This window comes from Pseudoxanthomonas sp. 22568, assembly GCF_052044485.1.
GTDB classification, from domain to species: domain Bacteria; phylum Pseudomonadota; class Gammaproteobacteria; order Xanthomonadales; family Xanthomonadaceae; genus Pseudoxanthomonas_A; species Pseudoxanthomonas_A beigongshangi.
The window spans coordinates 1-224,196 of record NZ_JBQENC010000007.1; the positions used below are offsets into that span (position 1 = coordinate 1).

Here is a 224,196-nt window from a genome sequence, read left to right on the forward strand (position 1 = left end):
TTACTTGATGATCTTGGCCACGACGCCGGCGCCGACGGTACGACCGCCTTCGCGAATGGCGAAACGCAGACCTTCGTCCATCGCCACCGGGTTGATGAGCTGCACGGTCATCTTGATGTTGTCGCCCGGCATCACCATCTCGGTGCCTTCCGGCAGCGTCACCGCACCGGTGATGTCCGTGGTGCGGAAGTAGAACTGCGGACGGTAACCCTTGAAGAACGGCGTGTGACGGCCACCCTCGTCCTTCGACAGCACGTACACCTCGGCCTCGAACTCGGTGTGCGGGGTGATGGAACCCGGCTTGGCCAGCACCTGGCCACGCTCCACGTCGTCACGCTTGGTGCCGCGCAGCAGCAGGCCCGCGTTGTCGCCCGCCTGGCCCTGGTCCAGCAGCTTGCGGAACATTTCCACGCCCGTGACCGTGGTCTTCTGGGTCGGACGGATACCGACGATTTCGATTTCGTCGCCCACCTTGATGATGCCGCGCTCGATACGACCGGTCACCACCGTGCCACGGCCCGAAATCGAGAACACGTCTTCCACCGGCATCAGGAACGGCTTGTCCACGTCACGCTGCGGCTCCGGAATGAACGTGTCCAGCGCTTCCACCAGCTTCAGGATGGCCGGCACGCCAATCTCCGACTGGTCGCCTTCCAGCGCCAGGCGCGCCGAACCGTGGATGATGGGGGTGTCGTCGCCCGGGAACTCGTACTTGGTCAGCAGCTCGCGAACTTCCATTTCCACCAGTTCCAGCAGCTCGGCGTCGTCCACCATGTCCGCCTTGTTCAGGAACACCACGATGTACGGCACGCCCACCTGGCGCGACAGCAGGATGTGCTCGCGCGTCTGCGGCATCGGGCCGTCCGCGGCCGAGCACACCAGAATCGCGCCGTCCATCTGCGCCGCACCGGTAATCATGTTCTTCACGTAGTCCGCGTGACCCGGGCAGTCCACGTGCGCGTAGTGGCGCGTCGGGCTTTCGTATTCCACGTGCGCCGTCGAAATCGTGATGCCGCGAGCCTTCTCTTCCGGCGCCGCGTCAATCGCGTCGTACGCCTTGAACTCGCCGCCAAAGCGCTCGGCACCCACCTTCGTCAGCGCCGCCGTCAGCGTCGTCTTGCCGTGGTCAACGTGACCAATCGTGCCCACGTTCACGTGCGGCTTGGTGCGTTCGAATTTACCCTTTGCCATGGCTGCTTCTTCTCGAGGTGGATCGTTGAAATGGAGTTGGAAAGGTGGTGCTCACGAATGGAATCGAACCATCGACCTCCTCCTTACCAAGGAGGTGCTCTACCGACTGAGCTACGTGAGCGTGAAACTGTTTGTCGCTTCGGTTACCGCAGGTCCCGCGCTGGGCGTTCAAGTGGAGCGGGAGACGGGAATCGAACCCGCACCATCAGCTTGGAAGGCTGAGGTTCTACCGTTGAACTACTCCCGCGCCGGGAGACCACTACAACACAAAACAACTCAAATTTTGGTGGAGGGAGGTGGATTCGAACCACCGAAGGCGTAAGCCAGCAGATTTACAGTCTGCCCCCGTTGGCCGCTTGGGTATCCCTCCGTAGCCACCCGGAAGAGCCGGCCGGAGGGGCCAAATCAAACCGGGGTGAAACAGCCAGCGATTTTGGCCTGAAGCAGACTGGCTGTCAACGCGAAACGCCAACTTTTTTATCAGACGTTGAAGCGGAAGTGCAGCACGTCGCCTTCCTGCACCCGGTATTCCTTGCCTTCCAGGCGCAGCCGGCCGGCGTCGCGCGCGCCCGCCTCACCCTTGTACTTGATGAAATCGTCGAAGGCGATGGTCTCGGCGCGGATGAAGCCCTTCTCGAAATCGGTATGGATGACCGCCGCCGCCTGGGGCGCGGTGGCCCCGGCCTTGACCGTCCAGGCGCGGACTTCCTTGACCCCGGCGGTGAAGTAGGTCTGCAGGCCGAGCAGCTTGTAGGCCGCGCGGATCACCCGGTTGAGGCCCGGTTCGTCCAGGCCGAGGTCGGCCAGGAAGGTGTCGCGATCGGCGTCGTCCAGTTGGGCCAGCTCTTCCTCGATGGCGGCCGAGACCGGCACCACCTCGGCGCCCTCGGTGGCGGCGCGGGCGCGCACGGCCTCCAGGTGCGGGTTGTTCTCGAAGCCGTCCTCCAGCACGTTGGCCACGTACATCACCGGCTTGAGGGTCAGCAGGAACAGGTCGCGGACCAACGCCCGCTCCTCCTCGTCCAGGCCCAGCGCGCGGCCCGGCTGGCCTTCGCTCAGGCCGGCATGCAGCTTCTGCAGGACCGGTTTGCGGGCGATGGCATCCTTTTCGCCGGCCTTGGCCGAACGTTCGGCGCGGTTGAGCGCTTTTTCGACGCTATCCAGGTCGGCCAGCGCCAGTTCGGTGTCGATGGTCTCGATATCGGCGATGGGATCCACCTTGCCGGACACATGGACGATGTCGCCGTGCTCGAAGCAACGCACCACGTGGGTGATCGCGTCGACCTCGCGGATGTGGGCCAGGAACTTGTTGCCCAGGCCCTCGCCACTGGCCGCGCCGGCCACCAGCCCGGCGATGTCGACGAACTCGACCGCGGTCGGCAGCACTTTCTGCGGCTTGACGATTTCGGCCAGCTGGTTCAGTCGCGGATCCGGTACCGGCACCACGCCGACATTCGGCTCGATGGTGCAGAACGGAAAATTGGCCGCGGCGATGCCCGCCTTGGTCAGCGCGTTGAACAGGGTCGACTTGCCCACGTTGGGCAGGCCGACGATGCCGCATTTGATGCCCATAAATATCCGGGATTGGGAATTCGGGATTCGGGATTCGAAAAGCGCTTTTCCGAATCCTGAATCCCCAATGCCTAATCCCTGCTCGTGTGCAGCCGCTTCATGGCCTCGTTGAAATCGCCCTGCACGGCCAGCGGGAGTACGTCGATGGCGTCGTCGATGGCGCGGCCGATCAGGATTTCGTCGTCCTTGCCCGGCTTGCCCAGCACCCAGCCGGTCACCTTGTCCTTGTGGCCGGGATGGCCGATGCCGATGCGCAGGCGGTGGAACTTGCCATGCCCCAGCAACTGGAGGGTATCGCGCAGGCCGTTCTGGCCGCCGTGGCCGCCATCGAACTTCAGCCGCGCCACGCCGGGCGCCAGGTCCAGTTCGTCGTGGGCCAGCAGCGCCTCTTCCGGCGCAATCTTCCAATAGCGCAGGGCGGCGGTCACCGATTTGCCGCTCAGGTTCATGTAGGTGGCCGGCTTGAGCAGCCAGATTGGCTGGCCGGCGACCACGACCTTGGCGGTTTCACCGAACAGCTTGCTTTCCAGGCCAAACCGCACGCCCTGTGCCTCGGCCAGGGTATCGACAAAACGGAACCCGGCGTTGTGCCGGGTTCTGGCGTGCTCGGCACCGGGATTGCCCAGTCCGACGATGAGACGAAGACCTGCCATCGCAGTGCCTCACGCCGGTGCGCCCGCTGACGCGGACGCACCGTGGCGCAAGATTACTTCTCTTCCTTCTCGGCGCCTTCGGCCGGAGCCTCGGCTTCTTCCTTGCCGTGCTTGGCGATCACGACGGCGACGTCGTGTTCCTTGCCCAGCTTCAGTTCCGGGATTTCCACGCCGGCCGGCAGCTTGATCTCCGACAGGTGCACGACGGCGCCCACGGCCAGGTTCGACAGGTCGAGCTCGATGAACTCCGGCAGATCCTTCGGCAGGCACTCGACCACGACTTCGTTCAGTTCGTGGGTCACGACCACGTCGGCCGACTTGCCGGCGGGCGAGGTGTCCTGGTTGATGAAGTGCAGCGGCACCGCGGTGCGCAGGGTCTCGTTCTCGTTCACGCGCTGGAAGTCCAGGTGCATGATCTGCTGCTTGTACGGGTGACGCTGCATGTCACGCAGCAGCACCTTCTGGATGTCGCCATTGAGGCTCAGGTCCAGGATCGAGGAATAGAACCAGTCGTGCTGGCTGGCCAGCCAGACTTCGTTGTGGTTCAGCTGGATGCTGACCGGCTTGAGTTCGCCACCGTAGACGATGGCGGGAACGTTGCCGGCGTGACGCAGGCGGCGGCTCGCACCCTTACCCTCGTCTTCGCGGCGCTGGACCTTGATTTCGTGTGTCTTTGCCATGTTTGCTAACTACCTAGGTTGATGAACCGCCTCGCGGCGGCCTTGAAGACTCCCCCGCGACCAGGAGAGCCGTTTGAATGCCGGGATTTGGCATTCGGGATTCGGGATTCGCAAACGCCAATCCCGAATCCCCAATCACGAATCCCGGCCGTCAATCCACATACAGCGAGCTCACCGACTCGCCAAAGGCGATGCGGCGAACCGTTTCGGCCAGCAGTTCCGCCACGCTGAGCTGGCGGATGCGGCCGCACGCCTTCGCTTCCGGCGAAAGCGGGATGGTGTCGGTGACGACCAGTTCGTCCAGCACCGACTTGTTCAGGTTGTCCACCGCCGGGCCCGAGAGCACGGCGTGGGTGCAGTACGCGGCCACCTTCTTGGCGCCTCGCGACTTCAGCGCTGCTGCGGCGGCGCACAGGGTGCCGGCGGTGTCGACGATGTCGTCCACCAGCACGCAGTCCTTGCCGTCCACGTCACCGATGATGTTCATCACGGTGGCGACATTGGCGCGCGGACGTCGCTTGTCGATGATGGCCAGGTCGGCATCGTCCAGGCGCTTGGCGACGGCGCGCGCGCGCACCACGCCGCCCACGTCGGGCGAGACCACGATCAGGTTGTCGGTGCCGTAGGCGCGCCAGATGTCGGCCAGCAGCAGCGGCGAGGCGTACACGTTGTCGACCGGGATATCGAAGAAGCCCTGGATCTGGTCGGCGTGCAGATCCACCGTCAGCACCCGATCGGTACCGACCGCGCTGAACATCTTGGCCGCCACCTTGGCGGTGATCGGCACGCGCGAGGAACGCAGGCGGCGATCCTGGCGCGAGTAGCCGAAGTACGGCACCACCGCGGTGACGCTGGCGGCCGATGCGCGCTTGAGCGCGTCGATCAGCACCAGCAGTTCCATCAGGTTTTCCGCGGCCGGGGCGCAGGTGGGCTGGACCACGAACACTTCCTGCCGGCGGACGTTCTCCTCGATTTCCACCTGCACTTCGCCGTCGGAGAAGCGCGACACCAGCGCCTTGCCCGGACGCACGCCCAGTTCGCGGCAGATGCTGTCGGCCAGCGGCTTGTTGGCGTTGCCGGAGAAGACAAGCAGGTTGCGGTCGTCTTGCATTTTTCTCTCTCGGCGTGGCTTCTGGCGGCGGCGGGAAGTCGCGGCGCAGTCCCTCGCGGGCGCTGCAGGAAAACCGCGGATTGGCAGGGGCGGAAGGATTCGAACCTACGAATGCCGGGATCAAAACCCGGTGCCTTAACCACTTGGCGACGCCCCTAGGCGTTAGGTTTCCGGTTCGAGCGCATCCTGCAGCGGCGAGCGCGGCGCGCCCGGCGCCAGCCAGGCCCGCAGGCCGGACAGTTCCGCCAGCGCCGCTTCCGCCTGGGTCCGCTGTGCGAACTCGACGAAGCAACCGCTGCCGGATCCGGTCAGCCGCGGCGTGCCGATACGCGCCAAGGCCTGGAACACCGCCTCGATGGCGGGTTCCCGGCGGCGCAGTACCGGCTCGAACGCATTGCCGAGCAGGTGTCCCGAAACGAAGTCCGACATTTTCGCGGGTGGCGCGTTTCGCGTCAAATCAGGGGCCTGGAAAAGTGCCGCGGTGGGGACATGGACGCCGGGGTCGGCCAGCACGTACCAGGCCGGAGGCAGCGCGATGGGGGTGAGCTGTTCACCGACACCCTCGGCCCAGGCGTTGTGCCCGCGGACGAACACCGGTACGTCCGCGCCCAGCCGCAGGCCCAGCGCCGCCAGTCGCTCCACCGGCAGGCCGGTGCCCCAGAGCCGGTTGAGCACGACCAGCACCGTCGCCGCGTCGGACGAGCCGCCGCCAAAGCCACCGCCGGCTGGAATGCGCTTTTCAACGGAGATGTCCGCTCCTTGCGCGCAATTGGCCTCTTCTTTTAGCAAGTTAGCCGCGCGCACCAACAGGTCATCGGCCTCGGCCACGCCGGGAACGGAAGCTCCCACCCGGCGGATCGCGCCATCCGGCCGCACCCGCAGGTGCACGGTGTCGCCCCAATCCAGGATCCGGAACACCGACTGCAGCAGGTGATAGCCGTCCGGCCGGCGGCCGGTGATGTGGAGGAACAGGTTCAGCTTGGCCGGTGCGGGCCAGGCCGACCAGCCGTCCTCCGGAGAGGATGCCGTCACGGCGCGGCCCCGAGATCCCAGCGATCCACGATCAGGCGGACCCGGGCCTGGCCGCGCTCGGCCTCGATTCGCCGGGGCATCGCGGGCTGAGCGCCGGCGGCCGGCAGCCACTCGGTGTAGCGGATGGTCCAGCCAGCCTGGCGCAACGCCTGCAGCTGGCCCTCGGGACCGAACTCCGGGCTGCCCTGCCCGCTCAGGCCGCGCGCCCATTCCGAGAGGGTCTGCACCGGAATGTCCCAGCCGGTGGCTTCGCGCAGCAGCAGATCGGCGTCTTCGCCCTGGCGGGGGCCGCCTTCCAGCCCTTCCAGCCGCGCGCCGTCGGAGCCGGCGCTGAGGCGCCAGCTCTGGCGGGTGACCGGGGCGCTCAACGAAGCGGTGTACTGCGCGCCCTGCTGGCGCCAGTCGAGCCGGCCGCTGCCGCCCTTGCCGGCCTGGCTGACCGCCACCCGCGCCTCGAATCCCCATTCCGGTTGCCCGCGCAACCACGCTTCGCGGGTGGCTTGGCGCGCCTGCGCGGCGGCCACGTCCTCGGGATCATCCAGTGGCGGCGGCGCGGATTTGCGACCACCCCCGCTGGCGCAGGCGGCCAGCATCAACACACAGGCCGCCAGCAGCGGGCCACGCCAGTTCCACTTCATGCTCCGGTCTTCTCCAGCGCCCGCTGCAGCGAGCGGTTTTCAGGGTCGAGTTTGCGCGCCTCGTCGAAATACTTGCGCGCCTCGTCCTTCTGCCCCATCACCCACAGCACTTCGCCGACGTGCGCGGCGATCTCGGGATCCTTCTGCAGGGTGAAGGCACGGCGCAGTTGCACCAGCGCTTCCGGCAACCGTCCCAGCCGGTACAGCACCCAGCCGTAGCTGTCGATGATGGCGGCGTTCTCCGGCTCGGCCACGCGCGCGCGATCAATCAGCTCCAGCGCTTCCCGGTAGCGCTGGGTGCGATCGGCCAGGGTGTAGCCGAGTGCGTTGAGGGTGGCGGTGTTCTCCGGATCGATGACCAGGATCTTGCGGAAATCGGCCTCCGCGCGATCGATCCGATCCCGCCGTTCCCAGGCCAGGCCGCGCGCATAGAGGACCTCGATGTCGTCCGGATAGGCCGCCAGGCCGCGCGCGAACACATCCAGCTCGCCGTTGTCGTCCCCGTTCTTCTGGCGCAGCTCGGCTTCCAGCAGATAGGCATTGCGGCGGGCGTCGTCGTCGGCCGAGGCGTCGCCCTGCAGGGTGCGCAGTTCCTGGAACGCCTGGGCCTTGTCGTCCAGTTCGTAGAGGGTGTTGGCGGCGCGCAGGCGCGCCTCGGAACGGGCGCTGCCGGCCGGCACGCTGCGGTACCAGTCCAGCGCTTCCTGCGGACGCTTGAGGAACTCGGCCATCTGTCCCAGCAGCAACCGCCGGCCGCCGTCGGGCTGGCTGGCCTCGCGGCGCAGTTCGTCATACAGCGCGGTCAGCGCGGTGGTGTTGTCGGCCTTGGCCAGCAGGGAGGCCCGCAGCGCGTAGCTCTGATCGTCCTGCGGCCCCTTCGCCAGGGTGGCCGCCGCGGCCACCGAATCCCCCAGCGCCTCGTACTCGGCCGCCACTGCCAACCGCAGCTCGGGCTTTTCCAGTACGTCCGGTCCCAGCCCGCCCAGCACCTTGCGCGCCTCGGCTTCGTCACCGGACCGCCGCAGTTGGGCCGCGTGCAGCAGCACCACGCGCGGCTCCTGCGGGAAGCGGTCCACCACGCTGCCGACGATCCGGCGCGACAGTTCCGGCTGCTCCAGCTGCTGGGCCAATCCGGCGAACGCCAGCCAGGCCTGCAACTGGGCGGGAATGGTGTTGCCGTCGACCAGTTCGCCCAGCAGTTTCGCCGGCAGCTCCGGATCCTTGCCGCCGCTGCCCAGCGCGGTCAGCGCGTAGCGCCAGCCCATCTCGTCGGGCGAGGCCATCAGCGTGCCCAGTTCCCGGCGGGCTGCGCGGGCATCGCCCCGGCGCAGCGCCAGGGTGGCTTCGGCACCGCGCATGGCCAGCGACTTCGGCGCGCGGGCGCGCCACAGCTTGAGCGCCTCGGTGGCGCCGGCGTCGTCGTTGGAAAGCAGGGCGATGCGGGTGGCACGCTCGGCCAGCCCGGCATCCTCGGTGGCGCGGGCCGCTTCCAGGTACCAGCGGGAGGCTTCCGACAGCTGCCCGGTCTGGAGCGCGAACTCGCCCGCCATCACCGTGGTGAGGGCATCGTCCCGCGCCGGCGGCGCCTTGCGCGAGGCCATCGCGGGGCCGGACAGGGCCAACAGCAAGGAAAGCACCAGGCTGAGACGCAATATTGCGGGCATGAGACTCACGTGGGCCGTAAAATAGCGGCCACTTACCAGCCAGCAGCTTAGCGCAAGCACCTGAACGATGACGTTGTGGGTCCTCGGACTGAATCACCAGACCGCGCCGGTCGAACTGCGCGAACGCGTGGCGTTCGACGCTGGCGCGTTGCCGTCGGCGCTGTCCGCGTTGCGCGCCCTGCCGCAGGTCGAGGAAGCCGCGCTGCTGTCCACCTGCAACCGCACCGAGCTGTACGCGGTGGCCCATGACGGGCAGGTGCTGGCGAACTGGCTGGCGACCCATGCCGACGGGCTGGAAGCCTATCTCTACCGCCATCGCGACGCCGACGCCGTGCGCCACCTGTTCCGGGTCGCGACCGGGCTGGACTCGATGGTGCTCGGTGAACCGCAGATCCTCGGCCAGGTGAAGGACGCCTGGGCCAACGCGCGCGAGCACGGCGCGCTGGGCAGTCGCCTGGACCGGCTGTTCCAGCAAACCTTCGCGGTGGCCAAGCGCGCCCGCACCGACACCCGCGTGGGCGCCAATCCGGTGTCGGTAGCCTCCACCGCGGTGCGCCTGGCGCAGGATTCGTTCGCCCGCCTCAGCGACTCGACCGTGCTGCTGGTCGGCGCCGGCGAAACCATCGAGCTGGCGGCCAAGCACCTCAGTGAAGGCCGGGTGCGGCGGCTGCTGATCGCCAACCGGACGCTTGCCCACGCGCAGGAACTGGCCAGCCGGCACGGCGGCTACGCCCTGCCGCTGGGCGAACTGGAACGCCACCTGGCCGAGGCCGACGTGGTGTTTTCGGCGACCGCCGCGCGCGAGCCAATCCTGCTCCGCGCGCATGTTGAACAGGCGCTCGCGCGCCGCCGGCACAAGCCGATGCTGCTGTTCGATCTGGCGGTCCCGCGCGACATCGCCGCCGACGTGGCCGAGCTCAACGACGCCTACCTGTACACGGTCGACGATCTGGAGCGCGCGGTGGAAGACAACCGCCGCAGCCGCCGCGAGGCCGCCGACGCCGCCGAGGCGATCATCGAACTGCAGGTCGCCCGCTTCGTGGAAACCCTGCATGCCAGCAGCCGCCAGGAGCCGCTCAAGCGCCTGCGCGCGCATGGCGAGCAGGCACGCGACGACGTGCTGGCCAAGGCCCGCCAGCAACTCTCCAACGGTCGCGATCCGGACGCGGTGCTGGAATTCCTGGCCCACTCGCTGACCAACCGGCTGTTGCATCCGCCGACCGCCGCGCTACGCGAGGCCGCGCTGACCGGCGACGCCGAGTTGGCGCGCGCCGCCGATCGCCTGTTCCCGGAAAAGGCGCCCTACTCCCATCCCAAGAAACCCGATGACGCCGACGCTGCGCCGTAAACTCGAAGCGCTGGCCGAACGCCGCGAGGAACTGGAACGCCTGCTGGCCGACCCCGGCGTGGCCGGCGACAACGATCGCTTCCGCAACTATTCGCGCGAGTTCGCACAACTGGAACCGGTGGCGCTGGCGCTGGCGGAGGAAGCCAAGGCCAAGCGCGACCTGGCCTCGGCCGAGGCGATGCGCGGGGATCCGGACCTGGGCGATCTGGCGGAAGAGGAAATCGCCGTCGCGCGCGCGCGCCTGGCCGAGCTGGAAGACGAACTGTCGCTGCTGCTGGTGCCGCGCGACAACCGCGACGACGGCAACCTGTTCCTGGAAGTGCGCGCCGGTACCGGCGGCGACGAGGCGGCGATCTTCGCCGGCGATCTGTTCCGCATGTACGCGCGCTACGCCGAGCGCCAGGGCTGGCGGGTGGAGATCGAGTCCGACAATCCCGGCGAGCATGGCGGCTACAAGGAAATCGTGGCCAAGGTCAGCGGGCGCGGCGCGTTCTCGCGGCTCAAGTTCGAATCCGGCACCCATCGCGTGCAGCGCGTGCCCGAAACCGAATCGCAGGGCCGCATCCATACCTCGGCGGCCACCGTGGCGATCATCCCCGACGTGGACGAGGTCGAGGACATCGCGATCAATCCGGCGGATCTGCGGATCGACACCTTCCGCTCTTCCGGCGCCGGCGGCCAGCACGTCAACAAGACCGAATCGGCCATTCGCATCACCCACGTGCCTTCCGGCGTGGTGGTCGAGTGCCAGACCGAGCGCAGCCAGCACGCCAACCGCGACAAGGCGATGAAGCGGCTGAAGGCGCAACTGCTCGACGCCGAGCGCAGCAAGCAGCAGGCCGCCCAGGCCGCCTCGCGGCGGTTGCAGGTCGGCAGCGGCGACCGCAGCCAGCGCATCCGCACCTACAACTTCCCGCAGGGCCGGATCACCGATCACCGGGTCGAGGGCCTGACCCTGTACGATCTGCCCAACATCATGGAAGGCGATCTGGATCCGCTGGTGGATCGCCTGACCCACGAATACCAGGCCGACGAACTGGCCCGACTGACGGAGGCGGCATGAGCATCACGGTACGACGCGCGACCCTGGCCGACGCGGGCGCGATCGCGCCACTGTTCGATCTGTACCGGCAGTTCTACGAGCAGGCCCCGGACGCCACGTTGGCGTCGACGTTCATCCACGAGCGGCTGGCGCGAGAGGAGTCGGTGATCTTCGTCGCCGAGGACGGCGGACGCCTGCTGGGATTCACCCAGTTGTTTCCTTCGTTCTCCTCCGTGCGCGCGGTACGCGTCTGGGTGCTCAACGACCTTTACGTCGTCCGCGAGGCCCGCCGCCAGGGCGTGGCGCGGGCGTTGCTGGACGCCGCGGCGGCATTCGGCCGGGATTCGGGTGCCGCGCGCCTGGAGCTGGAAACCGATCACGACAACCGCACCGCCCAGGCGCTGTACCGGCACCTGGGTTGGGAGCCGTACGACGGCACCCTGCGGTTCCGCCTTCCGCTGGATGCCTGAGGCCTTTTGCGGCGCGGATACCGCCGCGATGGCGGGGGATGCGTGCCGGTCGTGAACGGGCACCATTGAAAGCCGCGCCGGCCAGCCCTTACGCTGCCGGCATGAGCCATGCCAACGACTTCCTGCCCCTGCGCCTTGCCCTGCTGACCGTCTCCGACAGCCGTACCCTGGCCGAGGACGGCAGCGGCGACTACCTCGCCAACGCCGCCACCGACGCCGGCCACCGGATCGCCGAGCGCAGCCTGCTTCCGGACGACCGCTACCAGCTGCGTGCACTGGTTTCGCGCTGGATCGCGGATCCGGAGGTGGACGGCATCCTCGTCACCGGCGGCACCGGCTTCACCGGCCGCGATTCCACGCCGGAAGCCCTGCTGCCGCTGCTCGACAAGGAGATGCCGGGCTTCGGCGAGTTGTTCCGCGCGATCAGCTTCGAGGAAATCGGGACCTCCTCGCTGCAGTCGCGCGCCTTCGCCGGATTGGCCAACGGCACCTTCCTGTTCTGCCTGCCCGGCTCCACCTCGGCCTGCCGCACGGCCTGGGAACGCATCATCTCCGCGCAACTCGACGCCCGCACCCGGCCCTGCAACCTCGCCACCCTGCGGCCCCGCCTCAAGGAATGACTACAGGAACGGCCATGTCCATCGACGCCACCCTGCGCATGCTCGCCAAGGCCAGCGGACTCAGCGCCGCCGACATCGCCACCGCCATTCCCCGGGTCGGCGCCGCGACCGTCCGATCGTGGATGAGCGGCGACAAACTGCCCGGCAAGGATCAGCTGGCCGCCCTCGCCCGCGCGTTCGGCGTACCGGCCGGCGCGTTGCTGGCGGAACTGGCCACCCAGCTGGATCCGGCGCGCACGCGCGGCGAACACGATCTCCTGGCCGCGTACCGCGAACTGAATTCCCGCCAGCAGGGCGCGCTGCTGGAAGTGGCGCGCGGCATGGCCGGCACCTCCCGCCAGAACCGCCGGAAGAAGGCCCCATGAAAGAACTCAAGCGCAAGGAATACGAACAGTTGCTCAAGCCGTTGCAACTGGAACTGGCAGCGATGGCACGCTGGGCCGCGCACGCGGGCGCGCGCATCGTGGTGCTGATGGAAGGCCGCGATACCGCCGGCAAGGGCGGTGCCATCAACGCCATCCGCGAACACCTCAATCCGCGCCAGTGCCATGTGGCCGCACTACCCAAACCCGGTGAACGCGAAAGTACCCAGTGGTACCTGCAACGTTACATCGCACACCTGCCGGCGGCGGGTGAAATCGTGCTGTTCGATCGCAGCTGGTACAACCGCGCCGGGGTGGAAAAGGTGATGGGCTTCTGCACCGCCACCGAGTACCGCCGGTTCCTGGCCCAGGTCCCGATCTTCGAGAAGCTGCTGGTGGACGACGGCATCCTGCTGTTCAAGTACTGGCTGGCGGTGGATCAGTCGCGCCAGGAGGAGCGCTTCGCCGAACGCGCCGAGGAACCGCTCAAGAGCTGGAAGCTCTCGCCCATCGATCTGAAGGCGCGCGAGAAATACGCCGACTACACCGCCGCCCGCGAGGCGATGCTCAAAGCCACGCACACCACCGACGCGCCGTGGACGCTGGTCGACTTCAACGATCAGCGACGCGGACGGCTGACCCTGATCCGCGACCTGCTGGATCGCCTGCCAGACACCCAGGTGCCGCTGGAGACCTTCGGCCTTCCGCCGTTGAAGGGCAAACCGCAGAAAGAGAAGTACGGCGTGCTCAAGCCGATCGCGCCGTTTCCGATCTGATCCGCGCGCTCGTTCCGCGCGGCTGAACGTTTCCCATGTGGAATGTGAGTTACGTGACCTGTTTCACTGCCGATTCAGTCCGTTCTCCCAAGACTCGCCGCACCTGAATCACATCCGCCAATGGAGTGCCCCATGAACACCATCCGCCATTCCAGACCGCTGCTGGCGCTGTGCGCCGGCCTGCTGCTCGCCACCGCTTCGGCCGCGAATGCGCAGGTGGTCGGCTACAACTTCCGCACGGGCGATGCGTGGGTCGACACCCGCCTGATCGAGATCAACGACTACGGTTCGCGCTACCGCGAGCCCTTCATCGACGAGATGACCGGCTACTACGGTGCACCGCGCTCGCTGGTGACGGACCTGTTCGGCCGGCGCTGGTCGGCGGGCGACATCTACTACGCTTGCGCCATCGCGCACATCCTGCGCCTGCCCTGCATCGATGTCGTCCATGAGTACGAGCGCAATCCCGGCCAGGGCTGGGGCGCCATCGCCAAGCGCATGGGCATCAAGCCCGGCTCGTCGCAGTTCCATGCGCTGAAGAACGGCTTCTCGCGCACCTATGACCGCTGGGGCTATCCGGTCGCGGTGGATCGCAACGTGCATGTCGACTGGTCCAAGCATGGTCCGGGCAAGGGCAAGCCGGCGAATGCCGGCAACGGCAACGGCGGCGGCAAGAGCTCGCGTCCGGCGCAGGGCAACGGCCACGCAGCCTCCGACAAGGGACGCGGCGGCGAACACGGTCCTCCGGCGCAGAGCGGCGGCGGCAAGGGCAAGGGACAAGGACAGGGTGGCAAGGACAAGGGCAACGGCCAGGGCAAGAAGTAAGCCGGACCGAACCGACGCAAACGAAAGAGGCGGCCACTTGGCCGCCTCTTTTTTGTTTGCGAACGCGTTTGTTTGCGGGACGCGCTTCAGCCGACTTCGAATCCCGGCGGCACCGGCGCGGTCCACGGCGAGCGTTCCACCCGTTCGACCCGTGCCTGCGGTGGGCCATGGTGCAGCCAACCCGCCAGCGTTTCGATGGCCTCCGGCTCGCCGGCCACGATCACTTCCACGCGCCCGTCCGGCAGGTTCCGCGCCATGCCCGCCAGGCCCAGCCGGCGTGCCTGTTCGCGGGTGGAGGCGCGGAAGAACACGCCCTGCACCTTGCCTTCGATCAGGAAGCGGACCGCGTCCATCAGCCCGGCTTGCCCGCCGACTGCGCCATCAGGGCTTCCAGATCACGCGCGGTGACCGGGCCGGCGAACGCCTTGGCCACCTTGCCTTCGGGCGAGATCAAATACGTGGTGGGCAAGCCGCGCGGTGTCGCGAAATCAGCCGGTGGCGCCATCACGTCGAGGATCGCGATCGGATAGACCACCGGGTGTTCCTTCAGGAACGCCTGCATGTCGGCGGCGGTGATGTCCTCGTAGGCCAGGCCGATGACCTGCACGTCCTCGCGCATCGCATCCAGCGCCGACAGTTCCGGCATCTCCTTCAGGCAGGGCGCGCACCAGGTGGCCCAGAAGTTGACCACCACCCATTTGCCGCGCTGCGCGGACAGTTCGAACCGTCCGCCATCGATGGTATCGACCGCCAGTGTCGGCAGATCGGCGGTGGTTTCCCGGACCTGCATGCCGTTGCCGGCATCGGCCGCGGGCGCTTCCGCGGCCGGTTTTGGTTCACCGGTCGCAGCGGGGGCGGCCGGCGTCGAAGGCTTGCAGCCGGCCAGCGCCAGCGTGCCCGCCAGCAGGATTGTCAGCACCACTCTCATCGATTGTCCTCGTTGGAATCCAGATAGATGTCGCTAACCCGGCGCTTGAGCAGTTCGCGCAGCGGCACCCGCAATTCGTCCAGCGTGCGGCGCGCGGCGATGCCGAGCGAATCGTCGCGACACGGCAGGTGCGCCTCGGCGATCGGAATGCGCAACTGGCACGCCTCGTAGAGCTCGGCCAGGGTCATGTCGTCCAGATCCCGCGCCAGCAACCATTCGCCCTCCTCCGCCCGCCGCAGCAGGTTGATGTCGGCCAACTGGCCGAGCATCTGCTGGATCAGCGAATCGGTCAGCATCGGCTCCAGCGCCAGGATCTGGTCGCTGTGCAGGCCCTGGCCCTGCGCGCGGGCTTCGTTGAAGCGGCCCAGCATGCGCAGCAGCCCATAGATTTCGTAGCCGAGCGGCAGCCGCATCGATACCGGCTGGTAGCGGAAGGCCGCCATCGCCGACGCCAGCGACGCCCCCATCAGGATCGCCACCCAGCACAGGTAGATCCACATCAGCAGGATCGGTACCGCGGCGAACGTGCTGTAGATCTTCTGATAGGTATTGAAGCTGCCCAGGTACAGGCCCAGGCCCCACTTCACCAGTTCCAGCAGGACGGTGGCGAGCAATGCGCCGGCCATCGCATAGCGCAGCTTGATGGTCCGGTGCGGCACCACGCGGTAGATCATGGTGATGGCGGCGAACTCGATCAGCAGCGGCGCCAGCGTCAGCACGAAGGTGCGCAGCACCTGGCCCTCGCTGGTCGCGAACAGCGGCAGGGCGAAGAAGCGGGCCGACATCGCCAGCGACGCCGCCGCCACCAGTGCGCCCAGGGTCAGCACCGTCCAGTACACCAGGAAACGGCCGAACTTCGGCCGCGACGAGGCCACCCGCCAGATCCGGTTGAAGGTCGCCTCGACGCTGTTGAGCGTGATCAGCAGTGAAATCACCAGCACGATCACGCCGACCGCGGTGAGCTGGCCCGCGCTGGCGGAGAATTGCTTGATGTAGATCTCCGCCGAACGCGCCGCATTGGGCACGAAGTTGGAGAAGATGTAGTCGCTGAGCTGGTCGCTCCAGCGATCGAACACCGGGAAGGCCGACAACACCCCGAACACCACCATCGCCAGCGGCACCAGCGCGAACAGGGTGGTGTAGGCCAGCGACGCCGCCGCCTGGAACAGCCGATCGTCGAGGAAACGCTTGGCCAGGAAACGGAAGAAGGTACCGGCGCGCGCGCGGTCGCGCAGGCGGTCGGTCCAGCGATTGACGGAATCCAGTGGCTCCATGACGCCGAAAGGGTAACCGATGCGTCCGCGACGCGACATCGCCGCGTTCCCCGGGGGATACTAGGCGGCCCTGACGCGAATGGACCGATGCATGGCCGAGATCCTGGTGCTCTACTACAGCCGCGGCGGATCGGTGGCCCGCCTGGCCCGGCAGATCGCGCGCGGCATCGGCGAGGTCGAGGGCATGGCGGCGCGCCTGCGCACGGTGCCGCCCGTGGCGCCGGTGACCCAGCAGGCCGCGCCTCCGGTCCCCGAGGAAGGCGCGCCCTACGTGGAAGCGCGCGACCTGGCCGAATGCGCCGGCCTCATCCTCGGCAGCCCCACCCGCTTCGGCAACATGGCCGCGCCGCTCAAGCATTTCATCGACGGCCTGGGCGCGGAATGGGCCAGCGGCACCCTGGTCGACAAACCCGCCGCGGTGTTCACTTCCACCGCCACCCAGCACGGCGGCCAGGAATCGACCCTGCTGTCGATGCAGTTGCCGCTGCTGCACCATGGCTGCGTGCTGGTCGGGATTCCGTTCACCGAGACATTGCTGAGCACCACCCGCACCGGCGGTTCGCCCTACGGCGCCAGCCACGTGGCCGGCGGCAGCGACGACCCCGTGCTCAGCGACGATGAAGCCGCGCTAGCGCGCGCGCTCGGCCGTCGCGTGGCCGATGTCGCACGCCGGCTGGAGGGCCAGCGATGACGCGTCCGCGCATCCCGTCCGCGCTGATGCTGCTGGCACTGTCGGCGCTGTACGCACTGTGGTTCCGCGGTGACCGCCACTATCTGGCGGTGCTGCTGGTGTTCTGCCTGCCGCCGTTCCTGCTGTCGCTGGGGCATTTCCTGCGCCGGCCGCGGGCGCCGTTCTGGGCGGGGGTGTTCGCCCTGTTCTGGTTTGCCCATGCGGTCATGGTCGCGTGGTCGCGGCCGGCCGAGGCGGGTTATGCGTGGGGCGGCATCGCGTTGTCGGTGGGCATCGTGCTGGCCACCAGCTGGCCGGCGCTGCGCGCCCGCTTCGGCCGCAGGGCCGCGCCGTGATCACGCGCGGCGGACAAGGCGGCCTGCTGCGCTGGGCGGTGTTGTTTCTGCTGACGCTGTGCGCGGCCTCGCCCGCGTTCGCCGATGAAGGCGGCAACGAATGCCGACCTCGCGAACAGGTTGTCACCCAGGCGGACGGCTCGCGTCTGCGCCTGGCGGTTCGATGCGATGCGGCCGGTGCCGATGGCACGGTGTCGCCGGCCCGCTACGAGGTGGCGATTGCCGCTCCGGGCGGCTCGCGGTTCCAGCCGGCGCTGACGCTGGGAACCGACGCCATGGAAGAACCGCTGCGCGACGTCGACCTGATCGACATCGATCAGGACGGCTTCTTCGAAGTGGAAGCACGCGGCATGTGTGGAGCCGGCCCGAACTGTCTGGGCGATCTCTATCGCCAGGATCCGGCGACCGGCAAACTCTTCCATTTCTTCAGCGGCGGCTACGCGGACCTGCGCGTGCTCGACGGCCACCTGGTCGAATCCGGGCGCGCCAGCTGCTGCGCCTGGGAATACCACGCCTGGCCGCTGGGCGGTCCGCCGCGCCTGCGCGACTACGACAACATGGCGTTGATGATCACCATTGGCGCCGATATCGCGAGCGAGGACGGGGATGCGCCCGCCCGCTGCACCTTCAGCCGCAGGAACGGCGATAATTGGCGGGTTGTCGCGCCCCCGGGCGCGGCGTGGCTGGCGCTGTGCGAGGTGTACGGCGACGACTACCACCTGGTCACCCCCGAAGAAGCGCGCGCCGCGGAAGCCGCGACCGCGCAGGAGCCCTGAGATGGAAGAACTTCTGATCGTCACCACCGGCGGCACGATCGACAAGATCTATTTCGACGACAAGTCCGATTACCAGATCGGCGATCCGCAGATCGGCCAGATCCTGAAGGAACTCGGGGTGGCGTTCCGTTTCACCGTCATCCCGATCATCCGCAAGGACTCGCTGCACATCACCGACGAGGACCGCGAACTGATCCGCGCCACCGTCGCCGCGCAGCCGGCCCGCCACGTGCTGATCACCCACGGCACCGACTCGATGGTGCAGACCGGCCATGTGCTCAAGTCCATTCCGGACAAGACCATCGTGATGACCGGCGCGCTCAATCCGGCCCGCTTCCGCGGCTCGGACGCGGAGTTCAACATCGGCTGCGCGGTCGGCGCGGTGCAGTCGCTGCCGCCGGGCGTCTACATCGCCATGAACGGCCGCATCTGGGATCCGGCCAAGGTCCGCAAGAACGTCGCTGCCAACCGTTTCGAAGCGGCCTGATCCGGGCCGCGTGGCGACGCACCGCTAGCGTGCCAGCGCGCGCTTCAGCGCGGCATGGATCCGCGGGTCCAGCGACTGCGCGGCGTTGAAGCGCATGAAGCGCCCCGCCTCCGGCGACTGACTGAAGGCATTGCCAGGCGCCAGCACCATGCCGTCCTTCAGGCAGTCGCGGGCCAGTTGCGCCGCATCGACGCCGGCCGGCAGTAGGCACCACAGGAACATACCGGCCTGCGGCGTCAGCCACGGCGTGATGCCGACCTCACCCAGCTTCGCGATGATCCGCTCGCGCGCATCGGCCAGGCGCAACCGTACGCCCTCCATGTGCCGGCGATAGCCGCTATCGGTCAGCGCCGCCAGCAGGACATCGGCGGCCAGCCGGCTGCCGCCGAAACCGGTGGCGAGCTTGAGATCGGCCAGCGCGTCGAGCCAGTCCGGGCGCGCGGCGATAAAGCCGCAGCGCAGCGACGCCGAAAGGGTCTTGGAGAAGCTGCCGATCTGAATCACCCGCGACAAGCCGTCGAACGCGGCCAGCCGCGGCGCCGGAGCGGTTTCGAAATCGGCGAAGATGTCGTCCTCGACGATCACCAGGTTCGACATCTCCGCCAGTTTCAGCAATCGGTGCGCGACCACCGGCGACAGCACCGCGCCGGTCGGGTTGTGCAGTCCCGAATTGGTGATGTAGAGCCTGGGCGCCTGCGCCTGCAGGGCGGTGCCGAATGCTTCGAGATCCGGCCCGGCGGGCGTGTATGGCACGCCGACCACCTTGACCCGGTGCGCCTTCAGCAACGCGTGGAAATTGAAGTAGCAGGGATCGTCGACCAGCACGGTATCGCCGGGTTCGAGCAGGAAGCGCGCAATCAGATCGATGGCATGGGTGCCCGAATCGGTCAGCATGATCTGATCCGGTGACGCCTCCACCCCGTTGCCCGCCAGTCGCCGCGCCAGCAGTTGCCGCAGTGCCGGCGCACCGAGCGGGGTGGCGTAGTCGGCCAGCGACACCGTGTCGGCCCGCGCCACCGCGCGCAGCGCGCGGCGCATGCCCGATTCGTACATCCACGCCGCCGGCAGCCAGCCGCAGCCAGGCTTGAGCATCGCCGCGTCGGTTTCCAGCGACTGACGCGAAATCCACATCGGATCCACTTCCCGGTCGAGCCGCGGCCCCATCCGTGCAAGCGCCAGCGGCGCGACGGGTCCGGCGACATAAAAGCCCGAACCCGGCCGCGAACCGATGACGCCCTCGGCGGCCAAGCGCTCGTAGGCTTCCACCACGGTGGACACCGAGACCTGCATCGCCTTCGCCTGCGCGCGCACCGAAGGCAACCGCGCGCCAGGCCCATAGGCGCGCGCGGCGATCCGCGCCCGAATGGCCGCCATCACCTGATCGATGCGGGTACTGCCCGACTGCCGGCCCATCGCGCTCCCTCCTCTCAACCGTACGGCCCAACAAGGCATAACAGTTACTTGCAACTGTACTGGATTGTATCTGGGGATGACGGCGCCGGCATGGTCCACTGGCCGCATTCCCCGAGAGTCAGGCAATGGACAAGGCGAGCAGCGGCTGGATCAACGGTTTCATCGGCGTGGTGATCTTCGCCGGCTCGCTGCCGGCCACCCGGGTGGCGGTGCTGGATCTGGATCCGGTGTTCCTGACCGCCGCCCGCGCCGCGATCGCCGGCCTGCTCGCGCTGCTTCTGCTGCGGGCGTTCCGCCAGCCGCGCCCGGATCGGACCGACCTGCCCTCGCTGGCGGTGGTGGTGCTGGGCGTGGTGGTCGGCTATCCGCTGCTGAGCGCGCTCGCCCTGCAACACGTGTCTTCGGCGCACACGATCGTGTTCGTCGGCCTGTTGCCGCTGAGCACCGCGATCTTCGGGGTGATCCGCGGCGGCGAGCGTCCGCGACCGGTATTCTGGCTGTTCTCGGTGCTAGGCAGTCTGTGTGTGGCCGGCTATGCGCTCATGCACGATGCGGAAGCCTCCTGGGCCGGCGATCTGCTGATGGTGGCCGCGATTCTGGTCTGCGGCCTGGGCTATGCCGAGGGCGCGCGGCTGTCCCGCCGGCTCGGCGGCTGGCAGGTGATCTGCTGGGCGCTGGCGTTGTCGCTGCCGGTGGTTCTGCCCATCACGTTTGCGTCGCGACCGGATTCCTTTGCCCCGGTGGGTACACTGGCCTGGATCGGGCTGGCCTACGTTTCGCTCTTCAGCATGCTGATCGGCTTCGTGTTCTGGTATCGCGGGCTGGTGCAGGGCGGCATCGCCGCGGTCGGGCAGCTGCAACTGCTGCAGCCGTTCTTCGGGCTCGCCCTGGCCGCGCTGCTGCTCGGCGAAGCTGTGAGCTGGACGATGCTCGCGGTAACCGTGGGCGTGGTCGCCTGCGTGGCCGGCGCGAAGAAGTTCGCGACCTGACCGCCATGGCGATTCCAGCAAACGAAAAAAGGCCGGGCATCGCCCGGCCTTTTCGTCATTTCGCCAGCGCCGCGCCTCAGTCGCGCAGCTTGACCAGCCAGCCGTGGCGATCCGGAATCTTGCCGTACTGGATGTCGGTCAGTTCCTTGCGGATGGCCATGGTCACTTCACCGGCCGGCGCGCTCGCGTCGCCGACCGAGAAATCGCGGCCCTTCAGCTCGCCGATCGGGGTGATCACCGCGGCGGTGCCGCAGGCGAACACTTCGGCGATCTCGCCCGAGGCCACGCCCTGCTTCCATTCGTCGATGGACACCTTGCGCTCCTCGACCTTGTGGCCGCGATCACGCGCCAGCTGCAGGATGCTGGAGCGGGTCACACCTTCCAGGATGCTGCCGGACAGCTCCGGGGTCACGATCGTGCCGTCCTTGTAGACCAGGAACACGTTCATGCCACCCAGTTCTTCCAGGTACTTGCCCTCGACCGGATCCAGGAACAGCACCTGCGAACAGCCCTGCGCCTGCGCTTCCTGCTGCGGCAGCAGCGAGGCGGCGTAGTTGCCGCCGCACTTGGCCGCGCCGGTGCCGCCCTTGGCGGCGCGCGCGTAGTCGGTGGACAGCCAGATCGACACCGGCGCCACGCCCTTGGCGAAGTACGCGCCGGCCGGGCTGGCGATGACGTAGTAGCCGGCCTTCTGCGCGGCGCGCACGCCGAGGAAGGCCTCGGTGCCGATCATGAAGGGACGGAAGTACAGGCTGGTCTCCGGCGCGCCCGGCACCCAGTCGGCGTCCACCGCGATCAGCTGGCGCAGCGATTCGGTGAACTCGGCCACCGGCAGTTCCGGCATCGCCAGGCGGCGGGCGGAACGTTGCAGGCGCGCGCCGTTGGCGTCGGGGCGGAAGGTCCAGATCGAGCCGTCGGCGTGGCGATAGGCCTTGATGCCCTCGAAGATTTCCTGGCCGTAGTGCAGCACGGACGCGGCCGGATCCAGCGCCAGCGGACCGTAGGGACGCACCTGCGCGTCGTGCCAGCCCTGCGCCTTGTCCCACTCGATGGCGACCATGTGGTCGGTGAAATGCAAGCCGAAGCCCGGCGCGGCGAGGATCTTCTCGCGCTCGGCGGTGCTGCGGGCCTGGGCGGAGCGTTCGACCCGGTAGACCAGGGGGGCGGCGTTGGCGACGTTCATCACTTGCTTCCTGTATTCCACTGCGAAAAAAGGGAAAAGCGCGCAGGCGCTCAGAGCATGCCGGTTTCCAGCTTGGCGGCTTCCGACATCATGTGGCGGCCCCACGGCGGGTCGAACACCAGTTCCACGTCCGCCTCGGCGATGGTGGGAATCATCTCCAGCTTGCTGCGTACGTCGTCGACCAGGATCTCGCCCATGCCGCAGCCGGGCGCGGTCAGGGTCATCTTCACCTCGACCTCGCGCTGGCCATCGTCGCGATGGTTGAGCCGGGCCTCGTAGACCAGTCCCAGATCGACGATGTTGAACGGGATTTCCGGATCGAAGCAGGTGCGCAGCTGTTGCCACACCATCTGCTCGACTTCGTCGTCGCTGGCGTTGTCCGGCAGGCTGAGCGGCTCGGTCGGCTCTTTGCCGATCGCATCGGCATCCTTGCCGGCGATGCGGAACAGGTTGCCTTCCACGAAGACCGTGTAGCTGCCACCCAGCGCCTGGGTGATGTAGCCGTAGGTGCCTGCCGGCAGGGTCACGCTCTCGCCCTGCGGTACCAGCACCGCGGGACAGTCACGCTCGAATTGGACGGGTTCGCTGCTGCGGGAATACATGCCGTTCACATGGGGGCGCGTGGGGGGCGCGCAAGGCCGACATTGTATCGCGGCAGCCCGGGCGGGGCCGGCAGGCCTTATCCTTGGCGGCCCCCTGTCGGAGCCTTCATGCCGCCCGCCGCCCCTTCCACGCCATCCTCCCGCTGGCTGACCCCGATCATCCTGCTGCTCGGTGGCCTGTGCTTCAGCCTGATCTGGGTGCTGCTGGCGCTCTATCTGGGACGACAATCCGGCTGGATGGCGCTGCTGGCGGCGCTGGACGCGGCCGTGCTCCTGCGCTTTGCCGGCGTGCGCCCGGGTGGCCGCCGCGCGCTTGTGGCCGCGCTGGCGACGGTGGCGATGGCGGTGCTGGCGAACTGGTTCATCATCGCCAGCCAGCTCGGCTTCGTGCTCGGCCTGCTGCCCTGGGAATCGGCGCTGCGGCTGGGGCTCTCCCATGCCTGGACCCTGGCCCAGCTCGCCAACGGCACGCTGGATTGGGCGTGCCTGCTGGTGTCTCCGCTGTTGGCGGCCTGGCTGGCGAAGTAGCGCAAGGCCCGCCCGGGATCATGCGGCGCGTCCCGCGCTGAAGTCCGCGTGTGGGAGCGGCGGCTCAGTGGCCGCCGCCGTCCAGCGCCTTCAGTTCGCTGACCAGCGCGCTGGCCATCTCCGCGCCGTCGCCGTACAGCATGCGAGTGTTGTCGGCGTAGAACAGCGCATTCTCGATGCCGGCGAAACCGGTGCCCTTGCCGCGCTTGATCACGATGGTGTTCTTGCTGTTGACCACGTCGAGGATCGGCATGCCGTAGATGGGGCTGGCGGGGTCGGTCTTCGCCACCGGGTTGACCACGTCATTGGCGCCAATCACCAGCGACACGTCGGTGTTGGCGAACTCCGGGTTGATGTCGTCCATGTCCGCGATCAGATCGTAGGGCACGCCGGCTTCGGCCAGCAGCACGTTCATGTGCCCGGGCATGCGGCCGGCGACCGGATGGATGGCGAACTTCACCTTCACCCCGCGATCGATCAGCTTCTGCGCCAGTTCCCAGATCTTGTGCTGCGCCTGCGCCACCGCCATGCCGTAGCCGGGCACGATCACCACGCGCTCGGCGAAGGCCATCATCGCGGCAACGTCACCGGCCTCGATCGGCTTCTGCGAACCGGAGATCTCCTGCGCCTGCCCGCCACCGCCGAAATTGGAGAACAGCACGTTGCGGATCGGCCGGTTCATCGCCTTGGCCATCAGCCGGGTCAGCAGGATGCCCGCCGCGCCGACCATCATGCCGGCGATGATCAGCGCCTCGTTGCCCAGCACGTAACCCTCGAACGCCACCGCCAGGCCGGTGAAGGCGTTGTACAGCGAGATCACCACCGGCATGTCGGCGCCGCCGATCGGCAGGGTCATCAGCACGCCCAGCGCCAGCGCCACCACGAAGAACGCGATGATGTACGGGACCGACAAGGTATAGGCCGCCCAGCCTCCGAGCGCCAGCATCGCGATGAACACCAGCAGGTTGAACGCCTGCTGGCCGGGGAACACCACCCGCTTGTCCAGCCGTCCGTCGAGCTTGGCCCAGGCGATGACCGAACCGGACAGCGACACCGCGCCGATCGCCGAACCGATCACCGCCAGCGCGAGGGTCGTCGCATCCGGCTGACGCGCGGCCAGCGCGGCGATCGCCGACTCGCTCCAGTGCGTGGTGTCGCGATGGACCAGGAAGGAGAAGCGCAGCAGTTCAACCGCGCCGATCGCCGCCGCCGAACCGCCGCCCATGCCGTTGTAGAGCGCGACCATCTGCGGCATGTCGGTAATCGGCACCTGCTTGCCGGATACCCAGGCCACCGCGCTGCCGATCGCCACCGCCGCGATGATCAGCGGGATGTTGTGCAGGTCCGGCAGGAAGAACGTCGCCACCGTGGCGATCAGCATGCCCAGCCCGGCCCAGCGGATGCCGCTGCGCGCGGTCAGCGGCGAGGCCATGCGTTGCAGGCCGAGCAGGAACAGGGTCGCGGCGACCAGATAGCTGGCCTTGACCAGGAAGGACAGCAGTTCGGGCAGGGTCCAGCTCATCACTTGCCCTCCTTGCCCGGCTGCGGCTTGCTGGACTTGAACATCTCCAGCATGCGCTCGGTCACCACGTAGCCGCCGGCGGCGTTGCCCGCGCCCAGCAGCACGGCGATGAAGCCGATGACCTTCTCCAGGGTGGTGTCCGCGTGCCCCAGCACCACCATCGCGCCGATCAGCACGATGCCGTGGATGAAGTTGGAGCCGGACATCAGCGGCGTATGCAGGATGACCGGCACCCGGGAAATGATCACATGCCCGGCGATGGCCGCCAGCATGAAGATGTACAAGGCCACGAAACCGTCGTTCATCCACGCACTCCCAGATTGTCGTTGCGCCGACGGGTCGCGCCGCGGCGTTTCCGCATCATAACCGCACCTGAACCCGGCGGAACCCCGCCGCGCGCCTGTCAACGCGCGCGCCGGCGGGGCGTTTCCCCTGTCGCAAGCATCTCCGTTCCCGCCACCCGCCATGAGGCAACCGCCATGAACCACCGCATCCCGCTGTGCCTGGCCGTACTGCTGTCCGCCATCGCCACCCCGGCCTTCGCCGCCGATCCCGGCGATCGGGCCAACCACCGCCTCGATGTGCGTGGCGAGCGCATCGAACATCGCCTCGATGTCCGCGGCGATCGCATCGAGCGGCACTTCGATCGCCGCGCAGATCGGGCCGCCGCGCACGGCCACCCGCGCGCCGCCGCCCGCCTGGACGCGCGCGGCGAGCGCATCGACCGCCAGTTGGACCGTCGGGGCGATCGCATCGAGGCGCGCCTGGACCGCCGCGGCGACCGGATCGAGCGCCGCTGGGACCGCCGGAGCTAAGCTGTGCTGGTGAGTACCGGCCCCGGACAAGAAACCGATGTCGCGACGCCGCCAGTGGCGGCTTCGCCGGCAATGTCGCTTGATCAGTTCCTGGCCGGACTGGGCACCCGCGCGTTCCGTTTCGCCGAGGCCGGACTGCGCAGCCGCGACGACGCGCTGGACGCGGTGCAGGACGCGATGATGAAGATGCTCGGCTACCGCGAGCGGCCCGCCGCCGAGTGGACACCGCTGTTCTGGAGCATCCTGCGGCGGAAGATCGTCGACGTGCAGCGCCGGCAGCGCTTCCGCCTGCGCTGGCTGCGGCCGGAGGCAGAGGGCGAAGGCGAGGCTTCGCTGGACTGGGCCGACGCCGCGCACGGACCGTCGCAGTCGCACGAACAGCGCGAGGCCTATGCACGGCTGGTGCAGGCCCTGCGCGGCCTGCCCGCCCGCCAGCGCGAAGCCTTCACCCTGCGCGTGCTGGAAGAACTCGATGTCGCCGACACCGCCCGCGCGATGGGCTGTTCGGAAGGCTCGGTGAAGACCCATCTGTCGCGCGCGCGGGATGCGCTGCAGAAGCAACTGGAGGAATTCCGATGAACCCCGCCCACGAACATGATTTCGACGCCCGCGCGCGCCAGGCGCATGCCGCGGCGCTCGCGCAGGTGTCCCCGCGGACCCTGGCACGCCTGCGCGCGGCCCGCCACTCGGCGCCGGCGTCGCAGCGGCGCGCCTGGCCGTGGCTGACCGCCACCGCGTTCAGCGCGGTGCTGGCGGTGATGATCGGCCTGCAATGGCTGCCGTCGTCCCCCGCGCCGGCGCCGGAATCCCCGGAACCGGCGATCACCGCGGCCACGCCGGACGCGGCGCTTCCCGCCAACACCCTGCTCGACGAAAATCCCGATCTGTACCTGTGGCTGGCCTCCTCCGAGGCGCCGCCGCTGGCGATGGAGTGAACCGATGAAGACCCGAACCCTGCGTTGTTCCCTGTTGTCGCTGCTGGGCCTGTCGTTGCTGTGGACCGGCCAGGCGCTGGCGCAGCAGGCGGTCCCGGCGCCCGCGCCGCTGCCGGAATGGGAGAAGCTGACGCCGCAGCAGCGTGAAACCCTGATCGCGCCGCTGCGGGATCGTTGGAACGCCGATCCCCAGGGCCGCTCGCGGATGATGGAGCACGGACGCCGCTGGCAGCAGATGACCCCCGAACAGCGCACGCAGGCACGCCGCGGCATGCGTCGTTTCGAACACATGAATCCCGAGCAGCGCGATCGCGCGCGGGCCCTGTTCCTGCGCATGCGCGAGATGCCGCCGGAGCAGCGCGAGAAGCTGCGCGAGGACTGGAAGAAGATGACCCCGGAGCAGCGCCGCGCCTGGCTGGAACAGCATCGTCCCAAGGACGAGACCGCGCGCCCCTGAACCGGCGGCGACGCCTCGCCGGCGGCCTCAGGCCGCCGGTTCGGGCCAGCGGGTCTTCGCCAGCAGTTCGTCCTGCCAATCGAAGCTGATCGCCCCGTCCTTGAGGAACAGCGAGACGAAGTTCAGCACGTTGCGCGCGTACATCTCGCTGGCGTGCACCGCGCCCATGCTGGCGAGATTGAGCGGTCCGGCGACGGTGACGCCCTGGTGCTCGATCGTTTCGCCGGGCCGGGTGGCCTCGCAGTTGCCGCCGGTCTCCGCGGCCAGATCCACGATCACGCTGCCCGGCTTCATCCCCTCGACCATCGCGGTGGTGATGATCTTCGGCGCCGGCCTCCCCGGCACCGCGGCGGTGCAGACGATGACATCCACGCCCTTGAGATGTTCCGCCAGCCGGCGCTGCTGTTCGCGGCGCTCGTCGTCGGTCAGCTGGCGCGCGTAACCACCCTCGCCGGCCGCGCTCACGCCCAGGTCCAGGAAGCGGCCGCCCAGCGATTCGATCTGCTCGCGGGTCTCCGGGCGCACATCGAAGCCCTCCACCTGCGCGCCAAGGCGCTTGGCGGTGGCGACGCCCTGCAGGCCCGCCACGCCGGCGCCGACGATCAGCACCTTCGACGGACGGATGGTGCCGGCCGCGGTGGTCAGCATCGGAAAGAAGCGCGGGGCGAGCTGGGCGGCGATGAGCACGGCCTTGTAGCCGGCCATGCCTGCCTGTGAACTGAGCACGTCCATGGCCTGCGCACGGGTGGTGCGCGGCAGGCGCTCCAGCGGGAAGGCCAGCAGGCCGCGCGCCTGGATGGCTTCGGCACGCGCGGCATCGGCCTGCGGATGCAGCATGCCGATCAGCGCCGCGCCGGTCTTCAACCGGGCCAGCGTGTCCGGTGCGGGCGGCTGCACGCACAGCACCACGTCGGCATTGGCCAGGGTATCGCCATCGACCGGGCGCGCACCCGCGCCGGCGTAGGCCTCGTCGAGAAAACCGGCCGAGCGTCCGGCACCGGGGTCGAACCGCACCTGGGCGCCCGCGGCGACCATTTTCTTGACCGTTTCCGGGGTGGCGGCCACGCGCCGTTCGCCCGCTGCGGTTTCCTTCAGGACCAGAACCTCGACCGCCATGCGTACTCCGGTGCCGTTTGTGTCGGAGCCGATGCTAGCAAATGCGGCGCGGGATCAGGGCGTGCCGCCGGGGCGGGCGGCCGGCTCCAGCCGATCGATCACGCCCTGCATGGCGCTGTCGAACGCATCTTCCTCGATGTGCCGGCGCAGCCGGCCCAGGCGCACCATTGCCGCCAGTTCTTCCGGCGAGGCCACGCAGAAGCGCACGCCACGGCGATTGACGAACAGCAGGCGCGAGGAAATCGGACTCACCCACGAAAGCTTGCCCGGCTGCACCTTGTTGTCCTTGTCGATGAAATCCAGCCACGTGCCGATGGCCAGCAGGCGGAAGTGATCGGCGTCGGTATGATCGAATTCGAGCGTGTCGATCCCGCCGACGATCTGGATCGGCGTGTTCTCGTCCTCCGCCGGCTTGGGCAGGATGACCTGCGGCAGCTCCGGTAGCGATTTCTGCAGGTCCGGGCGCGATGCGGCGATCGCCTGCAGGGTGTCGTGCAGCGCGTCCACGGCGCCGTGGGCGGCATCGGCATTCATGCCGACACTGGCGAACACCTGCACCAGTCCGGGACGCCAGGCCTGCAGCCAGGGCTTGCCGATGATCTGGCGCTGGGCCTCGGTCAGTTCCTCGAGGATGCCGTCGGCCAGCGTCAGCGCGTCGCGCAATGCGTTGCTGTCCTCGCCTTCGCGCAGCAGCGTCATGGTGACGTGGTGGGCCCACGGCTGGCGCAGGAACTCCTCGATCGCGCCCGGCAACTCGCGGCCATCGACGCGGGCCGACAGCTCGGCATTCATGCGCGTGCGCGCGGTTTCCAGGCGCTCCTGGCCACGCTGGATCTCGGCGGCCCGGCGCTCGGCGATCTCGATGCGGCGGCGGTGCTGGTCCAGGAACGCGCGGAATTCTTCTTCCAGGGTCAGGAAGATGGCCAGGTTCTCGTTGAACTCGGCCACCAGCCGATCCACCACTTCCTCGACCTTGGTCAGCAGGGTGCGCTCGGCCGCGCTCTCGCCGTTGTTGCCTTCGCAGGCCTCGGCCAGCGCATTGAGCAGGCGGCGGGCGGGATGGGTCTTCTGCACGAACATGCGCCGGTCCAGCAGCGCCACCTTCACGAACGGCACCACCAGCCGGCCGATCAGTTCGCGCGGCCGCCCTTCCAGATCACGCTCGTCCAGCATGACGTCGAACAGCATGCCCACCAGATCGATGGCGTCCTCGTCGACCGGCGCCAGCCGGGCGGTGGACGGATCCACGCCCAGTTGGGTGGCGCTGCTGAGTACTTCGTTCTTCAGCCGCTGCGCCAGCGATTCGCCGGTGTCGCCAATCGCGGCCCGCAGGGTCGCGCTCGGGGTGGACTGCAGCAGCGACAGGACCGACAGCATTTCCCGCTGCGACAGATCGCGGGTGCCGAGCGCGCCACGCGCCGACTCCGGACCGCGCTGGCTGCGGGACTCCTGCAGCAGGTGGTGCAACGCTTCCAGCAGCACGGTCTGGGTGCCGGGCGCCTGCCCGTAGCTGCCCTCTTCGGTTTCGGCACGGCCGCCCGAGCCGCCGTGCATTTCGCGGAAGCCGGCCATCCGGTTGACGAAACGCGCGGCCCAGGCGGGCGCGTGCATCTCCTCGTCCTGGATCAGCGGCTCGCTGTCGAAGGTTTCCGGACGCGGGACCGGCGTCGGGGCCGGTTTCGGGCCCGCCGGCAGGTCCGGCGCCACCCCAACCCGGACCAGGCGCTGGTCGAGCGCCTCGTAGATGCGGGCCACCAGCGGCACCAGTTCGCGTTCGCACAGCTTGACCACCACCAGCCGGACCTCCAGCGCCAGATCGCTGGTGCCGAAGGCGGTGTGGATGGCCGCGCCGATGTGCTCGGCGCCGATGGGATTGTGTTCGCCGTCCAGCTTGACGCTGGCGAGCACCGACAGCCGACGCTCCAGCCGGCTCAGCACCGGCTTGCAGTCACGCGCCAGCACCGCCGCCAGATTGCGCGCGGCCAGGCGCGATTCCAGTTCCTGCTCGGTGACCAGGCTCAGTCCGGAACTGTCGCCGCGTATCAGGATCTCCTCCGCGGACAGCGGCTGGCCGGCTTCCAGCGAACGCCAGGCTTCGAGCAGGGCATTGCGGAAACGCCCGATGATTTCCTCGCGCCGGCGGCGCAGTTCGCGCATCGCGTCGAGGAACGCCATCTGCGAGGGACCGGCGCGCTCGGCGCGATCGAACAGCGCGTCGTCGAAACGGCCCAGCGCCTGGATGAACGCATCCGCCAACGGCGGCAGCACGGCATCACGCGCCTGGCCGAGCAGGCGCGGGTCGTGTCCACTGCTGGCAGTGGCGTGAGGGCTGTTCGTCATGCGCAAGGTTCCCCGCCTTGGCAGGCGAAAGTTGCAAACGACCCGTTAAGGTCAGGCGACTCACACATCGTAGGAAATCCAGTGCGAACCTGGCGTGACCAGATCGGCACTTTGGCGCGGTGCAACGGGAATGACAAGTTAAACTTGCCGGCATGTCTGCCGCCTCCCCCCTCCAGTTCCTCGACGATCGCCGCTCGGTACCGTCCCGCCAGCTCGGTGAACCCGGACCCGACCCGGCCACCCTGCGCCGCATGCTGCAATCCGCGGTGCGCGTGCCGGATCACGGCAAGCTGGTGCCGTACCGGTTCCTGCACATCTCGGGTCCGGCCCGGCTCGCCCTGGGCGATGCGCTGGCCGAGCGCACCCTGGCGCGCGATCCGGAGGCACCGGCCGCGGCGGTGGAGAAGGATCGCGCGCGCTTCTCCCATGCGCCCGACATCGTCACCGTGATCGCCCGGATCACGCCCGGCCACAAGGTGCCCGAGCAGGAGCAGTTGCTGACCGCGGGCAGCGTCTGCTTCGCCCTGCTGCAGGCCGCGCAGGCGCTGGGATTCGGCGCGCAGTGGCTGACCGGCTGGATGGCCTACGACGAAGCCGTCGCCACACTGCTGGGCCTGGGCGCGAACGAACGCATCGTCGGCTTCATCCATATCGGCACGCCGCGGATGGAGGCGCCCGAGCGGGAACGGCCGGATCCGGCCGACCTGCTCAGCCGTTGGCAGCCCGATGGCCGCTGACGCCGACCTCGCGCCGGCGCGTCCGCTCTACCTGGTCGATGCCAGCCTGTACGTGTTCCGCGCCTGGCATTCGATGCCGGACGAGTTCCACGACGCCGACGGCTGGCCCACCAACGCGGTCCACGGCTTCGCCCGCTTCCTGCTGGAACTGTTGGAGAAGGAACGTCCTCGGCACATCGCCATCGCCTTCGACGAAGCGCTCGACAGTTGTTTCCGCAACCGCATCTATCCGGCCTACAAGGCCAATCGCGATCCGGCGCCCGAGGAACTGCGCCGGCAGTTCGGCCATTGCAAGGCGTTGTGCGCCGCGCTCGGTTTGAGCGTGCTGGCGCATGCCGAATACGAGGCCGACGATCTGATCGGCAGCGCGCTGCACGGCGCGCGCCCCACCGGTTTCCGCGGGGTGATCGTCTCGGCCGACAAGGATCTGTCGCAGTTGCTGTGGGAACACGATGAGCAGTGGGATTTCGCCCGCGGCCAGCGCTGGGGCATGGCCGGGGTCAAGGCGCGCCACGGCGTGGAGGCGCGGCAGATCGCCGATTACCTGGCGCTGACCGGCGACGCGGTCGACAACATTCCCGGCGTCAGCGGCATCGGCGCCAAGAGCGCCGCGGTGCTGCTGGCCCATTTCGGCAGCCTGGACACATTGCTCGCGCGCATCGACGAGGTGCCGTTCCTGCGCCTGCGTGGCGCCGCCGGCATCGCCGCGCGCCTGCGCGAACAGCGCGAGCACGCGCTGCTGTGGCGCGAGCTGACCACCATCGCGCTGGACGCGCCGCTGGGCACGCAGGAAGCCGGGTTCGGCCGCGCCGCCGCCGACGGCGATGTGTTGCACGCCCTGGCCGAAGCGCTGCGATTCGGGCCGATGACCCGGCGGCGCCTGCTGGAAGCGGCGGGCCTTTCGGTCGCCTGATCGCGGCGCGGCGCCCTCCGGCGCCTACAAAACGTCATCGCCAGCCGTTAGCATCGCCGCATGGATGACGCTTCCCGACACCGCAAGACCGCCGCACCCCGCACCGTCTACGAAGGCCGCTACCTGCGGATGGTCGAGCGCGGTACCTGGGAGTATTCCGAGCGCACCCACAGCGGCGGGTTGGCCGCGATCATCATCGCGGTGACTCCCGACGACCGGGTGTTGTTCGTCGAGCAGTTCCGGGTACCGCTGCAGGCCAGCACCATCGAGATGCCGGCCGGGCTGGTCGGCGACATCGATGCCGGCGAATCCATCGAGGTCTCGGCCATCCGCGAACTGGAAGAGGAGACCGGCTGGACCGCCGCGCACGCGGAAGTCCTGTTGATCGGTCCCACGTCTTCCGGCAGCAGCAGCGAGAAGGTCGCCTTCGTGCGTGCCACCGGCCTGCGCAAGGTCGGCCCGGGCGGCGGCGATGGCGACGAGGACATCACCGTCCACGAAATCCCGCGCGCGCAGGCGGCGGCCTGGCTGACCGCGAAGTTGCGCGAGGGCTACGAACTGGACGCCAAGCTCTGGGCCGGCCTGTGGATGATCGAACACAACCTGGACGGCACCCCGCGCGGCTAGCCGCGGTCGTTCAGGCCGGTTCGGCCAGCAGGCGCTCCAGCATCCAGCTGGCCGCGGGCCCCAGCGGCCGCCGCCGCGACCAGATGATGTCCACCGCCTGGCTGCGCGGCCAGCCCGCCACCTTCAGTTCCCGCAGGCGGCCACCGGCGTAGCCGTTGACCAGCCAGCGCGGCAGTTCGGCCCAGCCGAAGCCGTGCACCGCCATTTCCAGCAGCAGCAGGTAGTTCGGCGCGGTCCAGCGGCCGTCGCCCGCGGGCAGCGCATCGTCCCGCGCCTCCGGCTGGCCCACCGTGCTCAATGCGAGCAGGCGCCAGCCCGCCAGATCCTCGACCCGCACCCGCGGCAACTTCGCCAGCGGATGATCGTGGGCGACGAACAGGTCGAATTCGGCGCGTTCGGCCACCGTCGCCGAGCCCAGTTCCGGCGCGTAGTGCTCGCGGGCGGCCAGCACGGCAAGGGTGGCGCGGCCTTCATCCACCAATTCGATCAGGTCCTCGCGCTCGGCCAGCAGGCATTCGAACTCCAGGTCCGGGTAACGCTCGGCCATTTCCGCCAGCAGTGCTTCGTAACCGGCCGACTGGTAGGCATCGGACAGCCCCAGGGTCACCCGCGCCTCGCGCCCGCCCGCCAGTTCCGCCGCCACCCGTTGCAGGCGATCGGACGCGGCCAGCACCTGCTCGACCCGGCCCGCCAGCACCTGCCCGGCCTCGGTCAGCCGGGGTTGCCGGCCGGAACGGTCGAACAGGGTGACGCCCAGGTCGATTTCCAGCCGGGCGATGGCTTCGCTGACCGTGGACTGGCTCTTGCCCAGCCGGCGCGCGGCCGCGCTGAACGAGCCCAGGGCGACGGCCTGGGCAAACGCCTGCAGGGATTCCGGTGAGGGATTCATATATCGGCTTTCCCGATGGATTCCAACTTCAACCCATCCTATCAGCCGATGAGAATGCTCGCCTGTTGTTTTGCAGGAGCTTGCCATGAACCCGAATCACGCCGCCCCCGAAAAGAGCCTCAGGGAACGCGTCCTCCACGCGCTGGCCTTCGAAGGCCTGGCCATTGCCCTGTCCGCGCCGGCCCTGGCCTGGCTGCTGGGCAAGTCGCTGCTGCACACCGGCGCGCTGACCCTGGCGGTTTCGACCCTGGCGATGCTGTGGAACATGGCCTACACCGCGGCTTTCGACCGCGCCCAGCAGCGTTGGGGCTTCGAGCGGACCCCCAAGGTCCGCGTCATCCACGCGCTGCTGTTCGAACTGGGTCTGATTGTCGCGACCGTGCCGCTGGCCGCCTGGTGGCTGTCGATCGGGCTGGTGCAGGCGTTCGTGCTCGATATCGGCCTGCTGCTGTTCTTCCTGCCCTACACGCTGGGCTTCAACTGGGCCTACGACGTGCTGCGTGAGCGCTGGCTGGCGCGGGACGCGGCCCCGAACCTGGAAGCCGCTGCGCGCGGCCGGACCTGAGCCCGCCTGAAACGAAAAGCCCGCGCCATCCGGCGCGGGCTTTCTTCGATCCATCCGCCACGGCGGACCGGATCAGGCTTTCTTGAGGAACTCGGTGCGCAGCACCAGGCCCTTGACCTTGTCGACGTTGCACTCGATGAGTTCCTCGTCGTCGGTCAGGCGGATGTTCTTGACCAGGGTGCCGCGCTTGAGCGTCACCGAGGTGCCCTTCACCTTCAGGTCCTTGATCAGCGTGACCGAGTCGCCATTGGCGAGCACCGTGCCATTGCTGTCCTTGACCACGATTTCTTCTTCCGACATTTCATCTCCATGAGGCGNCCCGCCGGCAAAACGCCCCGTGGGGCAGAATTCAGGCGAACGCGTCGGTGGCCCTCACCAGCGCGTCGATGTTCTCTTCCTCGAAGGCGGAATGGCCCGAGGTCGGCGTGATCTCCAGCCGGCCCTTCGGCCACGCCTTGTGCAGTTCCCACGCATTGGCCACCGGGCACACCACGTCGTAGCGGCCATGCACGATGACGCCGGGAATGTCGGCGATGCGCGATGCGTCGCGCAGCAGTTGACCCTCGACCTCGAAGAAACCACCGTTGACGAAGTAATGGTTCTCGATGCGGGCGAAGGCCAGCGCGAATTCGGCATCCTCGTGGCCGCTGACGAAATCCGCGTCGACCCGCAGGAAGCTGGTCGCGCCTTCCCATACGCTCCACGCGCGCGCGGCCGCCAGCCGCACCGCGTGATCGTCGGAGGTCAGGCGACGGTGGTAGGCCGAAATCAGGTCGTGGCGCTCGACCGGCGGAATCGCCGCCAGGTAGTGCTCCCAGGCATCCGGGAACAGGCGCGAGGCGCCTTCCTGGTAGAACCACTCCAGTTCCCAGCGACGCAGCATGAAGATGCCGCGCAGGACCAGTTCGGTGACGTGCTGAGGGTGCGCTTCGGCGTAGGCCAGCGCCAGGGTCGAACCCCAGCTGCCACCGAATACCTGCCAGCGCGCGACGCCCAGGCGCTCACGCAGTTTCTCGATGTCGGCGACCAGATCCCAGGTGGTGTTGTCGACCAGATCCGCGTGCGGCGTCGAGCGCCCGGAACCGCGTTGATCGAACAGGATGATCCGGTACTTCGCCGGGTCGTGGAAACGACGCATCTTCGGGCTGCAGCCGCCGCCGGGACCGCCATGCAGCAGGACCACCGGCTTGCCGTCCGGATTGCCGCACTGCTCGTAATACAGCGTGTGGCGATCGTCGACCTTCAGCGTGCCGGTGTCGTAGGGTTCGATGTCCGGATAGAGCGTGCGCATGGCGATTCCCGCGGAAAACAGGCGCCCATTCTAGCCGGCGCGGCCTTTTCCCGCTGCCGCGCCGGGTCGGCTCAGCCCGGCCAGCGCCCGAGCGTGACGCGATCGCGCGCTTCCAGATCCCGCTCGGTGGCGACTTCGGCCAGACCCGCTTGCAGCAACAGCTCGCGGATCGCGGCGCCCTGGTCCCAGCCGTGTTCCAGCAGCAACCAGCCACCCGCGCGCAGATGACGCGGGGCGCCAGCGACAATGATGCGAATCGCGTCCAGGCCATCGATGCCCGATGCCAGCGCGGTCATCGGTTCGTGGCGCAGGTCGCCCTGCTCCAGATGGGGATCGGCCTCGGCGATGTAGGGCGGATTGCTCGCCACCAGATCGAAGCGCTCGCCTGCCAGCGGCAGCCACCAGTCCCCCTGGAGGAAGCGGACATTGCCGATGCCGTGTTCGCGCGCGTTGCGTCCGGCCATCGCCAGCGCGCCCGCGCTGGCGTCGGTGGCGACGATCCGTGCCTGCGGGCGCTCGCTGGCAACGGCCAGCGCGATCGCACCGCTGCCGGTGCCGAGATCGGCCACGTCCGGCGCGCCTTCCAACGGCAGGCGGGCCAGCGCCAGTTCCACCAGCAGTTCGGTTTCCGGGCGCGGAATCAGGGTGTCCGGGCCGACCGCCAGGTCCAATGTCCAGAAACCGCGCCTTCCGGTCAGGTAAGCGACCGGTTCGCCGGCGATGCGACGTTCCAGCAACGCCTCGAAGCGCGCCATCTCATCCGCGCCCAGCGGATCCCGCGCGTGCGCGAACAGCCAGGCGCGATCCCGTCCGAGCACGTGCGAGAGCAGATGCTCGGCGATATGGCGGCCGTCCCCGGCGGGAAGACGGCCGACCGCCCGTGACAGGCATTGGTTTACATCGGGTTGTCCGGAACTGCCCATCGCGCGACCTGCGGCCCGCCCAGCGCGGGCGCGCAGCTTACTGCAAAGCGCCGCCGAAGCCCTTGGCCCGCTGCGCGTCGCGCAGGTCGGCGCACAGGCCGATGTTCTCCGCTTCCTGCTTCAGCGCGCGCGGGCCGCCTTCGACCGTCTTCATGCGTTCACCGAACCGGGACAGCAGATCCGCCGCTTCCTGCTTGCTGCACATGCCCGCGCCATAGACCGAAACCAGCCGCGCGCCCGCCGGCGCCAGCGACGGCTCCAGGGTCTTGAAGTGGGTATCGACCCATTGGCGCAGGGCCGGACGCGCTGCTTCCGCTTCCATCTGCGGCATCAGCAGCGGCGCCAGCTCGTTCCGGCGCAGCAGCCCCTTTTCCAGGATGAAGCCGCGGGCGCGCTCGGCCTGCGGCGCGTCGCTCATGTTGCCCAGCGCCTCCAGCAGTTCCGTGCGGATCGCCGCATCCTGGGTCGCCCGCAGGTGCTTCTCCAGCAAATCGAAGGTCGCCGCATCCCCGGCCCGTGCGACCGCGGCCAGCGAGACCGCCCGCAGGTCGCGCGGAACCGCTTCCGGATCCAGCTTGCCCGTGCCGGCGCTGCCGTCCGCTTTTTGGCCGATGATCGCGCGGCCGCGGCGCACCAGTTCCTCGCCCAGTTCCGGGCTTTCGCCGGTGCGGTACAGGAAGCCGATCAGCGTGCGGCGCAGGATGCGGGTGTCGTCGCTTTCACCCGGCTTGGGCTCCAGGCCGAGCGCCTGCAGGCGCGGCCCGTAGATCTTGCGCGCATAGGCGGCCACGGCGGCCTTCTGCGCATCGTCCGCGGCCAGGTACTCCTTCATCCAGGCCAGTTGTCCCATCGGCGCGGTCGCGGTCTGGCGCACCTCGGCCGCGGCCAGTTGCGGCACGCCGGCCAGGTAGCCGGCGGCGTCGATGCTGCCGGCCTTGAACGCCGCTTCCAGCGAATCCGCGTAGACGCGCTGCTCGCGTTCGTCCAGTTGCGCGAATGCGCCCGCCAATTGTTTGGCCGCCTTGTCGTCGAGCGCGAACCGGTAGTAGCCATGGCCGTGCGCGTTCGGCATCACCCAGGCCGGGCAGCTCTTGGCCTGGGTCAGCGGCATGGTCGTGGTGGCCTGTTCGACCAGGCTGCATTCGGAACGCACCTGATCGCCGTCCTGGTAGCGCACGCAGAACGGCATGCCCCAGGTCTGGCTGGCGCTGGCGGCGGATCCCAGCGGCAGGTAACGCTGCTGCTGCAGCTTGAGCGAAGGCGTCTTGCCGTCGCAATCGACTTCCACCTTCACGTAAGGCACGCCCGGCTGGTCGATGAAGCTCTTGAACGCGCGATCGACACCGGCCGGGTCCTTGCTCTGTGCCGCCACCGCGGCAATCAGGTCGCCGCTGGTGGCGTTGCCGCGCGCATGCGCCTTCAGGTAGCTGCGGATGCCATCGCGGAACGCCGTCTCGCCGATATAGGTCTCGAACATCGACAGTACCGCGCCGCCCTTCTGGTAGGTGATGCCGTCGAAGGCGGACTGGATCTCGGTGAAATCGTTGATCGGCTCGTGCACCCGGCGGGTGCTGACCAGGCTGTCCTCGCCCATCGCCTCCAGCGCGCCCTCCAGCAGGCCGCGATCGGCATGGAAGCCCGGCTGCAACTGGCCGGTGATCTTGGTGCCCATCCAGGTGGCGAAGGCCTCGTTGAGCCAGAGATCGTCCCACCACTTCATCGTCACCAGGTCACCGAACCACTGGTGCGCCAGTTCGTGCGCGCTGACCCCCCAGTACGCCTGGCGTTCGCGCGGAGTGGACTTCTCGTCCGGGAACATCAGGGTGTCGCGATAGACGATCAAGCCCGCGTTCTCCATCGCACCAGCCCAGAAATCGGGTGCGGCGACGTTGTCGAGCTTGTCGAACGGATACGGCGTGCCGAAATATTCCTCCAGCTTGGTGACGATCACCGGCGTGTTGTCCAGCGTGTAACGCATGCGCTCGCCCTGCCCGTGCGCGGCGACGCCGCGCAGCGCGATCGGGGTGCTGCGGATGGCGGTGGCCGGAATGTCCGGCCCCTTCGGCACGTCCCAGGGTCCGACCGCGAACGCGATCAGGTAGCTGGGCAACGCCTCGGTGCGGGCGAAGGTGACCTTCTTCCAGCCATTTCCCAGCGACTCGGTTTTCAGTTCGCGGCTGTTGGCGACCGCCACGTCCTGCTCGGGCACGATCAGGGTGATGTCCCAGGGCTGTTTGAAACTGGGTTCGTCGAAACCCGGGAAAGTGTTGCGCGCGCCGAGCGGCTCCATCTGGGTGACCACGTAGTCGCGGCCGTCCGGCTTGACCCGATAGGCGCCCTGCAATTGCCCGTACGGCGCTTCGAAGACGATTTCCAGGACCGCCTTGCCGGCAGGAATCGATTCGGCAGCGGTCAGCTTGAGCACGCCGGACACGTCGGCCGATTCGGCGGCCAGCTTGACCCGGCGCCCGTCGGCCAGGAGGGCGGTGGCCTGGCGGATGTCGAGATCGCGTCCATGCATCCACAGGACGGAAGTGGCTTCCTTGACCTCGGCATCGATGCGGGTGGTGCCGCTGAAGCGTTCCTGGCGCGGATCCAGCCTCAGTTCGAGATTGACCAGCGACGGCACCACGGTGCGGGGCAGCGGTCCCTTCGGAACCGCGGCGGACTCGGCCGCCTGCCCGGGCAGCGAGGCCGCCAGCAACAAGGCACACGCCAACGCGCTGCGACGCAATACGGTCATCTCGGAACCCCACAGTGGAAAGCCTTCGAAGTTACGACCGGCCGATACCGGCGCCCCCCTGCCGAAAGTACCGATCGCCCGTGACCTTGGCCGGGAATCATCGAGTCCCCATATCGATCGGGAGGCTGACCACGGCAATCGATAGATAAAATCTATTGATACAATCTTATCAATCCATTGGATTGATTAGGCTACGCCTATTAACCTAGCTTCCGTTGCTTCACCCCTGTCCCCTCCGAACCAAGAGGAAACCTGATGTCCCTGATCAACACCCAAGTCCAGCCGTTCAAGGCCACCGCGTTCCACGCCGGCGAGTTCGTCGAAGTCACCGACGCCACCCTGAAGGGCAAGTGGTCCGTGCTCATCTTCATGCCGGCCGCCTTCACCTTCAATTGCCCGACCGAAGTGGAAGACGCCGCCGACAACTACGCCGAATTCCAGAAGGCTGGCGCCGAGGTGTACATCGTCACCACGGATACCCATTTCTCGCACAAGGTGTGGCACGAGACCTCCCCGGCGGTGGGCAAGGCCCAGTTCCCGCTGGTCGGCGATCCGACCCACCAGCTGACCCGCGCGTTCGGCGTGCACATCGAGGAAGAAGGCCTGGCCCTGCGCGGCACCTTCATCATCAACCCGGAAGGCGTGATCAAGACCCTGGAAATCCACGACAACGCGATCGCCCGCGACGTCACCGAGACCCTGCGCAAGCTGAAGGCCGCGCAGTTCGTCGCCAACAACCCCGGCCAGGTCTGCCCGGCCAAGTGGAAGGAAGGCGCCAAGACCATCGCCCCGTCGCTGGACCTGGTCGGCAAGATCTGATTTCCACGCAATACCCGTTGTAACGGCGCCCGGGCGATACGCCCGGGCGCTTTCCTCCGCAGACGGACGTTTGCACCAGCGGCCTGCGCCGCGCCAGTCCTCTCTCCCCTGGCTCCCTCCCTCCGGCCCAGGCCGCTACTGCAAACGCCCTTGCGGTCTCCCCGACCGCACCCGTGTTCTTCCTTCCGCCTTCATCAAGGAGCCCCCGCATGTTGGACGCGAACCTCAAGACCCAGCTCAAGGCCTACCTGGAAAAAGTCACCCGGCCGATCGTGATCACCGCGTCGCTGGACGACAGCGATTCGTCGAAGGAACTGCAGGCGCTGCTGGCCGATCTGGTTTCGCTCTCGGATCGGATCAGCGTGACCGAATCCCGCGATGACAACGAGCGCAAGCCCTCGTTCGCGCTGGGCACGCCGGGCCAGGACATCCACCTGCGCTTCGCCGGCCTGCCGCTGGGCCACGAATTCACCTCGCTGGTGCTGGCGCTGCTGCAGGTCGGCGGGCATCCCTCCAAGCTGGGCCAGGATCTGATCGAACAGATCCGCGATCTGGATGGCGAGTACGTTTTCGAGACCTATTTCTCGCTGTCGTGCCAGAACTGCCCGGACGTGGTGCAGGCGCTGAACCTGATGAGCGTGCTGAATCCGAACATCCGCCACGTCGCCATCGACGGCGCGCTGTTCCAGCAGGAGGTCGAGGCGCGCGAAGTGATGTCGGTCCCGACCATCTTCCTCAACGGGCAGGTGTTCGGCGCCGGCCGGATGGGCGTGGAAGAGATCGTCGCCAAGCTCGACACCGGCGCCGCCTCGCGCGAGGCCGAGAAGCTCAAGGCCAAGGCACCGTATGAGGTCCTGGTGATCGGTGGCGGCCCGGCCGGCGCGGCGGCGGCCATCTACGCCGCGCGCAAGGGCATCCGCACCGGCGTGGCGGCCGAACGCTTCGGCGGCCAGGTGCTGGACACCATGGCGATCGAGAACTTCATTTCGGTGCCCTACACCGAGGGCCCCAAGCTGGCGGCCGCGCTGGAACAGCACGTCAAGGACTACAGCGTCGACGTGATGAACCTGCAGCGCGCCGAGAAGCTGGTGCCCGGCAAGGACCTGATCGAGATCCAACTGGCCAATGGTGCATCGCTGAAGGCGAAGACCGTGATTCTCTCCACCGGTGCCCGCTGGCGGCAGATGAATGTCCCGGGCGAGGACCAGTACCGCAACAAGGGCGTGGCGTACTGCCCGCATTGCGACGGTCCGCTGTTCAAGGGCAAGCGGGTGGCGGTGATCGGTGGCGGCAACTCGGGCGTCGAGGCGGCGATCGATCTCGCCGGCATCGTCAACCACGTGACCCTGATCGAGTTCGACGACAAGCTGCGCGCCGACGAGGTCCTGCAGCGCAAGCTGCGCAGCCTGCCGAACGTACGCATCATCACCAGCGCGCAAACCACCGAGGTGCAGGGCGACGGCAGCAAGGTCACCGGCCTGGTGTACAAGGACCGCGCCGGTGGCGACAGCCACCGCATCGAACTGGAAGGCGTGTTCGTCCAGATCGGCCTGTTGCCCAACACCGAATGGCTGAAGGGCACGCTCGCGCTGTCTCCGCGTGGCGAGATCGAGGTCGACGCGCATGGCCGCACCTCGGTGCCGGGCGTGTTCGCCGCGGGCGACGCGACCACCGTCCCGTACAAGCAGATCGTCATCGCCATGGGCGAAGGTTCGAAGGCCGCGCTGAGCGCGTTCGACCACCTGATCCGGACCTCGGCCCCGGTCGAGGCGCCGGAAGAAACCGCCACCGCCTGAACCGGGCCGCCGGCCCGGCCGCGCCGGGGACGCGTCGCGTTCCCGGAATCGGCGTACTCTCTGGGGTGGTCGAGCCCGCCGCGCCGCGAGCGCCGGTTCGGATGGGCCCCGCCACCGGCTTCCCAACGGACTCACCCGGATGAATCTTCGTGATCTGAAATACCTGGTGGCCCTGGCCGATCACAAGCACTTCGGCCATGCCGCCGCGGCCTGTTTCGTCAGCCAGCCCACCCTGTCCACCCAGATCAAGAAGCTGGAGGACGAATTGGGCGTACCGCTGGTCGAACGCGCCCCGCGCAAGGTCATGCTGACGCCGGCCGGACGCGATGCCGCGGATCGCGCGCGCCGCATCGTGGCCGAGGTCGAGCAGATGAAGGAAGCCGCCCGCCGCAGCCAGGATCCGGAAGCGGGCACGGTGCGGCTGGGGATCTTCCCCACCCTCGGTCCCTATCTGCTGCCGCACGTGGTGCCGCGCATCCGCACGCGCTTCCCGCAACTGGAACTGCTGCTGATCGAGGAAAAGAGCGACGTCCTGCTTTCGCGCCTGCGCGAGGGCAAGCTGGACGCGGGCATCCTGGCGCTGCCGCTGCAGGATGATCAGCTGCATACCGAATTCCTGTTCGAGGAACCGTTCCTGCTGGCCGTACCGGAAGCGCATCCGCTGGCGGCACGCGATTCGCTGTCGCTGCGCGAATTGTCCGATCAGCAGTTGCTGCTGCTGGAGGATGGCCACTGCCTGCGCGAACAGGCACTGGATGTGTGCCGGATTTCGGGGGCCAACGAGAAATCCGAGTTCCGCGCCACCAGCCTGGAAACCCTGCGCCAGATGGTCGCCGCCAATGTCGGCATCACCCTGCTGCCCACCCTGGCGGTGAAGCCACCGGTGGCACGTTCGGACAGCATCCACCTGCTGGGCTTCACCGACTCGCACCCCAGCCGGCGGATCGCGATGGTATGGCGCCGCAGTTCGGCCATGGCCGCGTTCCTGCAGGAACTGGCCCGGGTGTTCCGGGAATTGCCCGAATCGCTGTTCGATCCGGCACAGGACATGAATCCCGCCGCAACGCGCGGCGGCGGTCCGCGCGCACTCCGCGCGGGCTGAACGCCGCCGGCTTGAACCGTGGCCGGCAAACGGCTACGGTAAGCCGCACAAACCAACCACGAATGGGCGACGCGGAAACGCGGCGCCCATTTTCCTTGTTCAACGCCCGAAAAAAGAGGACACGATGAGTACCGCGCATACCAGCGGCCTGCCGCCTTCGCTGATCATTTCCAGCCGCGACTTCAACCGGCTGGAAGCCCTGCTCGATTCCCCCGCCCTGCGCCGCCTGCCGGCCGCGGTGGCCCTGATGAATGAACTCAATCGCGCCGAAGTGCTGCCGCCGGAACAGATTCCGGAAGGCGTCGTGACCATGCACTCCACCATCGACTGCATCGATGAGCTGACCGGCGAGCACCACAACCTGACCCTGGTCTATCCGAACGAAGCCAACGTCGACAAGGGCTACGTCTCGGTGCTGGCCCCGGTCGGCAGCGCCCTGCTGGGCCTGTCGCTCGGCCAGACCATCGACTGGCAGGCGCCCGGCGGCCGCCACCTGCGCCTGCAGGTCACCGGCATCCGCTACCAGCCCGAGGCAAACGGCGAATTCCATCGTTGATCGCTGAACTGGCGGGCGGCGCGAGGCATACTGTGCCTCCCCTCTCGCCATCATGAGTGTTGCGATGAATTCCCCCGCTTCCCCGTCCAAGCTGACCCAGTTGCGTGAACTTTCGGTCGTGGTCGCCGACACCGGCGACTACGAGGCGATCAAGCGCCTGAAGCCGGTGGATTGCACGACCAACCCGACGCTGGTGAAGAAGGCGCTCGACCTGCCGGTCTATGCCGACCTCATCGAGCGCGAACTCGGCTGGGCGCGTGGCCAGGACGGCGATCGCGCGGCGATCGTCAACGAAGTGGCCGACCGCCTGACGGTCGGCGTCGGCGCGATGCTGAGCGCGCTGATTCCCGGTCGCGTCTCCACCGAGGTGGACGCGGATCTGGCCTACGACACCGCCGCCACCGTGACCAAGGCACGCAAGTTCGTCACCATGTACGCCGAGCGCGGCATCGGCCGCGACCGCATCCTGATCAAGGTGGCATCCACCTGGGAAGGCGTCGAGGCCGCGCGCCAACTGCAGGCCGAAGGCATCGACTGCAACCTGACCCTGATTTTCAACCAGGTCCAGGCGATTGCCTGTGCCGAAGCCGGCGCGTTCCTGATCTCGCCCTTCGTCGGCCGCATCCTCGACTGGTATGTCGCCCAGGGCCAGGCGCCCGCCAGCATTGACGAGGATCCGGGCGTGGTGTTCGTACGCGGCGTCTACGCCGAGTTCAAGCGGCGCGGTTCGCCGACCGTGGTGATGGGCGCTTCGTTCCGCTCTACTGCGCAGATCGAGGCGCTGGCCGGTTGCGATCGCCTGACCATCTCGCCGGATCTGCTGGAGAAGCTGGATCAGGATCACGGCGCGCTGCCGCGCAAGCTCGAACCCGTCGCGGCCGGGCCGGTGACCACCGCGCCGATCAACGCGCAGAGTTTCGCCGCCGCGATCGAAGCCGATCCGATGGCCAAGGAAAAGCTCGCCACCGGCATCGAGATCTTCGCCAAGGATCTGGTCGCCCTGCGCGACACCATCGCCCAGCGCCTGGCCGAAGCCACCGCCTGAGCCTGCGCACTTGCTGATTCCGGGACTGCTGGCCGGCCTCGCCGGCCGGTCGGTGGTTCCAGGTCGTCCGGCATCCGCGTGGTGACGTGGCTGCAATCCGCGCACCTCCCCTTGTGGGATCGACGTGAGTCGCGAATGCCCGCAGCAGCACTGAACCCGGACGACTGGAGGGAGACGAGCCGCGTCTCTCTCTCAGGAAGAAAGTCGCGGCCCATCGCGACTCACGTCGCTCCCACATGACAAAAATGCGCGCCCGGTGAACAGGCGCGGCCATCTTTTGAGGCCCACAGCCGTCGCGAACGCCTCGCGTGTAGGAGCGACGTGAGTCGCGACCTATCAACGCCACGGAAACACGGGTACGTTCGCGGACGATCCTTGTCGCCTGGTGCGGGTCGACGGACGACCTCGTGGCACGGTCGCGACTGACGTCGCTCCTACAGGTGACGCGTACTAGGCATCCAGGCCGATCGCGCAGCTCACGCCGGTACCGCCCAGCCCGCAGTAGCCATTCGGGTTCTTGGCCAGGTACTGCTGGTGGTAGTCCTCGGCGTAGTAGAACTCCGGTGGCGGATACAGGATCTCGGTGGTGATGTCGCCATGGCCGGCCGCGCGCAGGCGCTGCTGGTAGGCATCGCGGCTGGCGAGCGCGGCGTCGTACTGCGCCTGCGAATGGCACAGGATCGCCGAGCGGTACTGGGTACCAAGATCATTGCCCTGGCGCATGCCCTGGGTCGGGTCGTGGTTTTCCCAGAACACCCGCAGCAATTCCTCGAATCCAATCCGCTTGGGGTCGTAGATCACCCGCACGACTTCGTTGTGCCCGGTCAGCCCGGAACACACTTCCTCGTAGGTCGGGTTGGGCGTTCCGCCGCCGGCGTAGCCGACCGACGTGCTGTACACCCCCGGCAGGCTCCAGAACTTGCGCTCCGCCCCCCAGAAACAGCCCATGCCGAATTCCGCCTGCAGCAGGCCGGTGGCCTCCGCGCGCAGCGGCCGGCCGTGGACGAAGTGGGTGTTGTTGAGCGGCAGCGGGTGGGCGCGGCCGGGCAGGATTTCCTCCGGGCGCGGCATGCGCTGTTTGTGGGCACCGATTCCGAGCATGGGACACCCCGCAGATGATGGATGTCTCCGGATCTGGGCGCGCCCGGTCCGCTTTCAAGCGCAACGGACTGTCGCGCCGGGGAGCGCCGGTGTAGGCTGCGCCATCCCCCACTGCCCGCGCCCTACCCGGCATTTTCCGCGCCACGAATTGGATCGATACAAACCGATGATTTCCCGCTACGCCCTGCTCCTGTGCGCCGCCACGGCGGCTACCCCGGCGTTCGCCGCCGACACCCGTCCGCCCGCCGAATTCGGCGCCGACTGGGACGACCCGCGCACCGCCGAGCCGAAGGTGGTCCGCCCGGACATCCGCCACTGCACGGTGGAAATCGTCCGCCACGGCTTCGCCGACTTCGAGCCCTACCGTCAGGCATTCACCCCGCCGGCCGACTGTCCCGGCCCGTGGCACAAGGTGGTGCTGGACATGGAGGGCAGCGTGAAGGGCCGCCAGTACGACCGCATGGGCCAGATCAGCGTCGGCGGCGTGACCCTCCTGCGCACCAGCACGCCCGAACCGTCCCGCGAAGGCATCCGCTGGCAGGTCGAGAAGGACGTGAGCGCCTATGCGCCGTTGTTCACCCGCGAGCAGCCGGTGGTGATGGAGCTGGGCAATCTGGTCAACGAAACCTACACCGGCGTGTTCGACATCCGCGCCACGCTCACTTTCTACCCCGCCGACGCGGCGCACGCGCCGGCCGCCACCGCCGAACGGATCGTCCCGCTGGATGAGGCCCACCGCGCCGGCGCGGATCTGGTCGGCGGCTTCACCCTGCCCGCCGACACCCGCCGGCTGGTGGCCGAGGTCTATGCCAATGGTTCCGGCGGCGGTTGCGAGGAGTTCTGGTACCTGAGCGTGGCGCGCAAGGAGTATTCCTGCGCGAGCGAGCATGGTCCCTATCGCGAACTGCAGGTGCTGATCGACGGCAAGGTCGCTGGCCTGGCGGCGCCGTACCCGCACATCTACACCGGCGGCTGGTCCAATCCATTCCTGTGGTACGCGATCCCGGCGCCGCATACCTTCGACCTGCATCCGCAGCGCTTCGAACTCACGCCCTTCATCGGCCTGCTCAACGACGGCAAGCCGCACGAACTGCGGGTGCGCGTGGTCGGGCTGGCCCACGACGCGACCGGCTGGACGCTGCTGCCCCACCTGCAGATCTGGCGGGATCCGAAGGGCGTGCGGACGCGCGGCGAACTGACCTCGCACGTGCTGGGCAAGCCCGCGCGGAACGATGCCTTCAGCGAAGAGAACGGCCGCACGGTGCTGCGCGCTTCCGGCGCCGGCGAGCTGAAACTGACCGGCTGGATCGAGACCTCAGAGGGCCGGCGCGACATCGAGGTGGCCTATCGTGTCGGCATGCAGAGCCGGCACGACTGGGACAAGGACGAGAATGACGACCGCCTCAAGGCGGAATGGACCGATTCGCAGCGCATCTCGACGCAGGCTGCGGGCCAATCCGCCGTCATCGAGGAAAAAGCGCTGGCCTTCAGCCTGGACGGCGGTATCCGCACCGTGGCAGAAGCCGGCAATCCGCGTTTGACCACCGATCTGGTTATTCAGGCGGACGAAACGAACCAGCGCCGGCAGGGTGATGCGGCCGCCAGTTGGACCAAGGTGGAAAACCGCTTCGAGGGCGAGGCCGCCTATACCCAGAAAGTGCCGCGCGAACAACGCCGCGCGACCGGCCATTCCCGCCAGGATTTCCGCATGACCGACAGCGCGGGCGCCTGCCAGGCGCGCCATATCGCGACGGTCAACGGTTACTTCACCGAAGACGACACCACCTGCGTGCGCTGACGCTCCAGCAGCATGCCTCCGGATGCCTGCCTTTGCCTCCCCGTTGACCAGCCATTCGGCTGGTCAACGGGGCTGATCCTCGGTTTGTCGGGGCGTTGACCTCGCAGTACCAGCACAGGTCAAAGAAAGCAGGAGCAACCACACGGCACGCCCCCGCCACGGCCTCGCGGCCCGTCAGGCCGGCAGCGGGCTTCCTTCCGGCGAATCCGTCGCGGGCTCGTCCCCTTCCGGTGGCTTCGCCAACGGCAGCCTCGCCACCACGTCCTGCGCCTCTGGCCAGGCCGGGTCCGGCACGCAGACCCGCAACACGCCGAACAGCGGCAGTTCGCCCATGCCGCCCATCAGCGATTCGCCGAACACGAACGCCGGCAAGCCGGCGTCCTCCAGCGCGTGCTTGACCATGTGGGCATCGAAGAGGTTGTCGGCCAGGTAGACCACTCGCATCGGCACATCTCCAGCAATCGCCCGCAGGCTACACCGTCCGGGCTTTACGGCGCCTTGCGGAACGCCTCGGTGCCGGGCACGGATTCGGTCTCCTGCGCCCCCGCCTCGCGCCACTCCCGCATCGCCGGCAACGCGAACAGCGCCTGCATGTAGTCCTTCGCCACGCCGTCCACCGGCACGCCGTAGCCGTCGAAGCGAATCGCCACCGGCGCGAACATCGCGTCGACGATGCCGAAGCCGCCGCACAGGAAGTCGCCGCCCTGGCCGAAACGGGCGCGCAGCTCCGACCACAGCGCCAGCACCCTGTCGATGTCGCGCTGGGCCGCCCCGTCCCAGCGGTAGGCGTCAGGCTGGCGGCGGCTGTTCATCGGCAACTGGGTGCGCAGGCCGGCGAACCCCGAATGCATCTCGGCGGCGGCCACCCGCGCCAGCGCCCGCGCGGTTCGCTCGCGCGGCCAGCCGGCGCCGTCCAGCCAGCGTTCGTTGACGTACTCGCAGATGCCCAGCGAATCCCACAGGTGCAAATCCCCATCCCACAGGGCGGGCACCTTGCCGGTCGGTGAGTAACGCTTGACCTCGGCGAAGAACTCCGGCGTGTCCAGCGGCAGCCGGATCTCGTCGAACTCGACCCCGAACTGCCGCAGCAGCAGCCACGGCCGGAGCGACCAGGACGAGTAGTTCTTGTTGCCGATGATCAGGATGGGGCGGCTCATGCACGGGTTCCGGTGCGGAAAAGGGCGTACAGGATAGGCCCGGCGCGACGCGGGCGGGGACCGGACCGGCTAAACTCCCCGTTTGCCCCGAACCACCCTGCCCCGCATGTCCGAGACCCCCGCCCCCGCCGCCGCCACGCCGGAGAACACCGCCCCCGAGAAGCGGGACTTCATCCGCCAGATCGTGCGCGAGGACCTGTCCAGCGGCCGCCACCACGCCATCAAGACCCGGTTCCCGCCGGAACCCAACGGCTACCTGCACATCGGCCACGCCAAGGCGATCTGCCTGGACTTCGGCATCGCCGCCGAGTTCGGCGGCGTCTGCAACCTGCGCCTGGACGACACCAATCCGGCCAAGGAAGACCCCGAGTACGTCGCCGCGATCCAGGACGACGTGCGCTGGCTGGGCTTCGACTGGCACGACCTGCGCCACGCCTCGGACTACTTCGAGGTGTATTACCTGGCCGCCGAGAAACTGATTCGGCAGGGCGACGCCTTCGTCTGCGACCTGACCGCCGAACAGGTCCGCGAATACCGCGGCAGCCTGACCGAGCCCGGCCGCAATTCGCCCTGGCGCGACCGTTCCGTGGAAGAGAACCTGGACCTGTTCCGGCGCATGCGCGCGGGCGAATTCGCCGACGGTGCGCGCACCCTGCGCGCCAGGATCGACATGGCCAGCGGCAACATCAACCTGCGCGACCCGGCGCTGTACCGGATCAAGCACGTCGAGCACCAGAACACCGGCAACGCCTGGCCGATCTATCCGATGTACGACTACGCGCACTCGCTCGGCGACGCAGTGGAAGGCATCACCCACTCGCTGTGCACGCTGGAGTTCGAGGATCACCGCCCGCTGTACGACTGGTGCGTGGACAAGGTCGATCTGGCCAACCATCCGGAACTGCTGGCGCCGTTGCTGGACAAGGGCCTGCCGCGCGAAGCCGGCAAGCCGCGCCAGATCGAATTCTCGCGGCTGAACTTCAACTACCTGGTGATGAGCAAGCGCAAGCTGCTCGCGCTGGTCAACGACGGCCTGGTGGATGGCTGGGACGATCCGCGCATGCCGACCCTGCAGGGCATCCGCCGCCGTGGCTATACCCCGGCCGCGCTGCGCCTGATGGTGGATCGCGTGGGCATCAGCAAGCAGAACTCGCTGATCGACTACAGCGTGCTGGAAGGCGCGCTGCGCGACGACCTGGACGCGGCGGCGCCGCGCCGGATGGCGGTCATCGATCCGCTGAAGTTGGTCATCACCAACCTGCCGGACAGCCACGGCGAATCGCTGGTGTTCCCGAACCATCCCAAGGACGAGGGCTTCGGTTCGCGCGAAGTGCCGTTCTCCAATCAACTGTGGATCGAGCGCGAGGACTTCGCCGAAGTGCCCCCGAAAGGCTTCAAGCGGCTGATCCCCGGCGGTGAAGTGCGCCTGCGCGGCGCCGGTATCTTCCGCTGCGACGAAGTGATCAAGGACGCCGACGGCCAGGTCATCGAAATCCGCGGTGAGCTGGATCCGGAATCGCGTCCCGGCATGGTCGGCGCGGACCGCAAGATCAAGGGCACCATCCACTGGGTCAGCGCGCGCCACGCGGTGCCGGCGGAAATCCGCCTGTACGACCGCCTGTTCACCGTGGCCGACCCGGATGACGAATCCGAAGGCAAGACCTACCGCGACCACCTGAATCCGGACTCGCGCCGGACCGTGCAGGGCTACGTGGAGCCGGCCGCCGCATCTGCCGCGCCGGAACAGGCGTTCCAGTTCGAACGCATCGGCTACTTCGTTGCCGACCGCTATGACCACACCGCCGGCAATCCGGTGTTCAACCGCAGCGTGACCCTGCGCGACACCTGGGCCAAGGCATGAGCATGCTGTACGCCCAGGTCCACCTGACCCTGCCGGCATGGGTGCACGACGCTATCGACAGCGCCGCGGTGTACCCGGGCGACGAGGACAAGGTCGGCCTGGCGATCGCGCTGTCGCGCCGGAACGTGGAAGCCAACAGCGGCGGCCCGTTCGGCGCGGTGGTGTTCGGCCCGGATCACCGCGTCATCGCGGTCGGCGTGAATCGGGTGATGCCGCATACCTGCTCGCTGGCGCATGCCGAGAACATGGCCTACATGCTGGCGCAGCAGCGCCTGCAGACGCCGCGCCTGAACGAGCGGGTCGGCCCGATCACCCTGGCCACCTCCTCGCAGCCCTGCTGCCAGTGCTATGGCGCCACCGTCTGGGCCGGCATCGATCGCCTGCTGATCGGCGCGCGCGCCGAGGACGTGATGGAACTGACCGAGTTCGACGAAGGCCCGCTGCCGGCCGACTGGGTCGGTGAGTTGAACAAGCGCGGCATCGAAGTGGCGCGCGACCTGTGCCGCGACGATGCGCGTGCGGTGTTGAAGCATTACGGCGAATCCGGTGGCGACAAGTACTGACGCCGGCGTTGCTCGCGGAGCGCGGCGATGAGCGGCCTGCTCGGTTTCTGCCGCCAGGGCTTCGAGCCGGAGCTGGCCGCCGAACTGACCGAACGCGCGGCGATGGCCGGCATCGCCGGTTACGCGCGCGCGCAGCGCAATGACGGCTACGTGCTGTTCGCCAGCGACGAGGCCGACGCGCTGGACCGCGCCCTGCCGTCGCGGGATCTGGTATTCGCGCGGCAGAAACTGCGCGTGCTCGCCGAACTGCGCGGGCTGGATCCACGCGACCGCATCAGCCCGATGCTGGCCGCGCTGGAGGGCCAGCGCTTCGGCGATCTGTGGGTCGAACATCCCGATTCCGATAGTGCCAAGCCGCTGGCCGGACTGGCGCGCAGCTTCGGCAACGCGCTGCGGCCGGCGTTGCGCAAGGCCGGCGTGCTGAGCGCCCAGGACGACACGCGCCTGCCACGGCTGCACGTGGTGTTCGTGCAGGGCGATCACGCCTTTCTCGCCCGCAGCCAGCCGCGTGATGCCTCGCCCTGGCCGCTAGGCATCCCGCGCCTGAAATTGCTGCCGGACGCGCCCTCGCGCTCGGCGCTGAAGCTGGAGGAAGCGCTGCTGGTCCTGCTGGACGCGGACGAGCGCGCTCGCCTGCTGAAACCGGGCATGACCGCCGCCGATCTGGGTGCGGCGCCGGGTGGCTGGACCTGGGTGCTGACCCGCCAGCACCTGCGGGTCACCAGCGTCGACAACGGTCCGTTGCGCCAGCATGTGCTGGACACCGGCCTGGTCGAGCACCTGCGCGCGGACGGCTTCCACTGGAAGCCCGCGCAATCGCTGGACTGGATGGTCTGCGACATGGTCGAGCAGCCGCGCCGGGTCGCCGAACGGATGGCGACATGGTTCCGCGAAGGCTGGTGCCGGCATGCCATCTTCAACCTCAAGCTGCCGATGAAGAAGCGCTGGGACGAAACCCGGCTGTGCCTGGATCTGTTCGCCGAGCAGGCATCGCGGCCACTGACGGTACGTGCACGCCAGCTTTATCACGACCGCGAAGAGATCACGGTGTTCGCTACGCGGCATTCCTGATCGACCGCACGTCCGCCACGCGCGGGTTAGTATCGGTGCCAGTTCATCAGGCACGTCCTCTTGGCGTGCGCAGGAGTCACATGGCCGCCACCTGGATCACCATCGCCGCGTCCTCGCTGCCGGAAATCATCCGGCTTGCCAGGCCCTTGTTCACCCGCACGCCCCCTATCGATACCACCCAGGTGCAGCGACTGGCGATCATCGACGAGCAGATTGCCGAGCTTCAGGCCGCCGCGACCCGCAATGCCGATTCGATCAGCCGGCTCGCCACCGACATGCAGAAGACCATCGAGGTGTTGCAGGTCGGTGCCGATCGCATGGAACGCCAATTGCATCGCGCCAACCGCCTGGCCGCGATCGCCACCACGGTGGCGGTGCTGGCCTTCGCTACCGCGCTGTACGCCCTGGGCCGCTGAGGAACCCATCGATGAATCTGCGCCACTGCCTGTTCGCCGCCATCCTCGCCTCGACCGCTTCCGCCAGCGAAGCCGCCGAACCCGAATACGTCGCCCGCGATTACGTCGGCGACGGCGTCTTCTCGCGGGGCATCGAAGGCCCGGCCGTCGGTCCCGATGGTCATCTCTACCTGGTCAGTTTCGGACGCGACGGCACCATCGGCCGCGTGCGCGCGCAGGCCGATGGCAGCGGCAAGGCCGAACTGTTCGTCGAACTGCCGGCCGGCAGCACCGGCAACGGCATCCGCTTCGCGCCGGACGGCGCGATGTACGTGGCCGACTACAGCGGCCACAACGTTTTGCGCATCGACGCCGAAGGCAGCGTGGAAGTGTTCGCGCACGATCCGCGCATGCACCAGCCCAACGACATCGCGCTGGCCCCGGACGGACGCCTGTACGCCAGCGACCCGGACTGGAAGAACGGCGGCGGCCAGTTGTGGCGCATCGATCGCGACGGCAGCGTCCACCTGCTGGAAACCGGCATGGGTACCACCAACGGCGTGGAGGTAAGCCCGGATGGCAAACACCTGTACGTCAACGAAAGCGTGCAGCGGAACCTGTGGGCGTACGACCTGGACGGCAGCGGCAACGTCTCCAACAAGCGCCTGCTGATGAGCTTCCCGGATCATGGCCTGGACGGCATGCGCACCGACGTGGACGGCAATCTCCATATCGCCCGCTACGGTGCTGGCACGGTGGCCGTGGTCTCGCCGGAGGGCCGTCTGCTGCGCGAAGTGCGACTGAAGGGCGAGAAGCCCACCAACGTCGCTTTCGGCGGCGAGGACGGCCGCACCGTCTACGTGACCCTGCAGGACCGCGGCGCGGTCGAGGTGTTCCGGAGCGCGCGGCCGGGGCGTGAACACGGGCGCTGACCTGCCGAAGCGGGAGCCGGATTCGGGTTCTGTGAGCGCCGCCGCATGGGGTCTCAGGCGGTGACATGCCCGCATGGCAAGATGCTTCCCTGACCCGGAGCCCCTCCCATGCTGCCCATCGAACTGAAGGATCCCGCCGCGTTCGGCAACGAATTCCTGCGCCTGACCCTGCTGCAGGGATTCCAGTCGCTGACCAAGCGGGACCTGGAACTGCTGATCTTCGTGCTGCTGGAACGCGACGGCGCCATCGATCGCGCGGAGTCCAATTTCATCGTCGCCGGCAAGCTGCGGGTCACCCCGGCCAAGGTGAAGGCGCTGCGCCGCGATGGCTATGCGCGCTGGCGGGCGCTGGTGCCGGAGGAGCGCGAGGCGGCGCTGCAACGCATCGTCGCCACCGTGCTGACCGAGGCCAACCTGCGCGCCGGCGCGAAGCACGTCAGCGAGCGCAGTCGCAAGGACGGTTTCCTGGCCGTGCGCATCGAGCATCCGGATGACCAGCAGCAGTTCGAGCAGGCGATCCTGGATGTCGGCGCGTTGCCGGTCTACGAACGCAACCGCGAAGTGGTGGCGGTGCGTTTCGACACCCTGCTGGCGATCGCCGAGCGCTGGGGTTTCCTGCAGACCGATCCGGCGCATATCCGCGGCGAGTTGAAGAAGCTGGCGCCGACGTCGGAGGAAGTCGCGGAGTTGCTGAAGAAGGATGTCGGCAAGCTGCGTTGGCAGGATGCCCGCAATGCCCTCAACAGCCTGGGCGCGGACGCCATCGCCAGCACCGCCGAAGGCGGCCTGAAGGCGCTGCTCAAGCTGGTTTTCCCGTTCCTGCCGGGGTGATTGGCAGAGCCGGGCGCCGGGCAAGTCCACTTGTAGCGCCGAGCTTGCTCGGCGGCCGCGGTGCTCAACCGCGAAAGCAGCGGAGTGAGCACGGCTCTGCCCGCAGCACCGAGCTTGCGTTGGAGCGCCCCCACCCCAGCCCTCCCCCGCACGCGGGGGAGGGAGCCGTTTGCGTGTTGCGCTCGTTTCCTCGTGGGTGTCGCCCCTTCCCCCGCCTGCGGGGGAAGGTTGGGATGGGGGCAATCCTGTCATCGCGCGGAAACGACACGCCGCACTTGCGTTGGGGCGCCTCCAAGAAGAGCAGCGGAGCGAGCTCCGCTCTACGATTACAGGCCGGAGGCGCGGCGCCAGAACAGATTGGCCAGCGGTGGCAGGCGGCCGGCCAGGCCCAGCAGCGGTCCGCGCAGCAGGGTCAGGTGCATCTCGTCGTTGGAGAACAGGCGGTTGATGCCGTCGAAGGCATAGGCGGCGGTCGTGCTTTCGCTGCGGCGTTGGCGTGCCCAGCGCGCAAGACGGTGCGGTGCGCTCCAGTCGACCCTGCGTGACTGGGCATCGCGGACCAGCGCATGCAGCCCGGCCACGTCGCGCAGGCCGAGGTTGACGCCCTGCCCCGCCAACGGATGCACCACGTGCGCGGCATCGCCCACCAGCAGGATCCGTCCCGACACGTAGTGCTGCGCCAGTTGCCGGCGCAGCGGGAATGCAGCCCGCGCGGAGACCGGCCGTGCCTCGCCGAGGCGGGCCGCCGATGCCTGGGTGAGTTCGCGCGCGAACGCCTGGTCGTCCAGCGCGAGCACGCGCAAGGCTTCGGCTTCCGGAAGTGTCCAGACGATCGAACTGCGGCCTTCGGTGAACGGCAGCAACGCCAGCGGACCGGTGGTCAGGAAACGCTGCCATGCCGTGTCTTCGTGCGGTCGTTCTGTCTGGATGTAGGCGACCACGCCGCGCTGGGCATAGTCGTGCTGCGACACCGCCACGCCGGCCGCCTCGCGCAGGCTGGAATCGGCGCCGTCGGCGGCGATCGCCAAGCGCGCATCCAGGCGGGTGCCGTCCTCCAGCTTCAAGCGCACGCTCGCATCGTCCTGTTCGACCTCCTGCACGCGCGCCGGGCAATGCAGGCGCACGCCGGCCGCCGGCAGCGCCGCCCACAGGCGATCGACCAGCAGGGCGTTCTCCAGGATCCAGCCCAGTTGCGCATGGCCGAGCGTGTCGGCGTCGAACACCATGTCGCCACCGCCGGCCGCGTCCCAGACGCACATGCGCCGATAGGGTTGCACGCGCGCCTCGCGGATCGCGCGCCACACGCCCAGCGTCTCCAGTAGCGCGGCGTTGTCCGGCGCGAAGGCATAGACGCGCAGGTCCGGTGCGTCCGGCGACCAGCGCGTCGGTTCGCGCCCTTCGATCAGCGCCACTTCCAGACCCGCTTCGGCCAGTGCCAGCGCACAGGCCGCGCCGACCACGCCGCCGCCGACGATGACCGCGTCCATCTGTCCGCGCCTGCTCACGCCGCCACCTCGCGGCACAGCGCCGGTACATCACCACGGAAGCCCATTGCACCGCCGACCAGATAGGCCTGCAGCGTTGGCGACACGTCCACGGCCGCCAGGCCCAGGCTGCGCAGCGGCCGCAGCAGCGGGGCCGGATTGGCGGTCAGCCGGGCCAGCCCGTCGGAGAATGCCAGGGTGCGCTGGCGATCCTCGGCGCGTCGGTCGGCGTAGGTCCGCAGCAAACTGTCGGCACCCGGATCTCCGCCCTGCCCGATCAGCTCGGCCAGGGTCAGCGCATCGCGCAGGCCCAGATTGAATCCCTGCGCGCCAATCGGATGGAGGGTCTGCGTGGCATTGCCCACCAGCACCGCGCGCGGCGCGGTGAGGCGTTCGGCCACCACGCGGGTAATCGGATACGCGCTGCGTTCGCCGCTGGCCAGAAAGCGTCCGATCCGCCAGCCGAACGCCTGCTGCAGGCGCCCCAGCCAGGCGGCTTCGTCCAATCCCGCGACGTTGGCCGCCTGTTCCGAAGGCACGCCGTGGATCGCGCCGAAGTGGCGATCACCGCGCGGCAACAACGCGGTCGGGCCGGTCGCGGTGAAGCGTTCGTAGGCGGTGCCGTCCGGTGCGTGTTCGGCGCGCACGCGGGCGACGAACAGGGTCTGCGCGTAATCGTGTTCCTGCGCGCCGATGCCCAGCGCATCGCGCAATTGGCTACGGGTGCCATCGGCGGCCACCAGCAGGCGCGCGTCCAGTATCTGCTCGCCGGCTTCACCCGCCAGCCGCAGCCGACGGCCCCCTTCGCCGCCTTCCTCCAGGGCCACGAAGCGCGCGGGGCGGTAGCGGGTGACATGGTCCAGCTCGCGCAGCCGCGCTTCCAGCGCCTCGCCGAAATCGCGCGCCACCACCACCTGGCCGAAGCTGTCGCGGCCGTAATCCGCGGCCTCCAGGCGTACCCGCCCGAAATCGCCCTGGCGGCTGATGTGGATGCGGCGGATCGGTCCGGGCGCGGCCCGCAGTTTCCGCATCACGCCCAGCGCGGTGAGCGCGTTGACCGTGGCGGCGGCGAAACTCAGGTTGCGCTGGTCGAACACCGCCGGCATCGTCGTGCCCGGCGTCGCCTCCACCAGGCCCACGTCGATGCCCAGGCGGTCCAGGGCGATGGCCAGGCTGGCGCCGACCAGGCCACCTCCCACGATTACCACGTCATGCCGTTGCGTCATGCCGACATGATACCGGCTTGGCCGGCACGGACCGGTGACCACGCGCCCGCCGGCCCGGTGCGCGCCGCGGTCCGCTAGAATGGTGCGCTGAGCCTCCGGAATCCGTCTGCATGAACACGAACTCCCAACGCGCCGCCGTCCTCGTCCTGCTGGCCCTGCTGATGACGGCCACCCGCCTGCACCTGCCGGCCACGCTGACCCACTTCGGCCCGGTGCCGGATGCTTCCTGGGCGGTGTTCTTCCTTGGCGGCTTCTACCTGCGCGGCTGGACCCGCTGGGCGTTCCCGCTGCTGATGGTGCTGGCCGTCGCCGTGGACTACGTGGTGATCAGCGGCCAGGGCATGAACTTCTGGGCGCACTACTGCACCTCGGCGGCGTACTGGTTCCTGGTCCCGGCCTATTTCGCCCTGTGGGCGGGCGGCCTGCTGGTCCGTCGTTTCCATGCCAGCCATGGCGGCCAGCATGGCCGCGTGCTGGCGGTGACCGTGGCCAGCCTGTTCGCCTCGGTGGTGGTCTGCCACCTGCTGAGCCAGGGCAGCTTCTACTGGCTGTCCAGCGACGTCGTGCCCAATCCCACCGTCGCCGGCTGGTGGAAGAACTACAGCGACTGGTTCCTCCCCTACCTGCGCGTGGCGGCCATCTACGTCGGCCTGGCCGTGATCGCCCACGTCGGCGTGGAGCAGTTGGCGCGCCTGGGTCACCAGAAGGCATCGCGCTGAGCGGAGGGATACCGCGATGGGCAACCGTCTTTCCAAGATCTACACGCGCACCGGCGACGATGGCACCACCGGACTCGGTGACGGCAGCCGGGTCGGCAAGGATTCGGCGCGGGTCAACGCCTACGGCACGGTCGACGAGGCCAACTCGGCCATCGGCGTGATTCTCGCCGCGCCCAATGTCCCCGAGGACGTCGCCGCCCTGTTGACGGTAGTGCAGCACCAGATGTTCGACCTGGGCGGCGAACTGTGCATTCCCGGCCACGCCGCCATCACCGGCGAGGACGTGGACGCGCTGGAAGCGCGCCTGGATCACTACAACGAAGCGCTGCCACCGTTGAAGGATTTCATCCTGCCGGCGGGTGGCGAGGCCGCCGCGCGCTGCCACCTGGCCCGCACCATCGTGCGCCGGGCCGAACGCGAGACCGTCACCCTGGCCCGCCACGATGCGGTGCGACCGGAAGCCATCCGCTACCTCAACCGGCTGTCGGATCTGCTGTTCGTGCTGGCGCGGGTGCTGGCCCGCGCGGACGGCCACGGCGAAGTGCTCTGGAACCACGAGCGGCGGCGTCCCACCTGACGCCGTGATCATCTATACCCATCCCGCCTGCCTGTCGCACGACCCCGGTCCCGAACATCCGGAGCGGCCGGCACGGTTGGAGGTGGTGCTGGAGGTGCTGCGCCGCGCGCATGGCGACCTCGAGTGGCGCGAAGCGCCGCTGGCCAAACTGGGCGATCTGCGCCGCGTGCACGACGAGACGCTGCTGAAGGACGTGCTCGACACCGATTTCGAAGGCCACCGCATGCTGGACCCGGACACGGTGATGGTCCCGGCCTCGCGCGCGGCCGCGCTGCGTGCCGCCGGCGCCGGCATCGCCGCGGTCGACGCGGTCATGCACGGGGAAGCCGGCACCGCCTTCTGCGCGGTGCGCCCCCCTGGCCATCACGCCACTTCCGGCACGGCGATGGGTTTCTGCCTGTTCAACAACATCGCCGTGGCCGCCGCCCACGCGCTGGAGAAACACGGCCTGGAGCGGGTCGCGATCGTCGATTTCGACGTGCACCATGGCAATGGCACCCAGGCGATCTTCTACGACGATCCCCGGGTGGCCTACTTCAGTACCCACGAATCGGGCCTGTTCCCCTACAGCGGCGCGCCCTACGAGCGCGGCGCGGGCAATGTGTTCAACGCCCTGCTCCCGCCGGGCAGCGGCGGCTTCCGCTTCCAGAACACCTGGGCTGACCAGTTGCTGCCGGCGCTGGAGGAATTCCGCCCGCAATTGCTGTTGATCTCCGCCGGCTTCGATGCCCACATGCGCGACCCGCTGGCCGACCTGATGCTGGAAACCGAGGATTTTGGCTGGCTGACCCGGGAACTGCGCCGGATCGCCCGCCGCCACGCCGACGGGCGGATGGTTTCGATGCTGGAGGGTGGCTACGACCTGGAGGCACTGAAAGAGTGCGCCGCCGCCCATGTCGACGAACTGCGCTGAGCGTACCCGCTGGCGACGTCTTCGGGCTGCATGAACCAGACCCGAAACCGGCCGGGGGTATTCATTGCCGCCATGCCGGCGATCCGGCAAGCTAACCGCCGTTTCTGAACCGAACCATCCCGGAGCCCGGTACCGCGTGCGTCCAGTCCTTCGCCTGCTGCCCCTGCCGTTCAGTATCGCCCTGTGCCTGCCGGCGCTGGCGGACGAGAAGCCCGAGAGCTGGGCGCTGTGTCCGATCCAGGATCCCGTCCCGGCCTTCGCAGGCGTGCCCCAGCCCGCCGCGGGCGCCAACACCGAGCAGGCCCGGGCCGCGCGCGCGAACCAGGACACCCACATCGAGGGCAACCAGCTCGGTGGCACCGAACAGAACCTGGAGTACAAGGGCGACGTCGCCTTGGTCCGCGGCGACCAGTTCCTGGGCGCGGACAACCTGACCTACGATCAGGAAAGCGACACCTATTCCGCCGAAGGCCACGTGCGCTACCAGGACGCCGGCATCCGCCTGGTCGCCGAAAGCGCGCGCGGCGATCAGAACGCCGACCGCCACCAGATTGACAACCTGCAGTACCAGCTGGTGTCGCGACGCGGCAACGGCGGCGCCGATCGCATCGACATGAAGGGTCCGGAAGGCAGCCTGCTGCACTCCACCTACTCGACCTGCGATCCCTCCGATCGACGCTGGGAACTGCGTTCGCGGCGCATCGACGTGAACACCGAAACCGGTTGGGGCGTGGCCCACGGCGCGACCGTGCGGCTTGGCCATGTGCCGGTGCTGTACATGCCGTGGTTCAAGTTCCCGATCGACGACCAGCGCCATACCGGCCTGCTGTACCCGGCGCTGAGCCATTCCGGGCGCAATGGTTTCGACTACCGCCAGCCGATCTACCTGAACTTGGCACCGAACTACGATGCCACCTTGAACCCGCGCTACATGAGCGAGCGCGGTTTCGCCCTCGGGGCCGAGTTCCGCTACCTGTACAGGGGCGGTGCCGGCAAGCTGGAGGGCAATTACATGCATCGCGATGATCTGCTGGAGACGCGCTCCCACGAGCCGGAATTCGTGCCCGAGCGCAACCCGGATCCGGACGACAGCCGCGGCTTGTTCCGCTTCAACGGCTACCACAACCTCAGCAAGCACTGGCAGGCGCGTGCCAACTTGGTCTGGATCAGCGATTCCCGCTATGTAGAGGACTTCGCCAACAATCTCGGCGGCCTGACCGCCAGCACACTCACCAGTACCGCCGGCCTGTACGGCGTGGGCCAGTTCTGGAACGGTGGCATCATGGCCGATGCTTGGCAATTGTCGGATTTCAACCTGACCAAGGCTTCGCTGCCGTACAACCGTTTGCCGCGCGCCTATTTCAAATACGAGCGGCCGCTGGGCCAGTGGCTGAATGTCGGCCTGCACAGCGAGGCCGTACGCTTCCAGCATGATCTGCGCGATGGCGGGACCCGGCTGGATCTGAAGCCGACCGTCGGCTTGAACTTCGAGGGACCGTCCTGGTACATCCGTCCCACCCTGGCCTGGCGCTACACCGACTATCGCCTGGATCCCGGCCTGGCCCGCAGCATTGCGGTCACCCGCGCGGCGCGCGCGCTGGGCGTGCCTGCCGGCAGCGTCACCGACGCGATGATGCGGCCGTACTACGATGAATCACCCAACCGCAGCCTGCCCATCGGCTCGGTGGACATGGGCCTGTTCTTCGATCGCGAAACCGAGATCAAGGGAAGCCGCTTCCTGCAGACGCTGGAACCACGGCTGTTCTACCTCAACGTGCCGTATCGCGAGCAGGATGGCATCCCGCTGTTCGACACCCGCCCCTTCACCTTCAGCTGGGGCCAGATGTTCCGTGACAACCGCTATTCGGGTCCGGATCGCCAGTCGGACGCCAACCAGTTGACGATGGCATTGACCACCCGTTTCCTTCGTCAGTCCGACGGCTTCGAACGAGCATCGATGAGCCTCGGGCAAATCCGCTACTTCGAAGATGGCCTGGTCACCCGTTCCCCTTCCGAAGCCCCGATCCAGAAGGGAAAATCAGCCTGGGTGGCCGATGCCAACTACGCCCCCACCGATCGCTGGACCATCGGCGCCTCCTACCAGTGGGATCCGAAGTTCCGTCGGGAAGATCTGGCCAGCCTGCGCGCGCGCTACCTGATCGGCGACGACGGCGTGGTCAACCTGACCTACCGCCATCGCCGGGACCTGCTGGAACAGGGCGACTTCTCGTTCCTGTACCCGATCAGCCCGTCCTGGAGCATCGTCGGCCGCTATTACCACTCGTTCATGGAAAACAAGCTGCTGGAAGGCATCGCCGGCGTCCAGTGGGATAGCTGCTGCCTGGCGGTCCGCGCGGTGGTGCGCCGTTACGTGCGCAACCGCGAGGGGGAAATGAACAATTCCATCCAGGTCGAATTCGTCCTCAAGGGCCTCGGCTCGGCCGGCCAGGACACGGAGCGCACCCTGCGCCGTGGTATCCTCGGCTATTACCGAGACGACCTCTATCTCGTCCCGCCGAGCAATACCGCGCCGGATCCGGACGACGACAACCGCTACGCTCCGGATATGCTGCCATGACCATCAAGTTGTACCGCCCCCTCGCCGCCGTCCTGCTGGCCGCCGCCTGCGTGCTCCCGCTGTCGGCCCAGACGCTCCAGCCGCTGGACCGGATCGCCGCGATCGTCGACGAGGACGTCATCCTGCAGAGCGAGCTGGACCGCGCGGTCGCCAACGTGGTCAATCAGTACGCCAACCAGCCCGGCCAGTTGCCGCCGCGGGAAGTGCTGGAGCGCCAGGTCATGGAACGCCTGATCCTGATGAAGCTGCAGGTGGCACGCGCCAATGGCAGCGGCATCCAGGTCGGCGATCAGGAAATCAATGGCGCGGTCGCCGCGGTCGCCCAGCAGAACGGCATGACCGTCGACGCCCTGCGCGCGCGCCTGGCCCAGGACGGCATGTCCTTCAACGACTTCCGCAACTCGCTGCGTGACGAAATCACCGTCCAGCGTCTGCGCCAGAGCTTCGCCCAGAGCAAGATCCAGGTCAGCGAGGGTGAAGTGGACGCCGCCCTGGCGATGCAGGCCAGCTCCGGCCAGCAATACCACCTGGCGCACATCCTGGTCGCGCTGCCGGATGGCGCCACCGCCGAGCAGATCACCACGGGCCAGCAGAAGATCGATGGCATCAAGGCATTGCTGGACAAGGGCGAGATGGACTTCAACGCCGCGGCCGTGCGCTATTCCGACAGCCCCAACGCGCTGGATGGCGGCGATCTGGGCTGGCGCAGCATGGACGAAATCCCGACCGCATTCGTGGAAATGCTCAAGACGATGACGGCCGGCCAGGTCGTCGGCCCGCTGCGCGGCGCCAGCGGCTTCCAGTTGCTCAAGCTGGTGGAGACCCGCGACGCCTCGCAGGCGGAAAAGCGCACCGTCACCGAATACCACGCCCGCCACATCCTCGTGCGCATCACGGAGGCCCAGGACGCTGCCGCGGCCAAGGCCAAGATCGACACCCTGCGTGCCCGCATCGCCGGTGGCGCGGATTTCGCCACCGTCGCAAAGGAATCCTCCGAGGATCCCAACAGCCGTGGTGAAGGTGGCGATCTGGGCTGGTTCCCCGGCGATGCCTTCGGTCCCGCGTTTGGCGAGCAGGTGGCCGGTGTCGGCGACGGACAGGTCACCGAGCCGTTCCGCACCGATGCGGGCTGGCACATCGTGCAGCGCGTGGAAGCGCGCCAGAGCGACGTCACCGATGCCAACCAGCGTGCCCAGGTCCGCGAGACCATCGGCCGCCGCAAGCTGGAAGACGAATACAACCGATTCCTGCAGGAAATGCGCGGCGAAGCCTACGTGAACATCCGTACCGGCGCTCAGGCCCAGACCGACGGCACGCCGGCCAATGCGCCGGCGGCGGCACCGGCTGAAACGCCCGCGTCCGCTCCCGGCGGCTGAGCATGCTGCCCCGCCTGGCGCTGGTCCCGGGTGAGCCGGCCGGCATCGGGCCCGAACTCTGCGTCAGGCTTGCCCAGCAGCCACGCCGGGATTGCCGGCTGGTGGCGTTCGCCGACCCGGGCGTGATGCAGGCGGCCGCGGCCGCGCTGGGTCTGCCACTGCGGCTGCTCGACGAACAGCAGGAAGCCCGCGCGCCGGGTGAGCTGTGCCTGCGGCCGCTGGCCAATCCCGCCCCGACCCGGTTCGGCCAACCCGATCCCCGCAACGCCGCCACCGTCATCGCCGCCCTGGCCCAGGCTTCCGACGCCTGCCTGAGCGGTGAATTCGATGGCGTGGTCACCGGCCCGGTACACAAGGCCGCGATCAACGCCGGCGGCATCGCCTACACCGGTACTACCGAACTGCTGGCCGCGCGCGCTGGCCGCGAGGTGGTGATGATGCTGGCCAACGACATCGTCCGGGTCGCCCTGGCGACCACCCACCTGCCCCTGCGGCGGGTCCCCGACGCCATCACCACCGACGCGCTGACCTCCGTGCTGCGTATCACCCACGCTGCGATGCGCGACGATTTCGGCATCGGCGATCCGGTGATCGCGGTGCTTGGCCTCAATCCGCATGCGGGCGAAGCCGGCCATCTCGGCCACGAGGAAATCGAAGTCATCGAGCCGGTGATGGCCGCGCTGCGCGGGGAAGGCATGCGCCTGATCGGCCCGCTGCCGGCGGATACCGCGTTCCTGCCGCAGAAGCTCGCCGGCTTCGATGCGGTGCTGGCGATGTATCACGACCAGGGCCTGCCGGTGCTCAAATACAGCGGCTTCGAGCAGGCGGTGAACCTCACCCTGGGCCTGCCCTATCCGCGCGTCGCGGTCGATCACGGCACCGCGCTGGACCTGGCCGGCAAGGGCATTGCCGATCCGTCCAGCCTGTTCGCCGCGGTACAGACCTGCGCCCGCATCGCCACCCTGAAATCCGCAAGCTAGCAAACGCATACCCTGCTTCCTGCCCGCTCGAATCCCCAATCCCCAATCCCGAATCCCTACCTCGCCATGCCCCCCTTCAAGGCGCCACCCAAGAAATCGCTGGGCCAGCACTTCCTCACCGACCGCAGCTACATCGAGCGGATCGTGCTGGCTGTCGATCCCAAGCCGGGCGACAGGCTGGTCGAAATCGGCCCCGGCCAGGGCGCCATCACCCTGCCGCTGCTGCGCCGGCACGGCGAACTGACCGCGATCGAGTTCGATCGCGATCTGATCACCCCGCTGATGGAAGCATCCGAAGGCGTCGGCCGCCTCACCATCATCCACAAGGACGTGCTGGCGGTGGACTTCGGCAAGTTGGCCGGTGACGATCGCCTGCGCCTGGTCGGCAACCTGCCCTACAACCTGTCCTCGCCGATCCTGTTCCATGCGCTCGAACACGCCGCGTCGATCCGCGACATGGTCTTCATGCTGCAGAAGGAAGTGGTGGATCGCATGGCCGCCGGTCCCGGCAGCAAGGTCTATGGCCGCCTGAGCGTGATGCTGCAGGCGTACTGCACGGTGACGCCGTTGTTCGTGGTTCCCCCCGGGGCATTCCGGCCGCCGCCGAAGGTGGATTCGGCGGTCGTGCGGATGGTGCCCCGCCCGCCCGCCGAGATTGGCGTCGCGGATCCGCAGCGCTTCACCGAAATCGTGCGCGCCGCATTCGGCCAGCGCCGCAAGACCCTGCGCAACGCCCTGGGCGGGGTCTGCGACGGGGCCGCGATCGAAGCCGCAGGAATCAGTCCCGACGCGCGCGCCGAACAGGTGGAAGTGGCCGCCTTCATCCGCCTGGCCAACCAGGCACCGGTGGCGCCGACGGCCTGACCGTTCCGGCGCCCGCGCGGCGTTTCCCGTTTCACGCCGCAATGCATACACTGTCCGGCATGAAACACGACTACGCCATCGACATCGACGTAGCCACCCGCTTCCTCGACGATCAATCCGCGCCCGAGGACGGGCGCTATGTGTTCGCCTACACCATCCGCATCCGCAACCGGAGCGACGTGCCCGCGCGCCTGCTGGGCCGCCACTGGGTCATCACCGACGCCAACGGCAAGGTCCGGGAAGTGGAAGGTGCCGGCGTGGTCGGCGAGCAGCCATGGCTGCAGCCGGGCGAGGACTTCGAATACACCTCCGGGGCGGTGCTGGAAACCGACATCGGGACCATGAAAGGAAGCTACGACATGATTGCCGACGACGGCACCCGCTTCGACGCCCCCATTCCCCAGTTCACCCTCTCGGTTCCGCGGACGCTGCACTGATGGCGGTCTGGGCGATAGGCGATCTGCAGGGATGCTACGACGCGACCCAGCGGCTGCTGGAGCGGCTGCGTTTCGATCCCGCACGGGATCGGCTCTGGTTCTGCGGCGATCTGGTCAACCGCGGCGGGCAATCACTGGAAACCCTGCGGCTGGTGCATTCGCTGCGCGAGCAGAGCGTGGTGGTGCTGGGCAATCACGACCTATCCCTGCTGGCGATCGGCGAACGTTCGCCGGACGAGCAGCGCAAGGTCAATCCGGACCTGCAGCGGGTGGTGCTGGCCGACGATGCACGCGTGCTGCTGGACTGGCTGCGCGGACAGAAACTGGTCCACGCCGACCGCGAACTGGGCTGGATGATGATTCACGCGGGGCTCGCGCCCAAATGGACCACCAGCCTCGCCGAGCGCTATGCGCGCGAGGTCGAGCAGCAGTTGCACGGCAACGGCTATCGCAAGCTGTTCCGCAACATGTACGGCGACAAGCCCAACTGGTCCTCCGGCCTGTCCGGCTACGACCGCGCGCGCGCCATCATCAACGTGCTCACCCGCATGCGCTATTGCACGCCGCGCGGGCGCATGGCGATCGAGGAGAAAGGCGCACCCGGCACCCAGGCGCAGGGCCTGTATCCCTGGTACGAGGTGCCCGGCCGCGCCCCGCGCGATCTGAAGATCGTCTGTGGCCATTGGTCGACCTTGGGCCTGATGATCGGCCACGGCGTGCACGCGATCGATACCGGCGCGGTGTGGGGCGGCAAGCTCACCGCGCTGCAGTTGGATACCGACGAACTGCGGATCGTGCAGGTACCCGGACGCGACGTGGATCCCGCTTCCTTCGCGGGCCGGGACTGACGCCTCCCGAACATCGGGCTTGCGGCTGTTTTCAGTTCACCGATCTCGGCGTACCGGTGGGAGGTTGCTCCTCTACAATCGGGCCATGCGTATTCCGACGGTCCCTCCGCGCACCTTGGCCATGGCCCTGCTGTCCGCCCAGCTGCTGGCGGCATGTGGACGTGCTCCGGCCACCGCAACGTCCCCGCGAGTTCCCGCGCCCACCGCGGTCTCCGCCGCGATGGGCGCGCCTGCAAGCGCTGTTTCCGCCGCCTCCCCTCCCCTGGTCGCGGCCGCCCGGTCGCAGGTCGGCGTCACCCGCAATTACGACCCCGCGTATGTCCGGCTGGCGTATCCAGGCGGCGATGTCCCGCAGGATCGTGGTGTCTGCACGGACGTGGTGATCCGCGCCCTGCGCACGCAGGGACTGGATCTCCAGCAGGCCATCCACGAGGACATGCGGGCCCGCTTCCACGCCTATCCGCAGGACTGGGGCATGTCCGGCCCGGATCGGAACATCGACCACCGCCGGGTGCCCAACCAGATGCACTGGTTCAAGCAACAGGGCTGGCAACGCGCCATCGGCGCACGGGCGACGGACTACGCGCCGGGCGACATCGTCGCCTGGAAGCTGCAAGGCAGCGGCCTGCTGCACATCGGCATCGTCTCCGACCGCCGGGGTGCCGACGGCGTGCCGCTGATCCTGCACAACATCGGCGCGGGAACCCGCGAAGAGGATCTGCTGTTCCGGCACCCCATCATCGGCCACTACCGGCCGCTGCTTCCGTAAGCGCGCGGCGACTCCGGCTCAGGCCGTCCGCACCCGCAGGTAGTCGATGAATTCGAACGCATGCGCATGGCGCGCGTCGGCCGGATGCGGTTCGCGCCGCACCACGTCCCACTCGGTGGGGTCGAAGCGGGGAAAGTGCGCGTGCGCGTCCTCGACCAACGTATCGACATGGGTCAGGTACAGCGCGTCGGCAAGCGAAAGGGTCTGCGCGTAGATCTCGCCGCCACCGATCACGCAGATTTCCGGATTGTCCTCGCTGGCCGCCCAGGCCAGCGCCTGCTCGAGCGACGCCACCGCCTCCATGCCGGCGAACGGCACCTGTCCACGGCGGGTCAGCACCAGGTTGCGCCGGCCCGGCAGCGCGCGACCGAGCGACTCGGCGGTGCGCCTGCCCATGAGCACCGGCTTGCCCAAGGTCAGCGCCTTGAAGCGCTTGAGATCGTCGGGCAACCGCCAGGGCAGATCATTGTCGCGGCCGATGGCGTACCGGCGATCGAGCGCGGCGATCAGCGACAGGGAAACGGATGGATTCATGCGGGCTGACTTCCGGCGTATTGCAGGCGGGGGGAACGCGGCGTACTTTCGCCACACACCATCTTCGGGGAAGGCCGGATGCCCTCGCAAGCCAGAACGATGCTGTTGGCCGGCGGATTGCTGCTGGCCGCGGCCGCCGACGCCGGCCAGTCCCTGCCGGCGCGCTTCGAATCCGACCGCGTCTACCTGGAAGCGCAGGGAGCCACCGGTGAACGCCTGCGCCTGTACACCGACACCGGCGGCGGCCTCTTCCTCAAGCAGGAAGCGGTCGAGCGGTTGAAGCTGCCGCTGTCGCCACTGGAGGATCCGGAAGCGCGCCGCGAACTCGGCGATCGCGCCAAGGTCACCCGCCTGCCCGCCTTCGCGGTGGAAGCCGGCATCCCGCCGCCGCTGGCCGACGATGGCCGCATGATGGTGTTGCCGAGCGCGCTCGCCGGCCCGCAGTTGCCGGGCACCAGCCAGGACGATGGCATCCTGGGGCAGGCGTGGTTCTCCGGCCGCATCTGGACCTGGGACTATCCCGCGCGCCGCTTCCGCCGCGAAGCCGGCGACTGGAAGCCTTCGCCGGAACTGCGCCGGCTGGCGCTGGGCTTCAAGACCGACGGGCACGGCAACCGGGTAACCGACTTCCCGCGCCTGCAGGTCGTCATCGACGGAAAGACGCATTCTCTGCTGCTGGATACCGGCGCGATGACGGTGCTGACGCCGAACGCGCAGGCCGAACTCGCCGACGGCGGTCCCTCCGAGCGCGCCACCAGCATGATCGCCGACAGCGTGTTCCAGGCCTGGCGCAAGGCGCATCCGGACTGGCGGGTGATCGATAACGCGCAGGCCGGCATGGGCTCGGCGATGATCGAGGTGCCGGAAGTGATCATCGCCGGTTACAAGGTGGGGCCGGTGTGGTTCACCCACCGCGAGAACCGCAACTTCCACGACTTCATGTCCAGCTTCATGGACGCGCGGGTGGACGGTGCGCTGGGCGGCAATGCGTTCCGCCACTTCATCATGACTGTGGATTATCCTGGCGCCGCCGCGTACTTCCGCTGCATTGCCGGTTGCCGCGACACCACGCCTCGTTAGCGCGGCGCGGCGTCGGCTTGCCAGGTCGCCAGCAGCGCCTGCGTGCGCGGCTCGTTCCAGCAGCGGTCCGGCACGTAGGCGTGCCGGCCGGATTGCCCTTGCTCGTAGATGAAGCGCCCGCCCGCCACGCGCACCACGTCGCCGCGAGCCTCGTAGCGCACGTTCGGTCCGGCACCGAACCGCAGCACGCCCGCCTCCACCGACAGGCGCAGGTCCGGCATGGTGTCCAGGCCGCCGAGCGCGGTCCGCTTCCAGCGGCGGAATTCCAGCCACGGCATCACGCCCTGGGCCAGGCCGGCGGCGGCGATCACCACGGCGGGCAGGCGCAGGCCGGGAGAATCCGCGAGGAAAATGATCGCCAGCGCGATGAGTCCCAGCAGCAGCGACGCCCCCCAGATCCAGCGGCGCCAGCCACTGCGGAACCACCACCACTTGAGGTACTGCTCGCGCAGGTAGGCATCGTCGCGGCGGAAACCGATCTCCGCCGCCTCGTCAACACCGCTCATACCGCGACCGGCGCCTTGATGGCCGGATGCGGGTCGTAGCCGAGGATTTCGATGTCCTCATAGCTGAAGGCAAACAGATCGGTCACGTCCGGATTCAGCCGCAGCGTCGGCAACTTGCGCGGCTCGCGTGCCAGCTGCTCGCGCGCCTGCTCGTAGTGATTGGAATACAGGTGCGCGTCGCCCAGCGTGTGCACGAAGTCGCCCACGCCCAGCCCGGTGGCTTGCGCGACCATGTGGGTCAGCAGCGCGTAGCTGGCGATGTTGAAGGGCACGCCCAGGAAGATGTCGCCGCTGCGCTGGTACAGCTGGCAGCTCAGCTTGCCGTCGACCACGTAGAACTGGAACATCGTGTGGCACGGCATCAGCGCCATCTTCGGCAGATCGGCGACGTTCCAGGCGCTGACGATCAGCCGGCGCGAATCCGGGTTGCGCTTGATCTCCTCGACCACCCATTTGATCTGGTCGATCTCGCCGCCATCGGCGGTCGCCCAGCGGCGCCATTGCTTGCCGTAGACCGGGCCGAGCTCACCGTCGGCGTTGGCCCATTCGTCCCAGATGCTGACCTTGTTGTCCTTCAGGTAGGCGATGTTGGTCTCGCCTTTCAGGAACCACAGCAGCTCATGGATGATCGAACGCAGGTGCAGCTTCTTGGTGGTGACCAGCGGGAAGCCCTCGGCGAGATCGAAGCGCATCTGCCAGCCGAACACGCTGCGCGTGCCGGTGCCGGTGCGATCGGATTTCTCGGCGCCCTGCTCCAGCACGTGGCGCAACAGATCGAGATAGGGCTTCATGCGGATTCCTTGGCCGGAACGACGGGTTGCAGGACGGGCGAGCGGCGCGACAGCCACAGCAGGTACAAACCCAGCAGGATCAGCGGCACGCTCAGCAGCTGGCCCATGGTCAGCCAGCCGAAGGCCAGGTACTGGAGCTGCTCGTCCGGCACCCGCACGAATTCGACCAGGAAGCGGAACACGCCATACAGCAGCGCGAACAGGCCGGAGACCGCGTAGCGCGGCCGCGGCTGGCGGGAGAACCACCACAGCGCGGCGAACATCACCAGTCCTTCGAGGAACGCCTGGTACAGCTGCGAAGGGTGGCGCGCGAACTGATCCAGCGCGCCGGCCGCGTACTGCGCCTGCAACTGCGCGGCGCTGAAGTCCTTCAATGCCGGATCGGTCGGGAAGATCACGCCCCAATCCGCCTTCGTGTACTTGCCCCACAGCTCGGCGCCGATGAAGTTGCCGATCCGGCCGAACCCCAGCCCCAGCGGCACCAGCGGAGCAACGAAGTCCATGGTGTCGAAGAAGTGCATGCGCTGGCGGCGCGACCACCACAGCGCGGCGGTCATCACGCCGAGCAGGCCACCGTGGAAACTCATGCCACCTTCCCAGACCTTGAAGATGGACAGCGGATTGGCGAGGAACCCTTCCAGGCCATAGAACAGGATGTAACCCAGGCGCCCGCCCAGCACCACGCCGATCATCGCGTAGAACAGCAGATCCGAGAATCCGTTGGCGTCCACGCCCGGCAACCGGCCTGCCCGCACCCGCCGCTGGCCCAGCCACCACGCCGCGATGAAACCCAGCAGGTACATCAGGCCGTACCAATGCAGCTTCAGCGGCCCCAGCGACAGGGCAATCGGGTCAATCTGGTGAAGGTAGATCATGCGCCTCGGGGACCGGCAGGGAATGCCCTATTTTGCCCCAGCAGGGTTGGCTTGCGCCGTCCGTCCCGCCCCGGGGACAGCCGGCGGCAAGGCTTGCGGCCGGACTCGCGTTCCGGTGCCGGCTCAGAAGACGTGCGGCTGGTTGGGCAGTTCGTCCTCATCCCGCTGGCTGCCGTCCTGCGGAAAGAACGCCGCCAGCAGGTCCGACACCGCGGTGATGCCGCGGATCACCGCGGCTTCGGCTTCACCGGCGCGCAGACGCTCTTCCATCAGCTGGCAGACACCGCGCCATTGCTCGTCGCTGACCCGGCCGCGCAGCCCGCGGTCGGCGACGATCTCGATGCGGTGATCGGCCAGCAGCAGGTAGATCAGCACGCCGTTGTTGGCTTCCGTGTCCCAGGTGCGCAGGCGCGCGAACGCTTCCAGCGCGCGCGCGCGGGCCGGCATGCCACGCACCACCGCAAGCAGGGGCAGATCCGCCTCCACCGCGAACATCACTTCGCCGCGATGGCGCTGTTCGCCCTGGTGGATGGCGTCGGCGATGCGCTGCAGGCTGTCGGCCGGGAACAAGCGGCGCGCGGAAGGCGGGAATAGATGGCGCAGCAGTCGCATCACCAGCTCCCCGAGGCGCCACCGCCTCCGGACATGCCGCCGCCACCGCCCCAGCCGCCTCCTCCGAAGCCACCGCCGCCGCCGAAACCTCCTCCGCCCCCCCAGCCGCCGCCACCGCCCCACCCACCCCAATCGCGATGGCGGGCATAACGGCCACCGGTGGAAACCGACAGCAGGCCGTAGATCAGGCCGAACACGCCGGCGATGCCGGCCACGGGAATCAGCGAGGACAGCAGGAATGCGGTGCCGCCGGCGGCACCGGCGGTGAACAACCCGCGGATGCCGGCGGGTGCACGCCCGAACACGCCACGCACGATGCTGGCGATGATGAAGGCGGCGAACAGCGCGAACAGCCAGTCGCCGCCACGCGAACGCTCCGGCCGGTGGTCGCTGACCGGCGCCGGCAGTGCCTCGCCGTCGATGAGCTTGACCAGCACCGCGGTCGCGTCGGTGATGCCGCCGCCGTAGTCGCCGCCACGGAATTTCGGCACCAGGTATTCCTGGATGACCCGGTTGGCGATGGCGTCGGGAATCGCGCCTTCCAGGCCATAGCCGGGTTCGATGCGCACGCGCCGGTCGTTCTTGGCGACCAGCAGCAGCACGCCGTCGTCCACGCCCTTGCGTCCCAGCTTCCATTGCTCGAACACGCGCAGGGTGTACTGCTCGATGCTCTCCGGCTCGGTGCTCGGCACGATCAGTACCTGCAGCTGGCTGCCCTTGCGCTGCTGCAGGGCCAGTGCCTGCTGCTCCAGCTGCTGCTTCTGCGCGGCATCCAGGGTGCCGGTGGTATCCACCACCGGCGAGTCCAGGGCGGGAATGGCCGCCAGCTGCTGGGCCGCCGCCGGCAGCAGCAGGCAGCACCACAACAGCAGCCCGGACAGCGCGCGGCGCAGCATCGGCGCGTTCGCGGTCGGTCAGTTGGCCGGCGCGGGCGCGGGCTCCGGACCCGGCGGCTGGGCCGGCTGCGGCGCCTGCGGCGCCGGCGCCGGCGTGCCGAAGTCGACCTGCGGTGCCTGCTGGATCTGCGCCTCGTTCTCCACCGTGAAGTTCGGCTTTTCCTTGTAGCCGAAGATCTTGGCGGTGATCACCTGCGGGAACGAGCGGATGAAGGTGTTGTAGTCCTGCACGGTCTGGATATACCGGCCGCGCGCGACGGTGATGCGGTTCTCGGTGCCTTCCAGTTGCGCCTGCAGATCGCGGAAGGACTGATCCGACTTCAGGTTCGGGTAGTTCTCGGTGACCACCAGCAGGCGCGACAGCGCGCTGGACAGTTCGCCCTGCGCCTGCTGGAACTGCTGCAGCGAGGCGGCATCGTCGGCGTTGACCTGGATCTGGCCGACCCGCGCGCGCGCGTTGGTGACGTCGGTCAGCACCTGCCGTTCCTGCTGGGCGTAGCCCTGCACGGTCTTGACCAGGTTGGGAATCAGATCGGCGCGGCGCTTGTACTGGTTGAGCACTTCCGACCAGCCGGCCTTGACCGCTTCATCCTTCTGCTGGATCGAGTTGTAGCCACAACCGGACAGCAGGGCCGCCAGGGCGACCAGTGCGAGCGAACGGACGAACAGGCGCATGACACCACTCCTTCGGCAGGGACGGCGGCATTGCAGCATCCGCCGGTGAAGGATGCAACCGCGCCGGCGCGGCGGCGGCACCACCGTTGCCGCCCCGTCAGCTATCCCCAAACGCCGACGCCCGGCGGAAGCCGGGCGTCGGGGAGACGGAAACGCCAGCGGCGGCTTACCAGTTGCCGGCGCCCGGGATGTGCTTCTGCGCGGCGCGGCGGCGCATCATCAGGTTCAGCCACTCGACCATCACCGAGAAGCCCATCGCGAAGTACACGTACGGCTTGGGCACGTGGATTTCCAGGCCATCCAGGATCAGCACCACGCCGATCAGCACGATGAACGCCAGCGCCAGCATCTTGATGGTCGGGTTGGCGTCGATGAAGCGGCCCAGCGGATTGGCCGCCAGCAGCATCACCGCCACCGCCAGCAGGATCGCCGCGACCATGATCGGAATGTGCTGGGCCATGCCGACCGCGGTGATGACCGAGTCCAGCGAGAACACGATGTCGATGATCGCGATCTGGGCGATGACCAGGCCAAACACCGCCGAAGCCTTGGTGGTGGACGGGTCCTCGTCCTCGCCGCCGGTGATCAGTTCCTTGATCTCCATGCCGCCCTTCACCAGCAGGAAGATGCCGCCCAGGATCAGCACCAGATCGCGGATGGAGATGCCCATGCCGGCGACGGTGAACAGGTCGTTCTGCATGCGCGCCAGGAACGCCAGCGACACCAGCAGCGCGATCCGGGTGATGCAGGCCACCGCGATGCCGAAGCGGCGGGCGGTCGGGCGCTGGTGGGCCGGAAGCTTGCTCACCGCGATCGAGATGAACACCAGATTGTCGATGCCCAGCACGATTTCCAGCGCGCTCAGCGTCACCAGGGTCAGCCAGACGTTGGGGTCGGCCAGGAACTCGAGACTCATTCGATTTGCAACCTTGCTATATCAGGAGAAAAGTTCGGACAGGCGGGGCCAGAGAATCAGGCCCCAGCACAGCAATACGTTCATCATCAGCACGAACACCGCCGCCGAACCCATGTCCTTGGCGCGTCCGGCCAGTTCGTGGTGCTCGGGCCCGTAGCGCTCGATGACCGCCTCGATCGCCGAGTTCAGCAGTTCGGCCGCCAGCACCAGCAGGCAACTGCCGATCAACAGCACCCGCTCCACCGCGGTGTCGCCCAGCCACAAGGCCAGCGGCGCCAGCACGATCAGCAGGTAGACCTCCAGCCGGAACGAGGATTCGTGCAGCCAGGCCGCGCGCAATCCCTGCATCGACCAGATCGCCGCCTTGAGGATGCGCCCGGGACCCCGGGGCATGTGTCCGATTTCGTCCGCCATTCCTGGATCTCCGGTCAGCCCGCGATACGGGCGGGCGGGCAATGCGGAAGGCGGGGCGTCGCGGCAGCGGGCATGGAGTGCGGAGGGTCCGTGAGAACCCCGATCTTGCCATATCGGGAGACCTTCCCGGCGCGTATCGGTTTGCCTTTGGTGGTCCCGGCTGGTTCACTGGCCCCTCTTCCCGTCCCGGAGACCCGCGCCGATGTCCCGTTTCCCGCTGCCCGCGCACCGCCTGGCCTGCCTGCTGTTGCCGGCCCTGCTGGCGCTCTCCGCTTGCGCCACCTGGTCCGACGGTTCCGGCCCGAAGCGGGCGCCGGCCATCCCTGCCGAGGTCTCCAACGCGGAGTGGGAGAAGGACATGCAGCGGTTCGCCGCCGAGGACGCCAGCCATCCCCCGCCGCAGAACGCGGTGCTGTTCGTCGGCAGTTCCTCGATCCGGATGTGGGAATCGCTGGCCCGGGATTTCCCCGACGCCACGGTCATCAATCGCGGTTTTGGCGGCTCGGAAATCCGCGACAGCACCTGGTACGCACCGCACATCGTGCTGCCCTACAAGCCGGGAACGGTGGTGCTGTACGCGGGCGACAACGACCTCGCCAGCGGGCGCACGCCACGGCAATTGCACGACGACTTCGTCGCTTTCGCCGAACTCATCCATCGCAAGCTGCCGAAGACGCGCCTGGTCTACATCTCCACCAAGCCGAGCCCGTCCCGCGCGCACCTGCTCGACGCGCAACGCGAGGCCAACGCGCTGATCAAGGCCGAATCCACGCGTCACGACTTCGTTTACATCGACGTGTTCACGCCGATGCTGGACGCGGACGGCAAGCCGCGCGAGGACCTGTTCCTGGCCGACCGGCTGCACATGAATCCGGCCGGTTACGCGATCTGGCGCGAGCTGCTGGCTCCCTACGTGAACTGAGCCTCGGGCGCACGGCCCCTTCCCGTTTTCCGGACAGCGGCTTTTTCTAGACGGGGACATAACTCCGGCAGGCGTAGCGTCGGCCTCCCGCAGAGGAGACCCCTCCATGGCTACCACCTCGTACCGGCCGCAGGGCTACCACAGCGTCACTTCCTACCTGATCGTCGACGACGCCGCCAAGGCGCTGGATTTCTACCGCGACGCCTTCGGCGCCGAGGAAATGTACCGGCTGCCGATGGGCGACCGCATCGGCCATGCCGAAACCCGCATCGGCGACACCGTGCTGATGCTGTCCGACGAATGGCCGGACATGAACGCCTTGTCGCCGAACACCCGCGGCGGCGCGACCTCGAGTTTCATGATCTACGTCGAGGACGCCGACGCCGCCTATGCGCGCGCGGTCAAGGCCGGCGCCCGCGCCGACCGTCCGGTCAAGCAGGAATTCTGGGGCGACCGCATCGGTTCGGTCGTGGACCCGTTCGGACACAAGTGGTCGCTGTCGACCCATGTCGAGGACGTCGCGCCGGAAGAAATGCAGCGGCGGATGGAAGCCTGGTCGCAACAGCAGGCATCCACCTGATGCATGCACGACGCGCCCGCGGATGCAGGATCCGCGGGCGGCGTCGCATCGACAGGCTCGTGCCCCGGATTATTTCCGGCGCGCCAGGCCTGCATCCTGGTGCAGGCTCAGCACATTACGATCCGGATCGACGAAGTCCAGCGACAGTCCGCCGTCCGGCGACTCGCTGACCGGCACGACGATCTCCACGCCGCGCCCGGCCAGCGCCTCGGCGTAGTCGTCGATGCCGCCGTCCAGGCTGAACACCACCACCGGCGATTCGCCGGGGCGGACCGCCTGGACGATGAACACCAGGGTCAGCTCACCGACCTCGGCCAGCGCGAACGGGCCGTCATGGCCGTCGATCGCGTTGACCGGCAGGCCGAGGGTGTCGCGGTAGAAAGCGACCGAGCGGGCCAGATCACTGACGAAAAAGACGATGGCGCCGACCTTGCATTGGGAAAGCATGGGAGTCCTCCTTGTGGTTGTTTGTGGTCCCGTCTATCCGTTGCCGCCGGGACGCCAGGTGTGACCGGGACGGCGGATCACCAGCAGGTGGCCGTCGACATCATGGGTGGCCAGTCCGGCGCCGCCGCCGAGCGCGGCCCGGAGCCCGCGGCGGATCAGACCGAACTGGAGATCCACACTGCGCGCCGGATCGCGCACGTAGGCCATGGCCAGGCTCTCCGCGCGCGCGGCGGGCGGCAGTTCGCCGAGCGCCTTGCGGATGCGGCTGAGCCGCTGGCGGAACGCCTCGGGCGACAGCGCCAGGATCCAGCGGATTTCATCGGCCGACAGGCCATGCAACGCCAGCACGGCCACCCGCCGCAGGCTGGCGGGCCAGGCGTGCAGCCATCCGGGAACCGCCGGGGATTCCATCCCGGCCGTCGCTTCCCCGGACGGGTCGTCGTCCGCGACCAGCGCCTCGCGGCGACGGCGGCGCACCGCAGTGCGCGCCTGCATCGCGGCCAGGTTGCGCATCGTCCCGGCCAGCCAGGGTGCATCGGCGCGGCCGGCGGCCAGGGCCGCGGCCAGAGTGTCCTGCACCAGATCCTCGGCGTCGGCGGCGGAGCGCGCCAGCCGGCGCGCCTGCGAACGCAATTCGCGATAGGTCTCCAGATCCATCCGCCGATGATGCCGCAGAAGCGTGGCCGGCGGAGCCGGCCTACTGCGAGCGCAGCGCCTCGATCGGATCCAGCTGGGACGCCTTGCGTGCCGGGTAGTAGCCGAAGAACAGGCCGGTGGCCACCGAGAAGCCCGCGGCCAGGCCGATGACCTGCCCGTTCAACGCCACCGGCAGCTCGCTGAACTTGCCCACCAGCAGCGCGCCGACGATGCCGATGGCGATGCCGAGCACGCCACCGATCAGCGAGATCAGCATGGCCTCGGCCAGGAACTGCCTGCGCACGTCGCTCGGTCCGGCGCCGACCGCCATGCGCAGGCCGATCTCGCGGATGCGCTCGGTCACCGACACCAGCATGATGTTCATGATGCCGATGCCGCCGACGATCAGCGAGATGGTCGCGACCGCACCCAGCAGCAGCGACATCAGGCGGGTGGTGGCGGTGCGCGTGGCGACGATTTCGGAAATGTTGCGGACGTTGAAGTCGTCATCCTCGCCCGGCGCGATCTTGTGCCGCTGGCGCAGCAAAGCCTCGACCTCGCCCTGCACGTAGCCCAGGTCCTTGGCGTCGGCCACGGTCAGCGCGATCTGCATCACCGCGCTGGGCGGCAGGCCCATCGAGCCCATCAGCCGGCGGCGCGCGGTTTCCAGCGGCACCATCATCACGTCGTCCTGGTCCTGGCCGAAACCACCCTGCCCCTTCGGCGCCAGCGTGCCGACCACGGTGAATGGCACCCGGCCGATGCGCACGGTCTGGCCGATGCCGGTTTCCTCGCCGAACAGTTCGCGACGCACGGTCTCGCCCAGGATCACCACCTTGCCGGCGCCGCTGTAGTCCTGCGCATCGAAACCGTCACCGTTGGCGATTGTCCAGCTGTTGATGTCGAAGTAGTCCGGCTGCACACCCTGCCAACTGCTCGACCAGTTGTTCTCGGCATACACGACCTGGCTGCTGCCGCGCAGCGCGCCGGCGACGTACTGCACCTCCGGGATTTCGTTGCGGATGGCGTCGACGTCGCCCTCGCGCAGGGTGAAGAAGCTGCTCCCGCTCATGCGCACGCCGCCACCACTGCGTCCGGCACCCGGGTTGATGTCCAGTCGCTGCGAGCCCAGGCCGGACACCAGCTTGTCGATTTCCGCCTGGGTGCCCTGGCCGACCGAAACCATCACAATGACCGCGGCGATGCCGATGATCACGCCCAGCGAGGTCAGCGCGCTGCGCATCCAGTTGCCACGCAAGGCGAAGATCGCGGTGCGCAGAATATCGGTGAAGTTCATGGGCTGCTTTCCCCCAATCCCGAATCCCGTTTCCCGAATCCCGGCTCCTCATGCAACTCGCCGTCGCGCATGACCAGGATGCGATCGGCGTGGGCGGCCACATCGGCGTCGTGGGTGATCAGGATGACCGTGTGGCCTTCGTCGCGCAGGCGCTTGAACAGCGCCAGGATTTCCTCGCCGGTGCGGCTGTCGAGCGCACCGGTGGGCTCGTCGGCCAGGATGATCGGTGGTTCGTTGATCAGCGCGCGTGCAATCGCCACGCGCTGCTGCTGGCCGCCCGACAGTTCGCTGGGCCGATGGCCGCCGCGCTCGGCCAGGCCCACGGCCGCCAGCGCCTTGCGCGCGCGTTCGGTGCGCTCGTGCGGAGGCACCTGCGCATAACCCAGCGGCATCGCGACGTTCTCCAGCGCGTTCATCCGCGGCAGCAGGTTGAAGCCCTGGAACACGAAACCGATCTTGTCCCGGCGCAGCACCGCCAGTTCCTCCGCGTCCAGCGTCGCCACGTCGACGCCGTCGCAGTGGTAGGTGCCGGAAGAAGGCGTGTCCAGGCAACCGATCAGGTTCATCAGGGTCGACTTGCCGGAGCCAGACGGTCCCATGATGGCGACGAAATCGCCCCGGCCGATGCGCACGTCCACGCCCTTGAGCGCGACCACCTCGGCCTCGGTGCCGGGCGAGTACACCTTGCTCAACGCCCGCGTCTGGATCACCGGCACCTCGCCGGCGGACGTATTCATGGCACTCATTCCTTGGCGCGCTCGCCGACGATGACCTGATCACCGGCCTTCAGGTTGCCCGCGACCTCGGTCGCGCTGCCGTCGCTGGCGCCCAGCCGCACCATGATCCGTTCCGGCTTGCCAGCCACCAGCTTGTACAGCGGCGCGCGCTTGGCCGACAGCAGCGCCTTGAGTTCGTTGTCCCAGCGCTGCTGCTGTGCGGGCTCCAGGCTGGCGCGGAACGCGGCGAAGTCCTGCTGGAAGCGTTCGGCCATGCGCTGGCGCTGCTGCGCCTGCATCGCGCCGCCGTTGCCGCCGCTGGTCACCATGCGCGGGCCCCCACCGGGCCCGCCGGCGAACAGGCGGTTGCCGCCATCCTGCTGGGCCTGGGCCATCCGCGCGGCCTGCCGATCGCGTACCGCCTTCACCGCCGCGTCGAACGCGGCGCGCTGTTCGGGCTTCAGTTGCAGGCTGCCGGCGATACGCTCCATTTCCTCGGTGACGCCACCGCCACGAACCTGCGCCATCTGCGGGGCGCCCTGCGCCTGCTCATCCTCGGTGGTGGGTTTGTAGCGCAGCGCCGCGTTGGACACCTTGAGCACGTTGTCGCGCTTGCTGACCTCGATCTCGGCGTTGACGGTCAGGCCCGGCAGCAGGATCTCGTCGGCGTTGTCCACGGTCACGACCACCGGATAGGTCACCACGTTGTTGGTGGTGGTGGCGGCCAGGCGCACCTGTTCGACCAGGCCCTTGAACTGGCGATCCGGAAAGGCGTCGACGCTGAAGGACACGGTCTGCCCGACCTTGACCTGGCCGATGTCAGCCTCGTCCACCGCCAGTTCGATCTTCATCTTGCGCAGATCCTCGGCGATGGTGAACAGCTCCGGCGCCTGCAGGCTGGCGGCCACGGTCTGGCCCGGCTCGATGCTGCGGGTCAGCACCACGCCATCGACGGGCGAGCGGATTACCGTGCGTTCCAGGTTGACCCGGGTGGTCTGGGTGGAGGCGGTCTGCTGGCGGATCTGCGCCTGGGCGGAGTTGAGTTGCGCGCGGGCCTGGTCGAGCGCGGCGCGCGCCAGATCCACGTCGCTCTGCGCCACCAGCTTCTGCTGGCCGAGATCGGCCTTGCGGCGGTAGTCCAGCTCGGCGTTGCGCAGGGTCGCCTGGGCCTGCGCCAGCGAAGCGCGCGCGGCGGCGATCTGCGCGGTGCCCTGTTCGATCTGGGCCTCGTAGGTCTTGGGGTCGATGCGGGCGAGCACGTCACCCTTCTTCACCGGGCTGTTGTAGTCCACCAGCACGTCGGTCACCTGGCCCGAAATCTGGCTGCCGACGGTGACGGTGGAGATGGCGCTCAGGGTACCGGTGGCCGAGATCGCCACCCGGATGTTGCCCCGCTCGACCTGGGCGGTGCGGTAGGCGCCCTCCTCGGCCTTGGCCTGGCGTCCCTTCCAGTACCAGACGCCCGCGCCGAGGATGGCGAGGACGGCGATGCCGAGGACGATACGGGAAATCAGCGCGGAACGACGGCGGGACGGCTGGCTCATGCGGGCAAGTCGGCAATGTCGGTGGAGAGGTATGGGCCCATTAACGCACGCCGGGCACGGCGGTTGACAGCGCATGGACGGCGGCCGCGCCCGTTGGGCTGCCGCTCATTTTTCCCTTCCCGTGGATGCTCAGGTGGAGATGCTCAGGTGAAGCGGATGGTCGCGGCCGTGCCCTTGCCCAGTTCACTCTCGAACTCGATCTTCCAGCCAAACCGGTCGCACAGCCGGCTGACGATCGACAGGCCCAGCCCGCTCCCGCGCGGACGGGATGGATCGGCGCGATAGAACGGCTCGAACACCCGCTCCATCGATTCGGCGGACATGCCGATGCCGGTGTCCTTGACGATCACCCGGTCGGCCTCGACCAGCACGTCGATACGGCCGGTGTCCGTGTAGCTGCACGCGTTGCGCAGCAGGTTGCTGACCACCACCTGGAATACCCGCGGCGGTGCGTGCAGGCGGGGCTTGGCCACGCAGGTGACCTCCAGGTCGACCGGCTTGCCGATCAACAGCGCGCGCGCATTCTCGGCTTCGTCCAGCACGATGTCGGCGACATCGAAATCCTCGCGTTGCGGCTCGACCTCGGCCTCGCGGGCGAGGATCAGGAAGGCATCGATCACCGCTTCCATGTCGCGGCCGGCGCGCTGGATGCGTTGCAGTGAACGCACCACCCGCGGCGAGGCCTCCTCGGCCATGGCCATATCGCTGGCGACCCGGATCACGGTCAGCGGGGTGCGCAGCTCATGGCTGGCGTCGCGGGTGAAGTCGCGCTCGCGCGCCACGTGCGAGGCCACGCGCTGGGCCAGGCCGTGCAGCGCCGACGCGAGTTGTCGGGCCTCGCCCTGCACCTCGGCCGGCAGGCGATCCGGCGCCAGCCCGCTGACGTCGGGCCGTCGCGGATCCCATTCGGCCACCTGCCGCGCCAGCCAGCTGACCGGTGACACCAGCCGCTTGGACGCCCGGTAGGTCAGCCACGACACCACGTAGATGGCGATCAGGGTCAGGATGATCGGCAGGGTGCCGAAGTAGAACGCCAGCCGTTCGGCCTGCGAACGCAGGAACACCAGGTACAGCCGACCGGCGGGCTGCTCGTCCACCAGCACCAGCATGTCGTCGTCCTTGAGCTCGTGGAAACCGGGCTTGAGGCCGCGCAGGTTGTCCGGCAGCACCAGATTGGAGTGGCCCTTGACCACCAGGTAGCCGCGCAGGTTGTGCGTGTTCGGCGGTGGCTGCGCGGTGGAGGCGTCGTACAGCTCCCAGAAATGGGTCGCCTCCTCCTGCAGGGCGGTGTTCATCAGGCTGTGCTTGATGACCGCCGAGATCAGGTAGACGCCCAGCACGATCGCCAGGCTCACCATCACCGCCTGCAGGATGAAGGCAATGCGTAGCTTTCGCGGCAACCCCTGCGGCATGACGGCTCCCCTCCCCGGCCGGATTATGCCGTGGCCCTCAGCCGATGTCCGCGATCCGATAGCCGGCGCTCTGGACGGTATGCAGCAGCGGCTTGTCGAACGGCTTGTCGATCACCTTGCGCAGGTTGTAGAGGTGGCTGCGCAGGGTGTCCGAGTCCGGCAACCCGTTGCCCCAGATTTCGCGCTCGATTTCCTGCCGGGTGACCACCCGCGGCGATTCGCGCATCAGGATGGTCAGCAAGCGCAGGCCGATCGGCGACAGCATCAGCTCGTTGCCACCGCGGGTCGCGCGCATGCTCACCGGGTCGAGCACCAGATCGGCGACCTTCAGTACTTCGGCGCCGACCTGCCTGCGCTCGCGCCGGATCAGCGCGCGCAGGCGCGCTTCCAGTTCCTGGATGGCGAAAGGCTTGGTCAGGTAGTCGTCGGCGCCGGAACTGAGCCCGGTCAGCTTGTCGTCCAGGGTGTCTCGGGCGGTCAGCATCAACACCGGCGTGGACTTGCGCGCTTCATTGCGCAGCTTCTTGCAGACCTCCATGCCGTCCATGCGCGGCAGCATCAGATCCAGCACGACCACGTCGTAGCTGTTCTCGGTGGCCAGCCGGTAGCCGTCCAGTCCGTCCGAGGCGTAATCGACCTCGAATCCCCGACCTTCCAGATACTCGCCGACCATTTCCGAAATGTTGCGGTTGTCTTCGACAACCAGGACCAGTCCCGCGGTTTCCTGTGAATGGCGCATATGAGGCTCCTGTGCTTCAGGTTTGTGAAGCTACCCGGCCCCAGGTTGAGGTCACGTGAAGGGAAACCCTGCCATTCAGCCGCCAGTGAAGCTAGGCTTGCGCGTCCTCCCGCCGACTCCCTCCCATGCTCGCCCGCATCCTGCCCCTGCTGCTGCTGCTCGGCTCCAACGTCTTCATGACCTTCGCCTGGTACGGGCATCTCAAGTACCGCAGCGCACCGCTGCTGCTGGCCATCTTCGCCAGCTGGGGCATCGCCTTTTTCGAGTACACCCTGATGGTGCCGGCCAACCGCCTGGGCAGCACCGTCTACTCGGTGGTGCAGCTGAAGACCATCCAGGAAATCCTGACCCTGGTGGTGTTCGCCGGCTTCTCCACCTGGTACCTGGGCCAACCGCTGAAGTGGAACCACTACGCCGCGTTCGCGCTGATCGTCGGCGCCGCGTTCCTGATGTTCTACGAGTAAGCCGGGACGCTAGGCCGGCACGCCTTCGCCGCGCTGCACGATCGCGATGACCAGGTCGGCCAGCGCATGCCGCGCCTGCGCCGCGTCGATGGCGCCCGCCGCCGCCGCGTAGGACAGCGATTCCGCCGCGCCCAGCAAGGCCCAAAGACTGGCCGCCGGCAGCGCGCGACGTGGCGCGAACGGCGCCAGCAGACCATGGCATTTGGCCATGAAGGCGCCCTGGTACTCGCGCTTGATCCGCTCCATTTCCGGCGAACCCGTCAACGCGGCGACCACGCCCGGAATCTCGCGCCCCTGCGACAGCACGCAGTCCACGAAACAGGACGCGATGATGTGCGCGCGCGCGGGCAGGTCTTCGGCCCCGTGGCGGAGCGCCTCGTCCATCAGCGCTGATTGGCGCGAATCAAAATCCTGGTAGAGCGCGGCCAGCAGGCCGGCACGGGTGCCGAAGTGGTCGTACACGACCGGCTTGGTCACGCCGGCCGCTTCCGCCAGGCGTCCCAGCGACAGGGCCTCGGTGCCCTCTTCGCCGATCAGGCGCCAGGAGGCATCGAGCAGTTGCCGGTAGCGATCTTCGCGCGCGAGCCGCCGGCGCGGGGCGGGCGTGTCGGCGGCGGGAATCTCCCGGGTGGCTTTCCGGCGGCTTGACATCGTTATATACCAAAAGTAAGTTACGTTTCGTAAGTTACTCGAAGTATATACCCCGTCCACTCCCGGAGTTCGCCGTGCATGCCCTGATCGTCACCGCCCATCCGTTGTCCCAATCGTTCACCCATGCCGTGGCCGGCCGGCTGGCCGATGGCGTGGAGGATGCCGGGCACACCGCCGAGATCGCCGACCTGGCCAGGGAAGGCTTCGATCCCCGCTTCACCGCGACGGATATCGCCCGTTTCCTCCAGCAGGGACCGGCCGACGCCGACGTGCTGGCAGAGCAGGCGCGCATCGATCGCGCCGATGCGCTGGCCCTGGTGTACCCGGTCTACTGGTGGTCGATGCCCGGCCTGCTCAAGGGCTGGATCGACCGGGTGTTCTCGCAGGGCTGGGCCTACCAGGAAAGGGAGGGGCGCGACGAGCGCAGGCTGGGCCGGCTGAGCGTGCACCTGTTGGCGATCGGCGGCGCCGACATGCGGACCTATGCGCGCCACGGCTACTTTGGCGCCATGCGCACCCAGATCGATCACGGCATCTTCGAGTACTGCGGCGCGCGGGTGTCCACGTCCGAATTGCTGGCGCCGCTGGGAGACGAAGCGCCCGCGCGGCATCTGGCGACCGCCTTCGATATCGGCCGCCGCCTGTTCGCCCCCCACCGGGAGCGCGGCCTGGCCGAGGTGGCCTGAGCGCGCAGGCTCAGAAGCGAATCCTGCCGGTCAGGATGTCCTTGAACATTACCCAGTCGCCGGCGAAGGAATAGAACGGATGGCGGAAGGTGGCCGGGCGGTTCTTCTCGAAAAAGAAATGCCCCACCCAAGCGAAACCGTAGCCGCAGAACAGCGCGGCCAGCAACCACCAGAAGTTGCCCGAGGCGAACGCCCAGGCGACCAGCAGCAGCACGCCGCAGCTGCCGACGAAGTGCAGCCGCCGCGAAGTGCGGTTGCTGTGCTCGCTCAGATAGAACGGATAGAACTCGCGGAAACTGGCGAAACGGCCCATGGTTCGCTCTCCCGACCCTGGTGCGCCCCGGTGCGCGGCGATCGCCGGAGATGATGGCGCCGCGCGGTGGCCGGCGCAACGCCGCGCTGGAATTCAGCCCGTCCGCGGCGCGAACATGATCACCGCCATGCCGAGCAGGCACAGCCCCGCGCCCAGCAGATCCCAGCGCGTCGGCTTGACCGCGTCGACCGCCCACAGCCAGCCAATCGCGATGGTGACGTAGACGCCGCCGTAGGCCGCGTAGACGCGACCGGAGGCAGTGGGGTGCAGGGTCAGCAACCAGGCGAACAGGGCCAGGCTGGCGGCCGCGGGCACCAGCAGCCAGGCGCTGCCGCCCTTGCGCAGCCACAGGTACGGCAGATAGCAGCCGAGGATTTCCGCCAGCGCGGTGATGACGAACAGCAGCAGGGTCTTCATGTGTCCCCTCCTTCGCCGGCACCGATACGAAAACTCACTCCGGCGTGCCCCGCTCGCGCTGCTTGGCCTGCTGCCAGAGCGCTTCCTGCCGCTCCAGCGGGAGATCCTTCATTGCCTCGCCGCGCTCGCCCGCGATGGCTTCCATCGCCCGGAAGCGGCGTTCGAACTTGAGGTTGGCGCGACGCAGCGCGGCGCCCGGGTCGACCTTGGCATGGCGCGCGAGGTTGGCGGCGACGAACAGCAGGTCGCCGATCTCGTCCTCAAGCCGATCATGGTTGGACACGACATCGCCCTGCGCCAGCTCGGCCTGCACTTCGCCGATTTCCTCGTGAAGCTTGACAATCACCGGCGCCGGGCCGGGCCAGTCGAAACCGACCCGCGCCGCGCGCGACTGCAATTTCACCGCGCGCTGCCACTCCGGCAATCCGCGCGAAATGCCGGCCAGCGCGGACGTGTCGGCGTTGCCGGCGGCGGCGCGCTCGGCCTGCTTGATCGCTTCCCAGTTGCGGGTCTGCGCTTCGGCATCCTCGAAACTGGCTTCGCCGAACACGTGAGGATGGCGCCGGATCATCTTGTCGCAGATCGCCGCGACCACGTCCGGGAACGCGAACGCGCCCTGCTCCTTCGCCATTTGCGCATGGAACACGACCTGCAGCAGCAAGTCGCCCAGTTCGTCCTTCAGATCCTCCAGATCGCCACGGTCGATCGCGTCGGCGACTTCGTACGCTTCCTCGATCGTGTACGGCGCGATGGTGGAGAAGTCCTGCTCCAGATCCCACGGGCAACCGCCGTCGGGATTGCGCAAGCGCGCCATGATGTCGAGCAGTTCGCGGATGTCGCGCGGATCAGGCGGTCTGTTCAACGGCGCCGTCCTCCAGCCATTCGCGCCACGGCAGCGCGGGATCGCCCAGGGCGATGAAATCGCCATTGAGCAGGGTCTCGCGGCGGTTGTAGCGGAAAGCGCGTCCATCCGGCGCCAGCAGCGCGCCGCCAGCGGCTTCCAACACGCACTGCGCGGCGGCGGTATCCCATTCCGAGGTCGGCCCGAAGCGCGGATACACGTCCAGCGTGCCTTCGGCGATGCGGCAGAACTTCAGCGACGAACCCAGCCCCACCAGTTCGATGTCGCCCATCCGCGCCAGCACCGATTCGGTGCGCGCGTCGCGGTGCGAGCGGCTGGCGGCCACCCGCAGCGGCGCCTTGGCCGGCGCGCGGCTGCGCAACTGTTCGTCCACCTGGCCGCGCCGCCGATATGCGTGGCGGCCGCGTTCGGCATGCCAGATCTCGCCGGTGACCGGCGCCTGCACCACACCGAAGATCGGGATGTGCTGTTCGATCAGCGCGATGTTGACGGTGAACTCGCCATTGCGCTTGATGAACTCGCGGGTGCCGTCCAGCGGATCCACCAGCCAGTAGGTCGGCCAGGCGCAGCGGGTCTGCCAGGGGATGTCGGCCGCTTCCTCCGACAGCACCGGCCATTCCGGCGTCAGCCGGCGCAGGCCCTCCGAGATCACCCGGTGTGCAGCCAGGTCGGCCGCGGTCAGCGGGCTGTCGTCGGCCTTGCGGGTGACGTCGAAGCCCTGTTCGTACACCGCCATGATCGCCTCGCCAGCTTCGCGGGCGATGACGAGTACGGCTTCGTGCAGGTCCGAGGTCATCCGGCTCATGCCGAGGTACGCAGCCATTCGCGGGCGATGAACAACGCGGCCAGCGAACGACCTTCCGAAAAATCCTCGCGCAGCATCAGCTGGTCGAGGGCATCAAGCTTCCACGGCACTACTTCCAACTCCTCGGGTTCGTCTCCGGGCAAGCGCTCCGGATACAGATCTCGTGCGACCACCAGCCAGGACTGGTGGCTCATGTACAGGGGCGCCTGGGTCAGGCTGCGCAGCACGTCGACGCGACGCGCGCCGTAGCCGGCTTCTTCCTTGAGTTCGCGATCGGCGGCCTGTTCCGGCGTTTCGCCGGCGTCGATGCGACCCTTGACCAGGCCCAGCTCGTAACGATGCACGCCGGCGGCGTACTCGCGCACCAGCAGCACGGTGTCGTCGTCGATCAGCGGCACCACCACCACCGCGCCATGTCCTTCCGCGCGAACGCGATGGAAGCGCCGGCGCTCGCCGTTGCTGAACTCCAGATCGAGTTCCTCGATGTTGCGCTCCAGCGGGCCGCCGGATCGCTCGGTCACGCCGTGGATGATCGGCAGGCGCCGGCTCATGGCTGCGCTCCGCGGACAGGAACCGGGCGACGGAAGGGCAGGCACGCCGATATCATGGCGGGATGGCGGAAACGAATCATGAAACCCGAATGCTAGCAGAGGCCGACGCCTGGCGTTCGCGCGATCTCGCGGTCCTGTGGCATCCGTGCACCCAGATGCGCGAGCATCCCCATACCTTGCCGTTGGTTCCCATCGCCCGGGGCGAAGGCGCCTGGTTGATCGGCCAGGACGGACGGCGCTATCTGGACGCGGTCAGCAGTTGGTGGACCAACCTGTTCGGCCATGCCGAACCGCGCATCGCGGCCGCCATCGCACGCCAGGCCGGGCAACTGGAACAGGTGATCCTGGCCGGCTTCAGCCACCCGCCCGCGGTGGAACTGGCCGAGCGCCTGCTGGCGCTGGCGCCACGGCAACCCGGACGCGCGCCATTGGCGAAAGTGTTCTATGCCGACAACGGTTCGGCCGGGGTGGAAGTCGCCCTGAAGATGGCCTTCCACTACTTCCACAATCGCGGCGAGGCGCGGCGGACGAAGTTCATCGCGCTGGAGAACGGCTACCACGGCGAAACCCTGGGGGCGCTGGCGGTCGGCGACATTCCGCTGTACCGGCGCATCTATGCGCCGCTGCTCGCCGAAGCGCTGTTCACGCCCTCGCCCGACGCCTGGCAGGCCGAACCGGGCGAGAGCGACGCCGATGTCGCCGCGCGCGCGGCCGATGCCTTGGCGGACCTGCTGGACCGCCACCCCGGTGAAATCTGCGCGTTGATCCTGGAGCCGCGGGTGCAGTGCGCCGGCGGCATGCGCATGCATCATCCGGATTATCTGCGACGCGCACGTGAACTCTGCGATGCGCACGGCGTGTTCCTGATCGCCGACGAGATCGCGGTCGGCTTCGGTCGCACCGGCACCCTGTTCGCCAGCGAACAGAGTGGCGTCATGCCGGATCTGCTGTGCCTGTCCAAGGGCCTGACCGGCGGCTTCCTGCCGCTGGCCGCGGTGCTGGCCACGCAGGCGATCTACGACGCGTTCCTCGATGATTCCCGTGAACGCGCCTTCCTGCACTCGCACAGCTACACCGGCAACCCGCTGGCCTGCGCCGCCGCGCTGGCGAGCCTGGACATCTTCGCCCAGGATGACGTGCTGGCCCGCAATCGGGCCACCGCCGGCCGCATGGCGGCGCTGGCCGCGCCGCTGAAGGAATTGCCCTGGGTCGCCGACGTGCGCCAGGCCGGCATGATCCTGGCGATCGAGCTGACCCGCGACGGCGATCGCCGCCATCCGTTCGAATCCGGTCGACGCATCGGCCTGCACGCCTACCGCGCGGCGCTGGCCCGCGGCGTGGTGCTGCGGCCGCTCGGCGACGTGCTGTACTGGATGCCGCCCTATTGCGTGGACGAGGCGCAGCTCGAACTGCTGGCCGCCACCACCCGCGCCGCCATCGAGGAAGCCATCGCATGCGCCTGACCCGTTGCCACGTCGACCTGCCGCTGGCGCCGGCGCGGACCTTCACGCTGCCGGAGTCCGCAGCCAACCATCTCGGCCGGGTCCTGCGCCTGCGCGAAGGCGACGAGTGCGTGCTGTTCAACGGCGACGGCCAGGACTACGCCGCCCGCCTGGTCGAGGTGAACAAGCGCGAGGTGCGCGCCGAAATCCTGTCCGCGCTGCCGGTCGATCGCGAATCGCCACTGCGGTTGACCCTGATCCAGGGCATCGCCCGCGGCGAGAAGATGGATCTGATCCTGCAGAAGGCGACCGAACTCGGCGTCGCCCGGTTCCAGCCGGTGAACGCCGAGCGCACCGAGGTGAAGCTGGATGCCGAACGCCTGGACAAGCGGGTGGCGCACTGGCGCAGCGTGATCGTGTCGGCCTGCGAGCAGAGCGGCCGCGGCCGGGTACCGGAACTGGCGCCGCCGGCCGGGCTGATGCAGGCGGCGCAGGCGTGCGCGGCGTCCGACCTGCGGCTGCTGCTGGATCCGGTCGGCGAGCTGTCCCTCGCCGCGATGACCTTGCCGCCCGACGCCGGCGTTGTCGTCGCCATCGGGCCGGAGGGCGGCTGGTCGCCGCGTGATCGCGAGATCCTGCTGGCGTCCGGATTCCAGGGCATGCGGCTGGGGCCGCGCATCCTGCGCACGGAAACCGCCGGACTGGCCGCGATCGCGGCCTTGCAAGCGCGTTTCGGCGATCTCGCCTAGGCGCGAGTCACGCGTCTCATCGCCAGGCGGCCAGTTCCTCGGCGCTGATGCGGCCGTCGTGGTTGCGATCGACCAGCTTGAATTCGCTCGCCAGCGCGTGGCCCTCCGGCACTTCGTCGCGGCTTACCACGCCATCGCCGTTGCGATCGAGATCGGTCACGGTGACCCGGTAATCGGCGGCGTTGGGCAGCGCTTCCGGCTGTCCCCAGCGCACGGTGACCGGGCCGCTCTGCTCCTGCAGCTGACGGCTCTGGCCGCCGCCGTGATAGGCGGTCAGGGATTCGGTGCGCACCGGCTGCGGGGATGCCTGCTGGGCAACGGCCTGCGCGGCCAGCAGCCAAAGGGGAAGAAGGATCCAGGCTTTCATGACGGCCTCCCGTTTCGCGGTGGACAAGCTGCGCTCGGCAGCACGATCACGCTGTCACCGCCGCCGCAAACCGGGCGTGAATGCGTGTCGCCGCGCCAGCGCAAGTTCAGCGCGGTGGAAACGGCGTGAACGGGTGTGCGCTCAGGCCGCCTGCAGCGCCTCGTGGATGCGATCCTCGACCAGTTGCAGGTCCGGCAGGATCGCGACCTCGTCGCCGAGCAGCACGCGCACTTGCACGCCCGCCGGCAGCTCTTCCTCGGTCGCGTCGGCCAGCAGCCCGTCGCGCGGCACCGAGACCAGACGCGGGAACGACGGCGTCAGCAGCGCGTAGTAAGGCAGCTCGGCACGACCGCCCAACGCTTTCAGCACCACGATCTTGTTGTTGGCCTGCGCCGTTTCGCCGCCCAGTCCGGTCAGCCGGGCGAAGGCGACCAGCGGCACCCGCCAGCCGTGCCAGTCGATGGCGCCTGCCAGCCAGGCGGGCGCACCCTCGATCGGCATGATCGGTGCGCGCGAAAGCACTTCGGCGATCGTCGCGTTGGGCAACAGCAGGCGGTCATCGCCGCTCTGTACCAATACGCCACGGATCTCGTCGTTCGAATGTGCCATGCGGGAATTCTCCTCAGATCCAGCGTTCGGCCAGTTGCCTGGCCATCTCGACCGGCGTCGCCAGCGTTCCGCCGCGTGCCGCCAATGCGTGCGACGCGGTCGGGTCGTAGCAGCCTTCCGGCGCCTGCGCGGCGACCCAGGCGCCCTGCGCGTTCAACGCCCAGGCCGCGTTGACCCATTGGCTGTCGCTGCCGCTCAGCAGCAGCACCGCGCTATCGCGTGGCGGCAACTGCGCGATCGCGGTTTCGAGTTCGCCATGGGCACGGAAATCGATCGCGTCCTGCTCCACGCCGATGCCGACATCGCCGGGCAGCACATAGACGTGCGCGGCCTCGGCGGCGTGTCCGGCCTCGGCCAGCATCACCGGCATCGTCGAGACGCGCGCCATCTGCCGCACCAGGTTGTCATAGCGTCCGCCATCCAGCTTCAGGTGGATGACCAACGGACGGCCGAAATCGGGCGGGAGCTCGGCCAGCAGCTTGCGTATCGCATCCGGGCCGCCGATGCCGGCGAACACCAGCACCGCGCCGGGCGTGCGCGGACCGCCGCCCGCCGCGGTAGGCTCCAGCGGTTCCAGTGACAGTTCCCACTTCGACGGGGCCGGGTTCCCGTCCAGCGACGACGGCGGGACGGACGGCGATGCCGGGGAGGAAGGCGCGGGTTCGGTGGTGACCGGCTCCAGCGCCAGATCCCAGACCGGCTCGATGGCCGGCGGACGCGGCGGAGGCAATGGAGTCTCCGCGGGAAGTTCTTCCTTCGGCGCCGCGCCGCGCAGCCACTCGTCCGCGTCGACCACCGCGGACTGGGCCGCCGCCGATGGCGGCCGGTAGGCGAAGTCGTCGTCGGGAAGTTCCCAGGCGCGATCCACCGCCTCGTGCACGTGCGGTTCGATCGCGGCATCGGCGTGCATCTGCGCGGGGGTGGGCGGCAGGCCCGGTTCCAGCGCAAGCGATGCATCCTCTTCGCGGCCGGGTGGCAGCACATCGTCGTGGCCGTTGATCTTGGCCGCCAGGTGGCGTGCCCAGCGCCGTGCTTCCCAGCCATCGCGGCGGGCCGCCAGTTCGGCCTCCTCGAACAGTACGGCGATCGCCGGATCGTCGAGCACGGCATCGAAGCGGGCGAGGCTGTCCTCGATGGCCGGCTCCAGCGCCACCAGCACCACTTCGGGGGCCGCGTCGGTCACCGTCTGCGCATCGATCGCCGCCGGATCGTCTTCCAGCACGATGTCCGCGCCCACCTCGTTGAGCGCGCTGCGCAGGCGTTCCCGCGCCGGCCCGGAGCGGGCCAGAAGGGCGACGCGCTTGACCTCATTCGCGGACACGGGCGATTCCCAGCAGATCGTAGACGTTGCGCATCAAATCCAGTTCCTGGTACGGCTTGCCCATGTAGCGCTGCACGCCGATGTCGAACGCGCGCTGGCGATGCTTGTCGCCGGTACGCGAGGTGATCATGACGATGGGCACGTCCTTGAAGCGCGGGTCGGCCTTCATCGCGGTCGCCAGTTCATAGCCGTCCATGCGCGGCATCTCGATGTCCAGCAGCATCAGGTCCGGCACCCGGTCTTCCAGTTTCTCCAGCGCTTCGACGCCGTCGCGCGCGGCGGTGACCTCGAAGTTGTGGCGTTCCAGCACGCGGCCGGTCACCTTGCGCATGGTCAACGAGTCGTCGACCACCATCACCAGCGGCACGCGGCGCTGCTCCTGCACCGGTGCCGCCGACGCCGGCTGCTGCGGCTGGGCCAGGTGGCGACGCACCAGCGGTGCGATGTCCAGGATGACCACCACGCTGCCGTCGCCGGTGATCGTGGCGCCGTAGATGCCGGGGATGGAGGCCAGCTGCGGACCGACCGCCTTGACCACGATTTCACGGTTGCCCAGCACCTGATCCACGGCCACCGCCGCGCGCATGTCGCCGGCGCGGATCAGCAGCAGCGGCACCTGCGCCTCGCCTTCGGCGCGCGCCGGCGCATGGCCGACCAGGTGGCCCAGGTTGTACAGGGTGTACTCCTCGCCGCCGTAGACGTAACCGCCTTCGCCGGCTTCGAAGCGCGCATGGCTGATGCGACCGATGCCGCTGACCGAGGCGACCGGCACGGCGAACTGGGTTTCGCCGATCTGCACGAACGCGGCCTGGGTCACCGCCAGCGTCTGCGGCAGGCGCAGGGTGAACTCCGCCCCCTCGCCCTGGCGCGAAGCGATGTCCAGCGATCCGCCCAGCTGTCGCACTTCGTTGTAGACCACGTCCATGCCGACGCCGCGTCCGGCCAACTGGCTGACGCTGTCGTAGGTGGAGAAACCCGACTCCAGGATCAACCGATCCAGATCGATGTCGTCGATGGCCGCGCCCGGCTGCAGCAGGCCGCGCTGTTCGGCGCGCTCGCGGATCGCCGTCCGGTTCAGGCCCGCGCCGTCGTCGCGGACGCTCAACACCATTTCCGAACCTTCCCGGCGCAGGTGGACCTGCACCGTGCCTTCCTCCGGCTTGCCCGCCTTGGTGCGCCTGTCGGGCGATTCCAGGCCATGCGCCACCGAGTTGCGCAGCAGGTGTTCCAGCGGCGCGGTCATGCGCTCCAGCACGTTGCGGTCCATTTCGCCGTGGGTGCCTTCCAGCAACAGGCGGACCTGCTTGCCGGTATCGGCCGCGGCCTGGCGCAGCACGCGCCGCAGGCGCGGCACGATGCCTTCGAACGGCACCATGCGCGCGCGCATCAGGCCGTCCTGCAGTTCCGAACTCACGCGCGACTGCTGGTGCAGCAGGCTGTCGTAGTTGCGCGCCAGATCGTCCAGCACGCCCTGCAGGCCGCTGATGTCGGCGGCCGATTCGGCCAGCGCGCGACTGAGCTGCTGGAGGGTGGAGAAGCGGTCCAGCTCCAGCGGGTCGAAGGTGGCGTCCTGGTGATCCTGCTCGCGCTGGTAGCGCGCGACGATCTGCGCCTCCGTCTCCAGGTCCAGGCGACGCAACTGGTCGTGCAGGCGGATGTTGGTGCGCTCCAGTTCGGCCATCGCGCCGCGGAACGCGCCGAGCTGCTGCTCCAGACGGGCGCGGTAGATCGCCACTTCGCCGGCGTGGTTGACCAAACGGTCCAGCAGATCCGCGCGTACGCGTACCTGCTCCTGCTGGCTATGGGGGAAGAACTCCTCGTCCTGCGCGAATTCGGTCTCGACCGGTGCCGACAGCGGCGCCAGCGTGACCGGCGCGGGCGCCGGCTCGACCACGCGTTCGGGTCCGGCGGGCGGCTCCAGCCCGCGCGCATGCGCGACGAATTCGCCAATCAGCCCCTCCGGCAGGCGGACCGCGCGACGCGCGGACACCCGCTTGAGTTGTTCGTGCAACGCATCGAAACCACGTTCGAGCAGTTGCACGCCGCGCCGATCCAGTTCGGTGCGCTGGGCCACGATCGATTCCAGCATCGATTCGATCGCGTGGCCCAGATCGCCGACCGCGTGGATGCCGGCCATGCGCGCGCCACCCTTGAGGGTGTGCAGATCGCGCTGCAGGCCGGTCACCAGACTGCGGTCTTCCGGCGTTTCGCGCAGCCTGGCCAGCAGGTCGTCGGAATGGTCGAGCAGGTCGTTGCCTTCCTCGACGAAAATCTCGACCAGATCCAGATCCAGACCGGTCAGATCGAGCGCGTCTTCGGGCTGTTCTTCCATGGCTGCAGCCTCGGCGGATGCCTGTACCGCGTCTTCCGCCGCAGCGGCGGTCTCGAACGCCGCCGGCGCCGGCGACGTATCCGCGTCCGCACCTGCGGTCTCCGCTTCCACGCGTTCCGGGGCCGGCTCGGCCGCGGGCAGGGCTTCGGATTCCGCCTCGATCACGGCCGCATCGAAGGTGGTTTCGGTCGCGGTGGTGGCTTCGGTTTCCGCAAATCCGGCTTCCGCCAGATCCGGTTCGGGTTCGGGTTCGGGTTCGGGTTCGGCCAATCCGGCGGCGATCAAACCGGCGTCGCCGGCTTCGAGGTCGGACGGCGGTTCGTCGCCCGCGCCGATCTCCGGCGTGGCGAAAGATGCCTCCGATTCAATGTCGGCGACTTCAACGTCGACGGCAGCGGAAACCGGTTCTCCATCCGCTTCCGGCCCTGGCTGACCGGCGCTTTCCGTGACGAACGCGTCGGCGGCGGAAGCTTCCACTTCCACGGGCGTGATTTCCGAATCCAGGGAAGCAACGGTGTCTTCTTCCCGATCATCCGGTTCGTCGGCGTCGTCGCGCATGGCGGACACAGGGGACGCGGGGTCGACGCTGGCTTCCTCGACCAGCGTGACGCTTTCCCATACCAGCGCGTCGTCCAGGCTCGCGGTATCGCCAACGGTCGTGGCATCGTCGAGCGCGATTTCCTCGCCGACCTCTCCATCCGTCACCTCGAGGCCAATCTCCTCGACCACCAGCGCATCGCCGGAAAGCCCGGCCGTTGTCTCGACCGTCGTTTCCGGAGCAGGCTCGGCAGCCGGCGTCGCATCATCGGCGGAACCGGACGCCGCATCGATCGCGGGGACGGATCCGGCATCGGACCAGGGCGTATAGACATACGAGGTGCGCACGTCGTGCACATCGTAGAAGTTGATCGTGCTGGCGGCCTGCGCCGCCGCGGTGGCATCCGCGACCGACGCCTCCGGCGCGCCTTCGGACGGGGCGACTTCGGAGGAGGTCGAATCGACCATTGCGGGATCGAGCGCTGCAGGCGCAAGCGGCTCGCCCGCTTCCACCGGTGGCAATGCCCCGGTCTCCTGCACGTCGCCTGCGTCCGTCGTTGCCGCTGTTCCGGTCGCGTCACGCCAGCCGGTGACACCGAGCGCGTCGGCCTGCGAAGGCTCGATGAAGCGCGACAGATCGTGCGGCGCCAACTGCACGTCTTCCAGCGGTGCCGGGCCCGCGGTGCCGGCCACGGTCTCGACATAGGTGCCCTGGGCACTGTCGTTGACCAGTTGGGCGCCTGCGCGCACGTCGGGCAGGCTGTCGCGCAGGGCGGCCAGGCGCGCGGACAGCGCCGCGAACACCGGGATGCGCGGCGAAGGCCTGTTGAGTGCGTCGATACTGCGGGCAATCGCCGCGGCGGCATCGGAAAGCGCGTCCACGCCTTCCGGCGCGGGTGTGCCGGCGACGGCGAGCAACCGCTTGATGTACTGCTCGGCCGGCGCGGTGACCTCGATGATTTCGGGCACGTCCGCCATCGCGAACGCGCCATTCATCGTGTGCATCGCGCGCAGCAGCGGTTCGGTCGCCGGTTGTGGCGCGATACGCGCCGCCGACAGCCAGCCGTGGACGGTCTCCAGATGAGTGGCGACTTCCGCTTCCAGGATTTCCCGCAGGACCGAGTCCACCGAAGCCGGCGTACCCGAGAGGAAGTCCGGTTCCGGTTCGGCGCTGCGGCTGTCCGCGGACACGGCCCCCATCGGCTCGAGGGCCGCGGGTTCGCCATCCTCGATCGCCTCGATGGCTTCGGCGTCCGCCGCGCCCTGCTTCGAGTAGAACGCTTCCTCGCCCGCCGCGATCCGGTCGGCCACGGCCTTGATGCCTTCCAGATCCGCGCTGACCGGCGCCTGTCCGCGCAGCGCCGCGTTCAATTGCGGCAGCACGTCGCAGGCCTGTTCCAGCAGCACCGCCACCGCGGTGCTCGGTGCGCGCGTGCGATCCAGCACGCGGTTGAGCATGTTCTCGACCTTCCAGCTGAACTCGCCCAGCGCCTTGGCGCCAACCAGGCGGCCACTGCCCTTCAGGGTATGGAACACGCGGCGGATCGGACGCAACCGTTCCAGATCCTCGGGCACCATCCGCCAAGCCGGCAACAGCTGGCGCAGATTGACGATTTCCTCGTCGAACTCCTCCAGGAACACTTCCCGGATCTCGTCATCGATGTCGCCACCCTCGACTTCGAACCCGCCGGCCAGCGCGGTCACCGCCGCGACCGGTGGCGGCGCGTGCGGTACCTGCGGAGCGCCCTGCGGCATGGCGTGACCGTCACCGGACGGGGCCAGCGCGCTGGCCGCCGCGTCGATGTCGGCCATCACCGCGGCGAGTTCGACGTCGTCGTCGGCGGCATCGGATTCGATTTCCAGTTCGACCGGTTCCCAACTGACCGGGACCGTGCTCGGCGCCGGTGAAGCTTCCTCGGTGAACTCGAAACCCACCGGGTCGAAGGGATGTGCCTGCGCATCGGTGCCGTCGATGGACGCGGTGGCGGCTGCCGTCGGGGCCACGGTTTCCGGCCGCGCTGGCGCCGGCAGCTCCTCCACGGGCACGCCGGCCGGAGCTTCCTCCGGCAACGGCCAGTACCGCAGGTTTTCCAGGCTGCTGCGGGTGATTTCCAGGATGTCGTCGCGATTGGGGCGCCGCTCGCGCAGCGCCTCCAGGTAATACTCCAGGCTGGCCAGCGCATCGGCGAGCGTGTCGAGCTGCTGTCCGCCGGGCACGCGGCGCTTGCCGATCAGCTCGTTGCTGACATAACGGCGCACGCCCAGCAGGTAGTCGCCGGCCTGATCCAGTTCCAGCATGCGCATCGCGCCGGCGACCTCGTCCAGCAGGCGCGGCACTTCGGCCAGTTCGGCGTGATCCCAGTTGGTCTCGATGAAAGCGACGAACTTCTCGCGCGCCGAAGCGAAATTGATGATCGCTTCCTGCGCCAGCACCTCGACAGTGCGCTGCGATTCGACCGCGCTCGGATCCTGCTGGCCTTCGTCGGCCGGGCCGCCCAGGCGTGCGACCTGATCATCCAGCGACGCGTCCACGTAGAGCAGCGCGCCGGCGATGTCGAGCAGCGTGCCCTCGTCGGCCTGGCGACGGCCTTCGGCCACGTCGCGCAATGCGTCGCGCTGCTGCTGCACGACATCGCGCGCCACGCCCAGGCCCATCATGCCCAGGGTGTCGGCGACGTTGCCCAGTTCGGCGACCTGCTGTTGCAGCGATGCGGCATCGCCACGCGTGCGCAGGTGCAGATCCAGCGCGTCCTTGACCCGCAGCAGTTCTTCCTTGACCGCGCCGCCCACCGTGTCGAGCAGTTCGCGGTTGCGTCCGCTGATGCTGCTGCGCGCATGATCGATTTCCTCGGCGCTCGGCTGCGGCGCCTCGGCCGCCTGGGTTCCCGGCGGGAACAACATGCTTTCGTTCAATCCGGACGCGCCGCGGGCGTTGCGGATTTCGTTGAGCAGCGGCAGCAGCACGATCGGGATGTCGCGATGGCCGTCCTGCAGGCGCTCCAGGTAGTCCGGCAGCAATACCGCGCCGCGCATCAGGGTGGCGCAGGCCTCCTCGCGGTCGGTGACGTTCCCTTCCTGCAATGCCTGCGCCAGCTGTTCCAGTTCCTCGGCGACCATCGCCGGGGCATACAGTTCCACCATCCGCAGCGTGCCCTGGACCTGGTGAAGGTAACCGGCGCAGAACCGCATCCGGCTGCCGTCGGTCGGGGTCTCGACGAACGCCTCGATCTCGCCGCGCGCCAGGCGCAGCGTCTCGTCCAGCTCGGGTTTGACCCAACCCAGGACGGCATGGCTCATGGCCTCGCGCAACGCGCTCATCGGCACGCTCCGTCAGCAAGCGAGCGGCAGCCCGTCCGGGACGGGTGCCATGCGGTGGAAATTCGGGCTTTCATCCGTGCGTTCCGTCCTCAGCCCGGCAGTTTGAAGTCGGCGACCGAACGACGCAGGTCCGCCGCCAGTTGCGCCAGGTGGCCGATCGAATCGGCGGTCTGCTTGGCGCCGAGCGAAGTCTGCGAGGTGATCTGGCGGATCACGCCCATCGTCTCGGTGATGTCCGAGGCCGCGGCCGACTGCTGCTGGGCCGCGCCGGAGATGTTCTTGATGAGGTCGTTGAGGTCGCTGGACACGCGCTCGATCTCGCCCAGCGCGGTGCCCGCGTCCTCGGCCAGGCGCGCGCCGGACACCACTTCGGCGGTGGTCTGTTCCATCGAACTGACCGCCTCGTTGGTGTCGGCCTGAATCGCCTGCACCAGCGACTCGATGCGGCGGGTCGCGCCGGAGGTGCGTTCGGCCAGCCGTTGCACTTCGTCGGCCACGACCGCGAAACCGCGGCCCGCCTCGCCCGCCGAAGCGGCCTGCACCGCGGCGTTCAAGGCCAGGATGTTGGTCTGTTCGGAAATGTCGTTGATCAGTTCCACCACCGATCCGATTTCCTGCGAGGACTCGCCCAGGCGCTTGATGCGCTTGGAGGTTTCCTGGATCTGGTCGCGAATCTGGTCCATGCCGCGGATGGTCTCGCGGACCACGCCGGCGCCCTCGGTCGCGATCTGCACCGAGCGCTGCGCCACGTCCGCCGATTCGGTGGAGTTGCGCGACACCTGGTCGATGCTGACCGCGATTTCGTTGATGCGCTCGGAGGCGTTGGTGATCTGGTCGGCCTGGTGGCCGGCCGCTTCGGCCAGTTGCAGCGCGGTGGCCTGGGTTTCCTGGGTCGAGGCGGCCACCTGCACCGAAGTGTCGTTGATGGTGGTCACCAGGTTGCGCAGTTCGTCCACCGCGTAGTTGATGGCGTCCGCGATGGCGCCGGTCATGTCCTCGGTCACCGAGGCCTTGACCGTCAGATCGCCTTCACCCAGCGAGCTGATTTCGTCCAGCAACCGCATGATCGCCTGCTGGTTGCGGCTGTTGAATTCGACCTGGGTCTGGTAGCGCGTTTCCTGTTCGCGCTGGCGGTTGCGGTACAGGCTGAAAAGGAAGCCGCCAATCGAGACCAGCAGCAGGAAGCCGGCACCCACCGAGATCCAGAAGTTCGGGAACAGGCGGGTATCGCGCACGGAACCGAACGCGGTGAACGCCTCGAACAAGCGGGTGCTGTCCTCCAGCATCTTGCCGGCGCCGTTGGTCAGCGCCGCGGCCGAGGACTGCGCGCCGAACAGGTTGCGCGAGCTGCCGAGGATCGCGTCCAGATCCTTCTTCATGTTGTTCCACAGCGCCTGCGACTGGTCCAGCGCGGACAACGCGCCTGCGTTGCGGACCGCGGCGATGCCCAGGTCGGCGTTGCCGTTGCGCAGGCCTTCCAGCACCTGGCCGAACAGCACCGCGTCGCGGCCGAGCGCGTCGCCGGCCATCGAGGCGCCGGCGCCGCCGGCGCGGATTTCGGTCACGCGACGGGCCATCGTGCCGGCCAGCACGACCTGTTGCAGCGCGCTGTAGATCTGCGAGGACGGCGCCCCGCCGGCCGACATCGCGCGCACCACCTCGTTCAACTGCGCCTGCAACTGCGGCACCTGGCCGGCGAAGCGATCGGCGTTGCCGGACAGGGCCAGCACCGCGGCCTCGCTGGCGATGATCTGGTCGGCGCTCTTGTCCAGCGGCGCCCAGGTCGTCTTCAGCTGGGTCAGCGGTCCGACGATGGCGCCTTCCTTGCCGAACCGGCCTTCCAGTTCGGTGACCGTGGTGTCGATGCGTTCCTTGGTGGTCCGGAACGCCTTGAACGCATCGGCGTTGCCGGCCACCGCCTCGCGGCCGTAGTTGGCCAGCTGTTGCGACAGTACGCGCATGTCCGATGCGCCGGTGCTGGCGCCGGACAACCGGCTGCCCTGCCAGGTGGCGACGCCCGTGTTGGCGCCGAACAGCAATACCGCAATCACCAGCAGGACCAGCCAGGACGTGCTGCCCAGGCCGCCCAGCTTGCTGGTGTTGGGGGAATCCGCCGCAGTGCTCATTTCCAAACCCCTGGCTGTTTCTAGTTGTCGTCCGCGTCAGAGCGCGGCTTGTCGGAACTCCGGTGTGCGCGCCAGCAACGACAGCGCGAACACCCCCCAATCGTGCTCGTCGCCGTGATACGCACGGTCGACGAAATATCCGTAACGCCCCTCGGCCAGGCTCCCCGGCTCGGTCCGCTGGGTTTCATTGAAACTGCGTTGTCCGTACAGCTCGTCGATGGTCAGGGCGACGTCCCCGCCCGGCTGACGCATCACCAGCACCCGCTGCCCCTCGTGCAGCACGGTGCGCTCGCCTTCCAGGAACTGCTTGAGATCGACAACGGGAAACAGGTTGCCGCGCAGGTTGCCGATGCCCAGCAGCCAGGGTTGCGCGCCCGGCACCTGCGTCATCGGCGGCAGCGGCACGATTTCCACCACTTCGGCGAAGTTGGACACCAGCCGGCGCTGGCCGACCCGGTAGCCGACCCCGCGCCATTGGTCGGGCGCCTGCTCGACGGCAGGCAGCACGACCGCATGCGCCAGGCTGCGGCGCTCGTATTCTGCGAGGATATCGAACGGCGTACGACTCATGTCCCGCTCCCAGTGCGCGGTGTGGCAGTCGGCGTCACGGCACTCAAGTGCTGACGTGCGCGCGGATCGCGCCGAGGAGTTCCTCGCGCGTGAACGGCTTGGTCAGGTACTGCTCGGATCCGACGATCCGGCCGCGGGCCTTGTCGAACAGGCCGTCCTTGGAGGACAGCATGATCACCGGGGTGCTCTTGAACACCTGGTTGTTCTTGATGAGCGCACAGGTCTGATAACCGTCCAGCCGCGGCATCATGATGTCGACGAAGATGATCTGCGGCTGCTGGTCGGCGATCTTGGCCAGGGCCTCGAAGCCGTCCGTCGCGGTCACCACCTCGCAACCTTCTCGTTTTAATAGGGTCTCCGCGGTGCGGCGGATGGTTTTCGAGTCATCGATAACCATGACCCGGAGGCCATTGAGTTCCCCGGCCCGGTCAGCGTTCTGCGTCATTACTGGAATCCCCGTGCGCGCGACGCTTCATTGACCAACCGGCGTCGCTGCGATGCCCCTATATTCCAGCCCCGGGGCGGACTGTCAAGTTGAGCCTCGGGAAAGGCCCCAGCTGAACACGGCGATGCGAACTCCGTCTCACTTGGCTCGCAGGCTTCCCGGCGGGTTCGACGGGCGCGGCCTGCTACCATCGCGGCACTTTCCGCACCGGTCCGCCACCTCCCCGCCATGCCGTTCGATGTCATCGTCGTCATGGACCCCATCGGGTCCATCAAGATTGCCAAGGACACCACCTTCGCCATGCTGCTGGAAGCCCAGCGCCGCGGCCATCGGCTCCACTACGTGGTCCCGGGCGGGCTGTCGCTGCGCGGCGGCGAGGCCTGGGCGCGCACCGCCCCGCTGGCGGTGAAGGACGACAAGGCCGGCTGGTTCACCCTCGGCGAACCGGTCGACCAGCGCTTCGGCCCCGGCCAGGTGGTGCTGATGCGCAAGGACCCCCCGGTGGACGGCGAGTACCTGTACGACACCCACATCCTGTCGGTGGCCCAGGCCGCCGGTGCCCTGCTCGTCAATGATCCTCAGGGCCTGCGCGATTTCAACGAGAAGCTGGCCGCGCTGCTGTTCCCGCAGTGCTGCCCGCCCACCCTGGTCAGTCGCGACCCGGCCGCACTCAAGGCCTTCGTCCACGAGCATGGCGAAGCCGTGCTCAAGCCGCTGGACGGGATGGGCGGGCGCTCGATCTTCCGGGTCCGCGCCGGCGATCCCAACACCAACGTGATCCTGGAAACCCTGGTCGGCCCCGGCCACCTGGCCCTGGCCCAGCGCTTCATTCCCGGCATCAAGGACGGCGACAAGCGGGTCCTGCTGGTCGATGGCGAGCCGGTGGACTACGCACTGGCGCGAATCCCGCAAGGCGACGAATTCCGCGGCAACCTCGCTGCCGGCGGCCGCGGCGAAGGCCGCCCGCTGAGCGAGCGCGACCGCTGGATCGCCGGTCAGGTCGGCCCTGAAATGAAGCGCCGCGGCATGCTGTTCGTCGGCCTGGACGTGATCGGCGACTACCTGACCGAGGTCAACGTCACCAGCCCGACGTGCGTGCGCGAGCTCGATGCCCAGTTCGGGCTGAACATCGCCGGGCAGTTGTTCGACGTCATCGAGCGCAAGCTGGCCGGCTGACGTGAACGCGGTTGCCGTTGCCCCGCCCCGCGTCGGCGAGAACGAACGCCTGGGCGCGACCCTGGCGCTGTCGCTGATCCTGCACGGCATGCTGGTGCTCGGCGTGGGCTTCAGCCTGGACGAGGCGGCGCCGGTGGTGCCCACCCTGGACGTGGTGCTCAGCCAGACCCAGACCCCGCTGACCCCGAAGGAAGCCGACTTCCTGGCCGCCGCCAACCAGCAGGGCGGCGGCGACCACGACAAGGCCAGGCGTCCGCGCGACAGCCAGGCCGGCTGGGTGCCGCAGCAGGAGACCGGGCTGGCGCCGCAGCCGTTGCGCGCGCAATCGCCGGCGCCCGCACCGCCGCCGGAGGCGCGCGTCATCACCACCCGCGACAGCGCGCAGCGGGTGCCGCTGGCCGAATCGACGCCACCGATCGAACGCCCCGACCTGCCGCATGGCGAGCGCAAGATCCAGCACGACGCCGAGATGGCGCGGCTGGCCGCCGAAATCCACCTGCGCTCGGAGCTGTACGCCAAGCGGCCCAAGCGCAAGTTCGTCTCCGCCAGCACCCGCGAGTACGCCTATGCCAACTACCTGCGCGCCTGGGTCGATCGCGCCGAACGCGTGGGCAATCTCAACTATCCGGACGAGGCGCGCCGCAAGCGGCTGGCCGGGCAGCTGGTGATCAGCGTGGCGGTACGTCGCGACGGCTCGATCGAGCAAACCCGCATCATCCAGTCCAGCGGCATCCCGCTGCTCGACTCCACCGCGCTGCGCATCGTCCGCCTCGCCGAACCCTTCCCGCCACTGCCGGAAACCGACGAGCACATCGACATCCTGCACGTCACCCGCACCTGGAATTTCCTGCCCGGCGGTGAAGTGCGGGATGAGTAGTCGCCAGCCGCCGATGCCCGCCGCCGCCTCAGCGTGCGTCCGGAAGCGCTGATCTGCGGCAACCCGCTGCATCCAGCCAACAATGGATCAACCCGGGGAGGCGCGCGACACGCGTGTGGCCCAGATGAATTGCACCGCGAGCGCAAGCACCACCAGCGACACGGGCACGACGATTCTGGAAATGGGAACGAGTCCGAACCATTCCAGCCCCAGGTACCAGCGATAGGCATACAGGGGCAGCATCAGGAATCCGACCCCGCAGATCAGGACCTCGGGATCCGTGCGCATCCCCAGCAAGGACGCCAGTCCGTTGTCCGGGGCGCCAAACATCCTGTTCGCCAGAAGCACCTTGCCGGCCAGCCCGGATCTCTCCGATGTCCCGATCTTTTCTTCATACCATTTGAACCGGATTACCAGGTTCATCCAGATCATGAGCGAAGTGAAAACAAGGCAGGTTTGGCCAATTCCTCCCAGCATCAACACCGTTGCCGGCGCCAATCCTTCATCCAGGAGCGTCCTGGCCAGCGGATTGGCTTCGTGTTCCAGATCCGGTGAGTGGTGCAACGTCGCGTAGATGTCGAATGCCGCTCCACCGAGGATGAAGGCCGCACCAGCCAGCAGGGGAATGGTCACGCGGCCTCCTTTCCAATCCCGGCGGAATCCCAGCGCAAGAACCGCACACATGCCCGCGCCGACGAGGCAGCCTGCAACCACCTCGATCCGCAACCCTGGCAGGGCGTCGAACAGATTCATGGCCAACAACAGCAAAGTGACGCCGAGCGTCCGATAAAACACCCGATATACGTTCATCCCCCACCCGCGCGAGAAAAGCCTCTGCCATGCGAATCGCATGGCAGAGGCAGCGATCGACCATGCTTCGGAATCACCTACTCGGGATCCACGACTTCACCGGATGGTTTCTCCCCCTTCCGCAAGCCGCCCGTGGTGGCACACCCTGGGCCAGTGGCAAGCAAGATCCTGATCGCCACTACCACCACCGGCGCGATACCGCCTCCAACCGCTGCCGTCTCGCTCATTGAAAGTTCACGCATTTCCTTACTCCTGAAGACGACGCATGTCCCCTGCATCCGGGGCAGGAAAATTCGGCGACATCTCGGCCGGATTTTTCCGTCCCCTTTCTCGTACACGGTTTGTACCCCGGTCAATTAACATTGGGCGTTTCCATGCGCTAGTTCACCAAGCGAGTCTTGACTCCATCAATACGCGGAATTTATCCGGAGCATTTGCTCCTTGCATTCGAACAAACTTCTTTCTTGATCTCGTTCACCCGCTCATCCAATCCGGAACAGCGGACAGCCGTTGGCGAATGATTTTCGCAAACGCAACTTGCAATGTGAGAGTCAATGTTAGTTGCAGCGATGCGAATGCGCGCACTACGCTCGTTGCTCCTTCATTGCTGGAATGACGACATGAAACTCACATCACGCATCCGTATCGCCCGCCAGAATGCCGGACTGTCGCAACAGGAATTGTCCGAGCGCATCGGCGTTACCCGCGGCGCGGTCGCCAACTGGGAGTCCGACTCCGAGGTCACGCCCACGGTCGAACACATGATCCGGTTGGCGATACTCACCGGCGTGAGCTTCGAATGGCTGGCGACGGGGCGCGGCGCGGGGAACGACGATCAGGAATCTCCGCATCTGGTCGCCGCCCCGGAAGAATTCGCCCGTGACAGTGACGAACGCTCCCTGCTGCAGTTGTTCCGCGAGGCACCGAAGCAGCAGCGTCCGCTGATCCTGGACGTCGTCGAGGTCCATGCGCGCAAGCGCCGCGCATGAAGCGGGACATCCCGTCCGCGCCATCGCGCGGGCGGGATGTGGGACGGCCGCGCCTGCCTACTTGGATGCCCGCAAGGCTTCCTGCTCGGCCAGCGTCAGCGCGACGTTGTCGCGCAGGTAGGCGGGCTCCACCCGCTCCGGCGCGACGGTTTCGCCACGCGCGTAAGCCAGCGATGCCAACTGCGCCAGATCGGACGCATGCGGCAGCACCTGCGGATCCACGCTGGCCAGCCAGGGCTGGAGGCGTGCCTGCAACGCGCCGTCGAGCGCGGCGAAGCCGGTACCGGCGCCATGCCAGCGACCGTCCTCGTCAGGCAGCACGACCGCGTCCGGCGCGGACACGGTCTCTTCCGACAGCGCCACCAGATCCGCGCCATCGCGCATGAAGGCACCGGCATACACCTCGCCCATGCGCGCGTCGATGGCGGCAAGAATGCGTTGCTTCGCCCCGACCGGCTCGGTGGCATACGGCAGCACCAGCGACGCCGCCACCACCTTGAGGGTGGAGATCGGAACGATCGGCTGGTCCAGCGCCATCGCGATGCCCTGCGCCAAAGCGATCGCCAGGCGCACGCCGGTGAACGCGCCGGGTCCCCGGCTGATCGCGATGGCATCCAGTTCGGTCCGCGCCACCCCGGCGTCCGCCAGCAGTGCATCTGCCCAGGGCAACGCCAGTTCGGCATGCCTGCGGGGCGCGATCTCGAAGCGCTCGCGCACTTCGCCGTCCAGATACAGGGCCACCGAGCAGGCTTCGGTGGCGGTCTCGAATGCAAGCAGCTTCATGACAGATCCATTTCCCTCTGGCCCGCCGATTCTGGCGCAAAGAACGCCTGCACGTCTTCCACCCGTCGGGTGCGCGCGAACGGCGGCAGCGAATCCAGGAACACCCGGCCATAGGACTTGCCCAGCAGGCGCGGATCGCACAGCACCAGCACCCCGCGATCGGTCTCGCTGCGGATCAGCCGGCCCACGCCCTGCTTGAGCGCGATCACCGCCTGCGGCAGCTGTTCGTCGCGGAACGGATTGCCGCCATGCCGGCGGATCGCGTCCAGGCGCGCTTCGAATACCGGATCATCCGGCGCCGCGAACGGAAGCTTGTCGACCACCACCACCGACAGCGCATCGCCGGCCACGTCGACACCTTCGCGGAAGCTGGCCGCGCCCAGCAGCACGCCGTTGCCCGATTCGCGGAACCGTTGCAGCAGCAGCGCACGCGGCGCTTCGCCCTGCACGAACAGCGGCCACGGACCGCCGCGCAGCAGTTCCGCTGCCTCGCGCAGCGCGCGATGCGAGGCGAACAGCAGGAACGCGCGCCCTTGCGAGGCATGCAGCACCGGCTTGACCGCTTCGATCACCGCCCGGCCGAAATCGCGCGAGCCAGGATCCGGCAGGCTGCCGGGCAGGTAGCACAGCGCCTGCCGCGGCCAGTCGAACGGACTGGGTTGCAGCAGGGTGGGCGGATCTTCCAGGCCCAGGCGTTCGGCGTAGTGGTCGAAGCGACCGCCCACCGCCAGCGTCGCCGAGGTGAACACCCACGCCGCACGCGACTGTTCGCGGTGCTGGCGCAACGGCGCGGACACGTCCAGCGGTGTGCGCTGGCAGCGGAAACCGCGCTGGGTGAGTTCGTACCAGAACACGTCGCCGGCGGCGTCGTGCGCGTGTTCATCGTCTTCGAATCCGGGAATCGCCTCGCTCTCGCCTTCGCCCAGCCAGCGCGAAAGCCGCGTGGACAATTCGCGCGCGCGGGCGGCGCAGGCATCCAGGCCGATGGACGCCTCGGCCATGCCGACCACGCACTGGAAAAGCTCGGCCAGCGCTTCGACCACGTGATCGAAACCCTCGCTCACCTCGATCTTGCCCAGCGCGCGTTCGCGGGTACCGCGTACCGGCAATCCCTCCATCGCCAGGCGCAAGTCGCGCAGCGCCAGTTCCAGCCGCTGCACCGGGGCCTGCAACGCGGCCAGCGCGCCGGGCACGTCCTTGCACTCGCTGAGGCAATCGCGCGCCAGTTCCTGCAGCGGACGCATGCCGAAACCTTCGCCGAAGAAATTGGCCGCCAGTTCGGGCAACTGGTGCGCCTCGTCGATCACGAAGGCCTGCGCGCCCGGCAGGATTTCGCCGAAGCCTTCCTGCTTGAGTGCCAGGTCCGCCAGCAGCAGGTGATGGTTGACCACCACCAGATCGGCCGCCTGCGCGCGCTGGCGCGCCTGCACCACGAAGCAGTCCTCCCAGAACGGGCAATCCGATCCCAGGCAGTTGTCCACCGTGGAGGTGACCATCGGCAGCAGCGGCGAGTCGTCGGGCAGCGTCGCCAGTTCGGCCATGTCGCCGAAGTGGGTGCGTCCGCCCCAGGCGACGATGCGTTGGAACTGGTCGACCTGTTCGCGCGAGGTGAAGCGCGGCTCGCCCTTGGCCTGTTCCAGCCGGTAGCGGCACAGGTAGTTGGCGCGACCCTTCAGCAGCGCGCTCTTCAACCCGATGCCTAGCGCGTCGCGCACGCGCGGCAAATCGCGGTGATAGAGCTGGTCCTGCAGTGCGCGGGTGCCGGTGGACACGATCGTCTTCAGCCCGGACAGCAGCGCCGGCACCAGATAGGCGAAGGTCTTGCCGGTGCCGGTGCCGGCCTCGGCGATCAGCACATCGCGCTGATCGAAGGCATCGGCAATGGCCCGGGTGAGGCGCAATTGCGCCTCGCGGGGAACGAAAGCATCGAGACGGCTGGCCATGGCGCCGCCCTCGCTGAGGGCTTCGCAACTGGCTTGGGCAAGCTGGGACATCCTTACATTCTATTGATGCCGGGCACCGTGCAGGCATCGAATTGCTGGCCGGCCTCGCCGATGGCGCGATCCAGCGTCGCGAGCTTCGCCGCCTGTTCGTCCAGTTGCGCCTGGTTGGGACGCTTCAGCGGCGCGGCCACCTGCTCGCGACGGCGTTCGCGGACCTGGCGGACGGTTTCCCAGTGCCGGCGGCACAGCGGGCCGACCGCCGAACCGAGCGCGGTGGCGCGCGCGGCGAACTGCTCGGCGCGATCGAATTCGCCCTGCGCCAGCGCAACCTCGGCGCGCTCCTGCAACACCGCCGGGTCGTCGGCGACGATGCCCAGCGCCTTGTCCAGCGCGGCGGCGGCGGCGGCGGCATCGCCCGCGGCCAGTGCCTTGCCGGCGGTATCGCGCAGATCCTCGACCTCCGGATCGCGCAGCGGTTGCACGTTCAGTTCGCGCTCGTCGCCGCCCTGCGCGGCCTTGTGGACCGCACCCAGCATCTGCGCGGGCGTGCGCAGCGCGACGGCGGGCGCCTCGGGCTCGGGCGGCGTGGTGACGCAGGCGGCCAGCGATACCGTGGCAATGGCAAGGATGGCGGTGCGCGGAAACGACTTCATCTTCATGGCGGTGATGCGGGCGGGGGAGTGTCTTCGGCGGGCGGGGCTTCTTCGGGCTTGCGATCCAGGCCGAACCAGCTGCGCCAGCCGCCGCTCTCTTCTTCCGGCGCCACCGGCGCCTCGATGACACAGGCGCTGTAGGCGGGTGCGAAGCCGGCCACGAACGGCAACTGGCGGGCACCGGGACAGCCGGGATCGGTGGTGTTGGCACCCATCACCCACTGCCAGTCCAGGCCCTTGCCGGACACGTTCAGCGGTGCGCTGGGCAGTCGCGCGAACAGGTTGGACCACACCCGCATGCCGCCGGTGGCGCCCTGCAGGCCGGTCTGTTCGTTCTTGTCGTTGCCCATCCAGACCACCGCGAGGTGATCGCCGGTGTAACCGGCATACCAGCTGTCGCGGCCATCGTTGCTGGTGCCGGTCTTGCCGGCCGACTGCAAGCGACCCAGACCGTCGCCGAGCAGCCGCCGGCCAGTACCGTTGCTGACCACTTCCTGCAGCGCCACGCTGATCAGGTTGGCGGCGATGGAATCGCCCTCCTGCGCGGGCGCGGGCGTCTTGTCGTAGCGCTTGAGCAGCTTGCCGTTGGGATCCAGCACGCCGCGCACCGCATGCAACGGCTGGATTTCGCCACCGGACGCGAGGAACTGGTATAGCTGCGCAATCGCATACGGACTCTGGTCGGTCGAACCCAGGATCAACGCGGGATTGGCGTCGGCCTTGATCCCGGCCAGCACGCGCAGCAGCTCGGCCAGCCGTTCCGGATCGACCTTCATGCCGATGCGCACGGTGGCCTGGTTGTACGAGCGCGCGAGCGCGTCGATCAGGCGCACGGTGCCATGGCTGCGATTGTCCGCGTTGCCCGGCGTCCAGCGCCGATTCTTCCCCAGTTGCACCGTCACCGGCGAATCGTCGACCCAGCTGGCCAGCGAATAGTTGTCCGGCTGCGCCAGCGCCAGCAGGTATACGAACGGCTTGAGCAGCGAGCCGACCGGACGCTGCGCCTCCACCGCGCGGTTGAAGCCCGGCTGCGACACGTCGCGGCTGCCGACCACCGCCACCACATCGCCGTCGTGCACGTCGGTCACCACCACGCCCGCCTGCAACGGCGGCCGGCGCTTGTTCTCCAGCGCCTTGATGGTGCGGGTGACCGCCCCTTCGGCATAGGCCTGCGCGGACGGCGACATGCCGGTCAGCACGGTCAGGCCAGCGCCCTGCAGCGCGCTTTCCGGATAATCACGCGCCAGTTGCCGGCGGACCAGATCCACGTAGGCCGGGAAACGGTTGGCGGCGGCCATGCCCGGGGTCTGGGTGACGCCCAGTGGCGCGGCCAGCGCGCGCTTGTATTCCTTTTCGTCGATGAGCTTCGTTTCCAGCAGCTTGCCCAGCACGAAGTCGCGACGTCCCTTCGCCCGCTCCGGATTGCGGCGCGGATCGTAATGGGAAGGCCCCTTCACCATGCCGATCAGCAGCGCGACCTGCTCGGTGGTCAGCGAATTGAGGTCGCGGCCGAACCAGAATTCCGAGCCTGCGGCAACGCCGTGGATCGCCTGGCTGCCGCGCTGGCCGAGATAGACCTGGTTGAAGTACGCCTCCAGGATCGTGCTCTTGTCGTAGCGCGCTTCCAGGATCAGCGCGAACAGGATTTCGTTGAACTTGCGCGAGGGCGTGACTTCCTTGCCGATGCCGAGCAGGCCGCTGCGCGCGAGCTGCTGGGTCAAGGTGCTGGCGCCCTGGCGGGTCTCGCCTCCGGAACGCAGGGTCACCCAGATGGCGCGCACGATGCCGCTGAGATCGATGCCGTGGTGATCCTTGAAGTCGCGGTCCTCGACCGCCTGCAGGCCGGTCACCAGCAGCAGCGGAACCTCCTTCAGCCGGACCAGCCGGCGCTCTTCCTGCTTCTGGCCGTACAGGGTCGCGATGCGGGCGGGATCCAGTCGCGCCACCTTCAGGTTCTGCCGGCGATCGGGATCGCGCACCCCGGCGACCCGGCCGCCGGACAGGCTCACCTGGACCCGGCGTGGCGCCACCTGCCCGTCCACGTCGATGAAGCCGCGGCTGGAAATGGTGAAGCGCCCACCTTCACGGGCGTAGGTGCCGGGCAGCTTGCCGGTGCCGTCATCGCGGTAGGAGGCGGCGGCCAGTTCGGTGTTCAGCGTCTGGGCATCCATCGCCACCCCGGGCGCCAGCGCGAGCGGGCGCGCGTAGACGCGCGTGGGGACCTGCCAGCGCAGCTCCCCGAACCGCTGGGTGACCTGATGGTTCAGGTACAACGTATACGGAATCAGGAATCCCAGCCCCAGGCCCAGGGCTGCCAGGCCCCAGGTGATCAGTCGCTGGCGCCAGGCCGGGCGGCCCTCGGTGTCGTCCTCGTCGTACTCGTAATCGTCTTCGTCGTCGTAGTCGGTATGGGCCACGGGGATGCGACAATGGGAATTCCGGGCAGTCTAACGCAGGGCCTGTGGGTTCGGCGCCTCGGGATCGCCCCTGCTCAGCTGGAGTTGCAAACGGAATGTCGATGTCAATGGCCGATGTGCGCTTCCTGTTCGAACGCATGCGCGGCCTGTTCCACCGCGGCATGACCAGCCTGCGGACCCGGGGCTGGCAGGCGACCTGGCTGCGCGTCAGGCGGCATTGGGCACGCGCGCCGCAGCTCCCCTCGCGGCCTCTCTACCAGCCCGCCGGCGCGCCGTTCGCCCCTTTTTCCGTTCCCCGTGCGGAGGCGCCCGCCGCCAGCATCATCATCCCGGTCTACAACCAGGCCCACCACACCCTCACCTGCCTGCGATCGCTGGCGGAGCATCCGCCCGCCTGCAGGGTGGAGATCTTGGTCGTCGACGACGGCTCAAGCGACGAGACCCGGGGCTGGATGGAGCACATCGCGGGCCTGCATTACCACCGCCGGGCGAGCAACGGCGGGTTCATCGCCGCATGCAATGACGGCGCCGCGCGGGCACGGGGAGACCTGCTGGTCTTCCTCAACAACGACACCGTGCCCCAGCCCGGCTGGCTGGATGAACTGGTGCGCACGTTCGGCGAACATCCGGATGCAGGTCTGGTGGGGGCACAGCTGATCTACCCAGACGGACGACTGCAAGAGGCTGGCGGCGTGGTGTTCTCGGATGGCTCGGCATGGAACTATGGGCGTTTCGATGCGCCGGAAGATCCCCGCTATGCCAGCCTGCGCGACGCGGACTACTGCTCCGGCGCGGCGCTGGCGGTACCAGCCTCTCTATTCCGGCAGCTTGGCGGTTTCGATACCCGCTACGCGCCGGCGTATTACGAGGACACCGACCTGGCCTTTGCCGTGCGCGCCATGGGCCGGCGGGTGCTCTATCAGCCCCGTTCGCGGGTGGTGCATCTGGAAGGCATCAGTTCGGGTACCGACACCAGCAGCGGCACCAAGGCCTACCAGGTGCGCAATCGCCATGTCTTCGCGGAAAAATGGCGGGACGTCCTGTCCACCCGGCATCTGTCCCCCGATCAGCTTCCCACGCCCGCGCTGCTGGCGCGCGGCAAGCCACAGATCCTGCTGCTGGATGCGGCGATTCCCCAACCTGATCGCGACTCCGGTTCGCTGCGGCTGGTCAATCTGATGCGGATGCTGATCGCCGAAGGCGCGCACGTGGTGTTCGTGCCGGCCGAGCCAACCGACACCGGCCGTGGACTGGAGCGGTTGCGCGCACTGGGCGTGGAAACCTGGATCGAGCCTTTCATCGGCGGCTTACCCGCTTGGCTCAAACAACACGGACACCGGTTCGACAGCGTGATGGCATCACGTCACCACGTCGCCGCGGCGGCGCTGCCGCTGGTGCGCAGGCATGCCGCGCACGCGCGCTTCCTGTTCGACACGGTGGACTTGCATTTCCTGCGAGAATCCCGCGCCGCGGAACTGGCTGGCGACAGCGCGCTGGTGCGGGCTGCCGCCGGCACCCGCCAGCGTGAACTGGATCTGATGGCGCGCAGCGATCTGACCCTGGTCGTCAGCGCGATGGAGCTGCAACTGCTGAAGGATCTGGCGCCCGACGTGCCGGTCGGGCTGCTGTCAAACCTGCACGAACCACTGGCTTCGGCACCGGGCGGCGAACAACGCGAGGATCTGGTCTTCGTCGGTGGATTCCGCCATCCGCCGAACATTGACGCGGTGCGCTGGTTCGTCAAGGACGTCTTCCCGCTGATCCGCACGCGCATTCCGGGAATCCGCTTCCATTGCATCGGCAGCGATCCACCACGCGAAATCCAGGCCCTGCACGACCACGACGGCGTGTACATCCATGGTTATGTCGAGGATCTGGACCCCTACATGAATGGCGCACGGGTGGCGGTTGCACCGCTGCGCTTCGGCGCCGGGGTCAAAGGCAAGATCAACCTGAGCATGGCGCATGGGCAACCAGTCGTCGCCACCACATGCGCCGCCGAAGGGATGCATCTTCGCAACGGGCATGACGTGATGGTGGCCGACGACGCCGCCGGATTCGCCGGCGCGGTAGTGCGCGCATACCTGGAACCCGCGCTGTGGCAGCGCCTGTCGGCCAACGGTCTGGAGAACGTGCGCCGGCACTTCTCGCTGGATGCCGCGCGCGACGCGGTCCGCGAAATATTCCGGCTGCCACAGCACTAGCGCTGCGCCTGCCGCGCCAGCCTGACCCGCTCGGCGAAATCGGACAAGCCGGGTGCGCGCGGCTCGATCCCGCGCGCCTCCTCCAGCGCCTGCGCCGCGAAGGCGACATCGCCCGCGCCCAGGCGCTCGTCGCCGACCGCGATCCATTTCTGCGCCATCCGCCGGCGCGCCTCCGCCAGGGCGGGATCGCCGGGACGGATCGTCTGCCACGCGGACAGGCAGGACTGCGCACGTCGCACCCGGTTGCCGCGCCACTCCTGTTCGAAGCACTGCTGCGCCGCCGCCAGCACGCGGGAGGCGGCACGGCGGACGCGCACGTCGTCGGGAGCCAGTGCCTGCGCCGCGCGCAACCTGTCGTAGGCGCTTTCGCCCGGTGGCGTCATCCAGTCCCCGCGAGCCTCGGCCTGGGCCATGCCCGCCAGCAGGCTTTCCACCCGGCGCTGCCGTTCGCGCGGCGGCAGCGATGGCGGCAGGCTGGCCCGGGAGGCGCGGGCGCGCGCCAGGTACTGCACGGCCTCGCCTACCGCCGGCGATTGCGGCGACAGCTCGCGCGCCTGCGCCAGCGCCGACTCGGCCTCGCTGAAGCGGTAATCGCCCGCCTGGCGCCGTGCCGATTCGGCATAGGCGGCGGCGAGCCGTTCGATGCCCTGTCGCGCGCGCGCGTCATCGCCCGCGGCGGACTGCACCGCCCGGTAGCCCTCTGTCGCCTTCGCCAGTCGCCCACGGCGCAGATCCGTATCGGCACGGCGCAGACGCTCGTCGATCGCGCGCGCCAGCGAAGCCTGCGCCGCCGGCAGATCCACATGGCCGCCGTCGTAGCCGCGCACCTGGGTGATCAGCCGGCCGGCCGCTTCCAGATCGCCGCGCGCCATCACCGTGCCGGCCTGTTGCAGCAGGTCGCTGAGGATGTCTTCGCGGGCCTCGAGTGCTTCGATGCGGTTGGGTTGCAGCGCCAGTACGCGCTGCAACAACGGCGCCGCCGCCGCGGGGTCGCCGTCGAGATGGCCGGCCGCCTGCGCCTCCAGCGCCTGTTTGAGCAGCGACTCGATGCCAGCGTCGGCGGCTTCGCGCTTGCGCAGTTGTTCGGCCACCCTGGCGGCTTCCGCGCGGGGCACCTGCAATTCGTTGGCCAGCGCGAGCGAGGTGTGCGCGGCGGCGAAGTCCCCGCGCGCGGTCGCCTGGCGGGCCTGTTCCAGCGCCGTCCGCGCCACCCGAGCCAGGCCGTCGCGGGCCTCGCTGCGGTCGCTGTCCAATGCCTGCGCGGCCTCGTAGTACTGGCGGGCGCCAGTGCCGTCGGGCGCGGTCAGCCGGCCCGAAGCGAGCGCGGCCTGGCCGTTGTCCAGCAATTGCTGGATTCGGGTGTCGGGCCAGAACAGGTTCGCCAGCGGTTGCCGGAACACCGCCAGCAGGGTCAGCAGCAGCACCACCGCCAGCGCACCCCATCGCCAGGTCCGTCGTGCCCGCCACAAGGGCGGCGCGCTGCGCGGAGGCGCGTCGTCGCCGCGGAAACGCAGATGTTCCCAGTCGGCGATCGGTTCGATCCGGCCGTCCTGGCGGGGTTGCTCGGGGCTGTGCTCGGGCATCACCGGCCCAGCATAACCATTCAGGCTGAACGTCGCGCTTCCTCCACCCCCGGCAGCGCATCGAGTTTCCCGAGCAGGGTGGACAGCTGACCGAAATCGGCGACCTTCAAGCGCAGGCGCAACTGCACCCGGCCACTGGCGCCGGCCTGGTCGCTGTTGATGCCCAGCACGTGGGCGTCCTCCTGCGCGATCAGCGTGGTGATGTCCTTGAGCAGCCATTTGCGGTCGATGGCCCGCACCTGCACGTCCACTTCGTAACCGCCACCGGTCTGGCCCCACTCCACCGGCAGCACCCGCTGCGGGTTGGAGGCGGCCAGGCGCTGGAACGCGGCACAGTCGGTCCGGTGCACGCTGACGCCGCGGCCGCGGGTCAGGTAACCGCTGATCGCCTCTCCCGGCACCGGCTGGCAGCAGCGCGCCAGTTGCACCAGCAGGTTGCCGACGCCTTCCACCGTGAACTGCGATCTGGACGGCGGCGACGGCTTGCGTCCGCCCGGCTTCCGCAGCGGCAGGCCAGGCGGCAGGCCCTGTGGAGCGGCCGGTTGCGCGGCCGCGCGCTGTTCCTCGTGCAGCGCGCGCACCACCTGGTTGGGGCCGACGTCGCCCAGGGCGATCTGGATGTGCAGTTCCTCGACGTTCTCGGCATGGAACTTCTTCGCCACGCCGGACAGGTCGGCGTGGTGCAGGCCCAGCCGCTTGAGTTCCTTCTCCAGCAATTCGCGCCCGGCCTGCAGGTTGCGCGCGCGATCGAGCTTGTGGAACCAGGCGCGCACTTTGTCGCGGGATCGACCCGAGGCGAGGAAGCCGTTGGCCGGCAGCAACCAATCGCGGCGCGGCTCACCGGTCTTGGAGGTCATGATCTCGACCCGGTCACCACTGCGCAGGGCATGGTTCAGCGGCACGATGCGGCCGTTGACCTTGGCGCCGCGGGTGCGGTGGCCGACCATCGTGTGCACGTGGTAGGCGAAGTCCAGCACGGTGCCGCCGTGCGGCAGGTCGATGACCTCGCCCTTGGGAGTCAGCACGTAGACCCGATCCTCGACCAGTTCCGAGTCCAGGTCGCCGGCCAGTCCGCCGCCTTCACCGCCTTCCTGCGACTGATCCAGCAGCCGGCGCATCCAGGCGATCTTGCGATCGAAGGCGCGGTCGCCGCCGCCTTCCTTGTAGCGCCAGTGCGCGGCCACGCCGAGTTCGGCCTGCGCGTGCATCTCGTGCGTGCGGATCTGCACTTCCAGTGTGCGGCCTTCCGGGCCGACCACGGCGGTATGCAGGGAGCGGTAGTCGTTGGCCTTGGGCCGGGCGATGTAGTCGTCGAACTCGCTTGGCACCGGCGTCCACAGCGCGTGCACGATGCCCAGCGCGGCGTAGCAGGCGCCGACGTCCTCCACGGTCACCCGCACCGCGCGCAGGTCATACAGCTCGTCGAAGGAGACCTGCTTGCGCTGCATCTTTCGCCAGATGCTGTAGATGTGCTTGGGCCGTCCGCTGATCTCCGCGACGATGCCGTGCTCGGCCAGCGCCTGGCGCAAGGTCGACTTGACCGATTCGATGTAGCGCTCGCGGCCGGCGCGCTTGTCATCCAACTGCGCGGCGATCTGCCGGTAGGTATCCGGCTCCAGGTAGCGGAAGGCCAGATCCTCAAGTTCCCACTTCAGCTGCCAGATGCCCAGCCGGTTGGCCAACGGTGCATGGATGTCGCGGGTCAGCCGCGCCAGCGCACGCCGCTGCGGGTCGTCCAGCAGGCCCGCGTTGCGCATCCGCGCCAGTTGCCGCGCCAGCAGTATCGGCACCACCCGCAGGTCGCGCACGATTGCCAACAGCAACCGGCGCAGGCCTTCGTTGTTGGCGCCACGATGCTGTTCCGCGTGCAGCGCCCAGACCTGCGCGGCCGCCTGCTGTCCTTCCAGCAGGTCGACGATGCCCGTGGGCGCGGCCTTGCGTGGTCCGGATGCCTCCGGGATCGGCGGGAGCGCGAACAGCCAGGCCGCGGCGATCACTTCACCGTCGGCGGACAATGCGGCCAGCGTCTCCAGCGTGTCGACCAGCACCGGCAGCGGATCCTGCAATGGCAGCTCCGGCCCGGGCGAGGTTTCGATGCGTGTCCGGATGGCCTGGCGCGAATCCGCCGGAAGCATCGCGGCCGAGGGCCGTTGCAGCACTTCCAGCAGAGCTTCGCGCGGGACGGAGAACACGATCGGATCCTGAGGGGGCGTCCGGTTACGTTACCCGTACACGGCGCGAACGAACAGCCTTGCGGCGGTTTCCCTTCATGCCGGCCGGTTGTCTGCTGCTAACCACGCAACGCCTGCAGCCGCTGGGCCAACTTCTTCGGGGAAACGCCGCCGCGCGCGCCCAGTTCCTGGGCGAACATCGAAACCCGCAATTCCTCCAGTTCCCAGCGCAACGCCTGCCATCCCGGCTGGCGCGCCACGCCCAGTCGCGTCGCATCGGCCAGCGCGTCGGCGAACGGTTTGATCTCCAGCATGCGGGCCTGATCCCGCGCCGGATCGCGCAGGGCGCGTTCGGCGCGCAGGCGCATGCCCTTGAGGTAACGCGGCAGTTCCGCCAGCGCTTGCGCGGGCGTGTCGCGCAGGAAGCCCGGATGCACCAGGCCGTCCAGCTGCGCGCGCAGATCGTCCAGGTTGCCGCGCGCCCAGCCCATCAACGGCGATTCCAGTTGCGGCTTGAGTTCCGCGACCGCCGACAGGATCGCCTCGGCCAGCTTCAGCCGCTCCATCGCCTCGCCGAACAGCCGGCGGCCGGCGTCGTCTCGGCGCTGCTCGAACGCGACGCGATCCCGGATCCCTTCCAGTCCGTCGGCCAGCACGGCATTGAGCGCGGCGTCGGCGATGTCCGCGCGCAGACGCTCCTTTTCGCCCGCCTTGTCGCCCTCGGCGAAGCGCTCGATGGCGGCGTAGAGCAGCCCCACCTTCGGCGCCACCGGCAACTGCTTGCGCGCCTGGCGCACGCGATCGGCCAAGGCGATTTCGAGCAGGCGGCGCACACCAGCGGGATGGGCGGCCTCGGCTTCCGCGCGGTCGGCGAATACCTGCAACGCCACGCTGTCACCGTCGTCGCGCAATGCGGGGAACGCCGGCACGCCGGCTTCGCCCGGTACCTGCAACGGGATCGGCTGGGCCGGGAACTCGCGCAACCCGCTCGCCGCCATCGCGCGGCCGGCGCGCGCGGCGAACGCCTGCCCGGCGCGTTCGCCGAAACGCGCGCGCAGTTCATCGAGATCCCGCGACTCGGCCAGGATCCGCGCCTCCCCGCCCTTGCGCGGGTCCTCGCGCAGGCGCAGGTTCATGCGCAGATGCGGTTCCAGCGCGGACTCGTCGAAGTCGGTGGCGGCCACCGTGACGCCGGTCGTGCGCGACAGGAACCGCGCCAGTTCGCCGCGGATGTCGTCGGCGGTGGCCTGCGGATACGCCTCGAAGAATGCACGCCCGAAATCCGGCGCCGGCACGTAGTTGCGCCGCATCGCCTTGGGCAGGCTGCGGATCAGGCCGGATGCCTTGTCGCCGATGAAACCCGGCGCCAGCCAGGACAGACGGGCCGGATCCAGCGCGTTGAGCAGGTGCAGCGGTACTTCCAGGGTGACGCCGTCGTCCGCCGCGCCGGGCTCGAAGCGATAGTGCAGTGGCAGGCGCGCGTCGCCGAGCGCGAAATACTTCGGGAAGCGATCCTCCTCGCTGCCCTCGCCCGGCAGCAGATCGGCCAGCGCCCACAGCAGGCGCCGACGCGCTTCCGGCAGCTGGCCCTTCCACCACGCATCCAGGCCGGCGGCGGAATGGATGTCCGGCGGAATCCGGTCCAGGTACCAGCGCGCCTGCCAGTCCTCGTCGGCCACCAGGCCGGCGCGGCGCAGCTTGGCTTCCTCCTCGCGCGCCTGTTCCAGCGTCTTCAGGTTATCGGCGACAAAGCTGGCGCGAGTGTTGATTTCGCCCGTCACCAGCGCCTGGCGGACAAAGATGTCGTGCGCTTCCACCGGCGCGATGCGGCCGTAGTGGACCGGCTTCTTCGGCGCCAGCACCAGCCCGAACAGGCTGATCTGCTCCGACGCCAGCACATGCCCCTGCGCGCGCGACCAGTGCGGGTCGAAATGCTTGCGCATCAGCAGGTGCGGGACCTCGGCGATGACCCACTCCGGTTCGATGGCGGCGTTGGTCAGGCCCCACACGCGCTGGGTATCCAGCAGGGTGGCGCTGAGCATCCACGGCGGCGGCTTCTTCGCCAGCGCCGAGCCCGGGAAAACCTGGAAGCGGCGCTGGCGCGGCGCCTGGAAATCGCCCTTCTCGCCGCGATGGCCCACCTGGGTGGGCAGGCCGGCGATCAACGCGCGGTGCAGCGCGACATACGCGGCCTGGCGCTGCTTTTCGGTGGGGCCGTCGGCCGTGCCGGGCGCGGCGGCCGCATCCGAATCGCCACGCCTGCGCACCCGCTCCGGCGCCTTGCGCGGGACGTCGCCGCTGGCCGCAGGTGTCGCTTCCAGGGTCCACCCCAGCTCCTCGCACAGCAATAACAACTGCCGATGCAGCTCGCGCCATTCGCGCATGCGCAGGAAGCCGAGGAAGTGGCGTTCGCACCAGTCGCGCAGCTTGGACTGGGTCAGATCCTCGTGGGCCTGCCGGTAGGCGTCCCAGAGTTTGACGATGCCGAGGAACTCCGAGCGGGCGTCGGCGAAGGTCGCGTGCGCGTTGTCCGCGGCCTCGCGCGCTTCCGGCGGCCGTTCGCGCGGATCCTGGATGCCCAGGAACGCCGCGATGATGATCATCTCGCGCAGGCAGCGATGCTGCTGCGCGGCCACCAGCATGCGCGCCAGCTTCACGTCCACCGGAAGGCGCGCCATCTGCCGGCCGATGGTGGTGAGCTTGCGATCCTTGTCCACCGCGCCCAGTTCGGCCAGTTGCTGCCAGCCATCGGCGATGGCGCGCTCGTCCGGCGGTTCCAGGAACGGGAAATCCTCGATCCGTCCCAGCCCCAGTTGCAGCATCCGCAGGATCACCCCGGCCAGGCTCGAACGCCGGATTTCCGGATCGGTGAACTCGGCGCGGGCCTGGAAATCGGCCTCGGCATACAGGCGATAGCAAATGCCCTCGGCGATGCGGCCGCAGCGGCCCTTGCGCTGGTTGGCGCTGGCCTGCGAGACCGGCTCGATGTGCAGGCGATCCAGCTTCTGCCGCGGGCTGTAGCGCTTGACCCGCGCGTAGCCCGGATCGACCACGTAGCGGATCCTCGGCACGGTCAGCGAGGTCTCGGCCACGTTGGTCGCCAGCACCAGCCGGCGCTTCGGGCCGGGGTTGAACACCCGGTCCTGATCCTTCGCCGACAGTCGCGCGTACAGCGGCAGCACTTCGGTCTCGCGGTACTTGCGCCGTTCCAGCGCCTGGTGGGCGTCGCGGATCTCGCGCTCGCCGGGCAGGAACATCAGCACGTCGCCGCGCGGCTCCTGGCGGGTGATCTCGTCCACCGCCGCAACGATGGCGTCGTTGACCGTGCGCTCGCCCTGCTGCTCGCCCTCGCCTTCCAGCGGCCGGTAGCGGACTTCGACCGGATAGGTCCGCCCTTCCACGCTGATCACCGGCGCGTCGTCGAAATGGCGGGAGAAGCGTTCGGTGTCGATGGTGGCCGAGGTGACGATCACCTTCAGGTCGCGGCGCTTGCGCAGCAACTGCTTGAGGTAGCCAAGCAGGAAATCGATGTTGAGGCTGCGCTCGTGCGCCTCGTCGACGATGATGGTGTCGTAGGCCGACAGCCAGCGATCGCTGGCGATTTCGGCCAGCAGGATGCCGTCGGTCATGAACTTGACCCGGGTGTTGTCGCCGACCTGGTCGGTGAAACGCACCTGGTAGCCGACCGCGTCGCCGACGCCGGTCTTCAGTTCCTCCGCGACCCGGCGCGCGACCGCGCGCGCGGCGATCCGGCGCGGCTGGGTGCAGCCGATCATGCCGGCCACCCCGCGTCCGGCCGCCAGGCAAAGCTTGGGCAACTGGGTGGTCTTGCCGGAGCCGGTCTCGCCGGCGATCACCACCACCGGATGGCGGCGGATCAGTTCGACGATGCGTTCGCCTTCACGCGCAATCGGCAGGGCTTCGTCAAGACTCACCTCCGGCACCGACGCCGCGCGCGCTTCGCGCAGCGACACCGAGCCGGCCAGCGCCTGGGCGAAGGCCTCGCGCGCGGCGGCATCGCGCGGCCGCGACTGCCAGCGCGACCAGAGTCCGTGCAGGCGTCCGCGGTCCCGGCTGAGCGCGCCGTCGATGGCGCGACGGGCGGCCTGGAGGTCGTGGTCGGGGGAAGGTTCGATAGCGTTCATCAATCCAACGGCGTGAAACGTTTTATTACCCAAACTCGTTTAGGGTAGCTATTGTGGGCCATTGATCCCCCCTCAAGGAGAATGCAGATGTCCAAGACCAAGGCGAAGACCAAGACGGCCGCCGCGCCCGCGGCCACCTCCCCGAACATCGACATCGGGATCACCACCGGTGACCGCAAGAAGATCGCCGAGGGCCTGTCGCGGTTCCTCGCCGACAGCTACACGCTGTACCTGAAGACCCACAACTTCCACTGGAACGTCACCGGCCCGATGTTCAACTCGCTGCACACCATGTTCGAGACCCAGTACACCGAACAGTGGACCGCGCTGGACGAGATCGCCGAGCGCATCCGCGCGCTGGGCTACAACGCACCGGGCTCCTATGGCGAATTCGTCCGCCTGTCCTCCATCCAGGAGGAATCCGGCGCCGATGGCGTGCCGGGTTGGCAGGGCATGGTGAAGCAGCTGGTGGCCGGCAACGAAGCGGTGTGCCGGACCGCCCGCAAGGTGCTGAAGACCGCCGACGACGCCGGCGACGACCCGTCCGTGGACCTGCTGACCCAGCGCCTGCAGACGCACGAGAAGTATGCCTGGATGCTGCGTTCGCTGCTCGAATGAGACTGCAATCGGCCGTTTGAATACGGCCTGTTGAGGACGACCCGCGNCGCGCTTATGGGGCACCCTGGCCCGAATCCGCCCTTGGTTCGTCGGCCGGGAAAATCCCGACAGGCCACTCGCGCGTCCACGGACGGCGCTCCGGGCGGTTTTCCGAGCGCCGCGCGGCCGCCCGCCTGCTACCCTATCGCCCATGTCAGAACGTCCTACGGACCTGCTGCAGCGGGTCTTCGGCTACTCCCGTTTCCGCGGCCACCAGCAGGCCATCGTCGAACAGCTCGTCTCCGGCCAGGATGCCCTGGTCCTGATGCCGACCGGCGGCGGCAAGTCGCTGTGCTACCAGATTCCCTCGCTCCTGCGCGAAGGCGTGGGCATCGTGGTGTCCCCGCTGATCGCGCTGATGCAGGACCAGGTGGAAGCACTGCGCCAGCTCGGCGTGCGCGCCGCCTTCCTCAACTCGACGCTGGACGCCGCCACCGCGGCGGACGTCGAACGCGCCCTGCTGAAGGGCGAACTGGACCTGCTGTACGTGGCCCCGGAACGGCTGCTGACGCCGCGCTTCCTGTCCCTGCTGGATCGCAGCCGGATCGCGCTGTTCGCCATCGACGAGGCGCACTGCGTCTCGGCCTGGGGCCACGATTTCCGCCGCGAGTACCTGGAACTGACGATCCTCCATGAGCGCTGGCCCGACGTGCCGCGGATCGCCCTGACCGCCACCGCCGACCCGCCCACCCAGCGCGAGATCGCCGAGCGCCTGGGCCTGACCGAGGCGCAGCGCTTCGTCAGTTCCTTCGACCGCCCCAATATCCGCTACACGGTCACCCAGAAGGACAACGCCAAGCGCCAGCTGCGCGATTTCCTCCAGGCCCACAAGGGCGAGGCCGGCATCGTCTATTGCCTGTCGCGCAAGCGGGTGGAGCAGTTCGCCGATTACCTGCTGGAGCAGGGATTCAATGCCCTGCCCTACCACGCCGGCCTGGATGCCGAAGTGCGCGCGCACCACCAGCGCCGTTTCCTGCGCGAGGAAGGCATCGTCATGGTCGCGACGATTGCCTTCGGCATGGGCATCGACAAACCGGACGTGCGCTTCGTGGCGCATGTGGACCTGCCCAAGTCGCTGGAGGGCTACTACCAGGAAACCGGACGCGCCGGCCGTGATGGCGAGGCCGCCGACGCCTGGCTGTGCTACGGGCTGGGCGACGTGGTGCTGCTGAAGCAGATGATCGAGCAGTCCGAGGCCGGCGAGGAACGCAAGCGGCTGGAGCGGCGCAAGCTGGATCAGCTGCTGGGCTACTGCGAATCCATGCAATGCCGCCGGCAGGTGCTGCTGGCCAGCTTCGGCGAAACCTATCCCCAGGAATGCGGCAACTGCGACAACTGCCTGCATCCGGCCGCCACCTGGGATGCCACCGAGGCCGCGCGGAAGGCGTTGAGTTGCGTCTATCGCAGCGGCCAGCGCTTCGGCGTGAACCACATCATCGACGTGCTGCGCGGCAGCGAGAGCGAGAAGATCCGCCAGTGCGGGCATGACCAGCTCACCACCTATGGCATCGGCCGGGATCTGGACGCCGGCACCTGGCGCAGCGTGTTCCGGCAACTGGTGTCCTCCGGCCTGCTGGAGGTCGATGCCGAAGGCTATGGCAGCCTGCGCCTGACCGAGGCGAGCCGGACCGTGCTGCGCGGCGAACGCCGCCTGCTGCTGCGCAAGGAGGCTCCGGCCCGCGAACGCGAGCGATCCCCGCGTACCGGCGTCGTGGTCTCCCCATCCGACCAGCCGCTGTTCGGCGCCCTGCGCGACCTGCGCGCGCAGTTGGCAAAGCAACAGAACGTCCCGGCCTACGTCATCTTCCACGACAGCACCCTGCGCAACATCGCCGAGCACCGGCCCGGCACCCTGGACGAACTGGCCCAGGTCGGCGGCATCGGCGGGACCAAGCTGGCCCGCTACGGCGAACAGGTGCTGGAAGCGATCCGCGCGGCCGGTTGAGGGCGGACCTCCACGGATAAAAATGCGGCCGCAGGACCCCTGCGACCGCGATGAGAGAGCACAGCTATATTGTGGTTGTTATGCGGGGAACCGCCCGGCGGACACGACGGGAATCCGCCGGAGCGGTCCGGCATGGCCATGATTCCCGCTGCGGGGAGGCAGGGCGACGCCATCAAGTCACCGTGACCTTCGTCCTAGCCGGAAAGTTCATGCCGGAAGCCAGCCTGGGTTCAAGCAGCGGCTGCTAGCGTCTGGCGACTGGCGCATGGATCGCGTACTGATCCGCATTCGACCGAGGCCCCCCATGAAGGCAATCGCCCTGCTGCTGCTAAGTCTGTTGGCTTCCGGAGGCGCCCTGGCCCAATCGGCGGAGTCCCTCGATCTCACCCTGCCCCGGCCCGCGCTCTATTCGGCCGACCCGCCCGGCACCTACTACGGCGACACCAGCGGACGCCCGGCCCGCGCGCTGCGTCCGGCGCCGGTGGCCCGCAATGCCTGCGGCAAGCCGGTCGACGAGGATGACGGCAAGGTCGATGTCTCCGGCAGCGTCGCCACCGGCATCGGCTATACCAAGGGCTATGGCAGCAGCCACTGGAACGCCGCCAACATCAACCTTTGCAAGTCCTACAACAACGACGAGGGCGAGTCCCGCGCGTTCAACCTCAACATCGGCGTGAGCCGGTACGACGGTCCTGGCTTCCATGGCTATCGACGGCTGCCCGGCGACGTGGGACCGCCGCCGCCGCGTGGCTTCGGCGGTACGCCGATGCGGCCCTGATCCGCACCGCATCACCCCCTCAAGAAAAAAGAGGCGCCTTCCGGCGCCTCTTTCGTTCGGCCTCCCACAACTCGCTCACGGCATCTCGATCGGCGCCACCATCAAATCGATCGTTTCATGGACGCGCGCGAAGTACAGCTCGTTGGAGTCCCACAGCATGGTCGGATGGAATTCGGTTCCCGCGCTGTTGACGCAGCTTCCCACGTTGACCGGATTGCCGAGCCGGCCGTTGCGCTCGATACGGCTGAGATAGATATCGACATCACCCAGCCCGTCCTGCCGGCCCACCGTGGAATACAACAGGCTGCGGCCGTCCGGCGAGATCTGCGGATTGAATTCCCACAGGTGGGAATGATCCACGCCCGGGCCGATCGACATCGCCGGGCCATAACCGCCATCCGGCTGGCGCAGGCTCCGGTAGATGTCCCACTGCCCGCGGTCGCGATCGCTGGCGAAATACAGGTTGCCGGCGCGATCCAGGCTGGCATACAGCTCGTTGTAGGGGCTGTTGACATTCGGTCCCAGATTGACCGGTTCGCTCCAGCCCGAGCCGGTGCGCTCGACCACCCAAAGGTCGTTGAGTGGATAGGGGCCCTGGTTCCCGGGCCGGTTGGACGAGAACACCAGTCGCTGGCCATCCAGCGAGACGACCGGGTCCGAATCGGCGAACTGGCCAAGGCCGGAGAACGAGGCCACGTCCGGGGTCGACCAGCCGGTCGCGGTGCGCTGGGCGGTCATGATGGTGAATAGTGCGTCGGATCCGGGCGGGCCCGGGATCTCGTTGACGTGCCAGTAGATCGTCTGCCGATCCGGAGTGAATGCCAGTCGGCCTTCATTGAGCCCAGGCGTATTGATGACTCCCGGGGCGAATACCTGGGCCGGTCCCAGGCAAACCGGCGGCGGCGGCTTGGCCGCCCAGGCCGGTAGCGCCAGGACCAATGCAACGGCGGCGGACAACGGAGCGACGTGCTTCATGGAAGTCCCTCGTGCGGATGGTGTTTTGCACTGTCCGCGCCGCCGGCCCCGGCCGCCATGCGGCTGTGACGAACGCATCGCGGCGAGTGACCAACCGCTTTCCCGCGCGCGCATCCGGGTCAGGAGGCCTGCCGGTCAGGGAATGCCATTGCCGCCATGTCGGCGGAAACCCGGCCGCGCTTCCAGCCGATGCAGGTAGGCGGTCACCGCCGGCATTTCCGGACGCTCCATCGGGGTCATCTTCCAGCGGTTGACCGACAGCCCCACCACGATGTCCGCCACGGTGAAGGCATCGCCGGCAACATGCGCGCCGGTCCTGGCCAGCTGCGCATCGAGGATACCCATCCGCCGGTTCCACTCCCGCACGCTGGCTTCGATTTGCGCGGGATCGGCGTGCTCGGGACTCTGTCGCACCCGTGCCATGAAGGCGTAGCGCCAGGCGTTGTTGAGTTCCGTGGCCTGCCAGTCCATCCATTGCTCGACCCTGGCCCTCTCGGCCGGCGCCCGTGGCAGCAGATCGTCGCGTTGCTCGCGGCCGGCCAGGTAGCGGCAGATCGTGTTCGACTCCCATAGCACCTGCCCGCCATCGCGGATCACCGGCACCAGCGCGTTGGGATTCAACGCCAGGAATTCGGGTTCCGAAGTGGAGCGGTGGCCGCTGCCCCACTCCTCCAGCTCGAAGGGCAAGCCGAGTTCCTCGCACAGCCAGAGCACTTTGCGGACGTTGATGGAGGTCGACTTTCCCAGGATTTTCAACATGATTCGTGTCCGTACGCCCGCCGGGCGCGGGCACGCTACCTTAGCGCCCCGGAGCCTGCTGCCGCACCCGGCGGCGCAGGCCATCGCGTGCCAAGGCGGATCCGCTTAAAATCCGCCCAGCCCGTGGCAAACGGGCAGGGGGAACTCACATTGTGTTGAAGGAAGCAATGCCGGAACAGACGCAGAACCCATACAGCGAGAACTGGTTCGATCACAACATCCCGCACTGGCAGCAATGGCTGGGCGGTTTCCGTGATCGGCCAGGCATCCGTGCGCTGGAAATTGGCAGTTTCGAAGGTCGCTCCACGCTGTGGCTGTGCCAGCACATCCTCACCGGCGTGGGCGCACGCGTCGATTGCGTCGATTTGTTCGCCCCCGATCCCGTTTATGGCGACTACCACGCGCGGTTCCGTCAAAACACGGCCGCCTTCGCCGATCGGATCACCGAGCATCCGGGTTACAGCTTCGATTCATTGCGCCGGATCGAAGGCGAGTTCGATTTCATCTACATCGACGGCTGGCATTCTGCTTTCGGCGCACTTGCCGATGGCGTGATGACCTGGCCACTGCTGAAGGTCGGCGGCGTGATGATCTTCGACGACTATCTGTGGGTTCCGCCGAAGCAGGCGCCCCGCAAGCCGAACGCACTGGTGCGCAACTGGGCCAAGCTGCGGGGGCGCGACTGGCGCCGCGACGCACTGGAACGCCAGATCGCCAGCGTTCCCACGGAAACGCCCAAGCTGGGTGTCGACGGCATGCTCGCCACGTTGGCGGGACACTACGAACTGCTCGGCGTGACCAACCAGTTGGCGATACGCAAGACCCGCGGCTTCACCTTGGGGCAAGTCGGATACGACACCTGAGCGTTCGATGCCTGGATGAAACAAGGCCCGGCCACGTGCCGGGCTTTTTTCATCCAATGACGACTCCTCGAAACGTGGATGGCATCGGCGCCATTCCTGAATCTGCTTGACATCCGTTTCACGGACACACTCGCACGCTCGGCTCCCGTCAAGACGACGATACTGCTGAGCCCGCCATGGACATGCGCATCATCATGCGGCAGTTCCCTACGTTGTTTCTGGTTCGCACGGCACTCGCACTGCTTGCCGTCGCAATCCCGCTCTCCAGCCAGGCCGCCCGCCTCGAGTACGTGACCGCAGTCGACGGCACCATCACCGACGTCACCCCGCAACGCATCCTGTTCTTCGTCATCGAGGATGGCCGGCCACTGCTGAAGGTCTACAACCGCGCGACGGGGAGCCTGCGCACGGTCCCGGATCCGACAGGCCATACGCCGGGTTACGAAAAGCTGACCGCGCGTGGCGTGGTGTACGGGATCACCGAGGACGACGAAACGTCGGTGTACGAATGGAACGGCGCCGCCGCGCCGTTGGGAAATGATGGAACGCCACGTGGCATGCGCGTCAGTCCGAACAACAAGCGCTATGTCATCTGGCCGACCTGGCGCCCGGGACGCTACCTGAACCTGCGCGACGTGATGCTCTACAAGGACACCCTGGTCGGCAACGGCCGCGTCGCCGATCTGGCCGATGTCGGCGACGGAGGCGAAGTCGTCTACACCGAAGGGCCGGCGCCCTACAACGTGTTCCGCTACCGGGCCGGGCAGACCGTGCAACTGACCCACGATCCGACCTATTCGCACTTCAATCCGTTGACCGACGGCATCAACGTGATCTACCGCAAGCAGGTGTCGACCACGGCCTCGCAGATCGTCTTGTACAACGACAATCTCGGCGAAGTGATCCTGCGCGATGCCAGCAGCGACTACTTCACGCCCCGCGCGGACTATTTCCCCAGCAGTGGATGGGTCGGTTTCACTCGTTTGAACACCGTGAACGGCAACACCGTCAGGCAGGTCTGGCTGCGCTCTCCGCAGGGCCAGCTGACGGCGGTCTCGCGGGCGGATGCGGACGCATCGATCCATGCGATCGCGGGGGGCCAGGTGATGTTCGTCAGCAATGGCTATCTCTACCTGGGACGGCCCGGCGCGGCGCCCGTGCTGGTTTCACCCTTTGCCGAAGGCACCGGCGGTGCTTGGCTGCAGGGCAGCTGGTACGTGTACTTCGGCGGCACCCTGTACCGGGTGGTGTTGTAGCCGCAACGGTCCAGCCCGCCCGCATGCAGCAGGTGGAGCCGCTGCACGGGAGGGGAGCCCTTCATGGGGTTCCCCAAGGTCCTTCCTGCCCGCCTGCCAGTGTTCCGCGACCACGAAAAAAGGCGCTCGCGCGCCTTCAACCGTCTGCATCGAAATGGTGGGCCGTGAAGGATTCGAACCTTCGACCAAAAGATTAAAAGTCTTCTGCTCTACCGACTGAGCTAACGGCCCATGCACCCGGCGTTGCGCCGGGGTGCGAATTCTAACCCAGCTTGGGGGCGGCTGAAAAATCCGGGGTTCAGGCGTATCGGGTCGGGTCGGCCACGCCGGCATCGGCAAAACCCGCTGCGCGCAGGCGGCAGGCGTCGCAGTGGCCGCAGGCGCGGCCCTGTTCGTCGGCCTGGTAGCACGAGACCGTCTCCGAGAAGTCCACGCCCAGGCGCAGGCCCTCGCGCACGATGTCGTCCTTGCCCATCCTCATCAGCGGCGCGTGCACGCGCAGGCCCGCGCCTTCCACGCCGGCCTTGGTGGCCAGGTTGGCGAGTTTCTCGAAGGCCTCGATGAATTCCGGCCGGCAATCGGGATAGCCGGAGTAATCGACCGCGTTGACGCCACAGAAGATGTCCGCCGCGCCCAGCACCTCGGCCCAGCCCAGCGCCACCGACAGCATGATGGTGTTGCGGGCCGGCACGTAGGTCACCGGAATCCCGCCGCCGCCGGCTTCAGGCACGTCGATGTCGTCGGTGAGCGCGGATCCGCCGATGCTGCGCAGGTCGACATGCACGGTCTTGTGCGCGACCGCGCCCAGCGAACGCGCGACCCGGTCCGCGGCTTCCAGCTCCGAGGTGTGGCGCTGGCCATAGCGCACGCTCAGCGCATGCACGGCATAGCCCTGCTCGCGGGCGATGGCGACGACGACGGCGGAATCCATGCCACCTGAGAGAAGAACGACGGCTTTTTTCATGGGGAATCGGGAATCGGGAATCGGGAATCGGGAATCGGGAATCGGGAATCGGGAATCGGGAATCGGGAAAAGCATCCGGCTTTCGCCCATTTTTACAACGCTTCTCGACAGCCGAGTGGCTGGTCAAAGGGCTACGGGGGATTTTCGCGCGACGCACCAGGCCGCGCACGTACGCCCATCGCTACCGGCCCGGCTCGTCGTTCCAGAGCAGCTTGTGCAATTGCATCTGGAAACGTACCGGCAGCCGATCCTCGACGATCCAGTCGGCCAGCTGGCGCGGCTCCAGTTCGGACTTGGAAGGCGAAAACAGCACGTCACAGCGCTCGGCGAGCCGGTGCTCGGCCACCATCCCGCGCGCCCAGTCGTAGTCGGTGCGTCCGCACAGGACGAACTTCACCTGATCGCGCGGGGTCAGCAGTGGCAGGTTCTCCAGCCGGTTGCGGGCCATTTCACGCGAGCCGGGGGTCTTCAGGTCGACCACCCGCGAAACCCGCGAATCGACCTCCGCAATGTCGAGCGCGCCGGAAGTCTCAAGCGAGACGTCGTAGCCCGCGTCGCAGAGCCGGCGCAGCAGGATCAGGCAGCGCTTCTGGGACAGTGGTTCGCCGCCGGTCACACAGACATGGCGGACACCGTGGCGGGCGACTTCGGCCAGGATCGCATCGATGTCCCACCACTGGCCGCCATAGAACGCGTACTCGGTATCGCAGTACTGGCAACGCAGCGGGCAGCCGGTCAGGCGCACGAACACCGTGGGCCAGCCGGCGGTGTTGGCCTCGCCCTGCAGGGACAGGAAGATTTCCGTCAGCTTCAGGCGTTCCTGGGCAACGGGCTCGGACGTGGGGACGGCGTTCATGACGGCACATTATCGCCTGTCGGCGCGGCGGCCGTCGGGCGGTGGGGGTGGATTGCGTTCAGCGACGGCCGCGGCCGGGGGCGCGTGCCGTTCCGACCGCGGACCGCGGCCGGCCTTTCCCTTGCACGGACTCAGCGCAGTCGGCCGAGCTGGATGGCCTTCAGTCGATCGTCGGCGGTACGGGCGACATCGCTGCCGGGATAGCGGCTGACCACGTCGGCCAGGGTGCGCTCGGCGGCGTCGACCTTGCCCAGGCCGTATTCGCACAGGCCCAGCTTGAGCAGCGAACCCGGAGCCTTGTCGTGGGTGGGATAGCGCTCCATCAGCGCGCGGAACTGCTCCGCGGCCAACGCGTAATTCTGGGTGACGTAGTAGCTCTCGCCCAGCCAGTACAGCGCGTTGGGCGCGTAGACTCCGCTGGGATACGCCTGCAGGAAGGCCGTGAACAGCTGGGCGGAGCCGACATAGTCGCCGGACTTCAGCTTGTCGAACGCCTGGTTGTAGGCGGTACGTTCATCCCCGGCCTGGGCCAGGGATCCGGGATCGCCATGCACGGAGGGCGCCGGTTCGACATTGGCGGCCACCGGCGGGGTCGTGGGCGGGGTGCCGCCGCTACTGCTGGTCGCGGGCACCGCCACGGGCGGCGCGGCACCGCCTTCCATGCGGTTCAGCCGGCCATCCAGATCCAGGTACTGATCACGATTGCGCTGCTGGAACTCCTGCAGATCGTGCTGGAGCTTCTCGATCTGCGCACGCAGTTCGCGGATTTCGCCTTCCTGCTGACTCAGGCGGTTCAACAATTCCATGTTGGCCTGGGAATTGTTGGCCTTGGCCTCCAGCGCCGCGACGCGGTCCGCCAGACTCTGGCGTTGCGCCCAGGCGGGAGCGGCGGCCACCAGGACCGCCGCCGTGACCAGCAGGAAACGCTTGCCGATCGACATCGCGCTCATCGCTTACTTGGCGGTGTAGACGATCTCGACGCGACGGTTCTGCGCCCAGCACGACTCGTTGGATTCGGTGCAGATCGGACGCTCTTCACCGTAGCTCACCACGCTCAGCTGGCTGCCGGAGCCGCCGTTGGCCTGCAGCGCGGACGACACGGCGTTGCCACGGCGCTCGCCCAGACCCTGGTTGTAGGCGCGGCTGCCGCGCTCGTCGGCATGGCCTTCCAGGGTGATGCGCGAGGACGGACGGTCACGCAGGTACTTGGCGTGGCAGCCCATGATGGCCTGGAATTCCGGCTTCAGCGAATCCTGGTCCAGATCGAAGTACACCACGCGCTGGCGCAGGCAGGCGTCGGTGTCCAGGTCGTTCGGGCCGTAGACGCCGGAAGTGGTGGGCTCGGTCGGGGTGGTCGGGACGGTGGTGGTGGTGTCGGTCGGCTGGGTTTCCTTCACAGCCTTCTTGCAACCGGCCAGCACGGCCACGGACATCAGGGACAGCATCAAAACGCGGGCAGTATTGTTCATCGTCATTCCTTCGGCTTCTCGCAGGGATGGGGGTAAAACCGTAGACGTTATCTTAACGCTTTGCGCGGTACGGCGACCATGCCGGCTCGCGCACATCGCCATCGGCCAGCACCAGGCGCTGGCGGACCCGGCCGTCGGCGGAGACCGCATACAGTACGCCTCTTCCACCTTCGCGGGCGGCATACAGGACCATGCTGGCGTTGGGCGCGAAGCTGGGGGACTCGTCCAGCGAGCCCGGCGACAGGGTGGACCAGCGCGGCGAGCCCAGGCTGCGATCCATCAGGGCGATGCGGTAGGTATTGCCGCTGCCCTGCGCCACGGCGATCTTCTTGCCATCGTAGGAGATCTTCGCCGAGGCGTTGTAGCTGCCTTCGAACGTTACCCGGCTCGCGGAACCGCCGCTGGCCGGCACCTGGTAGATCTGCGGACGGCCGCCGCGATCGGAGGTGAAGTAGATGCTGCCGCCATCCGGGCTCCAGACCGGCTCGGTGTCGATGCTGGACTGGTTGGTCAGCTGGCGCAGCTGCCGGCTGGCGATGTCCATCACGTAGATTTCCGGATTGCCACTGCGCGACAGGGTCAGCGCCAGCCGGTTGCCATCCGGCGAGAACGACGGCGAACCATTGATGCCGCGGAAGCCCGAGACCTTCTGGCGTGCGCCGGTGGTGATGTCCTGGACGAACACGGCCGAGTTGCCGCCCTCGTAGCTCACATAGGCCAGTCGACGGCCATCGGGAGCCCACGACGGCGACAGCAGCGGCTCGGAGGAGCGCACCACGGTCTGCGGGTTGAAACCGTCGGAGTCGGCGATCATCAGCGCATAGCGCGCGCCCTTGCCTGCGCCGCTGGCGGTGACGTAGGCGATGCGGGTCCAGAACGCACCCGGGATGCCGAGGATCTTCTCGTAGATGGCGTCGGCCATCTGGTGGGCGACATCGCGCATGGCGTTGGCGCGCGCGGTCATCGCCAGTCCCAGCAGGCGCTCCTGCTTGGCCACGTCGAACAGTTCGTACTCGACCCGGTAGCCGCCGTCACCGGCGTCGACCACGCGGCCCACCACCAGATAGTCCTGCTTGAGCGCGCGCCAGGTCGGATACTGGACCTCGCTGCCACGGGTCGGGCGTTCGACGATGCTGGCCTCCGGCAGGGTGCGGAAGGAGCCGGAACGCTCCAGGTCCGCGCGCACCACGCCGGCCACGTCGGTCTGCGGGGCGCCCGCCGAGCCCTGGTACGGCATCGGCACGATGGTGATGGGCAGCGCCGAGGCATTGCCGCCGATGATGTCGATGTCCAGCCCACGCTCCTGGGCGGCAGCGGCGAACGACAGCAGCAGGAGGGTCAGGGCGGAAAGCCAGCGCGGCAGTTTTTTCATGGCAGGTCGGGGGTTCTCGGTCTGTCTGAACGGAAAGGGATACCAGCTTGCGCGTGAACGTTTTCGCAATCGTGAACGGCGCCTGTTCAGGAACGCGATTCTCTCAGCGATCCTGCGCTTCGAACGTGAAATTCAGGGTGCGCTGGAAAACATTCTCGAATCCACGGTACGGCAGGGGCTGGGCGCGCAGCACCGCGGCCTCCACCGAGCGCCGGCCGGCCTCGTCGTAGGGGCAGCTCGGGTCGACCTTGGCGTCGATGACTTCGCCGCCGGGCAACTGGCGGATGGTGATGCGGCACCGCTGGCCGACCGGCACGCTGTCCGGGCGGATCCACTGGTTGAGCACCGCCCGCTGGATGGCGGCGGCGTACTGCGCGGTCAGATCGTTGCTGGTGCCGCCCTGCCCCGGCTGGCCGCCGCTGCGGCTGGCGGCGGGAGTCGCCGCGCTGGCCGTGGTGCTGGCGCGCTGGGCCTGCACGTTCTGCAACTGGCGCAGCTTCTGCTCGGCCATCTGCGCCTCGCGGGCGGCCTGCTCGCGGCGGCGTCGCAGGTCGGCCAGCTTCTTGTCGCGCTCGGCCTCTTCCTGCTGCTTGGCCAGCCGCTGCTTGCGCTCGGCCTCCTGCTGGCGCTCGCGCTCGGTCAGGTCGATCTGTTCCTGGCGACGCTTCTCTTCCTGCTCCTTCAGCGCCTTTTCCTGGGAAATGGCCAGGCGACTGGCGGCGTCCTGGTCCTCGGTGTCCGGGACGGGGATGCGTTCCTGCGCCTGCTGCTGCGGCGCCACCGGCGAGTCCTGCGGGCGCGGCTCGGGCAGCGGCTGAGGCGGCGGCACCGTCTCCTCCTCGGCGGTTTCCTCGATCGGGGTCGGCATCGGCTCCGGCTTGGGCGCGTTTTCCATCGCTTGCTGGGCCGAGCGGATATCGGCGCTGGAGATCTCCAGCGAAGCCTCGATCACCGGCGAACCGGCGGCCGCGTCGAAGTCGTGCGAGGGCGACCACAGGTAGGCGGCGAGGAACAGCAGCGCGATCAGCGCATGCACGCCGATCGCGAGTGCGACCGGAACGGCAAGATCGTCTTCTTCGGGACGATGCCGGGGGGGGAGCGCGTCAGCGTGCATTGCCACCGGGCTGGCTCATCAGGCCGACCTTCTTCACCCCGGCCTGCTGCAACATCACCATCGTGTCCATGACCTTCTGGTAATCAGAATGGCCCGGCGCGGCGACGAACACCGGCGCATCGGGATTCTGGCTGACGAAGGCCTTGAGCTTGGCGGCCAGGGTCACGCCGTCCAGGCGCTCCGGCTTGCCGCTTTCCAGGGTCAGCGTATAGGCGCCGTCGGCGTTGACGCTGACGATGATCGGATCCTTCTTGCTCTCGACCGAACGGGCGTTCGACCTGGGCAGGTCCACGTCCACGCTGAGGGTCAGCAGTGGCGCGGTCACCATGAAGATGATCAGCAGCACCAGCATCACGTCGATGTACGGCACGACGTTGATTTCGGACTTGAGCTTGCGGCGCTTGCGCACGCGGGAGATGGCGGCGGTCATGGCGGACTCCGCTTATTCGTCGCCCGAGGACTGGCGCTGCAGGATCGAGCTGAACTCCTCGGCGAAGGTTTCATAACGCACCGAGATGCGCTCGACCCGGGTGGTGAAGCGGTTGTAGGCCCACACCGCCGGAATCGCCACGAACAGGCCGATGGCGGTGGCGAACAGCGCTTCGGAAATGCCCGGCGCGACCGAGGCGATGCCCGCCTGCTCGCCGCTGTTGAGCATGTCGTGCATGGTGACCATGATGCCGAACACGGTGCCGACCAGACCCACGTACGGCGCGGTGGAGCCGATGTTGGCCAGCAGCTCCAGGTTGCGTTCCAGCTGATCGACCTCGCGCGCGTAGGTCGCGCGCATGGCGCGCTGGGCGCCTTCCAACTGGGCGCGCGGGTCCAGCTTGCGCTTGTCGCGCAGGCGGGCGAATTCGCGGAAGCCGGCTTCGAAGATCGCCTCCAGTCCGCTGACCACCCGGTTGCGGTCGGCCGCGCTGGCGTACAGCTTGCTCAGTTCGGCGCCGGACCAGAACCGGCTCTCGAAGTCATCGGCGTCGCGGTTGGCGGCCTTGAATACCCGCGCCTTGCGGAAAATGATGATCCAGCTGATCAGGGAGCCCAGCAGCAGCAGCACGACGATCAGCTTGACCGGCAGGCTGGCCTTGAGCATCAGCTCCAGGTAGTTGATGCCGCTGTGGGTGGCGGCGGCGGTCGCCTGGACGGCGGCGGCGGCAGTGTCCTCGGGCAGGGCTTCGACCACGGCGGCCAGGAGCGGTGCGATCATCCGGTATTCCTCGATGTTTCGGATTGGTCAGTTCGGCGTTTCGAACAACTTGAATTCTTCATACAACGCTTCGGGCAGCGGTTTGGGTCTGAATCCCGCGGCGGAAAGCGCCGCGACCTTCACCTCTGCCGTCAGCAGGACGTCCTCGCCGCGCAGGATGCGCTGGGCGAAGACGACACTGGCGCGCTTGCACCGGCGTAACACGAGTTCCACCTGCAGCAGGTCGTCCAGGCGCGCCGGTTTCAGGAAATCCAGCGTCATCGCGCGGACCGCGAAGACCAGGTCATGGTCCCCGCGCAGCCACTCCTGGCTGTGGCCGCGCGCGCGCAGCCATTCCGTCCGCGCACGTTCCAGGAACGCCACGTACTGCGCGTGATAGACCACGCCGCCAGCGTCGGTATCTTCCCAATAGACGCGTGTCGGCCAACTGAATAGCCGGGAAACGGGGTCATTGGTCTGCGATTGGGCGCTCAAAGGCAGGCTTCTCCGGACAAAACGGGGTACCGGGCCATCGGCTCAGAACAGTTCGTCATTGCCGCCGCCGCCCAGTTCCAGTTCCCGGCGGGGTTTCAGGCCCAGGTGCCGGTAGGCCTTGGAGGTGGCCATGCGGCCACGCGCGGTGCGGATCAGGAAACCCTGCTGGATCAGGTAGGGCTCGATGACGTCCTCCAGCGTGCCGCGTTCCTCGGACAGGGCCGCCGCCAGCGATTCCACGCCCACCGGGCCACCGTCGAAGCTGTCGATGATGGTCCGCAGCATGCGCCGATCCAGTTCGTCGAAGCCCTCCGGGTCCACTTTCAGCATCTGCATGGCCGCATCGGCGACCGCGTGGTCGATGTGGCCGGTGGCACGCACCTGGGCGTAGTCGCGGACCCGTCGCAGCAGTCGGTTGGCGATACGCGGCGTGCCACGTGAACGCCGCGCGATTTCGGCTGCCCCCTGTGGCTCGCAGTCGATGCCGAGGATACGGGCCGAACGGCGCACGATGCTGGTCAGCTCCTCGGCACTGTAGAACTCCAGCCGCTGGACGATGCCGAAACGGTCGCGCAGCGGCGCGGTCAGCAGGCCGGCGCGGGTGGTCGCGCCGACCAGGGTGAACGGCGGCAGGTCCAGCTTGATCGAACGGGCGGCCGGCCCCTCGCCGATCATGATGTCGATCTGGAAATCCTCCATGGCCGGGTACAGCACTTCCTCGACCACCGGCGACAGGCGATGGATCTCGTCCACGAACAGCACGTCGTGCGGCTGCAAGTTGGTCAACAGCGCGGCCAGATCACCGGCCTTCTCGATCACCGGGCCGGAAGTGACCCGCATGTTGACGCCCAGCTCGTTGGCGATGACGTGGCTCAGGGTGGTCTTGCCCAGCCCCGGCGGCCCGAAGATGAGCACGTGATCCAGCGCTTCGCCGCGTCCCTTGGCCGCCTGGATGTAGATGTCCAGTTGCTCGCGCACCGGTTTCTGGCCGAGATACTCGTCCAGCCGCTTGGGCCGGATGCTGGCCTCGATGGCTTCGTCTTCGCGGGTGGCGCCGGAGGCGATGATGCGGTCTTCGGTCATGCCGCCATTATGGGGCAAACCGCCATGGAAAAAGGGCCGGCGCCCGCGCGGGTCCGGCCCTTCCGGTCATGCGCTGTGCGATGCGGCGCTCAGATCTCGACCTGCGCGCCCAGCTCGACCAGCCGGTTGCCCGGAATACGGAAGAATCCGGTCGCCGGCGCCGCGTTGCGGTGCATGACCGCGAACAGCTTGTCGCGCCAGACCGGCATGCCGCGATGGGCGGTGGCGACGATGCTCTCGCGGCTGGCGAAATAGGTCGTCTCCATCGGATCGAAGTAGATGCCGCCACGGTCGCAGGAACGCATCAGCGCCTGCGGCACGTCCGGGGTCTCCATGAAGCCGAACTTGACGATGACCCGGTAGAACTCGTCGCCGATGGAGTCGATCTTCAGGCGCTTTTCCATCGGCGCGAACGGCACCGGCAGGGTTTCCACGGTCAGGAATACGTTGCGCTCGTGCAGCACCTTGTTGTGCTTGAGGTTGTGCAGCAGCGCGTGCGGAACCATGCCGGTCTGGGCGGTCAGGAACACCGCCGTGCCCGGCACCCGCACCGGCGGCGCCAGCATCAGGCCCGGCAGGAAGGTATCCAGCTGGATGCCTTCCTTGCGGATCTCGGCGCTGAGCAGCTCGCGGCCGCGGCGCCAGGTGCGCAGCAGGGTGAACACGACGATGCCCAGCACCACCGGGAACCAGGCGCCCTGGAAGAACTTGGCGCCATTGGCGAACACGAAGCCGACGTCGACCACGAAGAACACCACGCACAGCGCGATGACCACGCCGCTGCCCTTCGGCCACAGCGCCCGCGCCACCAGCGCCAGCAGCAGGGTGTCGATCAGCATGGTCGCGGACACCGAGATGCCGTAGGCCGCGGCCAGGCGGGTCGAATCCTGGAACATCAGCACCACGGTCAGCACCGCGACCATCAGGATCCAGTTGATCCCGGGGATGTAGATCTGGCCGATGGTGTCGTGCGAGGTGTGCTTGATCTGCATGCGCGGGATGTAGCCCAGCTGCATCGCCTGGCGCGCCACCGAGAACGCGCCGGTGATGACCGCCTGCGAGGCGATCACCGCCGCCAGCGTGGCCATCACGATCATCGGGTACAGCGCCCAGCGCGGCACTGCTTCATAGAACGGATTCACTACCGCCGCCGGATGCTCCAGCACGAACGCGCCCTGCCCCAGATAGTTCAGGAACAGGCACGGCAGCACCAGGATGTACCAGGCGTAGCGAATCGGCTTGATGCCGAAATGGCCCATGTCGGCATACAGCGCCTCGCCGCCGGTGACGGCCAGCACCACCACGCCGAGGATGAGGACCGATTGCCAGCCGTGGTCGATGAAGAAACGGGCACCCCACAGCGGGTTGAGCGCCTTGAGCACTTCCGGCGCGTCGATGATGTTGCCGATGCCGATCGCGGCCAGCGACAGGAACCAGATCACCATGATCGGCCCGAACACCCGGCCCACCTTCTGCGTGCCGAACCGCTGGACCAGGAACACCGCCAGCAGGATCACGATGGTGATCGGCACGATGAAGCGATCCAGCGCCGGCGCGGCGACCTCCAGGCCCTCGACCGCGCCCAGCACGGAGATGGCGGGGGTAATCACGCCGTCGCCGAAGAACAGCGAGGCGCCGAAGATGCCGAGGATGCCGACCACGTAGGCGGTGCGCGATCCCTTCTTGAGGGTGCGCTGGGTCAGCGCCATCAGCGCCATGATGCCGCCCTCGCCCTCGTTGTCGGCGCGCATGATGATGGAGACGTACTTCACCGTCACCACGATCATCATCGCCCAGAACACCAGTGACAGGATGCCCAGCACCGTGTCGTGGTTGGCCTGCAGGTGGAAGTGTTCGGAGAACGCTTCCTTCAGCGTGTACAGCGGGCTGGTGCCGATGTCGCCGAACACCACGCCGGCCGCGGCGATGACCAGGCCGGGCAGGCCCTGCGGCGTGCCGTGCGAATGGCCGTGGCCGTGGCCGCCGGAGGACGAAGCGGCCGAATGGGAGGAAGCGGATGCGGACATGGCGGGGTAAAGGCTAGCGCGCGGTAAGTGAGGAAAGGCTCTAAACAGTTCAGCGCAGGGCCGACTGCAGGGCCTTGCGGATGATCGTCGCCGCATCGTCGCCGCTGCCGGTGGCATCGCGGGCCATGCGGGCGGCCTCGGCCGGCTTGTAGCCCAATTGCTGCAGGGCGATGGTGGCTTCGGATTGCGGATCCACCGGCAGGCTGGCGCTGGTCCCGCCGCCGCCCAGATCCGCGGCGCGATCGCGCAGTTCCACCACCATGCGCTCGGCGGTCTTCTTGCCGATGCCGGGGATGCGGGTCAGCGCGGTCACGTCGCTGGACTGGACCAGTCGCGCGAACTCGTCGACGCTGACGCCGGACAGCACCGCCAGCGCGATCTTGGCGCCGATGCCGCTGACTTTCTGCACGTCGCGGAACAGGCGCCGCTCGCCCTCGCGCAGGAAGCCGTACAGCGACACGCTGTCTTCCTTCTGCGCGTAGTGGGTGAACAGGGTGACCTCGCGGCCGACGTCGGGCAGATCGTAGAAGGTGCTCATCGGCGCCTCCAGCTCATACCCCACCCCGCCCACGTCGATGATCAGCCACGGGGGCTGCTTGTGCGAAAGAATGCCGCGCAGTCGTCCGATCATGCTGCCCTCCGGGCACGGGAATAGGGAATCGGGAATGGAGAATCGGAAGAGCGCCGCAACGGCCTCCATCCATTCCCCATTCCCCATTCTCGATTCCCGCACAGCATCACTTGCGGCTCCATGCTTGGCGGGCATTGACGCCCAGGCGGTTGGCGGTGGCGCGCACGTGCGCGTGGGTGATCGCCACGGCCAGGGCGTCGGCGGCGTCGGCCTGCAGCTTGCCGTGCAGGCCCAGCATGATGCCGACCATGTGCTGGATCTGGTGCTTCTCGGCGCTGCCCTTGCCGACCACGGCCAGTTTCACTTCCTTGGCCGCGTATTCGTGCACCGGCAGATCGCGCAGCACCACCGCGCAGATCGCCGCGCCGCGCGCCTGGCCCAGTTTCAGCGCCGAATCCGGATTGCGCGCCATGAACACCTTCTCGATCGCCACCTCGTCCGGCCGCCAGGTCTCGATGATCTCGGCCAGCCCGGTCAGCAGGCACTTGAGCCGCTGCGGAAAATCCTCCGCGCCCAGCAACACCAGCGGCGCATGGTGCACATGCGTCGTCCGCCCCGCGCCATCCACGTCGATGATGCCGACGCCCGTGCGCTGCGAACCCGGATCGATGCCTAGGATGCGGGTCATTCTGGGCGGGAATGGGGAATCGGGAATCGGGAATCGAAAGAGCGAAAGCGGATCCCCGCAACGGAATCTTTCTCGGTTGAGCCCGGGAAGAGGACTGGCTGACGATTTTCCATTCCCGATTCCCGATTCCCGTCGCTGTTACGCATACGCATCCGCGCCGAGTTCGGCGTTGGAATAGACGTTCTGCACGTCATCCAGGTCTTCGAGCATGTCCAGCAGTTTCACCACCTGCTTGGCGGTGTCGCCCTGCACGGCGATGTCGTTGTCGGCGCGGAAGGTGACTTCGGCCTGGTCGGCCGACAGGCCGGTGGCGTCCATGGCGTCCTTCACGGCCTGGAAGGCGTCGGGCGCGGTGATGACGTCGATGGAGCCGTCGTCGGGATACACCACCACGTCGTCCGCGCCGGCCTCGATGGCGGCCTCGGTGATTTTTTCCTCGTCGGCGCCCGGCGCATAACTCAGAACACCCAGTCGCTTGAACATGAACGCGACCGAGCCTTCGGTGCCCATGTTGCCGCCGCACTTGCTGAAGGCGTGGCGGACGTCGGCCACCGTGCGCACGCGGTTGTCGGTCAGGCAGTCGACGATCACCGCCACCCCGCCGGGCGCGTAGCCTTCGTAGCGCACTTCCTCGTAGACCACGCCTTCCAGCTCGCCGGTGGCTTTCTTGATGGCGCGCTCGATCACGTCCTTGGACATGTTGGCCACCAGGCCCTTGTCCACCGCCACCCGCAGGCGCGGATTGTTGTTGGGATCGCCCCCGCCCGCCCTCGCGGCCACGCCAATCTCGCGGATGATCTTGGTGAAGATCTTGCCGCGTTTGGCGTCGCTGGCATTCTTGCGGGCTTCGATCGAGGGTCCTCTACCCATGGGTCTTCCGGAACAAGGCTGCTGACGGGGCGGCGATTCTACTCCATCGCGCCGGCGCGGCCGTTATCGGCTCGTGTTCCGGCCGCCGCTCCGGGCAGTGTTCCGGCTCCGGTTCCACGCGTTTCCGGATGGGCGAAACGTCCGTGGCGCAGGAAATTCGCGGCCTGGCGCGCGGCATCGGCGGAGAACACCAGGCCGGTGTGGCTGGCGGCGACGATGCAGTGGTCGGCCAGGCCCGCCAGGCGGGTTTCCTCCACCGACACGGTGCCGTCGGATTCCCCTTCGAACCGGGCCAGCAGGCGGCCGAAACCACGCGCGACGTTGCCGGCCACCACGCCCACCTGCGCCGGGCCCTGCCAGGCTGCGCAGCCGGACAGCAGCAACGGTCCACTGCGGCCGAGCGCATGCACGCTCCAGGGATGGCTGGCGAGATTCCGCGCGGTCAGGCTGCCGCGCAGCGGCGAGCCCAGGCAGACCACCCGCGGCACCGGCAGATCCGGCGCCTGGCGCAGGGTTTCCAGGGCGATCACGCCGCCCAGGCTGTGGCCAACCAGGCCGATGGGGCCGCCAGTGGACCGCAAATGGTCGATCAGGCGCGGAATCGCGGCTTCGGGACCGCCGAACACGCTGTCATAGCCGAACACCTCGGCATCGAATCCTTCCGCGCGCAGCCGCCACGCCAGCGGCGCCACCCACGAGCGCGCATTCCAGATGCCATGAAGAATGAGGACGCGGGGGAGAGCGGACGCGGATTTGACCATGCCCGCAGTCTCTCCGATTCCCGCTCCACCCGCCAACCGGGCGCGTGGAGGGATGCTCCGCAGGCGCAGCCCCCAACCGGATCTCGCGGGGAAGGCTGGCCGCGCGGCTCAGGGCCGCGTGTGCGCGGTCCGTCGCAGGATGAACTCGTGGTCGCGCACGCGGCCGACCGGAAACTCGTAGTCGCCCACCCTTTCGAAACCATAGCGGGCATAGAAGCGCTGGGCGCCGAAGTTCTGCGACCACACGCCGATCCACAGCGTGCGCGGGCCGTCACGTTCCAGCCAGGCCAGCGCGGTGTCGCACAGGCGCGCGCCCCAGCCGCCGTTCTGGTGCGTCTTCAGCACGTACAGGCGCTTGAGTTCGCCGTCACCGGCGACGACGTCCGGATGCGGCAGGCCACACGGGCCGGCCGCGGCGTGGCCGACCGCCACGCCGTCGGCTTCCAGCAGCCACACCGCGTAGTCGGGGTGGCTCAGGATGATCCGCTGCTTGTCCACCGCGTAGGCGTCCGCGAGGAACGCCTGCAGGTCCTCCGGCGGATACAGGTGGCCGAAGGTCTCGACGAAGGTGCGCGCCGCCAGCGCCGACAGGGTTCCGGCGTCATCCGGGGTGGCGCGGCGGATCTCCACGCTCACTCTTCCTCGTCGTCCTCGTCCGACTCGTCTTCCTCTTCGGCGTCCTCGTCGTCCTCGCCTTCTTCCTCGTCCTCGTACTCGTAGTCGTCCTCGCCGAAGTCCTCGCCATCCCAGCGGCCCTCGCCGTCCGGCACGAAGGTCAGCGCCATCGCCGCCGGCGAGGTACCGATGCGCACCACCCAGCCGCCGAACACGCGGGCGCGTTCGGTCACCAGCCCCGGCTCGGTGCCCTCGTTGCCCAGCTTTTCCCACTGCAATGCGAATGCAAACTCGGTCATGCCAATACTCCGGAAGTAGAGAAAATCCCCTGGCGGGGAATCAGGCGGCGATTGCCACCAGACGAATGGAAGAACGATTCGCGGAACCCGGCCCCGCGAATGCGGGGCCAGGCGACGGATTACTGCGCCTTCGGCGCGACCGGCCGCACCTGGATGTGCAGTTCCGCCAATTGCTCGTCGGGAATCGGCGAGGGTGCGCCGGTCATCAGGCACTGCGCGGTGGTGGTCTTGGGGAACGGGATCACGTCGCGGATCGATTCGGTGCCCGCCATCAGCGCGGCGATGCGGTCGATGCCGAAGGCGATGCCGCCGTGCGGCGGCGCACCGAATTTCAGCGCGTCCAGCAGGAAGCCGAACTTGGCCTCCGCCTCTTCCGCGCCGATGCCCAGCAGCTCGAACACCGCGCTCTGCATGTCGGGGCGATGGATGCGGATCGAACCGCCGCCGATCTCGTTGCCGTTGAGCACCATGTCGTAGCCACGCGACACCGCGGTCTTCGCGTTCGCGCGCAGGTCGGCGATGTCGTCCACCGCCGGCGCGGTGAAGGGATGATGCAGGGCCACGTAGCGTTGCGCTTCCTCGTCCCACTCGAACATCGGGAAATCGGTGACCCACAGCGGACGCCAGCCTTCGGCGACGCGACCGAATTCCTTGCCGGCCTTCAGGCGCAGCGCACCCATGAAGTCGGAGACCTTGTTGTAGCCGCCCGCGCCGAAGAACACGATGTCGCCGTTGCCGGCGCCAACGTGCGCGACCAACGCCGAGAACGCTTCCTCGCCGAAGAATTTCTGGATCGGCGAGCTGACTTCGCCGTTGTCGGCGATCTTGATGTAGGCCAGGCCCTTGGCGCCGTATTTGGCGGCATGCGCGGCATACTCGTCGATCTGCTTGCGCGACAGGCTGGCGCCGCCCGGGACGCGCAGCGCGGCGACGCGGCCGTCCGGATCCGCGGCGGCGGCCGAGAACACGGCGAATTCGCTGTCCTTGACCAGTTCGGCGACATCGACCAGTTCCAGGTCGATGCGCAGGTCGGGCTTGTCCGAACCGTAGCGGCGCATCGCCTCGGCCCAGGTCATGCGCGGGAAGGGCTCGGCCAGATCGACGGACATCACCTCCTTGAAGATGTCGCGGATCATGCCTTCCACGGTGTCCTGCACGTCGCGCTCGCGCACGAAGGCGAACTCCATGTCCAGCTGGGTGAATTCCAGCTGGCGATCGGCGCGCAGCGCCTCGTCGCGGAAACAGCGAGCGATCTGGTAATAGCGATCGAAGCCGGCGACCATCAGGATCTGCTTGAACAGCTGCGGCGACTGCGGCAGCGCGTAGAACTCGCCCGGATGCAGGCGCGCCGGCACCAGGAAGTCGCGCGCGCCTTCCGGCGTGGCCTTGGTCAGGATCGGCGTCTCGATGTCCTGGAAGCCACGGGCGTCCAGCCAGCGGCGCAGCGCCTGCACCAGGCGGATGCGGGTGCGCTGCATGCGCTGCATCTCCGGACGGCGCAGGTCCAGGTAGCGATACTTCAGGCGGATGTCCTCGCCGGCGTTCTCGTGCGCGTGGAACGGCAGCGGCTGCGCCTTGTTGAGCACGCTGATGCGGGTGGCGACGATTTCCACCTTGCCGGTGGGAATCTTCTCGTTGACGCTGTGGCGCGCGCGCACCACGCCTTCGACCTGCAACACGTCCTCATAGCCCAGGTCCGCGGCCACCGCGAACACGTCCGCGGCATTCCGATCGCCAGCCGCCGGCTCCACCGTCACCTGCACGATGCCTTCGTGGTCGCGCAGGTCGATGAAGCACACGCCGCCGAGGTTGCGGGCAACGTCGGTCCAGCCGCACAGGGTGACGGTCTGGCCGATCATGGCCTCGTTGATGAGGCCGCAGTAATGGGTACGCATGGGGGCTCCGCGAGTTGCATCCGGCGAGGGCCGGAAAGCCGCATAGTCTAACCCGGCCCGGGTCGCCCGCCCCCCGCCGCGCGGGCCTAGCCTACCCGGCCCGCAACGGGATTAAGCTTGCCGCTCCCGACGGGAGACCACCATGAACAAGGCTGTGATGAAGTCGCTGTGCGCACTCTTCCTGGCCTTGCTGGCCAGCCATGCCCCGGCCCAGGTCCAGACCCGGGCCTACGCGCCGGAAAACCTGCGGACCCTGACCGTGGCGGAGCAGACCCGGGTGATCAGCCTGGAGTACAGCGAACAGTCGCGCGGGCGCCGCATTCCCGACGACCAGTTGCGCTTCTACCTCGACCAGGTGCGCCTGTCCGGTTGGCCTTTCAGCCGGATCAAGCAGGACATCGCCACCTCGCTGGGGGGCGGAAACGGCGGCTGGAATCCCGGCCCGGCGCCCGGCCGCACCGTCCGCTGCGAAAGCGTCGACCAGCGTGAACGCAGTTGCCAGACCGGCTTCGCCAACCGCGCCCGGCTGTCCCGCCAACTGTCCAGCGGGGCCTGCGTCGAGGGCCGGTCCTGGCAGCAGCAGCCCGGGGTGATCCGGGTCCGCAACGGCTGCCGGGGGGAGTTCGTGGAAACCTCGCAGGGCTGGGGCAACGGCGGCGGCAACAGCGGCTACACCGTGACCTGCGCCAGCGAGGACGCGCGCTACCGCACCTGCGCCTGGGACGACCGCCGCGGCCGCCCGGTGGTGGTGCAGAACCTGTCCAAGGCCCAATGCCGGGAAGGGAACAACTGGGGCCACCAGCGCAATCTCATCTGGGTCAACCACGGCTGCCGCGCCCGTTTCGGCGTGGCCGGTGGCGGCTGGGGTGGCGGCAATCCGGGCTACAGCGTCCAGTGCGCCAGCCGTCCGGGCGATCCGCGGCTCAACCGCTGCCGTTGGGACGCCCGCCAGGGCCGGCCGCGCGTGCAGCAGGAATTCTCGCAGGGCATCTGCGTGGAGACCCGCGGCTGGGGGTATGACGCCAACCGCCAGGAAATCTGGGTCCGCGGCGGCTGCAACGCGCGCTTCAGCGCGCGCTAGCCCCGCGGGTCCGATCCGGGGACGGGCCGCACGGGCCGTCCCCGCGCAGGCTCAACCCGCGGACGGCGTCGAGGCCGGCTTGGATTCGGTCTTGGCCGGGGCCGCCGTGTCGCCGGAGGACGAAGCGGCGGAAGACGAAGCGGCGGAGGTGCTGCCGCCTTCGGCCAGGTTGCGCTTCTTGTCGCCATCCTTCTTGAAATCGGTCTCGTACCAGCCGCCGCCGGCCAGGCGGAAGGCGGGCGCGGTCAGCTGGCGCTTGACCGCCGGCCGGCCACAGGACGGGCAGGCATCGGGATCCGGGTCGGACAGTTTCTGCAGTCGGTCGAAGGCGTGGCCGCATTCGGCGCACTCGAAGGCATAAATCGGCATGGCGGAAACGCATTGATGAGGAAACGCAGGCCCCTATTCTGGGGCCTGGCGGCCCGGATTCAACGGTGGCCTGCCCGCCGCGGCCTCATCCGATGAACCGCGCCGCGGCCACCCCGACCTGCCGCAGCACGCCATCACGCGCGTCCGCATCGACCTTCGCCCCCTGCAGATAGGCGGTCAGCAGCCACGGCGCGCGACCCCGGTCCGGCCACACGATGGCGATGTCGTTGGTGGTGTCCTCGCCGTTGCTGCCGGTCTTGTCACCGACCTTCCAGCCGGCCGGCAGGCCGGCGCGCAGGCGGCGGTCGCCGGTACGGTTGTCGATCAGCCAGTCCGCCAGCCGGCGGCGGGATTCCGCCCCGAGCCCCCCGCCCAGCACCAGCCGGCGCAGGCTGCCGGCCATCGCCGCCGGCGAGGTCGTGTCGCGCGGGTCGTCCGGGCTGAACCGGTTGACCTCCGGCTCGTCGCGGTCGTTGCGGGTGACGGCATCGCCGCTGGCGCGCAGGAACGCGGTCACCCCGGCGGGACCGCCCACCAACGGCAACAGCAGGTTGGCCGCCGGGTTGTCGCTCCAGATCATCGTCGCCTGGCAGAGTTCGCCCACGCTGAGCTGGCCGCCCACGTGTTTTTCCGTCACCGGCGCATGCGGGATCATGTCCTCGCGTCGGATCGACACGCGCCGGTCGAGCGCCAGTTCGCCGCGCTCGACCCGCCGCAGCACCGCCGCGGCCAACGGGAACTTGAAGGTGCTGCACATCGGGAAGCGCTCATCCACGCGCCGTCCCCACTGTCGCCCGCTGGCGGTATCGAACAGGCAGACCCCGAGCCGTCCGCCACTGCCGCGCTCCAGTCCGTCCAGCGCCTCCTCGAAGCCGGCCTCCGGTGAACCGGTGGTGTCCTCCCCGGCCAGCACGCGAACGACGGGCAGCGAAACCAGCGCGGCGGCGGACATCTGCAAAAACTGGCGACGGGCGAGCATGCGGGGGGCTCCATGTGAGGAAAGCTGATTGTTCCCGCGTTGACCGGACGCCACCAGCGAGGTTATTCAATGCCATCCATTAGCCAGGCTCATGACAGGTCATGCTCAGGCCCCAACTGCCGCTCAACGCCCTGCGCGCCTTCGAGGCCGCCGCGCGCCACCAGAACCTGACCCGCGCCGCCGACGAACTGTGCGTCAGCCAGGCCGCGCTGAGCCACCAGATCAAGGCGCTGGAGGAACGTCTGGGGACCGTGCTGTTCCAGCGCCTGCCGCGTGGCGTGGCGCTCACCGACGAAGGCGCGGCCTTGCTGCCGGTGCTCAGCGAGGCCTTCGATCGCATCGGCCTGAGCCTGGATCGGCTGGCCGGCGGCGAAGCGCGCGAAGTGCTGAACCTGGGCGTGGTCGGCACCTTCGCCACCGGCTGGCTGCTGCCGCGCCTGCCCGCGTTCGCCGCCGCGCATCCGGACATCGAGCTGCGCATCTCCACCCACAACAACCGCGTCGATCTGCCCGGCGAGGGCCTGGACGCGGCGATCCGTTTCGGCGACGGCGACTGGCCGGGCGAGGTCTGCACGCCGCTGTGGTCCACGCCGTTCGCGCCGGTCTGCGCGCCCGTGCTGGCGCAGGCGCTGCGGCAGCCGCGCGATCTCGCCCACGTGACGCTGCTGCGCTCGTTCCGCGCCGACGAATGGCCGCGCTGGCTCGCCGCCGCCGGCCTCTCCGGCCTGCAGGCGCGCGGACCGCAGTTCGATTCCTCGCTGACCCTGGCCAGCGCGGCGACGCGCGGCGCCGGGGTGGCGCTGCTGCCGCTGGCGATGTTCGAACAGGAGCTCGCCTCCGGGCGTCTGCTGCAACCGTTCGCGCAGACGCTGGAACTCGGGCGCTACTGGCTCACCCGCCTGCGCTCGCGCCCGGAATCCGTCGCCGCCGCGCGGTTGCGCCAATGGCTGGAAGACGAGGGCGGCGAACGCTAGGCCGGGCGCGTTCCGGAATCCGGCGCCGGCACGGTGTCCGCCGCGGCGGCCACGGCACCCGCCGGCTGCTCCGGCGACGACGCGGGGGCGTCGCCCGCCATGCTCGCCGCGTCCGCTTCGGGCGCGGCCATCGGATCCACGTCGAACGGCGTGCGGAACACCAGCGACGGCAGCAGCGTGGTCAGTGCCGCGTACAGCAGCAGCGCGCCGAACAACGCATCGGGAATGTGGAAACGCTCGCGCAGGATGCCCGCCAGCACCAGGGTGAAGATCAGCGTGGGCGCCAGCGCCAGCGACACCCGCAGGCTGCTGCGCATGTCCTCGCCGAACATCAGCCGGCGCTGCACCCAGATCACGCCGATGCGCAGCGGCAGCACCGCCAGCGTGAGCAGCAGGCCCAGGCCCAGCGCTTCCCAGCTGAGCGCGCCCGCCGGCACCTTGGGGCCGGCATTGAAAAAGTAGAACGGCACGAAGAACGTCGCGAACAGGCGTACCGCGTGCAGGTTCTCGTCGGAAGCCAGGCGCGGCATCTTCTGCCGCAGCAGGCGCGCGATCAGGCCGGCGACGAACGCCCCGACCAGGTAGTACACGCCCAGCTTGTAGGTGGTGAAGGCGGCGATCAGTCCCACCATCACCAGCAACGAGAATTCCGAGCCCGGCGCATGCGGCGCCACCCAGCGCCCCAGCGCGATGAACAGCAGCGGCAGTCCGATCAGCAGCGCGATCAGGATGCCGGAGGAGATCGCCATCTTCATCGGCTGATCCGCCTGCAGCACCAGGAACAGCGCCGCCAGCGCCAGCAGTTCGCCGGCGATGGCCTTGTTGGTGACCCAGAAGCGCTCCTGCTCGTCCAGCCCCAGCCGTCCCAGGGTGTCGATGATGAAACCGGTTGACGGCGTCAACAGCGCCAGCGCCAGCAGGCCCGCCGCCTGCCATGACAGGCCGGCGTAGCGCCACGCCAGCCAACCGACGCCGCACAGGGTCGCGCTGCGGATCAGCAGGTGCGTGAGCAATGGCCAGAAACCGCGACGCAGCGCCTGCAGTTCGACTTCCAGGCCGGCGAACAGGAACAGCGAGGAAATGCCCAGCGTCGCCAGCAGCGCGATCACCCCGTCATGCGAGCGCTCGCCCAGCCACAGCATCGCCGCGATGCCCAGCATCAGGCAGGTCAGCGGCGCCGGCAGCTTGAAGCGCTGCAATGCGCGCGGCACCACCAGCAGGCCGAAGATCAAGGCCAGATAGATCAGTTCCTGGTTCATTCGCCCTCCGGGATCCCGCCCGTCGCGGTCAACCTGCCTCGTACAGTGCGGACCAGGCCTGCTCGGCCTGTTCCAGTTCCTGCTGCAGGCGGGTCCGCTGCTGCCCCAGATCCGCCGCGCGCGCGGCGTCAGCATAACTGCGAGGGTCGGCCAGTTCCGCGTCGACCGCCGCGAGTTGTTCCTCGAGCTCGGTCATCCGCGCCTCGGCCTGCGCCAGCTTGTGCGGATTGGGCGGCTTGCGCGCCGGCGCCGGCTTGGGTGGCGGCGTGGGCGCGGCTTCCGCCATGCGGATCTTGGTGCCCTGCGCGGCCGGACGCGTGCGCAGCCAGGCGGCGTATTCGTCCAGGTCGCCGGCGAACGGTTCCACCTTGCCGTCGGCCACCCGCCAGAAGGTGTCGCAGACCAGGCCAATCAGATGGCGATCGTGCGAGACCATGACGATGGCGCCGTCGAAGTCGCTGAGCGCCTCGGCCAGCGCCTCGCGCATTTCCAGGTCCAGGTGGTTGGTCGGTTCGTCGAGCAGCAGCACGTTCGGCTGCTGCCAGGCGATCAGCGCCAGCGCCAGGCGCGCGCGCTCGCCGCCGGAGAAACCGTCCACCGATTCGAACGCGCGATCACCGGGAAAATTCCACTTGCCGAGGAAGTCGCGGAACGACTGGGTCGAGGCATCCGGCGAAAGTTCGCGGAAATGATCGATCGGCGACTGGCCCTCATGCAGCGATTCCACCGTGTGCTGGGCGAAGTAGCCGATGCGCAGATCCGGATGCGCGCTGCGCTCGCCGTCGAGCAGCGGCAGTTCGCCGACCAGCGTCTTGACCAGGGTCGATTTGCCGGCGCCGTTGGGACCCAGCAGGCCGATGCGATCGCCGGCCTCCAGGCCGAAGCCGACCTCGTGCAGGATGATCGTCGCTCCCTCCCCCGCCCGCGGGGGAGGGTTGGGGTGGGGGCCGCTCTCCGGAGCCTTGCCCCCATCCGCCCTTCGGGCACCTTCCCCCGCTTGCGGGGAAAGGGCATAGCCGGCTTCGCCGTGGTTGATGCGGATCAGCGAGTGCGGCAGGCGGTTGGGCTGGGCGAACTCGATGCGGAACTCGCGCTCCATCCGTACCGCCTCGGTGCCGGCCAGCTTGGCCAGCCGCTTCATCCGGCTCTGCGCCTGGCGCGCCTTGCTCGCCTTGGCCTTGAAGCGATCGATGAAGGATTGCAGATGCGCGCGTTCGGCCTGTTCCTTCTCGAACGCGATCTGCTGCTGGCGCAATTGCTCGGCGCGCTGGCGCTCGAAGTCGGTGTAGCCGCCGGTGTACAGCTTCGCCCCGCCGCCGTGCAGATGCAGGGTGTGGGTGGCGACGTTGTCGAGGAATTCGCGGTCGTGCGAGATCAGCAGCAGCGTGCCGGGATATTTCAGCAGCCACTGCTCCAGCCACAGCACGGCATCGAGATCGAGGTGGTTGGTCGGTTCGTCGAGCAGCAGCAGGTCGCTGGGCATCATCAGCGCGCGCGCCAGGTTCAGGCGCACCCGCCAGCCGCCGGAAAACGCGGACACCGCGCGCTGGTGGGTCTCGGCCGGGAAGCCGAGGCCGTGCAGCAGCTTGCCGGCGCGGGCGGTGGCGTCGTAGCCGCCGACTTCCTCCAGCCGGATGTGCGCGGCGGCGACCGCTTCCCAGTCTTCGGCGGCCAGCGCGTCGGCCTCGGCCTTCAGCGCGGCCGCCACCTCGGTGTCGCCGCCCAGCACGAAGTCGATGGCCGGATCCGGCAGCGACGGGGTTTCCTGGGCAACGCTGGCGATGCGCACCTTGCCCGGCAGGTCGACATCGCCCTTGTCCGCTTCCAGTTCGCCGCGGATGGCGGCGAACAGGCTGGATTTGCCGGTGCCGTTGCGGCCGACCACGCCCACCCGGTAACCCGCGTGCAGGGCCAGATCGACATTGGACAGGAGCAGGCGCTCGCCGCGCCGGAGAGCGAAATTACGCAGGGAAATCACGATGAAAAGTCCGTTCCTGGAAACCGGCTCCGGCATCCGCACGACGCCACGCCGGTCTCACATTTGTTAATAAATCGTTGACATGCACGTGCGCCGGCGGCTATCACGACCTACGAATCGCACCAACCGGCATAAGCACATAAGCAGAAGTTCTGCGACGCGATTCTACTCGTTAACGAATAATTGACGTTATGTTGTGGTGCAGCATACCTCCGGGAATGCCGCCTCTGCCACGCCAACGACCGCCGCATCGCGGCCGTCGCATCCCGTTCCGAGCATTGGAGTACCCATGATCCGCACGCTTTCTCCGCTGTCCGCCGCCATCGTCCTGGCCCTCGCCTCCACCCCCGTCTTCGCCCAGGACGAACAGAAACCGCAGACCCTGGACACCCTCATTGTCACCGGTACCCGGGTCGCCGACCGCACCGCGGCCGAATCGCAGTCGCCGATCGACATCCTCACCCCGGAAGCGCTGCAGGCCACCGGCACCACCGAGCTGGCGACCGCGCTGGCGCGCGCCCTGCCCTCGCTGAACTTCCCACGCCCGGCCATCACCGACGGCACCAGCGGCGTGCGCCCGGCGCAACTGCGCGGCCTGTCGCCGGACCAGGTGCTGATCCTGGTCAACGGCAAGCGCCGCCACCTGTCCGCGCTGGTCAACGTCAACGGCACCATCGGCCGCGGTTCCTCGGCGGTGGATCTCAACGCCATCCCGGTGTCCTCGATCGCCCGCGTCGAAGTGCTGCGCGACGGCGCCTCGGCGCAGTACGGCTCCGACGCCATCGCCGGCGTGGTCAACATCGTGCTCAAGGGCGCGGAGAAAGGCGGCAGCCTGGTGCTTGACGCCGGCCAGTACTCGGCCGGCGACGGCCGCCAGTACCAGTTGGCCGGCGATGCCGGCGTCGGTTTCGGCGACGGACGCGGCTTCGTGCACGTGGCCGGCCAGGTGACCCGCCAGGACGAAACCGATCGCGCGGGCCCCTACGGTGGCACCTCGCCCAACACCGGCAACAATCCCGACATCGGCGAGGTCGCCTACGTCTACGGTGATCCGGAAGTCGAAGCCGAAGCGGTATCGGCCAATGCCGGCTTCGAGTTCAGCGACAACCTCAGCGCCTACGCGACGACCATCCTGAGCAACCGCGACATCACCTCGTTCGCGTTCTACCGCTCACCCGGCCACAACCCGCTGGTGCCACAGGTCTATCCGAACGGCTACGTGCCCGAGATCAACCAGGTGTCCAAGGATCGCTCGCTGGTCGCCGGCCTCAAGGGCGGCACCGACAGCGGCTGGACCTGGGACGTCAGCTACAACTACGGCTACAACAAGCTGTTCTTCTACACCCGGAACAGCATCAACTACAGCCTGGGCGCGAACAGCCCGCGCCGTTTCTACGACGGTGCGCTGGAGTACACCCAGAACCTGTTCAACGCCGACTTCACCAAGACCCTGGACTGGGGCCTGGCCTATCCGGCCACGCTGTCCTTCGGCGCCGAGTATCGCCGCGAGAAGTGGAACCAGTCGCCCGGCAACCCGAATTCCTACACCGGCGGCGGCGCGCAGGGCTTCGGCGGCTTCACGCCCGCCAACGCGGTGCACGAGGACCGCCACAGCTACGCCGCCTACGTCGGCCTGGAAGCGGATTTCACCGACAAGTTCTCCGCCGGTATCGCCGCGCGCTACGAGGACTATTCGGATTTCGGCAGCGAGACGTCCGGCAAGCTGTCGGCCCGCTACGCGTTCACCGACAAGGTCGCGTTGCGCGCCACCGTCGCCAGCGGCTTCCGCGCGCCGGCGCTGGCCCAGCAGTATTACCAGGTGGTGACCTCGCAGTACAACGCGAGCGTGGATCGCTTCTTCGAATCCGGCACGTTCCCGGCCACCAGCGCGGTCGCGCAGGCGCTGGGCGCGGAGGCGCTGAAGGCGGAAACCTCGCTGTCCTACAGCCTGGGCCTGGTGCTGCAGCCGGTGGATCGCCTGTACATCACCATCGACGCCTACCAGATCGACATCGACGATCGCATCGTGCTCTCGTCCAACCTGCTGCTGGCCAACAACGCCGCCGCGCAGGCGCTGCTCGCCAGCCTGGGCATCAACGGGGTGACCAGCGCGCGCTACTTCAACAACGCCATCGACACCCGCACCCGCGGTGTAGACGTGGTCGGCACCTATTCGATCCCGCTGGCCGCCAGCACGCTGAACCTCACCGCCGGCTACAACCGCAACAAGACCGAGATCACCCGCATCGCGCCGAACCCGCCGGAACTGACCGCGCTGGGCGCCAATCTCTGGCGCGTGGGCCGCGACGAACAGGGTCGCATCGAGGAAGGCTATCCACGCGACAAGTTCAGCCTCAACGCGGTCTGGAACCTGGCGGCATGGGACTTCGCGCTGGGCACCACCCGCTACGGCGAGTTCACCACCTGGGTCAGCGAAACCGGCAATCCGGCCAACGATCAGAAATACGGCGCCATCTGGACCGTCGACGCCTCGGCCAGCTACCGGCTCGACGGCTGGACCTTCACCCTGGGCGCGGACAACCTGCTGGACGAGTACCCGGATCGCACCATCTTCCCGAACTCCAACAGCGGCCAGTTCCCCTACAGCAGCCAGTCGCCGGCCGGCTTCAACGGCGCCTACGTGTATGGACGCATCGGCTACAAGTGGTGAGTGCGCGGCAGCGGACTCTCTCCTAGCCCCCTTGACCAGCCATGCGGCTGTTGAAAGCGAAAAAGGGGGCGGGCGCCGGAGGCGACGGGGGATTTGCTCTTGGCGCGAAGAAGCAAATCCCCCTCAGTCCCCCTTTTAAAAAGGGGGGAGGCAAAGCGGGTTTGCGAGCGTCGGAGTACCTCGATAGCCCCTTGACCAGCCATGCGGCTGTTGAAAGCGGAAAAGGGGCGGGCGCCGGAGGCGACGGGGGATTTGCTCTTGCTGCTGAAAAGCAAATCCCCCTCGGTCCCCCTTTTAAAAAAGGGGGAGGCGAAGCGGGTTTCCGAGCGTCGGAGTATCTCGATAGCCCCTTTGGAAAAAGGGGGCGGGCGCCGAAGGCGACGGGGGATTTGCCTTCCGCCGCCGTCCGTCGGCGCCGGCTCGCCCGGTCCACGCACGGTGTAGGATGAACACGCCGCTCAGTTTTCCGTTTGCCGCAGCGGCGCCGCATCGGCGAAACTCGACCTCCTTTCCCCTGGAAAACGCGAGCCTCGATGCACCATGACACCGACCTGATCAACATCGTCGCCATTGGCCTTGCCCTCGCCTTCGTCCTGGGCGCGGTGGCCAATCGCTTGCGGCTGTCTCCGTTGGTCGGTTATCTGGTGGCGGGCATCTGCGTGGGGCCCTTCAGCCCCGGCTTCGTTGGCGATCAGGAGCTGGCCAAGCAGCTCGCCGAGATCGGCGTGATGCTGCTGATGTTCGGCGTCGGCCTGCACTTCTCGCTCAAGGACCTCATGGAGGTCAAGTGGATCGCCATCCCCGGCGCGCTGGTGCAGATCAGCGCGGCCACGCTGCTCGGCTGGGGCCTGGCGGCGCTGATGGGCTGGCCCACGCTGTACGGGATCATCTTCGGCTTCTCGCTGTCCACCGCCAGTACCGTGGTGCTGCTGCGGGCGATGGAGGAACGCCGCCTGCTGGACACCTCGCGCGGACGCATCGCGGTGGGCTGGCTGATCGTGGAGGACCTGGCCTGCGTGCTGGCGCTGGTGATGATGCCGGTGATCGGCGGACTGGCCGGCCAGCAGGGCGAGACCGGCGGACTCAGCGCCGGCGCCATCATCGCCAGCCTGGGCTGGACCCTGCTCAAGCTCGCGCTGTTCGTCACCGTGATGCTGGTGGTCGGACGGCGGGTGATTCCCTGGATCCTCGAACGCACCGCCAGCACCGGCTCGCGCGAACTGTTCACCCTGTCGGTGCTGGCCATCGCGCTGGGCGTGGCGTTCGGCTCGGCGACCCTGTTCGGCGTGTCCTACGCGCTGGGCGCGTTCTTCGCCGGCATGCTGCTCAACGAGTCCGAACTCAGCCACAAGGCCGCCAACGACTCGCTGCCGCTGCGCGATGCCTTCGCGGTGCTGTTCTTCGTCTCGGTCGGCATGCTGTTCGATCCGAACATCCTGGTCGAGCATCCGTTCGAAGTGCTGGGTACGGCCTTCATCATCCTGTTCGGCAAGTCGGCCGCCGCCTACCTGATCGTGCGTGCCTTCGGCCACCCCAATTCGACCGCGCTGACCATTTCCGCCAGTCTGGCGCAGATCGGCGAATTCGCCTTCATCATCGCCGGCCTGGGCATGGACCTGAAAATCCTGCCCAAGGAAGGCCATGACCTGGTGCTGGCCGGCGCGCTGATCTCGATCATGCTCAATCCGCTGATCTTCGGTCTGCTGGATCGCTGGCAGGCGCGCCAGGAGGCGGCCGCACCGAAAGAAGTCGAACCCGAACCGCCGCCCGGCCCCTCGCTGGACGTGCAGGATCACGCCATCATCATCGGCTATGGCCGGGTAGGCAGTTCGCTGGCGCACGTGCTGCACGAGCGTGGCGTGCCGTTGATCGTCATTGACGACAACGGCGAGCACGTCGAGCGTGCGCACGCCGCCGGCATTCCCGCCATCCGCGGCAGCGCGGCCGCCGACAAGGTGCTGGCCGAAGCCCATCCGGAAAAGGCCAAGATCGCGGTGCTCGCGATCCCGCAGCCGCTGGAGGCCGGCGAGGCCATCGCCAAGCTGCGCGCGATCAATCCGGGCCTGACCCTGCTGGCGCGCGCGCACAGCGACGCCGAGGTGCGCCACCTGCTGGAGCACGGCGCCGACGGCGCCGTGCTGGCCGAACGCGAACTGGCGTTCTCGCTGGCGGAAATGGTGATGGCGACGCCGCCCTACCGCGCGCTGCGCACGGGCGGCTGAGCCGGCTCAGGGCGCGTACTGCAACTCGCGCGGCAGCGCCTCGGAGAGGATTTCCGACAGCGGCCGCGGGGGCGCGTACAGATCGCCCTGCACCCAGTCCACGCGCAGCTCCCGCAGGCAGTCGGCGGTGTCGAGGTCCTCGACGAACTCGGCCACGGTTTCCGCGCCGAACACGCCCGCCACCGCGACGGTGGCCTTGACCATCGCGTGATCGCTGCCGCGCTGGGCGACGTTGCGGATGAAGGATCCGTCGATCTTGATGACGTCGGCGGGCAGCTCCTTCAACCGCGCGAAGCTCTGCATGCCGGTGCCGAAATCGTCGATGGCGATCTGGCAGCCATGCGCGCGCAGATCCCGCAGCAGCCGCGCCGCCACCGGGGTACTCGAAATGGCGGCGGATTCGGTGACCTCGAAGCACAGCGCCGTCAGCGGCAGCGGCGAGTCGGCCAGCAGGGTCCGCAGTTCCACCTGGAAACTCATCGATGCCAGGCTCTGCCCGGTCAGGTTGATCGCGATGCGTTCGCAATACGGCAGGGATTCCGGGTATTTCCGCAGCAGCCGGAACAGCGACTTGATGACCGCCAGATCCAGTTCCGCGCCGCGTCCCGCCGCCTCGATCGGGCGCATGAAGCGCGATGGCGGTATCAGCCTGCCATCATCGTCGCGCAGGCGACACAGCACCTCGCCGGAGATGGTGGGTCCCGGCTCCGCCGCCAGTTCGAGCCTGCGTATCGGCTGGAAGTGCAGCACCAGCCGTTCGTTGCGCAGGCAGGCCAGCGCAATCGCGGCATCCTGCAGTTGCTGCCGGTGGGCGCGGCGCAGGCGTCCATCATCGAAATCGCTGTAGCGCGGCCGCAGCTCGCCATGCTGGCGCGCGTCGAAGGCCAGGTGCGAAGCGTTGAGCAGCGCGGTATCCACGACATCGGCCACCGGATCCGTCCCCGCCGCCGGCAGCGAGGCCACGCCCAGGTACGGCAGCAACCGTACCGGCTGGCCATCGGCGACGAACTCCGCATGTTCGACCCGCGCGACCAGCCGTTCCCAGATATCGTCGTCGGCGTCGGCCACCGGCACCAGCGCGAACTGGCCGGTGCCCAGCACGTACACCTCGGCCAGGTCCGAGAGCCGCGCGGCCATGCCACTGACCACCGCCGCCTGCATGTCCAGGCCGTAGCCGGTCACCAGCGAGTCGGTCTTGTCCAGCAGCAGGAAACCCAGTTCGCGCCGCCGTGGCGGCGCCACCGCCATGCGCCGGCGCAACGCCCGCAGGTTGGGCAGCCCGGTCAGGGTATCGCGCTGGATCTCCTCGGCCAGACGGCGCGACAGTTCGCGGCGGTCCCGGCTGATCACCCACAGATAAAGCATGGCCAGCAGCAGGATGTTCACTTCGGCCGCCAGGTGCAGCAGATTGAACAGGCCCAGCACCGTGCTGCCGTATTCGGCGCTCGCGGACATCGCCACCACCAGGCAGAACAGCGCCGCCGACAGCGCCAGCATGGAACGACGTGGCGGCAACCACAGCACGAACCAGGCCAGCACCACGAACAGGGCGAAGCGGTAGTCCATCAACACCACCGCGGTGCGATCGGCCAGGCCGCCATGGACCATCCGCGAAGCCCACAGGCTCAGGCCCAGGCCGGCAATCAGCAGCAGCGGCCAGGTCCATCCTGCGGTTCCGGAACGACGCGGGGACTGCCTGCCCTCGCGCCACGCCACCACCAGCGGCAGGGTGATCACGGCCACCCCGAACTGCTTGGCGAAGAACATCTGGAATGCCGCGCTGAGCGCTTCGGTCGGCGGCGCGATCACCGCCATGGTGCCGCCCAGCAAGGCGCAACCGGCGGGATAGACGAGCAGGCCGTACAAGGCCAGCCGGCCCAGGCCATGCCGGTCCAGCCGACCCTGTGCGCCCGCCCAGCGCGCGCAGGCCAGGGTCCACACGCCCACCAGCACCCACATCGACGCGCCCCACGCCAGCGGCGCGATCTGCCCCGGTTCCATCGACCATTGCCGGGCCGCCCAGCCCGCGGCGGTGATGGCGAGGGTCGCGATCACCACCCGACGGTCGGGTTCCAGCAGCGCCAGCGCCAGCAGCAGGCCGAAATGCAGGTGGATCAGGGAGGCGTCGGCGGTCTGGCCGAAGAAGTCGATCCGGTAACCGATGGCGATCTGCTGAGCGAGCACGCACAGCAGGCCCCACAGGAGGATCTTGCCGGTCCGGCTTCGCCACCATCCTGTCGTTGGCTGTGGGCTCACTTGCTTCCCTGGTCGAGGGGACGCGCATCGGGCACGTCCACTACCTCCGGAACGCAATCGGGCCCGGGAAGCGGCCACGACCGCTGCGCGCGGCCATGGGACGCATGCCCATGGCCGCGTTTTCCTTTCCGGGCCGGTGTCTCAGCCGCGCTTGTGGAAGACCAGGTGGCCGCCCTCGGCGGCGATCCGCACCGTGTCCCCCGCGCCGAACTCGCCGGACAGGATCTTCTGCGCCAGCGGATTCTCCAGTTGGGTCTGGATGGCCCGCTTCAGCGGTCGCGCGCCATAGACCGGATCGAAACCGACGTTGCCCAGCAGCATCAGCGCCGAATCGTCGATCTCCAGCCCGATCTGGCGCTCGGCCAGGCGCTTGGCCAGGTAGCGGGTCTGGATGCGGGCGATCTCGCGGATCTGCGCCTTGTCCAGCGGATGGAACACCACGATGTCGTCCAGCCGGTTGATGAATTCGGGCCGGAAGTGCGCCTGCACCACGCCCATCACCGCCGCCTTCATCTGGGTATAGCTCTCCGGGCTGTCGCCGCCGTCGGACATGTCCTGGATCAGGTTCGATCCCAGGTTCGAGGTCATCACGATGACGGTGTTGCGGAAGTCCACCGTGCGGCCCTGGCCGTCGGTCAGGCGACCGTCGTCCAGCACCTGCAGCAGGATGTTGAACACGTCCGGATGCGCCTTCTCCACCTCGTCCAGCAGGATCACGCTGTACGGGCGACGACGTACGGCCTCGGTCAGATAGCCGCCCTCTTCATAGCCCACGTAGCCCGGGGGCGCGCCGATCAGGCGGCTGACCGCGTGCTTCTCCATGAACTCGCTCATGTCGATGCGGACCATCGCGTCGGCCGAATCGAACAGGAACTCGGCCAGCGCCTTGCACAGCTCGGTCTTGCCGACGCCGGTCGGGCCGAGGAACAGGAAGCTGCCCGAAGGCCGGTTGGGATCGGACAGGCCGGCGCGCGAACGGCGCACCGCGTCGGACACCACCTTGATCGCCTCCTCCTGGCCGATCACGCGATGGCGCAGGACGTCCTCCATCTTCAGCAGCTTCTCGCGCTCGCCTTCCAGCATCTTGCTGACCGGAATGCCGGTCCAGCGCGAGACCACTTCGGCGATTTCCTCGTCGGTGACCTTGTCCTGCAACAGCCTGAAACCCTTCTGCTCGGCTTCCTGCGCGGCGGTGAGCTGCTTCTCCAGCGCCGGCAGCTGGCCGTACTGGATTTCGCTCATGCGCGCGTAGTCCTGCCGGCGCTGCGCGGCTTCCAGGTCCAGCTTGGCGCGCTCGATCTGCTCCTTGATCTTGGTGGCGCCGGTCAGCGTGGCCTTCTCGGCCTTCCAGATTTCCTCCAGATCGCTGAACTGCTTCTGCAGGGTTTCGATCTCGCTTTCCAGATCGGCCAGGCGCTGCTTCGACTGCGCGTCCTTCTCCTTCTTCAGCGCCTCGCGCTGGATCTTCAGCTGGATCAGGCGGCGCTCCATCCGGTCCATTTCCTCCGGCTTGGAGTCGATTTCCATGCGGATGCGGCTGGCCGCCTCGTCCATCAGATCGATGGCCTTGTCCGGCAACTGGCGGTCGGCGATGTAGCGGTGCGACAGCGTGGCCGCGGCGACGATCGCTGGATCGGTGATCTCCACGCCATGGTGCACGGCGTACTTTTCCTTCAGCCCGCGCAGGATGGCGATGGTGTCCTCGACGCTGGGCTCGCCGACGAACACCTTCTGGAAGCGGCGCTCCAGCGCGGCGTCCTTTTCCACGTACTTGCGGTATTCGTCCAGGGTTGTCGCGCCGATGCAGTGCAGTTCGCCACGCGCCAGCGCCGGCTTGAGCATGTTGCCGGCATCCATCGCGCCCTCGGCCTTGCCGGCACCGACCATGGTGTGCAGCTCGTCGATGAACAGGATGATCTGGCCTTCGTTCTTCGACAGGTCGTTGAGCACCGCCTTCAGGCGCTCCTCGAACTCGCCGCGGAACTTGGCGCCGGCGATCAGCGCGCCCATGTCCAGTGACAGCACGCGCTTGCCGCGCAGTCCCTCGGGGACTTCGCCGTTGACGATGCGCTGGGCCAGGCCCTCCACGATCGCGGTCTTGCCCACGCCGGGCTCGCCGATCAGCACCGGATTGTTCTTGGTGCGGCGTTGCAGGACCTGGATGGTGCGGCGGATTTCCTCGTCGCGTCCGATCACCGGATCCAGCTTGCCGCTCTCGGCGCGCTCGGTCAGATCGATGGTGTACTTCTCCAGCGCCTGGCGCTGGTCCTCGGCGTTCTCCGCCTGCACCTTCTCGCCGCCACGCAGCTTGTCGATGGCCGCGCGCAGCTTCTGCTTGTTGGCGCCGGCGGACTTCAGCTCCTGGCCGGCCGCACCGGTATCGTCCATCACCGCGAGCAGGAACCACTCGCTGGCGATGTACTGATCACCGTTTTCCTGCGCCAGCTTGTCGGTGACGTTGAGCAGGCGCCCCAGATCGTTGCCGATCGACAGGTTGCCGGGCTGGCCGCTGACCTTGGGCAGCTTGTCCAGCGCCTCGCCCAACCGCTCGCGCAGCAGGGGAATGTTGGCGCCGGCCTGGGCCAGCAGCGGACGGGTGCTGCCGCCGTTCTGGTCGAGCAGCGCGGTCAGCACGTGGACCGGTTCGATCATGGTGTTGTCGCGGCCCACGGCCAGCGACTGCGCGTCCGCCAGCGCCTGCTGGAAGCGCGAGGTGAGCTTGTCCATCCGCATCGGGAATACCTCGGGAAGAAGAGGCCGGGCAGCGCCGGCAATGGTACCCAGATGCGGTTCGCGGGAGCTGTTTCAAGGTCTGTTGAGACGGAAGTTCAGCCGCCATAATCCCGTCCATGGCCGCCCCGTCCCCTGTCTGGCATCTCTACCTGCTGCTGTGCCGGGACGGCAGCTACTACGCCGGCATCACCAACGATCTGGACGCCCGTTTTCAGGCCCACGTGGCCGGCAAGGGCGCCCGCTACACCCGCGCGCATCCGCCCGAACGGATCCTCGCCAGCCGTGCCTACCCCGACCGCGCCAGCGCCTCGCGCGCGGAATGGGAGATCAAGCGCCTGCCCAAGGCCCGCAAGCTGGCCTGGCTGCGGTCGTAGGACGGGTCTCGGCCCGTCCTATCGTTTCTGCAGCGACAGCAGCCCCAGCAGCGTCGCCAGCGCGACATATGCGCCGAAGAACTGCCACAGGATCGCCTTCGGCAGGCCCTGCACGTCCCACGGCAGGTAGATGCTGCCGCGCGGATCCACCGAGTGGATGAAACCGAACAGGGTCAGCACCGCGCCGATCAGCAACACCACCGCCGCGCGGCGGAAGCGCTGGTCGATCATCGCCACCAGCGCGGTCGACCAGATCATCGCGGTGATGATGAAGCCGTTGCCGAGCGTGACGATCGCGGCCAGGTCCGGCAGGCCGTGTCCATCCACGCCGTTGTAGAGCGCGGCGAAGTTGTCCGGCGCGATCCAGGCCGGATTGCCGACCTTGATCACCAGCAGGTAGGCGATCGACGGCAGGAACGCCAGCGCCACCGCCGGCGCGTGCGGGCGCGGGCTTTCGTGGAAGGCCTGCACGGTGATGTCCAGGCCGACGTAGACGATGATCGGCGCCAGCACCGCGATTGGCAGCCACTGCACGAGGCCCGACACGTAGCCGAGGATGCCGCCCAGGCCGATGAACAATCCGGTCAGCAGCGTGTAGCCCAGCCGCGCGCCCATGTGCTTGTAGGCGGGCTGGCCGATGTAGGGCGTGGTCTGCGCCACGCCGCCGCAGAAGCCGGCGACCAGCGTGGAGATCGCTTCGGCCAGCAGCACGTCGCGGGTGCGGTAATCGTCGCCGGCCGCGCGCGCGCTTTCGCTGACGTTGATGCCGCCCACCACCATCAGCAGACCGAACGGCAGCAGCAGCGGCAGGTACGGCACGGTGTGCGGCAGGCCGTCGAGGAAACCCAGCGTCGGCAGCGGCAGGGTGAACGTCAACGGCACCGCGTCCGGCAGCTTGAAGCCGGGCGTTCCCAGGCCGGCCAGGCCGAGTCCGTAGTACAGGATGGTGCCGACGATGAAGGCCAGCAGCACACCCGGAATCTTCACCGGCAGCTTGCCCTTGGCGATCAGCACGTACAGCAGCAGGCCGAAGGTGACGAATCCCACCACCGGCGAGCGCAGGGTTTCGATCAGCGGCAGGAAGCCCAGCAGGGTCAGCGCCGCGCCGCCAATCGAGCCCAGCAGCGCCGCGCGCGGCACCACGCGGGTGATCGCGTCGCCGCAGAACGACAGCACCAGCTTCAGCACGCCCATCACCACCAGCGACGCCATGCCCAGCTGCCAGGTGGCGATGGCGGCCGCCTGCGGATCCAGGCCCTGTTGCTTGACGGCGACGAAGGACGGACCCAGCACCAGCAGCGCCATGCCGATGCTGGTCGGCGCGTCCAGGCCCAGCGGCATCGCGGTGACGTCGTCGCGGCCGGTGCGCGCGGCCAGCCGGTGCGCCATCCAGGTGTAGATGAGGTTGCCCACCAGCACGCCCAGCGCGGTGCCCGGGAACATCCGGGTGAACACCACCTCGGCGGGAAACTGGAAGATGCCGATCAGCGCGGCCGAGATGAAGCCGAGGATGGACAGGTTGTCCACGACCAGGCCGAAGAAGCCGTTGAGGTCGCCGGGAACGAACCAGCGGGGGCGGGTTTGAGCGGTCATGGGGATTCGGGGGCGGGAGAGGAAGTCATAGTGTCAGAACGGATTGCCGAGGTGTCGCCGTCGCCCGCCATCTCACCTTGTAGGAGCGACATCAGTCGCGACCGGGAACTTCGACGCCCTGCAGGCGATGGACGACAGTCGACCCCATTCAACCCCGGGACCGGGAGTGCCATCACAAGGCCAGGACGAATCCAATCATGAGCGGGCAGTTCGCTTGAGCCGGTACACACCGGTACGCATCGGCGCATTGATGCCTCGGTCGCGACTTACGTCGCTCCTACAAAGGGAGATGGATCAGCTCAGAACGAAACTTCCGCCGGCTGACGCGACCACAGCACCGACTGGTGGCGCGTGGCCTGCTTCCAGGCGAGGCGGATGGCTTCGATGTCGGCGCGCCGCTGCGGGCTGTCCTCGTGCAGGATCACCAGTACTTTCGAATTCAGGCGCTCCGGGCCGTCCTTGCCGCGGAACAGCCATTGGCCGTAGGCGTCGAACACGGTCAGGCCGTCGGGAAAGCGCGGGGTCACTTCCTTGTCCAGGAACGCGCGCCACTGCGCCTCGCTGATGTTGCTGGCCGCGTCGCCTTCCGTGCCCACGCCGAAATACAGTTCGCTGCGGACCCAGTGCTGCGCCTGTGCTGGCCGGGCCGCATCGCCCTGCATCGTGGCGGTGATCGCTGTGTCCGGGGCGGAACCCGCGGTGCCGCCGGGCGGCGTCGTGGCGCAGGCGCCGAGCGCCAGGATCAGGGACAGGAACAGGAACAGGGTGTGGCGCAGGCGCATGGAACGACTCCGTGGGGGGAACGGTACTGTCGGCCCGGGGCGTTCCGCGTCGAAATAACCCATTGGCATGAGCAGATGGGCAGCGGCCATGACCGCGACGCGGCCGGTTCCCCGGCCGGGGCGTTAATATATCGCTTTATCCGGATGGATAGTTAGATCTAGACTGTCCCGCCGCTTCCCAGGGCCCCACGCATGCATTCCCGCCAGATCCGCTGTTCCTGTTGATGGCTGTCCGCAATCGCCGTTGACCCGTGTCGCCGGCCCCAGACCCGCCGCACCCTCCCCCCGATTTCCCGTATCGCTCCAGGAGTTTCCATGTCCCGCCCCCTCGTGGCGCCGCTCGGCGTCGCCATCGCCCTCGTCCTCTCCACTCCCGCCTTCGGCCAGGAGGCCGGTACCGCCAGTGACGCCGGCACCACCGATCTGGACACCGTCATCGTCACCGGCACCCGCGCGCGGGACCGCACGGTGCTGGAATCCACCGCGCCGGTCGACGTGTTGACCGCCGAGGACATCCGCAAGGCCGGCGTGCTCAATGGCGAGCTCGGCAGCGCCCTGCAGGCACTGCTGCCGTCGTTCAACTTCCCGCGCCAGTCCAACTCAGGCGGCGCCGACCATGTGCGCGCCGCGCAGCTGCGCGGCCTCAGCCCGAACCAGGTGCTGGTGCTGATCAACGGCAAGCGCCGCCACACCAGCGCGCTGGTCAATACCGACAGCAAGATCGGCAAGGGCAATACGCCAGTCGATTTCAACGCCATCCCGGTCAGCGCGATCAAGCGCATCGAGGTGCTGCGCGACGGCGCCGGTGCGCAGTACGGTTCCGATGCCGTGGCCGGCGTGATCAACGTGATCCTCAATGACGCTCCGGAAGGCGGCGCGCTGGAGCTGAGCTACGGCGCGCACCACACCGACGTCGAACCGATCCGCCGCACCGTCACCGACGGCCAAGCCGGTTTCTTCAGCGGCCAGGTCGGCACCGCGCTGGGCAGCGAAGGCGGCTTCCTGCGTGTGGGCCTGGAGTACAAGCAGCGCAACGGCACCAACCGCGCCGGTTTTGATCAGATCCCGTTCTTCGAGGAGCAGACCCCGGACAACCTGGCCTTGGCCGGCAAGCGCAACTACTGGCTGGGCGACGGTGAATCCAAGGACATCAACGGCTGGTTCAACGCGGAACTGCCGATCGGCGACACCGCCGAACTCTATGCGTTCGGCACCTTCCACCAGAGCGATACCGAAGGCGCCAACTACTTCCGCTATCCGGACGGCGTGGCCAACTGGAAGGAGGTCTACCCGAACGGCTATCGCCCGCTGTCGCTGGGCGAGAACCGCGACACCGCCGTGGTCGCCGGCCTGCGCGGCCAATGGGGCGAATGGGACTACGACGCCAGCCTGAACTACGGCCGCAACGCTTTCACCTATCGGCTGCGCAATTCGCTCAACGCCTCGCTGGGCCCGACCAGCCCGACCCGTTTCCGCACCGGCGACTACGAGTTCCGGCAGGCGCTGTTCAATTTCGACGTCAGCCGCGTGTTCGGCGCGCACACCTTCGCCACCGGCGTGGAGTTCCGCCGGGAGGACTACGAAACCGGCGCCGGTGATCCGGCCTCCTACGCGGCCGGCCCGTACACCGATCGCCCGACCGGCTCGCAGGCCGGCGGCGGCCTGACCCCGCAGGACACCGCCGACCTGAGCCGCGACGTGGCCAGCGTGTACGCCAGCCTGAGCAGCCAGTTCGGCGAGAAGTTCTTCACCGACGTGTCGGCCCGCTACGAGCACTACGACGACTTCGGCGGCGAACTGACCGGCAAACTGGCCGCGCGCTACGAGTTCGTTCCTGCCTTCGCGCTGCGCGGCTCGGTGTCGAACAACTTCCGTGCCCCGTCGCTGAGCCAGATCGGCTTCGAATCCACCTCCACCGGCTACGACGCCTCCGGCCAGCTGCTGCAGGGCCGCCTGCTGTCGGTCAACAACCCGATCGCGCGCGCGCTCGGCGCGCAGGATCTGCAGCCGGAGAAGTCGGTCAACCTGAGCCTGGGCTTCACCAGCCGCATCGGCGATCATTTCGATCTGTCCTTCGATGTGTTCCGCATCGACATCGACGACCGCGTGGCGCTGACCGAGCGCATCAGCGGCGATGCGTTGACCGAATTCGTCCAGGACAACTTCGGCGTGCCCGGCGTGCAGAGCGTCAATTTCTTCATCAACGCCGCCGACACCCGCACCGAGGGCGGCGAACTGGTCGCCAACTGGCGCCAGGGACTGGGCGGCGGACAACTGCAGTTGACCGGCACCTGGAGCTACGCCAAGACCGAAATCAAGCGCATCACCGCCACGCCCGAGCAGTTGCTGGCGATCGATCCCTCCTACGTGCTGTTCGGCATCGAGGAGAGCAACACCCTGACCGACGCCGCGCCGCGCACGCGCAGCGTGCTCAGCGCCAACTGGAACAACGACAGGTGGTCGCTGCTGGGCCGGGCGACCCGGCACGGCAGCGCCAAGCGCATCTTCAACTTCGGCGGCGGCTTCGAGCCGGAGCAGACCTATTCGGCCAAGTGGCAGCTGGACGCGGAAGTCGAGTACCGCTTCAGCCCGAAGTGGAGCGTGGCGCTGGGCGGCCTCAACCTGACCGACGAGTATCCGGACCTGTCGAACCAGGACATCTACTACTTCGGCAACCTGCCCTACGACGTGCTGTCCCCCATCGGCAGCAACGGCGCGTACTACTACACGCGCGTGCGTTACAGCTTCTGAAGTACGGGCCTCNGGGAGGCTTCACCGCACTGACCGGGCGGGCGCCGCGGTACGGGACCGCGCGGCAACCGCACGTCCGCGACGAAAGCTGGCTGGCCGGAGTCGCGGACGGGGCGTCCGCCCGATCAGCCCTTGTGCCTCACGGCCTTGCGTCGTCCCGGCGAACTCCGGGCCCCGTCGTGCTCCTGCCCGACGTTCCCGCATCGGGCATCCCATGGATTCCGGCTTTCGCTGGAATGACGACAACGGGGAATCCTCAATCCAGGAATCGCATGCGCTCGGTTTCATCGGGAATCCGGCATGCGGTGGTGCCGAACCAGCGATATCGGTTGAGCGCGAGCCTCCGATAGATCGCATCGCGCAGGCGGCGCGGCACCAGCACCATCAGGTGCGCTAGCGTCCAGACCCCTCCCAGTCCGGCCAGGACGCGGCGGATGCCATCCGTGTCCGTCCACGCATGCGCGCCTTCCAGCAACAGGAACGACGCCGGGTCGTCCGGATCCAGGCCATGCCGCGCCAGCAGCGCGCGTCCCGCGGTTCCCTGCATCGCGGCGAATCGATAGCGGCGGCGTCGATCATGGCGAAGCAGGAAATCCACCCAGCCATTGCAGAGCACGCAGGTGCCGTCGAACACGACGACGGCCTCGCCGGCATCGGCGCCCGTGTGCACGTCCACGTCAGGCGACATCCAGCCAGCCCCGGTAATGCACCAGCGGGCCGATCACCGGCAACGCGGCCTGCACGTCGAACGCATAGCGTTCCCCCTGCGCCGATTCGCGCGCGCGGACCCCGCTGAACCAGCGCGCCGGCAACGGAACGCCCAGCGCGCGCACGCGCTCCACCGTCCATTCGATGCCGCCATCGCGCACGCGCAGACGGAATCCGAACCGCACCAGTCCCAGTTGCTCGCACAGCAGGCCGTCCTCGCGCCACAGCCGCGAGGCCATCGCGTGTCCTCGCACGTGGCGGATCCAGCGCTCGGCATTCGGCTGGATGTCGATGTCGACCGCGATGGCGCCATTTCCCGCCGGCGGCAGTCGCGTCGCCGCCGCGCACAGGCGCGACAGCAGGCCATGGCCGCGACGCACGTCCACCTCGCCCAGGTATCGCGCCGGGCCGGCGCGCAGGTGCAACCGGCGCACCACGTCGGGCAGCGCCGCGAAATCCTCTCCCAGCAACCGGGCGAACAGGGGCCGGGCCGTCTCCGCGCCAGCCGTTACGGCTGCATCCATACCAGGGTCGCCATCCGCCCGGTCTGCGCGTCGCGGCGATGCGAATAGAACCGCTGCGCGTCGGTGATCGTGCACAGGCCGCCGCCGTGGATCCGGGTCACCCCGGCATCCTCCAGCCGCAACCGCGCGAGCGCGTACAGATCCACGCGCCAGTGGCCGGGACGGGTCGGCTCGAATGCGGACGCGGCGCGCGGGTCGGTGCCGACAAAGGCCTCGTGCACTTCCTCGCCGATCTCGTAGGCCTGTGGCCCGGCGGCGGGGCCCAGCCAGGCCAGCAGCCGTTCCGGTGCCACCCGCATGCTTTCCACCGTCCGCTCCAGCACACCGCCGGCCAGCCCGCGCCAGCCGGCGTGGGCCGCGCCGATCACCCGGCCATCATCGCTGGCGAACACCACCGGCAGGCAATCGGCGGTGAGGATGGCCAGGACCACGCCGGGCTCGGCGGTGACGGCGGCGTCGCCATCCGGCTCGTCCCCCGCCGCTTCCTGCCCGAACCGCACCACACCGGTCCCGTGGACCTGGTGCAGCCAGCGCGGCGGCGACGGCAGTTCGAATCGTTCGATCAGTTCGGCCCGGTTGGCCTCGACCACGGCGGGGTCATCGCGGTACTGGCCGTAGCGGGTACCGAGATTGAAGCTGTCGAACGGCGCCCGCGAGCGGCCCGCGCCATGGCGCAGCGTGGTGAACGCGCGCACGTCGGGCGGGGCCGGCCAGTCGGCCGGAAGGGTCGCGCTCATCCGCGCTGCGCCTCGGTATCGGCGCGCAGCGCGGCCATCAGCTCCCGCATGTCCGCCGGCACCGGCGCGGACACCCGGATCGGCTCGCCGCCGACCGGATGGCGGAACTCCAGCGTCTCGGCGTGCAGCGCCTGGCGGCGGAAGCCGCGCAGCGCCGCCACCAGTTCCTCGCTGGCGCCCTTGGGCAGCTTCAGCGGGCCGCCGTACAGCGGGTCGCCGACGATCGGATAGCGGATGTGCGCCATGTGCACGCGGATCTGGTGGGTGCGGCCGGTTTCCAGGCGGCACTCCAGCGCGGTGTGGGCGCGGAAGCGCTCGCGCAGGCGGTAATGGGTGACCGCGTCGCGGCCATCGTCGCGCACGGCCATCTTCAGGCGGTCGCGCGGGTGGCGGTCGATCGGCGCATTGGCGGTTCCACCGGACACCATCGCGCCAACCACCACCGCCAGGTACTGGCGATGTACCTCGCGCGAGGAGAGCTGCTCGACCAGCGCGGTCTGCGCCGGCAGGGTGCGCGCCACCACCATGACCCCGGAGGTGTCCTTGTCCAGGCGATGGACGATGCCGGCGCGCGGCAGGGTGTGCAGCGATGCATCCCGGTGCAGCAGCGCGTTGACCAAGGTGCCGGTCGGGTTGCCGGCGCCGGGGTGGACCACCAGCCCGGCCGGCTTGTCCAGCACGAAGACATGCTCGTCCTCGTAAAGGATGTCCAGCGGGATGTCTTCGGGCTCGGCGTGGGTCTGGGTCTCCAGCACCACGGCCAGGCTGGCCAGTTCGCCGCCGCGCACCGGGTCGCGCGGCTTGACCGCCTGGCCGTCCAGGCGGGCGTCGCCGGACTTGATCCACTCGGCCAGGCGGGAACGGGAGAATTCGGGGAAAAGCTCGGCCAGCACGGCGTCGAAACGGCGTCCGGCAGCGGATTCAGGCACCCGCGCGGTGCGCGGCGCCTCGGTAGGCAGGGTATCGGTCATCGGGGTGAGGCGGCGGAAACCGGGGATGTTCGCCGATTGTTCATGGCTTGGGCACCGCCTAGGCTATCATCGACAGCCTGTTTCCCTGCCGCGGCATTGCCGCCAGCCCATGACCCAGCGTGCTTCCACCCGTTTCACCGCCGTCGCCCGCACCGGCCTGCTGTTGCTCGTCATCGTCGCCACCGGTACCGGCTGCGGCATGTTCAAGCGCAAGAAGGAAGTGGAAGTCCAGCCGGTCGAGCAGATGTACGAGACCGCCCACCAGTCGATGATGAACGAGAACTGGGAACGCGCCCAGACCAACTTCCGCGCGCTGGTGGCCCAGTATCCGTACGGCCCGTACACCGAGCAGGCGCTGATGGAATCGGCCTACGCCCAGTACAAGGCCGGCAAGCTGGACGACGCGGTCTCCTCGATCGACAAGTTCCTGCGCACCTATCCGACCCACCGCAACGTGCCGTACATGTATTACCTGCGCGGCCTGTCCAACTCGACCCGCGACGCGGTGTTCCTGCAGCGGGTGTGGAAGCTGGATGCCAGCCGCCGCGACCTGTCCACGCCGATGCAGGGCTACAACGATTTCAGCATCGTCGCCGAGCGTTATCCGAACAGCCGCTATGCGGCCGACGCGCGCCAGCGCATGGTCTACCTGCGCAACCAGTTCGCCCGCCACGAAATGGACACCGCGCTGTACTACCTGCGCCGCGACGCCTGGGTTTCCGCCGCCACCCGCGCCCGCTACCTGCTGGAAACCTATCCGCAGAGCGAGTACCAGTACGACGCCGTGGCCGTGCTCGGCGAGGCCTACACGCAACTGGGCAACAAGTCCCTGGCCGACGATGCCCGCCGCGTGCTGCAGTTGAACGAGCCGCAGCACCCCTGGCTGACCGGCGAGTGGCCCAAGTATCCCTGGGCGATTCGCAAGCTCAACCCGTTCGCGGGCGAGAAATCGCCGGCCAGCGGCGCCGCGGTCCGCAAGAAGGACTGAGCCGCGCGCATCGCGCATGAAAAAAGGGCCGCAAGGCCCTTTTTTTGTTGGGCGTTTTGAAAGGCGCCCCCCATCCCAACCTTCCCCCGCACGCGGGGGAAGGGGCGGAAGCACGGGGCCGTCAGGCGACAGGCACAGCTCCCTCCCCCGCCTGCAGGGGAGGGCTGGGGTGGGGGCACACCGAAGCCAACCAGCCCCAATCAAAGCGCCGCCACCAAAGACGGCATTTCATTTATCTCGCGAAACCGACTTCCCGCCCCCATCCCAACCTTCCCCCGCAAGCGGGGGAAGGGGCAGAAGCACGGGGCCGTCAGGCGACAGGCACAGCTCCCTCCCCCGCCTGCGGGGGAGGGCCGGGTGGGGGCAAACCGAAGCCAACCAACCCCATCCAACCGGGAAGAAACAAAACCGGAGCGCCCCGACCGGACCAACGCTCCCCGTATCGCTCAACTACCGTACTTGTTCGTGATCGGATAGCGCCGTTCACGGCCGAACGCACGGCGCGAGATCTTCGGGCCCGGCGCGGCCTGGTGGCGCTTCCACTCGTTGATCCGGACCAGCCGCAGCATCCGGTCCACGGTGGCGGCGTCGAAACCGGCGGCGACGATCTCGTCGCGCGACTGTTCCAGATCCACGTAGCGGAACAGGATGGCGTCCAGCACGTCGTACGGCGGCAGCGAATCCTGGTCGGTCTGGTTCTCGCGCAGTTCCGCCGACGGCGGGCGGCTGATGACGGCCGGCGGGATCACCGGCGCGCCGCCAACGGTGTTGCGCCAGCGCGCCAGCGAGAACACCTCGGTCTTGTACAGATCCTTGATCGGTGCATAGCCGCCGCACATGTCGCCATAGATGGTCGCGTAACCGACCGCGTATTCGCTCTTGTTGCCGGTGGTCAGCAGCAGGCCGCCGAACTTGTTGCTCAGCGCCATCATGATCACGCCGCGGCTGCGCGACTGCAGGTTTTCCTCGGTGGTGTCGGCCGGCAATCCGGCGAACAGCGGTCCCAGCGTCTCCAGGAAACCCTTGAACGGCGCCTCGATCGGAATCGTCTCCAGCCGCACGCCCAGCGCCTGGCACTGCTCGGCCGCCAGATCGTTGGAAAGCCCGGCGGTGTAGCGCGACGGCAAACGCACGGCGGTGACGTTCTCCGCCCCCAGCGCGTCCACTGCCAGCGCCAGCACCAGTGCCGAGTCGATGCCGCCGGACAGGCCCAGCCAGACCTTCTGGAAGCCGTTCTTGCCGCAGTAGTCGCGCAGTCCGCGCACGATCGCGCGCCAGGCCAGCGCGTCGCGGCTCTCGTCGCCGTCGTCCATCCACTGCACCGGGCTGAAGCGGCGTCCCTCCGGGTCGTAATCCACCACCAGCCATTGATCGGTGAACGCCGCCGCGGCCGGATGCACGGTGCCGTCGCCGTCGGCCACCACGGAAGCGCCATCGAACACCAGCGCATCCTGCCCGCCGACCACGTTCAGATAGGCCAGCGCCAGGCCGGTATCGCGGGTGCGCTCGGCCAGCAGCGCGTCGCGCTGGGCATGCTTGTCGCGGTCGAACGGCGAGGCGTTCGGCACCAGCGCCATCCGCGCACCGGCGCGCGCGGTCGCGGCCAGCGGCTCGGGAAACCACAGGTCCTCGCAGATGATCAGCCCGACCGGCACGCCCTTGACCTCGAACACGCAGGTCTCGCCGTTCGGATCCACGTCGAAATAACGGCGCTCGTCGAATACCGCGTAGTTCGGCAGCTCGCGCTTGCGGTAGGTCGCCTCCAGGCGCCCGTCGCGCAGCACGCTGGCCGAGTTGTAGACCACGCTGCCGGCCGATTCGGGCCAGCCGACCACGGCGACGATGCCGTGGGTGGTGGCGGCCAGCTGGCGCAACGCGGTCTCGCAATCGGCCAGGAAGCGCGGCCGCAGCAGCAGGTCTTCCGGCGGATAGCCGCTGATGGCCAATTCCGGGAACAACACGATATCCGCGCCGTACTCGTCGCGCGCCTCGGCGATCTGCGCGGCGATGCGCTCGGCATTCCGGGCGACGTCGCCCACGGGGAAATCGAACTGGGCCAGGGCGATGCGGAGGGTCTGGGACATGTCGGTCTTCAGGTTCGAGCCTTCACCGCTGCGCGGGAAAGCGGGACGTGGGCGGTGCCCGGCAGCCGCGAAACGACCAGCGCGCGAACACCCTCGAGGTTCGTCATCACCTCATTATTCCAGAAGCGCAGGACCTGGAAGCCCTTTCGCCGCAGGAAGGCGCCCCGCCGCGCATCCATCGCGTCGTCCATGTGCTGGCCGCCGTCCACTTCGATCAGCAATCGCGCCTCCAGGCAGGCGAAGTCGGCGATGTAGGGGCCGATGGGGCATTGCCGGCGGAAATGGAAGCCTTCGAGCTGGCGTCGCTGCAGGATCGTCCACAGGCGGCGTTCGGCCGGTGTCATGTCCTTGCGAAGTTCACGCGCCCTGTTCCGCTTCTGTCCCTGTCGCATCCGCACGTCCTGTGCTTGGGTGGGTTGGCATCTTGCCCCCATCCCAACCTTCCCCCGCAAGCGGGGGAAGGGGCCAGAAGCCACACCCGACGGCAAACCGACAAATCAGGACAATTCGTTGAGACACCTTCCCTCGCTCTCAAGCCCCCTCCCCCGCTCGCGGGGGAGGGCTGGGGTGGGGGCAAACCAAAGCCATCCAACCCACCCAAAACAAAAAACCGCCCGAAGGCGGCTTCCGTTCACACCACAAACGCAAAAACCATTTCGTGAAACCTGCGTCAATCGCCGCACGAATCCCCCTCCCCCGCTCGCGGGGGAGGGCCGGGGTGGGGGCAAACCGAAGCCATCCAACCCACCCAAAATAAAAAACCACCCGAAGGCGGCTTCCGTTCACACCACAAACGCAAAAACCATTTCGTGAAACCTGCGTCAATCGCCGCAAGAATCCCCCTCCCCCGCCCGCGGGGGAGGGCCGGGGTGGGGGCAAGCCGAAGCCAGCCAACCCACCCAAAACAAAAGGCCGCCCGAAGGCGGCCTTTCGTCCATTCCGCAAACGCGGAAACGACTTACTTCAGGCGAGCGGCAATCGCCGCGCCCAGGTCGCCCGGCGAGCGGACCGTGGTCACGCCCGCGGCTTCCATCGCCGCGAACTTGCCTTCCGCCGTGCCCTTGCCGCCGGAGGCGATGGCACCGGCATGGCCCATGCGCTTGCCGGCCGGGGCCGAGGCGCCGGCGATGAAGCCGACGACCGGCTTCTTGACGTGCTTGGCGATGTACTCGGCGCCTTCTTCCTCGGCCGAGCCACCGATTTCGCCGACCATGATGATGCCTTCGGTCTGCGGATCGTTGTTGAACAGGGTCAGCGCCTCGACGAAGTTCAGGCCGTTGATCGGATCGCCGCCGATGCCGATGCAGGTGCTCTGGCCCAGGCCCACGTCGGTGGTCTGCTTGACCGCTTCATAGGTCAGCGTGCCCGAACGCGAGACGATGCCGATCTTGCCCGGCTGGTGGATGTGGCCCGGCATGATGCCGATCTTGCACTCGCCCGGGGTGATGATGCCGGGGCAGTTCGGGCCGATCAGGGTGACGCCCGGATAGCCCTTCAGGGTGTTCTTGACCCGCAGCATGTCCAGCACCGGGATGCCCTCGGTGATCGCCACGATCACCTTGATGCCGGCGTCGGCCGCTTCCAGGATCGCGTCGGCCGCGAACGGCGGCGGCACGTAGATGACCGAAGCGTCGGCGCCGGTGTCCTGCACCGCGTCACGCATGGTGTTGTAGACCGGCAGATCGATGTGGGTCGTGCCGCCCTTGCCGGGGGTCACGCCGCCCACCACCTGGGTGCCGTACTCGACCATCTGGGTCGCGTGGAAGGTGCCCTGCTGGCCGGTGAAGCCCTGGACGAGGACCTTGGTGTTCTTGTTGACCAAAACGCTCATGAATTATTCCTAGTCTCGTCGTGGGGTCAGGCGGCCTTGACCGCAGCGACGGCCTTCTTGGCGCCGTCGTTGATGTCGTCGGCCGGGATGATGGCCAGACCGGAATCGCGCAGCAGCGCCTTGCCGGCTTCCACGTTGGTGCCTTCCAGGCGCACGATCACCGGCACCTTGACGCCCACGTCCTTGACCGCGGCGATGATGCCTTCGGCGATCATGTCGCAGCGGACGATGCCGCCGAAGATGTTCACGAAGATCGCCTTGACCTTGTCGCTGGACAGGATCAGCTTGAACGCGGTGGTCACGCGCTCCTTGGTGGCGCCGCCGCCGACGTCCAGGAAGTTCGCCGGCTCGCCGCCGTTGAGCTTGATGACGTCCATGGTGGCCATCGCCAGGCCGGCGCCATTGACCATGCAGCCGATGTTGCCGTCCATGGTCACGTAGTTCAGGTCGTGCTCGGAGGCCAGCACTTCGGTCTCGTCTTCCTGCGCCTTGTCGCGCATGGCGACCAGGTCCGGATGGCGGAACGAGGCGTTGTCGTCGGAGTTGACCTTGCCGTCCAGCACGGCCAGATCGCCGTTGGTGAGGATCGCCAGCGGGTTCAGTTCGACCAGCGCCAGATCCTTCTCGTTGAACAGCTTGTACAGGCCCATCATGATCTTGGTCAGCTGATTGACCTGCTTGGCGTTCAGGCCCAGCTTGAAGCCGATGTCACGGCACTGGTACGGCTGCAGGCCCTGGACGAAGTTCACGTCCAGCTGGTGGATCAGTTCCGGGGTTTCCGCGGCGACCTTCTCGATCTCCACGCCGCCTTCGCTGGAGGTGATGAAGGTGACGGCCTTGGTGGCGCGATCGACCAGCACCGACAGGTACAGTTCCTTGGCGATGTCGGTGCCTTCGGAGATCAGCACCGCATCGATCGGCAGGGCCACGCCGGCCGACTGGTAGGTCGCCATGCGGGTGCCCAGCATCGCGGCGGCGTACTGCTTCACTTCATCCAGGGTCTTGGCCAGCTTGACGCCGCCGGCCTTGCCGCGGCCACCGGCGTGGATCTGGGCCTTCACGACCCAGAGGTCGCCCGGAATGGACTTCGCGGCTTCAACCGCTTCTTCCGGCGTGCGCGCGACGCGCCCGGCCGGAACTGCAATGCCATATTCGGCAAACAGTTGTTTTGCCTGGTATTCGTGGAAATTCATGCGTCACCGTGGGTAGGGAACAGGTAAGCGAGGCCGGACGTCCGGGAAAAGCGCGTTTGGACGTGCGAAGGCCGCCCGGCGGGCGCCAGCCAGCCCCCTATTGTCGCCCAGCGGGCCGGACGGCGCAAAATCAGCCGCCCGGGCCCGGCCTGCCTATACTGGTGCCATCGCCGACGGGGGGAGTCCGCGCTTGCCGCAAAGCCATTCGATCCTGGGACGCATCGAATCCGCTCCGCGGCGCGAACTGTATTTCTTCGCCCTGTACCGGACGCTGGAAGCGGCGATCCTGGCCGGGCTGGTGTTCAGCCCGCTTTCGGACCTGCTGGGTTCCCAGCGCCACCCGCAGTTGGGGCTGGGGGTCACGGTCGGCTATCTGGTCGCCTCGGTCCTGCTGCTGCTGGTGCGCAGTCCCCGCTGGATGACCCTCACCGTGGTCGTCGGTCTGGCCGTGGACATCGTCGCGGCCGCGGTCATCACCCACGCCCTGCCGGCGACCACCGCCGGGGTGGCGATGATGCTGCTGTTCAACGTCGCCGCCGGGGTGCTGCTGCTGCCCTCGCGCGGCTGGGCGCTGGCGATGATCGGCCTGACCGTGGCCATGCTGTTCGCCGAGTACGGCTGGACCTTCTTCCACGACGGCGGCACCGACCGTTCGATCGCCGAGGTGGTGATGTTCGCCATCAGCTACCTGGCCGTCGGCTACCTGGCCCATCAGGCCGGCCAGCGCGCCCGCCGCAGCGAGGCGCTGGCGGATCAGCGCGGCGCCGAAGTCGCCAACCTGGTGGAAATCAACGAGCTGATCATCCGCCGCATGCGCACCGGCGTGCTGGTGGTGGACGCGGACAACCACATCAAGCTGGCCAACGAGGCCGCCAGCCTGCTGCTCGGCGACGGCGAGGGTGGCGAGGGCGCCAGCGACGGGCTCGGCGTCCTGCTGACCCACACCGCGCCGGAGCTGGCCCGCCGCCTGCAGCGCTGGCGCAACGGCTGGCAGGCCGACGACACCCCGATGCAGCTGTCGCCTGACCAGCCCGAAGTGCAGCCGCGCTTCGCCCGCCTGCTGGCCGACAGCGAGACCTCGCTGATCTTCCTCGATGACGCCACCGTGGTCTCGCGCCGCGCCGAATCGCTGACCCTGGCCGCGCTGGGCCGCTTCTCGGCCAGCCTGGCCCACGAGATCCGCAACCCGCTGGCGGCCATCAACTACGCGGTGCAGTTGCTGGAAGAATCCCGCCAGATCGTCGACGGCGACCGCCGCCTGCTGCAGATCATCCACCAGCAGTGCCAGCGCACCAACGGCATCGTCGAGAGCGTGCTGGGCCTGGCCCGGCGCGAGCGCGCCAGCCCGGAGCACCTGGACCTCAATACCTTCGTCCGCCGTTTCATCGACGAGTACCAGCAATCGCTGTCGATCGAGACCGATACCCTGGAGGCGGTGATCGGTCCACGCCCGGTCCCGGCCCTGGTCGATCAGCGCCATCTCCAGCAGATCGTGACCGTGCTGGTGCAGAACGCGATGAACTACGGGCGCCTGCCGGGCGAACCGGCGCGGGTGCGGGTGCGGGTGTTCCAGGCCGACCACCGCCCGATGATCGACGTCATGGACCGGGGTCCCGGCATTCCCGAAGCGGTGGCGGCGCAATTGTTCCGGCCTTTCTTCACCACGTCCGAGCACGGCACCGGCCTGGGCCTGTACATCGCCCGCGAGCTGTGCCGGGCCAACCAGGCGACCCTGGAGTACGTCCCGGTCCCCGGCGGCGGCAGTTGCTTCCGCATCACCCTGCCCGGCCCGCATGCGCTGCTGCCCGCCTGAGCCATTCGACCGGATCCGGGCCATTCCGTGCCGCAGTCTTCATGTTTGAGACCTCACACTAGCGACCACTCCTGTTCAGCCGGTACACTGAACGGACAGGGGCTGAAGGGGGATCCATGAGCGAAAACCGTAGCGCCCTTATCGTCGACGACGAACGCGACATCCGCGAACTGCTGGTACTGACCCTGGGCCGGATGGGCCTGCGCATCGATACCGCGGCCAACCTCGGCGAGGCGCGTGAACTCCTGTCACGCAACAGCTACGACCTGTGCTTCACCGACATGCGCTTGCCCGACGGCAACGGCATCGAACTGGTCGGCGAGATCTCCCGCAATTACCCCCGCACCCCGGTCGCCATGATCACCGCGTTCGGCAATATCGAACTGGCGGTCGAGGCGCTGAAGGCCGGCGCCTTCGATTTCGTCAGCAAGCCGGTGGACCTCACGGTGCTGCGCGGGCTGGTCAAGCACGCGCTGGAGCTCAACAACACCGAGCGCGCGCCGGCCCCGCCGCCGCCGCCCGAGCAGGCCAGCCGGCTGCTGGGCAGTTCCCCGGCCATGGCCACCCTGCGCGACACCATCGGCAAGGTCGCCCGCAGCCAGGCCCCGGTCTACATCCGCGGCGAGTCCGGCGTGGGCAAGGAACTGGTCGCCCGCACCATCCACGAACAGGGCGCGCGCGCCAGCGGTCCGTTCGTGCCGGTCAACTGCGGCGCGATTCCCGCCGAGCTGATGGAAAGCGAATTCTTCGGCCACAAGAAGGGCAGCTTCACCGGCGCCCATGCCGACAAGGCCGGCCTGTTCCAGGCCGCCAACGGCGGCACCCTGTTCCTGGACGAGGTCGCCGAGCTGCCCCTGCCCATGCAGGTCAAGCTGCTGCGCGCCATCCAGGAAAAGGCCGTGCGCCCGGTCGGCGCCTCGCAGGAAGTGCAGGTGGACGTGCGCATCCTCTCGGCCACCCACAAGGACATCGGCGAACTGGCCAGCGACGGCCGCTTCCGCCACGACCTGTATTACCGCATCAACGTCATCGAGCTGCGGGTACCGCCGCTGCGCGAGCGCGCCAGCGATCTGCCGCAGCTGACCAGCGCCATCCTCGACCGGCTGGCCGACCAGCACGGCCGCAATGCTCCTTCGGTGTCGCCGGACGCCATGGCCGAACTGCGCCGGTATCCGTTCCCGGGCAACGTCCGCGAGTTGGAGAACATCCTCGAACGCGCGCTGGCGATGGCCGACGGCCACAGCATCGAGATCGGCGACCTCTACCTGCCCCAGGGCTCCGCCACGCCGCGCGCGATGACAGACGCCGTTCCCGGCGCCGCGCCCGCCGCCGGCGCGCCCCCGATCGACATCGATCCCGCCGGCGGCCCGCTGCCCAACTACATCGAGCAACTCGAACGCGCGGCCATCCAGAAGGCGCTGGAAGAAAACCGTTGGAACAAGACCCGCGCCGCCGCCCAGCTCGGCATCACCTTCCGCGCCCTGCGCTACAAGCTGAAAAAGCTCGGCATGGAGTAGCGCACGGCCGACCGCCGCGCCACGCGTGAACCATTCCCGCAATGCTTCACGCCCCCGATAGTCCTTGAATCCAATAGCCCCCTTTGAAAAAGGGGGCGGGCACCCGCGCAAGCGGGTGACGGGGGATTCGCGCGCGATGCCGAGAGAACCCCATCCCCCTCAAGATCCCCCCCATCCAATCCCACCCACTACACGAAACATACGCCACCCGATTGACGCAATTTGTCGTCAACCGCATGACCCCCATCACTCTGGAAAAGAGTGTGACCACGCCCGCCCATCGCGCCGGCATGCCGTCGATATCGTGCGCCCCGCGCCGAACGTTCGTATCCCGAACCTTTCACTTTCCACGGATACGGCGTCGGCGCTGAAAGCGGCATCCGTTCGATGTTTCCGATGGGCAAGTGTCCCCTGACGAGCACCTTCCGCTGACGCGGGAGCCGGACGGGTGCGCCTCCGCCCACCAAGCAAAGCAACACGGGGACGTGTCACATGAAAAAGAACATGCAAGGTTTCACTCTGATCGAACTGATGATCGTCGTGGCGATCATCGCCATTCTGGCGGCCATCGGCGTGCCCATCTATCAGGACTACACCATTCGCTCCCAGGCGACTGCCGCGTTGGCCGAGATAGCCCCTGGCAAGACCGGCTACGAGCTCGCTCTAACCAATGGCCACACGCCTTCAATGGATGACAAGTTAGCGGGCTACATCAATATCCAGGAAGGGCGCTACTGCGCGGTCACGCTGGGAGGAGGCATCAAGTGCGTCACCAAGAACGGTGCATCCGAGTTCGCAGGTAAAAACCTCAACCTCATCCGCTCCGACAGTGGAAAATGGACATGCGAAACCAACATCGCTGAAAAGTACGCGCCTGCTGGCTGTGGTCAACAACCCCCGACTGGTGGTGGTGGTGGTCCTAGTCCGTCGCCGTAGTTCAGGCAGATAGTGAACAACGCTCCCGCAAGGCCGCTTCGGACTGTAGTTTGTGCGGCAGCTGCATCGAACCGACAAACCCCGCTTCAGCGGGGTTTGTCGGAATAGACTGTCGCGGCCATTTGACAATCGCGGGCTCCGTTCGGCTTCCCGGATACGGTGCTTCTGGCCATCCAGTCCCGAATGGTATGGGCAGCCTATCAATCGAAGTGCCTGTCCTGCGTTGAAGGTGCGTCCCTTCGCAAAGCGATCTAAATAAGCGCTTCCAGCGGGCACTTGGCGTGGGCATTTCAGCTGGGCGAACACCTTGTACTGCCTCGACCAGAGCGGAACGTCGCCCCGTAGACCTCAGACGGCAATTCGCCGTGACCTCAGAGCACAAAGCCCCCCTGCTAAGGCGGTCCTTTGACAGACACACAGGCGGGTGCCGTCTTGGTCCCGTCGGCAGGACTGTCCATCTGCCGTTACGCCGCCCGCTCAACGTCAATCTTTCGACTCGAAAAGTGACGCAAATTGTCACTTTATGCCCAATATTTTCACCTTCATTCCCCTTGCCTGGAGAGCGACCCGCGCGGGGCCAAATTGTCAGATTGTGATCATTCCCGCGGTTGATCCCCTTTTTCCCGATACCGGTTCAACGAGATTGATGTCATAGTTATCTCGACTTAGGTGTCTGGGGTCTTTCCCGCGAACCATCGGGGACGGGGAGAGGGGCGCTTACAGTTGGCACACATCCTGCACGTGACTTAAAGCACGTGCGTCGTCTTGCACGGCGCCCACGGTCCAACGCTTAAGGACGCGGGGGCTGGAGTGTCCTTAACCATCCAAGCCAATCCTGAAAGGGGAAGTTCATGAAGAAGAACATGCAGGGTTTCACCCTCATCGAACTGATGATCGTGGTCGCCATCATCGCCATCCTGGCCGCCATCGCGCTGCCGCTGTACCGTGACTACACCATCAAGGCCAAGCTCACCAACGCCATCGGCTCGGTCGCTGGCGAGAAGATTAAGGTCGGCGAGAACTATGGTTCGTCCGCGGGCAACATCTGTACTGGTATTACCACGGCGGGCGTCTGCAACCAGGCTACCGGCGCTTTGACGGGTTCCTACGACGGTTATCAAGTGGTTCTGACCCCCAACACCGCCAACGGTCGCATCGAGTGGACCTGTGCAGCGACGGGTACCGGCGTCACCACCGCCAACACCCCGGAAGCTTGCCGCTGAGGCAATACTGTGCTGTTGTGCGCATAGCGTAGAGAAAACCCCGGCTCGTGCCGGGGTTTTTTTTGAACACACATTGGATTCGGACGAGCATGGCTTTTATCCGGTACAAGATTGACCCAGCCGGCCTGCTGTTTGCGGTAGGTTGCGTCGTTTCCGTCTTGGCGTACTGGGTCGGTCTACAGGGGCCATTCTTACTCGATGATCTAGCAAACCTTGGGACGATACCTGCCTGGTTGGCCGGTCAATTGGGGCTTGGCACGCTGCTGTTTGAGCGCGGTGCGGGAATGTTCGGCCGCCCGATTTCAATGGCCAGCTTTGCGATCAATGCTTGGATTGGCGGTTACTCCCCCGCTTCCCTCAAAGCCGGCAATCTGATCGTTCATCTCATCAGTGGGTTGACCCTATTCCTGTTCTTGCGGCGCCTGTTGGCTCAGGACATTCGCCTTCAACCCAAAGCTCCATGGTTAGCTGCTGTGGTAGCAGTACTCTGGCTGCTTCATCCCCTGCACGCCAGTACTGTTCTCTATGTCGTCCAACGGATGGCACAGCTTTCAACCTTGTTCATGCTATTGGGCCTGTGGTGTTACCTAGAGCTGCGTCTCCGCCTACAGCAAGCTCCCTCACGAATCACCACCGGCGCTCTTCTACTTGGTATTTCGGTTTTTACGCTGCTCGCCTTTTTATCTAAAGAGAACGGAATCCTCCTACCACTACTCTGCGCAGTGTTGGAAATCGCTTACTTTCGCGGAGCAGACCGTCCAGTCTCCGTTCGCTGCTTCCTGTGGGCATGTCTACTCGCCCCCTTGGCAATCACTATGCTGACCTTCACGCTCAAACCAGGCTTCATCTTAGATGCCTACGTAGCGCGCGATTTCACTTTGTTTGAGCGCCTACTGAGCCAAGGGCGCGCGCTGTGCGATTACATCTGGAAGCTTGTTGTACCCAATACCCCGAAGATGGGTATTTTTACGGATGATTTCAGAGCTTCACGCGGCATTCTTGAACCATCCACCACATTAATCTCATGGTTGTTTCTCGCCGTAACAAGCGTACTCGCGATACGCTGGCGAACAATCCTTCCCAGCTTCTTTTTCGGTTGGTTCTTCTTTCTGGCTGCACATGCGCTCGAAGCAGGCCCGATTGCCCTGGAACTATACTTTGAACACCGCAACTACCTACCCTCCGTAGGTATATTGCTCGCCTTAGTATCTCTGGTGCTGGTAGTTGGCCAAACCCTTGCACGACAAGACATGCAAGTCCGAAGAATAGGCGTACTCCTGCTCATTGGCATGGCCGTCCTATTCGCAACTGGAACCCACGGACGTGCACGCGTCTGGCGGAGCAACCTGCTCATTGCAGAGTCCAGTCTTCGCGCTCACCCGGATTCGCTTCGCGCGAATGCTTTCATGATGGGCGCTGCACTCGATCATGGTGATATGGCACTCGCAACAAAAACAATCGACAACATGGTGGCATCTCCACAACCCAAAATGCAGTCGATGGGGTACGCGTATCGCGTGTTCGCGGGATGTGTCTACAGGCAACAAGCCAGTCCAAAGGATCTAGAAGCTTTCATCGCTACAACCCCACTTCCCCTTACTTTGGCGGAAGCCCAGCCTTTTGGCACAATCTATCTCGCGACGTCCAAACACCCATGCAAAGTGACGGATGACCGCATGCTCGGGAATGCACTTGCTCGTCTTGCCGACAAGGCCAGAAACCAACCGGCGTCACGTCGAGAAATGATCTTAATACGCTATCAAGCCGCCAGCTTTTTAGTCCGCGGCAGAGATTGGCAAGCTGCGTTACCGCAAGCCACTTTAGCTTGGCAAGCCAGTGCGGAGCCACCGGTAGCACTTCCATTGGTGCTGGCGAACTTGGGACTGGGCCGAATAGATGAGGCCGAACGGGCCTGGCGAGAAGCGAACGCCCGCTCAGATACAAGCAATGCGAAGGAGCAAGAGATTCTACGTTGGTTGCGCGATGAAATTGAGTCTGTGAGGCGCAGAGGTGATGCAACCATGAATCAAGTGACCGATTCCTGACCACGAGCACTGACTATCGTTCCTCCTGCAACAACTCCGTCCACCGCGCAAGAACCGCCTTTTCCGACAGGTAAGCGTCATAGTAGCTTTCAGACTCCTTGCCCAACGATGCCCGTAGTTCAGGATTTCCAGCCAACTCCCTTAGTCGTTGCACAAGAGATTGGATACGGCTGGATAGATCCTGGCCATCCACCCACAAGAATGGTGGAACTGGCACGTCATCTGGAAGCGATAATTCTCGTTGGGTAATCAGAGGCTTCCCCGCCGCCAATGCATAATAAGCCTTGAAAGGCAGCACCCTGGCAGCCTTTCCTTCCCCGCCGAAAACTCCCAGGCAAACATCCGCACTGGATACCGCCTCTGCAAGTTCATCCAACCCCATCCACTCCCGTTTCCACACAGCGTTCTGACGTGACGAGGTTCGGAAGAACGCCTCTACCTCTCCGCTTTGCTGTCCATCACCGATCAACTGAAACCGCAAGCGGTCATCTTGGGCCAACGCATCGATAGCCCCAAGCACGCAGCCAATGCCATGAAGAGGAACGAATGTTCCAAAAAAAAGCACCGTTAGGGGCCCGCTCTTCTTGATCTTGTTGCTGCGCATGACCAAGAAAGGATCTGCGTTTATTGCCAAAGGAAACGCGCGTAGCCTGCACGTTTCTATCCCGAAGTCACTGGAAAGACGGCGTTTATTTAATGTCGTGTCTGCGACAACCACATGGGCGGCACGAAGTGCCCTGCGCTCCACGTGGAAAATGGCTCTAACGGCCAAACTCTTTTGCGTCCCTCGTGTTCGATCACGCGCCAGAGAATCCCAGAGCGAGATGTATACATCAGCCACGCAGCGAGGGCGCACATGCTCAGGGACGAATGAAAGCCACCACAAGGTAAATGGTGCCGGATAAGGTACGTACGCCAAATCGCCCTTCCTCGCACGTGCCCAGAGCGAAATAGCTTGCCGGCCACCGCGCAATACCAGTCCGATCAACAGGGCTGCACGTTCAATCCAGCCGCTACCTACCAGCCTCCAGAGCCGCGCATCCGGCGGGAGCCAGTCCGCATGGTCTTCCACCTCGCACAATCCACTTCTTTGCAGCAAGGCTACGGTTCGCTCCGCATTCGGATACCCACTCCCGCGCAGGGCAACGCCGGCAACATAAATTCTCATTAGCCCTGGCCCTGCTTCCTGGCTACCAGAACGAGATTCATCGAATAGGGTGGATCTCGCTCGATTAGAATTTTTGAGAGATCCATTGGATCAGCAGCCACGGGAGTTTCGTCAATCGAACGGACAATCTCGGGGGCCTTCCGCATGGAATGCAAGAGATTCAAGCCCGCAAGCCGGAGGCGCTCGGGTATGAACGGGAGCGTCAAGGGAAGGGTTAACCACATGAGCTTTCGGCATCTTCTTATCTCTATACCCGATGTTTCCCATGCAGCCCCCAACCGCAGGGACTCCTCAATCCCAAATACATGACCTACCTTCTCTTCCAGATCCGCTCGCGAGTATTCACGAAGATGCCAGCGATTCCAGGGTCTCTGCCATGGCAATAGACGGTGCCTTCGATCAGGTGTAATCACAATTATGATGCCGCGCGGCCTAAGCACGCGGCGCGCCTCAAGAAGATATGAGCTATCGTCCTTGACATGTTCGATAACCTGGAACGACAACACCACATCAAACTTGCTGTCATCGAAAGGCAGTGGCGAGTCCGCCTCAATCGTTCGATAGGCCAGATTGGATGAAGCATGCCGTGCTTGCGCAAACGCCACTGCGTCTTTGGAGACATCCACGCCGCAAGCTGATCGCGCTACCCCGGCGATTCGTGCTGTTCCGTAGCCGCTGCCGCACCCAAGGTCCAGGACATCCTTGCCATTGCAGTATTTCTCAGCGAACCCGTAACTGGCCAGGTGCATCATCAAAATGACACGACCTTCCGGTGTTTGCGCATATGCATCTTCGATCATGCGCTCGCCAGTACTTTCCAGTTGAGTTTTCATGGAGGTCCGATTGTGGTCCGTCGTGTACTGAGAATGCTTGCAACGGCAAAGCAAATCAGATCTCCCAGTACGGTAACCAAGCGTGCAAGCAACACGAAGACAGCCAAGCGCTCAGGAGGGGCGGCCCCCTGAAGCAAAAGTAACATGATGCCTTCGCGCGCTCCGAGACCTGCCGGCGCCCCGGGAGCCAGGAACCCCAATGCCCATGACAGCGCGAACGCAGCAGTCACCAGAGAGAAGCTCAATCCGGCGCCTGAGTAAATACTTAGGATCCAAAGACCAATGCCGATAATCAGATAGTTGAAGATATATGCGGCCAACGCAAGCAAGGTAATCGACGGTCCTGGAAGACCACCCGCCAACGCCAGCGCTTTCCAGGCCCAACCCCTGCGACGATGCAGTTCCTCAGGCTTCAAGCGCACCGATGCCAGCAAGATCACGGCGGCACCAAGCGCTACAGCGACCAGAGACAACCATCCTTCTGTCGATGGCGGGAGTTGCTCCATCCGATGTCCGGACCAAGCCAGTAGTGCAAATCCAACCATCAGACTCGCCGCGACGGCCAGCAAAGTTTCCTGCGCCAAGGTACTGAAGTACGCCTGTGCCCGTAAACCCGAACGCAAGGCCAAAGCCGCCCGCGTAGCGTGCTGCGCCACATTGCCCGGTACGTACTTGGCCAACTGGGTAAGGCCGAGGATGACGGCCAGATCCGCGCCGTTCCGTTGTTCCGACTGTCCTGCCAAAAGACGACTCCAGGCCCAGCCCGTCACCGGAATGATGCCGGCATACATAAGTGAAGCCACCACGATCGCCAATACCTGTGCTGGCGAGGAGAATGCCTGAGCAATGGCATTCGCATCCAGTGCACGGATGGCGAACAAAACGAAGTAGGCGGCCAACAACAGCGCAGCCGCATAGAGGATGATGCGTGCGCCTTTCATGGCTTTCTGGCCAGTACCAGGTAACCGCTTCCCCAGTCGGTCCCTCGGGTAGCGGCCTGCAGCCACATGGCAATGCGTAGGCCGAGCCTGCCAGCGAGTGAATTCATTTTTCCGAATGCGCGTAGATATTCGCTTCTGTCGATGCCACTACTGGCCGTGGCTTCGGCGCGCGAATGTGTATCACTCCGTTGCTCCAGCAACCGGCGATAAAACCTGTCTCCCCACCATTCGGTCAGATTGGCAAGCGGGAATCCGTAGCATTCGAAGTACTCAATGACGAGTCCGTGCCGCTCCAGGACCTGCTCCAGATCCCGCCGGTCATAGCGCCGCCAGTGCCCTGCCCATTCGTCCCCTGCTCCCCAGCGCCGCCGATGCGCGGGCACCGATACGCAGAGACGCCCGCCAGGTTTGAGCCAGCTGCTCCACAACCCGATGACCTCATCATCGTCCTCGATGTGCTCCAGAACGTCGAAGGAGCAAACAAGATCATGTCCGTGCCCCCATTCTGGCGGCTGTTCGGAAAGGATGACCTGTTTACCGCCCCCAATCCTTGCGATTTCCGTCGCCATTGCTCTGGCTCGCGGAGAAGTTTCAAGCCCGAAGGCTTGGAGATGTCTTCGCGCAAGTTCATGCAGTAGCGCGCCGGCGCCACAACCCACTTCAACAAGGCTTCCCGGTGAGGTCCTGGCGAGCAACCTCAGGATGCGTTCCCGTCGGAGCAGGTATCGAACGGGCGGCACCCACCCGATTCCGGGGGCTACGACGCCAAACAGGCGAGACTCGTTCAAGCGGTGGTTCATATCGCTTGCCGCCCCTGCTCACGAATCACGCCGATACATCAGCGTAGTGATCTGTTCCGATATCAGGCCAATGAGGAAGATGATGACAGAAGCGCTAAATAGCAGCGCGCTCATGTTGGTAAAACGGCCCTGCGTGAAGAACGTAAAACCGTAGTACCCCAATCCAGTCAGGAAGAACAGCAGCGCAGTAGGCGCGAACAGCTTCAATGGTGAATACAGCGTGGCAATCTTGAAAATTATTAGCAGGAAGCGCACACCGTCGCGTATTGGGCGTATATGACTCTTGCCGATTCGCCTTGCAACCGGAATCGGTTCATAGGCTACCGCGTACGCACTGCGAAAAAATGCCATCGTGCTGGTAGTGGGATAGGAGAAACCATTAGGCAACATGTAGAGGAATTCCCGGAACCTGTCCGCGCGTACGGCCCGGAACCCGGAGGTCAGATCCTTGACCTGGAAACCGGTCATCCGGCTGGCCAGCCAGTTGTAGAAGGTATTGGCCAGGCCACGGCTGACCCCCGCCTGGCCCTCCCAGTTCCTGGCTCCGACCACCATGTCGTAACCTTCACCGAGCTTGTCCAGTAGGCGACGGGCATCGGCGGGATCGTGCTGGCCATCGGCATCCATGAACACGATGACGTCGCCGGTAGCCACCCTCGCGCCGCGCTTGATGGCCGCACCGTTGCCCATCGAATACGGCGAGGTCAGCACGCGGGCCCCCAGGGCGGCGGCCAGGCTGGCGGTCTGGTCCGTGGATCCGTCGTCCACCACGATGACTTCGGCTTCCGGCAGCACCTCTCGCAACCGTTCGAGCGTCCGCGGAAGTCCCCCCGCCTCGTTCTTGGCCGGCAATACGACGCTGATCCTCATTACCGCCCCAGTCTGTTTTCCCCTGCCCAGCTTACTTCAATCACATTCGGGACTGGCAGGTCTCGCCCTCACGCCATTGCCGTATCGCGTCAGCTTGTGACGCAGGTCGTTCCGGGCCGGAGGTCCGGCCACGCGTATGCGGAGGCGCTTGCGGTAAAGTTCGTGCTGGCCCGCTTCTTGCGGCGCCCCTTGTCACCACGGGAACCCTGCACATGAGCGCCGTCGTCAACACCGCAAACCTGGTAGGCATCACCGGTATCGCCCGCCGCCTCGTCCAGGATGGCGCGCTGGAGGAAGGCGCGGCCCGCGCCGCGATGGCCAGCGCCACCGAGGCCCGGCTGCCGCTGGCCCAGTGGATCATCGAGAAGAAACTGGTCACCGCCTCGCAGATGGCGGCGGCCAATGCCATCGAGTTCGGCATGCCGCTGCTGGACGTGGCCAGCTTCGACCCGGCCCACAACGCGGTCAAGCTGGTCAGCGAGGAACTGCTGCAGAAGCACCAGGTGCTGCCGCTGTTCAAGCGCGGCAGCAAGCTGTTCGTGGGGGTCTCCGACCCCACCAACAAGATGCATGCGCTGGACGAGATCAAGTTCCACACCAACCTGGTGGTGGAGCCGATCCTGGTCGACGACGATTCGCTGCGGCGGGCGCTGGACCAATGGATCAACGCCAGCAGCAACCTCTCCGGCGCCTTCGGCGGCGACGACGACGAGGGCCTGGACAACCTGGAGGTCGGCAACGACGACGAACTGGCCGGTGCCGACAGCGGCGTCGACGCCAAGGGCGACGACACCCCGGTGGTCAAGTTCGTCAACAAGGTGCTGGTTGACGCCATCAAGCGCGGCGCCTCGGACATCCACTTCGAGCCCTACGAAACCGACTACCGGGTGCGCCTGCGCATCGACGGCATCCTCAAGCAGGTGGCCAAGGCGCCGGTCAAACTGAGCCAGCGCATCGCCGCCCGCCTGAAGGTGATGGCGCAACTGGACATCGCCGAAAAGCGCGTGCCGCAGGACGGCCGCATCAAGCTCAACCTGAGCAAGACCAAGCAGATCGACTTCCGCGTCAGTACCCTGCCCACCCTGTTCGGCGAGAAGGTGGTGCTGCGTATCCTGGACGGCAGCGCGGCCAAGCTGGGCATCGACAAGCTGGGCTACGAGAAGGATCAGCAGAAGCTGTTCGAGGACGCCATCCACAAGCCCTACGGCATGGTGCTGGTCACCGGCCCGACCGGCTCGGGCAAAACGGTGTCGCTGTACACCGCGCTGGGCATCCTGAACGACGAGATCCGCAACATCTCCACGGTCGAGGACCCGGTGGAAATCCGCCTGCCGGGCGTCAACCAGGTGCAGCAGAACACCAAGCGCGGCATGACCTTCGCCGCCGCCCTGCGCAGCTTCCTGCGCCAGGATCCGGACATCATCATGGTCGGCGAAATCCGCGATCTGGAAACCGCCGAGATCGCCATCAAGGCGGCCCAGACCGGCCACATGGTGCTGTCCACCCTGCACACCAACGACGCGCCGCAGACCATCGCCCGCCTGATGAACATGGGCATCGCGCCCTACAACATCACCAGCTCGGTGACCCTGGTCATCGCCCAGCGCCTGGCCCGCCGGCTGTGCTCGCGGTGCAAGGTGCCGGTGGAACTGCCGCACCACGCCCTGGTGGCCGAAGGCTTCAGCGAGGAGGAGATCGGCGCCGGTTTCACCCTCTACGACGCGGTCGGCTGCGACGAATGCACCGGCGGCTACAAGGGCCGCACCGGCATCTACCAGGTGATGCCGATGAGTGAAGAAATCGCCACCATCGTGCTGGAAGGCGGCAACGCCCTGCAGATCGCCGAAGCCGCCCAGCAGGCGGGGGTGCGGGACCTGCGCCAGTCGGCGCTGATGAAGGTCCGCAACGGCGTGACCAGCCTGGCCGAGATCAACCGCGTCACCAAGGACTGACCCGCGCGGGTGGCCCGACCTCCTCCGCTTTCCACGCGCCCGGCGGGGCAGGATCCCAAACCCTGCCCCGCGTCACAGGCCGGGGGAGTTCCCTTCCGGCCATAAACCGCTACCATGCGGAATGAAGTCCGGTCGGGGAAACCGGACGGGGAAATGCCGATGTCCATCAGCCGATCCGCTGCCAAGAAGACCGCCATCACGTCCGCGGGCCCGCGCGAGAACCCGCTCAGCGTGTTCGTCTGGGAAGGCGTGGACAAGCGCGGCGTCAAGATGAAGGGCGAGCAGCCGTCCAAGAACGCCAACATGCTGCGCGCCGAACTGCGCCGGCAGGGCATCACCCCCAACGTGGTCAAGGTCAAGCCCAAGCCGCTGTTCGGCTCTGCGGGGCACACCATCAGCCCGAAGGAAATCGCCTTCTTCAGCCGCCAGATGGCGACCATGATGAAGTCCGGCGTGCCGATCGTGACCTCGCTGGACATCATCGCGGGCGGCCAGAAGAACCCACGCATGAAGAAGATGGTGGATCAGGTGCGAGCGGACATCGAGGGCGGCTCCTCGATGACCGAGGCGATCTCCAGGCACCCGGTCCAGTTCGACGAGCTCTACCGCAACCTGGTCCGGGCCGGCGAAGGCGCCGGCGTGCTGGAGACGGTGCTGGACACCATCGCCAGCTACAAGGAAAACCTGGAAGCGCTGAAGGGCAAGATCAAGAAGGCGCTGTTCTATCCGGCCATGGTGATCGCGGTGGCGATCCTGGTCAGCGCCATCCTGCTGGTGTTCGTGGTGCCGCAGTTCGAGGAGACCTTCAAGAGCTTCGGCGCGGATCTGCCCGCCTTCACCAAGCTGATCGTCGCCGCGTCCCGCTTCATGGTGGCCTGGTGGTGGGCGTTGCTGCTGATCGCGCTGGTCGGCATCGTGGTGACGGTCTTCAGCTTCAAGCGGTCCCCGGCCTTCCAGCACTTCGTCGACCGCATGATCCTGAAGGTGCCGGTGGTCGGCCAGATCATGCACAATTCCTCGGTGGCGCGTTTCGCCCGCACCACCGCGGTCACCTTCAAGGCCGGCGTGCCGCTGGTCGAGGCGCTGGACACCGTGGCCGGCGCCACCGGCAATACGGTCTACGAGAAGGCCGTGCACCGCATGCGCGACGACGTGGCCGTGGGCTACCCGTTGAACGTGGCGATGAAGCAGACCGCGCTGTTCCCGCACATGGTGGTGCAGATGACCGCCATCGGCGAGGAGGCCGGCGCGCTGGACACCATGCTGTTCAAGGTGGCCGAATACTACGAGCAGGAAGTCAACAATTCAGTGGATGCGCTGTCCAGCCTCATCGAGCCCTTCATCATGGTGGTCATCGGCGTCCTGGTCGGCGGCATGGTGATCGGCATGTACCTGCCCATCTTCAAGCTGGCGATGACGGTCGGATAATTCGTGGCATTCCTCGATCAACATCCCGGCCTCGGCTTTCCGGTCGCGGCCGGCCTGGGCCTGCTGGTGGGCAGCTTCCTCAACGTGGTCATCCTGCGCCTGCCGCGCAAGCTGGACTGGCAATGGCGGCGCGATGCGCGCGAGATCCTCGAGGAACCGGAAATCTACGACCCGCCGCCCCCCGGCATCGTGGTCGAGAGTTCGCACTGCCCGCACTGCAAGCACAAGCTGGCCTGGTTCGAGAACATCCCGCTGATCAGCTGGCTCGCCCTGCGCGGCAAGTGCCGCCACTGCAAGGCGCCGATTTCCGTGCAGTATCCGCTGGTGGAACTGCTCACCGCCCTGCTGGTGGTCGCGTCGGTGTGGCGCTTCGGCTTTGGCTGGCAGGGATTCGGCGCCTCGCTGCTCAGCTGCTTCCTGGTGGCGCTGTCGGGCATCGACCTGCGTACCCGCCTGCTGCCCGATCAACTGACCCTGCCGCTGATGTGGCTGGGCCTGATCGCCAGCCTGGAAAACCTCTACATGGTGCCCAAGGCGGCGGTGCTGGGCGCGATTGCCGGCTACGTGTCGCTGTGGTCGGTGTGGTGGCTGTTCAAGCAGCTGACCGGCAAGGAAGGCATGGGCCACGGCGATTTCAAGCTGCTGGCGGCCATCGGCGCCTGGGTTGGCCTGAAGGGCGTCCTGCCCACCATCCTGCTGTCCTCGCTGGTGGGCGCCATCATCGGTTCGGTCTGGCTGGCGGCGAAGGGCCGCGACCGCGCCACGCCCATTCCGTTTGGTCCCTATCTGGCCATCGCCGGCTGGGTGGTGTTTTTCTGGGGCCAGGATCTGATCGACGCCTATCTGCGTTTCGCCGGCTTCCGGTAGAGCCGGGGTTGCTCGGCTGGGTCGATTCGGCCTGATTTCGCGCTTGGCCCCCATCCGCCCTTCGGGCACCTTCCCCCGCAGGCGGGGAAGGATGCAGCGTGTAGAGCCGAGCTTGCTCGGCTGGGCGATTAAGCCCGACCTTCCCGCTGGCCCCCATCCGCCCTACGGGCACCTTCCCCCGCAGGCGGGGGAAGGGGGCAGCGTGTAGAGCCGAGCTTGCTCGGCTGGGCGTTCGAGTCTGACTTTCCCGCTTGCCCCCATCCGCCCTTCGGGCACCTTCCCCCGCAGGCGGGGGAAGGGCGCAGCGTGTAGAGCCGAGCTTGCTCGGCTGGGCGATTGAGCCCGACCTTCCCGCTTGGCCCCATCCGCCCTTCGGGCACCTTCCCCCGCAGGCGGGGGGGGAAGGACGCAGCGTGTAGAGCCGAGCTTGCTCGGCTGGGGGCGACGCCAGGGGAGCATGCTCCGCTCTACAACGTGGCGGTTCCGGCCAATAATGGGCGCATGAGCGAATACGTGATCGGATTGACCGGCGGCGTGGCGTCCGGGAAAAGCGCGCTGGAGCGGGCCTTCGCCGCGCGCGGCGTGGGCATCGCCGATGCCGACCGGGTGGCGCGGGAAATCGTCGAGCCGGGCCAGCCCGCGCTGGCCGAAGTCGCGGCCCGGTTCGGTACGGAAGTGTTGCAGGCCGATGGCCGGCTGGATCGCGCGGTCCTGCGCGCACGCGTGTTCGGCAACGAAAGCGAACGCCGGGTGCTCGAAGGCATCCTCCACCCACGCATCCGCGAACGCATGCAGGCGCTCTGCCAGGCGGCTGAGAGTCCCTACGCCATCGCCACCATTCCGCTATTGACTGAAGGCAGCGGCCGCGCCGCCTATCCCTGGCTTTCCCGCATCCTGGTGGTCGACGTGCCGCGCGCGGTGCAGAAGGCGCGCCTGATGCAGCGCGACGGCATCGATGCCGCGCTGGCCGAACGCATGCTGGACGCACAGGCGCATCGCGACCAGCGCCTGGCGCTGGCCGACGACATCGTGGTCAACGACGGTCACATCGACCGCCTGGAGGCCGCGGTGGGGGAACTGGATGCCCGTTACCGCCGCCTGGCCGCCGCCGTCGGCGAATCCGCCTAGAGCCGGCGCCGAGCGCGCCCCGATACTTCTTCAGTCCGCCCAGAGTCCGCGGATGGCGGCGATTCCCTGCGCGCCATGCTGGCGGGCTTCCAGGATATGGTCCGGCTGCAGGCCGCCGATGGCGTAGATCGGCAGCGACACCGCTTCGCGAAGGCGCGCGAATCCCTCCCAGCCCAGCACGCTGCCGCCCGGATGGCTGGCCGTTTCCCGCACGCTGCCCAGCGCCGCGAAATCGCAGCCCAGGTCCTCGGCACGGCGCAGTTCCTCGCCGGTATGGCAGGACGCGGCGACCGGCTGCGCATCGGGCAGCGGCCGCACCGACAGTTCCGGCAGTTGCGCCGCGCGCAGGTGCACGCCCGCGCCCAGCTCGCGTGCCAGGCCGATGTCGGAATTGATCAGCACCTCGACGCCGGCCCGCTGACTGGCCTCCACCGCCGCGCGCGCCAGTCGGCGACGGCGTTCCGCATCGACCCCGGGCATTCTCAGTTGCAGGCGGCGGACGCCCGACTCCAGCGCCCGTTGCAACGCGCCGAGCCAGGTCTCGTCGTCGACGTCCGCCGGCGACGGGGTGACCAGGTAGCGATCCGGGTGCAGCAGCGCCGCCACCACCGGGCGGTCGGCCGGCGGCATCACGTAGCGCGGAAGTTTCTCCGGCGCCACCCAGGCCAGCGCCTGTCCCTCGTGTCCACGCGGATTGCCCTTCCAGGACAGTACCCGGCGCACGTCCAGGCGCAGGCGTTTGTCGGGGTACTGCTGGGGCACGTTGATGATGGGTTCGCCGATTTCGGCGGTGATGCCGAGTTCTTCCTGCAGTTCGCGAATCAGCGCCTCGGCCTCGGTTTCGCCGGCCTCGCGCTTGCCGCCGGGAAACTCCCAGCGACCGGCCAGATCACGGCCCTCGGTGCGGCGGGCCAGCAGGATGCGGCCGCGGGCGTCGCTGATGACGCCGGCCACGACGTGGATGGATCGCAGAGGTTCGGAGGACATGGCCGAAGCTTGCCGGGTATTTCCGCGCAAATGCAAATGCGGTGGGTCACGGTTTCAGGGCTTGCCCCCATCCGCCTTCGGCACCTTCCCCCGCAAGCGGGGGAAGGAGGGGTTGGGACGACTTCGGGGGCGGGGAGACTTCACTCGGGAGCGCCAGCGGCCAGCGGCCAGCGGTCGCGGGAGTCGGGAGTCGGGAGTCGGGAGTCGGGAGTCGGGAGTCGGGAGTCGGGAGTCGGGAGTCGGGAGTCGCGAGGAAGCCGGAAGCCGGAAGCCAACGATACCTGCCGACCCGCCTCTCCCCGACTCCCCACTCGCGATCTGCCCCTGCCCCCTTCCCCCGCACGCGGGGGAAGGTGCCGAAGGCGGATGGGGGCAACCCCGACACCCCCAAAAAAAACAGGCGCCTCGAGGCGCCTGTTTTTCTTCACCGACTGCCGTCGTATCAGGCCAACTGGCCGTGGCAGTGCTTGAACTTCTTGCCGCTGCCGCAGGGGCAGGGATCGTTGCGGCCGACCTTGGGACCGGCATCGGCCGGCATCGCCACCGGGCGGCCGGCCTGCGCGGCCTGGGCCTGTGCGGCTTCCTCGTCGGCGCTGTAGCCGCCGGCGTCGGCGTGCTGGAACTGCATCTGCCGGGCCTGCGCTTCGGCCATCGCGCGCTCCTGCGCTTCCAGCGCCGCCACTTCCTCCTCGGTGCGAATGCGCACGCGCGCCAGCAGGGTCACGACTTCGCGCTTGACCCGCTCCAGCATGTCCGAGAACAGCTCGAAGGCTTCCTTCTTGTACTCCTGCTTCGGCTGCTTCTGCGCGTAGCCGCGCAGGTGGATGCCCTGCCGCAGGTAATCCATGCGCGCCAGGTGTTCCTTCCAGTTCTTGTCCAGCACGGTCAGCATGATGTGTTTTTCCAGCGCGCGCATGGTCTCGCCGCCGATGACCGTTTCCTTCTCGTCGAAGTGGCGGTTCATCGCGTCCTGCACACGCTGTTCGATCGCTTCGGCGTCCAGTTCCTCGGCTTCCTTCGGCCAGGCGGTGACCGGCAGGGCCAGCGCCATTTCCTCTTCCAGCTCGCGCTGCAGGCCGGCCAGATCCCACTGATCGTCCACCGAGTTCGGTGGCACGAAGCGGCCCACCGTCTCGGCGACCACGTCGCCGCGGATACCGTCGATGTTGTCCTTCACCGAATCGGCTTCCAGCAGTTCGTCGCGCTGGGAATAGATGACCTTGCGCTGGTCGTTGTTGACGTCGTCGAAATCCAGCAGGTTCTTGCGGATGTCGAAGTTGTGCGCCTCGACCTTGCGCTGGGCCTTTTCGATCTGGCGGCTGACGAGGCGATCCTCGATCACGTCGTCTTCCTTCATGCCGATCAGCTTCATCGCCTTCTGGACCCAGTCCGAGGCGAAGATGCGCATCAGGTTGTCTTCCAGCGACAGGTAGAAGCGGGACGAACCCGGATCGCCCTGGCGGCCGGAACGGCCACGCAGCTGGTTGTCGATGCGGCGGGATTCGTGGCGCTCGGTGCCGATGATGTGCAGGCCGCCGGCGGCCTTGACCGCTTCGTGGCGCTGCTGCCATTCGGCCTTGACCCGCTGGCGATCGGCGTCGGTGGCGTCTTCCGGCAGTTGCTCCAGTTCCACTTCCAGCGAACCGCCCAGCACGATGTCGGTACCGCGGCCGGCCATGTTGGTGGCGATGGTGACCGCGCCGGAACGACCCGCCTGCGCGACGATGTGCGCTTCGCGCTCGTGCTGCTTGGCGTTGAGCACTTCGTGCGGGACGCCGGACTTGGTCAGGAACTCCGACAGCATCTCGGAGGTTTCGATCGAGGTCGTGCCGACCAGCACCGGCTGGCCGCGCTGGTAGCAGTCCTGGATGTCGGCCAGCACCGCGTTGAACTTGCCCTTGCGGTTGAGGAACACCTGGTCGGGCGAATCCTTGCGCACGGTCGGGCGGTGGGTCGGGATGACGATCACTTCCAGGCCGTAGATGCTCTGGAATTCGTAGGCTTCGGTGTCCGCCGTACCGGTCATGCCGGACAGCTTCTTGTACATGCGGAACAGGTTCTGGAAGGTGATGCTGGCCAGCGTCTGGTTCTCGCGCTGGACCGGCACGCCTTCCTTCGCTTCCACCGCTTGGTGCAGGCCGTCGGACCAGCGGCGGCCCGGCAGGGTGCGGCCGGTGAACTCGTCGACGATCACCACTTCACCGTCGCGCACGATGTAGTCCACGTCACGCTGGTAGATCGCGTGCGCGCGCAGCGCGGCGTTGAGGTGGTGCACCACGGTGAGGTTGTTGGCGCCGTACAGGCTGTCTTCCTCGTCCTTCAGGATGCCGGCCTGCAGCAGCAGCGCCTCGGCGTGCTCCATGCCTGCCTCGGACAGGTGGACCTGCTTGCCCTTCTCGTCGACCCAGAAGTCGCCCTCGCCTTCCTCGCTTTCCTGCTTGACCAGCTTCGGCACGATCTGGTTGACGCGCAGGTACAGCTCGGGGGATTCGTCGGCCGGACCGGAGATGATCAGCGGGGTGCGCGCCTCGTCGATCAGGATGGAGTCGACTTCGTCGACGATGGCGTAGTGCAGGCCGCGCTGGAAGCGGTCCTCCTTGGCCATCGCCATGTTGTCGCGCAGGTAGTCGAAACCGAATTCGTTGTTGGTGCCGTAGGTGATGTCGGCGGCATACGCCGAATGCTTGTCGCTGTGCGGCATGCCCGGGTAGACCACGCCGACCGACAGGCCCAGCCAGTTGTACAGGCGGCCCATCCAGGCCGAGTCGCGGCGGGCCAGGTAGTCGTTGACGGTCACCACGTGCACGCCCTTGCCTTCCAGCGCGTTGAGGTAGACCGGCAGGGTCGCGACCAGGGTCTTGCCTTCACCGGTGCGCATTTCCGCGATCTTGCCCAGGTGCAGCACCATGCCGCCGATCAGCTGCACGTCGTAGTGGCGCATGCCCAGCACGCGGCGGCTGGCTTCACGGCAGACGGCGAACGCTTCGGGCAGGATCTTGTCCAGCGACTCGCCGTCGGCGACGCGCTTCTGGAATTCAGGGGTCTTGGCCTTGAGCTCGTCGTCGGAGAGCTTCTCCATCTCCGGTTCCAGGGCATTGATTTTGCCGACGCTGCGCTGGAGCTGCTTCAGCAGGCGTTCGTTGCGGCTGCCAAAGACACGGGTAAGCAAGTTGTTGATCATGTAAGGAACCGGTTGGAAATGAGCGTCGGGGCCGTCGCGAACAGGCCGGCGAGCGGGACCCCAAAACGAAACAGGGCGCACTGCGCCCTGTCTGGCAACACCGTATTGTAGCTTGGGGCGCCCCCGGGGGAATCAACCCTGCCGGAAGCCCCTCCCGAAGCTCAGCCCCGCTTGATTTTGCCGACCGGGGTGGGACCGTCGCCGAGGAACTTGCGCGGGTTGACCACGCGGCCGTTTTCCCAGACTTCGAAGTGCACATGGGCGCCGGTCGAGCGGCCGGTGGAACCGGCCTTGGCCACTTCCTGGCCGACCCGCACCAGGTCGCCGGACTTCACCACCAGGCGGGAGTTGTGCGCGTAACGGGTGACGTAGCCGTTGCCGTGATCAACGTCGACCACGTTGCCGTAGCCGCCCTTGATGCCGGCGAAGCTGACCACGCCGTCGGCCACGGCCAGCACCGGGTCGCCCACGCTGGCCTTGAAGTCGATGCCCTTGTGGTACTGGCCACCGCCGCCGAACGGATCGGCGCGGCCACCGAAGCCGGAGGTGATGTAGCTGTTGGCGATGGGCATGCGCGACGGAGTCGCGTTCTTGTCCAGCTCACGGTTGAACAGTAGCGCTTCGAGCACCGACAGCTGCTGGCCGGAGGCGGCGAACTGGCGTTCGAGCTGGCTGACGCCCTTGTCCAGTTCGGACGGCGACATGTCGTAGACGGCATCGTTGCCGCCGACGCCCACCGGCTCCTCGAAATCGAACTCGCCGTCCTGCAACTGCCCCATGCGGGTCAGGCGGTCGCCCAGCGCGTTGAGGCGGTTGGCCTGCGCCTGCAGTTCGCCCAGGCGCGCGGCCATGGCGTTGATTTCCTGCTGGGCGCCGCGGCGGACCTGCTCGAGTTCGGCGTCCTGGCGCTCGGTCTTGGCCTGCAGGAGCGAGACCTGGGCCATGCCCATCGCGCTGCGTCCGGCCAGGCCGGCGACCAGGCCAACGGCGAGCAGACAGGCGGCGGTGGTGAGCGGTCTTGCGTGGACCAGACTGCGCGCCTTGTAGGCGGGGCCGGCGAGATGATTGGCCAACCAGGCGCGCGAATTGTTTACGATGTTTTGAAAAGCCATAGATACCGATGTCTGATTCGAAGTCCAAGCCGCGTGGCGCAAGCACTCCGCAACCGGCCCTCCAGGCCGCGCTGACGGATGCTGCCGCCGACCCGGTGCGTCGTGCCCTCTGGCTCGACGCCCTTGAACAGCAACTTCGCCCCTGTCTCCCGCCCGCCCTGGCTCCCCATTGCCGTTTGGCGAATGTGGCCGGCGAACGGCTCGTTTTTATCGTCGACTCCCCCGTGTGGCGCGCCAAACTCCGGCTCGCCTCCGTCGAACTGCTTGATGCCGCCCGATCCGTCGGACTGACGGTGACCGAGGTGACCGTCAAAACAACAACCGCCCCGCTCCACCCGAATCTTCGGGCAGAAACAACGGCACCACCTGTTCCGGAAGCCTCACGCAAGGCGCTGGCGGCTGTCCTGGCATCCTTGGAATCTCCGGACTCCGCCGGAGGAGGTACTGCTCCTGACAACCGGCGCGGCGGGCGGAAGCGCTAGCCCGCGACGCGAAGGCAAGGCATGGTACCGGGCATGGCGACCCGGGTCGTTAGTTGAAAGTTAATAATTAGTTAAATTCAGGCCAGAAATTTGACCTGAATCACACAAACGACAATGCGGCGACGCCGCATCCTTTCGAATACGGTTTCACCGGAAAGCGATCGGAGGGAGCTGGTGGGACTCAGGCCGCCGCGGTGGCGGGGGTGCCGTACAGCACCGGCGAAGGATGGCGGGCATCCTCGAAAGTGACCTCTTCCCACGCCTCCGGCTGGGCCAGCAGGGCCCGCACCAGCTTGTTGTTCAGGGCGTGCCCGGACTTGTAGCCCTCGTAGGCGCCCAGGATCGGGCGGCCGGCGAGATAGAGATCGCCGATGGCGTCGAGGATCTTGTGGCGGACGAATTCGTCGGCGTAGCGCAGGCCGTCGTCGTTGAGGACCCGGAACTCGTCCAGCACGATGGCGTTGTCCATCGAACCGCCCAGGCCTAGGTTGCGCTCGCGCATGTACTCCAGGTCGCGCATGAAGCCGAAGGTGCGCGCGCGCGCGACTTCCTTGATGTAGGCGCCGGTGGAGAACTCGACTTCGGCGCGCGACTGCGAGGCCGGAATCATCGGGTGATCGAACTTGACCGTGAAGCCCACCCGGAAGCCCTCGTAGGGATCGAAGCGCGCCACCTTGTCGCCCTCGGTGACTTCCACCGGCGACTTGATGCGGATGAAGCGCTTGGGCGCATTCTGCTCGGCGATGCCGGCGGACTGCAGCAGGAACACGAAGGGGCCGGCGGAACCGTCCATGATCGGCAGTTCGGCCGAGGACAGCTCGACGTAGACGTTGTCCACGCCCAGACCCGCCAGCGCGGACATCAGGTGTTCGACCGTCTGCACCTTGGCGCCGTCGCAGCTCAGGCCCGTGCACAGCGTAGTCTCGGTGACCAGTTCGGCGCTGGCCGGCATTTCCACCACCGGCTCCAGATCCACGCGCCGGAACACGACGCCGGTGTTCACCGGGGCCGGACGCAGCGTCATGTAGACCTTTTCGCCGCTGTGCAGGCCCACGCCGGTGGCGCGGATCACGTTCTTGAGGGTGCGTTGCTGGGCCATCGGAGGGGGACCGAGGTGAAGGTGCTGACCAAGAGCGGCGAGAATAGCACGCAATTAGCTGAATCTTAACGGAAGAATTGCTTTGTCCCACGGCTGAAACAATGCCGCGCGAACCTGTCCGATTTCCCGACGGGGACGGAAAGGGCTGCCGGGCCGGGCAGGCCCGGCAGCGAAGGGACATGGCGGTACCGCGCCCTCCCCCGGACCGGCGGGAGGGTGTTTCAGGAGGCGGAGGTCAGTCCGCCTGTCGGCGCAGGAACGCCGGGATGTCCAGGTAGTCCGCGGGCAGGTCGGCCGCCGCCGGGGCAGACGACGCGGCCGGCGCGCTCGCCGGAGCCGCCGAACCACGGCGCAGGCCCAGGCCGCCGACGGCGTCGGCCACCGGATCGACATTGGCCATCGCGTCGAACGCCGGCAGGCCGGTGGTCGCGTCGCGGACCAGCTTGATCGGTGCGCGCACCGGCTCGCGATCCAGGCCACGGCCCACTGGCTGGCGGGCGACGGCGCGGTTCAGGCCGGTGGCGACCACGGTCACCCGGACCTCGTCCTGCATGTCCGGATCCAGCACGGTGCCGACCACCACGGTCGCGTCCTCGGAGGCGAAGCCTTCGATGGTGCGGCCGACTTCGTCGAACTCGGCCATGGTGAAGTCCGGACCGGCGGTGATGTTGACCAGGATGCCGTTGGCGCCGGACAGGTTGACGTCGTCCAGCAGCGGGTTCTGGATGGCGCTCTCGGCGGCGGCCTGCGCGCGGTCATCGCCGCGGGCGTGGCCGGTGCCCATCATCGCCAGGCCCATTTCGCTCATCACGGTGCGCACGTCGGCGAAGTCGACGTTGATCAGGCCCGGACGCACGATCAGGTCGGCGATGCCCTGCACGGCCCCGAGCAGCACGTCGTTGGCGGCGCGGAACGCCTGGATCATGGTCGCGTTGCGGCCCAGCACGGTGATCAGCTTTTCGTTCGGGATGGTGATCAGCGAGTCGCAGTGGTGGCTCAGTTCCTCGATGCCCTTCAGCGCCACCTGCATGCGGCGACGGCCTTCGAACGGGAACGGCTTGGTGACCACGGCCACGGTCAGGATGCCCATCTCCTTGGCCAGCTGCGCCACCACCGGCGCGGCGCCGGTGCCGGTGCCGCCGCCCATGCCGGCGGTGATGAACACCATGTCGGCGCCGTCCAGCGCCTCGATGATGCGCTCGCGATCTTCCAGCGCGGCCTGGCGGCCGACTTCCGGATTCGCGCCCGCGCCCAGGCCCTTGGTGACGTTGCCGCCGAGTTGCAGCTGCAGCTTGGCGCCGCAGTTCTTGATCGCCTGCGAATCGGTGTTGGCGGTGATGAATTCCACGCCGTCCACGCTGCCGTTGACCATGTGCGCCACCGCGTTGCCGCCGCCGCCGCCCACGCCAATGACCTTGATCACCGCATTCGGAGCCATCTTTTCAACCAGTTCAAAATGTGCCATGTCCGTTGTCCTCTTTGGGCCGGTAATCGGGAATGGGGAATCGGGAATCGAAAGTGCTTTCCCTCTGCCCATGCCGTTTCCGGCGAGTTGTTGTGTTTTAAGTGGTGTTGCGTACCGCCAATGAACTACGTCTCTGCCTGCCTGCCGCGCCTTGCTTCTTTCCAACCTGCCGCTGTCTTGCTTTTGCTTCTACGACTATCGATTCCCTATTCCCGATTCCCGGCCGTCAGAACTCACCGCGATACCAGTTCTGGATCTTCTTGAACCAGCTGCCGGCCTTGCCCGTGGGCAGTGACGGCCGCCGCGGGTGTTCGATCTGGCTGCCCATCAGCAGCAGGCCGACGCCGGTGGCGTGGACCGGGTTGCCGACGACTTCGCCCAGGCCGGTGACGTGCTGGGGGATGCCCACGCGCACCGGCATCTGCAGCATTTCCTCGGCCAGTTCGACCACGCCTTCCATCTTGGAAGCGCCGCCGGTCAGGACCATGCCCGCGCGCACGCGCTCCTCGAAGCCGGAGCGGCGCAGTTCGGCCTGGACCATCTCGAAGATTTCCTCGTAGCGCTGCTGCACCGCCTGCGCCAGCGAATGGCGCGGCAGGCGGCGCGGCGGGCGATCGCCCACGCTGGGCACCTGGATGCTTTCCTCGGCGGTGGCCAGTTGGGCCAGCGCGCAGGCATAGCGCACCTTGATCTGCTCGGCTTCCGGGGTCGGCGTGCGCAGCATGTGCGCGATGTCGTTGGTGACCTGGTCGCCGGCGATCGGCAGCGAGGCGGTGTGGCAGATCGCACCCTGCATGAACACCGCCAGATCGGTGGTGCCCGCACCCAGGTCGACCAGCACCACGCCGAGTTCGCGCTCGTCGCTGGTAAGCACGGCGACACTGGAGGCCAATGACGAAAAGATCAGGTCGTCGATCTGCAGGCCGCAGCGCTGCACGCACTTGCTGATGTTGGCGGCGGCCGACTGTGCGCAGAACACCAGGTGCGCATCCACTTCCAGGCGCACGCCGGTCATGCCCACAGGATTGCGGATGCCTTCCTGCGAGTTGTCCAGCTTGTACTCGCGCGGGATGGCGTGGAGGATTTTCTGATCAGCCGGGATCGCCACCGCCTTGGCCGCTTCCAGCACGCGGTCCAGATCACCCCAGGTCACCTCGCCGTCGCGGATCGGCACGATGCCGGGCGAATTGCGGCACTGCACGTGGTTGCCGGAGATCGAGGCGTAGACCGAGCGGATCTCGCAGCCGGCCATCAGCTCGGCTTCCTCGACCGCGCGCTGGATCGACTGCACGGTCGATTCGATGTCGACCACCACGCCCCGCTTCAGCCCGCGCGATTCATGCGAGCCGATGCCGATCACTTCGATCGGATTGCCGGGGGCGTACTCGCCCACCAGTGCGGTGACCTTGGAGGTGCCGATGTCGAGACCGACGATCAGCGATTTGTCGCCCTTGCGATTCATGTTGCGAGACCGGGAATGGGGAATGGGGAATGGGGAATGGAGGAAAGCGCTCCAGGATCAGGAACGATGCGCGCGACGGTTGGTGGGAAATCGGAAATCGTTGCTTCGATTCCCGATTCCCGATTCCCGACTGCCGGCTTCACAGCGCCCCAGCTGAGCGCGAAACCATTGGTGTAACGCAGGTCGGCGCGCAGCAGCGGTTGGTCCTGGCGGGCGAGGATCTGCGGGAGCATGCGCACGAAGCGGCTCAGGCGCGGACGGGCGTCGGCGCGTCCAATCACCACTTCGGTGCCGTTGCCCAGGGTGAGGGTCCAGCTGCCACGCCGATCCATGGTCAGCGTTTCCACGTTCAAGCCGAGCGGCGCGAACAACTGGCGGGCTTCGTTGTACAGCGACACCACTTCCCTGACCTGCGAATCCGGCCCGCCGAGCTGCGGCAGTTTCAGATCCTGCAGGGCCTTCGGCGTCGGGAACAGGCGACCGTGCTCGGACAGCAGGCGATCCTTGCCCCAGCGCGCGAACGGCCGGTGCTCGACGATGCTGATCTCCATCACGTCGGGCCAGCGCTTGCGCACTTCCGCGCGCTCGACCCAGGGCAGCTGTTCCACCGCGTCCTGCGCTTCCTGCAACCGCACCGCGAAGAACCCGCGCTGGGCGTACGGCAGCACCACCGCGCGCAGCTGCGCCGGATCCACGCGCTCGAACTCGCCGTGCACGCGCAACCGGGTCAGCGGCCAGCGATCGGCGCCGATCCAGCCGTTGACCACCGCCACCACCGGCAATGCGACGAGCGCGACGGCCAGCAGCCAGGCGAGGATGCGCAGCACGGCGTTCATCAGCCGACCACCTCCGGCAGCGTCTGTTCCAGGATGCGCCAGCACAGTTCCTGGAAATCAAGGCCAGCCTGCCCCGCCGCCTTGGGCACCAGCGAATGACTGGTCATGCCCGGCGCGGTGTTCACTTCCAGCAGGTAGAAGCGGCCGCTGGCGCGATCGCGCATCACGTCGACGCGGCCCCAGCCGCGGCAACCGGCCGCCTGGAACGCGGCCAGCGCGATGCGCCGGATCTCGCTCTCGTCGTCGCCCTCCAGGCCGGGGCACAGGTATTGGGTGTCCTCGGCCACGTACTTGGCGTGGTAGTCGTACCACTGCCCCTTGGGCACGATCCGGATCGACGGCAGCGCGACCCCGCCAAGGATGCCTACGGTCAGTTCGTCACCTTCGATCAGCTGCTCCATCAGCAGTTCGCCGTCGTAACGGATGGCCAGCTCCACGGCGGCATCCAGATCGCTGTCCTGGAACACCCGGGTCACGCCCACGCTGGAACCCTCGTTGGCCGGCTTGACGATCACCGGCAGGCCCAGCTCGCGGGCTGCGGCGTGCACGTCGTCGCCCTTCAGCAGGCGCACATAGCGCGGCGTCGGCAGGCCCAGCGACAGCCAGACCTGCTTGGTGCGCACCTTGTCCATGCTCAGGGCCGAGCCGAGCACCGGCGAACCGGTGTACGGCATGCCGAAGGCTTCCATCAGGCCCTGCACCACGCCGTCCTCGCCGCCACCCTTGTGGCCGTGCAGGATATTGAAGACGCGATCGAAGCGGCGCTGCACCAGCGCCTCGGCCAGGGCGGGAATGCCATCCACGGCGGTGGCGTCGATGCCGCGCGCGCGCAGCGCGTCCAGCACGTTGCGGCCGGAGTCGCGCGAAACCTCGGCTTCGCTGGAAGTACCACCCAGCAGCACGGCGACGCGGCCGAAACGGGCCGGGTCGGTGACGCGCGGTGGCGGGAACGAAAACTTGCTCATGAGTGTTGTTGCGCCTTCGCGCCGTTGGGATCCACGAAACCGTGCGCCGCGATCTGCTGGGAGATGTGGCCGATGTCGCCAGCACCCATCAGCAGCAGCAGATCGCCGTCACGCAGCACGTCCGGCAGCACGTCAATCAGATCGGCGACCTGGCTGACCACCACCGGCTCGTTGCGGCCGCGCGCGCGGATGGCGCGCGCCAGCGACTTGGCGTCGGCACCGGCAATCGGCGCCTCGCCGGCCGGATACACCTCGCTCAGCACCAGCGCGTCGGCTTCCGACAGCACCGCGGCGAATGCATCGAACTGGTCCCGGGTACGGCTGTAGCGGTGCGGCTGGAACGCGACCACCAGGCGCTTGTCCGGCCAGCCGCCGCGTGCCGCGGCGAACACCGCGGCCAGTTCCTTCGGGTGATGGCCGTAGTCGTCCACCAGGCGCACGCGCGCGCCGGCGGCGGTGGCGACTTCGCCCAGATCGTTGAAGCGGCGCCCGATGCCGGCGAACTTCTCCAGCGCGGCGGCGATGTTCTCCGGCGACACGCCGAGCTGCCAGCCAACGGCGGCGGCGGCCAGCGCGTTCTGCACGTTGTGGCGACCCGGCAGGGCCAGCGTCACCGGGATGCTGACGTCCTCGGGCAGGCGCAGGGTGAAACGCATGCGCCCGGCTTCCTGCTCCACGTCCTCGGCGCGCACGTCGGCGTTGTCGGCGAAGCCGTAGGTCATCACGTGGCGCGGCGTCTCCGCGGCCAGCGCGGCCACTTCGGCGTCGTCGATGCACAGCACCGCCAGGCCGTAGAACGGCAGGCGCTGGAGGAATTCCGCGAACGCGGCCTTGATCCGTTCGAAATCGTTGCCGTAGTTCTCCAGGTGGTCGGCGTCGATGTTGGTGACGATCGAGATGAGCGGGTTCAGGCGCAGGAAGCTGCCATCGCTCTCGTCGGCCTCGGCCACCAGCCACTGGCCATCGCCCAGCTTGGCGTTGGCGCCGGCGGCCAGCAATTGGCCGCCGATGACGAAGGTCGGATCCAGCCCGCCTTCGCTCAGCACCGCCGCGGTCAGGCTGGTGGTGGTGGTCTTGCCGTGGGTGCCGGCCACCGCGATGCCACGGCGGAAACGCATCAGTTCCGCCAGCATCGCCGCGCGCGGCACGATCGGGATGCGCTGCGAACGCGCTTCCATCAATTCGGGGTTGTCGTGCTTGATCGCGCTGGACACGACCACGCAGTCGGTGCCGAGCACGTTGGAGGCGTTGTGGCCACGCATCACCCGCGCGCCCAGCGAGACGAGCCGGCGGGTCGCCGCATTGTCGGCGTTGTCCGAACCGGAGACTTCATAGCCCAGCGTGCACAGCACCTCGGCGATGCCGCTCATGCCGGAACCGCCGATGCCCACGAAGTGGACGCGACGGAATTCGCGCGCCAGGTTGCCGGTGTGCTGCAGGCGGCGTTCGCGTGCGGCGGCCATCATGCGGCGCCTCCCGGGCCGGGATTGGCGATTCGGGATTGGGGATTCGTGCACGCTTGCTCGCGCCGCCGGCCCTGGCCGGTGGCGTTGCTGTTGCGAATCTCCATTGCCCAATCACGAATCACGGCTTTCCTCCAGAATGATGTCGGCGATGCGGTCGGCCGCATCGGTCTTGGCCAGGNCCTCGGCCATGGCTTTTCGTTTGTCCGGGTGCTGGGCGAGATCGCTCAGCACGCCATGCAGGCGCTCGGCCAGGTAGGCGTCCTGCTTCAGCAGGATCGCGGCGTCGCGCTCGACCAGGAATTCGGCGTTGCGGGTCTGGTGGTCGTCCACCGCCTGCGGGAACGGCACCAGCACGCTGCCCACGCCCACCGCGCAGACCTCGGCCAGGGTGGATGCTCCGGCGCGACACACCACCAGGTCGGCCCAGCCGTACGCGGCGGCCATGTCGGTGATGAAAGCCTCCACGCTGGCCGGCACGCCGGCATCGGCATAGGCCTTGACCGCTTCCTCGCGCAGCTTCTCGCCGCACTGGTGGCGAATCTCGACCGGCATTTCCGCGCCAAGCATCGCCACCGCGCGCGGCACCGACTGGTTGAGCGCACGCGCGCCCTGGCTGCCGCCGAGCACCAGCACGCGCAGCGGGCCTTCGCGCCCGCCCATGCGCTGCGCGGGCGGCGCGATCGCGGCGATCTCTTCGCGCACCGGATTGCCGACGTATTCCTCGCCGTGGGCGAAGCTACCCGGGAAACCGGTCAGCACGCGGCGCGAGAAGCGCGCCAGCACGCGATTGGTGAAACCGGGCGCGCGATTCTGTTCGTGCACCAGCAGGGGCTTGCCGGACAGCCGCGCGGCCATGCCGCCGGGACCGGCGGCGAAACCGCCGAAGCTGACCACCGCGCGCGGACGGCGCGCGCGCAGCAGGCCCATTGCGCCGGCAATCGCACGACCCACGCGCAGCGGGGCGCCCAGCAGCGCCAGCTTGCCCTTGCCGCGCAGGGCGGAGATCGGAAGCGTATCCAGCGGAATGCCGTGCGGCGGCACCAGCCGGGTTTCCATCGCGCCGTCGGCGCCCAGCCAGGTCACCGGCACGCCACGCGCGCGCAATACCTTCGCCACCGCCAGCGCGGGGAAGATATGCCCGCCGGTACCGCCGGCGAGGATCATTACGGGCTGGACCGACGCGGTCATGCGGTCCTCCCGAAAATGGGTTCGATGCGCTGGCGCAGGCGGCTGGTGCCGCGCACGGCCGCGGGCGCGGGCGTCGTCGCGGGCGCAGTCGCGGACGGCGCGGTCGCCGGAGTGTCGGACGCGGCCGGTGCCGGTTCCGCGCCGGCCTGCAATTCGCCGCGCAGCGCGACCTGCCGCTGGGCGCGATCCAGTTCGTAGGACACCCGCAGCAGCAGGCCCATCGCGGCGCAGGTCATCAGCACGCTGGAGCCGCCGGAGGAGATCAGCGGCAGGGTCAGTCCCTTGGTCGGCAGCAGGCCCAGGTTCACGCCCATCGAAACGAAGCTCTGCAGGCCGATCCACAGGGCGATGCCGAACGCGCAGTAGCCGGCGAAGTGGCGGCGCATCTCGACGCAGCGCAGGCCCACCCAGAACGCGCGGCCCACCAGCAGCGCGTACAGGCCGATGACCAGGCAGATGCCGGCGAAGCCGAGTTCCTCGCCGATGACGGAGAAGATGAAGTCGGTGTGCACTTCCGGCAGGTAGTTCAGCTTCAGCACCGAACCACCCAGGCCGATGCCGGACCATTCGCCTCGGCCGATCGCCATCAGCGCATTGGTCAGCTGGTAGCCGGAGCCGAACGGATCCGCCCACGGATCGGCGAACGAGGTCAGGCGGCGCATGCGATAGGGTTCGGCGATGGCGATCACGGCCAGCACCGGCAAGCCGACCAGCACCGGGCCGAACATGCGCGGCATGTTGACGCCGCCCAGCACCAGCATGCCGGCGGTGATCGCCAGCAGCAGCGAGGACGAACCGAAGTCCGGCTGCATCAGCAGCAGCGCGACCAGCACCACCACCACGCCCAGCGGCTTGAGCATCGCGATCCAGGTCGCGTTGACCTCGTCGCGGAACCGCACCAGGTAGCTGGCCAGCCAGACGATGAAGAACACCTTGACCGCCTCGACCACCTGGAAGTTGGACACGCCCAGGTTGATCCAGCGGTGCGCACCCTTCACGCTCACGCCCAGTCCGGGCACGAACACCAGCAGCAGCAGGCCGACGCAGCCCAGCAGCAGCAGCTGGTTGTAGTGCTCGACGGTCTTCAGTTCGGTGCGCATCGCCCAGATCGCCAGGCCCAGGCCGCCGGCCAGGAACATCAGGTGGCGCACCAGGTAGTAGAACGGCGTGGCGGTCTGCGAGATCGAGCTCGACGCGACCATCACCACGCCCAGCGAGGCGAGCGCCAGCGCCGCGCCCAGCAGCCACGGGTCATAGCGGCCACCGATGGCCTCCAGTCGTGTCGCCTGGCGGGCGCGGTCGTTCATCAGCGCACCTTCAACGTGGCCAGTCCGACCAGGACCAGCACCACCGAGATGATCCAGAAGCGCACGATCACGCGCGGCTCCGGCCATCCCTTCAGTTCGAAGTGGTGGTGGATCGGCGCCATCCGGAACACACGCTTGCCGGTCAGCTTGAACGAGGCGACCTGGATCATCACCGAGAGCGTTTCGATGACGAAGATGCCGCCCATGATCACCAGCACCAGTTCCTGGCGCACGATCACCGCGATGGTGCCCAGCACGGCGCCCAGCGCCAGCGCGCCGATGTCGCCCATGAACACCATCGCCGGGTAGGTGTTGAACCACAGGAAGCCCAGGCCCGCGCCGGCGATGGCGGCGCAGATGATCACCAGTTCACCGGCGCCCGGCACCTGCGGAATCTGCAGGTAGTTGGAGAACACCGCGTTGCCCGAGGCGTAGGCGAAGATGCCCAGCGCGCAGGCGACCAGCACGGTCGGCATGATCGCCAGCCCGTCCAGGCCGTCGGTCAGGTTGACCGCGTTGGAGAAGCCGACGATCCAGAAATAGGCGATGGCGACGAAGCCGATGCCGGCCAGCGGCAGCGCGATCGACTTGAAGAACGGCACGTAGAAGGTCGTGGCCGCCGGCACGTCGGCGTACAGGTACAGGTAAAGACCCGCGGCCAGGCCGAAAATCGACTGCAGCAGGTACTTCCAGCGCGACTTCAGGCCGTTGGGATCGCGCTTGACGATCTTGATCCAGTCGTCGTACCAGCCGATGGCGCCAAACGCCAGCATCACCAGCACCACCGTCCACACGTACTTGTTGCGCAGGTCGCCCCACAGCAGCACCGCCGCCAGCACGGTCATCAGGATCAGGCCGCCACCCATGGTCGGCGTGCCGGCCTTGGAGAAATGCGTCTGCGGACCATCCTGGCGGATCGGCTGGCCGCCCTTGAACTGCGCCAGGCGGCGGATCACCGCCGGTCCCCACCACAGCGACAGGAACAACGCCGTCAACGCGGCAAGGATGCCGCGGAAGGTCAGGTAGCCGAACAGCCCGAAGAAATTCTCCAGGCTCTGCAGCCAGCGTGCGAGCTCAAGCAACATGCGATTTCCCCTCCCCTTCGGCCAGCAGCGCCGTGACGATCTTGTCCATGGCGCTGCCGCGCGAACCCTTCACCAGGCAGCGCACACCGGCATGCAGATCGGCGCGCAGCGCTTCGGCCAGGGTCTTGTGTGTTTCAAAATGCAGGGCGCCCTCGCCGAACGCCTGCACGGCGTGCTGGCTGAGCGGACCCAATGTGTAGAGACGGCGGATGCCGGCGGTGCGCGCGCGGCGGCCGGCATCGGCGTGCAGCGCCTCGGCGTCGGCGCCGAGTTCGCGCATGTCGCCCAGCACCAGCCAGGCTTCGCCATCGCCGGCGGCCAGCGCATCGATGGCGGCGGCCAGCGAACCCGGGTTGGCGTTGTAGCTGTCGTCGATCAGCACCGCGCCGTTGCCCAGCGTGCGCGCGACCTGGCGGCCCGCGACCGGCTGCGCCGCGCCCAGGCCCTCGGCAATCGTCGCCAGCGACACGTCGCAGGCCAGCGCCAGCGAGGCGGCGGCCAGCGCATTGAGCACGTTGTGGCGTCCGGGCAGGTGCAGCTCAACCGCCACTTCGCCCTGCGGCGCGACCAGCGTGAAACCCGAACCGGTCGCACCGGCGCGGATATCGCGCGCCGTCACGTCGGCGCTGGCCTCCAGGCCGAAGCGCAGGATCCGGCGATCGGCGACCCGCTCGGCGAAGTATTCGGCGAACGCGTCATCGGCGTTGATCACCGCGGTGCCGGACGCCGGCAGGGCGTCGTAGATCGCGCCCTTGGTCTCGGCCACGCCCAGCAGTGATCCCATCCGCTCCAGGTGGGCGGCGGCGACGTTGTTCACCAGCGCCACGTCGGGCGCGACGATGTCGGTCAGGTAGGCGATGTCGCCCGGCTGGCCGGCGCCCATTTCGTAGACCGCGAAGTCGGCGTCGTCCGGTGCGTCGATGACCGCCAGCGGCAAGCCGATCTCGTTGTTGCGGTTGCCCGGGTTGAAATAGGTCACGCCGGCGCGCTGCAGGATCGCGACCACCAGCGTCTTGACCGAGGTCTTGCCGTTGCTGCCGGTGATGGCGACCACGCGCCCGGACTGATCCTGGTGGATGCCCGCGGCAATCCGGGCCAATGCGAGCTGGCTGTCGGGCACCACGATCTGCGGCAGGTCGACGTTGACGGTGTGCTCCACCAGCACCGCGGCGGCGCCACGCATGGCCGCGTCGTAGGCGAAGTCGTGTCCGTCGAAGCGCTCGCCGCGCAGGGCCACGTACAGGCTGCCCGGCTGCAGGGCGCGGGTGTCCTGGGTCATCGCGTCCACCACGGCATCGTCGCCGTGGAGTTCGCCACCGGCCCAGTGCGCGAGCAGCGAGAGCGGCAGCCGCTTCATGCGCGCGCCTCCAATGCCTGGCGGGCCACCGCGGTGTCGTCGAACGGATGCTTCACGCCATTGATTTCCTGGTACGGCTCATGGCCCTTGCCGGCGATCAGCACGATGTCGTTCTCGCCGGCCTCGCCGACCGCGCGTTCGATCGCCAGGCGGCGATCACGCAGCACGGTGACGGCGTCCGGCCGGGTGAACCCGGCCACGATGTCGGCGACGATGCGGTCGCCGTCCTCGCCCCGGGGGTTGTCGTCGGTGACGAACACGCGGTCCGCCAACCGTTCGGCGGCCGCGGCCATCTGCGGACGCTTGCCCGCATCGCGCTCGCCACCGCAGCCGAATACGCAGATCAGCCGGCCCCCGGCGTGGTCGCGCAGGCTGGACAGGGCCTGTTCCAGCGCGTCGGGCGTATGCGCATAGTCGATCACGATCAACGGCAGCCGGCGGCCCTGTTCGTCGACGCTGCCGCCGAGGCGGTTCATGCGCCCATGAATCGGCTGCAGTCGCGACAGGGTGCGGGCGATTTCCTGCGGCGCCTCGCCCAGCGCGTACAGCACGCCGGCCACCGCCAGCAGGTTGTCCACGTTGAAACGGCCGAGCAGGCGCGACTGCACCGGATGGGATTCGCCGCCCGTGGCCAGATCGAACGCGATGCCGCTGGCGTCCAGACGCAATGCGTCCGCGCGCAGGGTGGCCGACTCCTGTCCGCGCGAGCTGACGCCCACGCCCTGCACCGCGCCGGGCAGGTGCGGATACAGCACGCGGCCGTACTCGTCGTCGAGGTTGATCACCGCCGCCTTGAGCTCGGGCCAGGCGAACAGGCGCGCCTTGGCCGCGCCGTAGGTCGCCATGTCGCCGTGGTAATCGAGGTGATCGCGGGTGAGGTTGGTGAACACGCCGACATCGAAGTGCACGCCGTCCACGCGTCCCTGATCCAGCGCGTGCGAGCTGACTTCCATCGCCACCGCCTTGGCGCCGGCATCGCGCAGCTGTGCCAGCAGCGCATGCATCTGCAGCACCAGCGGAGTGGTGAAGCCGGTCGGCACGACTTCGCCGTACATGCCCGCGCCCAGCGTACCGATGCTGCCGCAGCGGGTGCCGCGGATATGCCAGGCCTGCGCCAGCAACTGCACCGTGGAGGTCTTGCCATTGGTGCCGGTGACGCCGACCAGCTTCATGTCGCGCGAGGGGAAGGCGTGGAAGCGATCGGCCATCGCGCCCATGCGTGCGCGCAGGCCGGGCACGGCGATGGCGTCGCGCGGTACGTCCATGCCGGGCGGCGCCGGGGGTTCGTACAGGATCGCGCTGGCGCCCTTCTGCCGGGCCTGCTCGACGAAGTTGAGTCCATGCGCGCCGAAACCGGCGATCGCCACGAAGGCGTCGCCCGGCTCGATCGTGCGGCTGTCCTGGACCAGTCCGCGCACCACGATGTCGCGCGGCACGTCCACGTCGGGCAGCAGTTCGGCCAGCGCCATCATGCGCCTCATCGCACGCCTCCCGTGCCCTGCACGGCCACCGGCGCGGGAGCGTCGAAGGTGGGCGAATCGGTCATGTCGGTGGCATCGTCCAGGCTGGCGGGCATCGCCGCGGGCGCCGCCGGCTTGTTGCCGCCCAGCTTCGCCTCGGCCTTGGCCTGCACGGCCAGCCAGGTCTCGATGTCGTCCGGCGGCACGTCCATCAGGCGCAGCGCGCCATCCATGACGTTGTGGAAGACCGGCGCGGCGACCAAGCCGCCGTAGTAACCGCCTTCCTGCGAGTCGCTGATCACCACCACCGCGGCGAAACGCGGATTGCTCGCCGGCACCAGGCCGGCGAACAGCGAGGCATAGCGACCACGCGCGTAGCCGCCGCCCGAGGCCAGGCGCGCGGTGCCGGTCTTGCCGGCGACGCGATAGCCCAGCACGCCGGCGCGCTTGGCGCCGCCCTGGGTGACCACGGTTTCCATCATGCCCACGACCTCGCGGGCGATGGCCGGATCCAGCACCTGCGGCGCCTCGTGGTGTTCGCCCTTGACGAAGGTCGGGGTCACCAGCCGGCCGCCGTTGCCCAGCGCCGCGTAGGCGCGCGCGATCTGCAGCGGCGTCACCGACAGGCCGTAGCCATAGGACATGGTGGCTTTCTGCAGGCCGTTCCAGCGCGCCGGTGGCGCGAGGATGCCGACGCCTTCGCCGGGGAAACCGCTGCCGGGCGCGCTGCCGTAGCCGAAGCTGCGCACCACCGAATAGAAATAGTCGTTGGGCAGCTTCTCGGCCAGCTTCACCGAGCCGATGTTGGAACTCTTGGTGATGATGCCGGTGACCGTCAGTACGCCGTTGTTGCGGGGCACGTCGCGGATGGTGTATCGGCCCAGCGACATGTAGCCCGGCGAGGTGTTGATCAGGGTGGACGGTGTCACCGCGCCCGCCTTCAGCGCGGCCGAGACGGTGATCGGCTTCATCGTCGAACCGGGTTCGACGATGTCGGTCACCGCGCGGTTGCGGCGCGTCTCGGCGCCGGCCTGGCCGACCGCGTTGGGGTTGTAGGTCGGCAGGCTCACCATCGCCACCACTTCACCGGTGGTCACGTCCATGATCACCATCGAGCCGCTGCTGGCCTGGTGTTCGATCAGCGCGTTGCGCAGTTCGCGGAACGCCAGGAACTGGATGCGGCGATCGATGCTGAGGGTCAGGTCCTTGCCCGGCTCCGCCGAACGCACCAGATCGACGTTCTCGACGATGCGGCCGCGGTTGTCGCGGATCACCTTCTTGGCGCCGGGCTTGCCGCGCAGCCATTCGTCGAACGCCAGCTCCAGTCCTTCCTGGCCGCGATCGTCGATGTTGGTGAAGCCCAGCACGTGCGCCATCGCCTCACCCTGCGGGTAGAAACGACGGAACTCGCGCTGCGAGAACACGCCGGGAATCTTGTGCGCCAGGATGCGGTGCGCCTCGTCCGGATTGATCCGGCGCTTGAGGTAGACGAACTCCTTGTCGGCACGCTGCGACAGGCGGTTGGTCAGGTGCTCCAGCGGCACGCCCAGCGCCTGCGCCAGCTCCGGCAGGCGATCCGGCGTCTTCAGCAGTTCGCGCGGATTGGCCCATACCGATTCCACCGGCGAGGACACCGCCACCGGCTCGCCGTTGCGATCGGTGATCATGCCGCGCGAGGTCGGGATCGGAATCTCGCGCAGGAAGCGCGAGTCGCCCTGGCGCTGGTAGAAGTCGTTGTTGATCAGCTGCACGTAGGCAGCGCGTCCGATCAGGCTCACCGAGCACAGGCCCAGCGCACCGATGACCAGCGCCAGCCGTCCGCGCAGGTTGAAGCGGGCGCGGTTGCGGTTCTTCAGCGGCGGCGTGCTGCGCGAGTTCACGGGCGCACCACCACGACATCGTTGGTCTCGGGGAACTTCATGCCCAGCCGCACGCGCGCGATCTGGTCGATGCGGGTGCTCTCGGCCACCGTGGCCTGCTCCAGCTGGAGCCGGCCGAATTCGACGTTCAGTTCGTCGCGCGAGCGTTCCAGCCGCGAAAGTTCGACGAACAGCTGGCGATGGCGGTGGCGCGCGTAGATCACGCCGATGGCCGAAGCCACGTTCGCCACCAGCAGCACCGCGATCAGGAAGCGCATCATGCGGCGGCCTCCAGTTTCTCGGCCACGCGCAGCACCGCGCTGCGGGCGCGCGGATTGCCAGCGATTTCCTCGGACGTGCCCTTCTGGGCATCGCCGATCATGCGCAGGGTCGGCACGAATTCTTCCTGCACCGGCAACCGGCGGTTGGCCGGCGGCGCCTTGGCGTGCGCGGCAATGAACCGCTTGACGATGCGGTCTTCCAGCGAATGGAAGCTGATCACGGCCAGCCGTCCGCCGGTTTTCAGGCGCGCCAGCGCGGCGTCGAGGCCGGCTTCCAGGTCGGCCAGCTCGCGATTGATATGGATGCGGATGGCCTGGAAGCTGCGGGTGGCCGGATGGATGTCCTGCTTGCCGCGCGGCATCGCCGAGGCGATGACCTCGGCCAGGTCCGCGGTGCGGACGAACGGCTGCGACGCGCGGCGCGCTACGATCGCGCGGGCGATCCGGCGGCTCATGCGTTCCTCGCCGTAGGTCCACAGCACATCCGCGATCTCGCGTTCGTCGGCGCGAGCCAGCCACGCCGCGGCACTCTCGCCGGATTCGGGATCCATGCGCATGTCCAGCGGGCCATCCTTGCCGAAGCTGAAGCCGCGCTCGGCCACGTCCAGCTGCGGCGACGAGACCCCGAGATCCAGCAGCACGCCATCCAGGCCTGCGGCGGTGGCGTCCCACTCCGCCATGCCGGCGAAGCTGCCACGGCGGATCGCGACGCGCGCATCGTCCGCGAACGTATGTTCGGCGTGCGCGATCGCTTCGGGATCCTTGTCCATCAGCAGCAGCCGACCTCCCGGCCCCAGTCGTTCCAGCACCCCGCGCGCGTGTCCTCCACGCCCGAACGTGCCGTCCAGATACGTCCCGTCCCGTTTCACCTGCAGCCCTTCCATGACCTGCGTGTACAACACCGGCAAGTGCAGCGCTGAAAGGTGACCGGCCTGCGCGGACTGCCGCGTGCCGTCACCGGTCCTCACAAGCGCAACTCGAGCATGTGCGCGCTGAGATCCTCGTCGCCGATGGTCTGGCGGATCTGCGCGTGGTGTGCCTGCTCGCTCCACAATTCGAACTTGTCGCCCATGCCCAGCAGCACCGCTTTCTTCTCGATGCCGACCGCGCTGCGGTGGCTCGCCGGGATGCTGATGCGGCCATTGCCATCGAGTTCCACCACCGAGGCGGCGCCGATCAGCTTCAGCTGCAGGCTGCGGTGGGCGCGCTGGGTGCTCGGCAGCTTGCTGACCTCGTCCCTGACCCGCTGCCATTCGTGTTCGGGGTACAGGTACAGGCTGCCGGCCTCGAACGGGTTGTAGGTGATGACCAGCCGGTTGCCGCACTCGCGCGCGACGAGGTCGCGGTAAGCGGTGGGCACCGCTAGCCGTCCCTTGTCGTCAACCGTGATGGCGGTCTCACCCTGAAACACGAATCCTGCCCTTGCCCGTCCGCACGAAGGCGGTAATTGAACCACGAAAACCCACTAAAAACCCGGTTTTCCCTCGGATGCCCACATTAGCACCGCGCACAGGGTTGTCAACAGGCAGATCGACAAAAAATCGCTTGATGTATCAAGGGCTTGCAGCAAACTTCAGAGACTTGTTCAAGCCTTATCCACAAGTTGCTGTTTCGTCTCAGATTTTGAGATTCGGGTCAGATTCACCGACGTGAGCACGACGTGATCTCAGTCTCGCCGTGGATTGCGACTGCTGACGGCGAGGCGCGCAAGGGGCCAGAATGCGGGCATGTGCCTGCTCGCCATCGCCTGGAACATCCATCCCCGCTGGCGCCTGGTCATGGCCGGCAACCGCGACGAGGCGCACGAGCGTCCGACCGCCGCCCTGGCGCGCTGGTCCGACCGGCCGGAGGTGCTGGCCGGACGCGATCTGCGCTCCGGCGGCACCTGGGCGGGGTTGGACCTCTCGGGGCGGATGACGGTGGTGACCAACGTCCGGGATCCCCGCATCGTCGTCCCGCAGGCCCCGTCGCGGGGCGCGCTGGCGGCGGATTTCCTCGGCAGCGGCCTGTCCGCGTCCGCATACGCGGGCGCGACCGGGTCGGCGGCAGACGCCTATGCCCCCTTCAATATGCTGGTTGCCGATGCCAACGTCTGCGAATACGTCAGCAACTACCCGCATCCACGTCGAATGCTCCTGGCCGACGGCGTGCACGGACTATCCAACGGCGACCTCGACGAGCCCTGGCCCAAGACCCTGCGGCTGATGCAGGTGATGTCCGACTGGGTGTCACGCGAGATGGAGGACGTGGACCTGCTCTGGCGCGGCCTGGCCGACGAACACCTCGCCCCCGACCCGGAACTGCCCGACACCGGCGTCGGCCTGGAACGCGAACGTCTGCTGTCGGCCGCCTTCATCCGCAACCCGATCTATGGCACCCGGGCCAGCACCCTCATCGCCATCGACCACCAGGGCCACGGCTGGATCAGCGAACGCCGTTTCGGCCCCGACGGCCACCTGCTGGGCGAAACCACCCTCTCCAACCGGATGCCGCCGTAAGGGGGATACCGCATCCGGCCGCCCAAGGAGCAGCGGAGCAAGCTCCGCTCTACGCGATGGCGCCGAACCCGCTCACGAACACGCAAGCCTGATCCATCCGAAAGCAAAAGCCCCCTGAGTCAGGGGGCGAGTTCGCGCCAGCGGCGCGAACGACGGGGGTATGGAAGTGCACATCGGGGCCCGAAGTTCGCGCAGCGAACTTTGGGGTTTACTGGCACGACAAACGCGTCACGCGGCTCGACCTGTCCGAAAGCACAAAGCCCCCTGAGTCAGGGGGCGAGTTCGCGCCAGCGGCGCGAACGACGGGGGTATGGAAGTGCGCATCGGGGCCCGAAGTTCGCGCAGCGAACTTTGGGGTTTACTGGGCACAAGCCCAGTAAACATGAGGCGGAGCCGGCCGATAAGCCGGGTTCTGTCTTGGACAGTCATTCCTCTAGGCGCAGCGTCACCGCTACGCTCAAGCAACCTACCCGGAGGCACCGCGGGCCGCGGCATAGCCTCCCTATTTGGTCTTGCTCCCGGTGGGGTTTGCCGTGCCGGTCCGTTGCCGGACTCGCGGTGCGCTCTTACCGCACCATTTCACCCTTGCCACGCACTCCGGAGAGCCGTTCGGCGGTATCTTTCTGTTGCACTTTCCGTCAGCTCGCGCCGCCCAGGCGTTACCTGGCACCGTGCCCTGTGGAGCCCGGACTTTCCTCGGCATGCTTGCGCATGACGCGACTGTCTGGCCGGCTCCGCCGCGCGCATTGTCTCATGGCGCGCGCGGTTTGGTGATGAACCCGCGCTGTTGCAGGAACGCGATCGCCTTGCGGTCGGCGTCGGCGTCGATCGCCATGTCGATCGCCTTGTAGTCGGGCTCCTCCTGCTGCTGCAGGTTGCGGGTGAACAAGTGCCCCACAGCCGGGTAGATCACCAGCTCGCAGACGTTTCCCGCCTGCCGCATGCGATCGCAGAAGCGGGTCGCGCCCGCAGCCGGCGTTACGCTGTCCTCCGCCCCCTGCAGCAGGATCGCCGGTGGCAGCCCGGCGCGGACATGCCGATCCGGCGACAGCGCCGCCGCCTGCGCGGGGCCGCCGCTGAGCCGGGTGAACCAACCATCGTTTGCCACCGCCACGGCGGGTGACCACAGGACCAGCAGATCCGGGCGCGCGGACATCGATGCGCCTCCCGGCTCGTCGAACACGGCCGTCGATGCCGCCAGATGGCCGCCCGCTGAAATGCCGCCCGCCGCCACCCGTGCCGGATCCACCCCCAGCTCCGCGGCGTTGGCGCGGACCCAGCGGATGGCCGCGCGCGCATCCGCCACCGCGTCGAATGGCGTGACCGTCTTCTGATCCGAGAGCCGGTACTCCACCGAGATGGCGACCATGCCCTGCTCCGCCAGCAGGCGCGCGGTGGGATGGATCCAGGACGCCTCGCCCACGGACCAGCCCCCGCCATGGAACAGCACGATGGCCGGGCGTGGCGCGGATCCGGTCTGCGGTTCGAACATATCCAGCCGCAGGCGCTGGCCCTGTTCCATGTCGACGAAGTGTTGCTTCGGGGGAGCCGGCTCGGCCGCGTGCGCCGTCCATGGGGCAAGGCAGAACACCAGCGTCGCGAACGCGGATCGGATCCTGATCATGGCGGCTTCCCCGGAAGTCGCACGCACGTTAGCAGTTTCCCGGCGACCACAGGACGACGCTCCCCGCCGGAGTCTCCTCAGTCCTTCTGTCCGTACAGCGCCTTGCGCGGCGCGCCGGTGATTTCCGCCGCCAGCTTGGCGGCCGCCGACGGCGGCAGGTGCGCGTTGAGCAGCGCATAGACGCGGCGTCCCTCGGCGATCTGCGCATCGGCGTCCTCGCCGGCGCCCTGCACGATGACCACGAACTCGCCCTTGCGCTGGTTGTCGTCGGTATCGACCTTCCGCTGCAGATCGGCCAGGTTGCCGTCCAGCACGGTCTCGAACAGTTTGGTCAGCTCGCGGGCCAATACCGCCGGGCGATCGTCGCCGAACGCCGCGCGCATGTCCGCCAACGACTCGGCGATGCGATGGGAGGACTCGTAGAACACCAGCGTGCGGGTTTCGCCGGCCAGTTGCGCGAGATGATCCCGGCGCGCCGACGCCTTGGCGGGCAGGAATCCCTCGAACACGAAGCGATCGCTCGGCAATCCGGCCACGCTCAGCGCGGCGATCGCCGCGCAGGCGCCGGGCACTGGACTGACCGGGATTCCGGCCGCGCGCGCCGCGCGCACCACGCGATAGCCGGGATCACTGACCAGCGGCGTGCCGGCGTCGCTGACCAGCGCCAGCGATTCACCTGCCTGCAGGCGCGCCACGATGCGCTGGGCCAGTGCGTCCTCGTTGTGTTCGTGCAGGGCAACCAGCGGCCGCTCGATGCCGAAATGCGCCAGCAGCTGGCCGCTGCGGCGGGTGTCCTCGGCGCAGATGGCGGCGACCTGGCGGAGGGTCTCCAGCGCCCGGGGCGACAGATCCGCCAGGTTGCCGATGGGCGTGGCGACGATGAACAGGGTTCCGGCGGGCATTCAGTGGGGATCCTTCGGCAGGGGTAGAATCGTAGCCGGTTCCTCCGTCCTGTCGCCGCCGATGCCTATGGAAATGCGCTTCGCAAGGATTCTCGCCCCGCTGCTGCTGGCCGTGCTGTTCGCCGGTTGCGCCACCACCCAGGTCAGCGGCCCGACCACGCCGAAGGGACAGGCCTCCGCCGCCATCGCCCGTGCCGCGGAGCTGGCGCGGCAGGATGCGGTCCTCACCGGCCAGGCCCGCGCCGACAACGCGCGCGAGATCGATCGGCTGCTGTCCGGCCTGGACGACACCACCCTGGCGCGCGACGCCGCCGCCCTGCCGGCCGGCGATCCGCTGTACAAGTTCGCCGGTCGCGCCCTGCTGCGGCGCGGCCTGCCGCTGCCCCGTCCGTTCGATCGCGACCAATGGCAATTCGGCAACCGTCCGCCGGCCGAGCGCGACGGCTACCGTCCGCCGGTGAAGCTGGCCGTGCTGCTGCCGCTGTCCGGCGATCTGGCCACCGCCGCGCAGCCGGTCCGCGACGGCCTGATGGCCGGCTATTACGGCGAGAGCCGGCGCCGGCCGGAAGTGGAGTTCTTCGACACCAGCGGCACCGCCGGTGGCGCGATTGCCGCCTACGGCCGCGCGGTCGCCGCCGGCGCCGATTTCGTGATCGGCCCGCTCGGCCGCGACGAGGTCAGCGCGCTGTTCCGCGAGCCCGCGCTCAAGGTGCCCACGCTGGTGCTCAACCGCGGCAACGTGCCGCCGCCGAATGGCATGGCCGGCTTCTCGCTGACCCCGGAAGACGACGGCATCATGGCCGCCGAGTACCTGCTCGAGCGCGAGCGCCGCAACGTGCTGGTGATCGGTGGCGCCGACGACAACGGCCGGCGCGCGGCGCAGGCGTTCGCCGAACGCTTCAGCGAGCGCGGCGGCAAGGTCGCGGCCAACCTCAGTGTCGGCGACACGCCCGGCGATCTGTCGGCGGCGCTGGCCTCGGCCGCGCAGGCCAATGTGGATGCGGTGTTCCTGGCGGTGAAGGGCGCGACCGCGCGCGTGCTGGCGCCGCAACTGGCGCTTGCCGGCCTCGGCGGCAAGAGCCGGGTAGCCACCTCGCAGCTGCTGTCCGGCACCGGCAAGGTACTGGATGACGTGGCGCTGGACGGCATCGTGTTCCCGACCGAAGCCTGGACCACCCGCGGCGTGCCCGGCCTGCCGCCGGCCAGCGTGACCGGCGAACGCCTGGCGACCGCGCGCGGTCCGGCCGCGCGCCTGTTCGCGTTCGGCTACGACGCCTGGCTGCTGACCGCGTATCTGGAGAAGCTGACCAACGACACCAACGAGGGCCTGCGTGGCGCCACCGGCGTCCTGCGCCTGGACGGCTTCGGCACCGTGCTGCGCTCGCCGGCCTGGTCGACCTTCCGCAGCGGCGCGGTGGTTCCCATCGCCGATGGCGGTTGATCGCCGCGCACAGGGTGCGCGGATCGAGCTGGCCGCACGCGGGTTCCTGATCCGCGCCGGCCTGCGTCCGCTGGCCGCGAACGTGAACTACCGCGGCGGTGAACTGGATCTGGTGATGTGCGATGAACGCCGCGGCGAGGCGGTGCTGGTGTTCGTCGAGGTGCGCCATCGCCGTTCGGATGCATTCGGCGGCGGCGCCGGCTCGATCGATGCCGGCAAGCGTCGCCGGTTGATCCATGCCGCCTCGCGGTTTCTCGCCGCCCATCCCCGCTATGCCGACCTGCCCTGCCGTTTCGACGTGGTCGATGCCCGCGGCGATCCGGATTCCCCGCGGCTGGACTGGATCGCGGACGCCTTCCGCGCCGACGATGCCTGAATCCCACGCCGGCCCGCTCCCTTAGAATGGGCGGGTGAATCCCTCCCTTCCCGCCTCACTGGATGCCGCGCTGGGCGAATTGCTCGGCGATGGCTGGCTGACCGACGCCGACGCCCGCCGCCGCTACGGCGAAGACAATTCGCGCCGTTTCGCCCTCGCCGACGCGGTCGCCCTGCCGCGCACCCGTGAACAGGTCCAGGCGATCGTGCGGGCGTGCCGCGAACACGGCGTACCGATCGTGGCCCGCGGCAGTGGCACCAGCAGTACCGGCGCGGCGATTCCATATGCCGGTGGCGTGGCGGTGTCGTTCGAACGGATGAACCGGATCCTGCGCATCGAGGCCGGCGATCGCTATGCGGTGGTGGAGCCCGGCGTGCTGAACGGCGAACTGCAAGCCGCGCTGGCGCCGCATGGCCTGTTCTGGGCCCCGGATCCGGCCAGCGCCGACGTTTCCACCATCGGCGGCAACCTCGCCTGCAACGCCGGTGGCCCGCACGCGGTGAAGTACGGCACCAGCCGCGACAACGTGTTGGGCCTGCAGGCGGTGACCGGCACCGGCGATCTGATCGCCTGCGGCAGCGTCACCACCAAGGACGCGACCGGGTACGACCTCACCCATCTGCTGGTCGGCAGCGAGGGCACGCTGGGGCTGATCGTGGAGGCCACCCTGCGCCTGTTGCCCAGGCCGCCGCGCCGCGCCAGCCTGCGCGCGCTCTATCACGACGTCACCCAGGCCGCGGCGGCGGTATCGCGGGTGATGGCGCAGCCGGTCGCGCCGGCGATGCTGGAGTTCATGGATCGGGCCTGTATCCGGCTGGCGCGCGAGGTCGGCGGCGCCGACATTCCCGACGCTGGCGCACTGCTGATGATCGAGGTCGATGGCGAACGCGAAACCCTCCCGCACGCACTCGAGGCCGTTGCCACCGCGGCCGCGGGCGACGGACTGATCGCGCTTGACGAAGCGCCGGATGAAATCGCGCGCGAACGCCTGTGGGCGGCGCGCAAATCGCTCTCGCCGGCATTGCGCACGATCGCCGACGGCAAGATCAACGAAGACGTCGTCGTGCCTGTTTCCCGCATCCCGGATCTGGTCGGTGGCGTCGAGAGGATGGCGGCGGAATTCGACCTGCCCATCGTCGCGTTCGGCCATGCCGGCAACGGCAACCTGCACGTCAACATCCTCTATGACCCGCAGGACCCGGCCCAGACCGCGCGCGCGCGCCTGGCGCTTCCGCGCCTGTTCGAACTGACCCTGTCGCTCGGCGGCACCCTGTCCGGCGAACACGGCATCGGCGTGGCCAAGCGCGATTTCATGCCGCAGGCCTTCACGCCGGCGACGCTGGCGGCGATGCACGCGGTCAAGCGCGCGCTGGATCCGGACGGCATCCTCAACCCGGGCAAGGTGCTGCCGCCGTGAAGCGCCTGGGGCTGCTGCTTGTGCTGGCGGGCGCGAGCATCGCCCACGCCGCCGCGCAGTCTCCCGCCAACGCGCCGACAGAACGCCCCACCCTGCGGGTCCTTCTGGTCGGCAACAGCCTGATCTACGTCAACAACCTGCCCGGCCTATTGCGCAGCCTGGCGCGCGCGCAGGCTGATGGCCCGCTGATCGAAACCGAAACCTACGTGATGCCCGGGGCCGAGCTGGCGCAGCACTGGAAGCGCGGCGCCGCGGCGAAAGCGTTGCAAGGGAGCCATTGGGACGTGGTCGTGCTGCAGGAACGCGGCGGTGTGCTGGCCTGCGCCGCCAGTCCCGCGCAGAAGGAGGAGGATGTCTGCCGCAACAGCCTGCGCGCGCACCGGCAGTTCGCCGATCTGGCGGAAAAGGCCGGCGCGCGGGTGCTGCTGCTGGGAACCTGGGGACCGGATGCGACCTGGCAGGACAATCTGGATCGCGGATTGCGCCAGGCCGCGCGCGTGACGCAGGCCGTGCCGGTGTTCGCCGGCCATCGCCTGCGCGCCTACCAGCAGGAACATCGCGACGTCGTCCTGTTCACCGACGACAGTCTGCATCCTTCGTTGCGCGCATCGTTGATCGTGACGGCGGCGCTGTATCGCGAGATGGCCGGCCACGGCGCACGCGCGGCGGACCTGCGCCTGGATTTCCCACTGCTGCCGCCCGGCAGTCGCATGGACGACAACCTGCCGCTTGAGCGCAATGAAGCGCTCAACGCGCAGGTGCGTCCGGTGACCCTCGGCGCCGCCGAATTGCCTGCCTTGCTGGAGGCTGCGGAACCGGATCTGTAGCGCCGAGCTTGCTCGGCGGTGTGTGGTGTCGGAAAAGCAGCGGAGCGAGCTCCGCTCTACGCGGGCGCCGGGTGGGTTTCCTGTCGCGTCGGGCTTGCTCGGCGGTGTGCGGTGTTGGAAAAAGCAACGGAGCGAGCTTCGCTCTACGTGTTGGTTCAGAAGTGGGTGTAGCCGGCGCGTGGCGGTTGCCAAGGGCGTCCTTCGGCGTCGAGGGCCAGCACGCCCGCGCCGTCCACGACGCGGCCGACGCGCGTCAACGGCAGGGCGAGCGACACGCCGAGTTCGGCCAATGCGCTCCGGGTGGAGGCCGGGGCGGTGAAACAGAGTTCGTAGTCGTCGCCGCCGGTCGCCTGCCACGCGAAGCGCTCCGATGCCGGATACGCACCCAACGCGGCGGAGGCCGGCAGGCGATCCAGGTCCACCTCCGCGCCCACGCCGCTGGCGCGACAGATATGGCCCAGATCGGCGAGCAGGCCATCGGAGACATCCAGTGCGGCGTGCGCGAGACCGGCGAGGCGGCGGCCCAGTTCCACTCGCGGCTCCGGACGATCCAGGCGCTCGCGCAGGTCGGCGGGCGGCGTGGGCAACAGATGCAGCGCGGCCGCCGCGTCGCCGAGCGTGCCGCTGACCCAGACGTCATCGCCGACCCTGGCGCCATCGCGCCGCAGCG

Annotated in this window: 205 protein-coding genes, 5 tRNA genes, 1 other RNA gene and 4 pseudogenes (1 of these 215 only partly in view); 81 read left to right on the forward strand and 134 right to left on the reverse strand. The window is 67.7% G+C overall.

The window, feature by feature from the left end:
• The 12 genes from tuf to ACTJI2_RS10335 all read right to left on the reverse strand — a co-directional run bounded on the left by tuf (nt 1) and on the right by ACTJI2_RS10335 (nt 8,541).
• On the reverse strand, nt 1-1,191 hold the full coding sequence (tuf, locus tag ACTJI2_RS10280; protein ID WP_183638687.1) for an elongation factor Tu: 1,191 nt from the start codon (nt 1,189-1,191) through the stop codon (nt 1-3).
• A gap of 45 nt (nt 1,192-1,236) precedes the next feature.
• A tRNA-Thr gene (locus ACTJI2_RS10285) sits at nt 1,237-1,312 on the reverse strand.
• Between the two features lie 52 nt (nt 1,313-1,364).
• Nucleotides 1,365-1,438, reverse strand: a tRNA-Gly gene (locus ACTJI2_RS10290).
• A 37-nt stretch (nt 1,439-1,475) separates the two neighbouring features.
• Nucleotides 1,476-1,561, reverse strand: a tRNA-Tyr gene (locus tag ACTJI2_RS10295).
• 110 nt (nt 1,562-1,671) lie between these two features.
• Nucleotides 1,672-2,763 (reverse strand): redox-regulated ATPase YchF, encoded by a 1,092-nt coding sequence (ychF, locus tag ACTJI2_RS10300; protein WP_183638699.1) that lies wholly within the window; start codon nt 2,761-2,763, stop codon nt 1,672-1,674.
• 71 nt (nt 2,764-2,834) lie between these two features.
• Nucleotides 2,835-3,416 (reverse strand): aminoacyl-tRNA hydrolase, encoded by a 582-nt coding sequence (pth, locus tag ACTJI2_RS10305; protein WP_440842048.1) that lies wholly within the window; start codon nt 3,414-3,416, stop codon nt 2,835-2,837.
• 53 nt (nt 3,417-3,469) lie between these two features.
• Nucleotides 3,470-4,096 (reverse strand): 50S ribosomal protein L25/general stress protein Ctc, encoded by a 627-nt coding sequence (locus ACTJI2_RS10310; protein ID WP_183638704.1) that lies wholly within the window; start codon nt 4,094-4,096, stop codon nt 3,470-3,472.
• A gap of 151 nt (nt 4,097-4,247) precedes the next feature.
• Nucleotides 4,248-5,207, reverse strand: coding sequence for a ribose-phosphate diphosphokinase (locus tag ACTJI2_RS10315; protein ID WP_141455864.1), 960 nt, complete (start codon nt 5,205-5,207; stop codon nt 4,248-4,250).
• Nucleotides 5,208-5,288: 81 nt separating this feature from the next.
• A tRNA-Gln gene (locus ACTJI2_RS10320) sits at nt 5,289-5,364 on the reverse strand.
• A gap of 5 nt (nt 5,365-5,369) precedes the next feature.
• Nucleotides 5,370-6,239 carry a 4-(cytidine 5'-diphospho)-2-C-methyl-D-erythritol kinase gene (gene ispE / locus ACTJI2_RS10325; protein WP_440842049.1) on the reverse strand — a complete coding sequence of 290 codons (870 nt, stop codon included), beginning with the start codon at nt 6,237-6,239 and terminating at the stop codon, nt 5,370-5,372.
• A complete protein-coding gene (gene lolB, locus ACTJI2_RS10330; protein ID WP_440842050.1) occupies nt 6,236-6,877 on the reverse strand; it encodes a lipoprotein insertase outer membrane protein LolB in 642 nt (213 codons plus the stop codon). The genes ispE and lolB overlap by 4 nt, the downstream gene beginning before the upstream one ends.
• Nucleotides 6,874-8,541 carry a tetratricopeptide repeat protein gene (locus ACTJI2_RS10335; RefSeq protein WP_440842051.1) on the reverse strand — a complete coding sequence of 556 codons (1,668 nt, stop codon included), beginning with the start codon at nt 8,539-8,541 and terminating at the stop codon, nt 6,874-6,876. Before ACTJI2_RS10335 ends, lolB begins: the two co-directional genes overlap by 4 nt.
• Nucleotides 8,542-8,608: 67 nt before the next feature.
• Between ACTJI2_RS10335 and hemA the strand changes: the two genes are divergently transcribed.
• The 7 genes from hemA to ACTJI2_RS10370 all read left to right on the forward strand — a co-directional run bounded on the left by hemA (nt 8,609) and on the right by ACTJI2_RS10370 (nt 13,984).
• A complete protein-coding gene (gene hemA / locus ACTJI2_RS10340; RefSeq protein WP_183638712.1) occupies nt 8,609-9,889 on the forward strand; it encodes a glutamyl-tRNA reductase in 1,281 nt (426 codons plus the stop codon).
• Nucleotides 9,867-10,952, forward strand: coding sequence for a peptide chain release factor 1 (gene prfA, locus ACTJI2_RS10345; protein ID WP_440842052.1), 1,086 nt, complete (start codon nt 9,867-9,869; stop codon nt 10,950-10,952). The genes hemA and prfA overlap by 23 nt, the downstream gene beginning before the upstream one ends.
• Nucleotides 10,949-11,401, forward strand: a complete 453-nt coding sequence (locus ACTJI2_RS10350) for a GNAT family N-acetyltransferase (protein WP_183638716.1) — start codon at nt 10,949-10,951, stop codon at nt 11,399-11,401. Before prfA ends, ACTJI2_RS10350 begins: the two co-directional genes overlap by 4 nt.
• A gap of 101 nt (nt 11,402-11,502) precedes the next feature.
• A complete protein-coding gene (moaB, locus tag ACTJI2_RS10355; protein ID WP_183638718.1) occupies nt 11,503-12,021 on the forward strand; it encodes a molybdenum cofactor biosynthesis protein B in 519 nt (172 codons plus the stop codon).
• Nucleotides 12,022-12,035: 14 nt separating this feature from the next.
• Nucleotides 12,036-12,386, forward strand: coding sequence for a helix-turn-helix domain-containing protein (locus ACTJI2_RS10360; RefSeq protein WP_203322900.1), 351 nt, complete (start codon nt 12,036-12,038; stop codon nt 12,384-12,386).
• Nucleotides 12,383-13,159, forward strand: a complete 777-nt coding sequence (gene ppk2, locus ACTJI2_RS10365; protein ID WP_192197882.1) for a polyphosphate kinase 2 — start codon at nt 12,383-12,385, stop codon at nt 13,157-13,159. Before ACTJI2_RS10360 ends, ppk2 begins: the two co-directional genes overlap by 4 nt.
• A 132-nt stretch (nt 13,160-13,291) precedes the next feature.
• Nucleotides 13,292-13,984 (forward strand): hypothetical protein, encoded by a 693-nt coding sequence (locus ACTJI2_RS10370; RefSeq protein ID WP_203322898.1) that lies wholly within the window; start codon nt 13,292-13,294, stop codon nt 13,982-13,984.
• Between the two features lie 86 nt (nt 13,985-14,070).
• Here the strand turns inward: ACTJI2_RS10370 and ACTJI2_RS10375 are convergent, their stop codons facing one another.
• The 3 genes from ACTJI2_RS10375 to ACTJI2_RS10385 are packed head-to-tail and all read right to left on the reverse strand — an operon-like array spanning nt 14,071 to nt 16,186.
• Entirely contained in the window at nt 14,071-14,337 is a 267-nt protein-coding gene (locus tag ACTJI2_RS10375; RefSeq protein WP_192197884.1) for an acylphosphatase, read from the reverse strand.
• On the reverse strand, nt 14,337-14,912 hold the full coding sequence (locus ACTJI2_RS10380) for a TlpA family protein disulfide reductase (RefSeq protein WP_440842053.1): 576 nt from the start codon (nt 14,910-14,912) through the stop codon (nt 14,337-14,339). Before ACTJI2_RS10380 ends, ACTJI2_RS10375 begins: the two co-directional genes overlap by 1 nt.
• Nucleotides 14,909-16,186: a YihY family inner membrane protein gene (locus tag ACTJI2_RS10385; RefSeq protein ID WP_183641165.1), complete on the reverse strand. Its 1,278-nt coding sequence runs from the start codon at nt 16,184-16,186 to the stop codon at nt 14,909-14,911. The genes ACTJI2_RS10380 and ACTJI2_RS10385 overlap by 4 nt, the downstream gene beginning before the upstream one ends.
• A gap of 91 nt (nt 16,187-16,277) precedes the next feature.
• Between ACTJI2_RS10385 and wrbA the strand changes: the two genes are divergently transcribed.
• The 4 genes from wrbA to ACTJI2_RS10405 are packed head-to-tail and all read left to right on the forward strand — an operon-like array spanning nt 16,278 to nt 18,475.
• Nucleotides 16,278-16,877, forward strand: a complete 600-nt coding sequence (gene wrbA / locus ACTJI2_RS10390) for an NAD(P)H:quinone oxidoreductase (RefSeq protein ID WP_183638729.1) — start codon at nt 16,278-16,280, stop codon at nt 16,875-16,877.
• Nucleotides 16,874-17,212, forward strand: a complete 339-nt coding sequence (locus ACTJI2_RS10395) for a DUF2069 domain-containing protein (RefSeq protein ID WP_440842054.1) — start codon at nt 16,874-16,876, stop codon at nt 17,210-17,212. The genes wrbA and ACTJI2_RS10395 overlap by 4 nt, the downstream gene beginning before the upstream one ends.
• A complete protein-coding gene (locus ACTJI2_RS10400; RefSeq protein WP_440842055.1) occupies nt 17,209-17,988 on the forward strand; it encodes a hypothetical protein in 780 nt (259 codons plus the stop codon). Before ACTJI2_RS10395 ends, ACTJI2_RS10400 begins: the two co-directional genes overlap by 4 nt.
• Nucleotide 17,989: 1 nt before the next feature.
• The gene (locus tag ACTJI2_RS10405) at nt 17,990-18,475 is read left to right on the forward strand and encodes an asparaginase domain-containing protein (RefSeq protein WP_183638736.1); all 486 of its coding nucleotides are present in this window, start codon (nt 17,990-17,992) and stop codon (nt 18,473-18,475) included.
• Nucleotides 18,476-18,499: 24 nt separating this feature from the next.
• Here the strand turns inward: ACTJI2_RS10405 and ACTJI2_RS10410 are convergent, their stop codons facing one another.
• Nucleotides 18,500-19,888: a PLP-dependent aminotransferase family protein gene (locus tag ACTJI2_RS10410; RefSeq protein ID WP_440842057.1), complete on the reverse strand. Its 1,389-nt coding sequence runs from the start codon at nt 19,886-19,888 to the stop codon at nt 18,500-18,502.
• Nucleotides 19,889-20,013: 125 nt separating this feature from the next.
• On the opposite strand from ACTJI2_RS10410, the gene ACTJI2_RS10415 reads away from it, so the two are divergent.
• Nucleotides 20,014-20,877 (forward strand): DMT family transporter, encoded by an 864-nt coding sequence (locus ACTJI2_RS10415; protein WP_440842059.1) that lies wholly within the window; start codon nt 20,014-20,016, stop codon nt 20,875-20,877.
• A 76-nt stretch (nt 20,878-20,953) separates the two neighbouring features.
• Here ACTJI2_RS10415 and ACTJI2_RS10420 read toward each other — a convergent pair whose 3' ends face one another.
• Both ACTJI2_RS10420 and sufT read right to left on the reverse strand, forming a co-directional pair.
• Nucleotides 20,954-22,060 (reverse strand): branched-chain amino acid aminotransferase, encoded by a 1,107-nt coding sequence (locus ACTJI2_RS10420; protein ID WP_141455845.1) that lies wholly within the window; start codon nt 22,058-22,060, stop codon nt 20,954-20,956.
• A gap of 50 nt (nt 22,061-22,110) precedes the next feature.
• Nucleotides 22,111-22,662, reverse strand: a complete 552-nt coding sequence (gene sufT, locus ACTJI2_RS10425; RefSeq protein WP_141455844.1) for a putative Fe-S cluster assembly protein SufT — start codon at nt 22,660-22,662, stop codon at nt 22,111-22,113.
• 108 nt (nt 22,663-22,770) lie between these two features.
• Here sufT and ACTJI2_RS10430 point away from each other — a divergent pair, with 108 nt between their 5' ends.
• The gene (locus ACTJI2_RS10430) at nt 22,771-23,190 is read left to right on the forward strand and encodes a hypothetical protein (protein ID WP_440842060.1); all 420 of its coding nucleotides are present in this window, start codon (nt 22,771-22,773) and stop codon (nt 23,188-23,190) included.
• 64 nt (nt 23,191-23,254) lie between these two features.
• On the opposite strand, the gene ACTJI2_RS10435 is transcribed toward ACTJI2_RS10430, so the two are convergent.
• The gene (locus ACTJI2_RS10435) at nt 23,255-24,712 is read right to left on the reverse strand and encodes an NAD(P)(+) transhydrogenase (Re/Si-specific) subunit beta (protein ID WP_440842061.1); all 1,458 of its coding nucleotides are present in this window, start codon (nt 24,710-24,712) and stop codon (nt 23,255-23,257) included.
• Nucleotides 24,712-25,017, reverse strand: a complete 306-nt coding sequence (locus ACTJI2_RS10440) for an NAD(P) transhydrogenase subunit alpha (RefSeq protein ID WP_141455841.1) — start codon at nt 25,015-25,017, stop codon at nt 24,712-24,714. Before ACTJI2_RS10440 ends, ACTJI2_RS10435 begins: the two co-directional genes overlap by 1 nt.
• A gap of 174 nt (nt 25,018-25,191) precedes the next feature.
• Here ACTJI2_RS10440 and ACTJI2_RS10445 point away from each other — a divergent pair, with 174 nt between their 5' ends.
• The 4 genes from ACTJI2_RS10445 (at nt 25,192) to ACTJI2_RS10460 (ending at nt 26,919) form a co-directional block, all read left to right on the forward strand.
• A complete protein-coding gene (locus ACTJI2_RS10445) occupies nt 25,192-25,527 on the forward strand; it encodes a hypothetical protein (protein WP_183638748.1) in 336 nt (111 codons plus the stop codon).
• Nucleotides 25,528-25,599: 72 nt separating this feature from the next.
• Nucleotides 25,600-26,106 (forward strand): RNA polymerase sigma factor, encoded by a 507-nt coding sequence (locus tag ACTJI2_RS10450; protein WP_183638750.1) that lies wholly within the window; start codon nt 25,600-25,602, stop codon nt 26,104-26,106.
• Nucleotides 26,103-26,462 carry a hypothetical protein gene (locus ACTJI2_RS10455; protein WP_183638752.1) on the forward strand — a complete coding sequence of 120 codons (360 nt, stop codon included), beginning with the start codon at nt 26,103-26,105 and terminating at the stop codon, nt 26,460-26,462. Before ACTJI2_RS10450 ends, ACTJI2_RS10455 begins: the two co-directional genes overlap by 4 nt.
• Nucleotides 26,463-26,466: 4 nt before the next feature.
• Entirely contained in the window at nt 26,467-26,919 is a 453-nt protein-coding gene (locus ACTJI2_RS10460; RefSeq protein ID WP_183638754.1) for a DUF3106 domain-containing protein, read from the forward strand.
• Nucleotides 26,920-26,946: 27 nt separating this feature from the next.
• On the opposite strand, the gene ACTJI2_RS10465 is transcribed toward ACTJI2_RS10460, so the two are convergent.
• Together ACTJI2_RS10465 and ACTJI2_RS10470 are read right to left on the reverse strand one after the other, a co-directional pair.
• On the reverse strand, nt 26,947-28,035 hold the full coding sequence (locus tag ACTJI2_RS10465) for an NAD(P) transhydrogenase subunit alpha (RefSeq protein ID WP_440842062.1): 1,089 nt from the start codon (nt 28,033-28,035) through the stop codon (nt 26,947-26,949).
• A gap of 54 nt (nt 28,036-28,089) precedes the next feature.
• Entirely contained in the window at nt 28,090-30,375 is a 2,286-nt protein-coding gene (locus ACTJI2_RS10470; RefSeq protein ID WP_183638758.1) for a DUF1631 domain-containing protein, read from the reverse strand.
• Between the two features lie 152 nt (nt 30,376-30,527).
• On the opposite strand from ACTJI2_RS10470, the gene ACTJI2_RS10475 reads away from it, so the two are divergent.
• The 3 genes from ACTJI2_RS10475 to ACTJI2_RS10485 are packed head-to-tail and all read left to right on the forward strand — an operon-like array spanning nt 30,528 to nt 32,652.
• On the forward strand, nt 30,528-31,112 hold the full coding sequence (locus ACTJI2_RS10475) for a nitroreductase family protein (RefSeq protein WP_318287641.1): 585 nt from the start codon (nt 30,528-30,530) through the stop codon (nt 31,110-31,112).
• Complete coding sequence (locus ACTJI2_RS10480; protein ID WP_183638762.1) at nt 31,102-32,025, forward strand: 5'-3' exonuclease; 924 nt, start codon at nt 31,102-31,104, stop codon at nt 32,023-32,025. The genes ACTJI2_RS10475 and ACTJI2_RS10480 overlap by 11 nt, the downstream gene beginning before the upstream one ends.
• Nucleotides 32,026-32,085: 60 nt before the next feature.
• Nucleotides 32,086-32,652 (forward strand): NUDIX hydrolase, encoded by a 567-nt coding sequence (locus ACTJI2_RS10485; RefSeq protein ID WP_192197894.1) that lies wholly within the window; start codon nt 32,086-32,088, stop codon nt 32,650-32,652.
• A gap of 10 nt (nt 32,653-32,662) precedes the next feature.
• Here the strand turns inward: ACTJI2_RS10485 and ACTJI2_RS10490 are convergent, their stop codons facing one another.
• Nucleotides 32,663-33,541: a LysR family transcriptional regulator gene (locus tag ACTJI2_RS10490; RefSeq protein WP_318287642.1), complete on the reverse strand. Its 879-nt coding sequence runs from the start codon at nt 33,539-33,541 to the stop codon at nt 32,663-32,665.
• An 85-nt stretch (nt 33,542-33,626) separates the two neighbouring features.
• On the opposite strand from ACTJI2_RS10490, the gene ACTJI2_RS10495 reads away from it, so the two are divergent.
• On the forward strand, nt 33,627-34,106 hold the full coding sequence (locus ACTJI2_RS10495; RefSeq protein WP_318287643.1) for a multidrug/biocide efflux PACE transporter: 480 nt from the start codon (nt 33,627-33,629) through the stop codon (nt 34,104-34,106).
• Nucleotides 34,107-34,178: 72 nt separating this feature from the next.
• Here the strand turns inward: ACTJI2_RS10495 and ACTJI2_RS10500 are convergent.
• The 4 genes and pseudogenes from ACTJI2_RS10500 to ACTJI2_RS10515 form a co-directional block, all read right to left on the reverse strand.
• Nucleotides 34,179-34,394, reverse strand: a pseudogene (locus ACTJI2_RS10500) (alkylphosphonate utilization protein); the annotation flags it as partial.
• A 61-nt stretch (nt 34,395-34,455) separates the two neighbouring features.
• Complete coding sequence (gene pip, locus ACTJI2_RS10505) at nt 34,456-35,397, reverse strand: prolyl aminopeptidase (protein ID WP_318287644.1); 942 nt, start codon at nt 35,395-35,397, stop codon at nt 34,456-34,458.
• A gap of 71 nt (nt 35,398-35,468) precedes the next feature.
• The gene (prmC, locus tag ACTJI2_RS10510; RefSeq protein ID WP_318287645.1) at nt 35,469-36,320 is read right to left on the reverse strand and encodes a peptide chain release factor N(5)-glutamine methyltransferase; all 852 of its coding nucleotides are present in this window, start codon (nt 36,318-36,320) and stop codon (nt 35,469-35,471) included.
• A 37-nt stretch (nt 36,321-36,357) separates the two neighbouring features.
• Nucleotides 36,358-39,063, reverse strand: a complete 2,706-nt coding sequence (locus ACTJI2_RS10515) for a M1 family metallopeptidase (protein ID WP_440842065.1) — start codon at nt 39,061-39,063, stop codon at nt 36,358-36,360.
• A 255-nt stretch (nt 39,064-39,318) separates the two neighbouring features.
• Here ACTJI2_RS10515 and ahpC point away from each other — a divergent pair, with 255 nt between their 5' ends.
• From ahpC to ACTJI2_RS10540, 5 genes are all read left to right on the forward strand, one after another.
• Nucleotides 39,319-39,882: an alkyl hydroperoxide reductase subunit C gene (gene ahpC, locus ACTJI2_RS10520; RefSeq protein WP_141455826.1), complete on the forward strand. Its 564-nt coding sequence runs from the start codon at nt 39,319-39,321 to the stop codon at nt 39,880-39,882.
• Nucleotides 39,883-40,091: 209 nt separating this feature from the next.
• Nucleotides 40,092-41,678, forward strand: a complete 1,587-nt coding sequence (gene ahpF / locus ACTJI2_RS10525) for an alkyl hydroperoxide reductase subunit F (RefSeq protein WP_318287647.1) — start codon at nt 40,092-40,094, stop codon at nt 41,676-41,678.
• A gap of 139 nt (nt 41,679-41,817) precedes the next feature.
• Nucleotides 41,818-42,780, forward strand: a complete 963-nt coding sequence (oxyR, locus tag ACTJI2_RS10530) for a DNA-binding transcriptional regulator OxyR (RefSeq protein ID WP_183638781.1) — start codon at nt 41,818-41,820, stop codon at nt 42,778-42,780.
• A gap of 124 nt (nt 42,781-42,904) precedes the next feature.
• Nucleotides 42,905-43,336, forward strand: coding sequence for a nucleoside diphosphate kinase regulator (gene rnk / locus ACTJI2_RS10535; RefSeq protein ID WP_141455823.1), 432 nt, complete (start codon nt 42,905-42,907; stop codon nt 43,334-43,336).
• 64 nt (nt 43,337-43,400) lie between these two features.
• Nucleotides 43,401-44,381 (forward strand): transaldolase, encoded by a 981-nt coding sequence (locus ACTJI2_RS10540; protein ID WP_192197900.1) that lies wholly within the window; start codon nt 43,401-43,403, stop codon nt 44,379-44,381.
• A 450-nt stretch (nt 44,382-44,831) separates the two neighbouring features.
• Here ACTJI2_RS10540 and msrA read toward each other — a convergent pair whose 3' ends face one another.
• The gene (gene msrA, locus ACTJI2_RS10545; protein ID WP_249888580.1) at nt 44,832-45,482 is read right to left on the reverse strand and encodes a peptide-methionine (S)-S-oxide reductase MsrA; all 651 of its coding nucleotides are present in this window, start codon (nt 45,480-45,482) and stop codon (nt 44,832-44,834) included.
• Between the two features lie 166 nt (nt 45,483-45,648).
• Here msrA and ACTJI2_RS10550 point away from each other — a divergent pair, with 166 nt between their 5' ends.
• Entirely contained in the window at nt 45,649-47,280 is a 1,632-nt protein-coding gene (locus ACTJI2_RS10550) for a peptide-N4-asparagine amidase (protein ID WP_192197901.1), read from the forward strand.
• 174 nt (nt 47,281-47,454) lie between these two features.
• Here the strand turns inward: ACTJI2_RS10550 and ACTJI2_RS10555 are convergent, their stop codons facing one another.
• Both ACTJI2_RS10555 and ACTJI2_RS10560 read right to left on the reverse strand, forming a co-directional pair.
• A complete protein-coding gene (locus ACTJI2_RS10555) occupies nt 47,455-47,724 on the reverse strand; it encodes a putative signal transducing protein (protein WP_183638789.1) in 270 nt (89 codons plus the stop codon).
• 44 nt (nt 47,725-47,768) lie between these two features.
• A complete protein-coding gene (locus ACTJI2_RS10560; RefSeq protein ID WP_183638791.1) occupies nt 47,769-48,437 on the reverse strand; it encodes a glutathione S-transferase family protein in 669 nt (222 codons plus the stop codon).
• A gap of 106 nt (nt 48,438-48,543) precedes the next feature.
• On the opposite strand from ACTJI2_RS10560, the gene ACTJI2_RS10565 reads away from it, so the two are divergent.
• From ACTJI2_RS10565 to ACTJI2_RS10590, 6 genes are all read left to right on the forward strand, one after another.
• A complete protein-coding gene (locus tag ACTJI2_RS10565) occupies nt 48,544-50,298 on the forward strand; it encodes a glutamine--tRNA ligase/YqeY domain fusion protein (RefSeq protein WP_192197902.1) in 1,755 nt (584 codons plus the stop codon).
• Between the two features lie 2 nt (nt 50,299-50,300).
• Nucleotides 50,301-50,861 carry a nucleoside deaminase gene (locus ACTJI2_RS10570; RefSeq protein ID WP_183641167.1) on the forward strand — a complete coding sequence of 187 codons (561 nt, stop codon included), beginning with the start codon at nt 50,301-50,303 and terminating at the stop codon, nt 50,859-50,861.
• Nucleotides 50,862-50,888: 27 nt separating this feature from the next.
• Nucleotides 50,889-51,932, forward strand: a complete 1,044-nt coding sequence (gene rlmM / locus ACTJI2_RS10575) for a 23S rRNA (cytidine(2498)-2'-O)-methyltransferase RlmM (protein ID WP_183638795.1) — start codon at nt 50,889-50,891, stop codon at nt 51,930-51,932.
• A gap of 80 nt (nt 51,933-52,012) precedes the next feature.
• Nucleotides 52,013-52,348 (forward strand): hypothetical protein, encoded by a 336-nt coding sequence (locus tag ACTJI2_RS10580; protein WP_318287650.1) that lies wholly within the window; start codon nt 52,013-52,015, stop codon nt 52,346-52,348.
• Between the two features lie 11 nt (nt 52,349-52,359).
• The gene (locus ACTJI2_RS10585; protein WP_318287651.1) at nt 52,360-53,259 is read left to right on the forward strand and encodes an SMP-30/gluconolactonase/LRE family protein; all 900 of its coding nucleotides are present in this window, start codon (nt 52,360-52,362) and stop codon (nt 53,257-53,259) included.
• Between the two features lie 108 nt (nt 53,260-53,367).
• A complete protein-coding gene (locus tag ACTJI2_RS10590) occupies nt 53,368-54,090 on the forward strand; it encodes a hypothetical protein (protein WP_318287652.1) in 723 nt (240 codons plus the stop codon).
• 326 nt (nt 54,091-54,416) lie between these two features.
• Here ACTJI2_RS10590 and ACTJI2_RS10595 read toward each other — a convergent pair whose 3' ends face one another.
• Nucleotides 54,417-55,595 carry a UbiH/UbiF family hydroxylase gene (locus tag ACTJI2_RS10595; protein ID WP_440842068.1) on the reverse strand — a complete coding sequence of 393 codons (1,179 nt, stop codon included), beginning with the start codon at nt 55,593-55,595 and terminating at the stop codon, nt 54,417-54,419.
• Nucleotides 55,592-56,800, reverse strand: a complete 1,209-nt coding sequence (gene ubiH / locus ACTJI2_RS10600) for a 2-octaprenyl-6-methoxyphenyl hydroxylase (protein WP_318287653.1) — start codon at nt 56,798-56,800, stop codon at nt 55,592-55,594. Before ubiH ends, ACTJI2_RS10595 begins: the two co-directional genes overlap by 4 nt.
• A 110-nt stretch (nt 56,801-56,910) precedes the next feature.
• Here ubiH and ACTJI2_RS10605 point away from each other — a divergent pair, with 110 nt between their 5' ends.
• The 10 genes from ACTJI2_RS10605 to ACTJI2_RS10650 all read left to right on the forward strand — a co-directional run bounded on the left by ACTJI2_RS10605 (nt 56,911) and on the right by ACTJI2_RS10650 (nt 66,861).
• The gene (locus tag ACTJI2_RS10605; protein WP_318287654.1) at nt 56,911-57,519 is read left to right on the forward strand and encodes a hypothetical protein; all 609 of its coding nucleotides are present in this window, start codon (nt 56,911-56,913) and stop codon (nt 57,517-57,519) included.
• A gap of 16 nt (nt 57,520-57,535) precedes the next feature.
• The gene (locus ACTJI2_RS10610; RefSeq protein ID WP_141455809.1) at nt 57,536-58,096 is read left to right on the forward strand and encodes a cob(I)yrinic acid a,c-diamide adenosyltransferase; all 561 of its coding nucleotides are present in this window, start codon (nt 57,536-57,538) and stop codon (nt 58,094-58,096) included.
• A gap of 4 nt (nt 58,097-58,100) precedes the next feature.
• Entirely contained in the window at nt 58,101-59,009 is a 909-nt protein-coding gene (locus ACTJI2_RS10615) for a histone deacetylase family protein (RefSeq protein WP_183638807.1), read from the forward strand.
• A 136-nt stretch (nt 59,010-59,145) separates the two neighbouring features.
• Nucleotides 59,146-61,587: an LPS assembly protein LptD gene (gene lptD / locus ACTJI2_RS10620; RefSeq protein WP_318287655.1), complete on the forward strand. Its 2,442-nt coding sequence runs from the start codon at nt 59,146-59,148 to the stop codon at nt 61,585-61,587.
• Nucleotides 61,584-62,963 (forward strand): peptidylprolyl isomerase, encoded by a 1,380-nt coding sequence (locus tag ACTJI2_RS10625; RefSeq protein WP_318287656.1) that lies wholly within the window; start codon nt 61,584-61,586, stop codon nt 62,961-62,963. The genes lptD and ACTJI2_RS10625 overlap by 4 nt, the downstream gene beginning before the upstream one ends.
• 2 nt (nt 62,964-62,965) lie before the next feature.
• A complete protein-coding gene (pdxA, locus tag ACTJI2_RS10630) occupies nt 62,966-63,943 on the forward strand; it encodes a 4-hydroxythreonine-4-phosphate dehydrogenase PdxA (RefSeq protein ID WP_440842071.1) in 978 nt (325 codons plus the stop codon).
• 66 nt (nt 63,944-64,009) lie between these two features.
• Nucleotides 64,010-64,807, forward strand: coding sequence for a 16S rRNA (adenine(1518)-N(6)/adenine(1519)-N(6))-dimethyltransferase RsmA (rsmA, locus tag ACTJI2_RS10635; RefSeq protein ID WP_203322875.1), 798 nt, complete (start codon nt 64,010-64,012; stop codon nt 64,805-64,807).
• Between the two features lie 59 nt (nt 64,808-64,866).
• Nucleotides 64,867-65,244, forward strand: coding sequence for a Co2+/Mg2+ efflux protein ApaG (gene apaG / locus ACTJI2_RS10640; RefSeq protein ID WP_183641171.1), 378 nt, complete (start codon nt 64,867-64,869; stop codon nt 65,242-65,244).
• Nucleotides 65,244-66,092, forward strand: a complete 849-nt coding sequence (locus ACTJI2_RS10645; RefSeq protein WP_203322874.1) for a symmetrical bis(5'-nucleosyl)-tetraphosphatase — start codon at nt 65,244-65,246, stop codon at nt 66,090-66,092. The genes apaG and ACTJI2_RS10645 overlap by 1 nt, the downstream gene beginning before the upstream one ends.
• Nucleotides 66,093-66,213: 121 nt before the next feature.
• Nucleotides 66,214-66,861: a DUF1287 domain-containing protein gene (locus tag ACTJI2_RS10650; protein ID WP_203322873.1), complete on the forward strand. Its 648-nt coding sequence runs from the start codon at nt 66,214-66,216 to the stop codon at nt 66,859-66,861.
• A gap of 18 nt (nt 66,862-66,879) precedes the next feature.
• On the opposite strand, the gene ACTJI2_RS10655 is transcribed toward ACTJI2_RS10650, so the two are convergent.
• A complete protein-coding gene (locus ACTJI2_RS10655; RefSeq protein WP_192197911.1) occupies nt 66,880-67,395 on the reverse strand; it encodes a dihydrofolate reductase in 516 nt (171 codons plus the stop codon).
• 78 nt (nt 67,396-67,473) lie between these two features.
• On the opposite strand from ACTJI2_RS10655, the gene ACTJI2_RS10660 reads away from it, so the two are divergent.
• Nucleotides 67,474-68,475 (forward strand): hypothetical protein, encoded by a 1,002-nt coding sequence (locus ACTJI2_RS10660; protein ID WP_183638825.1) that lies wholly within the window; start codon nt 67,474-67,476, stop codon nt 68,473-68,475.
• Here the strand turns inward: ACTJI2_RS10660 and ACTJI2_RS10665 are convergent.
• The 8 genes from ACTJI2_RS10665 to ACTJI2_RS10700 all read right to left on the reverse strand — a co-directional run bounded on the left by ACTJI2_RS10665 (nt 68,472) and on the right by ACTJI2_RS10700 (nt 74,160).
• Nucleotides 68,472-68,981, reverse strand: coding sequence for a hypothetical protein (locus ACTJI2_RS10665; protein WP_183638827.1), 510 nt, complete (start codon nt 68,979-68,981; stop codon nt 68,472-68,474). The genes ACTJI2_RS10660 and ACTJI2_RS10665 overlap by 4 nt on opposite strands.
• The gene (locus ACTJI2_RS10670; protein ID WP_183638829.1) at nt 68,978-69,772 is read right to left on the reverse strand and encodes a thymidylate synthase; all 795 of its coding nucleotides are present in this window, start codon (nt 69,770-69,772) and stop codon (nt 68,978-68,980) included. The genes ACTJI2_RS10665 and ACTJI2_RS10670 overlap by 4 nt, the downstream gene beginning before the upstream one ends.
• On the reverse strand, nt 69,769-70,647 hold the full coding sequence (gene lgt / locus ACTJI2_RS10675) for a prolipoprotein diacylglyceryl transferase (protein WP_183638831.1): 879 nt from the start codon (nt 70,645-70,647) through the stop codon (nt 69,769-69,771). The genes ACTJI2_RS10670 and lgt overlap by 4 nt, the downstream gene beginning before the upstream one ends.
• Nucleotides 70,648-70,770: 123 nt before the next feature.
• Nucleotides 70,771-71,259: a TPM domain-containing protein gene (locus tag ACTJI2_RS10680; RefSeq protein WP_440842074.1), complete on the reverse strand. Its 489-nt coding sequence runs from the start codon at nt 71,257-71,259 to the stop codon at nt 70,771-70,773.
• Entirely contained in the window at nt 71,259-72,155 is an 897-nt protein-coding gene (locus ACTJI2_RS10685) for a TPM domain-containing protein (RefSeq protein WP_183638835.1), read from the reverse strand. The genes ACTJI2_RS10680 and ACTJI2_RS10685 overlap by 1 nt, the downstream gene beginning before the upstream one ends.
• 18 nt (nt 72,156-72,173) lie before the next feature.
• Complete coding sequence (locus tag ACTJI2_RS10690; RefSeq protein ID WP_183638837.1) at nt 72,174-72,830, reverse strand: LemA family protein; 657 nt, start codon at nt 72,828-72,830, stop codon at nt 72,174-72,176.
• A gap of 166 nt (nt 72,831-72,996) precedes the next feature.
• The gene (locus ACTJI2_RS10695) at nt 72,997-73,746 is read right to left on the reverse strand and encodes a TerC family protein (protein ID WP_192197913.1); all 750 of its coding nucleotides are present in this window, start codon (nt 73,744-73,746) and stop codon (nt 72,997-72,999) included.
• Between the two features lie 21 nt (nt 73,747-73,767).
• Nucleotides 73,768-74,160, reverse strand: coding sequence for a diacylglycerol kinase (locus tag ACTJI2_RS10700; protein WP_183638840.1), 393 nt, complete (start codon nt 74,158-74,160; stop codon nt 73,768-73,770).
• Between the two features lie 217 nt (nt 74,161-74,377).
• Here ACTJI2_RS10700 and ACTJI2_RS10705 point away from each other — a divergent pair, with 217 nt between their 5' ends.
• Nucleotides 74,378-75,082, forward strand: a complete 705-nt coding sequence (locus ACTJI2_RS10705; protein ID WP_440842149.1) for an SGNH/GDSL hydrolase family protein — start codon at nt 74,378-74,380, stop codon at nt 75,080-75,082.
• A 106-nt stretch (nt 75,083-75,188) separates the two neighbouring features.
• A complete protein-coding gene (locus tag ACTJI2_RS10710) occupies nt 75,189-75,662 on the forward strand; it encodes a VOC family protein (protein ID WP_183638844.1) in 474 nt (157 codons plus the stop codon).
• A gap of 69 nt (nt 75,663-75,731) precedes the next feature.
• Here ACTJI2_RS10710 and ACTJI2_RS10715 read toward each other — a convergent pair whose 3' ends face one another.
• The 7 genes from ACTJI2_RS10715 to ACTJI2_RS10745 form a co-directional block, all read right to left on the reverse strand.
• Nucleotides 75,732-76,109, reverse strand: coding sequence for a VOC family protein (locus ACTJI2_RS10715; protein ID WP_183638846.1), 378 nt, complete (start codon nt 76,107-76,109; stop codon nt 75,732-75,734).
• A 33-nt stretch (nt 76,110-76,142) separates the two neighbouring features.
• Nucleotides 76,143-76,766 carry an RNA polymerase sigma factor gene (locus ACTJI2_RS10720; RefSeq protein WP_318287661.1) on the reverse strand — a complete coding sequence of 208 codons (624 nt, stop codon included), beginning with the start codon at nt 76,764-76,766 and terminating at the stop codon, nt 76,143-76,145.
• Between the two features lie 40 nt (nt 76,767-76,806).
• Nucleotides 76,807-78,042 carry an ABC transporter permease gene (locus ACTJI2_RS10725; RefSeq protein WP_203322865.1) on the reverse strand — a complete coding sequence of 412 codons (1,236 nt, stop codon included), beginning with the start codon at nt 78,040-78,042 and terminating at the stop codon, nt 76,807-76,809.
• Nucleotides 78,039-78,779: an ABC transporter ATP-binding protein gene (locus ACTJI2_RS10730; protein WP_318287662.1), complete on the reverse strand. Its 741-nt coding sequence runs from the start codon at nt 78,777-78,779 to the stop codon at nt 78,039-78,041. Before ACTJI2_RS10730 ends, ACTJI2_RS10725 begins: the two co-directional genes overlap by 4 nt.
• Nucleotides 78,780-78,784: 5 nt before the next feature.
• Nucleotides 78,785-80,302: an efflux RND transporter periplasmic adaptor subunit gene (locus tag ACTJI2_RS10735; RefSeq protein ID WP_440842076.1), complete on the reverse strand. Its 1,518-nt coding sequence runs from the start codon at nt 80,300-80,302 to the stop codon at nt 78,785-78,787.
• A 143-nt stretch (nt 80,303-80,445) separates the two neighbouring features.
• Complete coding sequence (locus ACTJI2_RS10740; protein WP_183638855.1) at nt 80,446-81,714, reverse strand: sensor histidine kinase; 1,269 nt, start codon at nt 81,712-81,714, stop codon at nt 80,446-80,448.
• 37 nt (nt 81,715-81,751) lie between these two features.
• Nucleotides 81,752-82,453 (reverse strand): response regulator transcription factor, encoded by a 702-nt coding sequence (locus ACTJI2_RS10745; RefSeq protein WP_079724910.1) that lies wholly within the window; start codon nt 82,451-82,453, stop codon nt 81,752-81,754.
• Nucleotides 82,454-82,578: 125 nt separating this feature from the next.
• Between ACTJI2_RS10745 and ACTJI2_RS10750 the strand changes: the two genes are divergently transcribed.
• Nucleotides 82,579-82,917, forward strand: coding sequence for a DMT family protein (locus ACTJI2_RS10750; protein ID WP_183638857.1), 339 nt, complete (start codon nt 82,579-82,581; stop codon nt 82,915-82,917).
• Between the two features lie 9 nt (nt 82,918-82,926).
• Here ACTJI2_RS10750 and ACTJI2_RS10755 read toward each other — a convergent pair whose 3' ends face one another.
• Nucleotides 82,927-83,538 carry a TetR/AcrR family transcriptional regulator gene (locus tag ACTJI2_RS10755; protein WP_218533550.1) on the reverse strand — a complete coding sequence of 204 codons (612 nt, stop codon included), beginning with the start codon at nt 83,536-83,538 and terminating at the stop codon, nt 82,927-82,929.
• A 104-nt stretch (nt 83,539-83,642) separates the two neighbouring features.
• Between ACTJI2_RS10755 and ACTJI2_RS10760 the strand changes: the two genes are divergently transcribed.
• A complete protein-coding gene (locus ACTJI2_RS10760; RefSeq protein WP_203322860.1) occupies nt 83,643-84,254 on the forward strand; it encodes an NAD(P)H-dependent oxidoreductase in 612 nt (203 codons plus the stop codon).
• 10 nt (nt 84,255-84,264) lie between these two features.
• Here the strand turns inward: ACTJI2_RS10760 and ACTJI2_RS10765 are convergent, their stop codons facing one another.
• The 5 genes from ACTJI2_RS10765 to nudE all read right to left on the reverse strand — a co-directional run bounded on the left by ACTJI2_RS10765 (nt 84,265) and on the right by nudE (nt 87,202).
• Nucleotides 84,265-84,567, reverse strand: a complete 303-nt coding sequence (locus ACTJI2_RS10765) for a DUF962 domain-containing protein (protein ID WP_192197920.1) — start codon at nt 84,565-84,567, stop codon at nt 84,265-84,267.
• A 93-nt stretch (nt 84,568-84,660) separates the two neighbouring features.
• Nucleotides 84,661-84,984 carry a YnfA family protein gene (locus tag ACTJI2_RS10770; protein ID WP_183638865.1) on the reverse strand — a complete coding sequence of 108 codons (324 nt, stop codon included), beginning with the start codon at nt 84,982-84,984 and terminating at the stop codon, nt 84,661-84,663.
• 34 nt (nt 84,985-85,018) lie between these two features.
• A complete protein-coding gene (gene mazG / locus ACTJI2_RS10775) occupies nt 85,019-85,846 on the reverse strand; it encodes a nucleoside triphosphate pyrophosphohydrolase (protein WP_440842077.1) in 828 nt (275 codons plus the stop codon).
• Nucleotides 85,830-86,651, reverse strand: coding sequence for a 3'(2'),5'-bisphosphate nucleotidase CysQ (gene cysQ, locus ACTJI2_RS10780; protein ID WP_141456020.1), 822 nt, complete (start codon nt 86,649-86,651; stop codon nt 85,830-85,832). Before cysQ ends, mazG begins: the two co-directional genes overlap by 17 nt.
• Nucleotides 86,648-87,202 (reverse strand): ADP compounds hydrolase NudE, encoded by a 555-nt coding sequence (gene nudE, locus ACTJI2_RS10785; RefSeq protein ID WP_440842078.1) that lies wholly within the window; start codon nt 87,200-87,202, stop codon nt 86,648-86,650. Before nudE ends, cysQ begins: the two co-directional genes overlap by 4 nt.
• Nucleotides 87,203-87,264: 62 nt before the next feature.
• Between nudE and bioA the strand changes: the two genes are divergently transcribed.
• Nucleotides 87,265-88,665: an adenosylmethionine--8-amino-7-oxononanoate transaminase gene (bioA, locus tag ACTJI2_RS10790; protein WP_440842079.1), complete on the forward strand. Its 1,401-nt coding sequence runs from the start codon at nt 87,265-87,267 to the stop codon at nt 88,663-88,665.
• Nucleotides 88,656-89,393: a 16S rRNA (uracil(1498)-N(3))-methyltransferase gene (locus ACTJI2_RS10795; RefSeq protein WP_440842080.1), complete on the forward strand. Its 738-nt coding sequence runs from the start codon at nt 88,656-88,658 to the stop codon at nt 89,391-89,393. The genes bioA and ACTJI2_RS10795 overlap by 10 nt, the downstream gene beginning before the upstream one ends.
• Nucleotides 89,394-89,409: 16 nt before the next feature.
• Here the strand turns inward: ACTJI2_RS10795 and ACTJI2_RS10800 are convergent, their stop codons facing one another.
• The 8 genes and pseudogenes from ACTJI2_RS10800 to pilG all read right to left on the reverse strand — a co-directional run bounded on the left by ACTJI2_RS10800 (nt 89,410) and on the right by pilG (nt 101,018).
• On the reverse strand, nt 89,410-89,760 hold the full coding sequence (locus ACTJI2_RS10800; protein ID WP_183638873.1) for a hypothetical protein: 351 nt from the start codon (nt 89,758-89,760) through the stop codon (nt 89,410-89,412).
• Nucleotides 89,761-89,901: 141 nt separating this feature from the next.
• Nucleotides 89,902-90,369 (reverse strand): chemotaxis protein CheW, encoded by a 468-nt coding sequence (locus tag ACTJI2_RS10805; protein WP_141455773.1) that lies wholly within the window; start codon nt 90,367-90,369, stop codon nt 89,902-89,904.
• A 13-nt stretch (nt 90,370-90,382) separates the two neighbouring features.
• A complete protein-coding gene (locus ACTJI2_RS10810) occupies nt 90,383-91,690 on the reverse strand; it encodes a chemotaxis protein CheB (RefSeq protein ID WP_343205536.1) in 1,308 nt (435 codons plus the stop codon).
• Nucleotides 91,677-96,284 (reverse strand): annotated as a pseudogene (locus tag ACTJI2_RS10815) (Hpt domain-containing protein); the annotation flags it as partial. The gene ACTJI2_RS10810 and the pseudogene ACTJI2_RS10815, both read right to left, overlap by 14 nt.
• Before the next feature lie 1,272 nt (nt 96,285-97,556).
• Nucleotides 97,557-97,877: pseudogene (locus ACTJI2_RS10820) on the reverse strand (Hpt domain-containing protein); the annotation flags it as partial.
• An 89-nt stretch (nt 97,878-97,966) separates the two neighbouring features.
• Nucleotides 97,967-100,003: a methyl-accepting chemotaxis protein gene (locus ACTJI2_RS10825; protein ID WP_183638877.1), complete on the reverse strand. Its 2,037-nt coding sequence runs from the start codon at nt 100,001-100,003 to the stop codon at nt 97,967-97,969.
• A gap of 36 nt (nt 100,004-100,039) precedes the next feature.
• A complete protein-coding gene (locus ACTJI2_RS10830) occupies nt 100,040-100,573 on the reverse strand; it encodes a chemotaxis protein CheW (protein WP_141455769.1) in 534 nt (177 codons plus the stop codon).
• A 43-nt stretch (nt 100,574-100,616) separates the two neighbouring features.
• Nucleotides 100,617-101,018, reverse strand: coding sequence for a twitching motility response regulator PilG (gene pilG / locus ACTJI2_RS10835; RefSeq protein WP_141455768.1), 402 nt, complete (start codon nt 101,016-101,018; stop codon nt 100,617-100,619).
• Between the two features lie 228 nt (nt 101,019-101,246).
• Between pilG and gshB the strand changes: the two genes are divergently transcribed.
• On the forward strand, nt 101,247-102,194 hold the full coding sequence (gshB, locus tag ACTJI2_RS10840) for a glutathione synthase (protein WP_183638879.1): 948 nt from the start codon (nt 101,247-101,249) through the stop codon (nt 102,192-102,194).
• Nucleotide 102,195: 1 nt separating this feature from the next.
• A complete protein-coding gene (locus tag ACTJI2_RS10845; protein WP_318287666.1) occupies nt 102,196-103,071 on the forward strand; it encodes an energy transducer TonB in 876 nt (291 codons plus the stop codon).
• An 87-nt stretch (nt 103,072-103,158) separates the two neighbouring features.
• Here ACTJI2_RS10845 and ACTJI2_RS10850 read toward each other — a convergent pair whose 3' ends face one another.
• Complete coding sequence (locus ACTJI2_RS10850; RefSeq protein WP_440842081.1) at nt 103,159-103,824, reverse strand: hypothetical protein; 666 nt, start codon at nt 103,822-103,824, stop codon at nt 103,159-103,161.
• A gap of 677 nt (nt 103,825-104,501) precedes the next feature.
• On the opposite strand from ACTJI2_RS10850, the gene ACTJI2_RS10855 reads away from it, so the two are divergent.
• Nucleotides 104,502-104,870 (forward strand): helix-turn-helix transcriptional regulator, encoded by a 369-nt coding sequence (locus tag ACTJI2_RS10855; RefSeq protein ID WP_183638888.1) that lies wholly within the window; start codon nt 104,502-104,504, stop codon nt 104,868-104,870.
• A 57-nt stretch (nt 104,871-104,927) separates the two neighbouring features.
• Here ACTJI2_RS10855 and tsaB read toward each other — a convergent pair whose 3' ends face one another.
• From tsaB to mrcB, 4 genes are read right to left on the reverse strand one after another with little or no spacing between them, the layout of a single operon-like run.
• Complete coding sequence (gene tsaB / locus ACTJI2_RS10860) at nt 104,928-105,653, reverse strand: tRNA (adenosine(37)-N6)-threonylcarbamoyltransferase complex dimerization subunit type 1 TsaB (RefSeq protein WP_440842082.1); 726 nt, start codon at nt 105,651-105,653, stop codon at nt 104,928-104,930.
• Nucleotides 105,650-107,647, reverse strand: a complete 1,998-nt coding sequence (locus tag ACTJI2_RS10865; RefSeq protein WP_440842083.1) for an ATP-dependent DNA helicase — start codon at nt 107,645-107,647, stop codon at nt 105,650-105,652. Before ACTJI2_RS10865 ends, tsaB begins: the two co-directional genes overlap by 4 nt.
• A gap of 2 nt (nt 107,648-107,649) precedes the next feature.
• On the reverse strand, nt 107,650-108,249 hold the full coding sequence (locus ACTJI2_RS10870) for a tetratricopeptide repeat protein (protein WP_440842151.1): 600 nt from the start codon (nt 108,247-108,249) through the stop codon (nt 107,650-107,652).
• Between the two features lie 2 nt (nt 108,250-108,251).
• Nucleotides 108,252-110,672, reverse strand: a complete 2,421-nt coding sequence (gene mrcB / locus ACTJI2_RS10875; RefSeq protein WP_440842152.1) for a penicillin-binding protein 1B — start codon at nt 110,670-110,672, stop codon at nt 108,252-108,254.
• An 89-nt stretch (nt 110,673-110,761) separates the two neighbouring features.
• Between mrcB and ACTJI2_RS10880 the strand changes: the two genes are divergently transcribed.
• Nucleotides 110,762-112,870: a glycosyltransferase gene (locus ACTJI2_RS10880; RefSeq protein ID WP_440842084.1), complete on the forward strand. Its 2,109-nt coding sequence runs from the start codon at nt 110,762-110,764 to the stop codon at nt 112,868-112,870.
• Here the strand turns inward: ACTJI2_RS10880 and ACTJI2_RS10885 are convergent.
• From ACTJI2_RS10885 to hrpA, 3 genes are all read right to left on the reverse strand, one after another.
• Nucleotides 112,867-114,453, reverse strand: a complete 1,587-nt coding sequence (locus tag ACTJI2_RS10885; RefSeq protein WP_318287671.1) for a hypothetical protein — start codon at nt 114,451-114,453, stop codon at nt 112,867-112,869. The genes ACTJI2_RS10880 and ACTJI2_RS10885 overlap by 4 nt on opposite strands.
• A gap of 20 nt (nt 114,454-114,473) precedes the next feature.
• Entirely contained in the window at nt 114,474-116,588 is a 2,115-nt protein-coding gene (locus ACTJI2_RS10890) for a bifunctional (p)ppGpp synthetase/guanosine-3',5'-bis(diphosphate) 3'-pyrophosphohydrolase (protein WP_318289380.1), read from the reverse strand.
• A gap of 155 nt (nt 116,589-116,743) precedes the next feature.
• A complete protein-coding gene (gene hrpA, locus ACTJI2_RS10895; protein WP_440842085.1) occupies nt 116,744-120,769 on the reverse strand; it encodes an ATP-dependent RNA helicase HrpA in 4,026 nt (1,341 codons plus the stop codon).
• 81 nt (nt 120,770-120,850) lie between these two features.
• On the opposite strand from hrpA, the gene ACTJI2_RS10900 reads away from it, so the two are divergent.
• The 3 genes from ACTJI2_RS10900 (at nt 120,851) to ACTJI2_RS10910 (ending at nt 124,149) form a co-directional block, all read left to right on the forward strand.
• Nucleotides 120,851-121,387 (forward strand): Dps family protein, encoded by a 537-nt coding sequence (locus ACTJI2_RS10900; RefSeq protein WP_183638902.1) that lies wholly within the window; start codon nt 120,851-120,853, stop codon nt 121,385-121,387.
• A gap of 190 nt (nt 121,388-121,577) precedes the next feature.
• Nucleotides 121,578-123,371 carry a DNA helicase RecQ gene (gene recQ / locus ACTJI2_RS10905; RefSeq protein ID WP_318287673.1) on the forward strand — a complete coding sequence of 598 codons (1,794 nt, stop codon included), beginning with the start codon at nt 121,578-121,580 and terminating at the stop codon, nt 123,369-123,371.
• Nucleotides 123,372-123,675: 304 nt separating this feature from the next.
• Nucleotides 123,676-124,149: a hypothetical protein gene (locus ACTJI2_RS10910; protein ID WP_318287674.1), complete on the forward strand. Its 474-nt coding sequence runs from the start codon at nt 123,676-123,678 to the stop codon at nt 124,147-124,149.
• A 75-nt stretch (nt 124,150-124,224) separates the two neighbouring features.
• Here ACTJI2_RS10910 and ACTJI2_RS10915 read toward each other — a convergent pair whose 3' ends face one another.
• Together ACTJI2_RS10915 and ACTJI2_RS10920 are read right to left on the reverse strand one after the other, a co-directional pair.
• Nucleotides 124,225-125,124, reverse strand: coding sequence for a TolB family protein (locus tag ACTJI2_RS10915; protein ID WP_318287675.1), 900 nt, complete (start codon nt 125,122-125,124; stop codon nt 124,225-124,227).
• A 135-nt stretch (nt 125,125-125,259) separates the two neighbouring features.
• A complete protein-coding gene (locus ACTJI2_RS10920; protein ID WP_318287676.1) occupies nt 125,260-125,883 on the reverse strand; it encodes a glutathione S-transferase family protein in 624 nt (207 codons plus the stop codon).
• A gap of 167 nt (nt 125,884-126,050) precedes the next feature.
• Between ACTJI2_RS10920 and ACTJI2_RS10925 the strand changes: the two genes are divergently transcribed.
• Complete coding sequence (locus ACTJI2_RS10925; protein WP_318287677.1) at nt 126,051-126,746, forward strand: class I SAM-dependent methyltransferase; 696 nt, start codon at nt 126,051-126,053, stop codon at nt 126,744-126,746.
• Between the two features lie 176 nt (nt 126,747-126,922).
• Nucleotides 126,923-128,002 (forward strand): hypothetical protein, encoded by a 1,080-nt coding sequence (locus tag ACTJI2_RS10930; protein WP_440842088.1) that lies wholly within the window; start codon nt 126,923-126,925, stop codon nt 128,000-128,002.
• Between the two features lie 155 nt (nt 128,003-128,157).
• On the opposite strand, the gene ACTJI2_RS10935 is transcribed toward ACTJI2_RS10930, so the two are convergent.
• The 19 genes from ACTJI2_RS10935 to aspS all read right to left on the reverse strand — a co-directional run bounded on the left by ACTJI2_RS10935 (nt 128,158) and on the right by aspS (nt 144,270).
• Nucleotides 128,158-128,233, reverse strand: a tRNA-Lys gene (locus ACTJI2_RS10935).
• 67 nt (nt 128,234-128,300) lie between these two features.
• Nucleotides 128,301-128,966, reverse strand: coding sequence for a 7-cyano-7-deazaguanine synthase QueC (queC, locus tag ACTJI2_RS10940; protein ID WP_183638925.1), 666 nt, complete (start codon nt 128,964-128,966; stop codon nt 128,301-128,303).
• Between the two features lie 181 nt (nt 128,967-129,147).
• Nucleotides 129,148-129,822 (reverse strand): 7-carboxy-7-deazaguanine synthase QueE, encoded by a 675-nt coding sequence (gene queE, locus ACTJI2_RS10945; RefSeq protein ID WP_183638926.1) that lies wholly within the window; start codon nt 129,820-129,822, stop codon nt 129,148-129,150.
• Between the two features lie 131 nt (nt 129,823-129,953).
• Nucleotides 129,954-130,763, reverse strand: coding sequence for a tol-pal system protein YbgF (gene ybgF / locus ACTJI2_RS10950; protein ID WP_440842153.1), 810 nt, complete (start codon nt 130,761-130,763; stop codon nt 129,954-129,956).
• Between the two features lie 12 nt (nt 130,764-130,775).
• Complete coding sequence (gene pal, locus ACTJI2_RS10955) at nt 130,776-131,291, reverse strand: peptidoglycan-associated lipoprotein Pal (protein ID WP_141455750.1); 516 nt, start codon at nt 131,289-131,291, stop codon at nt 130,776-130,778.
• A 52-nt stretch (nt 131,292-131,343) separates the two neighbouring features.
• Nucleotides 131,344-132,663, reverse strand: coding sequence for a Tol-Pal system beta propeller repeat protein TolB (gene tolB / locus ACTJI2_RS10960; protein WP_183638928.1), 1,320 nt, complete (start codon nt 132,661-132,663; stop codon nt 131,344-131,346).
• A gap of 103 nt (nt 132,664-132,766) precedes the next feature.
• A complete protein-coding gene (gene tolA, locus ACTJI2_RS10965) occupies nt 132,767-133,777 on the reverse strand; it encodes a cell envelope integrity protein TolA (protein WP_183641185.1) in 1,011 nt (336 codons plus the stop codon).
• Nucleotides 133,767-134,207, reverse strand: coding sequence for a protein TolR (tolR, locus tag ACTJI2_RS10970; protein ID WP_192197939.1), 441 nt, complete (start codon nt 134,205-134,207; stop codon nt 133,767-133,769). Before tolR ends, tolA begins: the two co-directional genes overlap by 11 nt.
• Nucleotides 134,208-134,219: 12 nt before the next feature.
• Complete coding sequence (gene tolQ / locus ACTJI2_RS10975; RefSeq protein ID WP_183638933.1) at nt 134,220-134,987, reverse strand: protein TolQ; 768 nt, start codon at nt 134,985-134,987, stop codon at nt 134,220-134,222.
• Nucleotides 134,988-135,014: 27 nt separating this feature from the next.
• Nucleotides 135,015-135,461: a tol-pal system-associated acyl-CoA thioesterase gene (gene ybgC, locus ACTJI2_RS10980; protein ID WP_318287680.1), complete on the reverse strand. Its 447-nt coding sequence runs from the start codon at nt 135,459-135,461 to the stop codon at nt 135,015-135,017.
• A gap of 42 nt (nt 135,462-135,503) precedes the next feature.
• Entirely contained in the window at nt 135,504-136,544 is a 1,041-nt protein-coding gene (gene ruvB / locus ACTJI2_RS10985) for a Holliday junction branch migration DNA helicase RuvB (protein ID WP_183638937.1), read from the reverse strand.
• A gap of 89 nt (nt 136,545-136,633) precedes the next feature.
• Nucleotides 136,634-138,571 (reverse strand): potassium transporter Kup, encoded by a 1,938-nt coding sequence (locus tag ACTJI2_RS10990; RefSeq protein WP_192197941.1) that lies wholly within the window; start codon nt 138,569-138,571, stop codon nt 136,634-136,636.
• A gap of 49 nt (nt 138,572-138,620) precedes the next feature.
• Nucleotides 138,621-139,202: a Holliday junction branch migration protein RuvA gene (ruvA, locus tag ACTJI2_RS10995; protein WP_440842089.1), complete on the reverse strand. Its 582-nt coding sequence runs from the start codon at nt 139,200-139,202 to the stop codon at nt 138,621-138,623.
• 106 nt (nt 139,203-139,308) lie between these two features.
• A complete protein-coding gene (ruvC, locus tag ACTJI2_RS11000) occupies nt 139,309-139,830 on the reverse strand; it encodes a crossover junction endodeoxyribonuclease RuvC (RefSeq protein WP_141455742.1) in 522 nt (173 codons plus the stop codon).
• Between the two features lie 138 nt (nt 139,831-139,968).
• On the reverse strand, nt 139,969-140,700 hold the full coding sequence (locus tag ACTJI2_RS11005; RefSeq protein ID WP_183638943.1) for a YebC/PmpR family DNA-binding transcriptional regulator: 732 nt from the start codon (nt 140,698-140,700) through the stop codon (nt 139,969-139,971).
• 38 nt (nt 140,701-140,738) lie between these two features.
• Complete coding sequence (locus ACTJI2_RS11010; protein ID WP_440842090.1) at nt 140,739-141,461, reverse strand: esterase/lipase family protein; 723 nt, start codon at nt 141,459-141,461, stop codon at nt 140,739-140,741.
• Nucleotides 141,462-141,569: 108 nt separating this feature from the next.
• Nucleotides 141,570-142,091, reverse strand: a complete 522-nt coding sequence (locus tag ACTJI2_RS11015; RefSeq protein ID WP_440842154.1) for an N-acetyltransferase family protein — start codon at nt 142,089-142,091, stop codon at nt 141,570-141,572.
• A gap of 2 nt (nt 142,092-142,093) precedes the next feature.
• Entirely contained in the window at nt 142,094-142,375 is a 282-nt protein-coding gene (locus ACTJI2_RS11020; RefSeq protein WP_203323112.1) for a DNA primase, read from the reverse strand.
• 119 nt (nt 142,376-142,494) lie between these two features.
• On the reverse strand, nt 142,495-144,270 hold the full coding sequence (gene aspS / locus ACTJI2_RS11025) for an aspartate--tRNA ligase (RefSeq protein ID WP_183638949.1): 1,776 nt from the start codon (nt 144,268-144,270) through the stop codon (nt 142,495-142,497).
• A 142-nt stretch (nt 144,271-144,412) separates the two neighbouring features.
• On the opposite strand from aspS, the gene ACTJI2_RS11030 reads away from it, so the two are divergent.
• A complete protein-coding gene (locus ACTJI2_RS11030; protein ID WP_183638951.1) occupies nt 144,413-145,351 on the forward strand; it encodes a DUF3011 domain-containing protein in 939 nt (312 codons plus the stop codon).
• Between the two features lie 51 nt (nt 145,352-145,402).
• Here the strand turns inward: ACTJI2_RS11030 and ACTJI2_RS11035 are convergent, their stop codons facing one another.
• Both ACTJI2_RS11035 and bla read right to left on the reverse strand, forming a co-directional pair.
• Nucleotides 145,403-145,720 (reverse strand): FmdB family zinc ribbon protein, encoded by a 318-nt coding sequence (locus ACTJI2_RS11035; RefSeq protein ID WP_203323110.1) that lies wholly within the window; start codon nt 145,718-145,720, stop codon nt 145,403-145,405.
• Between the two features lie 85 nt (nt 145,721-145,805).
• Nucleotides 145,806-146,699, reverse strand: a complete 894-nt coding sequence (bla, locus tag ACTJI2_RS11040) for a class A beta-lactamase (protein ID WP_440842092.1) — start codon at nt 146,697-146,699, stop codon at nt 145,806-145,808.
• Nucleotides 146,700-146,800: 101 nt separating this feature from the next.
• On the opposite strand from bla, the gene ACTJI2_RS11045 reads away from it, so the two are divergent.
• Nucleotides 146,801-147,673, forward strand: a complete 873-nt coding sequence (locus tag ACTJI2_RS11045) for a LysR family transcriptional regulator (protein WP_183638956.1) — start codon at nt 146,801-146,803, stop codon at nt 147,671-147,673.
• On the opposite strand, the gene ACTJI2_RS11050 is transcribed toward ACTJI2_RS11045, so the two are convergent.
• Both ACTJI2_RS11050 and abc-f read right to left on the reverse strand, forming a co-directional pair.
• Nucleotides 147,670-148,932 carry a cation:proton antiporter gene (locus ACTJI2_RS11050; protein ID WP_440842093.1) on the reverse strand — a complete coding sequence of 421 codons (1,263 nt, stop codon included), beginning with the start codon at nt 148,930-148,932 and terminating at the stop codon, nt 147,670-147,672. The two genes, ACTJI2_RS11045 and ACTJI2_RS11050, sit on opposite strands and share 4 nt — an antisense overlap.
• 28 nt (nt 148,933-148,960) lie before the next feature.
• Nucleotides 148,961-150,910, reverse strand: a complete 1,950-nt coding sequence (gene abc-f, locus ACTJI2_RS11055; protein ID WP_192197946.1) for a ribosomal protection-like ABC-F family protein — start codon at nt 150,908-150,910, stop codon at nt 148,961-148,963.
• Between the two features lie 289 nt (nt 150,911-151,199).
• On the opposite strand from abc-f, the gene ACTJI2_RS11060 reads away from it, so the two are divergent.
• A complete protein-coding gene (locus ACTJI2_RS11060; protein ID WP_440842094.1) occupies nt 151,200-153,581 on the forward strand; it encodes a TonB-dependent receptor plug domain-containing protein in 2,382 nt (793 codons plus the stop codon).
• 533 nt (nt 153,582-154,114) lie between these two features.
• The gene (gene ybaL, locus ACTJI2_RS11065) at nt 154,115-155,803 is read left to right on the forward strand and encodes a YbaL family putative K(+) efflux transporter (protein WP_183638960.1); all 1,689 of its coding nucleotides are present in this window, start codon (nt 154,115-154,117) and stop codon (nt 155,801-155,803) included.
• 6 nt (nt 155,804-155,809) lie between these two features.
• On the opposite strand, the gene ACTJI2_RS11070 is transcribed toward ybaL, so the two are convergent.
• Both ACTJI2_RS11070 and clpB read right to left on the reverse strand, forming a co-directional pair.
• Nucleotides 155,810-158,059 (reverse strand): bifunctional diguanylate cyclase/phosphodiesterase, encoded by a 2,250-nt coding sequence (locus tag ACTJI2_RS11070; protein WP_183638962.1) that lies wholly within the window; start codon nt 158,057-158,059, stop codon nt 155,810-155,812.
• Between the two features lie 141 nt (nt 158,060-158,200).
• The gene (gene clpB, locus ACTJI2_RS11075; protein ID WP_183638964.1) at nt 158,201-160,792 is read right to left on the reverse strand and encodes an ATP-dependent chaperone ClpB; all 2,592 of its coding nucleotides are present in this window, start codon (nt 160,790-160,792) and stop codon (nt 158,201-158,203) included.
• A gap of 116 nt (nt 160,793-160,908) precedes the next feature.
• Between clpB and ACTJI2_RS11080 the strand changes: the two genes are divergently transcribed.
• The gene (locus ACTJI2_RS11080; RefSeq protein ID WP_183638966.1) at nt 160,909-161,166 is read left to right on the forward strand and encodes a GIY-YIG nuclease family protein; all 258 of its coding nucleotides are present in this window, start codon (nt 160,909-160,911) and stop codon (nt 161,164-161,166) included.
• Between the two features lie 18 nt (nt 161,167-161,184).
• On the opposite strand, the gene ACTJI2_RS11085 is transcribed toward ACTJI2_RS11080, so the two are convergent.
• Nucleotides 161,185-162,759: a hypothetical protein gene (locus ACTJI2_RS11085; protein WP_440842095.1), complete on the reverse strand. Its 1,575-nt coding sequence runs from the start codon at nt 162,757-162,759 to the stop codon at nt 161,185-161,187.
• Between the two features lie 299 nt (nt 162,760-163,058).
• Nucleotides 163,059-163,541, reverse strand: a complete 483-nt coding sequence (locus tag ACTJI2_RS11090) for a DUF3574 domain-containing protein (protein ID WP_440842097.1) — start codon at nt 163,539-163,541, stop codon at nt 163,059-163,061.
• A gap of 315 nt (nt 163,542-163,856) precedes the next feature.
• Here ACTJI2_RS11090 and ACTJI2_RS11095 point away from each other — a divergent pair, with 315 nt between their 5' ends.
• Nucleotides 163,857-166,292, forward strand: coding sequence for a TonB-dependent receptor plug domain-containing protein (locus ACTJI2_RS11095; RefSeq protein ID WP_183638972.1), 2,436 nt, complete (start codon nt 163,857-163,859; stop codon nt 166,290-166,292).
• 256 nt (nt 166,293-166,548) lie between these two features.
• Here the strand turns inward: ACTJI2_RS11095 and ACTJI2_RS11100 are convergent, their stop codons facing one another.
• From ACTJI2_RS11100 to rluD, 4 genes are read right to left on the reverse strand one after another with little or no spacing between them, the layout of a single operon-like run.
• Nucleotides 166,549-166,980, reverse strand: coding sequence for a thiol-disulfide oxidoreductase DCC family protein (locus ACTJI2_RS11100; protein ID WP_440842099.1), 432 nt, complete (start codon nt 166,978-166,980; stop codon nt 166,549-166,551).
• Nucleotides 166,970-167,524: a DUF4166 domain-containing protein gene (locus tag ACTJI2_RS11105; protein WP_192197953.1), complete on the reverse strand. Its 555-nt coding sequence runs from the start codon at nt 167,522-167,524 to the stop codon at nt 166,970-166,972. Before ACTJI2_RS11105 ends, ACTJI2_RS11100 begins: the two co-directional genes overlap by 11 nt.
• A complete protein-coding gene (pgeF, locus tag ACTJI2_RS11110; RefSeq protein ID WP_192197954.1) occupies nt 167,509-168,261 on the reverse strand; it encodes a peptidoglycan editing factor PgeF in 753 nt (250 codons plus the stop codon). The genes ACTJI2_RS11105 and pgeF overlap by 16 nt, the downstream gene beginning before the upstream one ends.
• On the reverse strand, nt 168,258-169,232 hold the full coding sequence (gene rluD, locus ACTJI2_RS11115) for a 23S rRNA pseudouridine(1911/1915/1917) synthase RluD (RefSeq protein WP_183638980.1): 975 nt from the start codon (nt 169,230-169,232) through the stop codon (nt 168,258-168,260). Before rluD ends, pgeF begins: the two co-directional genes overlap by 4 nt.
• Nucleotides 169,233-169,341: 109 nt before the next feature.
• Here rluD and ACTJI2_RS11120 point away from each other — a divergent pair, with 109 nt between their 5' ends.
• Nucleotides 169,342-170,220 carry an outer membrane protein assembly factor BamD gene (locus tag ACTJI2_RS11120; RefSeq protein ID WP_440842100.1) on the forward strand — a complete coding sequence of 293 codons (879 nt, stop codon included), beginning with the start codon at nt 169,342-169,344 and terminating at the stop codon, nt 170,218-170,220.
• Between the two features lie 446 nt (nt 170,221-170,666).
• Here the strand turns inward: ACTJI2_RS11120 and ACTJI2_RS11125 are convergent, their stop codons facing one another.
• The 4 genes from ACTJI2_RS11125 to sucC form a co-directional block, all read right to left on the reverse strand.
• Nucleotides 170,667-172,304 carry an NAD+ synthase gene (locus tag ACTJI2_RS11125; protein WP_192197955.1) on the reverse strand — a complete coding sequence of 546 codons (1,638 nt, stop codon included), beginning with the start codon at nt 172,302-172,304 and terminating at the stop codon, nt 170,667-170,669.
• An 8-nt stretch (nt 172,305-172,312) separates the two neighbouring features.
• The gene (locus tag ACTJI2_RS11130; RefSeq protein ID WP_183638985.1) at nt 172,313-172,696 is read right to left on the reverse strand and encodes an endonuclease domain-containing protein; all 384 of its coding nucleotides are present in this window, start codon (nt 172,694-172,696) and stop codon (nt 172,313-172,315) included.
• Nucleotides 172,697-173,262: 566 nt separating this feature from the next.
• Nucleotides 173,263-174,135, reverse strand: coding sequence for a succinate--CoA ligase subunit alpha (gene sucD / locus ACTJI2_RS11135; protein ID WP_141455714.1), 873 nt, complete (start codon nt 174,133-174,135; stop codon nt 173,263-173,265).
• A 26-nt stretch (nt 174,136-174,161) separates the two neighbouring features.
• Nucleotides 174,162-175,328 (reverse strand): ADP-forming succinate--CoA ligase subunit beta, encoded by a 1,167-nt coding sequence (sucC, locus tag ACTJI2_RS11140; protein WP_141455713.1) that lies wholly within the window; start codon nt 175,326-175,328, stop codon nt 174,162-174,164.
• Nucleotides 175,329-175,518: 190 nt separating this feature from the next.
• Here sucC and ACTJI2_RS11145 point away from each other — a divergent pair, with 190 nt between their 5' ends.
• The 5 genes from ACTJI2_RS11145 (at nt 175,519) to ACTJI2_RS11165 (ending at nt 182,862) form a co-directional block, all read left to right on the forward strand.
• The gene (locus ACTJI2_RS11145; protein WP_440842101.1) at nt 175,519-177,141 is read left to right on the forward strand and encodes a sensor histidine kinase; all 1,623 of its coding nucleotides are present in this window, start codon (nt 175,519-175,521) and stop codon (nt 177,139-177,141) included.
• 116 nt (nt 177,142-177,257) lie between these two features.
• Entirely contained in the window at nt 177,258-178,658 is a 1,401-nt protein-coding gene (locus ACTJI2_RS11150; RefSeq protein WP_183638989.1) for a sigma-54-dependent transcriptional regulator, read from the forward strand.
• Nucleotides 178,659-179,150: 492 nt separating this feature from the next.
• Complete coding sequence (locus ACTJI2_RS11155; protein WP_183638991.1) at nt 179,151-179,594, forward strand: pilin; 444 nt, start codon at nt 179,151-179,153, stop codon at nt 179,592-179,594.
• Between the two features lie 851 nt (nt 179,595-180,445).
• Nucleotides 180,446-180,817, forward strand: coding sequence for a pilin (locus ACTJI2_RS11160; RefSeq protein ID WP_440842103.1), 372 nt, complete (start codon nt 180,446-180,448; stop codon nt 180,815-180,817).
• An 89-nt stretch (nt 180,818-180,906) separates the two neighbouring features.
• Nucleotides 180,907-182,862 carry a hypothetical protein gene (locus tag ACTJI2_RS11165; protein ID WP_440842104.1) on the forward strand — a complete coding sequence of 652 codons (1,956 nt, stop codon included), beginning with the start codon at nt 180,907-180,909 and terminating at the stop codon, nt 182,860-182,862.
• A gap of 13 nt (nt 182,863-182,875) precedes the next feature.
• On the opposite strand, the gene ACTJI2_RS11170 is transcribed toward ACTJI2_RS11165, so the two are convergent.
• From ACTJI2_RS11170 to ACTJI2_RS11190, 5 genes are read right to left on the reverse strand one after another with little or no spacing between them, the layout of a single operon-like run.
• Nucleotides 182,876-184,030, reverse strand: coding sequence for a glycosyltransferase (locus ACTJI2_RS11170; RefSeq protein ID WP_440842106.1), 1,155 nt, complete (start codon nt 184,028-184,030; stop codon nt 182,876-182,878).
• On the reverse strand, nt 184,030-184,863 hold the full coding sequence (locus ACTJI2_RS11175) for a class I SAM-dependent methyltransferase (protein ID WP_440842107.1): 834 nt from the start codon (nt 184,861-184,863) through the stop codon (nt 184,030-184,032). The genes ACTJI2_RS11170 and ACTJI2_RS11175 overlap by 1 nt, the downstream gene beginning before the upstream one ends.
• Nucleotides 184,860-185,804 carry a lysylphosphatidylglycerol synthase domain-containing protein gene (locus ACTJI2_RS11180; protein WP_440842108.1) on the reverse strand — a complete coding sequence of 315 codons (945 nt, stop codon included), beginning with the start codon at nt 185,802-185,804 and terminating at the stop codon, nt 184,860-184,862. The genes ACTJI2_RS11175 and ACTJI2_RS11180 overlap by 4 nt, the downstream gene beginning before the upstream one ends.
• Nucleotides 185,801-186,604, reverse strand: coding sequence for a class I SAM-dependent methyltransferase (locus ACTJI2_RS11185; RefSeq protein ID WP_440842109.1), 804 nt, complete (start codon nt 186,602-186,604; stop codon nt 185,801-185,803). Before ACTJI2_RS11185 ends, ACTJI2_RS11180 begins: the two co-directional genes overlap by 4 nt.
• A gap of 18 nt (nt 186,605-186,622) precedes the next feature.
• On the reverse strand, nt 186,623-187,474 hold the full coding sequence (locus tag ACTJI2_RS11190; protein WP_440842110.1) for a glycosyltransferase family 2 protein: 852 nt from the start codon (nt 187,472-187,474) through the stop codon (nt 186,623-186,625).
• Between the two features lie 212 nt (nt 187,475-187,686).
• Between ACTJI2_RS11190 and pilB the strand changes: the two genes are divergently transcribed.
• From pilB to coaE, 4 genes are all read left to right on the forward strand, one after another.
• Nucleotides 187,687-189,426, forward strand: coding sequence for a type IV-A pilus assembly ATPase PilB (gene pilB / locus ACTJI2_RS11195; protein WP_141455701.1), 1,740 nt, complete (start codon nt 187,687-187,689; stop codon nt 189,424-189,426).
• 159 nt (nt 189,427-189,585) lie between these two features.
• The gene (locus ACTJI2_RS11200) at nt 189,586-190,854 is read left to right on the forward strand and encodes a type II secretion system F family protein (protein WP_440842112.1); all 1,269 of its coding nucleotides are present in this window, start codon (nt 189,586-189,588) and stop codon (nt 190,852-190,854) included.
• A 3-nt stretch (nt 190,855-190,857) separates the two neighbouring features.
• The gene (locus ACTJI2_RS11205) at nt 190,858-191,721 is read left to right on the forward strand and encodes a prepilin peptidase (protein WP_183639010.1); all 864 of its coding nucleotides are present in this window, start codon (nt 190,858-190,860) and stop codon (nt 191,719-191,721) included.
• Nucleotides 191,722-192,222: 501 nt separating this feature from the next.
• A complete protein-coding gene (gene coaE, locus ACTJI2_RS11210; RefSeq protein WP_440842113.1) occupies nt 192,223-192,849 on the forward strand; it encodes a dephospho-CoA kinase in 627 nt (208 codons plus the stop codon).
• A gap of 30 nt (nt 192,850-192,879) precedes the next feature.
• Here coaE and ACTJI2_RS11215 read toward each other — a convergent pair whose 3' ends face one another.
• The 3 genes from ACTJI2_RS11215 to ACTJI2_RS11225 form a co-directional block, all read right to left on the reverse strand.
• Nucleotides 192,880-193,836, reverse strand: a complete 957-nt coding sequence (locus tag ACTJI2_RS11215) for a Nudix family hydrolase (RefSeq protein WP_183639014.1) — start codon at nt 193,834-193,836, stop codon at nt 192,880-192,882.
• A gap of 442 nt (nt 193,837-194,278) precedes the next feature.
• Nucleotides 194,279-197,017 carry a preprotein translocase subunit SecA gene (gene secA / locus ACTJI2_RS11220; RefSeq protein WP_440842114.1) on the reverse strand — a complete coding sequence of 913 codons (2,739 nt, stop codon included), beginning with the start codon at nt 197,015-197,017 and terminating at the stop codon, nt 194,279-194,281.
• A gap of 161 nt (nt 197,018-197,178) precedes the next feature.
• Entirely contained in the window at nt 197,179-198,129 is a 951-nt protein-coding gene (locus ACTJI2_RS11225) for a M23 family metallopeptidase (protein ID WP_183639018.1), read from the reverse strand.
• 8 nt (nt 198,130-198,137) lie between these two features.
• Between ACTJI2_RS11225 and ACTJI2_RS11230 the strand changes: the two genes are divergently transcribed.
• Entirely contained in the window at nt 198,138-198,611 is a 474-nt protein-coding gene (locus ACTJI2_RS11230; RefSeq protein WP_183639020.1) for a DUF721 domain-containing protein, read from the forward strand.
• Nucleotides 198,612-198,792: 181 nt separating this feature from the next.
• On the opposite strand, the gene lpxC is transcribed toward ACTJI2_RS11230, so the two are convergent.
• The 15 genes from lpxC to mraZ form a co-directional block, all read right to left on the reverse strand.
• Nucleotides 198,793-199,710 carry a UDP-3-O-acyl-N-acetylglucosamine deacetylase gene (gene lpxC / locus ACTJI2_RS11235; protein WP_183639022.1) on the reverse strand — a complete coding sequence of 306 codons (918 nt, stop codon included), beginning with the start codon at nt 199,708-199,710 and terminating at the stop codon, nt 198,793-198,795.
• Between the two features lie 235 nt (nt 199,711-199,945).
• Complete coding sequence (gene ftsZ / locus ACTJI2_RS11240; protein ID WP_141455692.1) at nt 199,946-201,175, reverse strand: cell division protein FtsZ; 1,230 nt, start codon at nt 201,173-201,175, stop codon at nt 199,946-199,948.
• Between the two features lie 226 nt (nt 201,176-201,401).
• The gene (gene ftsA, locus ACTJI2_RS11245) at nt 201,402-202,637 is read right to left on the reverse strand and encodes a cell division protein FtsA (protein WP_141455691.1); all 1,236 of its coding nucleotides are present in this window, start codon (nt 202,635-202,637) and stop codon (nt 201,402-201,404) included.
• A complete protein-coding gene (locus ACTJI2_RS11250; RefSeq protein ID WP_440842115.1) occupies nt 202,634-203,473 on the reverse strand; it encodes a cell division protein FtsQ/DivIB in 840 nt (279 codons plus the stop codon). Before ACTJI2_RS11250 ends, ftsA begins: the two co-directional genes overlap by 4 nt.
• The gene (locus ACTJI2_RS11255) at nt 203,473-204,438 is read right to left on the reverse strand and encodes a D-alanine--D-alanine ligase (RefSeq protein ID WP_183639025.1); all 966 of its coding nucleotides are present in this window, start codon (nt 204,436-204,438) and stop codon (nt 203,473-203,475) included. Before ACTJI2_RS11255 ends, ACTJI2_RS11250 begins: the two co-directional genes overlap by 1 nt.
• Nucleotides 204,435-205,904: a UDP-N-acetylmuramate--L-alanine ligase gene (gene murC, locus ACTJI2_RS11260; protein ID WP_440842117.1), complete on the reverse strand. Its 1,470-nt coding sequence runs from the start codon at nt 205,902-205,904 to the stop codon at nt 204,435-204,437. Before murC ends, ACTJI2_RS11255 begins: the two co-directional genes overlap by 4 nt.
• Nucleotides 205,905-206,015: 111 nt before the next feature.
• Nucleotides 206,016-207,092, reverse strand: a complete 1,077-nt coding sequence (murG, locus tag ACTJI2_RS11265) for an undecaprenyldiphospho-muramoylpentapeptide beta-N-acetylglucosaminyltransferase (protein WP_440842118.1) — start codon at nt 207,090-207,092, stop codon at nt 206,016-206,018.
• Nucleotides 207,089-208,399 (reverse strand): putative lipid II flippase FtsW, encoded by a 1,311-nt coding sequence (gene ftsW / locus ACTJI2_RS11270; protein ID WP_203323082.1) that lies wholly within the window; start codon nt 208,397-208,399, stop codon nt 207,089-207,091. Before ftsW ends, murG begins: the two co-directional genes overlap by 4 nt.
• On the reverse strand, nt 208,399-209,484 hold the full coding sequence (mraY, locus tag ACTJI2_RS11275) for a phospho-N-acetylmuramoyl-pentapeptide-transferase (RefSeq protein ID WP_141455685.1): 1,086 nt from the start codon (nt 209,482-209,484) through the stop codon (nt 208,399-208,401). The genes ftsW and mraY overlap by 1 nt, the downstream gene beginning before the upstream one ends.
• Complete coding sequence (locus tag ACTJI2_RS11280) at nt 209,474-210,841, reverse strand: UDP-N-acetylmuramoyl-tripeptide--D-alanyl-D-alanine ligase (protein ID WP_440842119.1); 1,368 nt, start codon at nt 210,839-210,841, stop codon at nt 209,474-209,476. The genes mraY and ACTJI2_RS11280 overlap by 11 nt, the downstream gene beginning before the upstream one ends.
• On the reverse strand, nt 210,838-212,322 hold the full coding sequence (locus ACTJI2_RS11285) for a UDP-N-acetylmuramoyl-L-alanyl-D-glutamate--2,6-diaminopimelate ligase (RefSeq protein WP_440842120.1): 1,485 nt from the start codon (nt 212,320-212,322) through the stop codon (nt 210,838-210,840). Before ACTJI2_RS11285 ends, ACTJI2_RS11280 begins: the two co-directional genes overlap by 4 nt.
• A complete protein-coding gene (locus tag ACTJI2_RS11290; RefSeq protein ID WP_440842121.1) occupies nt 212,319-214,181 on the reverse strand; it encodes a peptidoglycan D,D-transpeptidase FtsI family protein in 1,863 nt (620 codons plus the stop codon). Before ACTJI2_RS11290 ends, ACTJI2_RS11285 begins: the two co-directional genes overlap by 4 nt.
• The gene (gene ftsL / locus ACTJI2_RS11295; protein WP_141455682.1) at nt 214,178-214,441 is read right to left on the reverse strand and encodes a cell division protein FtsL; all 264 of its coding nucleotides are present in this window, start codon (nt 214,439-214,441) and stop codon (nt 214,178-214,180) included. Before ftsL ends, ACTJI2_RS11290 begins: the two co-directional genes overlap by 4 nt.
• Entirely contained in the window at nt 214,438-215,409 is a 972-nt protein-coding gene (gene rsmH, locus ACTJI2_RS11300) for a 16S rRNA (cytosine(1402)-N(4))-methyltransferase RsmH (RefSeq protein WP_343227056.1), read from the reverse strand. The genes ftsL and rsmH overlap by 4 nt, the downstream gene beginning before the upstream one ends.
• Entirely contained in the window at nt 215,406-215,852 is a 447-nt protein-coding gene (gene mraZ, locus ACTJI2_RS11305) for a division/cell wall cluster transcriptional repressor MraZ (RefSeq protein WP_141455681.1), read from the reverse strand. Before mraZ ends, rsmH begins: the two co-directional genes overlap by 4 nt.
• A 316-nt stretch (nt 215,853-216,168) precedes the next feature.
• Between mraZ and ACTJI2_RS11310 the strand changes: the two genes are divergently transcribed.
• Entirely contained in the window at nt 216,169-216,939 is a 771-nt protein-coding gene (locus ACTJI2_RS11310; protein WP_440842123.1) for an NRDE family protein, read from the forward strand.
• A gap of 385 nt (nt 216,940-217,324) precedes the next feature.
• On the opposite strand, the gene rnpB is transcribed toward ACTJI2_RS11310, so the two are convergent.
• The 3 genes from rnpB to rsmI form a co-directional block, all read right to left on the reverse strand.
• Nucleotides 217,325-217,675, reverse strand: an RNA gene (rnpB, locus tag ACTJI2_RS11315) — RNase P RNA component class A.
• Between the two features lie 15 nt (nt 217,676-217,690).
• Nucleotides 217,691-218,563 carry an alpha/beta hydrolase gene (locus ACTJI2_RS11320; protein ID WP_440842124.1) on the reverse strand — a complete coding sequence of 291 codons (873 nt, stop codon included), beginning with the start codon at nt 218,561-218,563 and terminating at the stop codon, nt 217,691-217,693.
• A gap of 77 nt (nt 218,564-218,640) precedes the next feature.
• Complete coding sequence (gene rsmI / locus ACTJI2_RS11325) at nt 218,641-219,465, reverse strand: 16S rRNA (cytidine(1402)-2'-O)-methyltransferase (RefSeq protein WP_183639039.1); 825 nt, start codon at nt 219,463-219,465, stop codon at nt 218,641-218,643.
• 193 nt (nt 219,466-219,658) lie between these two features.
• On the opposite strand from rsmI, the pseudogene ACTJI2_RS11330 reads away from it, so the two are divergent.
• The 4 genes and pseudogenes from ACTJI2_RS11330 to ACTJI2_RS11345 all read left to right on the forward strand — a co-directional run.
• Nucleotides 219,659-220,906: pseudogene (locus ACTJI2_RS11330) on the forward strand (penicillin-binding protein activator); the annotation flags it as partial.
• Nucleotides 220,896-221,282, forward strand: a complete 387-nt coding sequence (locus ACTJI2_RS11335) for a YraN family protein (RefSeq protein ID WP_183639044.1) — start codon at nt 220,896-220,898, stop codon at nt 221,280-221,282. The pseudogene ACTJI2_RS11330 and the gene ACTJI2_RS11335, both read left to right, overlap by 11 nt.
• A 34-nt stretch (nt 221,283-221,316) precedes the next feature.
• The gene (locus ACTJI2_RS11340; protein ID WP_440842125.1) at nt 221,317-222,699 is read left to right on the forward strand and encodes an FAD-binding oxidoreductase; all 1,383 of its coding nucleotides are present in this window, start codon (nt 221,317-221,319) and stop codon (nt 222,697-222,699) included.
• Entirely contained in the window at nt 222,696-223,526 is an 831-nt protein-coding gene (locus tag ACTJI2_RS11345) for a hypothetical protein (RefSeq protein ID WP_440842126.1), read from the forward strand. Before ACTJI2_RS11340 ends, ACTJI2_RS11345 begins: the two co-directional genes overlap by 4 nt.
• 155 nt (nt 223,527-223,681) lie before the next feature.
• Here the strand turns inward: ACTJI2_RS11345 and thiL are convergent, their stop codons facing one another.
• Nucleotides 223,682-224,196 carry the 3' portion of a thiamine-phosphate kinase gene (thiL, locus tag ACTJI2_RS11350; protein WP_440842127.1) on the reverse strand. 460 nt of this gene lie beyond the right edge of the window, so only the last 515 of its 975 coding nucleotides appear in the window; the start codon falls outside the window, past its right edge — the gene reads right to left on this strand; the stop codon is at nt 223,682-223,684.

Excerpts from the sequence above, each read along its gene's own strand:
- tuf (WP_183638687.1), bottom strand. The coding sequence starts at position 1,191 with ATGGCAAAGGGTAAATTCGAACGCACCAAGCCGCACGTGAACGTGGGC.
- ychF (WP_183638699.1), bottom strand. The coding sequence starts at position 2,763 with ATGGGCATCAAATGCGGCATCGTCGGCCTGCCCAACGTGGGCAAGTCG.
- pth (WP_440842048.1), bottom strand. The coding sequence starts at position 3,416 with ATGGCAGGTCTTCGTCTCATCGTCGGACTGGGCAATCCCGGTGCCGAG.
- ACTJI2_RS10310 (WP_183638704.1), bottom strand. The coding sequence starts at position 4,096 with ATGGCAAAGACACACGAAATCAAGGTCCAGCGCCGCGAAGACGAGGGT.
- ACTJI2_RS10315 (WP_141455864.1), bottom strand. The coding sequence starts at position 5,207 with ATGCAAGACGACCGCAACCTGCTTGTCTTCTCCGGCAACGCCAACAAG.
- lolB (WP_440842050.1), bottom strand. The coding sequence starts at position 6,877 with ATGAAGTGGAACTGGCGTGGCCCGCTGCTGGCGGCCTGTGTGTTGATG.
- ACTJI2_RS10335 (WP_440842051.1), bottom strand. The coding sequence starts at position 8,541 with ATGCCCGCAATATTGCGTCTCAGCCTGGTGCTTTCCTTGCTGTTGGCC.
- hemA (WP_183638712.1), top strand. The coding sequence starts at position 8,609 with ATGACGTTGTGGGTCCTCGGACTGAATCACCAGACCGCGCCGGTCGAA.
- prfA (WP_440842052.1), top strand. The coding sequence starts at position 9,867 with ATGACGCCGACGCTGCGCCGTAAACTCGAAGCGCTGGCCGAACGCCGC.
- ACTJI2_RS10350 (WP_183638716.1), top strand. The coding sequence starts at position 10,949 with ATGAGCATCACGGTACGACGCGCGACCCTGGCCGACGCGGGCGCGATC.
- moaB (WP_183638718.1), top strand. The coding sequence starts at position 11,503 with ATGAGCCATGCCAACGACTTCCTGCCCCTGCGCCTTGCCCTGCTGACC.
- ACTJI2_RS10360 (WP_203322900.1), top strand. The coding sequence starts at position 12,036 with ATGTCCATCGACGCCACCCTGCGCATGCTCGCCAAGGCCAGCGGACTC.
- ppk2 (WP_192197882.1), top strand. The coding sequence starts at position 12,383 with ATGAAAGAACTCAAGCGCAAGGAATACGAACAGTTGCTCAAGCCGTTG.
- ACTJI2_RS10370 (WP_203322898.1), top strand. The coding sequence starts at position 13,292 with ATGAACACCATCCGCCATTCCAGACCGCTGCTGGCGCTGTGCGCCGGC.
- ACTJI2_RS10375 (WP_192197884.1), bottom strand. The coding sequence starts at position 14,337 with ATGGACGCGGTCCGCTTCCTGATCGAAGGCAAGGTGCAGGGCGTGTTC.
- ACTJI2_RS10380 (WP_440842053.1), bottom strand. The coding sequence starts at position 14,912 with ATGAGAGTGGTGCTGACAATCCTGCTGGCGGGCACGCTGGCGCTGGCC.
- ACTJI2_RS10385 (WP_183641165.1), bottom strand. The coding sequence starts at position 16,186 with ATGGAGCCACTGGATTCCGTCAATCGCTGGACCGACCGCCTGCGCGAC.
- wrbA (WP_183638729.1), top strand. The coding sequence starts at position 16,278 with ATGGCCGAGATCCTGGTGCTCTACTACAGCCGCGGCGGATCGGTGGCC.
- ACTJI2_RS10395 (WP_440842054.1), top strand. The coding sequence starts at position 16,874 with ATGACGCGTCCGCGCATCCCGTCCGCGCTGATGCTGCTGGCACTGTCG.
- ACTJI2_RS10405 (WP_183638736.1), top strand. The coding sequence starts at position 17,990 with ATGGAAGAACTTCTGATCGTCACCACCGGCGGCACGATCGACAAGATC.
- ACTJI2_RS10410 (WP_440842057.1), bottom strand. The coding sequence starts at position 19,888 with ATGGGCCGGCAGTCGGGCAGTACCCGCATCGATCAGGTGATGGCGGCC.
- ACTJI2_RS10415 (WP_440842059.1), top strand. The coding sequence starts at position 20,014 with ATGGACAAGGCGAGCAGCGGCTGGATCAACGGTTTCATCGGCGTGGTG.
- ACTJI2_RS10420 (WP_141455845.1), bottom strand. The coding sequence starts at position 22,060 with ATGAACGTCGCCAACGCCGCCCCCCTGGTCTACCGGGTCGAACGCTCC.
- sufT (WP_141455844.1), bottom strand. The coding sequence starts at position 22,662 with ATGTATTCCCGCAGCAGCGAACCCGTCCAATTCGAGCGTGACTGTCCC.
- ACTJI2_RS10430 (WP_440842060.1), top strand. The coding sequence starts at position 22,771 with ATGCCGCCCGCCGCCCCTTCCACGCCATCCTCCCGCTGGCTGACCCCG.
- ACTJI2_RS10435 (WP_440842061.1), bottom strand. The coding sequence starts at position 24,712 with ATGAGCTGGACCCTGCCCGAACTGCTGTCCTTCCTGGTCAAGGCCAGC.
- ACTJI2_RS10440 (WP_141455841.1), bottom strand. The coding sequence starts at position 25,017 with ATGAACGACGGTTTCGTGGCCTTGTACATCTTCATGCTGGCGGCCATC.
- ACTJI2_RS10445 (WP_183638748.1), top strand. The coding sequence starts at position 25,192 with ATGAACCACCGCATCCCGCTGTGCCTGGCCGTACTGCTGTCCGCCATC.
- ACTJI2_RS10450 (WP_183638750.1), top strand. The coding sequence starts at position 25,600 with ATGTCGCTTGATCAGTTCCTGGCCGGACTGGGCACCCGCGCGTTCCGT.
- ACTJI2_RS10455 (WP_183638752.1), top strand. The coding sequence starts at position 26,103 with ATGAACCCCGCCCACGAACATGATTTCGACGCCCGCGCGCGCCAGGCG.
- ACTJI2_RS10460 (WP_183638754.1), top strand. The coding sequence starts at position 26,467 with ATGAAGACCCGAACCCTGCGTTGTTCCCTGTTGTCGCTGCTGGGCCTG.
- ACTJI2_RS10465 (WP_440842062.1), bottom strand. The coding sequence starts at position 28,035 with ATGGCGGTCGAGGTTCTGGTCCTGAAGGAAACCGCAGCGGGCGAACGG.
- ACTJI2_RS10470 (WP_183638758.1), bottom strand. The coding sequence starts at position 30,375 with ATGACGAACAGCCCTCACGCCACTGCCAGCAGTGGACACGACCCGCGC.
- ACTJI2_RS10475 (WP_318287641.1), top strand. The coding sequence starts at position 30,528 with ATGTCTGCCGCCTCCCCCCTCCAGTTCCTCGACGATCGCCGCTCGGTA.
- ACTJI2_RS10480 (WP_183638762.1), top strand. The coding sequence starts at position 31,102 with ATGGCCGCTGACGCCGACCTCGCGCCGGCGCGTCCGCTCTACCTGGTC.
- ACTJI2_RS10485 (WP_192197894.1), top strand. The coding sequence starts at position 32,086 with ATGGATGACGCTTCCCGACACCGCAAGACCGCCGCACCCCGCACCGTC.
- ACTJI2_RS10490 (WP_318287642.1), bottom strand. The coding sequence starts at position 33,541 with ATGAATCCCTCACCGGAATCCCTGCAGGCGTTTGCCCAGGCCGTCGCC.
- ACTJI2_RS10495 (WP_318287643.1), top strand. The coding sequence starts at position 33,627 with ATGAACCCGAATCACGCCGCCCCCGAAAAGAGCCTCAGGGAACGCGTC.
- pip (WP_318287644.1), bottom strand. The coding sequence starts at position 35,397 with ATGCGCACGCTCTATCCGGACATCGAACCCTACGACACCGGCACGCTG.
- prmC (WP_318287645.1), bottom strand. The coding sequence starts at position 36,320 with ATGGGCAGTTCCGGACAACCCGATGTAAACCAATGCCTGTCACGGGCG.
- ACTJI2_RS10515 (WP_440842065.1), bottom strand. The coding sequence starts at position 39,063 with ATGACCGTATTGCGTCGCAGCGCGTTGGCGTGTGCCTTGTTGCTGGCG.
- ahpC (WP_141455826.1), top strand. The coding sequence starts at position 39,319 with ATGTCCCTGATCAACACCCAAGTCCAGCCGTTCAAGGCCACCGCGTTC.
- ahpF (WP_318287647.1), top strand. The coding sequence starts at position 40,092 with ATGTTGGACGCGAACCTCAAGACCCAGCTCAAGGCCTACCTGGAAAAA.
- oxyR (WP_183638781.1), top strand. The coding sequence starts at position 41,818 with ATGAATCTTCGTGATCTGAAATACCTGGTGGCCCTGGCCGATCACAAG.
- rnk (WP_141455823.1), top strand. The coding sequence starts at position 42,905 with ATGAGTACCGCGCATACCAGCGGCCTGCCGCCTTCGCTGATCATTTCC.
- ACTJI2_RS10540 (WP_192197900.1), top strand. The coding sequence starts at position 43,401 with ATGAATTCCCCCGCTTCCCCGTCCAAGCTGACCCAGTTGCGTGAACTT.
- msrA (WP_249888580.1), bottom strand. The coding sequence starts at position 45,482 with ATGCTCGGAATCGGTGCCCACAAACAGCGCATGCCGCGCCCGGAGGAA.
- ACTJI2_RS10550 (WP_192197901.1), top strand. The coding sequence starts at position 45,649 with ATGATTTCCCGCTACGCCCTGCTCCTGTGCGCCGCCACGGCGGCTACC.
- ACTJI2_RS10555 (WP_183638789.1), bottom strand. The coding sequence starts at position 47,724 with ATGCGAGTGGTCTACCTGGCCGACAACCTCTTCGATGCCCACATGGTC.
- ACTJI2_RS10560 (WP_183638791.1), bottom strand. The coding sequence starts at position 48,437 with ATGAGCCGCCCCATCCTGATCATCGGCAACAAGAACTACTCGTCCTGG.
- ACTJI2_RS10565 (WP_192197902.1), top strand. The coding sequence starts at position 48,544 with ATGTCCGAGACCCCCGCCCCCGCCGCCGCCACGCCGGAGAACACCGCC.
- ACTJI2_RS10570 (WP_183641167.1), top strand. The coding sequence starts at position 50,301 with ATGCTGTACGCCCAGGTCCACCTGACCCTGCCGGCATGGGTGCACGAC.
- rlmM (WP_183638795.1), top strand. The coding sequence starts at position 50,889 with ATGAGCGGCCTGCTCGGTTTCTGCCGCCAGGGCTTCGAGCCGGAGCTG.
- ACTJI2_RS10580 (WP_318287650.1), top strand. The coding sequence starts at position 52,013 with ATGGCCGCCACCTGGATCACCATCGCCGCGTCCTCGCTGCCGGAAATC.
- ACTJI2_RS10585 (WP_318287651.1), top strand. The coding sequence starts at position 52,360 with ATGAATCTGCGCCACTGCCTGTTCGCCGCCATCCTCGCCTCGACCGCT.
- ACTJI2_RS10590 (WP_318287652.1), top strand. The coding sequence starts at position 53,368 with ATGCTGCCCATCGAACTGAAGGATCCCGCCGCGTTCGGCAACGAATTC.
- ubiH (WP_318287653.1), bottom strand. The coding sequence starts at position 56,800 with ATGACGCAACGGCATGACGTGGTAATCGTGGGAGGTGGCCTGGTCGGC.
- ACTJI2_RS10605 (WP_318287654.1), top strand. The coding sequence starts at position 56,911 with ATGAACACGAACTCCCAACGCGCCGCCGTCCTCGTCCTGCTGGCCCTG.
- ACTJI2_RS10610 (WP_141455809.1), top strand. The coding sequence starts at position 57,536 with ATGGGCAACCGTCTTTCCAAGATCTACACGCGCACCGGCGACGATGGC.
- ACTJI2_RS10625 (WP_318287656.1), top strand. The coding sequence starts at position 61,584 with ATGACCATCAAGTTGTACCGCCCCCTCGCCGCCGTCCTGCTGGCCGCC.
- pdxA (WP_440842071.1), top strand. The coding sequence starts at position 62,966 with ATGCTGCCCCGCCTGGCGCTGGTCCCGGGTGAGCCGGCCGGCATCGGG.
- rsmA (WP_203322875.1), top strand. The coding sequence starts at position 64,010 with ATGCCCCCCTTCAAGGCGCCACCCAAGAAATCGCTGGGCCAGCACTTC.
- apaG (WP_183641171.1), top strand. The coding sequence starts at position 64,867 with ATGAAACACGACTACGCCATCGACATCGACGTAGCCACCCGCTTCCTC.
- ACTJI2_RS10645 (WP_203322874.1), top strand. The coding sequence starts at position 65,244 with ATGGCGGTCTGGGCGATAGGCGATCTGCAGGGATGCTACGACGCGACC.
- ACTJI2_RS10650 (WP_203322873.1), top strand. The coding sequence starts at position 66,214 with ATGGCCCTGCTGTCCGCCCAGCTGCTGGCGGCATGTGGACGTGCTCCG.
- ACTJI2_RS10655 (WP_192197911.1), bottom strand. The coding sequence starts at position 67,395 with ATGAATCCATCCGTTTCCCTGTCGCTGATCGCCGCGCTCGATCGCCGG.
- ACTJI2_RS10660 (WP_183638825.1), top strand. The coding sequence starts at position 67,474 with ATGCCCTCGCAAGCCAGAACGATGCTGTTGGCCGGCGGATTGCTGCTG.
- ACTJI2_RS10665 (WP_183638827.1), bottom strand. The coding sequence starts at position 68,981 with ATGAGCGGTGTTGACGAGGCGGCGGAGATCGGTTTCCGCCGCGACGAT.
- ACTJI2_RS10670 (WP_183638829.1), bottom strand. The coding sequence starts at position 69,772 with ATGAAGCCCTATCTCGATCTGTTGCGCCACGTGCTGGAGCAGGGCGCC.
- lgt (WP_183638831.1), bottom strand. The coding sequence starts at position 70,647 with ATGATCTACCTTCACCAGATTGACCCGATTGCCCTGTCGCTGGGGCCG.
- ACTJI2_RS10680 (WP_440842074.1), bottom strand. The coding sequence starts at position 71,259 with ATGCGACTGCTGCGCCATCTATTCCCGCCTTCCGCGCGCCGCTTGTTC.
- ACTJI2_RS10685 (WP_183638835.1), bottom strand. The coding sequence starts at position 72,155 with ATGCTGCGCCGCGCGCTGTCCGGGCTGCTGTTGTGGTGCTGCCTGCTG.
- ACTJI2_RS10690 (WP_183638837.1), bottom strand. The coding sequence starts at position 72,830 with ATGCGCCTGTTCGTCCGTTCGCTCGCACTGGTCGCCCTGGCGGCCCTG.
- ACTJI2_RS10695 (WP_192197913.1), bottom strand. The coding sequence starts at position 73,746 with ATGAGTCTCGAGTTCCTGGCCGACCCCAACGTCTGGCTGACCCTGGTG.
- ACTJI2_RS10700 (WP_183638840.1), bottom strand. The coding sequence starts at position 74,160 with ATGGCGGACGAAATCGGACACATGCCCCGGGGTCCCGGGCGCATCCTC.
- ACTJI2_RS10710 (WP_183638844.1), top strand. The coding sequence starts at position 75,189 with ATGGCTACCACCTCGTACCGGCCGCAGGGCTACCACAGCGTCACTTCC.
- ACTJI2_RS10715 (WP_183638846.1), bottom strand. The coding sequence starts at position 76,109 with ATGCTTTCCCAATGCAAGGTCGGCGCCATCGTCTTTTTCGTCAGTGAT.
- ACTJI2_RS10720 (WP_318287661.1), bottom strand. The coding sequence starts at position 76,766 with ATGGATCTGGAGACCTATCGCGAATTGCGTTCGCAGGCGCGCCGGCTG.
- ACTJI2_RS10725 (WP_203322865.1), bottom strand. The coding sequence starts at position 78,042 with ATGAACTTCACCGATATTCTGCGCACCGCGATCTTCGCCTTGCGTGGC.
- ACTJI2_RS10730 (WP_318287662.1), bottom strand. The coding sequence starts at position 78,779 with ATGAATACGTCCGCCGGCGAGGTGCCGGTGATCCAGACGCGGGCGTTG.
- ACTJI2_RS10735 (WP_440842076.1), bottom strand. The coding sequence starts at position 80,302 with ATGAGCCAGCCGTCCCGCCGTCGTTCCGCGCTGATTTCCCGTATCGTC.
- ACTJI2_RS10740 (WP_183638855.1), bottom strand. The coding sequence starts at position 81,714 with ATGCCGCAGGGGTTGCCGCGAAAGCTACGCATTGCCTTCATCCTGCAG.
- ACTJI2_RS10745 (WP_079724910.1), bottom strand. The coding sequence starts at position 82,453 with ATGCGCCATTCACAGGAAACCGCGGGACTGGTCCTGGTTGTCGAAGAC.
- ACTJI2_RS10750 (WP_183638857.1), top strand. The coding sequence starts at position 82,579 with ATGCTCGCCCGCATCCTGCCCCTGCTGCTGCTGCTCGGCTCCAACGTC.
- ACTJI2_RS10765 (WP_192197920.1), bottom strand. The coding sequence starts at position 84,567 with ATGGGCCGTTTCGCCAGTTTCCGCGAGTTCTATCCGTTCTATCTGAGC.
- ACTJI2_RS10770 (WP_183638865.1), bottom strand. The coding sequence starts at position 84,984 with ATGAAGACCCTGCTGCTGTTCGTCATCACCGCGCTGGCGGAAATCCTC.
- cysQ (WP_141456020.1), bottom strand. The coding sequence starts at position 86,651 with ATGAGCCGGATGACCTCGGACCTGCACGAAGCCGTACTCGTCATCGCC.
- nudE (WP_440842078.1), bottom strand. The coding sequence starts at position 87,202 with ATGAGCCGGCGCCTGCCGATCATCCACGGCGTGACCGAGCGATCCGGC.
- bioA (WP_440842079.1), top strand. The coding sequence starts at position 87,265 with ATGGCGGAAACGAATCATGAAACCCGAATGCTAGCAGAGGCCGACGCC.
- ACTJI2_RS10795 (WP_440842080.1), top strand. The coding sequence starts at position 88,656 with ATGCGCCTGACCCGTTGCCACGTCGACCTGCCGCTGGCGCCGGCGCGG.
- ACTJI2_RS10800 (WP_183638873.1), bottom strand. The coding sequence starts at position 89,760 with ATGAAAGCCTGGATCCTTCTTCCCCTTTGGCTGCTGGCCGCGCAGGCC.
- ACTJI2_RS10805 (WP_141455773.1), bottom strand. The coding sequence starts at position 90,369 with ATGGCACATTCGAACGACGAGATCCGTGGCGTATTGGTACAGAGCGGC.
- ACTJI2_RS10825 (WP_183638877.1), bottom strand. The coding sequence starts at position 100,003 with ATGAGCACTGCGGCGGATTCCCCCAACACCAGCAAGCTGGGCGGCCTG.
- ACTJI2_RS10830 (WP_141455769.1), bottom strand. The coding sequence starts at position 100,573 with ATGAGTCGTACGCCGTTCGATATCCTCGCAGAATACGAGCGCCGCAGC.
- pilG (WP_141455768.1), bottom strand. The coding sequence starts at position 101,018 with ATGACGCAGAACGCTGACCGGGCCGGGGAACTCAATGGCCTCCGGGTC.
- gshB (WP_183638879.1), top strand. The coding sequence starts at position 101,247 with ATGCCGTTCGATGTCATCGTCGTCATGGACCCCATCGGGTCCATCAAG.
- ACTJI2_RS10850 (WP_440842081.1), bottom strand. The coding sequence starts at position 103,824 with ATGAATCTGTTCGACGCCCTGCCAGGGTTGCGGATCGAGGTGGTTGCA.
- ACTJI2_RS10855 (WP_183638888.1), top strand. The coding sequence starts at position 104,502 with ATGAAACTCACATCACGCATCCGTATCGCCCGCCAGAATGCCGGACTG.
- tsaB (WP_440842082.1), bottom strand. The coding sequence starts at position 105,653 with ATGAAGCTGCTTGCATTCGAGACCGCCACCGAAGCCTGCTCGGTGGCC.
- ACTJI2_RS10865 (WP_440842083.1), bottom strand. The coding sequence starts at position 107,647 with ATGTCCCAGCTTGCCCAAGCCAGTTGCGAAGCCCTCAGCGAGGGCGGC.
- ACTJI2_RS10870 (WP_440842151.1), bottom strand. The coding sequence starts at position 108,249 with ATGAAGTCGTTTCCGCGCACCGCCATCCTTGCCATTGCCACGGTATCG.
- ACTJI2_RS10880 (WP_440842084.1), top strand. The coding sequence starts at position 110,762 with ATGTCGATGTCAATGGCCGATGTGCGCTTCCTGTTCGAACGCATGCGC.
- ACTJI2_RS10885 (WP_318287671.1), bottom strand. The coding sequence starts at position 114,453 with ATGCCCGAGCACAGCCCCGAGCAACCCCGCCAGGACGGCCGGATCGAA.
- ACTJI2_RS10890 (WP_318289380.1), bottom strand. The coding sequence starts at position 116,588 with ATGCTTCCGGCGGATTCGCGCCAGGCCATCCGGACACGCATCGAAACC.
- hrpA (WP_440842085.1), bottom strand. The coding sequence starts at position 120,769 with ATGAACGCTATCGAACCTTCCCCCGACCACGACCTCCAGGCCGCCCGT.
- ACTJI2_RS10900 (WP_183638902.1), top strand. The coding sequence starts at position 120,851 with ATGCAGATGTCCAAGACCAAGGCGAAGACCAAGACGGCCGCCGCGCCC.
- recQ (WP_318287673.1), top strand. The coding sequence starts at position 121,578 with ATGTCAGAACGTCCTACGGACCTGCTGCAGCGGGTCTTCGGCTACTCC.
- ACTJI2_RS10910 (WP_318287674.1), top strand. The coding sequence starts at position 123,676 with ATGAAGGCAATCGCCCTGCTGCTGCTAAGTCTGTTGGCTTCCGGAGGC.
- ACTJI2_RS10915 (WP_318287675.1), bottom strand. The coding sequence starts at position 125,124 with ATGAAGCACGTCGCTCCGTTGTCCGCCGCCGTTGCATTGGTCCTGGCG.
- ACTJI2_RS10920 (WP_318287676.1), bottom strand. The coding sequence starts at position 125,883 with ATGTTGAAAATCCTGGGAAAGTCGACCTCCATCAACGTCCGCAAAGTG.
- ACTJI2_RS10925 (WP_318287677.1), top strand. The coding sequence starts at position 126,051 with ATGCCGGAACAGACGCAGAACCCATACAGCGAGAACTGGTTCGATCAC.
- ACTJI2_RS10930 (WP_440842088.1), top strand. The coding sequence starts at position 126,923 with ATGGACATGCGCATCATCATGCGGCAGTTCCCTACGTTGTTTCTGGTT.
- queC (WP_183638925.1), bottom strand. The coding sequence starts at position 128,966 with ATGAAAAAAGCCGTCGTTCTTCTCTCAGGTGGCATGGATTCCGCCGTC.
- queE (WP_183638926.1), bottom strand. The coding sequence starts at position 129,822 with ATGAACGCCGTCCCCACGTCCGAGCCCGTTGCCCAGGAACGCCTGAAG.
- ybgF (WP_440842153.1), bottom strand. The coding sequence starts at position 130,763 with ATGTCGATCGGCAAGCGTTTCCTGCTGGTCACGGCGGCGGTCCTGGTG.
- pal (WP_141455750.1), bottom strand. The coding sequence starts at position 131,291 with ATGAACAATACTGCCCGCGTTTTGATGCTGTCCCTGATGTCCGTGGCC.
- tolB (WP_183638928.1), bottom strand. The coding sequence starts at position 132,663 with ATGAAAAAACTGCCGCGCTGGCTTTCCGCCCTGACCCTCCTGCTGCTG.
- tolA (WP_183641185.1), bottom strand. The coding sequence starts at position 133,777 with ATGCACGCTGACGCGCTCCCCCCCCGGCATCGTCCCGAAGAAGACGAT.
- tolR (WP_192197939.1), bottom strand. The coding sequence starts at position 134,207 with ATGACCGCCGCCATCTCCCGCGTGCGCAAGCGCCGCAAGCTCAAGTCC.
- tolQ (WP_183638933.1), bottom strand. The coding sequence starts at position 134,987 with ATGATCGCACCGCTCCTGGCCGCCGTGGTCGAAGCCCTGCCCGAGGAC.
- ruvB (WP_183638937.1), bottom strand. The coding sequence starts at position 136,544 with ATGACCGAAGACCGCATCATCGCCTCCGGCGCCACCCGCGAAGACGAA.
- ACTJI2_RS10990 (WP_192197941.1), bottom strand. The coding sequence starts at position 138,571 with ATGTCCGCATCCGCTTCCTCCCATTCGGCCGCTTCGTCCTCCGGCGGC.
- ruvA (WP_440842089.1), bottom strand. The coding sequence starts at position 139,202 with ATGATCGGACGACTGCGCGGCATTCTTTCGCACAAGCAGCCCCCGTGG.
- ruvC (WP_141455742.1), bottom strand. The coding sequence starts at position 139,830 with ATGACCCGCATCCTAGGCATCGATCCGGGTTCGCAGCGCACGGGCGTC.
- ACTJI2_RS11005 (WP_183638943.1), bottom strand. The coding sequence starts at position 140,700 with ATGGGTAGAGGACCCTCGATCGAAGCCCGCAAGAATGCCAGCGACGCC.
- ACTJI2_RS11010 (WP_440842090.1), bottom strand. The coding sequence starts at position 141,461 with ATGGTCAAATCCGCGTCCGCTCTCCCCCGCGTCCTCATTCTTCATGGC.
- ACTJI2_RS11020 (WP_203323112.1), bottom strand. The coding sequence starts at position 142,375 with ATGACCGAGTTTGCATTCGCATTGCAGTGGGAAAAGCTGGGCAACGAG.
- aspS (WP_183638949.1), bottom strand. The coding sequence starts at position 144,270 with ATGCGTACCCATTACTGCGGCCTCATCAACGAGGCCATGATCGGCCAG.
- ACTJI2_RS11030 (WP_183638951.1), top strand. The coding sequence starts at position 144,413 with ATGAACAAGGCTGTGATGAAGTCGCTGTGCGCACTCTTCCTGGCCTTG.
- ACTJI2_RS11035 (WP_203323110.1), bottom strand. The coding sequence starts at position 145,720 with ATGCCGATTTATGCCTTCGAGTGCGCCGAATGCGGCCACGCCTTCGAC.
- bla (WP_440842092.1), bottom strand. The coding sequence starts at position 146,699 with ATGCTCGCCCGTCGCCAGTTTTTGCAGATGTCCGCCGCCGCGCTGGTT.
- ACTJI2_RS11045 (WP_183638956.1), top strand. The coding sequence starts at position 146,801 with ATGCTCAGGCCCCAACTGCCGCTCAACGCCCTGCGCGCCTTCGAGGCC.
- ACTJI2_RS11050 (WP_440842093.1), bottom strand. The coding sequence starts at position 148,932 with ATGAACCAGGAACTGATCTATCTGGCCTTGATCTTCGGCCTGCTGGTG.
- ACTJI2_RS11060 (WP_440842094.1), top strand. The coding sequence starts at position 151,200 with ATGATCCGCACGCTTTCTCCGCTGTCCGCCGCCATCGTCCTGGCCCTC.
- ybaL (WP_183638960.1), top strand. The coding sequence starts at position 154,115 with ATGCACCATGACACCGACCTGATCAACATCGTCGCCATTGGCCTTGCC.
- clpB (WP_183638964.1), bottom strand. The coding sequence starts at position 160,792 with ATGCGGATGGACAAGCTCACCTCGCGCTTCCAGCAGGCGCTGGCGGAC.
- ACTJI2_RS11080 (WP_183638966.1), top strand. The coding sequence starts at position 160,909 with ATGGCCGCCCCGTCCCCTGTCTGGCATCTCTACCTGCTGCTGTGCCGG.
- ACTJI2_RS11085 (WP_440842095.1), bottom strand. The coding sequence starts at position 162,759 with ATGACCGCTCAAACCCGCCCCCGCTGGTTCGTTCCCGGCGACCTCAAC.
- ACTJI2_RS11090 (WP_440842097.1), bottom strand. The coding sequence starts at position 163,541 with ATGCGCCTGCGCCACACCCTGTTCCTGTTCCTGTCCCTGATCCTGGCG.
- ACTJI2_RS11095 (WP_183638972.1), top strand. The coding sequence starts at position 163,857 with ATGTCCCGCCCCCTCGTGGCGCCGCTCGGCGTCGCCATCGCCCTCGTC.
- ACTJI2_RS11100 (WP_440842099.1), bottom strand. The coding sequence starts at position 166,980 with ATGTCGCCTGACGTGGACGTGCACACGGGCGCCGATGCCGGCGAGGCC.
- ACTJI2_RS11105 (WP_192197953.1), bottom strand. The coding sequence starts at position 167,524 with ATGGATGCAGCCGTAACGGCTGGCGCGGAGACGGCCCGGCCCCTGTTC.
- pgeF (WP_192197954.1), bottom strand. The coding sequence starts at position 168,261 with ATGAGCGCGACCCTTCCGGCCGACTGGCCGGCCCCGCCCGACGTGCGC.
- rluD (WP_183638980.1), bottom strand. The coding sequence starts at position 169,232 with ATGACCGATACCCTGCCTACCGAGGCGCCGCGCACCGCGCGGGTGCCT.
- ACTJI2_RS11120 (WP_440842100.1), top strand. The coding sequence starts at position 169,342 with ATGACCCAGCGTGCTTCCACCCGTTTCACCGCCGTCGCCCGCACCGGC.
- ACTJI2_RS11125 (WP_192197955.1), bottom strand. The coding sequence starts at position 172,304 with ATGTCCCAGACCCTCCGCATCGCCCTGGCCCAGTTCGATTTCCCCGTG.
- ACTJI2_RS11130 (WP_183638985.1), bottom strand. The coding sequence starts at position 172,696 with ATGCGACAGGGACAGAAGCGGAACAGGGCGCGTGAACTTCGCAAGGAC.
- sucD (WP_141455714.1), bottom strand. The coding sequence starts at position 174,135 with ATGAGCGTTTTGGTCAACAAGAACACCAAGGTCCTCGTCCAGGGCTTC.
- sucC (WP_141455713.1), bottom strand. The coding sequence starts at position 175,328 with ATGAATTTCCACGAATACCAGGCAAAACAACTGTTTGCCGAATATGGC.
- ACTJI2_RS11150 (WP_183638989.1), top strand. The coding sequence starts at position 177,258 with ATGAGCGAAAACCGTAGCGCCCTTATCGTCGACGACGAACGCGACATC.
- ACTJI2_RS11155 (WP_183638991.1), top strand. The coding sequence starts at position 179,151 with ATGAAAAAGAACATGCAAGGTTTCACTCTGATCGAACTGATGATCGTC.
- ACTJI2_RS11160 (WP_440842103.1), top strand. The coding sequence starts at position 180,446 with ATGAAGAAGAACATGCAGGGTTTCACCCTCATCGAACTGATGATCGTG.
- ACTJI2_RS11165 (WP_440842104.1), top strand. The coding sequence starts at position 180,907 with ATGGCTTTTATCCGGTACAAGATTGACCCAGCCGGCCTGCTGTTTGCG.
- ACTJI2_RS11170 (WP_440842106.1), bottom strand. The coding sequence starts at position 184,030 with ATGAGAATTTATGTTGCCGGCGTTGCCCTGCGCGGGAGTGGGTATCCG.
- ACTJI2_RS11175 (WP_440842107.1), bottom strand. The coding sequence starts at position 184,863 with ATGAAAACTCAACTGGAAAGTACTGGCGAGCGCATGATCGAAGATGCA.
- ACTJI2_RS11180 (WP_440842108.1), bottom strand. The coding sequence starts at position 185,804 with ATGAAAGGCGCACGCATCATCCTCTATGCGGCTGCGCTGTTGTTGGCC.
- ACTJI2_RS11185 (WP_440842109.1), bottom strand. The coding sequence starts at position 186,604 with ATGAACCACCGCTTGAACGAGTCTCGCCTGTTTGGCGTCGTAGCCCCC.
- ACTJI2_RS11190 (WP_440842110.1), bottom strand. The coding sequence starts at position 187,474 with ATGAGGATCAGCGTCGTATTGCCGGCCAAGAACGAGGCGGGGGGACTT.
- pilB (WP_141455701.1), top strand. The coding sequence starts at position 187,687 with ATGAGCGCCGTCGTCAACACCGCAAACCTGGTAGGCATCACCGGTATC.
- ACTJI2_RS11200 (WP_440842112.1), top strand. The coding sequence starts at position 189,586 with ATGTCCATCAGCCGATCCGCTGCCAAGAAGACCGCCATCACGTCCGCG.
- coaE (WP_440842113.1), top strand. The coding sequence starts at position 192,223 with ATGAGCGAATACGTGATCGGATTGACCGGCGGCGTGGCGTCCGGGAAA.
- ACTJI2_RS11215 (WP_183639014.1), bottom strand. The coding sequence starts at position 193,836 with ATGTCCTCCGAACCTCTGCGATCCATCCACGTCGTGGCCGGCGTCATC.
- secA (WP_440842114.1), bottom strand. The coding sequence starts at position 197,017 with ATGATCAACAACTTGCTTACCCGTGTCTTTGGCAGCCGCAACGAACGC.
- ACTJI2_RS11225 (WP_183639018.1), bottom strand. The coding sequence starts at position 198,129 with ATGGCTTTTCAAAACATCGTAAACAATTCGCGCGCCTGGTTGGCCAAT.
- ACTJI2_RS11230 (WP_183639020.1), top strand. The coding sequence starts at position 198,138 with ATGTCTGATTCGAAGTCCAAGCCGCGTGGCGCAAGCACTCCGCAACCG.
- lpxC (WP_183639022.1), bottom strand. The coding sequence starts at position 199,710 with ATGGCCCAGCAACGCACCCTCAAGAACGTGATCCGCGCCACCGGCGTG.
- ftsZ (WP_141455692.1), bottom strand. The coding sequence starts at position 201,175 with ATGGCACATTTTGAACTGGTTGAAAAGATGGCTCCGAATGCGGTGATC.
- ftsA (WP_141455691.1), bottom strand. The coding sequence starts at position 202,637 with ATGAATCGCAAGGGCGACAAATCGCTGATCGTCGGTCTCGACATCGGC.
- ACTJI2_RS11250 (WP_440842115.1), bottom strand. The coding sequence starts at position 203,473 with ATGAACGCCGTGCTGCGCATCCTCGCCTGGCTGCTGGCCGTCGCGCTC.
- ACTJI2_RS11255 (WP_183639025.1), bottom strand. The coding sequence starts at position 204,438 with ATGAGCAAGTTTTCGTTCCCGCCACCGCGCGTCACCGACCCGGCCCGT.
- murC (WP_440842117.1), bottom strand. The coding sequence starts at position 205,904 with ATGATGGCCGCCGCACGCGAACGCCGCCTGCAGCACACCGGCAACCTG.
- ftsW (WP_203323082.1), bottom strand. The coding sequence starts at position 208,399 with ATGAACGACCGCGCCCGCCAGGCGACACGACTGGAGGCCATCGGTGGC.
- mraY (WP_141455685.1), bottom strand. The coding sequence starts at position 209,484 with ATGTTGCTTGAGCTCGCACGCTGGCTGCAGAGCCTGGAGAATTTCTTC.
- ACTJI2_RS11280 (WP_440842119.1), bottom strand. The coding sequence starts at position 210,841 with ATGAAGCGGCTGCCGCTCTCGCTGCTCGCGCACTGGGCCGGTGGCGAA.
- ACTJI2_RS11285 (WP_440842120.1), bottom strand. The coding sequence starts at position 212,322 with ATGAGGCGCATGATGGCGCTGGCCGAACTGCTGCCCGACGTGGACGTG.
- ftsL (WP_141455682.1), bottom strand. The coding sequence starts at position 214,441 with ATGATGCGCTTCCTGATCGCGGTGCTGCTGGTGGCGAACGTGGCTTCG.
- ACTJI2_RS11310 (WP_440842123.1), top strand. The coding sequence starts at position 216,169 with ATGTGCCTGCTCGCCATCGCCTGGAACATCCATCCCCGCTGGCGCCTG.
- ACTJI2_RS11320 (WP_440842124.1), bottom strand. The coding sequence starts at position 218,563 with ATGATCAGGATCCGATCCGCGTTCGCGACGCTGGTGTTCTGCCTTGCC.
- rsmI (WP_183639039.1), bottom strand. The coding sequence starts at position 219,465 with ATGCCCGCCGGAACCCTGTTCATCGTCGCCACGCCCATCGGCAACCTG.
- ACTJI2_RS11335 (WP_183639044.1), top strand. The coding sequence starts at position 220,896 with ATGGCGGTTGATCGCCGCGCACAGGGTGCGCGGATCGAGCTGGCCGCA.